General features: G+C 63.7%; 215 protein-coding genes, 2 tRNA genes and 1 pseudogene (1 of these 218 running past the window's edge). 131 read left to right on the top strand and 87 right to left on the bottom strand.

Annotation, left to right across the window (positions count from 1 at the left end):
• The first annotated feature begins 31 nt into the window (after positions 1-31).
• Entirely contained in the window at positions 32-529 is a 498-nt protein-coding gene (locus tag GGR17_RS06930; protein ID WP_054537568.1) for a L,D-transpeptidase family protein, read from the top strand.
• 4 nt (positions 530-533) lie between these two features.
• On the opposite strand, the gene dalA is transcribed toward GGR17_RS06930, so the two are convergent.
• Complete coding sequence (gene dalA / locus GGR17_RS06925) at positions 534-1,067, bottom strand: divisome-associated lipoprotein DalA (RefSeq protein ID WP_054537569.1); 534 nt, start codon at positions 1,065-1,067, stop codon at positions 534-536.
• Positions 1,068-1,223: 156 nt separating this feature from the next.
• On the opposite strand from dalA, the gene GGR17_RS06920 reads away from it, so the two are divergent.
• Positions 1,224-1,823 carry a L,D-transpeptidase gene (locus GGR17_RS06920; RefSeq protein WP_054540255.1) on the top strand — a complete coding sequence of 200 codons (600 nt, stop codon included), beginning with the start codon at positions 1,224-1,226 and terminating at the stop codon, positions 1,821-1,823.
• Between the two features lie 143 nt (positions 1,824-1,966).
• On the top strand, positions 1,967-2,152 hold the full coding sequence (locus GGR17_RS06915) for a hypothetical protein (RefSeq protein ID WP_037203735.1): 186 nt from the start codon (positions 1,967-1,969) through the stop codon (positions 2,150-2,152).
• Positions 2,153-2,210: 58 nt separating this feature from the next.
• Here the strand turns inward: GGR17_RS06915 and hemH are convergent, their stop codons facing one another.
• Together hemH and GGR17_RS06905 are read right to left on the bottom strand one after the other, a co-directional pair.
• Positions 2,211-3,305 (bottom strand): ferrochelatase, encoded by a 1,095-nt coding sequence (gene hemH, locus GGR17_RS06910; RefSeq protein ID WP_054540256.1) that lies wholly within the window; start codon positions 3,303-3,305, stop codon positions 2,211-2,213.
• Between the two features lie 67 nt (positions 3,306-3,372).
• Positions 3,373-4,221: a methyltransferase domain-containing protein gene (locus GGR17_RS06905; protein ID WP_054537570.1), complete on the bottom strand. Its 849-nt coding sequence runs from the start codon at positions 4,219-4,221 to the stop codon at positions 3,373-3,375.
• A gap of 43 nt (positions 4,222-4,264) precedes the next feature.
• Between GGR17_RS06905 and GGR17_RS06900 the strand changes: the two genes are divergently transcribed.
• The 4 genes from GGR17_RS06900 to GGR17_RS06885 are packed head-to-tail and all read left to right on the top strand — an operon-like array spanning position 4,265 to position 6,554.
• The gene (locus tag GGR17_RS06900; protein ID WP_054537571.1) at positions 4,265-4,981 is read left to right on the top strand and encodes a double zinc ribbon domain-containing protein; all 717 of its coding nucleotides are present in this window, start codon (positions 4,265-4,267) and stop codon (positions 4,979-4,981) included.
• Positions 4,982-5,018: 37 nt separating this feature from the next.
• Positions 5,019-5,276: a glutaredoxin 3 gene (gene grxC / locus GGR17_RS06895; protein ID WP_037203728.1), complete on the top strand. Its 258-nt coding sequence runs from the start codon at positions 5,019-5,021 to the stop codon at positions 5,274-5,276.
• Positions 5,277-5,279: 3 nt separating this feature from the next.
• Positions 5,280-6,110 (top strand): carbon-nitrogen hydrolase family protein, encoded by an 831-nt coding sequence (locus GGR17_RS06890; RefSeq protein WP_054537572.1) that lies wholly within the window; start codon positions 5,280-5,282, stop codon positions 6,108-6,110.
• Positions 6,111-6,161: 51 nt separating this feature from the next.
• On the top strand, positions 6,162-6,554 hold the full coding sequence (locus GGR17_RS06885) for a MarR family winged helix-turn-helix transcriptional regulator (protein WP_052071181.1): 393 nt from the start codon (positions 6,162-6,164) through the stop codon (positions 6,552-6,554).
• Here GGR17_RS06885 and ubiG read toward each other — a convergent pair.
• Entirely contained in the window at positions 6,551-7,297 is a 747-nt protein-coding gene (gene ubiG, locus GGR17_RS06880) for a bifunctional 2-polyprenyl-6-hydroxyphenol methylase/3-demethylubiquinol 3-O-methyltransferase UbiG (RefSeq protein WP_054537573.1), read from the bottom strand. The genes GGR17_RS06885 and ubiG overlap by 4 nt on opposite strands.
• Before the next feature lie 70 nt (positions 7,298-7,367).
• On the opposite strand from ubiG, the gene pip reads away from it, so the two are divergent.
• From pip to infB, 5 genes are all read left to right on the top strand, one after another.
• Entirely contained in the window at positions 7,368-8,357 is a 990-nt protein-coding gene (pip, locus tag GGR17_RS06875; RefSeq protein WP_054537574.1) for a prolyl aminopeptidase, read from the top strand.
• A gap of 268 nt (positions 8,358-8,625) precedes the next feature.
• On the top strand, positions 8,626-9,222 hold the full coding sequence (rimP, locus tag GGR17_RS06870; protein WP_054537575.1) for a ribosome maturation factor RimP: 597 nt from the start codon (positions 8,626-8,628) through the stop codon (positions 9,220-9,222).
• Positions 9,223-9,224: 2 nt separating this feature from the next.
• Positions 9,225-10,847, top strand: coding sequence for a transcription termination factor NusA (nusA, locus tag GGR17_RS06865; protein ID WP_037203712.1), 1,623 nt, complete (start codon positions 9,225-9,227; stop codon positions 10,845-10,847).
• A 22-nt stretch (positions 10,848-10,869) separates the two neighbouring features.
• A complete protein-coding gene (locus GGR17_RS06860; protein ID WP_054537576.1) occupies positions 10,870-11,481 on the top strand; it encodes an RNA-binding protein in 612 nt (203 codons plus the stop codon).
• Positions 11,482-11,498: 17 nt separating this feature from the next.
• Positions 11,499-14,015: a translation initiation factor IF-2 gene (infB, locus tag GGR17_RS06855; protein WP_183314770.1), complete on the top strand. Its 2,517-nt coding sequence runs from the start codon at positions 11,499-11,501 to the stop codon at positions 14,013-14,015.
• A gap of 388 nt (positions 14,016-14,403) precedes the next feature.
• Here infB and mutT read toward each other — a convergent pair whose 3' ends face one another.
• The 3 genes from mutT to GGR17_RS06840 are packed head-to-tail and all read right to left on the bottom strand — an operon-like array spanning position 14,404 to position 17,051.
• Positions 14,404-14,802 (bottom strand): 8-oxo-dGTP diphosphatase MutT, encoded by a 399-nt coding sequence (gene mutT, locus GGR17_RS06850; protein ID WP_037203710.1) that lies wholly within the window; start codon positions 14,800-14,802, stop codon positions 14,404-14,406.
• Complete coding sequence (argJ, locus tag GGR17_RS06845; protein ID WP_082386478.1) at positions 14,799-16,187, bottom strand: bifunctional glutamate N-acetyltransferase/amino-acid acetyltransferase ArgJ; 1,389 nt, start codon at positions 16,185-16,187, stop codon at positions 14,799-14,801. The genes mutT and argJ overlap by 4 nt, the downstream gene beginning before the upstream one ends.
• A gap of 18 nt (positions 16,188-16,205) precedes the next feature.
• The gene (locus tag GGR17_RS06840; protein WP_054537578.1) at positions 16,206-17,051 is read right to left on the bottom strand and encodes a peptidylprolyl isomerase; all 846 of its coding nucleotides are present in this window, start codon (positions 17,049-17,051) and stop codon (positions 16,206-16,208) included.
• 187 nt (positions 17,052-17,238) lie between these two features.
• On the opposite strand from GGR17_RS06840, the gene secA reads away from it, so the two are divergent.
• From secA to GGR17_RS06825, 3 genes are all read left to right on the top strand, one after another.
• On the top strand, positions 17,239-19,932 hold the full coding sequence (gene secA, locus GGR17_RS06835) for a preprotein translocase subunit SecA (protein ID WP_054537579.1): 2,694 nt from the start codon (positions 17,239-17,241) through the stop codon (positions 19,930-19,932).
• Between the two features lie 205 nt (positions 19,933-20,137).
• On the top strand, positions 20,138-21,193 hold the full coding sequence (locus GGR17_RS06830; RefSeq protein WP_054537580.1) for a hypothetical protein: 1,056 nt from the start codon (positions 20,138-20,140) through the stop codon (positions 21,191-21,193).
• Between the two features lie 78 nt (positions 21,194-21,271).
• Entirely contained in the window at positions 21,272-22,768 is a 1,497-nt protein-coding gene (locus GGR17_RS06825; RefSeq protein WP_054540258.1) for a phosphate ABC transporter substrate-binding/OmpA family protein, read from the top strand.
• On the opposite strand, the gene radC is transcribed toward GGR17_RS06825, so the two are convergent.
• The 3 genes from radC to dnaK form a co-directional block, all read right to left on the bottom strand.
• The gene (gene radC, locus GGR17_RS06820; RefSeq protein ID WP_054537581.1) at positions 22,765-23,526 is read right to left on the bottom strand and encodes a RadC family protein; all 762 of its coding nucleotides are present in this window, start codon (positions 23,524-23,526) and stop codon (positions 22,765-22,767) included. The two genes, GGR17_RS06825 and radC, sit on opposite strands and share 4 nt — an antisense overlap.
• Positions 23,527-23,574: 48 nt before the next feature.
• The gene (gene dnaJ / locus GGR17_RS06815; protein WP_054537582.1) at positions 23,575-24,726 is read right to left on the bottom strand and encodes a molecular chaperone DnaJ; all 1,152 of its coding nucleotides are present in this window, start codon (positions 24,724-24,726) and stop codon (positions 23,575-23,577) included.
• A gap of 72 nt (positions 24,727-24,798) precedes the next feature.
• The gene (dnaK, locus tag GGR17_RS06810; RefSeq protein WP_054537583.1) at positions 24,799-26,715 is read right to left on the bottom strand and encodes a molecular chaperone DnaK; all 1,917 of its coding nucleotides are present in this window, start codon (positions 26,713-26,715) and stop codon (positions 24,799-24,801) included.
• A gap of 172 nt (positions 26,716-26,887) precedes the next feature.
• Between dnaK and GGR17_RS06805 the strand changes: the two genes are divergently transcribed.
• Entirely contained in the window at positions 26,888-27,532 is a 645-nt protein-coding gene (locus GGR17_RS06805) for an alpha-ketoglutarate-dependent dioxygenase AlkB family protein (protein ID WP_255353359.1), read from the top strand.
• 10 nt (positions 27,533-27,542) lie between these two features.
• Here the strand turns inward: GGR17_RS06805 and GGR17_RS06800 are convergent, their stop codons facing one another.
• Positions 27,543-28,364: an ABC transporter permease gene (locus GGR17_RS06800; protein ID WP_054540260.1), complete on the bottom strand. Its 822-nt coding sequence runs from the start codon at positions 28,362-28,364 to the stop codon at positions 27,543-27,545.
• A gap of 147 nt (positions 28,365-28,511) precedes the next feature.
• Between GGR17_RS06800 and cysQ the strand changes: the two genes are divergently transcribed.
• The 9 genes from cysQ to GGR17_RS06755 all read left to right on the top strand — a co-directional run bounded on the left by cysQ (position 28,512) and on the right by GGR17_RS06755 (position 38,843).
• On the top strand, positions 28,512-29,309 hold the full coding sequence (cysQ, locus tag GGR17_RS06795; RefSeq protein WP_054537584.1) for a 3'(2'),5'-bisphosphate nucleotidase CysQ: 798 nt from the start codon (positions 28,512-28,514) through the stop codon (positions 29,307-29,309).
• Positions 29,309-30,109: a 3-deoxy-manno-octulosonate cytidylyltransferase gene (locus tag GGR17_RS06790; RefSeq protein WP_054537585.1), complete on the top strand. Its 801-nt coding sequence runs from the start codon at positions 29,309-29,311 to the stop codon at positions 30,107-30,109. Before cysQ ends, GGR17_RS06790 begins: the two co-directional genes overlap by 1 nt.
• Complete coding sequence (locus GGR17_RS06785; protein WP_082386481.1) at positions 30,106-31,398, top strand: glycosyltransferase family 2 protein; 1,293 nt, start codon at positions 30,106-30,108, stop codon at positions 31,396-31,398. The genes GGR17_RS06790 and GGR17_RS06785 overlap by 4 nt, the downstream gene beginning before the upstream one ends.
• Positions 31,399-31,515: 117 nt before the next feature.
• Positions 31,516-32,409: a UTP--glucose-1-phosphate uridylyltransferase GalU gene (galU, locus tag GGR17_RS06780; RefSeq protein ID WP_037203693.1), complete on the top strand. Its 894-nt coding sequence runs from the start codon at positions 31,516-31,518 to the stop codon at positions 32,407-32,409.
• Positions 32,410-32,425: 16 nt separating this feature from the next.
• Positions 32,426-33,409 carry a UDP-glucose 4-epimerase GalE gene (gene galE, locus GGR17_RS06775; protein ID WP_037203692.1) on the top strand — a complete coding sequence of 328 codons (984 nt, stop codon included), beginning with the start codon at positions 32,426-32,428 and terminating at the stop codon, positions 33,407-33,409.
• Positions 33,369-34,616 carry a glycosyltransferase family 4 protein gene (locus tag GGR17_RS06770; RefSeq protein WP_054537586.1) on the top strand — a complete coding sequence of 416 codons (1,248 nt, stop codon included), beginning with the start codon at positions 33,369-33,371 and terminating at the stop codon, positions 34,614-34,616. Before galE ends, GGR17_RS06770 begins: the two co-directional genes overlap by 41 nt.
• 58 nt (positions 34,617-34,674) lie before the next feature.
• Positions 34,675-35,685, top strand: a complete 1,011-nt coding sequence (locus tag GGR17_RS06765; protein WP_054537587.1) for a glycosyltransferase family 2 protein — start codon at positions 34,675-34,677, stop codon at positions 35,683-35,685.
• Positions 35,682-37,379, top strand: coding sequence for a DUF5927 domain-containing protein (locus tag GGR17_RS06760; RefSeq protein ID WP_054537588.1), 1,698 nt, complete (start codon positions 35,682-35,684; stop codon positions 37,377-37,379). The genes GGR17_RS06765 and GGR17_RS06760 overlap by 4 nt, the downstream gene beginning before the upstream one ends.
• 6 nt (positions 37,380-37,385) lie before the next feature.
• Entirely contained in the window at positions 37,386-38,843 is a 1,458-nt protein-coding gene (locus GGR17_RS06755) for a sulfotransferase family protein (RefSeq protein ID WP_054537589.1), read from the top strand.
• Here the strand turns inward: GGR17_RS06755 and GGR17_RS06750 are convergent.
• From GGR17_RS06750 to GGR17_RS06720, 7 genes are all read right to left on the bottom strand, one after another.
• Positions 38,812-39,276 (bottom strand): PTS sugar transporter subunit IIA, encoded by a 465-nt coding sequence (locus GGR17_RS06750; RefSeq protein ID WP_054537590.1) that lies wholly within the window; start codon positions 39,274-39,276, stop codon positions 38,812-38,814. The genes GGR17_RS06755 and GGR17_RS06750 overlap by 32 nt on opposite strands.
• A gap of 55 nt (positions 39,277-39,331) precedes the next feature.
• The gene (gene hpf / locus GGR17_RS06745; protein WP_037203923.1) at positions 39,332-39,895 is read right to left on the bottom strand and encodes a ribosome hibernation-promoting factor, HPF/YfiA family; all 564 of its coding nucleotides are present in this window, start codon (positions 39,893-39,895) and stop codon (positions 39,332-39,334) included.
• Between the two features lie 258 nt (positions 39,896-40,153).
• Positions 40,154-40,915, bottom strand: a complete 762-nt coding sequence (gene lptB, locus GGR17_RS06740; RefSeq protein WP_054537591.1) for an LPS export ABC transporter ATP-binding protein — start codon at positions 40,913-40,915, stop codon at positions 40,154-40,156.
• A complete protein-coding gene (gene lptA, locus GGR17_RS06735; protein ID WP_054537592.1) occupies positions 40,912-41,415 on the bottom strand; it encodes a lipopolysaccharide transport periplasmic protein LptA in 504 nt (167 codons plus the stop codon). Before lptA ends, lptB begins: the two co-directional genes overlap by 4 nt.
• Positions 41,415-42,038, bottom strand: a complete 624-nt coding sequence (gene lptC / locus GGR17_RS06730; protein WP_162231800.1) for an LPS export ABC transporter periplasmic protein LptC — start codon at positions 42,036-42,038, stop codon at positions 41,415-41,417. Before lptC ends, lptA begins: the two co-directional genes overlap by 1 nt.
• 4 nt (positions 42,039-42,042) lie before the next feature.
• A complete protein-coding gene (locus GGR17_RS06725) occupies positions 42,043-43,008 on the bottom strand; it encodes a KpsF/GutQ family sugar-phosphate isomerase (RefSeq protein ID WP_037203680.1) in 966 nt (321 codons plus the stop codon).
• Between the two features lie 4 nt (positions 43,009-43,012).
• Entirely contained in the window at positions 43,013-43,624 is a 612-nt protein-coding gene (locus GGR17_RS06720) for a ribonuclease D (RefSeq protein WP_054537594.1), read from the bottom strand.
• A gap of 273 nt (positions 43,625-43,897) precedes the next feature.
• On the opposite strand from GGR17_RS06720, the gene GGR17_RS06715 reads away from it, so the two are divergent.
• Positions 43,898-45,361, top strand: coding sequence for an O-antigen ligase family protein (locus GGR17_RS06715; RefSeq protein ID WP_157445486.1), 1,464 nt, complete (start codon positions 43,898-43,900; stop codon positions 45,359-45,361).
• Between the two features lie 168 nt (positions 45,362-45,529).
• Positions 45,530-46,054 carry a response regulator gene (locus GGR17_RS06710; RefSeq protein WP_052071159.1) on the top strand — a complete coding sequence of 175 codons (525 nt, stop codon included), beginning with the start codon at positions 45,530-45,532 and terminating at the stop codon, positions 46,052-46,054.
• A gap of 12 nt (positions 46,055-46,066) precedes the next feature.
• Here GGR17_RS06710 and GGR17_RS06705 read toward each other — a convergent pair whose 3' ends face one another.
• A complete protein-coding gene (locus tag GGR17_RS06705; RefSeq protein ID WP_054537596.1) occupies positions 46,067-46,753 on the bottom strand; it encodes a TetR/AcrR family transcriptional regulator in 687 nt (228 codons plus the stop codon).
• 150 nt (positions 46,754-46,903) lie between these two features.
• Between GGR17_RS06705 and GGR17_RS06700 the strand changes: the two genes are divergently transcribed.
• The 5 genes and pseudogenes from GGR17_RS06700 to GGR17_RS20310 all read left to right on the top strand — a co-directional run.
• Complete coding sequence (locus GGR17_RS06700; protein ID WP_082386482.1) at positions 46,904-48,505, top strand: cytochrome P450; 1,602 nt, start codon at positions 46,904-46,906, stop codon at positions 48,503-48,505.
• 80 nt (positions 48,506-48,585) lie between these two features.
• Complete coding sequence (locus GGR17_RS06695) at positions 48,586-48,897, top strand: 2Fe-2S iron-sulfur cluster-binding protein (protein WP_054537597.1); 312 nt, start codon at positions 48,586-48,588, stop codon at positions 48,895-48,897.
• 90 nt (positions 48,898-48,987) lie between these two features.
• Entirely contained in the window at positions 48,988-49,338 is a 351-nt protein-coding gene (locus GGR17_RS06690; RefSeq protein ID WP_037203671.1) for a DUF4286 family protein, read from the top strand.
• A 1-nt stretch (position 49,339) separates the two neighbouring features.
• A complete protein-coding gene (locus GGR17_RS06685; RefSeq protein WP_054537598.1) occupies positions 49,340-50,098 on the top strand; it encodes an SDR family NAD(P)-dependent oxidoreductase in 759 nt (252 codons plus the stop codon).
• Between the two features lie 113 nt (positions 50,099-50,211).
• A pseudogene (locus tag GGR17_RS20310) lies at positions 50,212-50,522 on the top strand (hypothetical protein); the annotation flags it as partial.
• Here GGR17_RS20310 and GGR17_RS06680 read toward each other — a convergent pair.
• The gene (locus GGR17_RS06680) at positions 50,489-51,169 is read right to left on the bottom strand and encodes a cupin domain-containing protein (RefSeq protein ID WP_054537599.1); all 681 of its coding nucleotides are present in this window, start codon (positions 51,167-51,169) and stop codon (positions 50,489-50,491) included. The pseudogene GGR17_RS20310 and the gene GGR17_RS06680 overlap by 34 nt on opposite strands.
• Before the next feature lie 86 nt (positions 51,170-51,255).
• The gene (locus GGR17_RS06675; RefSeq protein WP_054537600.1) at positions 51,256-52,398 is read right to left on the bottom strand and encodes a flavin monoamine oxidase family protein; all 1,143 of its coding nucleotides are present in this window, start codon (positions 52,396-52,398) and stop codon (positions 51,256-51,258) included.
• A gap of 155 nt (positions 52,399-52,553) precedes the next feature.
• On the opposite strand from GGR17_RS06675, the gene GGR17_RS06670 reads away from it, so the two are divergent.
• The 5 genes from GGR17_RS06670 to GGR17_RS06650 all read left to right on the top strand — a co-directional run bounded on the left by GGR17_RS06670 (position 52,554) and on the right by GGR17_RS06650 (position 56,251).
• Positions 52,554-53,057 (top strand): TetR/AcrR family transcriptional regulator, encoded by a 504-nt coding sequence (locus GGR17_RS06670; RefSeq protein WP_054537601.1) that lies wholly within the window; start codon positions 52,554-52,556, stop codon positions 53,055-53,057.
• A gap of 354 nt (positions 53,058-53,411) precedes the next feature.
• A complete protein-coding gene (locus GGR17_RS06665; RefSeq protein ID WP_054537602.1) occupies positions 53,412-53,837 on the top strand; it encodes an organic hydroperoxide resistance protein in 426 nt (141 codons plus the stop codon).
• 14 nt (positions 53,838-53,851) lie between these two features.
• The gene (locus GGR17_RS06660) at positions 53,852-54,328 is read left to right on the top strand and encodes a MarR family winged helix-turn-helix transcriptional regulator (RefSeq protein WP_054537603.1); all 477 of its coding nucleotides are present in this window, start codon (positions 53,852-53,854) and stop codon (positions 54,326-54,328) included.
• A 2-nt stretch (positions 54,329-54,330) separates the two neighbouring features.
• Complete coding sequence (locus GGR17_RS06655) at positions 54,331-55,386, top strand: NAD(P)-dependent alcohol dehydrogenase (protein ID WP_054537604.1); 1,056 nt, start codon at positions 54,331-54,333, stop codon at positions 55,384-55,386.
• A gap of 124 nt (positions 55,387-55,510) precedes the next feature.
• Positions 55,511-56,251, top strand: a complete 741-nt coding sequence (locus GGR17_RS06650; protein ID WP_054537605.1) for a dienelactone hydrolase family protein — start codon at positions 55,511-55,513, stop codon at positions 56,249-56,251.
• Positions 56,252-56,620: 369 nt separating this feature from the next.
• Here the strand turns inward: GGR17_RS06650 and GGR17_RS06645 are convergent.
• Positions 56,621-56,706 (bottom strand) — tRNA-Leu (locus GGR17_RS06645).
• A gap of 146 nt (positions 56,707-56,852) precedes the next feature.
• On the opposite strand from GGR17_RS06645, the gene GGR17_RS06640 reads away from it, so the two are divergent.
• Positions 56,853-57,836, top strand: coding sequence for a complex I NDUFA9 subunit family protein (locus tag GGR17_RS06640; RefSeq protein WP_054537606.1), 984 nt, complete (start codon positions 56,853-56,855; stop codon positions 57,834-57,836).
• 6 nt (positions 57,837-57,842) lie between these two features.
• On the opposite strand, the gene GGR17_RS06635 is transcribed toward GGR17_RS06640, so the two are convergent.
• The gene (locus GGR17_RS06635) at positions 57,843-58,646 is read right to left on the bottom strand and encodes an undecaprenyl-diphosphate phosphatase (protein WP_054537607.1); all 804 of its coding nucleotides are present in this window, start codon (positions 58,644-58,646) and stop codon (positions 57,843-57,845) included.
• A 222-nt stretch (positions 58,647-58,868) separates the two neighbouring features.
• On the opposite strand from GGR17_RS06635, the gene GGR17_RS06630 reads away from it, so the two are divergent.
• The 7 genes from GGR17_RS06630 to queG all read left to right on the top strand — a co-directional run bounded on the left by GGR17_RS06630 (position 58,869) and on the right by queG (position 68,706).
• A complete protein-coding gene (locus GGR17_RS06630) occupies positions 58,869-60,302 on the top strand; it encodes an NAD(P)-dependent oxidoreductase (RefSeq protein ID WP_054537608.1) in 1,434 nt (477 codons plus the stop codon).
• Positions 60,303-60,404: 102 nt separating this feature from the next.
• Positions 60,405-61,124: a hypothetical protein gene (locus tag GGR17_RS06625; RefSeq protein ID WP_054537609.1), complete on the top strand. Its 720-nt coding sequence runs from the start codon at positions 60,405-60,407 to the stop codon at positions 61,122-61,124.
• Positions 61,121-61,561 carry a GFA family protein gene (locus tag GGR17_RS06620; protein WP_054537610.1) on the top strand — a complete coding sequence of 147 codons (441 nt, stop codon included), beginning with the start codon at positions 61,121-61,123 and terminating at the stop codon, positions 61,559-61,561. The genes GGR17_RS06625 and GGR17_RS06620 overlap by 4 nt, the downstream gene beginning before the upstream one ends.
• Before the next feature lie 2 nt (positions 61,562-61,563).
• A complete protein-coding gene (gene gltB, locus GGR17_RS06615; RefSeq protein ID WP_054537611.1) occupies positions 61,564-66,102 on the top strand; it encodes a glutamate synthase large subunit in 4,539 nt (1,512 codons plus the stop codon).
• Positions 66,103-66,225: 123 nt separating this feature from the next.
• Entirely contained in the window at positions 66,226-66,954 is a 729-nt protein-coding gene (mtgA, locus tag GGR17_RS06610) for a monofunctional biosynthetic peptidoglycan transglycosylase (RefSeq protein WP_082386483.1), read from the top strand.
• Positions 66,955-67,012: 58 nt separating this feature from the next.
• A complete protein-coding gene (gene fzlA / locus GGR17_RS06605) occupies positions 67,013-67,678 on the top strand; it encodes an FtsZ-binding protein FzlA (protein WP_037203644.1) in 666 nt (221 codons plus the stop codon).
• Positions 67,675-68,706, top strand: coding sequence for a tRNA epoxyqueuosine(34) reductase QueG (gene queG, locus GGR17_RS06600; protein WP_054537613.1), 1,032 nt, complete (start codon positions 67,675-67,677; stop codon positions 68,704-68,706). The genes fzlA and queG overlap by 4 nt, the downstream gene beginning before the upstream one ends.
• A gap of 27 nt (positions 68,707-68,733) precedes the next feature.
• Here queG and GGR17_RS06595 read toward each other — a convergent pair whose 3' ends face one another.
• Positions 68,734-69,546, bottom strand: coding sequence for a DUF4198 domain-containing protein (locus GGR17_RS06595; RefSeq protein ID WP_054537614.1), 813 nt, complete (start codon positions 69,544-69,546; stop codon positions 68,734-68,736).
• Between GGR17_RS06595 and GGR17_RS06590 the strand changes: the two genes are divergently transcribed.
• The 3 genes from GGR17_RS06590 (at position 69,545) to GGR17_RS06580 (ending at position 71,983) form a co-directional block, all read left to right on the top strand.
• On the top strand, positions 69,545-70,708 hold the full coding sequence (locus tag GGR17_RS06590; RefSeq protein WP_082386484.1) for a HupE/UreJ family protein: 1,164 nt from the start codon (positions 69,545-69,547) through the stop codon (positions 70,706-70,708). The two genes, GGR17_RS06595 and GGR17_RS06590, sit on opposite strands and share 2 nt — an antisense overlap.
• A 69-nt stretch (positions 70,709-70,777) precedes the next feature.
• Entirely contained in the window at positions 70,778-70,966 is a 189-nt protein-coding gene (locus GGR17_RS06585; protein ID WP_054537615.1) for a hypothetical protein, read from the top strand.
• A gap of 90 nt (positions 70,967-71,056) precedes the next feature.
• Positions 71,057-71,983 carry a DMT family transporter gene (locus GGR17_RS06580; protein WP_054537616.1) on the top strand — a complete coding sequence of 309 codons (927 nt, stop codon included), beginning with the start codon at positions 71,057-71,059 and terminating at the stop codon, positions 71,981-71,983.
• Between the two features lie 45 nt (positions 71,984-72,028).
• On the opposite strand, the gene GGR17_RS06575 is transcribed toward GGR17_RS06580, so the two are convergent.
• Genes GGR17_RS06575 through GGR17_RS06560 form a run of 4 tightly spaced genes read right to left on the bottom strand, consistent with a single transcriptional unit; the run spans position 72,029 to position 76,240 of the window.
• Positions 72,029-72,904 carry a glycosyltransferase family 2 protein gene (locus GGR17_RS06575; protein WP_235974408.1) on the bottom strand — a complete coding sequence of 292 codons (876 nt, stop codon included), beginning with the start codon at positions 72,902-72,904 and terminating at the stop codon, positions 72,029-72,031.
• Positions 72,905-72,944: 40 nt separating this feature from the next.
• Positions 72,945-73,769, bottom strand: a complete 825-nt coding sequence (locus GGR17_RS06570; RefSeq protein ID WP_054537617.1) for a tyrosine-protein kinase family protein — start codon at positions 73,767-73,769, stop codon at positions 72,945-72,947.
• 54 nt (positions 73,770-73,823) lie between these two features.
• Positions 73,824-75,350 carry a GumC family protein gene (locus tag GGR17_RS06565; protein ID WP_054537618.1) on the bottom strand — a complete coding sequence of 509 codons (1,527 nt, stop codon included), beginning with the start codon at positions 75,348-75,350 and terminating at the stop codon, positions 73,824-73,826.
• Entirely contained in the window at positions 75,347-76,240 is an 894-nt protein-coding gene (locus GGR17_RS06560) for an ExeA family protein (RefSeq protein WP_082386721.1), read from the bottom strand. Before GGR17_RS06560 ends, GGR17_RS06565 begins: the two co-directional genes overlap by 4 nt.
• A 681-nt stretch (positions 76,241-76,921) precedes the next feature.
• Here GGR17_RS06560 and GGR17_RS06555 point away from each other — a divergent pair.
• The 8 genes from GGR17_RS06555 (at position 76,922) to GGR17_RS06520 (ending at position 87,574) form a co-directional block, all read left to right on the top strand.
• Positions 76,922-77,611, top strand: coding sequence for a sugar transferase (locus GGR17_RS06555; protein WP_054537619.1), 690 nt, complete (start codon positions 76,922-76,924; stop codon positions 77,609-77,611).
• Positions 77,612-77,725: 114 nt separating this feature from the next.
• Positions 77,726-80,155, top strand: coding sequence for a tetratricopeptide repeat protein (locus GGR17_RS06550; protein ID WP_054537620.1), 2,430 nt, complete (start codon positions 77,726-77,728; stop codon positions 80,153-80,155).
• A gap of 162 nt (positions 80,156-80,317) precedes the next feature.
• The gene (locus GGR17_RS06545; protein ID WP_037203632.1) at positions 80,318-80,917 is read left to right on the top strand and encodes a polysaccharide biosynthesis/export family protein; all 600 of its coding nucleotides are present in this window, start codon (positions 80,318-80,320) and stop codon (positions 80,915-80,917) included.
• 8 nt (positions 80,918-80,925) lie between these two features.
• On the top strand, positions 80,926-82,296 hold the full coding sequence (locus GGR17_RS06540) for a porin family protein (protein WP_157445487.1): 1,371 nt from the start codon (positions 80,926-80,928) through the stop codon (positions 82,294-82,296).
• Positions 82,297-82,508: 212 nt separating this feature from the next.
• On the top strand, positions 82,509-84,059 hold the full coding sequence (xrtD, locus tag GGR17_RS06535; RefSeq protein WP_255353361.1) for a VPLPA-CTERM-specific exosortase XrtD: 1,551 nt from the start codon (positions 82,509-82,511) through the stop codon (positions 84,057-84,059).
• A gap of 77 nt (positions 84,060-84,136) precedes the next feature.
• Positions 84,137-84,793 carry a rhomboid family intramembrane serine protease gene (locus GGR17_RS06530; protein ID WP_235974407.1) on the top strand — a complete coding sequence of 219 codons (657 nt, stop codon included), beginning with the start codon at positions 84,137-84,139 and terminating at the stop codon, positions 84,791-84,793.
• 272 nt (positions 84,794-85,065) lie between these two features.
• Positions 85,066-86,334, top strand: coding sequence for a nucleotide sugar dehydrogenase (locus GGR17_RS06525; protein WP_054537623.1), 1,269 nt, complete (start codon positions 85,066-85,068; stop codon positions 86,332-86,334).
• 28 nt (positions 86,335-86,362) lie between these two features.
• Complete coding sequence (locus GGR17_RS06520) at positions 86,363-87,574, top strand: glycosyltransferase family 4 protein (RefSeq protein ID WP_054537624.1); 1,212 nt, start codon at positions 86,363-86,365, stop codon at positions 87,572-87,574.
• A gap of 17 nt (positions 87,575-87,591) precedes the next feature.
• Here GGR17_RS06520 and GGR17_RS06515 read toward each other — a convergent pair whose 3' ends face one another.
• Complete coding sequence (locus GGR17_RS06515; protein WP_054537625.1) at positions 87,592-88,368, bottom strand: sulfotransferase family 2 domain-containing protein; 777 nt, start codon at positions 88,366-88,368, stop codon at positions 87,592-87,594.
• A gap of 396 nt (positions 88,369-88,764) precedes the next feature.
• Between GGR17_RS06515 and GGR17_RS06510 the strand changes: the two genes are divergently transcribed.
• On the top strand, positions 88,765-89,028 hold the full coding sequence (locus GGR17_RS06510) for a spike base protein, RCAP_Rcc01079 family (protein WP_037203623.1): 264 nt from the start codon (positions 88,765-88,767) through the stop codon (positions 89,026-89,028).
• Between the two features lie 3 nt (positions 89,029-89,031).
• On the opposite strand, the gene GGR17_RS06505 is transcribed toward GGR17_RS06510, so the two are convergent.
• A complete protein-coding gene (locus GGR17_RS06505; RefSeq protein WP_054537626.1) occupies positions 89,032-89,853 on the bottom strand; it encodes an esterase-like activity of phytase family protein in 822 nt (273 codons plus the stop codon).
• Between the two features lie 231 nt (positions 89,854-90,084).
• Here GGR17_RS06505 and GGR17_RS06500 point away from each other — a divergent pair, with 231 nt between their 5' ends.
• Complete coding sequence (locus tag GGR17_RS06500) at positions 90,085-91,509, top strand: oligosaccharide flippase family protein (RefSeq protein ID WP_054537627.1); 1,425 nt, start codon at positions 90,085-90,087, stop codon at positions 91,507-91,509.
• Positions 91,510-91,522: 13 nt separating this feature from the next.
• Positions 91,523-92,440: a hypothetical protein gene (locus GGR17_RS06495; protein WP_054537628.1), complete on the top strand. Its 918-nt coding sequence runs from the start codon at positions 91,523-91,525 to the stop codon at positions 92,438-92,440.
• Between the two features lie 5 nt (positions 92,441-92,445).
• Here the strand turns inward: GGR17_RS06495 and GGR17_RS06490 are convergent, their stop codons facing one another.
• Positions 92,446-94,836 (bottom strand): hypothetical protein, encoded by a 2,391-nt coding sequence (locus tag GGR17_RS06490; RefSeq protein WP_157445488.1) that lies wholly within the window; start codon positions 94,834-94,836, stop codon positions 92,446-92,448.
• Positions 94,837-95,100: 264 nt separating this feature from the next.
• Between GGR17_RS06490 and GGR17_RS06485 the strand changes: the two genes are divergently transcribed.
• Together GGR17_RS06485 and GGR17_RS06480 are read left to right on the top strand one after the other, a co-directional pair.
• The gene (locus GGR17_RS06485) at positions 95,101-96,642 is read left to right on the top strand and encodes a PKD domain-containing protein (RefSeq protein WP_054537630.1); all 1,542 of its coding nucleotides are present in this window, start codon (positions 95,101-95,103) and stop codon (positions 96,640-96,642) included.
• A 153-nt stretch (positions 96,643-96,795) separates the two neighbouring features.
• Positions 96,796-97,875 carry a glycosyltransferase family 2 protein gene (locus tag GGR17_RS06480; RefSeq protein ID WP_162231801.1) on the top strand — a complete coding sequence of 360 codons (1,080 nt, stop codon included), beginning with the start codon at positions 96,796-96,798 and terminating at the stop codon, positions 97,873-97,875.
• 87 nt (positions 97,876-97,962) lie between these two features.
• Here the strand turns inward: GGR17_RS06480 and GGR17_RS06475 are convergent, their stop codons facing one another.
• Positions 97,963-101,349, bottom strand: coding sequence for a LamG-like jellyroll fold domain-containing protein (locus GGR17_RS06475; RefSeq protein ID WP_054537632.1), 3,387 nt, complete (start codon positions 101,347-101,349; stop codon positions 97,963-97,965).
• Between the two features lie 566 nt (positions 101,350-101,915).
• Entirely contained in the window at positions 101,916-104,156 is a 2,241-nt protein-coding gene (locus tag GGR17_RS20540; protein ID WP_183314768.1) for an ATP-binding protein, read from the bottom strand.
• 403 nt (positions 104,157-104,559) lie between these two features.
• Here GGR17_RS20540 and GGR17_RS06465 point away from each other — a divergent pair, with 403 nt between their 5' ends.
• The 5 genes from GGR17_RS06465 to GGR17_RS06445 all read left to right on the top strand — a co-directional run bounded on the left by GGR17_RS06465 (position 104,560) and on the right by GGR17_RS06445 (position 110,407).
• The gene (locus GGR17_RS06465) at positions 104,560-105,408 is read left to right on the top strand and encodes a flagellar motor protein MotB (RefSeq protein ID WP_054537634.1); all 849 of its coding nucleotides are present in this window, start codon (positions 104,560-104,562) and stop codon (positions 105,406-105,408) included.
• A gap of 102 nt (positions 105,409-105,510) precedes the next feature.
• Positions 105,511-106,806, top strand: a complete 1,296-nt coding sequence (locus GGR17_RS06460; RefSeq protein ID WP_157445489.1) for a flagellar hook protein FlgE — start codon at positions 105,511-105,513, stop codon at positions 106,804-106,806.
• Positions 106,807-106,836: 30 nt separating this feature from the next.
• Positions 106,837-108,294 carry a flagellar hook-associated protein FlgK gene (flgK, locus tag GGR17_RS06455; protein ID WP_054537636.1) on the top strand — a complete coding sequence of 486 codons (1,458 nt, stop codon included), beginning with the start codon at positions 106,837-106,839 and terminating at the stop codon, positions 108,292-108,294.
• A gap of 2 nt (positions 108,295-108,296) precedes the next feature.
• Positions 108,297-109,310, top strand: coding sequence for a flagellin (locus tag GGR17_RS06450; RefSeq protein ID WP_054537637.1), 1,014 nt, complete (start codon positions 108,297-108,299; stop codon positions 109,308-109,310).
• Positions 109,307-110,407, top strand: a complete 1,101-nt coding sequence (locus GGR17_RS06445) for a flagellar basal body P-ring protein FlgI (RefSeq protein ID WP_054537638.1) — start codon at positions 109,307-109,309, stop codon at positions 110,405-110,407. The genes GGR17_RS06450 and GGR17_RS06445 overlap by 4 nt, the downstream gene beginning before the upstream one ends.
• A gap of 43 nt (positions 110,408-110,450) precedes the next feature.
• On the opposite strand, the gene GGR17_RS06440 is transcribed toward GGR17_RS06445, so the two are convergent.
• The 5 genes from GGR17_RS06440 to fliF all read right to left on the bottom strand — a co-directional run bounded on the left by GGR17_RS06440 (position 110,451) and on the right by fliF (position 115,135).
• Positions 110,451-111,773, bottom strand: coding sequence for a UDP-glucose dehydrogenase family protein (locus GGR17_RS06440; RefSeq protein ID WP_054537639.1), 1,323 nt, complete (start codon positions 111,771-111,773; stop codon positions 110,451-110,453).
• Positions 111,774-111,887: 114 nt separating this feature from the next.
• Positions 111,888-112,613 (bottom strand): flagellar type III secretion system pore protein FliP, encoded by a 726-nt coding sequence (gene fliP, locus GGR17_RS06435; protein ID WP_054537640.1) that lies wholly within the window; start codon positions 112,611-112,613, stop codon positions 111,888-111,890.
• Entirely contained in the window at positions 112,610-112,897 is a 288-nt protein-coding gene (locus tag GGR17_RS06430) for a FliM/FliN family flagellar motor switch protein (RefSeq protein ID WP_054537641.1), read from the bottom strand. Before GGR17_RS06430 ends, fliP begins: the two co-directional genes overlap by 4 nt.
• Positions 112,890-113,486, bottom strand: a complete 597-nt coding sequence (locus GGR17_RS06425; protein ID WP_054537642.1) for a FliH/SctL family protein — start codon at positions 113,484-113,486, stop codon at positions 112,890-112,892. The genes GGR17_RS06430 and GGR17_RS06425 overlap by 8 nt, the downstream gene beginning before the upstream one ends.
• Entirely contained in the window at positions 113,486-115,135 is a 1,650-nt protein-coding gene (fliF, locus tag GGR17_RS06420) for a flagellar basal-body MS-ring/collar protein FliF (RefSeq protein WP_054537643.1), read from the bottom strand. The genes GGR17_RS06425 and fliF overlap by 1 nt, the downstream gene beginning before the upstream one ends.
• A gap of 125 nt (positions 115,136-115,260) precedes the next feature.
• On the opposite strand from fliF, the gene GGR17_RS06415 reads away from it, so the two are divergent.
• The 10 genes from GGR17_RS06415 to GGR17_RS06370 all read left to right on the top strand — a co-directional run bounded on the left by GGR17_RS06415 (position 115,261) and on the right by GGR17_RS06370 (position 124,973).
• The gene (locus tag GGR17_RS06415; protein WP_054537644.1) at positions 115,261-115,752 is read left to right on the top strand and encodes a flagellar basal body-associated FliL family protein; all 492 of its coding nucleotides are present in this window, start codon (positions 115,261-115,263) and stop codon (positions 115,750-115,752) included.
• Positions 115,753-115,760: 8 nt separating this feature from the next.
• Positions 115,761-116,243 carry a DUF6468 domain-containing protein gene (locus tag GGR17_RS06410; RefSeq protein ID WP_054537645.1) on the top strand — a complete coding sequence of 161 codons (483 nt, stop codon included), beginning with the start codon at positions 115,761-115,763 and terminating at the stop codon, positions 116,241-116,243.
• Complete coding sequence (locus GGR17_RS06405; RefSeq protein WP_054537646.1) at positions 116,240-116,833, top strand: MotE family protein; 594 nt, start codon at positions 116,240-116,242, stop codon at positions 116,831-116,833. The genes GGR17_RS06410 and GGR17_RS06405 overlap by 4 nt, the downstream gene beginning before the upstream one ends.
• A 68-nt stretch (positions 116,834-116,901) precedes the next feature.
• The gene (gene motA / locus GGR17_RS06400) at positions 116,902-117,768 is read left to right on the top strand and encodes a flagellar motor stator protein MotA (RefSeq protein ID WP_054537647.1); all 867 of its coding nucleotides are present in this window, start codon (positions 116,902-116,904) and stop codon (positions 117,766-117,768) included.
• On the top strand, positions 117,765-119,789 hold the full coding sequence (locus tag GGR17_RS06395; RefSeq protein WP_054537648.1) for a hypothetical protein: 2,025 nt from the start codon (positions 117,765-117,767) through the stop codon (positions 119,787-119,789). Before motA ends, GGR17_RS06395 begins: the two co-directional genes overlap by 4 nt.
• Positions 119,790-120,036: 247 nt before the next feature.
• Positions 120,037-120,681, top strand: coding sequence for a transglycosylase SLT domain-containing protein (locus GGR17_RS06390; protein ID WP_157445490.1), 645 nt, complete (start codon positions 120,037-120,039; stop codon positions 120,679-120,681).
• The gene (flhA, locus tag GGR17_RS06385; RefSeq protein WP_054537649.1) at positions 120,678-122,771 is read left to right on the top strand and encodes a flagellar biosynthesis protein FlhA; all 2,094 of its coding nucleotides are present in this window, start codon (positions 120,678-120,680) and stop codon (positions 122,769-122,771) included. Before GGR17_RS06390 ends, flhA begins: the two co-directional genes overlap by 4 nt.
• Positions 122,768-123,547, top strand: a complete 780-nt coding sequence (locus tag GGR17_RS06380; RefSeq protein WP_054537650.1) for a flagellar biosynthetic protein FliR — start codon at positions 122,768-122,770, stop codon at positions 123,545-123,547. Before flhA ends, GGR17_RS06380 begins: the two co-directional genes overlap by 4 nt.
• The gene (locus GGR17_RS06375; protein ID WP_054537651.1) at positions 123,544-124,623 is read left to right on the top strand and encodes an EscU/YscU/HrcU family type III secretion system export apparatus switch protein; all 1,080 of its coding nucleotides are present in this window, start codon (positions 123,544-123,546) and stop codon (positions 124,621-124,623) included. Before GGR17_RS06380 ends, GGR17_RS06375 begins: the two co-directional genes overlap by 4 nt.
• A complete protein-coding gene (locus GGR17_RS06370) occupies positions 124,620-124,973 on the top strand; it encodes a hypothetical protein (RefSeq protein WP_054537652.1) in 354 nt (117 codons plus the stop codon). The genes GGR17_RS06375 and GGR17_RS06370 overlap by 4 nt, the downstream gene beginning before the upstream one ends.
• Here GGR17_RS06370 and GGR17_RS06365 read toward each other — a convergent pair.
• From GGR17_RS06365 to GGR17_RS06325, 9 genes are read right to left on the bottom strand one after another with little or no spacing between them, the layout of a single operon-like run.
• Positions 124,970-125,449, bottom strand: coding sequence for a flagellar basal body-associated FliL family protein (locus GGR17_RS06365; protein WP_054537653.1), 480 nt, complete (start codon positions 125,447-125,449; stop codon positions 124,970-124,972). The two genes, GGR17_RS06370 and GGR17_RS06365, sit on opposite strands and share 4 nt — an antisense overlap.
• 11 nt (positions 125,450-125,460) lie before the next feature.
• Complete coding sequence (flgH, locus tag GGR17_RS06360; protein WP_054537654.1) at positions 125,461-126,195, bottom strand: flagellar basal body L-ring protein FlgH; 735 nt, start codon at positions 126,193-126,195, stop codon at positions 125,461-125,463.
• Between the two features lie 9 nt (positions 126,196-126,204).
• A complete protein-coding gene (gene flgA, locus GGR17_RS06355) occupies positions 126,205-126,630 on the bottom strand; it encodes a flagellar basal body P-ring formation chaperone FlgA (RefSeq protein WP_054537655.1) in 426 nt (141 codons plus the stop codon).
• Positions 126,630-127,415 (bottom strand): flagellar basal-body rod protein FlgG, encoded by a 786-nt coding sequence (gene flgG, locus GGR17_RS06350; RefSeq protein ID WP_054537656.1) that lies wholly within the window; start codon positions 127,413-127,415, stop codon positions 126,630-126,632. The genes flgA and flgG overlap by 1 nt, the downstream gene beginning before the upstream one ends.
• A gap of 18 nt (positions 127,416-127,433) precedes the next feature.
• A complete protein-coding gene (locus GGR17_RS06345; protein WP_054537657.1) occupies positions 127,434-128,150 on the bottom strand; it encodes a flagellar hook-basal body complex protein in 717 nt (238 codons plus the stop codon).
• 3 nt (positions 128,151-128,153) lie between these two features.
• Positions 128,154-128,420 carry a flagellar biosynthetic protein FliQ gene (locus tag GGR17_RS06340; RefSeq protein ID WP_054537658.1) on the bottom strand — a complete coding sequence of 89 codons (267 nt, stop codon included), beginning with the start codon at positions 128,418-128,420 and terminating at the stop codon, positions 128,154-128,156.
• A gap of 3 nt (positions 128,421-128,423) precedes the next feature.
• Positions 128,424-128,717, bottom strand: a complete 294-nt coding sequence (gene fliE / locus GGR17_RS06335) for a flagellar hook-basal body complex protein FliE (RefSeq protein ID WP_054537659.1) — start codon at positions 128,715-128,717, stop codon at positions 128,424-128,426.
• Between the two features lie 12 nt (positions 128,718-128,729).
• Complete coding sequence (flgC, locus tag GGR17_RS06330; protein ID WP_054537660.1) at positions 128,730-129,122, bottom strand: flagellar basal body rod protein FlgC; 393 nt, start codon at positions 129,120-129,122, stop codon at positions 128,730-128,732.
• A gap of 12 nt (positions 129,123-129,134) precedes the next feature.
• Positions 129,135-129,524 (bottom strand): FlgB family protein, encoded by a 390-nt coding sequence (locus GGR17_RS06325; protein ID WP_054540265.1) that lies wholly within the window; start codon positions 129,522-129,524, stop codon positions 129,135-129,137.
• Between the two features lie 82 nt (positions 129,525-129,606).
• Here GGR17_RS06325 and GGR17_RS06320 point away from each other — a divergent pair, with 82 nt between their 5' ends.
• A complete protein-coding gene (locus GGR17_RS06320; RefSeq protein WP_082386486.1) occupies positions 129,607-130,989 on the top strand; it encodes a FliI/YscN family ATPase in 1,383 nt (460 codons plus the stop codon).
• A gap of 3 nt (positions 130,990-130,992) precedes the next feature.
• Here GGR17_RS06320 and GGR17_RS06315 read toward each other — a convergent pair whose 3' ends face one another.
• From GGR17_RS06315 to GGR17_RS06290, 6 genes are all read right to left on the bottom strand, one after another.
• Positions 130,993-131,793 carry a DUF1217 domain-containing protein gene (locus GGR17_RS06315; protein ID WP_054537661.1) on the bottom strand — a complete coding sequence of 267 codons (801 nt, stop codon included), beginning with the start codon at positions 131,791-131,793 and terminating at the stop codon, positions 130,993-130,995.
• Positions 131,790-132,194, bottom strand: a complete 405-nt coding sequence (gene flbT / locus GGR17_RS06310) for a flagellar biosynthesis repressor FlbT (protein ID WP_054537662.1) — start codon at positions 132,192-132,194, stop codon at positions 131,790-131,792. The genes GGR17_RS06315 and flbT overlap by 4 nt, the downstream gene beginning before the upstream one ends.
• Positions 132,191-132,559: a flagellar biosynthesis regulator FlaF gene (gene flaF, locus GGR17_RS06305; protein ID WP_235974406.1), complete on the bottom strand. Its 369-nt coding sequence runs from the start codon at positions 132,557-132,559 to the stop codon at positions 132,191-132,193. The genes flbT and flaF overlap by 4 nt, the downstream gene beginning before the upstream one ends.
• Before the next feature lie 88 nt (positions 132,560-132,647).
• Positions 132,648-134,132 (bottom strand): flagellin, encoded by a 1,485-nt coding sequence (locus tag GGR17_RS06300; protein ID WP_054537664.1) that lies wholly within the window; start codon positions 134,130-134,132, stop codon positions 132,648-132,650.
• A gap of 204 nt (positions 134,133-134,336) precedes the next feature.
• Entirely contained in the window at positions 134,337-134,684 is a 348-nt protein-coding gene (locus tag GGR17_RS06295; protein WP_054537665.1) for a hypothetical protein, read from the bottom strand.
• Positions 134,671-134,943, bottom strand: a complete 273-nt coding sequence (locus tag GGR17_RS06290) for a rod-binding protein (protein ID WP_255353456.1) — start codon at positions 134,941-134,943, stop codon at positions 134,671-134,673. The genes GGR17_RS06295 and GGR17_RS06290 overlap by 14 nt, the downstream gene beginning before the upstream one ends.
• Positions 134,944-135,068: 125 nt before the next feature.
• Between GGR17_RS06290 and fliK the strand changes: the two genes are divergently transcribed.
• Together fliK and GGR17_RS06280 are read left to right on the top strand one after the other, a co-directional pair.
• Positions 135,069-136,175 carry a flagellar hook-length control protein FliK gene (fliK, locus tag GGR17_RS06285; protein WP_054537666.1) on the top strand — a complete coding sequence of 369 codons (1,107 nt, stop codon included), beginning with the start codon at positions 135,069-135,071 and terminating at the stop codon, positions 136,173-136,175.
• Positions 136,176-136,186: 11 nt separating this feature from the next.
• Positions 136,187-136,843, top strand: coding sequence for a flagellar hook capping FlgD N-terminal domain-containing protein (locus tag GGR17_RS06280; protein WP_054537667.1), 657 nt, complete (start codon positions 136,187-136,189; stop codon positions 136,841-136,843).
• Here the strand turns inward: GGR17_RS06280 and ubiB are convergent.
• Both ubiB and ubiE read right to left on the bottom strand, forming a co-directional pair.
• Positions 136,836-138,359, bottom strand: a complete 1,524-nt coding sequence (ubiB, locus tag GGR17_RS06275) for a 2-polyprenylphenol 6-hydroxylase (protein ID WP_054537668.1) — start codon at positions 138,357-138,359, stop codon at positions 136,836-136,838. The genes GGR17_RS06280 and ubiB overlap by 8 nt on opposite strands.
• Positions 138,360-139,112, bottom strand: coding sequence for a bifunctional demethylmenaquinone methyltransferase/2-methoxy-6-polyprenyl-1,4-benzoquinol methylase UbiE (ubiE, locus tag GGR17_RS06270; RefSeq protein ID WP_054540267.1), 753 nt, complete (start codon positions 139,110-139,112; stop codon positions 138,360-138,362). It lies immediately after the preceding gene.
• Positions 139,113-139,198: 86 nt separating this feature from the next.
• Between ubiE and mutM the strand changes: the two genes are divergently transcribed.
• The 9 genes from mutM to gyrB all read left to right on the top strand — a co-directional run bounded on the left by mutM (position 139,199) and on the right by gyrB (position 149,296).
• Entirely contained in the window at positions 139,199-140,050 is an 852-nt protein-coding gene (mutM, locus tag GGR17_RS06265; protein ID WP_054537669.1) for a bifunctional DNA-formamidopyrimidine glycosylase/DNA-(apurinic or apyrimidinic site) lyase, read from the top strand.
• A gap of 63 nt (positions 140,051-140,113) precedes the next feature.
• Positions 140,114-140,890: an enoyl-CoA hydratase gene (locus tag GGR17_RS06260; protein WP_054537670.1), complete on the top strand. Its 777-nt coding sequence runs from the start codon at positions 140,114-140,116 to the stop codon at positions 140,888-140,890.
• A 159-nt stretch (positions 140,891-141,049) separates the two neighbouring features.
• The gene (gene rpsT, locus GGR17_RS06255) at positions 141,050-141,316 is read left to right on the top strand and encodes a 30S ribosomal protein S20 (RefSeq protein WP_037203562.1); all 267 of its coding nucleotides are present in this window, start codon (positions 141,050-141,052) and stop codon (positions 141,314-141,316) included.
• A 664-nt stretch (positions 141,317-141,980) separates the two neighbouring features.
• The gene (gene dnaA / locus GGR17_RS06250) at positions 141,981-143,354 is read left to right on the top strand and encodes a chromosomal replication initiator protein DnaA (protein WP_054537671.1); all 1,374 of its coding nucleotides are present in this window, start codon (positions 141,981-141,983) and stop codon (positions 143,352-143,354) included.
• 118 nt (positions 143,355-143,472) lie between these two features.
• On the top strand, positions 143,473-144,591 hold the full coding sequence (dnaN, locus tag GGR17_RS06245) for a DNA polymerase III subunit beta (protein WP_054537672.1): 1,119 nt from the start codon (positions 143,473-143,475) through the stop codon (positions 144,589-144,591).
• A gap of 48 nt (positions 144,592-144,639) precedes the next feature.
• On the top strand, positions 144,640-145,755 hold the full coding sequence (recF, locus tag GGR17_RS06240; protein ID WP_054537673.1) for a DNA replication/repair protein RecF: 1,116 nt from the start codon (positions 144,640-144,642) through the stop codon (positions 145,753-145,755).
• Positions 145,752-146,183, top strand: coding sequence for a VOC family protein (locus GGR17_RS06235; RefSeq protein WP_054537674.1), 432 nt, complete (start codon positions 145,752-145,754; stop codon positions 146,181-146,183). Before recF ends, GGR17_RS06235 begins: the two co-directional genes overlap by 4 nt.
• The gene (locus GGR17_RS06230) at positions 146,180-146,800 is read left to right on the top strand and encodes a LysE family translocator (protein WP_054537675.1); all 621 of its coding nucleotides are present in this window, start codon (positions 146,180-146,182) and stop codon (positions 146,798-146,800) included. Before GGR17_RS06235 ends, GGR17_RS06230 begins: the two co-directional genes overlap by 4 nt.
• A gap of 78 nt (positions 146,801-146,878) precedes the next feature.
• On the top strand, positions 146,879-149,296 hold the full coding sequence (gene gyrB / locus GGR17_RS06225) for a DNA topoisomerase (ATP-hydrolyzing) subunit B (protein WP_054537676.1): 2,418 nt from the start codon (positions 146,879-146,881) through the stop codon (positions 149,294-149,296).
• A 37-nt stretch (positions 149,297-149,333) separates the two neighbouring features.
• On the opposite strand, the gene trhO is transcribed toward gyrB, so the two are convergent.
• Together trhO and GGR17_RS06215 are read right to left on the bottom strand one after the other, a co-directional pair.
• A complete protein-coding gene (gene trhO / locus GGR17_RS06220) occupies positions 149,334-150,242 on the bottom strand; it encodes an oxygen-dependent tRNA uridine(34) hydroxylase TrhO (RefSeq protein WP_054540268.1) in 909 nt (302 codons plus the stop codon).
• A 31-nt stretch (positions 150,243-150,273) separates the two neighbouring features.
• Positions 150,274-151,506, bottom strand: a complete 1,233-nt coding sequence (locus tag GGR17_RS06215; protein ID WP_054537677.1) for an Hsp70 family protein — start codon at positions 151,504-151,506, stop codon at positions 150,274-150,276.
• A 120-nt stretch (positions 151,507-151,626) separates the two neighbouring features.
• Here GGR17_RS06215 and pncA point away from each other — a divergent pair, with 120 nt between their 5' ends.
• A complete protein-coding gene (pncA, locus tag GGR17_RS06210; RefSeq protein ID WP_054537678.1) occupies positions 151,627-152,235 on the top strand; it encodes a bifunctional nicotinamidase/pyrazinamidase in 609 nt (202 codons plus the stop codon).
• Positions 152,236-152,237: 2 nt separating this feature from the next.
• The gene (gene pncB / locus GGR17_RS06205) at positions 152,238-153,530 is read left to right on the top strand and encodes a nicotinate phosphoribosyltransferase (RefSeq protein ID WP_082386487.1); all 1,293 of its coding nucleotides are present in this window, start codon (positions 152,238-152,240) and stop codon (positions 153,528-153,530) included.
• On the opposite strand, the gene GGR17_RS06200 is transcribed toward pncB, so the two are convergent.
• The 6 genes from GGR17_RS06200 to GGR17_RS06175 form a co-directional block, all read right to left on the bottom strand.
• Entirely contained in the window at positions 153,527-154,684 is a 1,158-nt protein-coding gene (locus GGR17_RS06200) for a Fic family protein (RefSeq protein ID WP_082386488.1), read from the bottom strand. The two genes, pncB and GGR17_RS06200, sit on opposite strands and share 4 nt — an antisense overlap.
• A 193-nt stretch (positions 154,685-154,877) precedes the next feature.
• On the bottom strand, positions 154,878-155,300 hold the full coding sequence (gene arfB, locus GGR17_RS06195) for an alternative ribosome rescue aminoacyl-tRNA hydrolase ArfB (RefSeq protein WP_054537680.1): 423 nt from the start codon (positions 155,298-155,300) through the stop codon (positions 154,878-154,880).
• A gap of 286 nt (positions 155,301-155,586) precedes the next feature.
• Positions 155,587-156,210 (bottom strand): queuosine precursor transporter, encoded by a 624-nt coding sequence (locus GGR17_RS06190; protein WP_054537681.1) that lies wholly within the window; start codon positions 156,208-156,210, stop codon positions 155,587-155,589.
• A 121-nt stretch (positions 156,211-156,331) separates the two neighbouring features.
• On the bottom strand, positions 156,332-157,216 hold the full coding sequence (gene mepA / locus GGR17_RS06185) for a penicillin-insensitive murein endopeptidase (RefSeq protein WP_054537682.1): 885 nt from the start codon (positions 157,214-157,216) through the stop codon (positions 156,332-156,334).
• Entirely contained in the window at positions 157,186-158,559 is a 1,374-nt protein-coding gene (locus tag GGR17_RS06180; RefSeq protein ID WP_054537683.1) for an MFS transporter, read from the bottom strand. Before GGR17_RS06180 ends, mepA begins: the two co-directional genes overlap by 31 nt.
• Before the next feature lie 72 nt (positions 158,560-158,631).
• Entirely contained in the window at positions 158,632-159,162 is a 531-nt protein-coding gene (locus GGR17_RS06175) for an acyl-CoA thioesterase (RefSeq protein ID WP_054537684.1), read from the bottom strand.
• A gap of 132 nt (positions 159,163-159,294) precedes the next feature.
• Between GGR17_RS06175 and GGR17_RS06170 the strand changes: the two genes are divergently transcribed.
• The 3 genes from GGR17_RS06170 to yaaA all read left to right on the top strand — a co-directional run bounded on the left by GGR17_RS06170 (position 159,295) and on the right by yaaA (position 162,536).
• Positions 159,295-159,582 carry a YggT family protein gene (locus tag GGR17_RS06170; RefSeq protein WP_054537685.1) on the top strand — a complete coding sequence of 96 codons (288 nt, stop codon included), beginning with the start codon at positions 159,295-159,297 and terminating at the stop codon, positions 159,580-159,582.
• A gap of 74 nt (positions 159,583-159,656) precedes the next feature.
• Entirely contained in the window at positions 159,657-161,699 is a 2,043-nt protein-coding gene (gene recQ, locus GGR17_RS06165; RefSeq protein ID WP_054537686.1) for a DNA helicase RecQ, read from the top strand.
• 60 nt (positions 161,700-161,759) lie between these two features.
• Positions 161,760-162,536: a peroxide stress protein YaaA gene (gene yaaA / locus GGR17_RS06160; protein WP_054537687.1), complete on the top strand. Its 777-nt coding sequence runs from the start codon at positions 161,760-161,762 to the stop codon at positions 162,534-162,536.
• Between the two features lie 10 nt (positions 162,537-162,546).
• Here yaaA and GGR17_RS06155 read toward each other — a convergent pair whose 3' ends face one another.
• From GGR17_RS06155 to GGR17_RS06140, 4 genes are all read right to left on the bottom strand, one after another.
• Positions 162,547-165,114 (bottom strand): hybrid sensor histidine kinase/response regulator, encoded by a 2,568-nt coding sequence (locus tag GGR17_RS06155; RefSeq protein ID WP_082386489.1) that lies wholly within the window; start codon positions 165,112-165,114, stop codon positions 162,547-162,549.
• A 100-nt stretch (positions 165,115-165,214) separates the two neighbouring features.
• On the bottom strand, positions 165,215-165,952 hold the full coding sequence (locus GGR17_RS06150) for a metallophosphoesterase (RefSeq protein WP_054537688.1): 738 nt from the start codon (positions 165,950-165,952) through the stop codon (positions 165,215-165,217).
• 76 nt (positions 165,953-166,028) lie between these two features.
• Positions 166,029-167,624, bottom strand: coding sequence for a phosphoglycerate dehydrogenase (gene serA, locus GGR17_RS06145; protein WP_054537689.1), 1,596 nt, complete (start codon positions 167,622-167,624; stop codon positions 166,029-166,031).
• 99 nt (positions 167,625-167,723) lie between these two features.
• Positions 167,724-168,866, bottom strand: coding sequence for a phosphoserine transaminase (locus GGR17_RS06140; protein ID WP_054537690.1), 1,143 nt, complete (start codon positions 168,864-168,866; stop codon positions 167,724-167,726).
• Positions 168,867-169,022: 156 nt separating this feature from the next.
• Here GGR17_RS06140 and serB point away from each other — a divergent pair, with 156 nt between their 5' ends.
• The 3 genes from serB (at position 169,023) to rlmN (ending at position 171,867) form a co-directional block, all read left to right on the top strand.
• The gene (gene serB / locus GGR17_RS06135; protein ID WP_054537691.1) at positions 169,023-169,901 is read left to right on the top strand and encodes a phosphoserine phosphatase SerB; all 879 of its coding nucleotides are present in this window, start codon (positions 169,023-169,025) and stop codon (positions 169,899-169,901) included.
• Positions 169,902-170,091: 190 nt separating this feature from the next.
• Entirely contained in the window at positions 170,092-170,625 is a 534-nt protein-coding gene (locus GGR17_RS06130) for an invasion associated locus B family protein (protein WP_054537692.1), read from the top strand.
• 72 nt (positions 170,626-170,697) lie between these two features.
• Positions 170,698-171,867, top strand: a complete 1,170-nt coding sequence (gene rlmN / locus GGR17_RS06125; protein WP_054537693.1) for a 23S rRNA (adenine(2503)-C(2))-methyltransferase RlmN — start codon at positions 170,698-170,700, stop codon at positions 171,865-171,867.
• An 86-nt stretch (positions 171,868-171,953) separates the two neighbouring features.
• On the opposite strand, the gene GGR17_RS06120 is transcribed toward rlmN, so the two are convergent.
• The gene (locus GGR17_RS06120) at positions 171,954-172,766 is read right to left on the bottom strand and encodes an LOG family protein (protein ID WP_037203532.1); all 813 of its coding nucleotides are present in this window, start codon (positions 172,764-172,766) and stop codon (positions 171,954-171,956) included.
• 86 nt (positions 172,767-172,852) lie between these two features.
• On the opposite strand from GGR17_RS06120, the gene dapD reads away from it, so the two are divergent.
• Genes dapD through GGR17_RS06105 form a run of 3 tightly spaced genes read left to right on the top strand, consistent with a single transcriptional unit; the run spans position 172,853 to position 174,845 of the window.
• Positions 172,853-173,680, top strand: coding sequence for a 2,3,4,5-tetrahydropyridine-2,6-dicarboxylate N-succinyltransferase (gene dapD / locus GGR17_RS06115; protein WP_037203531.1), 828 nt, complete (start codon positions 172,853-172,855; stop codon positions 173,678-173,680).
• A gap of 60 nt (positions 173,681-173,740) precedes the next feature.
• On the top strand, positions 173,741-174,445 hold the full coding sequence (locus GGR17_RS06110) for a DUF421 domain-containing protein (protein ID WP_054537694.1): 705 nt from the start codon (positions 173,741-173,743) through the stop codon (positions 174,443-174,445).
• Positions 174,446-174,503: 58 nt separating this feature from the next.
• Positions 174,504-174,845, top strand: coding sequence for a hypothetical protein (locus GGR17_RS06105; protein WP_052071142.1), 342 nt, complete (start codon positions 174,504-174,506; stop codon positions 174,843-174,845).
• On the opposite strand, the gene GGR17_RS06100 is transcribed toward GGR17_RS06105, so the two are convergent.
• Genes GGR17_RS06100 through GGR17_RS06090 form a run of 3 tightly spaced genes read right to left on the bottom strand, consistent with a single transcriptional unit; the run spans position 174,842 to position 178,638 of the window.
• Positions 174,842-175,894 (bottom strand): transporter substrate-binding domain-containing protein, encoded by a 1,053-nt coding sequence (locus GGR17_RS06100; RefSeq protein WP_054540270.1) that lies wholly within the window; start codon positions 175,892-175,894, stop codon positions 174,842-174,844. The genes GGR17_RS06105 and GGR17_RS06100 overlap by 4 nt on opposite strands.
• A 51-nt stretch (positions 175,895-175,945) precedes the next feature.
• On the bottom strand, positions 175,946-177,043 hold the full coding sequence (locus GGR17_RS06095; RefSeq protein WP_054537695.1) for a Hint domain-containing protein: 1,098 nt from the start codon (positions 177,041-177,043) through the stop codon (positions 175,946-175,948).
• Complete coding sequence (locus GGR17_RS06090; RefSeq protein WP_054537696.1) at positions 177,040-178,638, bottom strand: Hint domain-containing protein; 1,599 nt, start codon at positions 178,636-178,638, stop codon at positions 177,040-177,042. The genes GGR17_RS06095 and GGR17_RS06090 overlap by 4 nt, the downstream gene beginning before the upstream one ends.
• Before the next feature lie 281 nt (positions 178,639-178,919).
• Here GGR17_RS06090 and dapE point away from each other — a divergent pair, with 281 nt between their 5' ends.
• From dapE to GGR17_RS06075, 3 genes are all read left to right on the top strand, one after another.
• Entirely contained in the window at positions 178,920-180,059 is a 1,140-nt protein-coding gene (gene dapE, locus GGR17_RS06085; RefSeq protein WP_054537697.1) for a succinyl-diaminopimelate desuccinylase, read from the top strand.
• A gap of 54 nt (positions 180,060-180,113) precedes the next feature.
• Complete coding sequence (rnr, locus tag GGR17_RS06080; protein ID WP_054537698.1) at positions 180,114-182,369, top strand: ribonuclease R; 2,256 nt, start codon at positions 180,114-180,116, stop codon at positions 182,367-182,369.
• An 87-nt stretch (positions 182,370-182,456) separates the two neighbouring features.
• On the top strand, positions 182,457-183,767 hold the full coding sequence (locus GGR17_RS06075) for a lytic murein transglycosylase (RefSeq protein WP_054537699.1): 1,311 nt from the start codon (positions 182,457-182,459) through the stop codon (positions 183,765-183,767).
• A gap of 127 nt (positions 183,768-183,894) precedes the next feature.
• Here GGR17_RS06075 and GGR17_RS06070 read toward each other — a convergent pair whose 3' ends face one another.
• From GGR17_RS06070 to GGR17_RS06020, 11 genes are all read right to left on the bottom strand, one after another.
• On the bottom strand, positions 183,895-184,389 hold the full coding sequence (locus GGR17_RS06070) for an RNA pyrophosphohydrolase (RefSeq protein ID WP_054537700.1): 495 nt from the start codon (positions 184,387-184,389) through the stop codon (positions 183,895-183,897).
• Positions 184,390-184,426: 37 nt separating this feature from the next.
• Positions 184,427-185,764 carry a S41 family peptidase gene (locus tag GGR17_RS06065; RefSeq protein WP_054537701.1) on the bottom strand — a complete coding sequence of 446 codons (1,338 nt, stop codon included), beginning with the start codon at positions 185,762-185,764 and terminating at the stop codon, positions 184,427-184,429.
• 6 nt (positions 185,765-185,770) lie between these two features.
• Entirely contained in the window at positions 185,771-186,910 is a 1,140-nt protein-coding gene (locus tag GGR17_RS06060; RefSeq protein WP_054537702.1) for a murein hydrolase activator EnvC family protein, read from the bottom strand.
• The gene (gene gpmI, locus GGR17_RS06055; RefSeq protein WP_054537703.1) at positions 186,907-188,427 is read right to left on the bottom strand and encodes a 2,3-bisphosphoglycerate-independent phosphoglycerate mutase; all 1,521 of its coding nucleotides are present in this window, start codon (positions 188,425-188,427) and stop codon (positions 186,907-186,909) included. The genes GGR17_RS06060 and gpmI overlap by 4 nt, the downstream gene beginning before the upstream one ends.
• Positions 188,428-188,522: 95 nt before the next feature.
• Positions 188,523-188,993, bottom strand: a complete 471-nt coding sequence (rlmH, locus tag GGR17_RS06050; RefSeq protein ID WP_037203517.1) for a 23S rRNA (pseudouridine(1915)-N(3))-methyltransferase RlmH — start codon at positions 188,991-188,993, stop codon at positions 188,523-188,525.
• On the bottom strand, positions 188,994-189,359 hold the full coding sequence (gene rsfS, locus GGR17_RS06045; protein WP_037203516.1) for a ribosome silencing factor: 366 nt from the start codon (positions 189,357-189,359) through the stop codon (positions 188,994-188,996).
• A gap of 168 nt (positions 189,360-189,527) precedes the next feature.
• The gene (locus GGR17_RS06040) at positions 189,528-191,255 is read right to left on the bottom strand and encodes an ABC transporter ATP-binding protein (protein ID WP_054537704.1); all 1,728 of its coding nucleotides are present in this window, start codon (positions 191,253-191,255) and stop codon (positions 189,528-189,530) included.
• A 3-nt stretch (positions 191,256-191,258) separates the two neighbouring features.
• On the bottom strand, positions 191,259-192,122 hold the full coding sequence (locus tag GGR17_RS06035; RefSeq protein ID WP_054537705.1) for a metallophosphoesterase family protein: 864 nt from the start codon (positions 192,120-192,122) through the stop codon (positions 191,259-191,261).
• Positions 192,123-192,185: 63 nt separating this feature from the next.
• Entirely contained in the window at positions 192,186-193,739 is a 1,554-nt protein-coding gene (locus tag GGR17_RS06030; RefSeq protein WP_054537706.1) for an ABC transporter substrate-binding protein, read from the bottom strand.
• 58 nt (positions 193,740-193,797) lie between these two features.
• Positions 193,798-194,691, bottom strand: coding sequence for an ABC transporter permease (locus GGR17_RS06025; RefSeq protein ID WP_054537707.1), 894 nt, complete (start codon positions 194,689-194,691; stop codon positions 193,798-193,800).
• A gap of 3 nt (positions 194,692-194,694) precedes the next feature.
• Positions 194,695-195,621 (bottom strand): ABC transporter permease, encoded by a 927-nt coding sequence (locus GGR17_RS06020; protein ID WP_054537708.1) that lies wholly within the window; start codon positions 195,619-195,621, stop codon positions 194,695-194,697.
• Between the two features lie 254 nt (positions 195,622-195,875).
• On the opposite strand from GGR17_RS06020, the gene GGR17_RS06015 reads away from it, so the two are divergent.
• The 9 genes from GGR17_RS06015 to GGR17_RS05975 all read left to right on the top strand — a co-directional run bounded on the left by GGR17_RS06015 (position 195,876) and on the right by GGR17_RS05975 (position 205,803).
• Positions 195,876-196,775, top strand: a complete 900-nt coding sequence (locus GGR17_RS06015; protein ID WP_054537709.1) for a LysR substrate-binding domain-containing protein — start codon at positions 195,876-195,878, stop codon at positions 196,773-196,775.
• A 201-nt stretch (positions 196,776-196,976) separates the two neighbouring features.
• A complete protein-coding gene (locus GGR17_RS06010) occupies positions 196,977-197,792 on the top strand; it encodes a sugar phosphate isomerase/epimerase family protein (RefSeq protein ID WP_054537710.1) in 816 nt (271 codons plus the stop codon).
• Between the two features lie 281 nt (positions 197,793-198,073).
• Complete coding sequence (locus GGR17_RS06005; RefSeq protein WP_054537711.1) at positions 198,074-199,648, top strand: ABC transporter substrate-binding protein; 1,575 nt, start codon at positions 198,074-198,076, stop codon at positions 199,646-199,648.
• 56 nt (positions 199,649-199,704) lie between these two features.
• On the top strand, positions 199,705-200,664 hold the full coding sequence (locus tag GGR17_RS06000; RefSeq protein ID WP_054537712.1) for an ABC transporter ATP-binding protein: 960 nt from the start codon (positions 199,705-199,707) through the stop codon (positions 200,662-200,664).
• Positions 200,661-201,617 (top strand): ABC transporter ATP-binding protein, encoded by a 957-nt coding sequence (locus GGR17_RS05995; protein ID WP_054537713.1) that lies wholly within the window; start codon positions 200,661-200,663, stop codon positions 201,615-201,617. Before GGR17_RS06000 ends, GGR17_RS05995 begins: the two co-directional genes overlap by 4 nt.
• Positions 201,617-202,549: an ABC transporter permease gene (locus GGR17_RS05990; RefSeq protein WP_037211492.1), complete on the top strand. Its 933-nt coding sequence runs from the start codon at positions 201,617-201,619 to the stop codon at positions 202,547-202,549. Before GGR17_RS05995 ends, GGR17_RS05990 begins: the two co-directional genes overlap by 1 nt.
• Positions 202,546-203,424: an ABC transporter permease gene (locus GGR17_RS05985; RefSeq protein WP_054537714.1), complete on the top strand. Its 879-nt coding sequence runs from the start codon at positions 202,546-202,548 to the stop codon at positions 203,422-203,424. The genes GGR17_RS05990 and GGR17_RS05985 overlap by 4 nt, the downstream gene beginning before the upstream one ends.
• A gap of 16 nt (positions 203,425-203,440) precedes the next feature.
• The gene (locus tag GGR17_RS05980; protein WP_054537715.1) at positions 203,441-204,367 is read left to right on the top strand and encodes a sugar phosphate isomerase/epimerase family protein; all 927 of its coding nucleotides are present in this window, start codon (positions 203,441-203,443) and stop codon (positions 204,365-204,367) included.
• Positions 204,364-205,803, top strand: a complete 1,440-nt coding sequence (locus GGR17_RS05975; RefSeq protein WP_054537716.1) for an alkaline phosphatase family protein — start codon at positions 204,364-204,366, stop codon at positions 205,801-205,803. The genes GGR17_RS05980 and GGR17_RS05975 overlap by 4 nt, the downstream gene beginning before the upstream one ends.
• On the opposite strand, the gene GGR17_RS05970 is transcribed toward GGR17_RS05975, so the two are convergent.
• Positions 205,800-207,104 carry a mechanosensitive ion channel family protein gene (locus tag GGR17_RS05970; protein WP_235974405.1) on the bottom strand — a complete coding sequence of 435 codons (1,305 nt, stop codon included), beginning with the start codon at positions 207,102-207,104 and terminating at the stop codon, positions 205,800-205,802. The genes GGR17_RS05975 and GGR17_RS05970 overlap by 4 nt on opposite strands.
• 265 nt (positions 207,105-207,369) lie before the next feature.
• Between GGR17_RS05970 and leuC the strand changes: the two genes are divergently transcribed.
• From leuC to GGR17_RS05920, 10 genes are all read left to right on the top strand, one after another.
• Positions 207,370-208,776: a 3-isopropylmalate dehydratase large subunit gene (gene leuC / locus GGR17_RS05965; RefSeq protein WP_054537718.1), complete on the top strand. Its 1,407-nt coding sequence runs from the start codon at positions 207,370-207,372 to the stop codon at positions 208,774-208,776.
• Positions 208,777-208,815: 39 nt separating this feature from the next.
• A complete protein-coding gene (locus GGR17_RS05960) occupies positions 208,816-209,328 on the top strand; it encodes an HdeD family acid-resistance protein (protein ID WP_054537719.1) in 513 nt (170 codons plus the stop codon).
• A 49-nt stretch (positions 209,329-209,377) separates the two neighbouring features.
• On the top strand, positions 209,378-209,983 hold the full coding sequence (gene leuD, locus GGR17_RS05955; protein WP_054537720.1) for a 3-isopropylmalate dehydratase small subunit: 606 nt from the start codon (positions 209,378-209,380) through the stop codon (positions 209,981-209,983).
• 254 nt (positions 209,984-210,237) lie between these two features.
• Positions 210,238-211,083 carry a hypothetical protein gene (locus GGR17_RS05950; RefSeq protein ID WP_054537721.1) on the top strand — a complete coding sequence of 282 codons (846 nt, stop codon included), beginning with the start codon at positions 210,238-210,240 and terminating at the stop codon, positions 211,081-211,083.
• Between the two features lie 38 nt (positions 211,084-211,121).
• Positions 211,122-212,150: an endonuclease/exonuclease/phosphatase family protein gene (locus GGR17_RS05945; protein WP_235974404.1), complete on the top strand. Its 1,029-nt coding sequence runs from the start codon at positions 211,122-211,124 to the stop codon at positions 212,148-212,150.
• Between the two features lie 85 nt (positions 212,151-212,235).
• Entirely contained in the window at positions 212,236-213,342 is a 1,107-nt protein-coding gene (leuB, locus tag GGR17_RS05940; RefSeq protein ID WP_054537722.1) for a 3-isopropylmalate dehydrogenase, read from the top strand.
• Positions 213,343-213,477: 135 nt separating this feature from the next.
• On the top strand, positions 213,478-214,443 hold the full coding sequence (locus GGR17_RS05935) for a DMT family transporter (protein WP_037206883.1): 966 nt from the start codon (positions 213,478-213,480) through the stop codon (positions 214,441-214,443).
• Positions 214,444-214,504: 61 nt separating this feature from the next.
• A tRNA-Pro gene (locus tag GGR17_RS05930) sits at positions 214,505-214,581 on the top strand.
• A gap of 82 nt (positions 214,582-214,663) precedes the next feature.
• Complete coding sequence (locus GGR17_RS05925; RefSeq protein ID WP_054537723.1) at positions 214,664-215,800, top strand: capsular polysaccharide export protein, LipB/KpsS family; 1,137 nt, start codon at positions 214,664-214,666, stop codon at positions 215,798-215,800.
• Positions 215,801-215,876: 76 nt separating this feature from the next.
• Positions 215,877-216,899, top strand: a complete 1,023-nt coding sequence (locus GGR17_RS05920) for an aspartate-semialdehyde dehydrogenase (protein ID WP_054537724.1) — start codon at positions 215,877-215,879, stop codon at positions 216,897-216,899.
• Positions 216,900-216,961: 62 nt separating this feature from the next.
• Here the strand turns inward: GGR17_RS05920 and GGR17_RS05915 are convergent, their stop codons facing one another.
• Entirely contained in the window at positions 216,962-217,612 is a 651-nt protein-coding gene (locus tag GGR17_RS05915; RefSeq protein WP_054540272.1) for a carbonic anhydrase, read from the bottom strand.
• A gap of 190 nt (positions 217,613-217,802) precedes the next feature.
• On the opposite strand from GGR17_RS05915, the gene GGR17_RS05910 reads away from it, so the two are divergent.
• The 3 genes from GGR17_RS05910 to GGR17_RS05900 all read left to right on the top strand — a co-directional run bounded on the left by GGR17_RS05910 (position 217,803) and on the right by GGR17_RS05900 (position 220,422).
• Entirely contained in the window at positions 217,803-218,141 is a 339-nt protein-coding gene (locus GGR17_RS05910; RefSeq protein WP_052071316.1) for a hypothetical protein, read from the top strand.
• Positions 218,142-218,206: 65 nt separating this feature from the next.
• Positions 218,207-219,592, top strand: coding sequence for a leucyl aminopeptidase family protein (locus GGR17_RS05905; RefSeq protein WP_054537725.1), 1,386 nt, complete (start codon positions 218,207-218,209; stop codon positions 219,590-219,592).
• Complete coding sequence (locus GGR17_RS05900) at positions 219,589-220,422, top strand: C40 family peptidase (RefSeq protein ID WP_054537726.1); 834 nt, start codon at positions 219,589-219,591, stop codon at positions 220,420-220,422. Before GGR17_RS05905 ends, GGR17_RS05900 begins: the two co-directional genes overlap by 4 nt.
• Here GGR17_RS05900 and GGR17_RS05895 read toward each other — a convergent pair.
• Positions 220,419-220,763 carry a DUF2794 domain-containing protein gene (locus tag GGR17_RS05895; RefSeq protein ID WP_054540273.1) on the bottom strand — a complete coding sequence of 115 codons (345 nt, stop codon included), beginning with the start codon at positions 220,761-220,763 and terminating at the stop codon, positions 220,419-220,421. The genes GGR17_RS05900 and GGR17_RS05895 overlap by 4 nt on opposite strands.
• A gap of 254 nt (positions 220,764-221,017) precedes the next feature.
• The gene (locus GGR17_RS05890) at positions 221,018-221,635 is read right to left on the bottom strand and encodes a TetR/AcrR family transcriptional regulator (protein WP_054537727.1); all 618 of its coding nucleotides are present in this window, start codon (positions 221,633-221,635) and stop codon (positions 221,018-221,020) included.
• Positions 221,636-221,785: 150 nt separating this feature from the next.
• On the opposite strand from GGR17_RS05890, the gene mbfA reads away from it, so the two are divergent.
• From mbfA to GGR17_RS05855, 7 genes are all read left to right on the top strand, one after another.
• Positions 221,786-222,763 (top strand): iron exporter MbfA, encoded by a 978-nt coding sequence (gene mbfA, locus GGR17_RS05885; protein ID WP_037206858.1) that lies wholly within the window; start codon positions 221,786-221,788, stop codon positions 222,761-222,763.
• Between the two features lie 79 nt (positions 222,764-222,842).
• Positions 222,843-223,676, top strand: a complete 834-nt coding sequence (fghA, locus tag GGR17_RS05880) for an S-formylglutathione hydrolase (protein ID WP_054537728.1) — start codon at positions 222,843-222,845, stop codon at positions 223,674-223,676.
• Between the two features lie 88 nt (positions 223,677-223,764).
• A complete protein-coding gene (locus GGR17_RS05875; protein ID WP_054537729.1) occupies positions 223,765-224,442 on the top strand; it encodes a class I SAM-dependent methyltransferase in 678 nt (225 codons plus the stop codon).
• 25 nt (positions 224,443-224,467) lie between these two features.
• Positions 224,468-224,923 (top strand): YaiI/YqxD family protein, encoded by a 456-nt coding sequence (locus tag GGR17_RS05870; protein ID WP_054537730.1) that lies wholly within the window; start codon positions 224,468-224,470, stop codon positions 224,921-224,923.
• Positions 224,920-225,543 carry an HAD family hydrolase gene (locus GGR17_RS05865; protein WP_054537731.1) on the top strand — a complete coding sequence of 208 codons (624 nt, stop codon included), beginning with the start codon at positions 224,920-224,922 and terminating at the stop codon, positions 225,541-225,543. The genes GGR17_RS05870 and GGR17_RS05865 overlap by 4 nt, the downstream gene beginning before the upstream one ends.
• A complete protein-coding gene (locus GGR17_RS05860; RefSeq protein WP_054537732.1) occupies positions 225,540-226,460 on the top strand; it encodes an ornithine cyclodeaminase family protein in 921 nt (306 codons plus the stop codon). Before GGR17_RS05865 ends, GGR17_RS05860 begins: the two co-directional genes overlap by 4 nt.
• Entirely contained in the window at positions 226,457-227,320 is an 864-nt protein-coding gene (locus GGR17_RS05855; protein WP_054540274.1) for an alpha/beta fold hydrolase, read from the top strand. Before GGR17_RS05860 ends, GGR17_RS05855 begins: the two co-directional genes overlap by 4 nt.
• 2 nt (positions 227,321-227,322) lie before the next feature.
• On the opposite strand, the gene GGR17_RS05850 is transcribed toward GGR17_RS05855, so the two are convergent.
• On the bottom strand, positions 227,323-227,707 hold the 3' portion of the coding sequence (locus GGR17_RS05850) for an MFS transporter (RefSeq protein ID WP_054537733.1). 863 nt of this gene lie beyond the right edge of the window; the window shows 385 of its 1,248 coding nt (coding positions 864-1,248); the start codon falls outside the window, past its right edge; it ends in the stop codon at positions 227,323-227,325.

Here is a 227,707-nt window from a genome sequence, read left to right as displayed (position 1 = left end):
AAAAACAGTGAAGAGGGCGGGGCAGTCCCACATGTTTGCACGGCGTGGTTTTCTGATATCCGGCGCGGCATTGGCCGTGGCGGGCTGCGGTGGGCCCGGCTTTCGGCGTTATGACGGGCCGGAGGTGACGCGGATCGTCGTGATGAAACAGGATCGGCGGATGTATCTGCTGCATCAGAACGAGATCCTGAAGGACTATCGGATCGATCTGGGGTTCGCCCCGCAGGGCCACAAACAGTTCGAAGGCGACGGGAAAACGCCCGAGGGTCGCTATTTCATCGACCGGCGCAATCCGAACAGCGACTTTCACCTGTCGCTGGGGATCTCATACCCGAACGAGGCCGATACCGCCGCGGCGCGGGCGCTGGGCAAGGAGCCGGGCGGCGACATTTTCATTCACGGCCAGGCACGGCGGCGTCTGCGCCGGCGGCCCGATTGGACCGCTGGCTGCATTTCGGTGAAAAACCGGCATATCGAAGACATCTACGTGATGGTTCGCGACGGAACCGCCATCGACATCTTTCCCTGAGGGTCTAGCCGCCGGTGACCAGCGTCCACCAGATTTTTCCGTTGGGCTCCTGAAACACGCCGAATCCCAGATCGCGCGCCTTGGGATCAAGCAGCACGCTGCGTGTTTCGGGCAGCTCCATCCAGGCGGCGAGGGTCTCAAGCTCCGTCTCATAGGTTTCAGAGATGTTCTCGCCCAGAAGCGTACCGGGATAACCGGCGCGCGCGGCCCGGTCGAGCGGCGACGACCCGTCGGAGCCGAAATGCCACGGCCGGTTCTGCACCGACATGTCGCGCGAATGGGTGGCTGCGGCCGCGTTCAGCTCGGCGTTCAGAGACAGGGCCGGGGCGCCGGCGGCGGCGCGCAGGACATTGACGGAATCAAGAACGCGGAACTGGATCTTTGCCAGCTCCTTTTCCGGCACGACCCCGTTCTGGGAAATCCGGTAAACCTGCGGAAGCGGCTTGCCGTCCGATCCCAGTGCCGGAGGCAGCGGTGGCGGAGCGCAGCCTGCAAGCGTGAAAACGGAAAGGAAAACAATAACAAAGAAACGTATCATACCCGGCTGCCCCTGTTTTTCATGGCTCTTCCTACAGCCAACCGTTGCATCGTTCAAACGAGACCCGGCGGAATTTTGCGATTTACGAGTGTTTGAATTGCGACTGCGGCTTTGCAGTCATATTCTTTGAGACAAATTTCAAGAATGGAGTTCATCATGTCACGTCAGCGCCCTGCACTGCCTAACCGCCGGGTTTTCCTGACCGGCACCGCCGCCGCCATCAGCGGCCTGGCCACACCCGCCCTGGCACAAAACAAGGACACGGTGGAGTTCGAGCCCGAACTGGGAACTGTGCGCCACAATATTTCCAGCTTCCGCTCGCTCAACTGGCAGCCCTATTTCGGCGATCTGCGTAATGGTGCGATCTTGGTCGATACAACCTCGAGGGCGCTGCACTACTGGTCGGAGGATAAAACGACCTACAAGCTCTATCCGACCAGCGTTCCGATTTCGGAAGAGCTGACCCGCCGCGGCCGCACCTCTGTCGTGCAGAAGGTCGAAGGGCCGGAATGGCGGCCGACGCCTTCGATGAAAAAGCGGAATCCCGAATGGCCGGATTATGTCGGGCCGGGGCCGGATAACCCGCTGGGCACACATGCGCTTTATCTCAGCTGGACCTATTACCGCATCCACGGCACGCATGATACGCGCAAGATCGGGCGCCGCTCTTCCAACGGCTGCATCGGTCTGTTCAACGAACATATCGCGGAGCTTTTCGGGAATGCGAAGGTGGGCACACAAGTGTTGCTGATTTGACAAAATTCGCACGACTTCGAGCGCGGGGCCAACTGGTCAGTTGCAATCGTGCCGTCATGCTGGTTTAGAGCGAATTACACGATGATCTTGAATGCGCGTATCGCGTGAACCAATGTATGATGCGCAGTTTCTGGAGAGAAAATATGAAAAAGTTCGCACTTGCTGCTGTTGTTTCCATGATGGCTACCGCTTCTTTCGCCGGAAGCATGGCTGAGCCGGTCATTGAAATGGAACCGGAAGTCATCGAACAGGACACCTCCTCCTCGGCGGGTGGTGTTCTGGTTCCGATCATGTTCCTGGTCATGATCGCTGCTGCCGCTTCCAACTAAGCCACGCAGAGCAACGTAAATGAGCAAGGCGGCGGGGAAACCCGCCGCCTTGTTCCGTTCAGTCCAGCCAGCCCTTCAGATTGTCGCCGATCACCTGGCACAGCGCCGCGATATGCGCGTCATCGTCGTTGAGGCAGGGGATATAGGTGAAATCCTCGCCGCCCGCATGCTCGAAGCTTTCGCGGATCTCTTCGTTGATCTCCTCCAGCGTCTCGATGCAATCGGCCGAGAAAGCCGGGGCGATCACGGCGATGCTCTTCTTCCCGTCTTCTTTCGCCAGCCTTGCGACCTCGTCCACGGTATAGGGTTTCAGCCATTCCTCGGGCCCGAACACGGATTGGAAGGTGGTGGTGATCTGGGTGTCGTCCCAGCCCAGCCGCTCCTTCAGCAGGCGTGTGTTTTTCTGACATTGGCAATGATAGGGGTCGCCGCTCGTCAGATAGCGCTGTGGCATCCCGTGATATGAGACCACGAGGATTTCGGGTTTTTTCGCGGCGGCGGCATAGGCGCGTTCGACCGATCGGGCCAGTGCCTCGATATACATCGGGTGATCGAAATAGGCCGGCACGGTGCGCGCGGCGGGCTGCCATTTCTGCACCATCAGCGCGCGAAAGAATTCATCATTCGCGGTCGCGGACGTCGCACCGGCGTATTGCGGGTACAGCGGGAAGAACAGGATCTTCTGGCACCCCTTGTTCACCAGCTCGTCGACCTTCGATCTGGTCGAGGGGTTGCCGTAGCGCATGCAGAAATCAACCTCGACCCGGTCGCCATAGGTGGTTGCCATTTCAGCGGCGATCCTGGATGTCTGTTCCCGCGTGATAGTCATCAGCGGGCTTTCGTCGCGTTCTTCGTTCCAGATGGATTTATACGCCGCGCCGGAGGAAAAGGGGCGTTTGCTCAGGATGATGAGCTGCAACAGCGGCTGCCACTTCCACGGCGCATAGTCGATCACGCGGCGGTCCGACAGGAATTCACTCAGATAACGGCGCATCGACCAATAGTCATAGCCATCGGGCGTGCCAAGGTTGGCCAGCAGGATCCCGACCTTGGCTGGCGGGATTTTCGGATGGTTGCCGGGGGCATGGGCCGGGCGTTCGGCGGTGGGCAGGCGGGTAAAGGGCAGGTCGTCGCCCGGTTTGTCGTCCAGCATCATCTCTCCGGCAGTGTGGCCCGGCACGGGGCGGTTTTGAGGTGAAATAAACGGATTTCTCTTCAGGTCAATCGCGGGCCGGGCCGGCACGATCGGGCAGCGCTATCTCATCGGCGCGCAATGCGTCGGCCAGCCGTGCCACCGCCGAACCGGGGCGCAGCGGTTTGGGCTGACTGTCGTCCGGGGCCCAACCTGTCAGAAAAATCGTCTCGAACGTTGCCGGAATTCGCCCGTCGGGCGTGCCGTAGCGATCGGCATAGATCGCGGCCATGTCGGTGAACAGGCGGCGGGGCGGGGGCGTTTTGCGGCGGTGCGACAGGGCGTTCGCCTCGCCCATGGCGCGCAGATCGGCCATCAGGTGAAAGGGCGAGGCATAGGTGACGGTGCGCGCCGCGCTGTCGGCGACCGGAAGCGCGAATCCGGCCCGTTGCAGAAGCGCGCCAAGATCGCGGATCTCGCCCATCGGGGCGACACGGGGCGACAGCCCGCCGGTGGCGCGCACCTCTGCCTCGGCCAGGGCGGCGCGCAGCTCCTGCAGGGTCCGGCCGCCGAACAGGACGCCGATGAACAGCCCGTCGGGCCGCAGCGCGCGGCGGCATTGCACGAGCTGGCCCACCGGATCATTCGCCCAGTGCAACGACAGCCCGTGCACCACCAGATCATGCGCGCCCTGTTCCAGCGCCAGCACTTCGGTATCAGGCACGTGTACGGCGCCGGGCAGGGCCGGGCGCCAGACCTCGGGGAAGGGAGAAATTACGGCGGGGGCCGTAAAGGTTCTGTTAACCTCTGTCAGTCTTTCCTGAACCTCGGCGGCCGCTTCGTGTTGCAGAAACAGCGCGGGTTCGACCATCCGCAGCGCGCGGTCGCGATAGCGCTCCAGCGCGGGGCGGTCGGTCAGGGAGGGGGTTTCGGGCATCGGCTCTCCTTGCTTGCAGGATATGTAGAAGGGAAAACCCGGGATGCAAAGCGCGCTTCGCCTGATCTTTCCGCCGCTATGCATTTCCTGCGGCGCGCTGGTGGAAAGCGATTTCGCCCTGTGCGGCCCCTGCTGGCGCGACACGCATTTCATTTCCGGCCTTGTTTGTGACAGTTGCGGCACGCCCCTTCCGGGGGAGGAGGGCAGCGAAACGGTTCAATGCGACGATTGCCTGACACTGGCGCGGCCCTGGGGCCGGGGGCGGGCGGCGTTGCTCTACAAGGATAACGCGCGGCGGCTGATCCTGTCGCTCAAACATGGGGACAGGGCCGAACTGGCCCGCCCCGCCGCCGGCTGGATGGCGCGCGCGGCGGCGCCGATTCTGGTGCCGGGGATGCTTGTCGCGCCGATTCCGCTGCACCGGTGGCGGCTCTTGCACCGGCGCTACAATCAGGCCGCATTGCTGGCCAAAGGCGTTGCCCGCGCCGCCGGGCTGGATCAGTGCCCCGATCTTTTGCTGCGCGCCCGGAACACCCCGATTCAGGATGGCAAGGGGGCAGAGGCGCGGTTTGCCAATGTCGCCGGCGCGCTGCATGTGCATCCGGGGCGCGGGGCGTTGATCAAGGCACGGCATGTTCTTCTGGTGGATGATGTGATGACCTCGGGCGCCACGCTGGCCGCCGGCGCAGAGGCCTGCCTGGCCGCCGGTGCGCGCGGCGTTTCGGTTCTGGTGCTGGCACGCGTTGCGAAAGACGCCTGATTCCCTATATTTGCCGAGTCGGGCAGGGAAAATCGCGATGCAACCAGTAGAAATCTACACCACCCCCACTTGTGGCTATTGCCACATGGCCAAGCGTCTGCTGACGCAAAAGGGCGTCAGCTTTGCCGAGATCGATGTTTCGGGCGACCCGGAAAAGCGGCAGGAGATGATGTCTCGCGCCAATGGCGGCTATACCGTTCCGCAGATTTTCATCGGCAAGGCGCATATCGGCGGGTGCGATGATCTGCTTGCGCTGGAAAGGGCGGGAAAGCTGGATCCGCTGCTCGAAGGCTAGGCGATGCTCGCGGCCCTTCTTCAGCTGAGTTCGAGTGACGATCCGGCCGAGAACCTTGCCGCCACCCGCGCCATGATGCGCGAGGCGGCGAAAGGTGGCGCCGGGTTTCTGCTGACCCCTGAGGTAACGAATTGCGTTTCATCCAGCCGCGCGCGGCAGATGCAGGTGCTGCGCCATGAGCAGGATGACCCGACCCTCGCCGGCCTGCGCGACGAGGCCGCGGCGCTGGGTGTCTGGCTTCTGATCGGCTCGCTCGGGCTGAAGACGGAGGATGCCGACGGGCGGTTCGCCAACCGGTCTTTCCTGATTGCGCCCGATGGCGGCATCGTGGCCCGCTATGACAAGATTCACATGTTCGACGTGCAGATCGGCCCGAATGAGGCGATCCGCGAATCCGATGGCTATCGCCCCGGCACCGTCGCCACACTTGCCAAGACCCCGTTCGCGCGGCTTGGCATGACTATCTGCTATGACATGCGGTTTCCCTATCTCTACCGGGCTCTGGCGCAGGCGGGGGCGCAGGTGATAACCGTGCCGTCGGCCTTTCATCCGGTGACGGGAGCGGCGCATTGGCAGGTTCTGCTGCGCGCCCGCGCCATCGAAACCGGGTGCTATATCCTCGCCCCCGCGCAGACCGGTCAGCACAGGCTGCAAGATGGCAAGCCGCGCCAATCCTACGGGCACAGCCTTGCGGTTTCCCCCTGGGGCGAGGTGGTGGCCAGCCTGGATGACGCGCCTGGCCTGGCCTTTGTCGACCTCGATCTTTCGCAGGTCGAAAGCGCGCGCCGGCGCGTCCCCTCGCTTACCCATGACCGCAGCTTCGAAGGACCCTGAGTGAACGACTCTACCGACAGTCTTGCCGTTTCGCTTTTCAGCGAGTTGTTCATGGCGGATCAGCTGGCCCGGACCCGGCTGACGAAAGTGCTGCCCAAGGGCATGGAGCTGAGCCAGTTTTCCGTGCTGAACCACCTTTCCCGGATCGGCGAGGAAAAGACGCCGGCGCAGCTGGCGCAGGCGTTTCACGTCACGCGCGGGGCGATGACCAACACGCTGAGCAAGCTGGAATGGGCCGGCCATGTGCATATCCGCCCGGACTGGGACGATGCGCGCCGCAAATGGGTCACCATCAGCCCGGCGGGGCGCCGGGCGCGCGATGCGGCCATCCATGCGATTTCCCCGCTGCTGGCCGAGGTGATCGCCGATATCGGTGCCGAAAACGTGCGCGCGGTGCTGCCCGTCCTGCGCGCGCTGCGCCAGAAGCTGGGCGAAAACGGCTAGGACGGTTTGACCGACGCCGTCACGTAGTTCACGCTCAGATCCCGGTCCGACAGTGACCAACTCCAGCTTACCGGGTTGAACACGCATCCCTTGCGATCCACCGGTTCCATCCCCGCCTCTTCCAGCAGGGCGAACAGTTCGTCGGGGGTGATGAACTTGCCCCATTCGTGGGTGCCCTTGGGCAGCCAGCGCATCACCCATTCGGCGCCGACGATCGCGGCCATGAAGCTTTTGGGGGTGCGGTTGATCGTCGAGCAGATCATCAGCCCGCCGGGTTTCAGCAAGGCCCGGCACGCCGCCAGAAAGGCCGGGGGGCTGGCCACATGTTCGATGACCTCCATGTTCAGCACCACATCGAATACCTCGCCCGCCTCCGCCAGCGCCTCGGCGGTGGTGTGGCGATAGTCGATCTCCAGCCCCGATTGCGCGGCGTGAACCTGCGCCACGGGGATGTTGCCTGCCGCGGCATCGGCGCCGGTAACACGTGCCCCCAGCCGCGCCATCGGTTCGGCCAGAAGCCCGCCGCCACAGCCGATATCCAGCAGGCGCAGGCCCGCGAACGGCGCGGGGCCGCTCAGATCCCGCCCGAACTCGGCCGCGATCTGCGCGGTGATGTAATCCAGCCGGCAGGGGTTGAGCATGTGCAGCGGCTTGAACTTTCCGTTCGGATCCCACCATTCGGCGGCCATTGCTTCAAATTTCGCCACCTCGGCGGCGTCAACGGTGGTTGCGGCGGCTTGCATGCGGCTCTCCGATCCGGTCTTGTTGTCTCAGCCCCTGTCAGGGCCTGCTTTGGCGTTATATAGAGTGATCATGGACAAATCCGCAGGCCAAAAGCGCGCAGCGCATTTTCTTTTCCCGCAGCTCGACCCGTTCGACCAGCGCATGTTGGACGTGGGCGAGGGGCATTGCCTCTATGTCGAGCAATGCGGCAACCCCGCCGGCATCCCGGTGGTGGTTCTGCATGGCGGGCCGGGCGGCGGCTGCAGCCCGGCGATGCGCCGCTATTTCGATCCGGCCGAATACAGGATCATCCTGTTCGACCAGCGCGGCTGCGGCCGGTCGCGGCCCCATGCAAGCGTCGAAGACAATACCACCTGGCACCTGGTGCGCGATATCGAGATGATCCGTGAAACACTGGGCATCGACCGCTGGGTCGTTTTTGGCGGCAGCTGGGGCGCGACGCTGTCACTGCTCTATGCGCAGACCCATCCCGACCGCGCCGCCTATCTGATCCTGCGCGGCGTCTTCCTGATGACACAGGCAGAGCTTGATTGGTTCTATGGCGGCGGTGCGGGGCAGTTCTGGCCCGACCTCTGGGCACGGTTCACCGACCTGATCCCGGCGGATGAGCGGAGCGATATGATCGGGGCCTATCACAAGCGGCTGTTTTCCGGTGATCTGTCGCTGGAAATCCGGCACGCGCGCGCATGGGCATCCTGGGAAAATGCGCTTGCCTCGATAGACCACGACGGACCCGGCGCGGTGGCGCCCGCCGAATACGCCCGCGCCTTTGCCCGGCTGGAAAACCACTATTTCCAGAACGCCGGGTTTCTGGAGCGGGACGACCAGATCGTGGCCAACGTTCCCCTGATCGCTCATATCCCGGCAACCATCGTTCAGGGCCGATACGACATGATCTGCCCGCCCACATCCGCGTGGCGGCTGGCGGAACGCTGGGGACGAGCGGAGCTGAAAATGGTGCCGCTCGCCGGTCATGCCCTGTCGGAGCCCGGTATCAGCGCGGAGCTGGTGCGCACCACCAGGGCCGTACAGCGCCAGGCGACGGGCCTGGGGTTTTGAGCCTGTTTCATCTTTCCGAAAATATCCCCGCCGGAGGCATGAAAGTTTCTGTTGCGCCATAGGGTTTTTTGCCTCCGGCGGGGATATTTTCGGAAAGATGAAAAGAGAAGCGCGCTGCGGCGAACAGGAGGATGGCTTCGCCCCCTTGCAGACTCGGGGCTTGAGGCGTATATCCCCCTCAACAGCGGCGGTTTGGCTTCCACCCCCAAACCACCACCGGACAGTCATGAACGGGCCGCGCGCCCGTTTTTTTGTTTCTGGACCACGTATGAACGATCTTATCGCCAAAGCTGCTATCGACCGGCGCCTTGCCGAAATTCTCCAGCCCGTGATCGAGGGCTTGGGGTTCGAGCTGGTGCGCATCCGGCTGATGGGGGGCAAGACACATACATTGCAGATCATGGCCGAGCGCCCCGAAGGCGGGATCGAGGTGGATGATTGCGCCGAGATTTCCACGGCCGTTTCGGCGGTGATGGATGTGGAAGATCCGATTGATGAAAATTACGTGCTGGAGGTTTCCAGCCCCGGCATCGACCGGCCGCTGACCCGGCTGAAGGATTTCGATACCTGGGAAGGCTATGAGGCAAAGCTGGAGACCAGCGAGATGATCGATGGCCGCCGCCGTTTCAAGGGCGAGCTGCGCGGGACCGAGGGTGATGAGGTTCTGATCGAGATCGAAGAGGGCACGATCGGGCTGAAATTCGACTGGCTGAGCGATGCGAAGCTTGTTCTGACAGATGAGTTGATCCGGGAGATGCTGCGGCAGCGCAAGGCGGCGGGTATCGTCGATGAAGGCCAGTTTGACGAGATTGAAACAGAAGAGCCCCTGACGGGCGATGAAACAGACGCTTCCGAGGAGGAGTGAGCATGGCAATTACCTCTGCAAACCAGCTCGAGCTTTTGCAAACCGCCGAGGCTGTGGCCCGCGAGAAGATGATCGACCCCGATCTGGTGGTTCAGGCGATGGAAGAGAGCCTCGCCCGTGCCGCCAAGTCGCGCTACGGGTCGGAGATGGACATTCGCGTGTCGATCGATCGCAAGACCGGCAAGGCCACCTTTACCCGTGTACGCACCGTTGTCGAGGATGACGCGCTGGAGAATTACCAGGCCGAGATGACCGTGGAGCAGGCCCGGCAGTATATGGCTGACCCCAAAGTGGGTGACGAGCTGCGCGATGAGGTTCCGCCGGTGGAGATGGGCCGGATCGCTGCGCAATCGGCCAAGCAGGTGATTCTGCAGAAAGTGCGCGAAGCAGAGCGCGACCGGCAGTATGAAGAATTCAAGGATCGCGTGGGCACCATCATCAACGGTGTGGTCAAGCGCGAGGAATATGGCAACGTGATCGTCGATATCGGGCGGGGTGAGGGGATCTTGCGCCGGACCGACAAGATCGGCCGCGAAAGCTATCGCCCGAATGACCGGGTGCGCTGTTACATCAAGGACGTGCGCCGCGAGGCACGCGGCCCGCAGGTGTTCCTGAGCCGGACCGACCCGCAGTTCATGGCCGAGCTGTTCAAGATGGAAGTGCCGGAAATCTACGATGGTATCATCGAGATCAAGGCCGTGGCCCGCGATCCCGGCAGCCGCGCGAAGATCGCCGTGATTTCCTATGACAGCTCGATCGACCCCGTGGGTGCCTGCGTCGGTATGCGCGGCAGCCGGGTTCAGGCCGTGGTGAACGAGCTTCAGGGCGAGAAGATCGACATCATTCCCTGGAACGAGGATCAGCCGACCTTCCTGGTAAACGCATTGCAGCCCGCCGAGGTTACCAAGGTGGTGCTGGACGAAGAGGCCGAGCGGATCGAGGTGGTGGTGCCGGACGAGCAGCTTTCGCTGGCGATCGGGCGCCGTGGCCAGAACGTGCGGCTGGCATCGCAGCTGACGGGGCTTGATATCGACATCATGACCGAGGCCGAGGAATCGGAGCGCCGCCAGGCCGAGTTCGCGGCGCGGACCAACCTGTTCATGGAAGCGCTGGATCTGGACGAGTTCTTTGCCCAGCTTCTGGTGTCCGAAGGGTTTACCTCGCTCGAAGAGGTGGCCTATGTGGATCTGGACGAGCTTTTGGTCATTGACGGCGTGGATGAGGATACCGCGGCCGAGCTTCAGGCCCGTGCGCGCGACAATCTGGAAGCGGCCAACAAGAAGGCGCTGGAACATGCCCGCGAGCTGGGTGTTGAGGACAGCCTGGTTGATTTTGAGGGTCTGACACCCCAAATGATCGAGGCACTGGCAGAAGACGACGTGAAAACGCTTGAGGACTTCGCCACCTGCGCCGACTGGGAGCTGGCCGGCGGCTGGACCACGGTCGATGGTCAGCGTGTCAAGGATGAAGGCGTTCTGGAGAAATTCGACGTTTCGCTGGAAGAAGCGCAGAACATGGTGATGACCGCGCGCATTCAGCTTGGCTGGGTGGATCCGGCGGATCTGGTGTCCGAGGAAGATGCCGAAGAGGCCGATGGCCTTGAAGAAGAGGAGGCCGGGGCCTGATCGCAGGCCCTGGGAAGCATTCATGGGTCGCGGTGGCCAACCGAAAACACAGAACGCACCCGAGCGCCGCTGCATCGCGACCGGAGAGGTTCAGCCAAAGGGCGGGCTGATCCGGTTCGTGGTCGGGCCGGGCGATGTGATCGTCCCGGACCTGCTTGGCAAATTGCCGGGGCGTGGCATCTGGGTTGCAGCGGATCGGGCGGCGCTGGAGACGGCGGTGAAGAAGCGGTTGTTCGCGCGCAGTGCGAAACAGGCGGTTCAGGTGCCCGAGGATCTGGTTGCCCAAGTCGAGGCCGGGCTGGCCCGGCGGGTGATCGAGGGCCTTTCTCTGGCACGCAAGGCCGGGCTTGCGGTGGCCGGGTATGAGAAGGTGAAAAGCTGGCTGACGAGTGGTGAGGCGCGTGTGCTGATCCAGGCCAGCGACGGGTCGGAGCGGGGCAAATCGAAGCTTCGCCTGCCGTCGGAAACGGACGCATTCATAGGCTGTCTGAGGGCTGACGAATTGGGTTTGGCTTTCGGACGGGAACATGTGATACATGGCGCGCTTGCGGCTGGCGGACTCACGACACGTGTTGTAGAGGATGCAGCCAGGCTTTCGGGCGTGCGCAAAGTGGACGGGGGCAAGGCCTCCTGAAAGGGTACGAAGACCATATGAGCGATAGTGACGGCAAGAAAACTCTCGGTTTGCGCGGCGGTGGTCCGCGGTCCGGTCAGGTGAAGCAGAGCTTCAGCCACGGGCGCACGAAGAACGTCGTGGTCGAGACCAAGCGCAAGCGCGTCGTCGTTCCGAAGCCCGGTGCAGGCAAGGGTTCGGGGGGTGGTGCCCATCTGGGTGATCCCTCGAAACGCCCGGCAGGTATTTCGGACGCAGAGATGGAGCGCCGGCTCAAGGCGTTGCAGGCGGCCAAGGCCAATGAGGCCGAGGACGCCAAGCAGCGTGCCGAGGAAGAAAAGCGCCGCGAGGAAGATCGCCAGCGCCGCCGCGAGGAAATCGAGGCGAAGGAACGCGAAGAGCGTGAGCGCGAAGAAGCCGCGCGGCTGAAGGCCGAGGAAGAAGAGCGTCAGCGCCGCGAAGCCGAAGAGGCCAAGAAGCGCGCCGCCGCGGCACCCGCCGCGAAGGAAAAGGCGACGGCTGCCGCAGCGCCCGCCGCTGCCGCCGATGCGGAAGCCCCGCGTGGCGGTGGCAAGCCGACCCCGCGCAAGACTGACCGCGAACGCGATACCCGCGACGACCGTCCGACCCGCAACAAGGCGCGGGATGACAGCCGCCGTTCGGGCAAGCTGACCGTCAACCAGGCGCTGACCGGCGGTGAAGGCGGGCGGCAACGTTCGATGGCCGCCATGAAGCGCAAGCAGGAGCGGATGCGCCAGAAGGCGATGGGCGGGGTCGAGAGCCGCGAGAAGGTTGTGCGCGAAGTTCAGGTGCCCGAAACCATCGTGGTGCAGGAGCTGGCCAACCGTATGGCGGAGCGTTCGGCGGATGTCGTGAAATCGCTCATGCAGATGGGCATGATGGTCACGCAGAACCAGTCGATCGACGTCGATACCGCCGAGCTGATCGTCGAGGAATTCGGCCACAAGATCGTCCGCGTTTCGGATGCGGATGTGGAGCAGGTGATCGACGCGATCGATGACAAGGCCGAAGACCTTGAGTCGCGCCCGCCGGTGATCACCATCATGGGCCATGTGGACCACGGCAAGACATCGCTTCTGGATGCGATCCGGCATGCCAAGGTCGTGGCGGGCGAAGCCGGGGGGATCACCCAGCATATCGGCGCCTATCAGGTGAAAACCGATGGCGGCGCGCTGCTGACCTTCCTTGATACGCCGGGCCACGCGGCCTTTACATCGATGCGCGCGCGCGGTGCTCAGGTGACGGATATCGTTGTGCTGGTGGTTGCGGCCGATGATGCGGTGATGCCGCAGACGGTCGAGGCCATTCATCACGCCAAGGCCGCCGGTGTTCCGATGATCGTTGCGATCAACAAATGCGACAAGCCCGATGCGAACCCCGACAAGGTGCGCACCGATCTGCTGCAGCATGAGGTGATCGTCGAGAAAATGTCGGGCGATGTTCTGGATGTGGAGGTTTCGGCCGTTACTGGCCAGGGGCTCGACGAGCTTCTGGAGAATATCGCGCTGCAGGCCGAACTGCTTGATCTGAAAGCCAACCCCAAGCGCGCCGCGCAGGGGGCCGTGATCGAGGCGCAGCTCGATGTGGGCCGCGGCCCGGTCGCGACCGTTCTGGTTCAGAACGGTACCCTGCGTCAGGGCGATATCTTCGTCGTGGGCGAGCAGTGGGGCAAGGTGCGCGCCTTGGTCAACGATCAGGGCGAGCGGGTGAGCGAAGCCGGGCCTTCTGTGCCTGTCGAGGTTCTGGGCCTGAACGGTACGCCCGAGGCGGGCGATGTTCTGAACGTGGTCGAGACCGAGGCGCAGGCGCGCGAGATTGCCGAATACCGCGAAAAGGCGGCCAAGGAAAAACGCGCCGCTGCCGGTGCGGCCACCACGCTGGAACAGCTGATGGCCAACGCCAAGCAGAACGAAAACGTGAAGGAACTGCCGATTCTGGTGAAGGCCGATGTGCAGGGTTCCGCCGAGGCCATCGTTCAGGCGATGGAAAAGATCGGCAACGAAGAAGTGCGCGTGCGTGTGCTTCATGCCGGCGTCGGCGCGATCACCGAAACCGATATCGGCCTTGCCGAAGCATCGGGCGCGCCGGTCATGGGCTTCAACGTGCGGGCCAATGCGCCCGCGCGCAACGCGGCCAACCAGAAGGGTGTCGAGATCCGTTATTACTCGGTCATCTACGATCTGGTGGACGATGTGAAAGCGGCGGCTTCGGGTCTGCTCAGCGCCGAGATCCGCGAGACCTTTATCGGCTATGCCGAGATCAAGGAGGTCTTCAAGGTGTCCAACGTCGGCAAGGTCGCCGGCTGTCTGGTGACCGAAGGTGTGGCGCGGCGCTCTGCCGGGGTTCGCCTTCTGCGCGACAACGTGGTGATCCACGAAGGCACGCTGAAGACGCTGAAGCGCTTCAAGGATGAAGTGGCGGAAGTTCAGTCCGGCCAGGAATGCGGCATGGCCTTCGAGAACTACGATGATATCCGCCCCGGCGATGTCATCGAGATCTTCGAACGGCAGGAAGTGGAGCGTACGCTCGATTGATCGGGCGGCGCCATGCGCTGAAAAAACAAAAGGACGGCCAATCGTGCCGTCCTTTTTCTTGCCTGATTACCGCTTTCTTGCCTATGTCAGGCAGCGGTCTTTCCGACCGGGCGTCCTTCGAATACACGCTCCCCAACGCGTACCTGAATGTTGCCGTTGGCCAGTTTGCGAACAAAAGCGCCCTGTACAGAAACGCAACTGCCCATCGTGATCGTCCGTATCATGTGGTTGTCCCCCCAGAGTGAATGGTCTTATCAAAATACATGAAACTGTTCCAAAATCATCTGAAATTTTGTCAAACTGTCACAAATAGCGCACAAATAATATGCTAACAAAAGACTTTGCTGTGCAACTGCAGTTAAATTGCGCGAAGAAGGTTAATATCTTTCTAAAGCCAGTCCCTTAGCAGCGGAATCAACGGGATGTCGGCGGGGGGCATCGGGTGATTCTTCAGCTCGGCGGCACGCACCCATTTCAGCTCTTGCCCCTCGCGCGATTGCGGAATGCCCTTCCATTTGCGGCAGGCGTAAAGCGGCATCAGCAGGTGAAAATCGTCATAGGCATGGCTGGCGAAGGTCAGTGGCGCCAGGCAACTTTCCCAGGTGTCGATGCCCAGCTCTTCCTCCAGTTCGCGGATCAGCGCCGCCTCGGGGGTTTCGCCCGGTTCGACCTTGCCGCCGGGAAATTCCCACAGCCCGGCCATGGATTTCCCTTCGGGACGCTGCGCCAGAAGCACACGCCCGTCCACGTCGATCAGCGCGACGGCCGAAACCAGGACGATTTTCATGACCGGTAGTCGGCGTTGATGTCGATGTAGCGATGGGTGAGGTCGCAGGTCCAGACCGTGGATTTGCCTCGTCCGAGCCCCAGATCGACGCCGATCACCAGTTCCTGCTGCTTCATGTAGCTCGCGCCCGCCTCTTCGGTGTAGCCGGGCGAGACCCAGCCGTTTTCGGCCACCAGAATATCCCCGAACCGGATCGACAGCAGATCCCGGTCGGCCGTCGCGCCCGATTTTCCGACAGCCATCACGACGCGGCCCCAATTGGGATCTTCGCCGGCGATCGCGGTTTTCACCAGCGGCGAGTTCGCGATGGCCATGGCCACCTTGCGCGCATCCGCATCCGTTTGCGCACCGGTCACCGTGACCTCCACGAATTTCGTGGCGCCTTCGCCGTCTTTTACGACCTGATGCGCCAGATCCAGCATCACGGATTTCAGCGCGGCGGCGAATTCCCGTGCCGGTTTGCTGCGCAGATCGGTGATTTCAGGCGCGGCGCTTTGGCCGGTCGCGGCCAAAAGCAGCGTGTCGGAGGTCGAGGTGTCGCCGTCGACCGTTATCGCGTTGAAGGTTTCGTCTGTCAGCTTCGACAGCAGCTTTTGCAGCGGTGGCCGGGCGATTTTCGCATCGGTGAAGATATAGACCAGCATCGTCGCCATATCGGGCGCGATCATGCCGGAGCCTTTGGCGATACCGGCGATCGTGATGGGTTGTCCCTCTATCTCGATGGTGGCCGTGGCGGCCTTCGGGAAGGTGTCGGTCGTCATGATGGCGCGGGCGGCGTCGGCCATGCCACCGGCGTCAAGGCGCGCGGCCATATCGCCCAGAACGGCCGTTATACGCTCATAGGGAAGCGGTGCGCCGATCACGCCGGTAGACGAGGAAAAGACCCGCCCTTCGGGCACATTGGTGGCTGCGGCGACGGCTGCGGTGATGGCGGAAACCGCCTCGCGTCCGTTCGCGCCGGTAAAGGCGTTGGCGTTGCCCGCGTTCACAATGATGGCGGCACCGGCGTTATCGGCCGGCTTGCCGATCTTTTCCTGACAATCCAGAACAGGCGCGGCCCGGGTGGCGGAACGGGTGAAAACCCCGGCCATCTGCGTGCCGGGCACCAGATGCGCGAGCATGACATCCACCCGGCCCTTGTAGCGCACCCCTGCCTCTGCGCTGGCGAAGGTAACGCCGGCAATAGCCGGAAGCGTGGGCAGCCCGCCCGCCGGCGCGAGCGGAGAGATCAGCGGCGCCGGCTTCGGCGCGGCGACAGCGGGTGTCGCCTTGGCGGGCTTCTTGCCCGTTTTCGCCGATTTTTTTGCGGTGTCCTTGGCCTTGGCCTTGGCGGCATCCTTCTTCGTGGACGTCTTTAGCTTCTTCTTCTTGGTGTCCTTGGCCATCCGCAGTTCCTTTGCTGATCAGTCTGTCAGCAATTGCATATTACGCAGGGCGGCGGGGTCAATCTCTGTTTCGGTCCGGGTCACTGTGGCTTCTTCGGTGATCTTGGCCACGGCGGCCTCGACAGCGGCCTTTTGCAGCGCGCCCGCGATCTCGCCCCGGACGGCGTCAAGCTCGGGGGCGGGTTTGTCGCGGGTTTCGTTCAGGCGGATCACATGCCAGCCGAACTGGGTTTCGACCGGGTCGGAAACCGTGCCCGCCTCCATCGACATCACCGCGTCTTCAAAGGGTTTGACCATCATGCCGGCCGTGAACCAGCCAAGCTCTCCGCCCGACGGGCCCGAGGGGCCGGTGGATTTTTCTTTCGCCAGCTCGGTAAAATCGGCACCGGTATCGAGCGCGGCTTTCAGCTCTGCCGCCTCTTCCTCGGTTTCCACCAGGATGTGCGAGGCATTGTATTCCGTCTCGGGCTCGGCACTGGCGTATTGCGCCTGATAGGCGTCGGTGATCGCCTCGTCGGTCACGGCGGCGGTGGCGATCTCGTTCATCGCGGCGCTGGCGAGAATCGCGCGGCGTTCGTTCAGCAATGCGATGCGCGCGATTTCGGGAACGGCACCGTCCAGCGTGTTGGCGACGGCGGTCTGGCGCACCAGCTCGTCGAGCAGCGCATCGAACAGAACATCATCGGGCAGGGCCTGATATTCCTGCGGAAGTTGCGAGGCCATCATGATCATCTCGCCAAGGGTGATTTCCGTTTCACCCACGGTGGCGACGACGGTGCCGGCGTCCTGCTCGGCGGCGAGGGCGGGAACCGAAAGGCCGATCGCCAGAACGGCGGCAATCACGGATTTCATCGGGGAAGGCATCAAGGCAACTCCTTTGCAGCCGCGCGGTCTGGCGACGTTGACACTCATTGGGCGGGCGCTTACATCGCAACATGGTCCGAAAGCGCCGGACCGCCCTTGTTTCTTGGCCCTACCTAGGGGCGCGAAGGGGGGCGGGCAAGGCATCCTCTTTCACGATCCCGAAAAAGAGCCACCACGCGGAGAAAACATGCTGGGCATCGGAACACTCGCCAAAAAGGTTTTTGGCACGCCGAACGACCGCAAGATCAAAGCCACCGCTCCGATCGTGGAGAAGATCAATGCGCTGGAGCCCGAGTTCGAGGCGCTGAGCGACGAGGGGATCAAGCAGAAGACCACGGAACTGGCGCAGCGCGCGAAAGACGGCGAAAGCCTCGAAGCGCTTCTGCCCGAGGCCTTTGCCAACTGCCGCGAGGCCGCGCGCCGCACACTTGGCCTGCGGGCGTTCGACACGCAGCTTATGGGCGGCATCTTTCTGCACGAGGGCAATATCGCCGAAATGAAGACGGGCGAGGGCAAGACCCTGGTCGCCACCTTCCCGGCCTATCTGAACGCGCTGACGGGCAAGGGCGTGCATATCGTCACCGTCAACGATTACCTGGCCAAGCGTGACGCGGAATGGATGGGCAAGGTCTTCAACACGCTGGGCATGACCTGCGGCGTGATCTATCCGCAGCAGCCCGAAGATGAAAAACAGGCCGCCTACGCCGCCGATGTGACCTATGCCACGAACAACGAGCTTGGGTTCGACTATCTGCGCGACAACATGAAATCCGAACTCAGCCAGCTTTCGCAGCGCGGGCATAACTTTGCGATCGTCGACGAGGTGGATTCGATCCTGATCGATGAGGCGCGGACGCCGCTGATCATCTCCGGGCCCAGCCAGGACCGATCCGACCTGTACGTGGCGCTGGATCAGATCGTGCCGCTGCTGACCGAAGAGCATTACGAGCTGGACGAAAAGCAGCGCAATGTCACCTTCACCGAAGATGGCAACGAGTTCATGGAAGAGCAGCTTTCCAAGGCGGGCATCCTGCCCGAGGGGCAATCGCTCTATGATCCGGAAAGCACCACCATCGTGCATCATGCCACCCAGGGCCTGAAGGCGCACAAGCTGTTCCACAAGGACAAGGACTATATCGTCCGCGACGGGCAGGTGATGCTGATCGACGAATTCACCGGGCGAATGATGGCCGGGCGGCGGCTGTCGGACGGTCTGCATCAGGCGATCGAGGCTAAGGAAGGCGTGACGATTCAGCCCGAAAACGTCACGCTGGCGTCTGTCACCTTCCAGAATTATTTCCGGCTCTACGGCAAGCTGGCCGGGATGACGGGTACGGCCCTGACCGAAGCCGAGGAATTTGCCGAGATCTATGGCCTTGGCGTGGTCGAGGTGCCGACCAACCGGCCGATCGCCCGCGTGGATGAGCATGATCAGGTCTATCGTTCGGCGCGCGAAAAGTTCGAGGCCATCGTCATTGCCATCAAAGAGGCCCATGCGAAGGGCCAGCCGCTGCTTGTCGGCACGACGTCGATCGAGAAGTCGGAGTTTCTCTCGTCGCTGCTGAAAGAGGCCGGTGTTCCGCATAACGTGCTGAACGCCCGGCACCACGAGCAGGAAGCCAAGATCGTGGCCGATGCGGGCCGTCTGGGTGCGGTGACCATCGCCACCAACATGGCCGGCCGGGGCACCGACATTCAGCTTGGCGGCAATATCGAGATGCAGGTGATGGAGGCGCTGGACGCCGACCCCGAGGCCGATCCCGAACAGGTGCGCGCCCGCATCGCCGCCGAACATGCCGACGAAAAGGAAAAGGTGCTGGCGGCCGGCGGGTTGTATGTGCTGGCCACCGAACGTCACGAAAGCCGCCGGATCGACAATCAGCTGCGCGGCCGGTCTGGCCGTCAGGGCGACCCGGGCCGGTCGTCTTTCTTCCTGAGCCTTGAGGATGACCTGATGCGCATCTTCGGCTCGGAACGGCTCGACAAGGTGCTCTCGGGCCTCGGGATGAAGGAAGGCGAGGCCATCGTTCATCCGTGGGTCAACAAATCGCTGGAAAAGGCACAGGCCAAGGTCGAGGGGCGCAACTTCGACATCCGCAAACATCTGCTGAAATTCGATGATGTGATGAACGACCAGCGCAAGGTGATCTTCAGCCAGCGGCGCGAGATCATGGAGGCGGCCGATCTGTCGGAGATCGTGCAGGACATGCGCCATCAGGTGATCGACGATCTGGTCGACAGTTTTATCCCCGCGCGCTCCTATGCCGATCAGTGGGATGCCGAAGGGCTTTATGCCGCGGTGTTGGAAAAGCTGAACATCGACGCGCCGATCATCGCCTGGGCCCAGGAAGAGGGCGTGGATGATGAAGTGCTGCGCGCCCGGATCGCCAAGGCGGCGGATGAGGCGATGGCGGCCAAGGCGGTGCAGTTCGGCCCCGAAAACATGCGCAACATCGAAAAGCAGATCCTGCTGCAGACGATCGACACCAAATGGCGCGAACATCTTCTGACGCTGGAGCATCTGCGCTCGGTCGTCGGGTTCCGTGGCTATGCCCAGCGTGATCCGTTGAGCGAATACAAGACCGAAGCCTTTACCCTGTTCGAAAACCTGCTGAACGCGCTGCGCGTGGATGTGACAGAGAAGCTGGCGCAGGTACGCCCCCTGTCCGAAGACGAGCAGACGCAGATGATGCAACAGTTGTTGCAGCAGCAGCGGGCGCTGCAACCCGCCGCCGAAGCCCCGGTTGCCGACACGCCCGAACCCGTTGCCGACGGGTTCCACGAAAACGATCCGACGACCTGGGGCAATCCCGGCCGCAACGATCTTTGCCCCTGTGGCTCCGGCAAGAAATTCAAGCATTGCCACGGGCGCTTGGTCTGACAGTCGGCACAAATTTTGGCGGGACTGGGGCGAGATTGCCCCATTCTGCGCCGCAGAAACGGGATTTCGTGGAGAGTTTGCCCCGTTTCGCAACATGCGGTGTGAAACAGACTATCCACTAATTTACAGCAATCCGCAAAACTGCCACGCAGCCGCCCCTTTCGTTTTCTAGTTTGGGCGAGGTCGAAGAGCAAAAAGGTGCGCTGTGAAACTCGATCCCAAATTCATTGTGTTTGGCCTTACGGTGCTTGTTGCCGCGGCGTCGGGCGAGTTGGTGCAGCATTCAGACCGGTATTTCGGCGGGTCAAACCAATCCAGCGCCACCGCGCAACAGGTGGCCTATGCGCCCGCACCCCGTTTCGATCTGGAAAACATGATCGCGCTGTCCGCCCCTGTAGAGGAAAACGCGGCGGGCGACGATCCGCAAGCGGGTATCGTGCTTCCCTTCGCGCCACTTGCTGCGGGCGAGGCGCGGCTTTACAGCCCGGGCGCGATCGAGGTGTCGCGCCGTCTTGCACCGCTGGATATGAATTTTCATTCGCCAAACCGCGTCGGCGCGGATCTCAACCAATACGGTCTTCCCTGTGAGCCGAAGCTGAGCGTTTCAGTGGCGGAAGCGGCCATGGTTGTCCTGTCGCTGGTCGCTCCCTGCCGGCCGGATGAGCGGGTGGAAATTTCCCACGGGCTGCTTCAGTTCGCGATGCGCACGACGAATACCGGGGTGGTGAACGCCCGGATCCCTGCGCTTTCACGTGTCGCGGCCTTTGTGGTTCGGTTCGAGGACGGAAAGATTCTGACGGGCACGGTCACGGTGCCGGATGCGGATGAGTATGAGCGGGTCGCGCTGCTGCGTTATGGCCAGGGCGCAATGCAGATACATGCGCTCGAGTTCGGTGCGGGATATGGCGATGCCGGGCATGTCTGGGCGGGTGCCCCGCGCACACCCGGCTACGGGGCCGAGGGGCGCGGCGGTTTTCTTGTGGAACTTGGCGATCTTTCGCTGCCCGCCTCGCGCACCGCCGAGGTTTACAGCTATCCCGAAGGCCAGGGCCACGATAGCGGGGTTGTGCGCGTCAGCATCGAGGCCGAGGTGACAGAGGCCAACTGCGGGCAGGAGCTTTTCGCCGAAACATTGCAGCCCGGTGTCGATGAACAGCTTCAGGTTGCTGATCTTGCGCTTACGATGCCAGACTGTTCTGCGGTGGGCGAATTTCTTGTGTTGAAAAACATTTTGCGAGACCTGAAGATCGCGCGCAACTGATGAGAAGCAGTATGACGCATGTTTGTAGTTATTTTCCGCGCGGTTCGTACGGCCGTGCTTTTTTTCCTTGTGCTTCCGATGGCTGCCATAGCGCAGGATGTCACCCTCACGTCGCGTGACGGGTCGGTCGCGCTTAGCGGCACGCTTCTTTCCTTTGACGGCGAATTTTACCGGCTGAGCACGGTTTACGGCCCGCTGGTTCTGGATGGGCAGGCGGTGCTGTGTTCCGGCGTCGGCTGCCCCGATCTGGATGCCTATATCGCCGAGTTCACCTTTGCCGGTGAACCGGCGTTGGGCGAGGTTCTGATGCCCGCGCTGATCGAGGGTTTTGCCGCCCGTCGCGGCCTGTCGCTTGGCCGGGCCGCGCAGGACGACAGGCATTTCACCTTCACCCTCTCCGATCCGGCCACGGAGCGGGTCGTGGCGCATATCGGATTTCGCATCAGTTCGACCTCGGAAGGCTTTGCCGACATGCTGACGGGCGATGCCGATATCGCCATGGCCATGCGCGAGGTCCGGCCCGACGAGGTTGTGCGCGGTATCGAGGCCGGGCTTGGCGATCTGTCGGAGCCCGCCCGCAGCCGCATCGTGGCGCTGGATGCGCTGGTGCCGATCATCGCGCCGGACAACCCGCTGGCCTCGGTTTCGGTCGAGGCGCTGGCGGCGATGCTTTCGGGCGTGGTGCGGGAGTGGGATTTGCAGGACGCGCCCATCGCGGTTCATGCGCGCCCGGCCGACACAGGCATCCAGCAGGCTGTCGAGGATCATTTTCTGGCGCCGCTCAGCCTGGTGATGGATGAGGGGGTGATCCGCCATGCCTCCTCTGCTGCGCTGGCCGATGCGGTGGCGCGCGATCCGCTGGCCATCGGGGTCAGCCGGTTTTCCGACATTGGCAATGCGGTTCCGGTCAATTTGCTCGGCACCTGCGGGATTCAGCTTTCGGCCAGCCGCCGCAACCTGAAAACCGAGGATTACCCCTTTACCGCACCCATGTTCCTTTACACGCCGGAACGTCGCCTGCCCCGGCTTGCGCGGGAGTTTCTGGGCTTTCTGGCCAGCACCACCGCGCAGCGCATCGTGCGGCGGGCCGGGTTTGTCGATCTCATGCGCGAAGAGATCGCGCTGGATGAACAGGGCGTCCGGTTTGCCGATGCGATCGCCAACGCCGGCGCGGACGTGCCGCTGGAAGAGGTACAGCGGATGGTGGCGCTGCTGCGCGGCGCTTTCCGCCTGACGCCGACTTTCCGGTTTCGCGGCGGATCGACAAAGCTGGACGCGCAATCGGCGGGGAATGTGGCCGATCTGGCCCGGGCGCTGGAAAGCGGTGTGTTCGATGACCGCGAGCTATTGTTCGTGGGCTTCAGCGACAGTGACGGCAACTGGCAGGTGAACCGGCGCATATCGAGTCTGCGGGCAGAGGCGGTGCGCAATGCGGTTCTGGCGGCCGCGGTCACCGCCGATCAATCCAGGGTCGCGCTGGCCATCGAAGCCTTCGGAGAGGCGATGCCGATGGCCTGTGACGACACCGAGTGGGGCCGCAGTGTGAACCGCCGGGTCGAGGTCTGGCTGCGTTAGAGATAACCGGCCGAGCGAAAGCTCAGCTCGCGCGATTTGCCGACGATGATGTGATCATGCAATGCGATGTTCAACGCCTCGGCCGCGTGGCTGATCTGGCTGGTCATCGTGATATCGGCATCCGACGGGGTCGGGTCGCCCGACGGGTGGTTGTGCACCAGGATCAGGGCCGATGCATTGAGTTCCAGCGCACGTTTGACCACCTCGCGCGGGTAGACCGGAACATGGTCAACCGTTCCGCGCGCCTGTTCCTCATCGGCGATCAGCACGTTCTTGCGGTCGAGATAGAGTACGCGGAACTGTTCGGTTTCGCGGTGGGCCATGGTGGTATGGCAATAGTCCAGCACCGCGTCCCAGCCGGAAATCACCGGGCGTTCCATCACCCGGGCGCGGGCCAGGCGGTGGGCGGCGGCTTCTATGATCTTCAGCTCCTGCACCACTGCATCGCCCACGCCCTCCACCTCTTGCAGGCGGGGAACCGGGGCGGAGAGGACGCGGTTGAAATCACCGAACCTGTCCAACAGGCGACGGGCGAGCGGTTTGACGTCCTGGCGGGGGATGGCGCGGAACAGCACCAGCTCGAGCATCTCGTAGTCAGGGATCGCTGCGGCGCCGCCCTCCATGAAACGGTTGCGTAGCCGTTTGCGGTGATCGCGGATGTAGGAGGGCAGCCGCCCCCCCGCCGGCAGCGGATCTGCCGGGGCGGCCGCGTCGATGAACGGCAGGCGGGGTTCTGAAAATGCGTCGGGCCGGCTCATGCGCCGACCCTTGCAGAACATCCTGAACGAAAGGTTAACGCGGGCGCGTCAGCTTTTCATCCCGTCCCAGAAGCTTTTGACCTTCGAAAAGAAGTCGGAGCTTTCGGGGTTGTTATGCTCGCTCAGCTTCTCGAACTCGCGCAGGAGTTCCTTTTGCTTCGACGTCAGGTTCACCGGCGTCTCGACCGTCAGCTCGATGAACATGTCGCCATGGCTGGCCCCGCGCAGGGATGGCATCCCCTTGCCGCGCAGGCGCATCTGTTTGCCGGTCTGGCTGCCGGCGGGGATTTTCACGCGGCTGCGGCCGCCGTCGATGGTGGGCACCTCGATATCGCCCCCCAGCGCGGCGGTGCTGACCGAGACCGGCACCAGGCACGACAGATTCATGCCCTCGCGCTGAAAGATCGGGTGCTCGGCCACCTCGATGAAGATATAAAGATCGCCGGTCGGGCCGCCGCGCAGCCCGGCCTCGCCCTCGCCCGCCAGACGGATGCGGGTGCCGGTTTCCACCCCTGCCGGGATGTTGACGTTCAGCGTACGCTCTTTTTCAACCCGGCCGGCACCGCCACAGGCGGCACAGGGGTTCTTGATGATCTGGCCCAGGCCGCCACAGGTCGGGCATGTGCGTTCGACGGTGAAAAAGCCCTGCTGCGCGCGCACCTTGCCCATGCCCGAACAGGTGGGGCAGCCGGTGGGCTCGGCGCCGCTTTCGGCTCCGGTGCCGTGGCAGGCCGAACAGGCCACCGAGGTGGGCACGTTGATGGTTTTCTGGATGCCGGTATAGGCCTCGCCCAGCGATATCCGCAGATTGTAGCGCAGATCCGATCCCCGCGCCGCGCGCTGGCGCCCGCCGCCGCCGCCGCGCTGGCCACCCATGAAATCGCCGAACAGATCGTCGAACACATCCGAAAAGGCCGAGGCGAAATCGCCGTGGCCCGCGCCCGCGCCGCCGCGCGGCCCGCCGCCCATGCCACCTTCGAAGGCGGCGTGGCCGAACCGATCATAGGCGGCTTTCTTTTCGGGGTCCTTCAGCATCTCATAGGCCTCGTTCACTTCCTTGAACTGGGCCTCGGCATCGGGCTTGTCGGCATTGCGGTCGGGGTGAAGTTCCTTGGCCTTCGTGCGATAGGCCTTTTTCAGTTCTTCGGCCGAGGCGCCTTTGCCGACGCCCAGAACCTCATAATAGTCGCGTTTTGCCATCAGCTTTCCCTCTTGGGGAACACGCGAGGGCCGGCCCGGTATCCCGGACCGGCCACAAGGGTTCCGACGTTTTTACGAACGATTCTTGTCGTCGAGATCTTCGAAATCTGCATCGACAATATCATCGTCCACGCCGCGCGGTTCGTCCATCCCGTCGGGGGCTTCCTCGCCCGAGGCTTCCTGCTGCGACTTGTAGATCGCCTCGCCCAGCTTCATCGCCGCTTCGGTGACGTTCTGGATGCCGGATTTGATCTTGCCCGCGTCTTCGGTTTCCAGCTGCTCTTTCAGCGCGCCGATCGCCAGTTCGATTGCCTCGATCGTGGTCGGGTCAACCTTGTCGGCATGCTCTTCCATCGACTTCTCGGTCGAATGGATGAGGCTTTCGGCCTGGTTGCGGGTTTCGACCAGCTCCTTGCGTTCCTTGTCAGCCTCGGCATTGGCTTCGGCATCGCGCACCATCTGCTCGATCTCGTCGTCGGACAGACCGCCCGATGCCTGGATCGTGATGTTCTGCTCCTTGCCGGTGCCCTTGTCCTTGGCCGAAACCGAAACGATGCCGTTCGCGTCGATATCGAAGGTCACTTCGATCTGCGGCAGGCCGCGCGGTGCGGGCGGGATGTCTTCAAGGTTGAACTGACCCAGCATCTTGTTGTCTGCGGCCATCTCACGTTCGCCCTGGAACACCCGGATCGTGACGGCGTTCTGGTTGTCTTCGGCGGTGGAGAAGACTTGCGACTTCTTCGTCGGGATCGTGGTGTTGCGGTCGATCAGGCGGGTGAACACGCCGCCCAGCGTTTCGATGCCAAGGCTCAGCGGGGTCACATCGAGCAGAACAACGTCTTTCACATCGCCCTGCAGAACGCCGGCCTGAATGGCGGCGCCCATGGCCACCACCTCGTCCGGGTTCACGCCCTTGTGCGGTTCCTTGCCGAAGAACTTGGTCACTTCCTCAACGACTTTCGGCATCCGGGTCATACCGCCGACCAGAACCACCTCGTCGATGTCGGAGGTCGACAGACCCGCGTCTTTCAGCGCGGCGGCGCAGGGTTTCATCGAGCCCTTGATCAGATCGCTCACCAAGCTTTCCAGCTTGGCGCGGGTCAGTTTCATGACCATGTGCAGCGGCTGGCCGCCCTTCGGGTCCATGCTGATGAACGGCTGGTTGATTTCGGTCTGCTGCGAAGACGACAGTTCGATCTTGGCCTTTTCAGCGGCTTCCTTCAGGCGCTGCAGGGCCATCTTGTCTTTCGTCAGATCGACGCCGTTTTCCTTTTTGAACTCGTCGGCCAGATAGCGGACGATCCGCATGTCGAAATCTTCGCCGCCAAGGAAGGTGTCGCCATTGGTGGATTTCACCTCGAACAGACCGTCGTCGATTTCCAGGATGGTGATGTCGAACGTACCGCCGCCAAGGTCATAGACGGCGATGGTCTTGGTCTCTTTCTTGTCGAGGCCATAGGCGAGCGCGGCCGCAGTGGGCTCGTTGATGATACGCAGCACTTCAAGACCGGCGATCTTGCCGGCGTCCTTGGTGGCCTGACGCTGTGCGTCGTTGAAATAGGCGGGCACGGTGATGACAGCCTGGGTGACCTCTTCGCCCAGATAGCTTTCGGCGGTTTCCTTCATTTTCTGAAGGATGAAGGCGGAGATCTGCGACGGCGAGTATTTTTCGCCCTGCACCTCGACCCAGGCGTCGCCGTTGCCGCCGTCCACGATGTCATAGGAAACATGCGCCTTGTCCTTCGAGACTTCCGGGTCGTCCGAACGACGGCCGATCAGGCGCTTGACGGCGAAAATGGTGTTGGCGGGGTTGGTGACAGCCTGGCGCTTTGCCGGCTGGCCCACTAGGCGCTCATTGTCCGTGAACGCGACGATCGAGGGCGTCGTGCGCGCCCCTTCGGCATTTTCGATAACCCGGGGTTGCGAACCATCCATGATGGCAACGCAGGAGTTGGTCGTCCCGAGGTCGATCCCGATGACTTTGGCCATATTACTCTACCTCTTCTTTCGGCGATTATGCGAAAACGGACCCTGAAAAGGCTTCCGCTCTCCGATCCCAATTTCGACCGGGGGAATGGCCCCGATCATGCTTCTGGGCGTATATAAGGAGCGGTCCGGAGCGCTGCAAGCCGCGGAAATGACGGAAATGTGAGGGAATGGGGTGAAAAGGCCGATCAGACCGGGTGTTTCTTCGGGCCTGCCGCGACCGACGGTTGTGTTGCGCGGGTTCGAGCTGTTCCGCACCTACCTGGACCTGGCCGCACAGGCGGCGCTTGTCGGGGCGTTGCGCGGGGTGATCCGGGCCGCGCCGCTGTTTTCGCCGATGACGCCCTATGGCAAGCCGATGCGGGTGCGCATGACCTCTGCCGGGCGGTACGGGTGGTATTCGGACAGGTCCGGCTATCGCTACGTGCCGCGCCATCCGGGCGGGTCGCCGTGGCCACCGATACCGCCGGAGGTTCTTTCGGTCTGGCATTCGGTGACCGGGCTGGAGCGGGCGCCCGATTGCTGCCTTGTCAATTTCTATGATGCCGATGCCCGGATGGGGATGCACCAGGACAGGGACGAGGCTGATTTCGGCTTTCCCGTCGTTTCCATCTCGCTGGGGGATGACGGGTTGTTCCGGATCGGCAACACGACGCGGGGCGGCAGCACGCAGAGCATCTGGCTGCAGTCGGGCGACGTGATGGTGATGGGGGGGGCGGCGCGGCTTGCCTATCACGGGGTAGACCGGATCCGCCCGGGCTCTTCCGCGCTCCTGCCGCGCGGCGGGCGGATCAACCTGACGCTGCGCGTCGTCGATTGACGCCCTATTCCTATTGCCCGGAACTCCAGCTGATCGAGGCATGTTTGCGGGTATAGAACTCCCCCATCAGGCCGAGCATCAGCAGGGCGAGAGACACGTAGACAGGGTAGGAGACCGACGAGAAATGCGGGTTGTAGTTGATGAAGATAAATCCCCGGTTCTGGTCGATCGTGTGAAACAGCGGGTTCCAGTCGAACATGACCAGCATGTAGCCGGGCAGGGTGTTGGCAACGAACATCTTGCCCGACGCGATCATGTTCGCCCGCTGGTAGATAGTCGATGCGATGCCGGTGAACGCCGGGAACCAGGGTTTGACGGCCAGAAAGATCATGCCGATGGCCGCGCCCGAGAACCATGACAGCAGCACCATACCCATGGCCGCCACGGGGTTTTCGATCTCGATCGGTGTAAAGGCGACGTGGTAGACGAACAGCACCACCGTCATTGAAAGGATCTGGACGTAGAGCGCGCTGAGCGCCGCCGAGCTGATGGCGACGATCGTGTTCATCGGCGCATGTTTCATCATTGGCGAGGTCGGCCCCTCGGACCCGACGACCGCGCCCATCGCCTTGTTATGGGTCATGAACAGGAAGATGCCCGACATGATGTACAGCAGAAAATCGCCGCGAATGGCGTTCCCCTTCATCCCGAGGACTGAGAACATGATGTAGAAGACAGTGACGAACATCACGGTCTGCATGATGTTCATGATCAACCCGATCAAGGCGTTGCCATGGCTGCGGCGGATGTTCCGGACGGTCGAGTGATAGATAAGCGTCAGCAGGCTTGCTGCGCCTCGTACACCGCTGCGGGGTTTTCGCGACTCGAACATGATATGCCTGCCATTGCGACGGTGCCGGTATCCCGCGATGCCCGGCTTGCCGATCCCTTTGCACCCGATCATAAGGGGATTGTGAAATTCTTACAATGTCCCGGCATATGCGGGGAAAACGGTCATCGGGTTCAAGGAGACAGGGCATTGGACTATCGGAAATTGGAAACGGTCTGCCGCCGCGCCGCGCTGGAAGCCGGTGCGAAAATCATGGAAATCTATGAGGCAGACGATTTCGAAGTGAAGTCGAAATCAGACGAAAGCCCGGTGACGGAGGCGGATGAGGCCGCGGACGCGATGATCTCTGCCGCGCTGAAAGCCGCCTTTCCCGATGTTCTGATCGTGACCGAGGAACAGGCCGACAGCCACGCCGAAAGCGCCGAGAATTTCCTGATCGTCGATCCGCTCGACGGCACCAAGGAATTCGTCAAGCGCCGCGGCGATTTCACGGTGAACATCGCCTATGTCGAGGCCGGCGTGCCGGTGCGCGGTGTCGTCTACGCACCGGCGAAGGGTCGGCTGTTCTATACGACGGCCGATGGCACGTCGGTCGAGGAGACCGGCGATCTGGCGCTGGATCAGGCGGGCGCGCTCAAGCCGATCAAGGTATCCACCCCTGACAACAATGCGCTGGTCGTCGTTGCCTCCAAGTCTCATCGCGATCAGGCGACGGATGATTACATCGCCAAATACGCGGTGAAGGATATGACGAGCGCGGGGTCTTCGCTGAAGTTCTGCCTCGTGGCAACCGGCGAGGCGGATATCTACCCGCGCCTCGGCCGCACGATGGAATGGGACACTGCCGCAGGCCATGCCGTTGTCCTGGGCGCGGGCGGACAGGTGCTGCGGTTCGATGATCACAGCCCGCTGACCTATGGCAAGCCGATCTATGAAAACCCGTTCTTCATCGTCACCTCGCCGGGTGTGGAGCTGAAAGACGCCTGATGCCGGTTCTGATCGTCATCCCGGCGCGCTATGCCTCGACCCGCTATCCGGGCAAGCCGCTGGTCGGGCTGAAAGGCGCGAACGGGCTGGAAAAGAGCCTGATTCAGCGCTCGTGGGAGGCCGCCTGTGCGGTGCCCGGCGATCCGCGCGTCGTCGTGGCCACCGATGATGATCGGATCCGGCTCGCGGCGCAGACCTTCGGGGCCGAGGTGGTGATGACCTCCGAGAGCTGTGCCAACGGCACCGAACGCTGCGCCGAGGCTTATGACGCGCTGGGCGGCGGGTTCGACATCGTGGTCAACCTGCAGGGCGACGCACCGCTGACGCCGGCGTGGTTCGTCGAAGAGCTGGTGGCCGGTCTGCGCGCCGATCCGGTGGCCGAGGTCGCGACTCCGGTATTGCGCTGCGACGGGCAGACGCTGAACGCGCTGCTGGAGGATCGCCGCGCGGGCCGTGTCGGCGGCACGACCGCCGTGTTCGGGCAGGATCGCAAGGCGCTGTATTTCTCCAAGGAAGTCATCCCCTATACGGGCCGGACCTACGCCGATGACGCGGAAACCCCGGTGTTTCACCATGTGGGTGTCTATGCCTATCGCCCCTCGGCGCTGGCGGCCTATCCGCGCTGGGCGGCGGGGCCGCTGGAACAGCTTGAAGGGCTGGAGCAGCTTCGGTTCCTGGAGCGGGAGCGCCCGGTTCTGTGTGTCGAGGTAGCGGCGCGCGGGCGGCAGTTCTGGGAGTTGAACAACCCCGAAGACGTGCCCCGGATCGAAGCCATGCTGATTGGCATGGGCGTGGAATGAGCGATGGCCTTCGGGTCAGCGTGGTGGTTGCCAGCCATCAGCGGCCCGAGGCGCTTTCACGGTGCCTTACGTCTCTGACACAGCTTGATTTCGCGGAATTCGAGGTTGTCGTGGCCGCCGACGCGCGGGGCCTGGCGGCGGTTCGCGCCCTGGGGCTGGGCCGCGCGGTCAAGCAAGTGGTGGTCGAGGCACCGGGCGTTTCGGCGGCCCGCAACGCCGGGCTGTCCGTGGCGGCGGGCGATGTGGTGGCCTTCATCGATGATGATGCGGTGGCCGAGCCGACGTGGCTGACCCATCTGACCGGCCCGTTCCGGGATGCGCAGGTGGCGGCGGCCAGCGGCTTTGTGCGGGGACGCAACGGCATATCCTTTCAGTGGAAGGCGCGGACGGTTGACCGGCTCGGCCGCCATATGCCGCTGGAGGTGCCGCAGGGCGCGCCCAGCCTTCATCGCGGAACGCCGGAGCGCGCGATCAAGACGGAGGGAACCAACATGGCCTTTCGCCGTGCGGCTCTGGCGCGAATCGGCGGGTTCGATCCCGCCTACCGCTTCTTTCTGGATGAAACGGACGTGAACATGCGCCTGGCGTTGGACGGCGCGGTGACGGCCATCGTGCCGCTGGCCCAGGTTCATCACAGCTTTGCCCCCAGCCCGCGCCGCACCGCGACGCGCGCGCCGCTGTCCTTGTTCGAAAACGGGGCCAGTACCGCAGTTTACCTGCGCAAATTCGCACCGGAGCCCGATCGGGCCGCCGGTTTCGCGCGGCTACGAGCGGACGAACGGCGCCGAGTGGTGCGACAAATTGTCCGGGGCAACCTGAGCCCGCGCGACCTGCGGCGCCTGATGGATGATCTGGAGGCGGGGCTGGCCGACGGGCTTTCGCGCCCGATTCGGGCCCGCGCGCCGCTGCCCCCGGCGACAGAGCCGTTCCGGCCTTTTCCGGGGATGCCGGGGCGCGGGCATCTCCTGCTTGCCGGGCGGGCATGGCAGGCCAGGCGCCTTCGCCGCAACGCAGAAACCCTTGTTTACGGAGGACAACCCGTAACCCTGTTTCTGTTCAGCCCGACCTCTTTCTTTCACCGGATGCGGTTTCGCCAGCCGGGATACTGGGAGCAGACCGGCGGCCTTTTCGGACGCTCCGACAGAGGGCAGCCCCTGTTCCGGATCGCGGGCTTTCACACGCGTGTGCAAAGGGAAAAGGCGCGCCTGTCGCATGTGCGAAGTTTTGAGGCAACAATTCGCAATAATTCCCCTTTGGCGCGGGGTGATGCAACCAATAGTGGGAATTGACGGTTAATATTTGCATCGCTGAGACATAAGGTGCGTACACAGGGCTGAAGGACGACTTGTGTTTCGTGAGTGTGTCAGCCGCATTATGATCGAACAGGCTTGGAGCATGGTGGAGCTATGAAACGTAAAGTAACCAAAGCAATCTTTCCAGTCGCCGGCTTGGGAACCCGCTTCCTGCCAGCGACCAAATCTGTTCCCAAGGAAATCATGACGCTGGTTGACCGCCCGTTGATCCAATACGCGATCGACGAGGCCCGCGCCGCCGGTATCAAGGAATTCATTTTCGTCACCTCGCGCGGCAAGAGCGCGCTGGAAGATTACTTCGACCACGCGCCGCACCTCGAGGCGGAACTGCGCAAGAAGGGCAAGGACGACCTGCTGGAGGTTCTCAAGGCCACCAACATGGAAAGTGGCGCGATTGCCTATATCCGGCAGCAAAAGGCGCTTGGCCTCGGGCATGCGGTCTGGTGCGCGCGGCGGCTGATCGCGAACGAGCCTTTCGCCGTCATCCTGCCCGATGACGTCATCGCCGCCGAAAAGCCCTGCCTTCAGCAGATGGTCGAGGCCTATGAGGAAACCGGCGGCAACATGGTTGCGGCGATGGAAGTGCCGCATGACAAGATCAGCGCCTATGGTGTTCTGGATGTGCGCAAGGACATGGGCCACATGGTTTCCGTCGCCGGAATGGTTGAAAAGCCGGATGCCGACAAGGCGCCTTCGAACCTTGCCGTGATCGGCCGCTATATTCTGACGCCCAAGGTTCTGCACAACATCAACAAGATGAAGCAGGGTGCGGGCGGGGAAATTCAGCTGACGGATTCGATCGCCGCCCAGATCGACGAGCCGGATGGGGTTTACGGTTTCCGTTTCCGTGGCCAGCGGTTCGACTGCGGCTCCAAGGCGGGGTTCCTGCAGGCAACGGTGGCCTTTGGCCTGGCCCGCGAAGAGTTGCATGACGAATTCGCGCAATATCTGCGCGAGATGACGTCGATCCGGAACGCGGCGCAGTAACGCAGGCTGGGAACAGATGACGAATGTATTGGTAACCGGGGGCGCGGGTTATATCGGGTCGCATGCCTGCAAGGTTTTGCGCGCGGCCGGCTATGTGCCCGTCACCTATGACAATCTCTCCACCGGCTGGGCTGACTCGGTCAAGTTCGGGCCGTTCGAGCAGGGCGACCTGACCGACAGGGCGCGGCTGGATGATGTTTTCGCGCGGTACAAGCCTGTCGCCGTCATGCATTTCGCGGCCTTCAGCCAGGTGGGCGAAGCGATGCGCGAGCCGGGGAAATATTGGTACAACAACGTCTGCGGATCGCTCTCCTTGATCGAGGCGGCGGTGGCGGCCGGCTGTATGGATTTCGTATTCTCCTCTACCTGCGCGACCTATGGCGATCAGGATGGTGTGGTGCTGGATGAAAACAGTGCCCAGATGCCGCTGAACGCCTATGCCGCGTCGAAGCGCGCGATCGAGGATATCCTGAAGGATTTCGAGGCCAGCCATGGTTTGAAATCGGTCATCTTCCGCTATTTCAACGTGGCCGGCGCCGACCCCGAAGGCGAGGTGGGCGAGCATCATCAGCCCGAGACGCATCTCATCCCGCTGATGCTGGACGCGATCGAGGGCAAGCGCCCGGCGCTGACGGTTTTCGGCACGGATTACGACACGGCCGACGGCACCTGCATCCGCGACTACGTGCATGTGATGGATCTGGTCGATGCGCATGTTCTGGGCCTGAAATGGCTGGAGCAGGGCAAGGGCAGCCGGGTGTTCAATCTGGGCACCGGCAAGGGCTTTTCGGTGCGCGAGGTGATCGATCATTCGCGTTCCGTTACCAACCGCCCGGTTCCGTTCGAGGAAGGCCCGCGCCGCGCGGGCGATGCGGTTTGCCTTGTGTCCGGCAGTACGCGGGCGGAAACCGAACTGGGGTGGAGCCCGACACGCTCGACCCTGGAGGCGATGATTTCCGATGCCTGGCGCTGGCACCAGACCGGCCACTACGATCGCTGAGCCGCGTCCGCGGCTGCTGGATGTCACCCGCCTGATCTCACGCGCGGGGCACGGTGTGCTGACCGGTGTCGATCGGGTCGAACTGGCCTATCTGAAGCGTTTTCTGGCTGACACAGAGCCTTTTTTCGCGATTTCCCGAACGGCGCTGGGATATGTGCTGCTGGACCGGGCCGGGGCCGGGCAACTGCTGCGGCGGCTGTGCGGCGATGCGGACTGGGGGCGGGGCTTTCTCTGGCGCCAGTCGCCCCGCGCGCGGGGCGAGGCCGATTTGCGGCGGCTTTGCGTGGCGCGCTGTCGGCCCGGGGGGCTTGGCGCGATGCTCGACCGGTATCTTGGGCCCGGCATGGTCTATTTCAACGTGGGCCACAGCAATCTGACCGAACCGATGATGCAGGCGGTTCATGCGCAGGGGGCGGGCCGGGTTGTGGTTTTTATCCACGACACGATCCCGCTGGATTTCCCGCAGTTTTCGGGCGTCGGCATCCCCCCGAAATTTCGTACCCGGCTGGAGGCTGTGCGCCGGAACGCCGATCTGGTGATCTGCCCTTCGGATGCATCGCGGCGCGACGTGCTGCGGCATTTCGGCGAGCGCTTGCCGCAGCCCAAAGTGATCTTTGCGCATCCGGGGATCGAGGTCGCCCCGGCGGACGATTCAGGCGAAGCAGAGCCTGTCCAGCCCTATTTCGTTACCGTCGGTACCATCGAGCCGCGCAAGAACCATTCGCTGTTGCTGGACGTCTGGGAGGATCTGCACGCCCGGTTGCCGGCCGGACAGATTCCGAAGCTTTTCATCATCGGCCGGCGCGGCTGGCGAAACGAGGCGGTGTTTCGCAGGCTCGACAGCGGGTCCTACATGGGCAAGACGGTTTTCGAGATTTCCGACATGGCCGACGGGCCGCTGGCAAGGCTGGTTCGGGGCGCGCGGGCGCTGCTGTTTCCCAGCCTGGCCGAAGGTTTCGGCCTGCCACCGGCGGAGGCCGCCGCCCAAGGCGTTCCGGTGATCGCGACGGACCTTGCGGTTTACCGTGAGACACTGGGCGATTACCCCGTTTACCTGGCCGGGCGCGATGTCTATTCTTGGCGGAACAAGATCGAGGAACAGGTACAAAGCGGGCAAAAGCCGGGCGGGGCGCATGGAAAGGCGGGTCAGAAACCGACCATTCCATCGTGGGAGGGCCATTTCAGGCACGTCTTAGGCAATATGTAATCCGCGCGTGCTAGCTGCTGCGGCAACGGTATCCCGGTGCCGGGCAAGAGGAGATGGGGTGGGCGCGATTTCGTCATATCGTCTGCGGCTTCAGCGCAAGCGGTGGCGGCTTCGTGCGCTTCGCAAACGGCGGGAGCTCAAACCCGTCGCCGACCGCACCGTATCGATCCGCGCCGACGACGTGCTGCTGTTTTCGACCCTGCGCAACGAACGTGTGCGCCTGCCGTATTTCTTCAAGTATTACCGTGACCTGGGCATCAACCATTTCATCATGGTCGATAACGGTTCTGACGATGGCACGCGGGAATATCTGGAAAGCCAACCCGATGTTTCTTTGTGGACAACGAACAAGAGCTATCGGCGCGCCCGGTTCGGCGTTGACTGGCTGAACTGGCTGCAACGCAGATATGCCCACGGCCATTGGTGCCTGACTGTCGATATCGACGAATTCTTCATCTATCCGTTCTGCGATACCCGGCCGATCCGCGCCCTGACGGACTGGCTCGATGCCTCTTCGATCAAATCCTTCGGGGCGATGCTGGTTGACATGTATCCGCGCGGCGCCGTCGATGCCGAGGAATATCGCGCCGGCGCCAACCCGTTCGAAATCGCCGAATGGTTCGACAGCGGGAATTACACGATCCACAAGAATTCCAAGTTCGGAAACCTGTGGATTCAGGGCGGGCCGCGCGCGCGCACCTTCTTTTACGATCAGCCGGAGCGGGCGCCCGCGCTGAACAAGATCCCGCTGGTGAAATGGCACCGCACCTATACCTATGTCAGCGCGACCCACATGCTTTTGCCGCGTGGCCTGAACCTGGTCTATGACGAATGGGGCGGGGAAAAGGCATCGGGCTGCCTGCTGCATGCCAAGTTTCTGAACAGCTTCGTCGAGAAATCCGAGGAAGAGCTGGTTCGAAAGCAGCACTACGCCAACAGCCACGAATACCGGGCCTATAACGACGGGCTGAAAGACAATGCCAGCCTGTGGTGCAAATGGTCCGAGAAATACATCAACTGGCGCCAGCTGGAGATTCTGGGGCTGATGTCAAAGGGCAACTGGGCGTGAGCGTCGGCTTTGTGATGCTGGTTCACAATGCGCTCGACAGGGCAACCGCCGTGGCGCGCCACTGGGCCACCAGCGGCTGTCCGGTTGTCATCCATGTCGACAGGCGGGTGAACCGCAAGGACTATACTGCCTTCGCCGAAGGGCTGGCCGATCTCGGCAATGTGAAGTTCAGCAAGCGCCACCGGGTGGAATGGGGCACATGGTCGATCGTCGCCGCGACGCAATCGGCGGCCGAGCTGGTGCTGGCGTCATTTCCGCAGGTCCGGCATGTGTATCTCGCCTCTGGATCGTGCCTGCCGCTGCGCCCGGTGGGCGAGCTGCGCCAGTATCTCGACAGTCGGCCGCGCACCGATTTCATCGAATCCGTGACCACCGAGGATGTGCCCTGGACGGTTGGCGGCCTCGACCGTGAGCGTTTCACCCTGCGGTTTCCGTTTTCGTGGAAGCGGCACCGCTATCTGTTTGACCGTTATGTCAGGCTGCAGCGGAAACTGGGCTTCAAACGCCGCATTCCCGCCGGCCTCGTGCCGCATCTGGGATCGCAATGGTGGTGCCTGACGCGCGAGACGCTGACCGCGATTCTGAACGACCCGGACCGCGAGATGTTCGAGCGGTATTTCACCAAGGTCTGGATTCCCGATGAAAGCTATTTTCAGACACTCGTCCGGCAATACAGTCAGAACATCGAAAGCCGCTCGCTGACCCTGTCGAAGTTCGATTTTCAGGGCAAGCCGCATATCTTCTATGATGATCACCTGCAGCTTCTGCGCCGGTCCGACTGTTTCGTGGCGCGCAAGATCTGGCCGCAGGCGGATCGGCTCTATTCCAGCTTTTTGTCCAACGATCCGGCCGTCACCAAGAACGCGGAGCCGAACCCCGGCAAAATCGACAGGCTGTTTGCCAAGGCGGTGGATCGGCGGACGCGCGGCCGGTCCGGCCTTTACATGCAAAGCCGCTATCCGAACGAGGGTTGGGAAAACGGCAAGACCTGCGCGCCTTATTCGGTATTCGAAGGGTTCGAGGAGCTGTTCGAAAACTTCGAGACCTGGCTGTTCAAGGCGGTCGGGGGGCGGGTGCACGGGCATCTGTTTCACCCGGCGCGGGCGCAGTTCGCCGGCGGCGAGACCGTGTATAACGGCGGGCTGCCCGACAGTGCCGCGCTGCGCGACTATGATCCCAAGGCGTTTCTGACCAACCTGATCTGGAACACCCGTGGAGAGCGTCAGTGCTTTCAGTTCGGCCCCGGTGACGAGCAGGACATAAGCTGGTATCTGGCCACGGACCCGAATGCGCAGATTTCCGTTATCACCGGCGCCTGGGCGGTGCCGCTGTTTCATTCCTCGAACAATTTCGCCTATATCCGGCGCGAGGCGGCGGCGCTGCAAAAGATCGAGGCGAAGCATCTGGATATCCTGCGCTCTCCCCACACGCGGGCGCGGGTGCGGATCTGGACGATGGCGGAGTTTGTGCAAAACCCGATGGAACCCTTGCAGATCATCATCGACGAGATCGCGCCGCGCGGACAGCGGCGGCTGACAGAGGCGCCGGTGATGGCCGCTCTGAACGGGTTCGGGCAATTCCTGCAGAACCTCAAGAATCAGGGCATGCATCCGCATCTGATGGGGGATTTCCCGGTGGGCGATGATCCGGCATCCTCGACACGAGAGCGGCACAAACCCTATCTGGTGAAGTAAGGACATATGGCAGGCCCGTTCGATTATTTCGTTATCCTTGCGGAAATGCGCACCGGCTCCAATTTCCTGGAGGCCAATGTGAACGCGTTCGACGGGCTGACCTGCCATGGCGAGGCGTTCAACCCCAGTTTCATCGGCCATAGCGGCGTGACCGAGATGTTCGGGGTTACGCTGGTGCAGCGTGAAAAAGACCCGTTTCGCCTGTTGTCGGCTCTGGTTGCGCAGGGCGGTGCATTGCCCGGCTTCCGTTTCTTCCACGATCACGATCCGCGTATCCTGACGCATGTGCTGAACGATCGGCGCTGCGCCAAGGTCATCCTGACGCGCAATCCGCTGGACAGCTATGTTTCGCTGAAGATCGCGGCGGCCACCGGCCAGTGGAAGCTGACGGACATGCGGCATCAGCGGACCAAACGCATCCGCTTTGATCCGGCTGAGTTCCGGGATCATCTGGATCGCGTTCAGGGGTTTCAGAAAGAGATCCTGCACAGCCTTCAGTGCTCGGGGCAGACGGGATTTTATCTGGCCTATGAGGATCTGCAGGATCTTGCGGTATTGAACGGGCTTGCACGGTTTCTGGGTGTGTCAGAGACAGTTGATGCGGTTTCGGACCAGCTGAAAAAGCAGAACCCGGCGCCGCTTTCGGACAAGGTGACGAATTTCGCCGAGATGCAGGATGCCTTGGCACAGCTCGACCGGTTCGATCTGTCGCGCACTCCGAATTTCGAGCCGCGCCGGGGCCCGTCGGTTCCGGGCTATGTGGCGGGGGCGCAGGTGCCGCTGCTGTTCATGCCGATCCAGGGCGGGCCGGTGGATGCGGTCGAACAGTGGCTGGCGGCGCTCGACGGGGCGGAGCATGGCGCGCTCCGGCGCGGGTTCACGCAAAAGACCCTGCGCCAGTGGAAGCGGCAGCGCCCGGGGCACCGCGCCTTTACCGTCGTCACCCACCCGCTGGAACGGGCGCATAACACGTTTTGCGACCGTATTCTGCGTACCGGGCCTGGCAGTTTCGGCGAGATCCGCGCCACCCTGCGCAAGACCTACAAGCTTCCCCTGCCCACGGGCGGGCTGGAAGGCTACGGGCCAGACGCGCACCGGGCGGCGTTTCTGGCGTTTCTTCAGTTTCTGAAGGGCAACCTGAACGGCCAGACCAGCATTCGCGTCGATCCGGCCTGGGCCACGCAATCAAGCCTGATGCAGGGCATGGCGCAGTTTGCCCTGCCCGATATGGTGGTGCGGGCCGAAAGGCTGACAGAAGAGCTGGCGGTACTGGCCGCGCAGGTGGGTCTGGCGCCGCGTGGCCCGCTCGTGGGCAGCGCGGCGCATCCTGTTTCGCTGTCGACGATCTATGATCACGCTTTGGAAGAGGCGGCGCGCGACGCCTATCAGCGGGACTATCTGTCGTTCGGTTATGGTGCCTGGCAGCCGCCCGTCAGGCCGCCTGAGAGGCCGGCGTCTCGGTAAGGACGGCGTGCAGCGCGGCGGGATCGGAATTGGCGCGCAGCTTGCCGCAAATCGTGGCGTCGCGCAGGGTGCGCGACACCAGGGCAAGCGCCTTGAGATGGTGCACGCCCGAATCCTTGGGCGCGAACAGGGCAAACACCAGATCGACCGGCTGACGATCGACGGAATCGAAATCCAGCGGCTTTTCCAGACGCAAGAACACGCCTACGACGGTGTCCAGCCCCTCCAGCCGGGCATGGGGCAGGGCCACGCCGTGGCCCACGCCCGTGGGGCCAAGGCTTTCACGCTCCTGCAGCGCGTCCACGGCGTCGGAGGCATTCAGCCCATAGACAGACGCGGCAATTTCAGCCAGATCCTGAAAAAGGCGCTTCTTGCTGGACAGCGTGCCAAAAACCTTGACCGCCTCGGGTTTTAGGATGCTTGAAAGTTCCATGTATCCAATACTGCCTGCCGCCAACCAACCGGGCGGGCCGTTTATCTGTTGCCCCTCATGGATCAATCCATCCAACATTGCCGTCTTCACGGCGGTGGACGATGTTGATCCCTCCGGACTTTTCGTTGCGGAAAACCAGGAGCGGGGCACCTGCCAGTTCCATTTGCATGACCGCCTCGCCAACCGAAAGCGACGGGACTGTCGTTTCCATCTCGGCGATGATCATCGGCTGAAGCGTTTCGGGCTCCGAATCTTCGCTATCCTCCGTGCTGGCGAGGATATACGAGGACGCGCCGCTTAGTTCAACCGGCTGCGCCCGGTCGCGGTGATGGTCCTTCAGGCGCCGTTTGTAGCGGCGCAACTGCTTCTCCATCTTGTCGCGGCAGCCGTCGAAGGCGGCGTAGATTTCGGTGGCGTGGGCCTTGGCCTGCGCGGTCAGGCCGGTGGAAAGGTGTACGGTGGCCTCGCAGACATATTCATGCGCATTGCGGGAAAAGATGATATTGGCGTCGGTCGGGCGTTCGGCGTATTTGTCGACCGCCACGCCGAGTTCCTGTTTCACATGTGTCTGAAGCGCTTCGCCGATGTCGATCTGTTTCCCACTGATTTGATAGCGCATCACGCCACCTCCTTTTTTGCACATGGCTGCCCTGCCGATAGGGCGCAGAAGCGGGACCATGTTGTTATAAATCGAGGGCCATGTCGCCCGGAAGTCTCCGGGCGCGTTCTTTGCACCAGCCTTGTACGGCAGCGCCTGAACGATGAAGGAACGGTCATACATTCCACGCATTTGGCGATAATTCAGCGGCGTGTGTCAACGGAATAGCTATGCCGCAGCGCGGCGAGCGGGATGCCGGCCGGCGCTTTCGCGCCCGCGTCACGAAATGCGGAAGTTCTGCCCCAGATAGACCCGGCGGACGTTTTCATCCTGCACCACCTCTTGCGTGGTGCCGCTCATCAATACGGTGCCATCGTGCAGGATATAGGCGCGATCGACGATTTCCAGCGTCTCGCGCACGTTGTGATCGGTGATCAGCACGCCGATCCCCCGTGTCTTCAGATCGGAGACAAGGCCCCGAATCTCGCCCACCGCGATCGGATCGACACCGGCGAAGGGTTCATCCAGCAGCAGGTATTTGGGATTGGCCGCGAGACAGCGCGCGATTTCCACGCGTCGCCGTTCGCCGCCCGAAAGCGAAAGCGCGGAGGCGCGGCGCAGGTGGCTGATGGAAAATTCCGACAGCAGCTCTTCCAGGCGTTCGCGGCGCTTGTGCGGGTCTTTCTCGGCGATCTCCAGAATGGCCAGGATGTTATCCTCGACAGACAGCCCGCGGAAGATGCTGACCTCCTGCGGCAGGTATCCGATGCCCAGCTTGGCGCGCCGGTACATCGGCAGGCCGGTCACGTCGCGACCGTCGATCATGACGGATCCGCCTTCGGGCGTGATCAGGCCGGCGATGTTGTAAAAGCAGGTCGTCTTGCCCGATCCGTTCGGGCCGAGCAGGGCCACGACCTCGCCCCGGCCCAGTTCCAGGCTGACGTCGCGGATCACCGGGCGGCGGCGGTAGCTCTTGCGAAGATGCACGACCTTCAGGCCGGCATCGCCATCCGAAACCTTCAGATCGGGGGCCCGGCTCATTGTTCGGCACCGGGCTGAAAGATGGATTTCACGCGCCCCTCCATCACCCCGGTTCCGCTGTTCAGATCGACGACGAGCCGTTCGCCCGAAAGCGCGTTCTGGCCCTGGGTCAGGATCACGTCGCCCGTCATCACGATCGAGGATTCGTCGATGGAATAGACGGCCTCGCGCCCTTCGGCGGCTTCGGCGCCGTTCACCAGAACCACGTCGCCCGAGGCGTGAAGCCGCGCGATGCGGCCGGTGGTGGTGCCGTTCTGCGTGGCATATTCGACCACGACCTTTCGGGCGGTCAGGCGCATCTCTCCCTGGCCGATGATCACCTGGCCGGTGAACACGGCGGTGCCGGCGGCCTGATCGACGCGCAATTCATCCGCCGTGATCTCGACCGGAAGCGAGCTGTCCTGCCGTAGCCCGCCAAAGGCCACCTGCGCCCCCTGGGCAAGCGCCATCGCCGGCAAAGCCGCAAGAAAGAGAACGGCCAGACCGGCCCGCAGGTTCATCAACGGGTATCTCCCCTGTTTTCGGGTTCGTATATCAGCTTGACGCCCTGCTTGAAAACCAGAACGTAGCCGCCGTTTTCCCCGCCTGTTTCATCAAGCTGCATCTGTCCGGCTGTCAGATCGCCCATCGGGCTGGTCACTTCAACCGTGCTGTCAGCGGTGACAGAGGTGTGCGTCAGTGCGGTGATCACGCTGTCGGTAACGATGTCGTATCCATCGGAGGTGATGATATGCACCCCGCCCTCAAGCACTGCGCGGTCCTGATCCGTATCGATCATACCCGCGACCGACGAGATATCGGTATGGGCGCCGTTGGGGAAATCGAGCCGGGCGGAAATGGTCGATGCGGTGCCGCGGCTCGGGTTCAGAAGATCGGGGCGCGCGGTATCGGCCGAGATCGAAAGCGCGGTGCCATCGGACGTGACGCCGGAATAGTTCGGTTCGTTGATCCGCTGTTCGCGCGCCAGCCGTTCGACATCCTCTTTGCCCAGGGGCAGGGAATCGGTCGGGTCGCCATCATGCGAGAACATGAACAGCGTCGACAACAGCGCCAGCGCGGCCAGCGGCAGGATGATTTTCGCCAGCGCGATGAAGCGGGAATAGGCGTTATCGCGGGAGGCCATCGCCTCAGGCGACCCCGGCGCGCAGGCAATCATGGATATGCAGGATGCCCTCGGCTCGGCCGTCGCCGCCGGGTGCGACCACGAACAGGCAGGTCACCTTGCGCCCGTTCATCACCGCCAGCGCCTCTTCGGCCAGGGCGTCGGGGGCGATGGTCAGCGGGTTTTCGGTCATTACCTGATCGGCGGTCAGATCGAGCAGGCCCTGCATATGGCGGCGCAGGTCGCCATCGGTGACGATGCCGATCAGCCGGCCGTTTTCGTCGGTCACGCCGACCACGCCAAAGGTTTTCTGGCTCATGGTCAGCAGCGCGCCGCTCATCGGGGTGCCGGTGACAACGGTGGGCAGCTCATCGGGCCCGTGCATCAGATCGCGCACCTTGGAAAGCTGCGCGCCGAGCTTGCCGCCGGGGTGGAAGGCGCGGAAATGTTCCGGTGTGAACTGGCGGTGTTCCATCAGGGCGATGGCAAGCGCGTCGCCCAGCGCCAGCGTCATGGTGGTAGAGGTGGTGGGAACGATGCCGGTATCGCAGGCTTCGGGCGCGGGCGGCAGCAAAAGCGCCACGTCGGATTCCCGCAGCAGGGTCGAACCCGCGCGGCCCGCGACGCCGATCATCGGAATGGAAAAGCGGCGCGTATAGGCCACGATATCGGCCAGTTCGGGCGTCTCGCCGGAGTTGGACAGCACCAGCGCCACGTCGCCCCTGGCCAGCATGCCCAGATCGCCATGGCTGGCCTCTGCGGGATGGACGAAATGCGCGGGGGTGCCGGTGGAGGCGAAGGTCGCCGCGATCTTGCGCGCGATATGCCCCGATTTGCCCATGCCGGACACGATGACACGCCCCTGTGCGCCGAGAATCAGCGCCACGGCCTCGGCGAAGCTCTCGTCCAGCGCATCGGCCAGAAGGGTCAGCGCCTGTGCCTCTCGGGCGATGACGCGGCGGCCGGTCAGGAGGAAGGTTTCCTTGTTCATCGGATCAGTGATCGAAAATGTCGATCTCGGGCCAGCCGATCAGATCGAGCCGGGCGCGGGTTGGCAGAAAGTCGAAGCAGGACTGGGCAATCTCGGTGCGCCCCTCGCGGGCCAGCCGCTTGTTCAGCGCCTCGCGCAGCCGGTGCAGGTAAAGCACGTCGGAGGCGGCATAGGCGATCTGCGCGTCGCTGAGCGTCGCGGCACCCCAGTCGGAGGTTTGCTGCTGCTTGGAGATGTCTACCTCGAGCAGTTCCTGAAGCAGGAATTTCAGTCCGTGCCGGTCGGTATAGGTGCGGATCAGTTTCGACGCGATCTTGGTGCAGTAGACGGGCGCGGTCAGAGCGCCGAAGGCGTGATACAGCGCGGCAATGTCGAATCGCCCGAAATGAAACAGTTTGAGCACCTTCGGGTCGGTCAGCATCCGGCACAGGTTCGGGGCGCTTGTCTGGCCCTTTTCGATCTGCACCAGGTGGGTGTTGCCATCGCCACCGGACATCTGCACCAGGCACAGCCTGTCGCGATGCGGGTTCAGGCCCATCGTTTCGCAATCGATCGCGACGACGGGGCCCAGGTCCAGTTCATCGGGAAGGTCGTTCTGATAGAGGGTGTTTGTCACGGTGGTTCCTGAATTTAAACTTTTGCCCGGATGTGGCCATATCAGGACCTCAATGCTCAGGCAAATGCCGGGGTAGGCATTCATCCGGCGAAGGCGCGGTGTGCAGCGGATATGTAGCGGTCTGCGGCCGGGATCTCAACGGCTGTATCCATCTATTCCCTCGCAAGGGCGGGTGCGCACCGGATCGCGGCGGGCTATTGCAGCATATAGTGTCTGTGCCGCTTTCGTCTTATGGTGTTTTTGTGGCGTAGCGGACCGGGCAGGGTTTCTGGAATGGTAGATAGTGCACTGAGTGGCGGCGGGCAGTTCCGCAGGATTGCGATTGGCGACTCCCCGGCGGGAAAGCCCGTTATGCTGGTGATCGTCTTCATCTGCCTGCTGGTGCCGGTGATCCTTTCGGTGGGTGCGCTCAATCTGCATCTGTCACGCGCGCTGCTGCTGCTGATGTTCTTTCCCATGCTGTTTTCCTGGGCGAGCGGCAAGACGGGCTCGGTTCACATGGTCGATTTCGCGGTTTTCGCGGCGGCGCTGTGGTCGGCGCTGGCGCTTATCGTCGCGCACGGGTTTTCCAACGCGATCGAGCCGGTCGGGTATCAGATCGTCGAAACTGTCGGCGGCTACATGGTTGGCCGCGTGCTGATCCGGTCTCCCGAGACGTTCCGGAGCTTCGTGAAGATCAACTTCATCGCGATCATGATCCTGATGCCGTTCGCCATCATCGAAACCCAGACGGGCGAGCCGCCGATCATTCACTTCTTCAGCAATTTCGTGAACTCCACCAAGATCATCACCTATGAAGCGCGTCTGGGGCTGGAGCGGGCGCAGGTGGTGTTTCCGCATCCGATTCTCTATGGCGTCTTCTGCGCCGCGCCGCTGGGCATGGTGATCTATGTCCTCAACTTCCGGGCGGCGACGCCGGTGTCCATGCTGCGTGCGTTTGGCGTGGTGGTCGCGGCATTTTGTTCCGTCTCGACCGGCGCAATCATGATCCTGTCGCTGCAGTATTTGTTCGTGCTCTACGATCATGTCACGCGGCAGGTGAAATCCCGCTGGCTGCTTTTGCTCGCGGCGTTCGTCTTTGTCTATGTGGCGATCGACCTTGCCTCCAACCGGACGCCGTTCCATGTGTTCGTCAGCTATCTGACCCTGAACCAGGGAACGTCCTACACGCGGATCCTGATTTTCGACTATGGCATCCAGAACGTCTGGGCCAATCCGATATTCGGTCTGGGCCAGAAAGACTGGGTGCGGCCCTTCTGGTTGCGGCCCAGCGTCGATAACTTCTGGCTTCTGATGGCGATGAGGTACGGCATACCTGGCTTCCTGCTGTTCATCGGTTCGTTCATCCTTCTTATCATCCAGCTCGCCTTCCGGCCGTTCAAGACAGAGCGCATGCTGTCTTACCGCAAGGGGTATCTGATTTCCCTGATCGGGCTGATGTTCGCGCTGGCCACGGTGCATATCTGGCTGTCGGCCTATGTGTGGTTCATGATGATGCTGGGCGCCGGGGTCTGGATGCTGGACTATTCCGACGATGCGGGCGATCAGGCGGGCGACGCCGCACCGGCGGGCGACGGGCGCGGGATGCAAAGGGCGCGCTTCGGCAAGGCCCAGCCCGACGAGCCTGTGGCCGTGGCGGTGCCGGCGAATGACATTTCGCGCTACACACGCTTTCCGGCCAAGCCGGGGCCCGAGGCCCGCGCCGTCCGGGCGCCGCACCCGCGCAAAGGGCGCTGAGGCCGTTGCGACATCGCGTACCGTGGCAGGCGGATTGGCGGGCGGGTGACGCAAGGTCGCGGGCATGCGCCCGAGCCTGCCACAAAATGACCGCAAACTTTCCATATTCCCCGGCGAAATATCGCCTAGGTTGAATTATGAATCTCTGCACAGCCTTGGGGGGTCGGTGTGAAACTTCTTGTGGTAGACGATGACGACTTCATTCTCGAACTGCTGCCGATGGTATTGGCGCTGTTCGGTTACGAAGACGTTTCGGCCAGTGCGACGCCGTTGGATGCGCTCGCGCTGGTGCGGCACGAACAGCCCGGCTTTGATTGCCTGCTGCTCGATATCCAGATGCCGGGTATGGACGGGATCGAGCTTTGCCGGCAGATCCGCGCGTTGCGGGGCTATGCCGACACGCCGATCATCATGCTGACGGCGATGTCGGACAAGGACTCGATAGATCAGGCATTTGCCGCCGGTGCGACGGATTATATCACCAAGCCGTTCGACGTGACCGAAATCGGCGCGCGGGTGCGCGTCGCGGCAAAGCTGAAAGAAGCGCAGGACGCCTTGCAGGTTGTTCACCAGAACCATGAGAAAGCGGTTCAGAACAGCCGGCTCCCGGATAAGGCCCAGGTGACGCGCAAGGAGATCTCGGAGCTGTTCGCGGGCGAGCTTGGCTACCGGGGCAAGAGTTCCACAGGCTGATCGCGCAGCATCTCAGGGCAGGCGTGACGATGCGGCCGCGCCTGCCTTCATGTGAGCTTCGGGCTCGATCATGATTGCATTCAGCGAGAAATCGGTTGCGAACTTCCGCCAGAAATCCAGCCGTTCGGGAGCCGAGAAATCCACCGGAACGAACCCCGCGATGACCTTTCCGCCGGTGAAATTACCGATCACCGCCATGATCGCGACCGAAAAAGCGGCTTCGGGCTCCAGCTCCTTGCGGAACACTCCTGTCTCCTGTCCGGTGCGAAAAATATCGTAAATGCGCACGATCAGTTCGGGGCCACGTTGTTTCAGTTCGCGGCATTCGGGAATGTGTTTTCCGCGATAGACGCTTTGATCGTTGAAAAGCCCGGCCAGGAACGGCCACCTTACGAACAGATCGAAGACACCTCCGAGGAACATCCGGATCGCCTCTTCCGGCGAGAGGGATTCGTAATCGGGCATCGACAGTTGCTGGATGGCCACCGCTGTCACCTCTTCCATCACCGCAACGTAGAGTTCGGCCTTGTTGCGGAAATAGTGGTGGATGAGCTGCTTGGAAACACCGGCCTCCAGCGCGATCAGATCAAGCTTGGCCCCCGCCAGGCCCGCGCGGCAGAACTCATTGGTCGCCGCCTCCAGAATTAGTTTCAACCCCTCCCGTTTCGACCTGCGGCGCTTGCGCTGCTCTGTCGGCATCACACCTCCCCTTCCTCCCTGTTGTCTCCCGGCGCCCTGTGGGCTGCCACCGCTTAGCTAGGTGCACACTACAATGAATGGGCATTTTCTTCCGGCCCCCAGACCTTAGCGTGAGGGCGGAGATCGAGTAAACGACCTTGGGGGGATACCATGAGTGACACAGCCGGCGTGATTGCCGATACACCGGCCCATGTGCCTGAACATCTGGTGCGTGAGGATTACCCGTTCATCATGGGGGCGCAGACCTCCCGCAACCCGTTCAGCACCATGGTTCCCGCTCTGCACGAAGGGCCGGGCCTGATCTATTCCACGAATTTCTATCCGGGGTTTCAGCCGGCATGGGTTCCGCGGCGGCTGGAAACGCTACAGGCGCTTTACATGGATACCGACCATTTCTCGAGCGAGGCCTTTTCGCCGTTTCCGACACTGATCGGAGAGACCTGGAACCTCGTGCCGGTCGAAATCGATCCGCCTGCCCATGCGGTTTACCGCACGTTGCTCAACCCGCTTTTTACGCCCGGCCGTATGCGCAAGCTGGAAGACAAGGTGCGTGACGCGGCGCGCGAAGCGATTGCGGCGTTCAAGGACAGTGGCGAATGCGAATTCATGGGCCATTTCGCCTTTCAGTTCCCGATTGTCGTCTTTCTTGATCTGATGGGCCTGCCCCATGACCGGATGGCGCAGTTCATGGAATGGGAATTCATGCTGCTGCACAGTCTGGATATCGAAGAGGTCGCCAAGGGCACGCGGCTGGTGGTCGACTATTTGCGCGCTGAAATCGAAGACCGCCGCGCCAAGCCCACAGACGATCTGATCAGCTTTGCCGTGACCGCCACGATCGAGGGGCGCAAGCTGAATGATGACGAGCTGATCGGGCTGTGCTTCAATCTTTTCATCGGTGGGCTTGATACGGTCTCCACCAATATCGCCTGGCAGATCCGCCATCTTGCCGAACACCCGCAAGACCAGCGCCGCCTGCGTGAGGACCCCACGCTTATTCCCGCCGCGGTCGAGGAAATGTACCGCCGCTATGCTGCGGTGACGACATTCCGCACCTGCGTCAAACAAACCGAGCTGGACGGCGTGACCATCATGCCGGGCGACAAGATTGCCATGCCGACGACCTTGGCCAACACCGATCCGGGCGCGTGGGACCGCCCGTTCGATGTCGATTTCGACCGGACCCCGCGACACATCACATTCGCCTACGGGATTCACCGCTGCATCGGCGCGCCGCTTGCCCGGCGAGAGTCGGTGATTGCCATCGAGGAACTGTTGGCGGCTGTCCCCGAGTTCCGCATCGCCGAGGGCGAAGAGCTGATCACGGAACTGGGGCCGATCCTGCAGCCAAAGAACCTGCCGCTTGTGTGGGGTGACCGGCGCACCCGCCTCACCGCCGCGACGGCCAAGCCACAGGACGTGGCCGCCGCGCAGTTGCAGGGGGAGCGCATCGGATCTTCGATTGAAGATGTCCTTGCCTTTCTTGCCGCCAAGCTGAGCACGATGGAGCCGTTCGGAAAGGTGATCGAGATGCGTCTGGACGACCACCAGATCTTCCTCGACGGAACGGTTAATCCGCCGGCACTTGCCGGGAGCGACGAAAAGAATGCCGATGTCAGCGTCCGGGCCGGGCTCAAGAACTTTGTTGCGATCCTCAACAAGGAGATGAGCCCCCAGATGGCCATGATAAAGGGCAAGATCAAAGTCAGAGGCGACATCATGTCGGTGATGGCGCTGACCAAGCTGCTCTGACCGGTTTCATCTCAATTCCACCCTTACACCTGCCCGGCCAAGTGTCCGGCCGGGCGAACTTTCCGCAATTGGAGCCTGATATGCCCGAGATTACCTTTGTCACCACAGCCGGGGAGGAAATAACCAAGGAAATCCCGGTTGGCCTGTCCCTGATGCGCGGCGCGGTGGAGGCGGGGATAAACGACATACTGGCGGAATGCGGCGGCGTTGCCTCTTGCGGCACCTGCAAGATCATCCTCGACGAGGCGAATGCCGGCAGGATTCCCCCGGCTGATGCGTTCGAAGGTTCGATGCTCGAGGACGACCCGGAAGGGTGGCGCCTCTCCTGCCAGATCATCGTGGATGACACGCTGGAGGGGCTCGTCGTCCGGCTGGCGCCGACGGAATACTAGGCCGCGCCACCGCCAGAACGAGGCGAAGCCGTCTTTCAACACGCCGAACCACACGACCCGTTCCCGCAAAGACATGAATGAGGAGTAACCATGTCACAATTTGCCTATGTCGTGCTCAGCAACCCCGTTCCGGGGCGAGAGGACGAGTACAACGATTGGTACAGCAATCGCCATCTGGCCGATGTCACGGCCGTTCCGGGATTTATCGCCGCGCAGCGGTTCCGCTTGATGGATGACAGCGCCGAGGGGGCGCCTGCCCAGCGGTACATGGCGATATACACGATGGAGACCGACGATCCCGCAGCGGCGGTCGAAAGCCTCCGAACGCTGGTCGAGACCGGGAAGATGGCCATGAGCGAGGCGTTCTCGATGGAGGACATGGCCATCCACCTCTACGAAACGATCACGCCGCTTGTCTGCAAAGCACCGGAGGGCGCGTAACATGGGCAAGGGCGAATTTGACGGAAAGGTCGTTCTGGTCACCGGCGCCGCCTCTGGCCTTGGGCGCGCGGCGAGCCTGCGTTTTGCGGCGGAGGGCGCGAAACTGTGCCTGGTCGATCTGAATGACGAGGGGCTGGCCGAGACCGCGCGGCGCATCTCTGGCGCGGGCGGCGAAAGCGTGACCTATGCCGGCGATCTGGGCGATCAGGCACATTGCGCCGCTGCGGTTGCACGCGCAATCGAAGGGTTCGGGCGTCTTGACGTGCTGTGCAATGTGGCCGGGATCCTGCGGTTTCACGCGCTTGCCGACGTCACACCGGACGTGTGGGAGCGGCTGTTCTCGGCCAATGTCACGGGGCCGTTCTTCATGATCCAGGCGGCGATGCCTCATCTTGTGAAAACCGAGGGAAATATCGTCAATGTCGTCTCTACGGCGGCGTTTCTGGGGCAGGCCTATACGGCGCCCTATGCGGCGACCAAATCAGCGCTGCTGAGCCTGACCAAGTCGCTGGCCATGGAGTTCATGCACTCGCCCGTGCGCATCAACGCGCTGGCGCCGGGGGGCATGATGACGGAGATGATCCAGACATTGCAGTTTCCGGCGGATGCCGACCCGAGCCTCATCGCGCGCTATACCGGTATACGCCCGCCCTCGCAGCCGGATGACATTGTTGAACCGCTGATGTTCCTGACCTCGGATCGTGGGCGATCGGTGCACGGGGCCTGCCTCAGCGCCGACAACGGAATCACCTCGGGCTGACGCCCCGGCCTGGAAAGGCAGGGATGCGCCGCCGCGCGGCGTTTTCCGCATATTTCCGGCGGATATAAAGAACCCCCCTCGTCGCAAGGCGGGGGGCGGTTTGCCTCGGCGAAAAGGGCATGGATCACGCCTGCGGAGCGCCATAGCACACTCAGACCCAGGGCAAGGTTAAGCGCTGGCCCCAGACCATGAAGAACCGTGTCCGGCTCTAGCATTACTTCTTGCCCGGCGATCTCGATCGCCGGATCAGTGCCTTGGTCGAGGACTACAACATCAACTCTACCATGAGAGCCTTGGGAACCTGACGTCAGCCGACGTCTACTTCGGTCGCGCTGAGCAGATCCTGAAACAGCGAGAGGAGATCAAGCGTAAAACCATGCACAAGCGGCCTCACTCCGGCATCAGCACCCTCTGCGGATGCTGAAGCGGCGCCTCCTTGAGCCATATCCGCACCGTTTCAGAGCCGACGGATGCGCACAGCGCCTGCCCGGCCGGCAAACGCCCCCAGCTTTGCGCGCCTAAGGCGTCGCCATCGACGCGCAGCCCCCCGGACAGCACCAGAAATTCGAGTCCTCTCTGATTTTCCACCGTCACCCTTGCCTCTGGCTGCCACTCCTCCAGAGAGACCCGCTCGGCGCCGTCGTCGAACAACAGACGTGCCGCGCTGGCCCCGGAACGCAAAGGCGCCGCCTCTCCCTCGCCCGGCTGGCGGACGATCTGCGCCTCGTCACCCTGGCGGTATTGCCAGAGGCGCACGAAGATCGTGCATCCCTCTTTTGCCGCCGGTTCATGCGCGCTGCCCGGCGGGTTGCGGAAATAACTGCCTGCGGGATAATCGCCATGCTCGTCCTGAAAGGTGCCCTCCAGCACAAGGATCTCCTCGCCGCCATGATGGACATGGCCCGGAAAGGCGCTTCCCGGCGCATAGCGCACGACAGAACTCGCGCGGGCGACTTCGGCCCCCTCGCGGTAAAGCATCTTGCGCTCGACCCCGGCCGCGGGGCTGGGCACCCAGTCAAGACGGGCCGCGTGCACGATGACGGGGCGGTTCAGGTCGTTATTGATCTGCATTGCCATATTCTCCCATGGGTCAAATCATCCGGGACCTGACGTCGCCGGATTTCATCCTTTGACGGGCCAGGACCGCGAGCGGGGTCTCATGGTTTCGTCCCCCGGATATCAAGGCTTGGTTGGCGCGCCGCGCAGGCCATCGGCCCGGTCAGAATCTCCGCCACGGCCCGTCCGGCGGCCTCGACCGCCCCGGCGAGATAGCCGGGTTCGGTGCGGCTGGTCTCGCTGCCGATGAGCGCGATGCGGCCCTGCCAGTCGCCCGGCACCCACGGCGCCCCGCTCGGGGCGGGATGACCTGTGGCCTCCTGATCGTCCGGGGTCGCGGTCAGCGGATCGGCGGCCCAATCTTTCAACAGGGTCGCCTGCGGCGCTCCGGCATCGGGGCCGAACAGCTCGGCGAGTTGCCGGACGGCGGCCGCGACGAGGGAGTCGCGCCCCGCGACAGCGCGCTGTCGGGCAGGCATGCCAAGGAAACCGAACAGGGCCGCCTTCCCGGAAGCCGTTGTCGCATCATGGATCTCGACGAGCGGGCCGACCAGGCTTTGCGCGGTGCCGGAAAGCCCCGCCTCGCGCCAGAACGGCCGCTCGTAGAGCGCGAAGAGCTTGGCATGCGGCGCCATCCAGGTCGGTGTTTTGCGCCAGCGCCGGGCGGTTGCCTCCTCGAGCGCGGGCGAGAAGGCGACTGTCGCGTCAAGCAGCCGCGGCGGCAGTGCGAGGAGCACCTGCGCCCCGGCAAGGCGGCATTCGGCACCGGCGGCATCGATAAAACCGACCTCGACCAGCGGGTCGGCACGCGCGACATGCGTGATCCGCGCGCCGAGTTGGAGGGATGTCCGCGGCAGGCCGGAGGCCATCGCCGCGATCATGGCACCGCTGCCGCCGACGATGCGCATGGACTGTGGCGCCTGCCGCATTCCGCGATAGCGTTGTGGCGCCTCCTGGGACATCCTTTGAAAGATGACATCGCCCTCAGTGTTTTGTGCAACGGTGGCCAAGCCAAGCGAAGTGACAAGCGCCCGCATGTCCGGTTGCTCATCCGGCCAGAACCAGGAGGGGCCGAGATCGAAACCGTCCGCCGTCAGGATGCGACCGCCCAGCCGATCGCGGGCCTCAAGCAGGTGAAAGGCAACACCGGCCCGATGGAGAAGATGCGCGGCGGTCAGCCCGGCCAGACCGCCGCCGACGATGAGGACCGGCGCGTCTGGCGTGGGGGTCTGCAATCTGGTCATGGGGCTCGTTTCATCATGCTGTGCATCGACATCCTCTGATCAAGATGATCACCTGTGCAGAAATGACCGTATATCTACCGATAGATAGGTTGCTAGCAATTGCTCGTGGAAGGCGCAAGGCCTATCTATCGGTTGATAGGTGAGGGGATGTGACTGTGAAAGACACGGCGGATGCGATCATGGATGCGGCGGAGCGGCGGATACGCGACGCGGGATACAACGGCTTCAGCTTTCGCGAAATCGCGGAGGAGGTCGGGGTGAAAAGCGCGAGCGTGCATTATCATTTCGCAACGAAGGAAGACCTCGCCGCCTCTGTCGCGCGCCGCTACACGGAGCGGTTTTTGCTGTCCGTCGACGAGGAAGTCGCAAGCGGCTGCGGTACCGTCGAAGCCTGGGTGCGGGGGTTCCGGCGCGCGTTGAATGATGACGGAAAGATGTGCCTATGCGGTGCGCTAGGGGCCGCATCGCATTCTTTGCCGAAGGAGGTGCTGAGCGAAGCGCAACAGTTCTTCCGGCTTGGCCTGGCGAAGCTGACCGAAGGGGGGCTTTCGCAATCCCGTGCGCTGCAAGTCATGGCCGCGCTTGAAGGAGGGATGTTGTTGGCCAATGTCCTGGCAAACCCTGACGCTTTCCACGCCGCAGCAGCGGGTCTATCCTAGCCGAACCGCGAACCCACCGGGCAATGTCATATCTGCCGGCGTCCGGTCATCTGGCATACGCGAAGCAACACTTTCACCGGCGCTGAGGGTCTCCGCTTTGCGATCATTGTCGGCAGGGTCTGCCTGCCGCACGCTCGGCCAGTGCCGTGGTTTCGCCTGGGTCTTTTTGCACATTGTCTCTCCTGATCACAGCAACCCGGCCGTCTTCAGCACGACAATCCACTCAACTCGTCGTCCAAGGTTGTCCGAGCCACTTTTCAAATCGACGTGATCGGTTGGTGATGCAGTATGTTTTGCATTGTGCACAATTATATTGATAACTACAAAAGTTGAGACAGACACAGGAGACTCACCATGAGCACACTTTATTCCACGACAGTCACCGCGGTTGGCGGCCGTAATGGCACGGTCCGCAGCGACGATGGCCTTGTCGACCTGCAGCTTTCCATGCCGAAGACCCTGGGCGGCAAAGGCGGCGCAACCAACCCCGAGCAGCTTTTTGCGGCTGGCTATGCCGCCTGTTTCGGCAACGCCGTCATCCACGTGACCCGCAACAAGGAAGCGAAAATCCGCGACAATGATGTCGAGGTGGTCGCCACCGTCGGCATGGAACCGAACGGCGCGGGCGGGTTCGGTCTGACGGTCGCGCTGGACGTGACCCTCGCGGGTGTCGATCAGGCAACCGCCGAAGAGATCCTTTCGGAGGCGCACAAGGCCTGCCCCTATTCCAACGCCGTCCGGGGCAATATCGACGTTGCCCTATCGGTCAAGACACGCTGAAGGAGCAGGGTTCGGTGTCCGCCCCGAATGACGACGATCCGCTGAATCTCGACCGGCAGGTCTGTTTTCCGCTTTATGCGGCCACCAACCTGTTGCAACGGGCCTATCGGCCCGTGCTGGCGCCTTTGGGTCTGACCTACTCGCAATATCTGGTCATGCTAGTGCTGTGGGAACACGACCCGCTCAGTGTGGGCGAGCTGGGCGCGCGCCTGCATCTCGACAGCGGCACGCTGACCCCGTTGCTGAAACGCATGGAGCAAGCGGGCCTTGTCGCGCGCCGCCGCGACCCGCAAGACGAGCGGCGGGTTCTGATCGCGCTGACACAAGACGGCCGGGACCTGCGCGCCGCTGCGCGGAAGGTGCCGGAAACCCTTGAAAATCAACTCGGCCTCGATCCGGTGGCGATCGAGGACCTGCGCAGCTCGGTCCAGGCCATGGTGCGTACGCTGGCAGGCAAGACAACATCCCCCCAATCAAAGGAGCAACTTTAGCCATGACGAATTGTACCGGATACGCGGCCACAGCCGCCGACGCCCCGCTTGGCCCGTTCTCGTTCACGCGCCGCGAGCCCGGGCCGACCGACGTCGCCATCGACATCCTTTATTGCGGCGTCTGCCATTCGGACCTGCACACGGCCCGCAACGAATGGGGCAATACGCTTTATCCCTGCCTTCCGGGGCATGAAATCGTCGGCCGCGTCACCGCTGTCGGCAAGGACGTGACGCGGTTCAAGGTCGGTGACGTCGCCGCCGTCGGCTGCATGGTGGACTCGTGCCAGGAGTGCGAGAGCTGCCGCGAAGGTCTTGAACAGTTTTGCGACAAGGGGCTGGTCGGCACCTACAACAGCCCCGACGCGATCCTGGGCGGGCATACGTTCGGCGGCTATTCCAGCCACATCGTCGTGACCGAGGAATTCGTGCTGCGGGTGCCGGACAATCTCGATCTTGCGGCGACGGCCCCGTTGCTGTGCGCCGGGATCACCACCTATTCGCCGCTGCGCCACTGGGGTGCGGGCCCGGGCAAGAAGGTCGGCGTGGTCGGCCTGGGCGGCCTTGGGCACATGGCGGTCAAGCTGGCCCATGCCATGGGCGCCGAGGTGGTGCTCTTCACCACGTCGCCCTCCAAGGTCGAGGATGGCCAGCGGCTCGGCGCCCATGATGTCGTTCTCTCGACCGATCCCGACGCCATGGCGGCGCATGGATCGAGCCTCGATCTGATCATCGACGCCGTGGCGGCGCCGCATGACATCAACGCCTATCTGGCGCTTCTGAAGCGCGACGCGACGCTGGTCCAGGTCGGCGTCCCCGACCAGCCGCTACCGGTCAGCGTCTTCAGCCTGATCGGGAAACGGCGCAGTTTCGCCGGTTCGCTGATCGGCGGCATCGCGGAGACCCAGGAGATGCTGGATTTCTGCGGCGCGCATGACATCACGGCGGATATCGAGATGATCCCGATCCAGAAGATCGAGGAAGCTTATGCCCGCATGCTCAAAAGCGACGTGAAATACCGCTTTGTCATCGACATGGCGTCGCTGGCCGAAGCCGGGTGACGTGGGCATGATATCTGCGCCTGAGACCTGTCCGGGGCGCGATCAGCGCCCAGACGCCGCGCGGCCATTGGAAGCGGCCAGATTGGATGCAGGCGGATTGGATAGTTGTGGATAAGGAACGCGCATGGCTCATGAAGAGATTCTGATCCCCACCCGCGACGGCGACTGTCCGGCGTATATCTTTACACCCGAAGGGACGGGGCCCTGGCCGGCGGTGATCTTCTACATGGACGGGCTCGGCATCCGACCGGTGCTGTTCGAGATGGGACAGCGACTTGCCGATGGAGGCTATGTCGTACTTTTGCCGGATCTTTTCTACCGCGCCGGCCCCTACGACCCGCTTGATGCGAAAAAGGTTTTCGCGTCCGGTGATTTCATGGCGGCCGTCGGGCACATCTTTCACACCACCGACAATCGCCGCGCCGCCGAGGATACCGGCGCCTTTCTCACCTATCTCGACGGGCGCGATGATGTGGCGGGGGATAAGATCGGCACGACCGGCTATTGCAAGGGCGGGGGGATCTCGCTCACGGTGGCGGGAACCTATCCCGACAGGATTGCTGCGGCCGCGAGTTTTCATGGCGGCAATCTGGCGACCGACTCGGAGCAGAGCCCGCACCTGCTTGCATCAAAGATGAAGGGGCGCGTTTACGTCGCCGGCGCGGATCGGGACACATCCTACCCGCCGGAGATGGCCGAGCGGCTCGAGAAGGCGCTTGACGATGCGGGTGTGGATCATCGGTGCGAGATCTATCCGGGGGCGCTGCACGGATGGACGATGGCGGATTTTCCCGTCTATGACGCGGCAGCCGCCGAACGGCACTGGCGGGAATTGTTCGCGCTCTTTGCACAGACGCTTCGGTAGAACGCGGGCACTTCGCGGATTGTCACGCGCCAGCCTTGTCCGGGCCCGGATATGGAAAAGGCCAGAGACATCATGCCCCGGCCTTTATCATTCCGGCGAAGGCGCGATGCGGTGTCCGGCGGCCGCTTGGCCGTGCCTTGAAACAGGCCGAAGTCGAGGTCCTGGCCGTGGGTAGCCCGGCGAAAACATAGGTCCGACGGGGAATCTAAAAATTCGTCTCGCCTCGTGCCAATCTCATTGGCGCTGTCGGCGAGGGTACCTGAACTCATCCGTTGCCTTCGCCAGCTATAGGCCGTGGTGCTGTTTTCGGCCCAAAAAATCAAAAAACCCCTGAATCTGAATGATTCAAGGGGTTTTTTAGAGTTGTATTGGTGCCCAGGAGAGGACTCGAACCTCCACATCGTTTCCAATACTAGCACCTGAAGCTAGCGCGTCTACCATTCCGCCACCTGGGCAGGTGTCGTGAGGCCGCGATGTATAACTCCGCCGGGGGCATGTCAACGGGTCTTTGCCAGAGAATTCGCAGTTATCTGATATCCGCTTGTTTGGCGCGGGGCGGGCGGCTATTCAGGCAGGTAACGGAATGGATGGAGGCCTCCACATGTCCAAGCTTGTCACCATTTACGGCGGGTCGGGCTTTGTCGGGCGGTATATCGCGCGGCGTATGGCGAAAGAGGGCTGGCGTGTGCGCGTTGCCGTTCGCCGCCCGAACGAGGCCGGCTTTGTCCGGCCTTACGGCGTTGTCGGTCAGGTTGCGCCGGTGTTTTGCAATATTCGTGATGATGAATCCGTCCGGGCGGTGATGCAGGGCGCGGACGCGGTTGTGAACTGCGTCGGCATTCTGGCCGAAACCGGCCGGAACCGGTTTGACGCGGTCCAGCATGAAGGTGCCGAACGCATCGCCCGAATCGCCGCCGAGGAAGGTATCGCACACCTTGTGCATCTGTCGGCCATCGGCGCCGATGCCGAGGCCGAGAGTGCCTATGCCAGATCGAAGGCATTGGGAGAGGAAGGCGTTCTGGCGCATTTCCCCGATGCGGTCATCCTGCGGCCTTCGGTGATTTTCGGGCCCGAGGATGCGTTTTTCAACCGCTTCGCGTCGATGTCGCGCTGGGGGCCGGTGCTGGGCATCGTCGGGGCGGATTCGAAGTTTCAGCCGGTCTATGTCGATGACGTGGCGAAGGCCGCGGTGATGGGCGTGCTGGGGCAGGCCGCGCCGGGGATCTATGAGCTGGGCGGACCCGAGGTCAGCAGCTTTCGCGATCTGATGGCCGATATGCTGAAGGTGATACACCGCCGGCGTCTGATCATGAACATCCCGTTCTTTCTGGCCGGGATCATGGCCGGATTCTTCGGCTTTGTGCAGGCTGTGACGGGCGGTCTGGTGGCCAACACGATTCTGACGCGCGATCAGCTTCGGAACCTGCGCCGCGACAATGTGGTGTCCGAGGGCGCGATGGGCTTCGACACGCTGGGTATCTCGCCGATCGCGGCCGAGGCTGTGATGCCGGAATACCTGTATCGGTTCCGCCCCTCCGGCCAGTATGACGCGATCAAGGATTCGGCGAGAAACCTGCGGGTCTGAGCGCCGCTAGCTATAGGCGATGTAAAGCAGGATCACGCCCAGGATCACCCGGTAGATCACATAGGGCGTGAAGCTGACCGAGCGCAGAAGCCGCATCATCAGGGTCAGCGCCAGAAGCGCCGAGGCGAAGGCGAAGAAGGCGGCGATCGCCCCGTCGCGCGCGGCGGCCGCGTCGGCCTGCATCGCCACCTCTGCGCCCAGCAGGATGCCCGAGGCCGCGATGGTGGGGATCGACATCAGCATGGACAGTCTGGCCGCGTCTTCCCGTCGGTAGCCCAGGGCGCGGGCGCCGGAAATGGTGATGCCGGAACGGGACGTGCCGGGGATCAGCGCGACGGCCTGCCACAGGCCCATGATGATGGCATGGCGCAGGGTCCAGCCTTCGGCCGTCAGCTCGGTCGGGCCTTTTTGGTCGGTCCAGTAAAGGAACAGGCCGAACAGAAGCATCGTCCAGCCGATCACGGCGACGGAGCGCATGGCGTCGTCCAGCCCGGTCAGCTTCAGCACGAGGCCGATCACGATGACAGGGACGGTCGCCACCAGCAGGAGAAACGCCAGCCGCGCGCCGTCAGTGTCGATTCTGCCGCGCAGCAGGCGGCCGAGGCCGATAAAGGCGCTGGCGACATCATGGCGGAAATAGAGCACGACGGCGAACAGCGTTCCGACATGGACGGCAACGTCGATAACCTGTCCCTGATCGACGTGTCCGGTGAGTGTTGGCAACAGAATCAGGTGACCGGAGGAAGAAATCGGTAGAAACTCTGTCACGCCCTGAATGATGGCGACGATCAGAAGATAATACAGAGACATGCGCGCCCCGCCAGAATTGTTTGGCGCCATCCTAGAGCAATGATTTTAAATAGAAAGCGCATAAATAGGTAAACTTAGCTGACCATAATTTCGCCAAAAATGACCGGTTTCGGAGGGTAGAGGTGAAAATTATTGCCATTTAGGTAAGCTGTACTGACTTTATTTTTATTTGATCAGGCCGTATGAGGGGCGCGGTTCAAGGAAATCGGGAGAGTTTCGCAAATGGCGAAGGAACAGATGCTCCAATTCGTGGATGTGCAGAAAGAGATGCCGCAAAAGCGGCCCCCGGACCTGCGCGCGAAGGATTTCCACGAGATCTATGCCGAATACGCCGATGAGAAGGCAAAGGTGCAGGCCAGCCGCTGCAGCCAGTGCGGCGTGCCCTATTGCCAGTCGCATTGCCCGCTGCACAACAACATTCCCGACTGGCTGCGCCTGACCGCCGAAGGGCGGCTGCAGGAAGCCTATGAGATCAGCCAGGCCACCAACACCTTCCCCGAGATCTGCGGCCGCATCTGCCCGCAGGATCGCCTGTGCGAGGGGAATTGCGTGATCGAGCAATCCGGCCACGGCACCGTGACGATCGGCGCGGTCGAGAAATACATCACCGATACCGCCTGGGAAAAGGGCTGGGTCAAGCCGGCCGTGCCGTCGCGCGAGCGCGGGGAGAGTGTGGGGATCATCGGCGCCGGCCCCGGCGGCCTTGCTGCCGCCGACGCGCTGCGCCGCAAGGGCGTTCAGGTCACGGTCTATGACCGGTACGATCGCGCCGGCGGGCTGCTGACCTATGGCATCCCCGGCTTCAAGCTGGAAAAAGACGTGGTGATGCGCCGGATCGAACAGTTGGAACAATCCGGCGTCGAATTTGTACTGAACTGTACCGTGGGCGAAGACATCAGCTTTGACGCCATTCGCGGCAAGCATGACGCGGTGCTGATCGCGACCGGCGTGTACAAGACGCGCGATCTGCAGGGGCCGGGCTCGGGCGCCGAGGGTATCGTGCGGGCGATCGATTATCTGACGGCGTCGAACCGGGTCAGCTTTGGCGATGAGGTGCCGGAGTATGACAGCGGCGAGCTGTGTGCCACCGGCAAGCGCGTTGTCGTGGTCGGCGGCGGTGACACGGCGATGGACTGTGTGCGCACCGCGATCCGGCAGGGGGCGACCAGCGTGAAATGTCTCTACCGCCGCGACAAGGCGAATATGCCGGGCAGCCAGCGCGAAGTGCAGAATGCCGAGGAAGAGGGCGTGGAATTCGTCTGGCTGTCGGCGCCCAAGGGGTTTACCGGCGACCGGGTCGACAGCGTTCTGGTGCAGAAGATGCGCCTGGGTGTGCCGGACGCGTCGGGCCGCCAGTCGCCCGAGGTGATCGAGGGGGCGGATTATGCCGAACCGGCCGATCTGGTGATCAAGGCGCTGGGGTTCGAGCCCGAGGATCTGCCGACGCTCTGGGGTGAACCGGCGCTGGAGGTGACCCGCTGGGGCACCGTAAAGTCGGATTTCCGCAGCCACGAGACCAGCCTGCCGGGCGTGTTCGCCGTGGGTGACATCGTGCGTGGCGCGTCGCTGGTGGTCTGGGCGATCCGCGATGGGCGCGAGGCGGCCGACAGCATCCTGGCCTACCTGGCGCAGCCGGCGCAGGTTGCGGCGGAATAGGCTCTGTTTCGGGCCAACGGCCGGGCGCATCCGATGCGCCCGCGCCCGCCGGGCGAATCCGGCAGCACCCCTGACCCGAGTGGCCAACGAAAGATGAACAACATGGAACGCAGAGTGAAGATGGCGCTGATCGTTCCTGCCCTCTGGGCGGGGCTGGCGGCCTGTGCGTCTGCCGACCTGTTCGAGCCGCACCCCGGCTGCGATTCCTTTCTGACGGTTCAGATGCGCGGCTGCGAAGTGTCGATCTACTGGCGCTGCGCCGGGATGGAGGGCAAGGTCTGGCAGGGTGCCTATGGCGCCGATGGCGCCTATGCGGTGAACATCTATGACCGCGAGTTCCAGTGGCTGGAAGGGTTCTATATTTTCGACCGCACCGTGGAACGGCTGAGCGATCCCGGCAAGGATCCGATCTCGATGAGCACGCTGCTCGAGAGCGGCGAAGACACGTTCGGGTTTACGCTCGAGGCCGTCACCGATGGCGAGAGCGAAATGCTGCATGTCGAGGGCCGCGACCGGCTGACCGGCGATGCGGTGGAGATTGACGGTGTTTCCCTGCTGGAGGCCGACACCGCGCTGACCATCCGCAGCCAGGACGGAGCGGTGGAATACCAGTCGACCGGGCGGCAATATGTGTCCCCCGACATGCGGCTGTTCTTTCTGGGCAAGGAATGGGTCACGGAGTCGGGCGAGGTGTTCGAACATGACAACACGCCCGTCGATTTCATCTTCCCCGGCGAGCCCGGTTTCAATGGCACGACGCCGCTCTATGAATGTGAAAGCGTGCTATCCTTGGCGCCGAGTCATAGCGGAGGTCGGGGATGAGCATTTACACCGGACATTGCCTGTGCGGCGCGGTCTCTTTCACCGCCCGTGACATCGCCCCCGGGGCCGGGGCCTGCCATTGCAAGATGTGCCAGCGATGGGCCGGATCGGCGCTGCTGGCCGTGACCGCGCTGGAAGATCAGATCGAATGGTCCGGGTCGGAACATGTGGCGACGATCCAGTCGTCGGACTGGGCCGAGCGCGCCTGGTGTTCCAGATGCGGCTCTGGCCTTTGGTACAGAATCACCGCCGAGGGGCCGCACCAGGGTGAGTATGAAATCCCTGTCGGCCTGTTCGATGACGCCAGCGGCCTGACCCTGACGCGCGAGATATTCATTGACAGAAAACCGGATGTCTTCGCCTTTGCCGGCGCGCATGAACGGCTGACCGAAGCCGAAGTGTTTGCCCGGTACGGCGTGACCACGACAGGAGCCTGATAATGACCAAATATGATGAAAACTGGGTGGCCGCCGAAGAGGCCAAGCGCAAGTGGATGGCCGAGAACGGGCTGTACCGCGAAGAAGACGAGCATGCGTCCTGCGGCGTCGGGCTCGTGGTGTCGATCGACGGCAAGCCCAGCCGCAAGGTGGTGGAAAACGGGATCAACGCGCTGAAGGCGATCTGGCATCGCGGCGCGGTCGACGCGGATGGCAAGACCGGCGATGGCGCGGGCATTCACGTGCAGATCCCGGTGCCGTTCTACTATGACCAGATCCGCCGCACCGGACACGAGCCGCATATGGATCAGCTGATCGCCGTCGGTCAGGTGTTCCTGCCCCGCACGGATTTCGGCGCGCAGGAAAAATGCCGGACCATCGTCGAGGCCGAAGTGCTGCGCATGGGCTATTACATCTATGGCTGGCGCCATGTGCCGGTGAATATCGAGGTGCTGGGCGAAAAGGCAAACGCCACCCGCCCCGAGATCGAGCAGATCATCATCTCCAACATCAAGGGCGTTGACGAAGAGACCTTCGAGCGCGAGCTTTACGTGATCCGCCGCCGGATCGAAAAGGCCGCCGCCGCCGCCGGGGTGCAATCGCTCTACATCTGTTCGCTGTCCTGCCGGTCGATGATCTACAAGGGCATGATGCTGGCCGAACAGGTGGCGGAGTTCTATCCCGACCTGAAGGACGAGCGGTTCGAGAGCGCCTTTGCGATCTATCACCAGCGCTATTCGACGAACACCTTCCCGCAATGGTGGCTGGCACAGCCGTTCCGGATGCTGGCCCATAACGGCGAGATCAACACGCTGAAGGGCAACCTGAACTGGATGAAGAGCCATGAGATTCGCATGGCTTCCAGCGCGTTCGGGGATCTGGCCGAGGATATCAAGCCAATCGTGCCGCAGGGATCATCCGATTCGGCGGCGCTGGATTCGGTGTTCGAGGTGCTGGTGCGGGCCGGGCGCAATGCGCCGATGGCCAAGACCATGCTGATCCCGGAAAGCTGGTCGAAGCAGGCGGTGGAGCTGCCGGAATCGTGGCGCGACATGTATTCCTACTGCAACTCGGTGATGGAGCCGTGGGACGGCCCCGCCGCGCTGGCCATGACCGACGGCCGCTGGGTGTGCGCCGGGCTTGATCGGAACGGGCTGCGGCCGATGCGCTATGTCGTCACCGGCGACGGGCTGATGATCGCCGGGTCCGAGGCCGGGATGGTGCCGACGGATGAGGCGACGGTGCGCGAAAAAGGCGCGCTGGGGCCGGGGCAGCTGATCGCCGTCGACACGCGCGAGGGTGTGCTGTTCCACGACAAGGAGATCAAGGACAAGCTGGCCAAGTCGCAGCCCTTTGGCGAATGGGTCGGCAAGATCAACGAACTGGACAAGGCGCTGGGCTCTGTCGTCGAGAAGCCGATGTTCGAAGGCGCCGAGCTGCGCAAGCGGCAGATCGCGGCGGGCTACAGCATCGAAGAGCTGGAACAGATTCTGACGCCGATGGCCGAGGACGGCAAAGAGGCGATCGCCTCGATGGGTGATGACACGCCGTCGGCGGTGCTGTCGGAAAAATACCGGCCGTTGAGCCACTTTTTCCGCCAGAACTTCAGCCAGGTGACCAACCCGCCGATCGATTCCCTGCGCGAATACCGGGTGATGAGCCTGAAGACACGGTTCGGCAACCTGAAGAACGTGCTGGACGAAGACAGCAGCCAGACCGAAATTCTGGTGTTGGAGAGCCCGTTCGTGGGCAACGCCCAGTTCGATGAGATGGTCAAGCAGTTCAACGCGCCGATGGTCTCGATCGACTGTACCTTCGTTGCCGATGCCGGGCATGAGGCGCTGCATGACGGGCTGGCCCGCATCAGGGCCGAGGCCGAAGACGCCGTGCGGTCGGGCGCGGGCCATCTGGTGCTGACCGATCAGAACCAAAGTGCCGAGCGTGTGGCGATGCCGATGATCCTGGCGACCAGCGCGGTGCATTCGTGGCTGACGCGCAAGGGGCTGCGCACCTTCAGTTCGGTCAACGTGCGGTCGGCCGAATGCGTGGACCCGCATTATTTCGCGGTGCTGATCGGCTGCGGCGCGACCACGGTCAACGCCTATCTCGCCGAAGACAGCCTTGCCGACCGGATCGCCCGCGGGTTGCTGGATTGCTCGCTGACAGAGGCGGTGGCGAACTATCGCAGCGCGGTGGATTACGGGCTGTTGAAGATCATGTCGAAGATGGGGATCTCGGTGATTTCCTCTTATCGTGGCGGTCTGAATTTCGAGGCCGTGGGCCTGAGCCGCGCGATGTGCGCCGAGTATTTCCCCGGCATGCATTCCCGCATTTCCGGCATCGGTGTCAGCGGCATTCAGCGCAAGCTGGAAGAGGTGCATGCCAAGGGCTGGCAGGGTGGCGCGGATGTGCTGCCGATCGGCGGCTTCTACAAGGCGCGGCGCACCGGCGAGAAACACGCATGGGAGGCGCAGACGATGCATATGCTGCAATCGGCCTGTGATAGTGCCTCTTATGAGATGTGGAAGCGGTTCTCGGCCACGATGCGGGCGAACCCGCCGATCCATCTGCGCGATCTTCTTGACATCAAGCCGATCGGCAAGCCTCTCCCGATCGAAGAGGTGGAAAGCATCACCTCGATCCGCAAGCGGTTCGTGACGCCGGGCATGTCGCTGGGCGCGCTGTCACCCGAGGCGCACAAGACGCTGAACGTGGCGATGAACCGGATCGGCGCCAAATCCGACAGTGGCGAGGGCGGCGAAGACCCGGCGCATTTCGTGCCCGAGGCGAATGGCGACAACCCGTCGGCGAAGATCAAGCAGGTGGCATCGGGCCGGTTCGGCGTGACCGCCGAGTATCTGAACCATTGCGAAGAGCTGGAGATCAAGGTCGCCCAGGGCGCCAAGCCCGGCGAGGGCGGCCAGCTGCCCGGCATGAAGGTGACAGAGCTGATCGCGCGTTTGCGGCATTCGACCAAGGGCGTCACGCTGATCAGCCCGCCGCCGCATCACGACATCTATTCGATCGAGGATCTGGCGCAGCTGATCTATGATCTGAAACAGATCAACCCGCGCGCCAAGGTGACCGTGAAGCTGGTGGCATCGAGCGGTGTCGGCACGATCGCGGCGGGCGTGGCCAAGGCCAAGGCCGATATCATCCTGATCTCGGGCCATAACGGCGGCACCGGGGCCAGCCCCGCGACCAGCATCAAATATGCCGGTCTGCCGTGGGAAATGGGCCTGACCGAGGCGCATCAGGTTCTGGCGATGAACAACCTGCGCGAACGGGTGACGCTGCGCACCGACGGCGGGCTGCGCACGGGCCGCGACATCGTGATGGCGGCGATGATGGGGGCCGAGGAATACGGCATCGGCACTGCCGCGCTGATCGCGATGGGCTGTATCATGGTGCGTCAGTGCCAGTCGAACACCTGCCCGGTGGGCGTATGTACGCAAGATCCGCGCCTGCGCGAAAAGTTCACGGGCAACGCCGACAAGGTGGTCAACCTGATCACCTTCTACGCGCAGGAGGTGCGTGAGATTCTGGCCAGCATCGGCGCGCGGTCGCTTGATGACGTGATTGGCCGGGCGGATCTGCTGACCCAGGTCAGCCGTGGCTCGGCGCATCTGGATGATCTGGATCTCAACCCGCTTCTGATCACCGTCGATGGCGCGGCGAAGATCGTCTATGACCGTAACAAGCCGCGCAACGCGGTGCTCGATACGCTGGATGCGCAGATCGTGCAGGACGGGCACCGCTTCTTCGAGGAAGGCGAGAAGATGCAACTGTCTTACGCCGTGCGCAACACGCTTCGCACTGTGGGGACGCGGGCGTCGAGCCATATCGTGAAACGCTTCGGCATGCGCAACAACCTGCAGCCCGATCATCTGACGGTGAAACTGTCGGGCTCGGCGGGGCAGTCGCTGGGGGCCTTCGCGGCGCCGGGGCTGAAGCTGGAGGTCGCGGGCGACGCCAATGACTATGTCGGCAAGGGCCTGTCGGGCGGTCTGATCGTTGTGCGGCCGACCATGGCCTCGCCGCTGGTGGCGTCGGAGAACACGATCATCGGCAACACGGTGCTTTACGGCGCGACCGATGGCTATCTGTTCGCTGCGGGCCGGGCGGGAGAGCGATTCGCCGTTCGCAATTCCGGCGCGAAGGTGGTGATCGAGGGCTGCGGATCGAACGGGTGTGAATACATGACCGGCGGCGTTGCTGTCATTCTGGGCTCGGTCGGTGCCAATTTCGGGGCCGGGATGACCGGCGGGATGGCCTATCTCTACGATCCCGAAGGGCTGGCGCCGGCGATGATGAACATGGAAACGCTGGTGACCTGCCCGGTTACGGTCGACCATTGGGAGGGGGAGCTGAAGGGGCTGATCGAACGCCATGCCAAGGAAACGATGAGCCGCAAGGCCGCCGATATCCTTCAGCACTGGGAGATAGAGCGCGGCAATTTCGTGCAGGTCTGCCCGAAGGAAATGCTGATCCATCTCAAGCACCCGCTGGGGATCGAAAAGCAGGCTGTTCCGGCGGAATAGAGACGCATTTCAGATCAGGCGAAAGGGGCCGGGCAGTTTGCCCGGCCCCTGGTTTTTGGGGCTGCGCAGAGATTTTCCGATCTGGTCTTCCGGCGGCGCGGCCCTGCGGGTAATGTCGCGGCCGTGGCAAAACGCACGAAGAAACCTGTCCGGAAGAAACAGCCGGCCCGGCGGCCTTTCCGGCCGGTTCGGACCGCGTTGCGCTTTGGGCTGATCGCGGGTTCGGGCGCATTTGTGCTGCTGGTGGTGCTGATCCTGCTGTTCCGGGTCGTCAACCCGCCGACGACCCATACCATCCGGGCCGAATCACGGCGCCTGGGCGCGGTGGACTGGCAATGGGTTCCGATCGCGAATGTGGCACCGGCAACCGTGCGCGCGGTGGTGGCGGCCGAGGATGCCAATTTCTGCGGCCACTGGGGGTTCGACATGGCGGCGATCCGCGCCGCGCTGGATGATGGCGCCAGCCGGGGCGCATCGACCATCAGCCAGCAGACCGTGAAGAACGTTTTTCTGTGGCAGGGCCGGAGCTGGCCGCGCAAGGCGCTGGAGGCGGTGCTGACCCCGATGGTCGAGGCGATGTGGCCCAAGCGGCGAATTCTCGAGGTTTATCTGAACGTCGCCGAGTTTGGCGAAGGCGTTTTCGGCATCGAAGCCGCGTCGCACCACTATTTCCGGGTGCCGCCCGCCGATCTGACGGCGGCGCAGGGCGCGCGGCTGGCGGTTCTTTTGCCCAATCCGAAACAGCGCGATCCGGCGCAGCTTCCGCAATGGCTGCGCAAACACGCGGGCCGGGTGCAGGACGGGGCCGAGACAATTAAGGCGGATGGCCGCGCATCCTGTTTCGAGAGTTGAAAATCCCCACGCGGCGCGGCATGACGGGGGCAATCAACCAACATCGAGCCGCATGTCCATGAACCGTCTGTTTCACGTCCCCCTTTCCCCCTTTTGCCGAAAAGTACGCCTGGTGCTGGCGGAGAAGAAGATCGAGGTGGAGCTTGTCGAGGAGCGCTACTGGGAGCAGGATCCGGACTTCATGCGGCGCAATCCGGCTGGAAAAGTGCCTGTTCTGCGGATGGACGGGCGCGCGATGTCGGAAAGCCAGGCCATCTGCGAATATCTCGAGGAAACCCACCCGACGCCCGCGCTGATGCCCGGTTCGCCCGCCGAACGGTACGAGGCGCGGCGGATCGTGTTCTGGTTCGACGACAAGTTTCACCACGAGGTGACATCCAAGCTGTTGTACGAACGGGTGAACAAGAAGATCACCGGGCAGGGCTATCCCGAAAGCCGAAATGTGAAATCCGGCGCGCAGAAGATCAAATTTCATCTGGATTACATGGGCTGGCTGCTGGATCAGCGGCGGTGGCTGGCAGGAGATGTGATGACCCTGGCCGATTTCACCGCCGCGGCGCATCTGTCCTGCCTTGATTACATCAGCGATGTGGACTGGAACCGGAACGCCAACGTCAAGGACTGGTACGCCAAGATCAAGTCGCGCCCGGCCTTCCGCGGGCTTCTGGCCGATCAGGTTTCGGGCTTTCCGCCGCCGCCGCATTACGCGGATCTGGATTTTTGAGCCAGACGCTTCGGCAACGCCTATCCGATTTCGCCCTGCAGGAGGGGTTCGCGAAAACAGGGATCTGCACGCCGGATGCCATCCCGCAGGCCGCCGCGCGGCTGGAGGCTTTCGTGGGCGCGGGGCGGCATGGGCAGATGGCCTGGATGGAAGAGCGGCGCGGTTGGCGCGGCGATCCGGCGGCGCTCTGGCCGGCGGCCCGGTCGGTTGTGATGCTGGCAGAGCTTTATACGCCCGGGCATGACCCTCTGGCGGTTCTCCGGCAGCCCGATCGCGGGGCGATTTCGGTTTACGCGCAGAATCGCGACTACCACGACGTGGTGAAGAAACGGCTGAAGCGGGTCGGGCGGTGGCTGCTGGAACAGAAACCGGGCGCGCAGATCAAGGTGTTCGTCGATACCGCGCCGGTGATGGAAAAGCCGCTGGCGCAGGCGGCGGGGCTGGGCTGGCAGGGGAAGCATACCAATCTTCTGTCACGCGATCTGGGAAGCTGGTTCTTCCTCGGGGCGATCTTCACGACCGTTGAGTTAGAGCCTGACACACCTGAAAACGAACATTGCGGGTCGTGCACCGCGTGTCTCGATATCTGCCCCACGGCGGCTTTCCCGGCCCCGTTCGAACTGGATGCCCGGCGCTGCATTTCCTATCTGACGATCGAACATCACGGGCCGGTGGACCCGGCGCTGCGCCCGCTGATGGGCAACCGCATTTATGGGTGTGACGATTGTCTGGCCGTCTGCCCCTGGAACAAGTTCGCCGCCGCCGCGCATGAGGTGAAATACCGCGCGCGCGAGGATCTGATCGCGCCGAAGCTGGCCGAGCTTGCGACGCTGGATGACGCGGCCTTCCGGGCACTGTTTTCCGGCTCGCCGATCAAGCGGATCGGGCGCGACAGGTTCGTGCGCAATGTGCTCTATGCAATCGGTAATTCCGGTGATGCGCGCCTGCGGGATGTGGCGGCGCGGCTGACGGGTGATCCCGACCCGGCGGTGGCAGACGCGGCGCAATGGGCCGTGGCGCGGCTGTAGGGGCGATATCGGGCCGGAATAGAGACGTTATTCCGGCATTTTGAACGTCAGCGAGGCCCAGAGCGAGCGCCAGACAGGGCCCGCCTTGGGGTCATCATTGCCGGTGTCGCGCAGCACGACCGCGTCCAGCAGGTATTCGTGGCCGGGTTTCACCGGAACGTTTGCGCGGCCGTCTGCGGCGGTGGTCAGAAAGATGGTGTGAACGGCGCCGTCGGGGGCCTTTTCAAACACCTCGATCTGCGCGCCCTGGCGCGGTGCGCCCTGATAAAGCGCCTGTATCGGAAGGCCGGCGGGCAGGGCATCGGTGTAGGGGTTGGCCAGCGCCACGATTTCCGTCTCCAGCCCGACCGCGTGGTCTTGTCCGGCCCCATCCCCGACGGCGATCAGGCTTTTGGCAAAGCGGCGATAGCTTTCGCGGAACCCGGTTCGTGGCAGGCCCCGCGCCGCGTGCCTGTCCAGCGCATCAGGCAAGGCTTTATGCGTGACGAAATCAGCGAATTTCTGCCATTCCGCGTAGGTGAGCATGGTGTCGGTTGTCTCATGCACGATCACGATCAACCCTGCGCCCGGCATGGCCATTGAAAGGGCGGGCCGGTCGCCCATGCGGGCGGTGACGGGCGTGATGACCCCGCCGGTTACAATGTCGAAACGGGCGACGTTGACAGGGACGTAGGAATAGGCGGCGCCCTTGAAATTCTGCCCGACGCGGATGTCGGCGCGTATTGGGGCGCCCGGTGCAACCTGATACTGTTCGGGCGACAGCCAGAATTCATGGGCCCCGGCGCGCGGCGTGCTGGCCAACGCGAGGATCATGACGAAAAGTGAGAAGATTGCCCGCATGTTCGCACCCCTGAAACACCTGTTGAACTACCTGCCCCGGCGCGCGGCGATGTCAAGCCTGTGCGCGGGGCTGCTGATGCTGGCGGCGCTTGGCCCGGCCGCCGCGCATGAGGTGCGGCCGGCGGTGGGCGATGTGACGGTCAGCGGCGACACCGTGCGGCTCGATCTGCGGCTGACGCTGGAGGCGCTGGTCTCGGGGATCGATCTGAACGGGCTGGATGACACCAACAACTCGCCGCTGTCGGGCTATTACGACCAGTTGCGCGCCCGGTCGCCCGAAGCGCTGGAAGAGGCGTTCCGCGCCGCCTGGCCGCGCATTCGCGCCGGTATCCGGATCGAGGTGGCGGGGCAGGGTGCCACCCCCGAGATCGGCGGGCTGCGCATCCCCGAGGTGGGGGATACGGATCTGCCACGGGATTCGGTGCTGACCCTGACGGCGCCACTGCCGCCGGGCGATGCGCCGGTCACGATCGGCTGGGCCCCTGCCTTCGGGCCGCTGGTGCTGCGGCAGATGGGCGAGGGTGACGCGCTTTACACAGGCTATCTGAACGGCGGGCAGATGAGCGATCCGTTGCCGCGCCAGGGCGTGGCGAAGCTGGGCGCGCTGCAGGAATTCGGCCGCTATATCGTGCTGGGGTTCGAGCATATCGTGCCCAAGGGGCTGGATCACATCCTGTTCGTGCTGGGGCTGTTCTTCTTTTCGCTGAAGCTGCGGCCGCTGCTGTTGCAGGTCACGGCCTTTACCCTGGCGCATACGGTGACGCTGGCGCTGGCGACGCTTCAAATCGTCTCTGTTCCGCCGGAAATCGTCGAGCCGCTGATTGCCGCGTCCATCGTGTTCGTCGCGGTCGAGAATATTATCGGCACCGGCATGAGCCTGCGCCGCCTGGCCGTGGTGTTCATTTTTGGCCTGCTGCACGGGCTGGGATTTGCCAGCGTGCTGGGTGAGATCGGGCTGAACCCCGCGCGGCTGCTGAGCAGCCTGATTGGCTTCAATATCGGGGTCGAGCTGGGGCAGCTTGCGGTGATCGGCGTGGCGTTCTTTGCGGTCGAGTTCTGGTTTGGCGACCGGTCGTGGTATCGCGCGCGGATCGCGGTTCCGGCCTCCTGCGTGATCGCCGCAATCGGGCTTTACTGGTTTGCCGAACGGACATTCCTGTAAGCCCGGGGTTTGGCGTTTTCCGGTTTTATGGTAATATTTGCGCGTGCGAACGCAAAAGGAGGATTCCCGATGAGTCGTCATATCATCGATCAGACCCGCCAGAGCGATGCCACGGATTGCGCGGCGCAATATGCGCGGATCGCGCGTGCGGCGGGGCCGAACAAGGCCAGCCTGCAATTGCAGCGGCGCCCGGTAGGCCCGGCCTCGGGCCGTCGGTTGATGGAGTTTCTGCGGATCGCGCGCGGGCGCCGGGCCTGAGCGCGGATTTCGGTTTCCTTTCAGGCGCCTGAAGGCGTAGAGCACCCCCAGAGGTTTCCCGCGCCGGGAAACTGACCGGAGTGCTACCCGATGCAGCAGCCTGTACGCGCCATCGCCTTCAAGCTTGGCTCTGTCACGCTTTTTGTGGTGATGTCGTCTCTGATCAAGGCCGCCTCGGGGCATGTTCCGCCGGGGGAAGCAGTGTTCTTTCGCTCGTTCTTTGCGCTACCGGTGATCATCGTGTGGCTGATAGCGCGAGGCGAGCTTTCTGTGGGGCTGCGCACGGCTGATCCGCTGGGCCATTTCTGGCGCGGGCTGGTGGGCACCTGTGCCATGGGGCTGATGTTTGCCGGGCTGGGCCTGCTGCCCCTGCCGGAGGTGACGGCGATCGGCTATGCCGCGCCGTTGCTGGTGGTGATCTTCGCGGCGATGTTTCTGGGCGAAGAGGTGCGGCTGTTCCGGCTTGCGGCGGTCGGGGTGGGTCTGGCCGGGGTACTGATCGTGCTGTCGCCGCGGCTGACGGCGTTCACCAATCATGAGATGGACGCGCGCGAGGCGTTGGGCGCAATGGTGGTGCTGGGCGGCGCGGTTTGTGCCGCATTGGCGCAGGTCTTTGTGCGCAAGCTGGTGCGGACAGAGCGGACCGCGACGATCGTATTCTGGTTTTCGGTGACCGCGACGCTGCTGTCCTTGTCGACATTGCCGTTCGGCTGGGTCGTGCCGGCCCCGCGCGAGGCGGCGTTTCTGGTGCTCGCGGGCCTGTTCGGCGGGTTGGGGCAGATCTTTCTGACCTCCAGCTATCGGTTCGCCGATGCCGGGGTGGTGGCGCCGTTTGACTATGCTTCGATGTTGCTGGCGCTGCTGATCGGCTATTTCGTGTTCGACGAGGTGCCGACACCGGTGATGCTGGCGGGGGCCGGGCTGGTGATTGCGGCCGGCGTGTTCATCATCTGGCGAGAACGGCAACTGGGGCTGGAGCGGGCCAGGCAGCGCAAGGCCATGACGCCGCAGGGCTAGGTTGCGGCAGCTTGGTGCCTGCAATTCCGGGTTTTCGATCCGGCCTCAGGGCCGGATGGATTGGCTCAGCATCCAGACAAGGCGCGTCATCCGGATCTGGGCAAGCGTCATCAGCGCCTGCAGCCGCTCGCGGCCGGAGCGCAGCTTCTGGCTGGTGATCACGCGGGGCGCGTGGGCGATCACGCTCAGGGGCATTGCCAGCGCGCGCAGGCCCCATTTCAGCCGGCCGAAGGGTTGCGCCGATTTCAACTCGAACGCCTCGTCCGTCATGCGCCGCCACTTCTTGCGCAGCGCGCCCCAGTCGGCCCGCGTGGGGTGCTGCACCGCGACACTGTCGTCATAGATCAGCCGATAGCCCTTGGCGGTGGCGCGGCGGCACCAATCCACATCCTCGGATACGCCCACGATCAGCGGCCCGACATCATTGAACACCGCGCGGGTGGTCAGCAGGTTGGCGGTGACGGAAAACCCGTGTTCCTCGACATAGAGCCGCTGGTCGAAGGCGAAGACGGTCTCGAACGCCTGCGCGCCGGTTCTGGGGCCTGTGCCTTCGTCGAACACGTCGATCCGCCCGCCGATCACCACATCTTCGGTAATCGCTGCCTTTGCCGCGCTCAGCCAGCCTTGCGTGGGCACGCAATCGGCATCCAGAAAGAACAGACAGGGCGCGGAGGTTTCGAGCACGCCCCGGTTACGCGCGGCGGCGGCGCCCTTTGAAGGCTCGATGACAAACCGGACCGAGGGGTATTGTGCGGCCAGCGCATCCAGCGGTGTGTCGGACTGATTGTCGACCACGACGATCTCGGTGTCGTCGGTGTCGTTCTGCATCAGCGCCGCCAGGCACCGGGCCAGGCGCACGGTGTCGTTGTAATGCGGTATGATCACCGCATATCGCGGTGTTCCGTCAGGCTGCATCGCCATGCGTTCTCTTCCGTCACAAGACCCTGCGGACGCAGGCAAGCTAGTTCAGGCCGTATCCGTACCCGTAGGAATCATCGGAAAAACGGCATTTGTTCAGCACGACGCCCAGCACATTGGTCTGCTCGGCCAGTTCACGCTCGCACAGGTCGATCTGTTTGATGGTCGATTGTTCGGCCTCGGCCACGATCAGTGCGCAATCGACATTGTCCAGAAATGCCCGCGTGTCGTCATTCGACAGCACCGGCGGCATGTCGAACAGCATGATGCCGGGCTGATAGGTGTTCTCGATCTCGTCGATGATCTCGGCCGTGCGCCGCCGCAGGAAAAGCTCGGAGGGGTCGCGCGCCGTCTTGGTGTTCATCGACAGCGCCACGTTCTTGCCAAAGCGCAGGGCCTGTTCGGCAAAGGGTACGGTTTCTTCCAGCACGTCGAACACGCTGTAGGTGCCGCTGTGCCCGAACACGCGCGCCAGCGACGGGCGGCGCATGTCCATGTCCATCACGACCGAGCGCAGGTCGACCTGCCGGCCGAAGCTGGAGGCCAGGTTGGCGGTGGTTGTCGTCTTGCCGCTGCCCGGGCTGGGCGATGTGATCGCGACGCGGCGCCAGCCATTCGCGTTCATCAACTGGAACATCTTGGTGCGCAGCATGTCATAGGGCGTGGCATAGGCGTTGCCCAGAGAGGTGTAGACCCGGTTGCGCTGCAGCAGCTTGGGGTCGGCATTCAGCGGTTGCAGCGCGTCCCATGCCTCGACCACGTTCTGTTGCAGCGGCCGCACCAGCGCCGCCTTGGCCGGACCGCGCTCCGAGGCGCCTTCGGTTCGTTGCCGACGCGCCTGTTCCAGGGCTGCCTGAAGCTTTTCCATCAGATTTCCTCACTCGTATCGGTGACACATGCGATGCGGCGCGATGTGCACATGTTACAGGCTCAACCGTGCGACCGCGCGGCTCATGATAAGGTCAAGCGGCAGGTAATAGGTATGTATGGCATATAGCGCGGCCGGCACCCCGGCCAGGAACACGGCCAGGATCACCAGCACGATAACCCGCCGCCGGACCAGCTCTCCGCCGGTACGGTTGAACGGGATCGTCGCAAGTGGCGTGATGTTCAGCCCCTTGGCGATATCCGCCGGGCGGCGCACCGATTTGTTCAGCAACTCGATCAGGAACACCAGGCCAAGGCCCGCGGCCAGCCCGGCGGCGGTGCCGCCGATGGCGATCATCGGGCGGTTGGGGCTGGTGGGTTCGGTGGGCGCAACGGCCTGTTCGATCACCGTGATGCGCTGACCCTTGGACAGAAGCTCGATCCGCTCGCCGGTCGCGGCGGCCGAGAGGCGTTGAACGGCCGAGTTATACTGCTCCTGGATGTTGTTGTGCTCGCGCTGCAGCGCCTGCAGGGCGATGTCATTGGCCGGGGTGCGCCCGATCGCATCCTGCAGCACGGCAAGCTCGCCCTCGGCCTGCTCGATCTGCGCGTCGATGGCATCGACCCGCGCGTCGATCTGGGCAAGCTGCACGTCCAGCATCGTCGTGCCGTTCGCGGCAGCGCCGACCCCGGATTGCGCGCGCACGGTTTCCTCAAGCTGGGCGATCCGCGCCTGCAGCACTTTGACCCGCGGGTTTTCCTCGGAATAAATCGCCAGCGCGGCCGCAAGCTGATCCTTGAGCGAGACAAGCTGACGCTCTTCGGGGCTCTGATTGGCCGTTGTGGTGGTGTTCAGCTGGCCCGTGGTCTCGAAAATCTCGATCAGGCGGTTGCGCTGTTCGATCAGCGCCGCCTTGTCGCGCAGGAACTGGTCGACCTGCGCCTGAAGCGTGCTCTGACGAGACATCCGGAACGGAAGCCCGGTGGGAAGCGCATCGGCATTGGCGTTCTGAAAATCCAGGATGGCGGCGCTGCGCCGATCCAGTTCCGCGCCCAGCCTGTCGACCTCCTGCTTGAAGAACTCCAGCGTGTCTTGCGCCTGCCCGGTGCGCAGCCGCACGTTCTGATCCAGGATCCGGGTCACATAGTCATTCACCACGTTGGCCGAAATCGCCGCCGAACGGGCCTGGAACTGAATGTTCATGATCGTGGCGGCGTTGCGCCCGGAGGTGCCGCGGATGTTGGTGTCGTTGCGCATTCTGGCAACGATCTCGTCCGGGGACATGTCATCCATGTGTTCATAGACGTCATGCGCCCGCGCCACGTCGATCAGGATCGCGCGGGTCAGGATCCGCTGCTGGATGATCTGAAGCTGTTCCGACGCGGCCACCTGCACCGTCGACGTCGCCAGGTTGCCCGGGATCTGCGCCGATTCGATCAACAGCTTGGCGCCTGAGGAATAGACCGTGGGCAACAGCATCGCCGCCGACAGCGCGGCTGCCGCGAAGCCCAGAAAGACAATAAGAAAAACCGGAAGTCGCCGGACGAAAAGGGCGACAAAATACTTAACGTCGGAGTTCATTCTGCTGCCTCTTCGGAATTTGTTCTTGTGGTTGCGCCGTCATCATCGCCGTCTTCGGCGGGGCGCGTCACCAGAAAGATGTTGTCATCCAATACTTCGCGCACGGTTTCCGCCTCGATCGTCCGGCTGCCTTCGGCTGCGGCATAAACCATCGCCACGTCGCATATCTTGTTGGTGATCCGCGGAATCCCGCCCGAGTTCTCATAGACCAACTTTATCGCCTCTTTCGTGAACTCGTCGCCGGTGCCGCCCGCGTGTTTCATGCGGTGATGAATATACTGTTCCACATTCTCCGCGCTCATCGCGCTCAGGTGAAAGCTGGCCACGACGCGTTGCGCGAACTGGCGCAGGCTTGGCCGGGTGACCATTTCCCGCAACTCGGGCTGCCCCACCAGAACAAGCTGCAGCAGTTCGTCCTTGTTGGAGTTTATATTCGTGAGCATCCGCAGTTCTTCAAGGGCTTCCACCGAAAGGTTCTGCGCCTCGTCGATGATCAGCACCACCCGGTTGCCAGCCGAGTATTCCTCCAGCAGATAATCCTGAAGCCGCTGGAACAGGCCCACATAGTCAAGCCCGGGGTCCACCTCGACGGACAGCGCGTTCAGCGCCCAGCGCAACAGTTCGCCCCGGCCCCCCTGGGCGTTCGAGATCAGCCCGATCCGCGTGTCCTCGCCCACGGCGCGCAGCAGCGCCTGCACCAGCGTGGTCTTGCCCACGCCCACCTCGCCGGTGATCACCGTGATCGGCGCGCGCGAGACGATCCCGTATTCCAGAATGGTGAAGGCACGCCTGTGCGCCCCCGTCCAGTAAAGGAAGTCCGGGTCGGGAAGCAGCGTGAACGGCCGCTCCGTCAATCCAAAGAAGTCTGTATAAAGTCCGGAACTGGACACGGTATCCACCTGTTTCAAGCGGTCCTCAACACGGTTTACTTGTTAAATTACATCCTTCTAGTACGCCCGGGTCTTACCGCCCAGAAGGAACAACCAGCACGCCAAGTTGTTATCCGCATTTAAAATTCAGTTCACCCCATAAGTGATGAAAACCCGTTGAGTTGTATTGCCACGGGTACAATGACCCCATTCGCGGCCGGTTGACAACGCAGCGGAACCAAACGGCGCGGTTTCGCCCCTTTGACGGGCCGCCCGGCGCTGCGGATTGCTGTGGACGCGCTCATTCGATTCGCCGCAAGCTTCTGCGCCGTGTTTGCGCCCGCCGGTTTCCGATTCGGCTGCCATAGTATCCAGTTTCGAAAAAGTTCCCTGTCGAAAGGGCGATTGTTCACGATTTTGCGTGGGTCCGTGGCTTAACTGTTGGGCGCCCGCCAAGTCTCGCGCGACAAAATAGGCACAATTGACGCCGAAATGCCAAAATTTCATAAATTTTAGACACTTACACTTATGCTGCACCCGCAGAAACGGGAAAGCAAAATTGCAAAATGTTTAACCGGGTGCTAACCATGGTTTGTAGTGATTGCGCGTGATTCCATTCGCGTCACATGTTCCGACGGGCTAGCTTGAAGGCCTTAGTAGTACCTTAACGAGGCATCGGCGACGGCGTCGGTGGGTTTTTTAATGACGGTCAACTTCCCGAAAAACTCCGAAGACGCCGAAGCGCTTACCAAGTCAATGGCTGTGATCGCTGCATCTGAATCCCAAAGTTTTTACCGCAATTTCGGCAAACGGATATTGGACAGTGCGCTGATCCTCGCTACTGCCCCGTTCGTCGCCCCTCTCATCCTGATCTTCGCGCTGCTTGTGGCGCTTGACGGCGGTCGGCCCTTCTTTCGCCAGCGCCGCGTCGGCCTGAACGGCAAGACCTTCGAAATGTGGAAGCTGCGAACGATGGTGCCCGACGCCGAGGCGCAGCTCGAGCGTCATCTGGCCAGTGATCCCGAGGCCCGGTGCGAATGGGAAGTGTCGCAAAAGCTCAAATCCGACCCGCGCGTCACCCGCGTCGGCCGGTTGCTGCGCAAGACCTCGATGGACGAGCTGCCGCAATTCCTGAACGTGCTGAAGGGCGAGATGGCCATTGTCGGCCCGCGCCCGATGCTGTCTTCTCAGCAGGATCTCTATCCCGGCTCCGCCTATTACAAGCTGCGCCCCGGCATCACCGGCCCCTGGCAGGTGTCCAACCGGAATGACAGCGAGTTCAAGAGCCGCGCGATTTACGACACGCGCTATGATCAGGAAGTGTCGCTGAAGACCGATCTGTCGATCATGTTCAAGACGGTTTCCGTGGTGTTCCGCGGCACCGGCTACTGACGGCGCGAAACATACCATTTCCTGCATTTCCGTAGATCACGCGTCGCGAGTTGTTTGCGCCGCATCCCGCAGTCGGGTATCTGTGGCCCACCATCGGATGAGCAAGGCAAGTTGATGACGTTTGGCAACATCTTTCGCGTTCTTCTGATTGTCTGCGGCCTGACATTCGTGTCGGCCTGCGACTCGGCCGAAGAGCGTGCGGAGAACCACTATCAAAAGGGTATCGCCCTGCTGCAGGAGGGCGACGTGGATCGCGCCCTTCTTGAATTCCGCAATGTTTTCAAACTCGACCCGGCGCATCGCGACGCCCGGCATATTTATGCCAAGACGGTGCTGGAGCGGGGGAACTATCAGGAAGCGTTCAGCCAATACCTTCGGCTTGTCGAACAGCATCCCGATTTCTTCGAGGGCCGGCGCGAACTGGCCGAGCTGGCCGTGAAAACCCAGAATTGGGAAGAAGCGCGCCGCCATACCCGGCTCGCGCTTGAAATGGCGCCGGAGGATCCGCGGATTCAGGCGCTGGACACTGCGATTACCTTCCGCCGGGCGATTCAGGATGGCGATCAGGCCACCCAGGCCGCGATGCTGGACCGGGCGCTGACGCTGAAACCCATCCTGCCGGAGAATGAGATCGTCCGCAGCGTCATCATCGACGGCTTTCTGCGCAATGGAGACGAAGACAAGGCGCTGGCCGAGATCGGCGAGACGATCGCCCTCTACCCGGAGAACATCCAGCTTTACCGGATGCGGCTGCAGCTTCTCAGCCGTCAGGGCCGTGAAGAAGACGTTGAAGCGCGTCTGCGCGAGATGGTGCGCCTGTTTCCCGATGATGAGGCCTCCAAGGCGCTTCTGATCCGGTATTACCTGTCGCGCGAAGACAGTGACGCCGCCGAGGCGTTCCTGCGCGAACAGATCACCCCCGGCGTTCAGAATGACGATGCCCGAATCACGCTGATCCAGTTCCTGATTTCCGCGCGTGGCCCGCAGGTCGCGCAGGCCGAGCTGGACAAATTCATCGAGGACGGCACCAACACGGATCGGTTCCGGGCAATGCGCGCCGGGCTGGCGTTCGACATGGGTCAGCAGGCCGAAGCGATCGCCGAGCTGGAAGATGTCGTCGCCAATGCCGAACCTTCGGTACAGACGCGCGAGATCAAGGTCGCCTTTGCCCGTATCCTGGCCAGCAGCGGCAACGAGGTGGGCGCCCGCGCCCTTGTCGAAGAGGTGCTGGCCGAGGATGTGGGCATGGTCGAGGCGCTGAAAATGCGCGCCGCCTGGCTGATCGAGGCCGACCAGGCCGACGAGGCGATCAATGTGCTGCGCTCCGCGCTGGATCAAAAGCCCGACGATCCGGGCATCATGACGCTGATGTCCGCCGCCCACGCCCGCAACGGGGATCGCGAACTCTCGGGCGAGCTGTTGTCGCTGGCGGTGCAAGCCTCCAACAGCGCGCCGGCCGAAAGCCTGCGCTATGCGAAATTCCTGATTGCCTCTGACAAGCTGCTGCCCGCCGAAGGCGTGTTGATCGATGCGCTGCGGCTGGCGCCCGGCAGCTATCCGGTTCTGGTGGAGCTTGGCCAGCTTTACATCCGGCTCAAGGACTGGCCCCGCGCCGAGCAGGTCGAGCGCGCGCTGCGCGGGCTCGACACCGACGCCGGAACGGCCCAGGCCGACAGGCTGCGGTTCAGCATCCTGCGCGGCCAGACGAACAATGCCGACGCGATCGCCTTTCTCGAAACCCTGACACGGGAAGACGACAGCGCCACCGCGGCGCAGGTTGCCATCGTGCGGGCGCATCTGTTGAACGGCAAGCCCGACGCCGCGCGGACCTATCTCGACGAGCTGCTGGCCGAGAGCCCCGATGAACTGGCCTTTCGCTTCCTCGATGCCGCCGTCTATGCCTCGACCGGTGATTTCAAGGCCGCCGAACAGCGCTATCGGAGCCTGCTGAAGGATTACAGCACGTCGGAACGGCTGTGGCTGGAGCTTGTGCGCACCCTGTCGCGCGACGGCCGCCCCGATGCGGCGGCGACCGAACTGGACCGGGCGCTGGAGATTCTGCCCGAAGGGCGCGATCTGCTGTGGGCGAAGGCGACGTTGCTGGAACAGGGCGGCGATACCCAGGGCGCGATCGGGATCTACGAAAAGCTCTATGCCCAGAACACTTCTACCAGCGTCATCGCGAACAATCTGGCCAGCCTCCTTTCCACGGTGCGTGACGATGCCGACAGTCTGGAACGTGCCTATGCCGTGGCCCGCCGCCTGCGTGGCAGCGATTTCCCGCCCTATCAGGATACCTATGGCTGGATCGCCTATCGTCGCGGGGACTACCGCGAGGCGCTGACCCATCTGGAGCCCGCCGCCGCCGGTCTGCCGCAGGACCCGCTGGTTCAGTATCATCTGGCCAAGACCTATATCGCGCTGAACCGGCCGGATGACGCGCAGGCCCAGCTTGAGAAAACGCTGCAGCTTGCGGGTGAGACCGCCCGCCCGGAGTTCGACGACGCGCGGCAATTGCTGCTGCAGTTGAAGAATGACGGATAGGCAGCTTACCCTACGGCAGAATGTGTTGCTTCAGGGCGACGGCTGTTCTTCATTTGCCGACATATTTTTGCCCAAATTCAGAAATTTTTTGCCCCGAAGGCCGCAAACAGCATAAGAAAGACGCATAGCACGCTTGGGGGCGCACTTAACGAGGGTTTGTTGATGAAACGCTTCGCTTTTCTATTTCTGTCGCTGTTTGTGGCGACATCCGCCGCCGCAGCCAATGGCAACTATCTTATCCAGCCCGGCGACACGATCCGCATCGAAGTGCTGGAAGACGCAACGCTCAACCGAACCGCGCTTGTGCTGCCCGATGGGAAGATCAGCTTTCCCTTCGCGGGCACCGTAACCGCCGCCGGGCGCACGCTCAGCCAGGTCGAGCGCGCGGTTACCGCCGGTATCGCCTCCAACTTCGCGTCCGAGCCGACTGTCTATGTCTCTGTCGCCAATCTGGCGCCTGCCGCCGCGGTCACCGCGCTGACAACCGTGAACATCTATGTTCTGGGTGAGATCAACGGGCCCGGCCTTGTTCAGGTCGAACCGGGCACCACCCTGCTTCAGGCGCTGGCCCAGACCGGGGGTTTCACCAAGTTCGCCGCCACCAAGCGCGTTCAGCTGCGCCGCCGTGACCCGAACACCGGGGCCGAGAAAGTGTACAAGATCAACTACCGTGCCTTGTCGCAGGGCGCAGCGGTTGGCGGGAATGTCGTTCTGGCCGAAGGTGACGTTATTCTCGTCCCTGAAAGGCGCCTGTTCGAGTGACCAAAACCATGCTTCGTTCACGCCTCGTACTGGCGCCCGCCCTGCTCGCGGTAGGCGCCTGGCCTTTGGCACAGGCCCTCGCGCAGACTGGTCCGGCGATCACCTTCACGCTCGACCAGACCTTCCGCGCGACGGACAACTACAGTTTCGCTGCCAATCCGCCGTCCGATACGACGGTCTATTCGCGGACCAACCTGTCCTTCAGCTCGGTTTACGGCACGCCGGCGCAATCGCTGACCTTCACCGGCGGGGTGACGATCGACGCGGGTTATTTCGCCGATTCCGACGGCACCGATACCAATATCGACAGCCAGAACCTTGGCCTCAGCTATTTTCGCGAATCGTCTTCGACCCAGCTGACCTTCGATGCCAGCTATCGCCGGGTGCAGCTGACCCAGCTGGTACAGGGCGCCACCTTCGATGCGGCCGACCTGCTGATCGATTCCGGCGACCGCATCAACTATGCGATCGGCATGGGCCTGTTGACCGGCGTGGGCGGCCCGTTCGGTATTTCGTTGAATGCCAGGGCCTCGGCGCGGGATTTCACCGGCACCAGCGATCCCTCGTTGTATGACAGCGATACGGTTTCGATGGATGCCGCCGCCCGGTTCAGCGTGACCCCGACCGCCGATATCAGCCTTCTGGCCGGGTACAAGGAATATAACGACGAAGACGTCACCGATACCGAGCAGATCGATACATATGCCGGCCTCGGCGTTGTCTATGACATCTCGCCCGCGCTGCAGTTCAACGGAGACCTGCGGCAGAAAGAGGTTGAAACGACCGAGACTCTGGGCGGTGTGCGCAGCACCCGCAAAAGGGACGGGGTGAGTTCCAATCTGGGCCTGACCTTGCAGCGGCCCAACGGCACGATTTCGGCCAGCTATGCCACCGACGTCACCTCTACCGGTCGCCGCGATACGGTCAGCGTCGGGCGTAGCCTGCAGCTTCCGCGCGGTGCGCTTTCCGCCTCGCTCGGGGTGACGGAAAGCGATACCACCTCGTCGCAGACCGTGGCCAACCTGACCTATTCCTATCAGCGCCCGACCGCGACCTTCCGCGCCAGCGTTTCCCAGTCGGCCCTGACCGACAACAATGACAACGAGGCGCTGCGCACGCGGGTATCGGTCGGCTATAATTATCTGATCAACAACACCTCGGCGCTGGATGCCAGCCTTGCGGTTGCCGATTACAATGTGCTGACCACCGGCGGCACCGATACTCAACGGGCCGACCTGACCCTTTCCTACCGCCGCAACCTGACCGCGGACTGGGATCTGACCACGGGCTATACCTATTCCCTGGCGACCAAGACCAGTGCGTCCGACAGGGAATCGAATACGATTTTCGTTGGCTTCGCGCGCAGCTTTTCGTTCTGAATGGTAAACGATGAGCCCGGCCTGAGAAATACTGTGGCGCAATTGGAAACAAGTGCCGCGGTAACCCTTACTTGACCGCCCCGCGGCTGGAAAATTCCGGAATTCCGGGTTAAGCATCGCAAGAGCACGCAGACAGTGCTTTTCCGTCCGGCCCTTCGATTTCAGGTACGATCTTGCACTCTGCTCAGACCCCCCCGCTATCGAAATTTCACGTGAACGCGGCCGGCTTGTTCTGGTTCGTGGCGCTGCTGGCCATCTCTGTGCCGCTGTTCTGGATCGGCTTCGTCTCGCTGGCAAAGTCATGGACGACGCCCGAATACAGCTATGGCATCCTGATCCCGTTCATCTCGCTCTACCTGTTCCTGCGCGAGCTGCGGCGCTATCCCCTGCCGGCCGAAACGGTCACCGACCGCTGGCCGGGCGTGCTGGTCATCGCGCTGTCGCTGGTGATCGCGGTTATGGGCAACCTGGTGCGGATCCCCGATATCGTGACCTATGGTTTCATCCTGTGGGTCGGCGGCGTCACCCTGACGGTGTTCGGCTGGAAACGCGGATTGATGCATTGGGCGCCGGTGCTGCATCTGATCTTCATGCTGCCGCTGCCGCAGTTCCTGTACTGGAAAATCTCGATCCTGCTGCAATCGATCTCTTCGGTGCTGGGTGTCTGGTTCGTCAGCCTGGCCGGGGTGTCGGTGTTTCTGGATGGCAACATCATTGATCTGGGCGTCTACAAGCTTCAGGTGGCAGAGGCATGCTCCGGCCTGCGCTATCTGTTCCCGATCCTGTCGTTCTCATATCTCTTCGCGATCCTCTATCGCGGGCCGATGTGGCACAAGGCGGTGCTGCTGCTTTCGGCCGCGCCGCTGACCGTGTTCATGAACTCTTTCCGCATCGGGGTGATCGGGGTTCTGGTCAACAGCTACGGCATCGAACAGGCCGAAGGCTTTCTGCATTTCTTTGAAGGCTGGGTGATCTTCCTGGCCTGTGTCGGCATCCTGTTCCTGATGGCCATCGCGTTGCAGCGGCTGACCCCGAACCCCCTGCCGCTGGGCGAGGCGATCGACCTTGATTTCGAGGGTTTCGGCCCGATCATGGCGCGGATTTTCTCGATCCGGTCCTCTGTGGCGATGATCACCGCGACTTTGCTGACCCTGGCCGTCACCCTCGCCTGGATCACGGTCAAACCGGCCGACGCCCCGCCGGTGGAGCGCGACCCCTTCGCGCTGTTCCCCAGCAAGATCGACGGCTGGACCGGCCACCGACAAAAGCTGGAGGCCGATGTCGAACGCACCCTTGGCGCCGACGACTATGTCAACATCACCTATATGGCGCCGGACGAGGACGGGTTCGTCAATTTCTTCGTCGCCTTCTACAACAAACAGACCGAAGGCTCGGGCATCCATTCGCCCGAGGTCTGCCTGCCCGTTGGCGGGTGGGAGGTTTATGCGATCGAACCGCACAGCGTGACCTTCGCCAACACCATCTACGGCACGTTTACCCTGAACCGGGCGGTGATCGAAAAGGGTCTGAACCGGCAGATCGTCTATTACTGGTTCGAACAGCGCGGCAAGCGGCATACGAACGACTATCTGGCCAAGGCATCGGTGTTTTACGACAGCCTGACCATCGGCCGCACCGACGGGGCGCTGGTGCGCTTTGTCACCGCCATCGGCGAGCATGAGACAGAGGCGCATGCCGAAGCGCGGATGCTGCGGTTTATGGAGCAAAGCCTGCCGAAACTGCCCCGGTTCGTACCGGAATAGGCCATGCCGCGCCGGCACCGGCAAATGCAGGCGATCCGGGCTTGAAGTCCGGCGGTTTCTCACGCGATGATCGCGCGATGAACCTGTCCCCCGAAGCGCCGCATCACATGCGATCCCGCCGCCTTCCGATCGAAACACTGCCTGTGGTGCTGATCGTGATCTGCGCGCTGATCGAGCTTGTGCTGTCGGCCGCCGACCACGGGCTGATCTCTCCGGCACGGCTGCGCTATACCGCCTATGAATACGGCGGGTTCTGGCCCGGCCTGCTGCGCGACTGGAAGCCGAATTTCGCGGGCCAGCCGGTGCTGATGTATTTCACCTATGGCTTTTTGCACGGCGGCCCGGTTCATCTGATCGTCAACATGTTCACCCTGTATTCGCTTGGCCGTGCGGTGGTCGACCGGGTGGGGAACTGGCGCTTTTGCGTGATCTATCTGGTGGCGCTTCTGGGTGGGGCCGGGCTCTACGGGGTGTTGGCCAGCGGGCTGCAGCCGATGGTGGGCGCCTCTGGTGCGCTGTTCGGCCTGGCCGGTGCCATTGTCACCTGGAACTACGCCGATCGCCGCGCCTATAATCTGGGTCTCTGGCCGGTCGGGCGCGCGGTGCTGCTGTTGCTGGTGCTGAACCTGGTGCTGTGGTGGGCGATGAAGGGGCAGCTTGCCTGGCAAACCCATCTGGGCGGCTTTCTGGCGGGCGCCGCGGCGGCCTGGGTGCTGGGGCGAAATGAGCATTGAGCCCTCGGGGTCACGCCCCTGAAAATGGCGGAATTCACGAAACCGGCGGCGCTTGCGGCAGCCGGGCGGCAAAGAAGCGGCGGAACCGCGCCAACCGCGGGGTTTTTCTGTGAATTGGGAAGTTTGCCGTAGAAACCGTTACTTGCAACGATTAGCGTGCCCCGCAAAGAATGCGGAAGATGCAACGGGCCCGACCACAAGGGCCCGCGCCGCCGAGCAGAACATGTTGAACGAGTAGTGCCGGAAGGTATCGGACAAAAGGACGTTACAGGATGAAAGTCGTTATTCTGGGCCTGGGTTATGTTGGCTTCACCGCCGGCTGCTGCATCTCGAGCGAAGGGCACAGCGTCGTCGGTATCGACGTGAACCAGAAGAAGGTTGATGCCATCAACGCCGGCACCCCGCCCATCGTCGAACCGCAGGTCGGGGAGATGCTGAAAGATGCACTTGCCAAGGGGCTGTTCCGGGCCGACACCAAAATCGGCGACCATCTGGAAGACGCCGATCTGGCCATTGTCTGCGTCGGTACGCCCTCGGCGCCCGACGGATCGCATAACATGGGGTATATCGCCGATGTCACCTGGCAGATCGCCGAGGCGGTGAAACGCGCGGGCGCGGGCACGCTGTCGGTCGCCTATCGCTCCACCATCCGGCCCGGCACTGTCGAGGAGCTGATCCAGCCGATTTTCATCTCTGCCCTGGGCGAGGATTTCGAAAAGCGCGTCTCGCTGGTTTATAACCCGGAGTTTCTGCGCGAAGGGTCGGCGGTCAAGGATTACTTCCAGCCGCCCAAGATCGTTGTCGGCACCCGCGATGCCCAGCCCAACCCGGCGATGGAAACCCTGAACCGGAACATCGACGCGCCGACCTTTCACGTCGGCTTTCGCGAATCCGAGATCACGAAATTCGTCGACAACACATGGCATGCGGTCAAGGTGGCCTTTGCCAATGAAATCGGCCGTGTCTGCCTCGAATCCGGTATTTCAGCGCGCAAGGTGCATGAGATCTTCATCTCCGACACCAAGCTGAACATTTCACCCTATTACACCCGCCCCGGCGGGGCCTTCGGCGGCTCGTGCCTGCCCAAGGACGTGCGCGCGCTGCAGCATATCGGGGCCGATATCGGCGCCAACCTGCATCTGGTCGACAGCCTCATCCGCTCGAACGAGGCGCATAAACACGCGCTTTTCGCCTATGCCTGCGACGGGCTGGCGCCTGGCGCGCGCATCCTGATGGCCGGGCTTGCCTTCAAGGCCGGCACCGACGACCTGCGCGAAAGCCCGAATGTGGATCTGGCGCGCAAGCTTCTGAACGCGGGCTATCAGGTCGAGATCTTCGACCCCGCGATCGAGGCCGACATGCTGATCGGCGCGAACCTGGGCTATGCCTATAGCCACCTGCCCGCGCTCGAGCGCCTGCTTATTTCCAAGAAGGAAGCAGAAGCAAATACTTACGATAGAATTCTCGCAGCGAACGCCACGATTAGAGAGCTTAGCCTGACCGATGAATCAAACATTCGCGACCTCGGCACCCTCAACTGAGCCGGAGCCGGCCCCCGCCACCCCCAGAATGGATGCCGCCCGCGCCGCGAAGCCGCTGGCCGGGCGCCGTGTTCTGATCATTGTGGAAAACCTGCCGCTGCCCTTCGACCGCCGTGTCTGGCACGAATGCCGCACGCTGACGGCCGCGGGCGCGCAGGTTTCGGTGATCTGCCCCACGGGCAAGGGATACGAAGAGCGCTATGAGGAAATCGAGGGCGTGCATATCTACCGCCACCCGCTGCCGATCGACGCCAAGGGCGCCTCGGGCTATCTTCTGGAATATGGCGCCGCGCTCTGGCACGAGATGCGCCTGGCGCTGAAGATCGCGCGCAGGCACGGGTTTGACACGCTTCAGGGGTGCAACCCCCCCGATCTGATCTTTCTGATCGCCTGGCCGTTCAAGCTGTTCGGCAAGCGCTATATCTTCGATCATCACGACATCAACCCCGAGCTTTACGAGGCCAAGTTCAACCGGCGCGGCTTTTTCTGGAAGCTGATGGTGCTGTTCGAGCGGCTGAATTTCCGCACCGCCAATGTGGTGATCTCGACCAACGAATCCTACCGCGAGATTGCCCTGACCCGTGGCGGCAAGGCGCCGGAGGATGTGTTTGTCGTCCGCTCGGGGCCCGATCTGACCCGGCTGAAGCTGCTGCCCGCGAACCCGAAATGGAAAAACGGCCGCCAGTACATGGTCGGTTATGTCGGCGTCATGGGCGATCAGGAAGGGCTGGACCTGCTGCTCGCTGCTGCGCAGGATATCGTGCAGACCCGTGGCTACGACGTTCAATTCGTGCTTGTGGGGGGCGGCCCCGCCCGTGACGAGATCGAGGCGATGGCCCGCGATCTGGGGCTTCAGGATCACGTCACCTTCACCGGCCGCGCGCCCGACCATGATCTGTTCGAGGTGCTTTCCACCGCCGATGTCTGTGTGAACCCCGATCGGGTGAACCCGATGAACGACAAATCGACCATGAACAAGATCCTCGAATACATGGCGTTTTCCAAGCCCATCGTTCAGTTCGACGTGACAGAAGGCCGCCATTCCGCACAGGACGCTTCGCTTTACGCCAAGGCGAATGACACGCGGGACATGGCCGACAAGATCGTATCGCTGCTTGATGCCCCCGACACGCGCCAGGCGATGGGCGAGTACGGGCGCAAAAGGGTTCAGGCAGAGCTGAGCTGGGATCATCAGGTCGATACGTTGATCGACGCCTATCAGCGCGCTGCCCGCAAATAGTTCGGGCGGCCGGAGGGTTACATCCGCTGACGCCGCAGGTTGTCGCTCAGCCGGTTGACCAGCCGCCGGTGAAACGGCAGCACCCGCGAAAGCTCGGCGTCACGTTCGGCGATCACCTCGGGTGCCAGTAGTGGCGCCGGGGCCGTGGGGGCCGGGTTGCCCATCTCATAGGCGAACCGTTCGAAATCCTGCGCATAGATCGTGGCAATCAGCGCCAGATCGGCATCATCCGGCACCACCTTCACCGATTTGACCTTGGAAAAATCGCCGCGCTTGTTGGTATGCGGCACCGCGCGCGGCCCGGCCTTGCCGCCTGTCACCTCGTCGAACCAGGGCACCAGCGCATCCAGCCCGTGTTCGAGGTAAAACAGCTTTGCCCCCTCGGGCACCATTTCATTCATCGGACGCAGGTGGTTGTCATAGAGGAACGGTTGTTCCTCCATCTGCTCTGCCACGTTTATCAGCCAGTCGCTGAAGCTGACGTTCCGCGAGATTGTATTCTCCACCTCAAGCTGGAAGTGATAGGCGCTGACCACCCGCGCCACCGGATGGCGCACGATGGCAAAGCTGTGGTCGAAGAAGCCCTGCGGGAACATCCGGTTCAGCGTCTCGACATCCACATGCTGCGGCGAGGTTTTCGACCAGCGCTTGCGCTCGGGCACCGACAGAAAGCGGCGATCCTCGAAGGCCAGCGGGCCGAAGCGGTTGTTCAGATAGGTCTGCACCGCCGAGCCGCCGCATTTGGGAACATGGGCGAAAAAGATCAGCTTGCTGTCAGCGCGGATGATCGGCATCACATGGGTCCTGTCTGCTGCCGTTGCGGCATTGTTCCGGCCCGTTCGGGGCGCGTTGCTCGGGTTGCCGCCGAACACACGGCCGCACTCAGAGAGGATGCTAGAGGATGGATCGGCACGGGGAAAGCTCCGCTACTCGTAAACACCTGATAAATATCACTTTGATACAGAATTGTCACCGCCTCGCCGGTCGCTGCCGCCGCATGCGGCTTTGGGTGTAAGGTTTTGAAAAACATGTGTTTTGCAAGACAACCATGCTGGCTTTGCACGCGAAACCAACTGTTTCCGCACCCGTGGCACAGGGCAGCGCGCGGTGGGTTAGGGGCGCCTCAACCGATGCTTCCTAGGGTTCACGGGACCGGGCGCAGGGCCCGAGGCGATTAAGGAGCGAACCCAATGTCACTTGATGCATTCGATGGCCAGATGTCCGGCCTGCAAAGCCCGGCCACACGGATCGAGGAAATCATCCCCGACGACGCGACCGACCTTGCCCGCGTGACCCGCGCGCTGAATGTGGCGCAGGCCGGGCTGGTGCGGTTGATCACGCTCAGCGGCGACCAGAGCGATGTCTTCATCGGCGCCGGTGTGGCCTTTCCGATCCGGGCGACACGGGTGATGGCAACCGGTACCACCGCGACGGGTATTCGCGGGCTTTCGTGACACTCAGCGGGGCGGAAACGGCAGGGGGTATTCGTGCCGCGGGCCGGGCGCGGCCTCCGGCAGGCGAAATTCGATCAGCCTTGTGGGGCTGAGCGGGCTGAACCCATTATCGGTGATCAGCGTCAGTACCATCTGCCCCGTGTCATCGCGCCATGCGGCGATGCCTTCGGCATTGCCAAGCTTGCCCGCCGGGCTGGTGTAAAGCACGTCTGACAGCATGGCGTTCTCGGTCAGGGTGAGACGGCGGATGCGGAAGCTGAAGCCGGCCAGCAGGTTGAACCTGCGCTCGACCAAGTACAGCCGCCCGTCAGGGCCGAGGTCTGCGCCGGTGATGGCAAACCCGTCGGAGATCGGGAAGGCGAAGGGCCCGGCCCAACTTTTTCCGTCATAAAGGAATGCGGAGGTGCGGGTGCCTCTGCCCTTGCCTTCGACCCAGGCGGCGATGCGGCCGTCGGGCAGGGGGGCTATCGCCTCGAATGACTGGTTGCCGAACAGGCGGCGAAAGGCGTTCCAGTGATGGGTCGAGCGGGGTTTGGCGCCCGGCGCGGCATAGCGTTTCACCCGCGTATAGCTTTCGAACGACACCAGAAGGCTGCCATCGCGCAGGCGGGCGAGGTCTTCCGCATCGCGCTGAAAATCGGTGAACGGGGGGTCGCCCGGGCCCGACAGGGGATATTGCCCGGTAGGCGTGATCGCGCGGATCGCGCCGTTTTCGCGTGTGATCGTGCCGGTATAAAGCGTGCCGTGATCACTGACGGCCAGCAGCGATTTCCCATGATCCTCGACCAGAAGGCCGGAAAACCCGCCGAAGGTGTCGCCCTCCATCCGCCATTCGAAGACGTGCGGGCCGGTTTCGGGGGTAGCGGGGGCAGGGGCTGCGCCAAGGATCAACGCTAGCAGGGCGGGGGCAAGGCGGTGTTTCAGTTTGGCATCCTCGGGCGGCAATGTTGCATTGCGGCGGGCATTGTTACCCCGCTGTTCCTAGCATACGGATTTGCCTTGCAGCGAGACGAAAAACATTGACCCTCTGCGGCAGATTCCAGTTGGGTGAGTGCCATGTTAAAACCGGTTTTGCTGCTTGTTTCGGGAAACGCTTTCAGCTCGCTGATCCTGCTGGTGCGCAACCTGCTGGTGGCGCGTCTGATCAGCGTCGAGAACTACGGGATCGCCGCCACCTTTGCCGTCAGCATGGCCATTGTCGAGATGATGTCGCAGCTTGGCCTGCAGCAGATGATCGTGCAGGACAAGGATGGCGAGAACCCGGCGCTTCAGGCCGGGTTGCAGGGGTTTCAGGCGCTGCGCGGCACGATTTCGGGCGTCATCCTGTTTGTCATAGCGGATCCGCTGGCGCGGTTTCTGGGCATCCCCGAGGTCATTTGGGCCTATCAGCTCATGGCGCTGGTGCCGGTGCTGAACGGCTTTACCCATTTCGACGTGTTCCGCCTGCAGCGGCAGATGATCTATCTGCCGTTCATGATGACGATCTTCGTGCCCGCGCTGATTTCGGTTCTTCTGATCTGGCCGCTGGACCAGCTGTACGGCGATTACCGTGTCATGCTTTATGCGGTTCTGGCGCAGGGGGTGATGAAGCTGTTGACCTCGCATCTGGCGGCGCGGCAGCGGTATCGCTTGACGCTGGACAGGGCGGTCATGATGCGGGGGTTGAGCTTTGGCTGGCCGCTTCTGGTCAACAGCCTGCTGCTGTTTCTGGTGCTGAACGGCGAAAAGCTGGTGGTTGGGCGCGAACTGGGCATGTCGCAGCTTGCGCTGCTGGCGATGGGGTTCACCCTGACGCTGACACCCACGCTGGTTCTGGCGCGCAGTGTGCAATCGTTCTTTCTGCCGCAGCTTTCGGCCGCGCAGGACGAGGATGAACGGTTCCACGATATCGGCGCGGCCACTGTCGAGGCCAATATCCTGAACGGGCTGATACAGGTGGCGGCGGTGGCGCTGATCGGGCCGATCTTTGTGCAGACGGTTCTGGGCCCGAAATACGAGCCTATGATCCCGCTGCTGCTGTGGCTGGCCATCCTGCATGCGGTGCGGGTGTTCAAGGCGGGGCCGGCGGTGGTGGCACTGGCGCGGGCGAAGACGGACAATGCGATGTGGGCGAATCTGTTTCGCGCGGCCTCGCTTGCTGTTTCCTGGTATGCGACAATTCAGGGCTATGGGCTGATTGTCGTGATCTGGATCGCGACGACCGCGGAGCTCCTGGGTTTTTTCGTCTCGCTTTATCTGCTGAAAAAACGGATCGGTTTCCCGCTGCGGCGAGTGGGGGCCACCGCAGGCCTGGCGCTTGGCTTTCTTGGGGTCTACTTCGGCCACGGCTGGGTGGTTCAGATGCAACAGCCGCCGATGATCGATCCGCGTTGGACGGGCGGCGCGGCGGTTGTGCTGTTTATTCTGTGCCTTGCGTCGATGACCGCCTTGCGCGGTTTCGTGCTGCGGCGCAGAACCAGAGGCAAACGGCGGAACGGCTGAACGAGGAGTGCGGATGACATCGCCTGTGCTGATCCATATCGGCTATCACAAGACGGCCACAAGCTGGATGCAGCAGTTCCTGTTTCATCCCGAGAACGGCTATTTCCCGGTGGCCGATCATGCCGACGTGCACCGCCATGTCACCAGCCCGCATGGGCTGTGGTTCGATCCCGACGACATGCGCCGGCTGATCGCCGAACGCAGCGCTGCCGCCCCGCCGGGAACGCTGCCGGTGGTGTCGTCCGAGATCCTGTCGGGCAATCCGCATTATGGCGCGCATGAAAGCGATGTTTATGCCGAGCGGCTGAAACGGATCGCGCCGGAGGCGAAGATCCTGATTTCCATCCGCGCACAGATGCGGGTGCTGCCCTCGATCTACATGCAATATCTGCTGCGCGGCGGTACCCTGCCCCATGACCGGTATCTGGAGGGGGAGGCAGAAGTTGGCTATCTGGCGTTTTCGCCCGATCACTTCGCCTATGATCGGCTGGTCGCGCTCTATCAATCGCTGTTCGGGGCCGAGAACGTCTACATTCAGACGCAAGAGGCGCTGAAGGCGGATATGGATGGCGCCGTCCGGGCGATGGCGGCCGCCGTGGGGAATACCATGTTCCGCGCGCTTCCCGAACGGGCGGTAAAGGTACGCGCGCCGGGATATCCCGAATATGCTGCGCCGTTCCTCCGACGTGTGAACCACGTTCAGGCCGGGCCGATGAATGTGAACCCGATGATCGGTATCGCGGCGGACAGCCGGTTCTTGTACCGCGCCACCGGCTTTGCCTTGCGCCGGCCGCCGCTTTCGCTGTTGCTGAAGAACAACCGGCCGGTCAGCGATTACGTGAAGCGCCGGTTCAAGGGGCATTTCACGCAAAGTAATGCGCGGCTGGCGGAAATCTCCGCCAACCCGCTTGATCTGTCGGCCTATGGCTGAGGGGCTCAGCCCGCGTCGGCACCTTTCTTCCATGCGTCGGCGTTGACGGTGGCGGCTGTTCCCGAGATCTGCTTGTAGGGTGCGCCTGTCGGGGCTGACCCGTCGGGCATGGCAGATTTCCACGCCTTGAGGTGGGTAACCGTGCCCTCTGACTGGGATCCGCCCGAATTCGTCGCCAGAAACGACAGGTTGCGCGCGCTTGGGAATGTGCCGGAAGAGGTCAGCCCGGTGCGCGTCAGCACTTCGGCGCCGTCCACGAAGGCCCGGAAAGACCCGTTGGCCGGGTTGCTCAGATCAATGGCGATACGGATCGTGCGCTCGGTCGTGCCCGGGTCGGGGATGGTGCTGGATGTCTGGTTGCCCAGCAGCGTGGTGCCGGACCCGTCGGACAAGGTGCAGCGCAGAACGCCGCTGCCAGGCAGATATTCCACCTTCAGCGCGTTGCTCGAAAGGCCGAACAGCCGCTGCGCGCTGCCGCCGGTGATGGTCATCTTCGCCTCGAGCGTCAGGGTGGCGATGGTGCCGATCCCGGCCTGATCAAGAAAATAGGGGCCGTTGCCGCCCACGGTGAATTGAGCCGGCGCGGCCAGCGCGCTTCTGAACGTTGTTCTGGTTTTTAGCGGCAGCGCTGCAAGCCCGGCCTGTCCGACATCGGCAACCGGACGGTTCAGATAGTAATCGTCCAGGTAATCATCGGGCCATTGCTGCCAGCCGGGCAGGGCGCCGAACCCGTCTTCCACCGAAGAGGCATAGGTGAAGACGCCGCTGTTGGGGCTGACCCGCACCCCCGAAAAACCAGAGCCGCCGGCATTGGCCACGATCACCGCGTTTTGCGCCGGTTCGCCGCCGATCGTCATACCCATGACCTCGGCCCGGTGGGCAAAGGTGGCGGGCATGGCGGGCAGGCCGCGGCGCAGGCGTTCGGTGGTGATGTCATGGCCATCCATCCACAGGTCCACATAGCTGCCATCCGGCGCCCAATAGCTGCGGTCAAACGCGGGCACTGGCCAGGACACCAGACCGGCGGATTTCAGAATGGCATTCGCCCCCAGCCGGGCCAGACGTTCCAGCCCGTCCTTGGTGTAGGACGAAGCATGCGAGGTATCCGTCCATTGCGTGCCGGCGGGGTCATAGACATTGTCGCCGGCATGGGGATAGCCGCGGTCTATGTCGCTCATGCCGAGGCTGTGGGGCAGGAACATGCTGAAATTCGGATTGCTGCCAAGCGCGATCCAGCTGGCGACAAGGGCTTCGTAATTGTCATCGTTCGAATCGGAATAGCCGGTCTGCGACACCGTGGTTCCGCGCCCGTGCGGGCCGATCAGGGCAAAGCGGGTGTGGGCGAAATCGTAAAGCTCTGTGAAATTATGGTGCAGCGGAAAGGACAGGCCCTTGCCTGTGGTCGTGAAGGTGGCCGACGGGCCGGTTCCGGCGGCGCTTCCATCCAGCCGTTTGCCCGTGACGATGGCGGCGACAATCTCGGCGTAGTCGCCTGCGGTCTGCAGCTCGGAGGCGATCCACGAAGACGTGACGATGCCCACGTCCTGCCCCTCGGCCAATGCGAATTGGTGCAGCGCCAGATCATCCGACCACAGGCGCGTGCTGTCATTGTCGTTGACCAGTTGCCGCCAGCCGGTGCCAGATTGGGTATGGGCGATTACCGCCAGTTTCAGCCCCGGCAGTGCCTCGAGAAACGTGTTGGCAAAGGCCACGGCGGCGGCGCTGAGCGGGCTGGCATCGCTCAGATAGGTAACGGAGGGTGTGGCGCCGCTGCGGGTGAAGATCTGCACCGCGTTTTCGTCAAGCAGCGGGTCGGGCGGGGTGTTGCTGAAGCTTGCGTTGAAGATCCGGTCCCAGTTCGACTGCTCCCAGAACGAGATGATCAGCCCCGCGCCGAACCGGTTCGCGCCCTGCGCGGTCACGGTCGGCTGTGCCTTGATGCGCACTTCGGGCAGGTACCATGACGGGTTGCGCGGCGCGACCAGCGTGCCAGACCAGTTGCCACCCGCGTCGATCGTGGCAATGTCGACCCAGGCGGTAGAGCTTGCCCCGGCATCATCGGTGGAAACGCCGCGCGCCTGTACCACCTCGCCGCTGGTGCCGGTGCCCGAAAGCGGCACGCTGGCGCCATCCTGGCCAAGCGCCAGGCCGCTGTCGAAAACGGTCATGTCGCGGGTGAACTCATTCAGCGTCAACTGTGCCGTCACCGGCGGGGCCTGCGTGGCAGAGGCCCCCGGGCCGATCGCCAGCCCCATCATTATCATCATTGTCAGTACCTTCCATGCGCCGCAGCGCACAGCCGTCCTGGCCAGGCTGACAAAGACCGCGAGGCAGGCGCGGACGATCAGCGCAGGATGCGGGCAGGGGATGGCTGGGGCGCGCGGTTTGAAACTCAATTTGCCGCTCCGGAAAAGGTACAGATCGTCTTTGGCATTTTCCGCCCGCTTGCTCAAGCGTCATGCCCTTTGTCGCTGGTGTCGCGGCACCTTTCCGAAGCAGGGAAAGCCTGCCCGCGATGTCCGAAGGAAGGGCTAAGCCACAGGCTTTTGCCTTCACGGAATCTTAATGCGGTTTTCGCCGGGCGTGGCCGTCTGCCCCTGTGATCGGGCCGCAAACCGGGTTAGGCTGCGGCGTGCAGGGTGTTGGTTGAGATAGGTGATATGGTGTTCAGTCGTTTTTTGTTTTCGTTGTCTCTGGGCTTTGCGCTTTTCGCCGCCGGTTCGGCCGGCGCCGGCTGTGCGGGGGGACAGCCCGTGGCCGATGCCGGGGCGCTGGCCAAGGCCCTGCGGGGCGCCGACGGGGACACCGTGCTGGCGCTTGCCCCCGGTGATTACGGCGCGCTGTCGCTCAGCGGCAAGCAGGCGGGCTGGAAGGGCCGGGTAACGCTCTGCTCGGCCGATCCGGCGCGGCCGGCGCGGTTTTCCGGCGTAGCCCTGAGCAATGTGTCGAACCTGAGTTTCGAGGATCTGCTCTTCGACTACGTCTATACCTCTGGCGACACCACCGACAGCAGTACGCCATTCCGCGTTTCCGGGGGGGAAGGGATCAGTTTTTTGCGGGTGCATTTCGACGGCGATCTCGCGACCGACGGACCGCCCGAGCAAAAGGGCTTTCCCATCGCGCGGGGTCTGTTCGTGCGTAACGCCCGTGACATCCGGGTAGAAGACAGCGTGTTCGAAAGGTTCTATCGCGGGGCCGTGTTCAACATGGTCGACGGCGTGATCTTCCGGGGCAACGATGTGCACACGATCCGTTCGGACGGGCTGAACCTCGTGGCGCTGCACGGCGCGCTCATCGAGCGGAACCACTTTCACGATTTCGCCCGGTCGCTGCAGTCGAAGGACCATTCCGACATGATCCAGATGTGGACCCGCAGCACCAGCCGCCCGAGCGTGGATATCACGATCCGCGGCAACCGTTTCAACTCCGGCAGCGGCTATTACACCCAGTCGATCTTTCTGCGCAACGAGATGGTCGACAGCCGCGGCGCGGGTCGGGACATGTGGTATCGCAACATCACGATCGAGGATAACGCAATCATCAACGCCCAGCTTCACGGTATCACGGTGGGCGAGGTGGTCGGCCTGACCATCCGCAACAACAGCGTTCTGCGCAGCCGGGCATCGGCCCATCCGCAGAAAAGCGGCGATGTCACCATCCCGCGCATCTCTGTCAAGCCACGCGCCGAGCAGGTGACCATCGCGGGCAATGTCGCGCTGGCGGTGCCCGGCGGCGGCGGCCGGCCGGACTGGACCGTGCAGAACAACATCACCGTGCAGGACAAGGCGCCGGGCCAGCCGGGCTATTACACCGAGGCCTTCGTCGCGCCGCCCGAGGATTCGCCGGCCCGTTTCGCGCAGTTTCAGGTGCTTCCGGGCGGCATTCTGGACGGGGCGCAGGCCGGCGCGCCGATGCTGGCCTATGATCCGGCGCCGCCGCAGGTCACGCCACTGATCCGGGCAGTGCCGGTGCGGGGGCTGCGCAGCTTCACCTTCGACGCGGGCTTCAGTGCCGGGCCGGACGGGCCGCTTGCGGATCAAGGGGCCACGTTCGACTGGCGGTTCAGCGATGGGGCCACGGCGCAGGGGGTAAGCGTGGCGCATCAGTTCGCACGGGGCGGGCGGCAAAGCGCCATGCTGACGATAACATCGGGGAATCGGCAGGTTTACGCCACCCAGTTGGACATTATCGTGCCAAACTGAAACAATCCAAGGTGGTGAGCCAGGTATTGTTGCGGCCGGAACAGGTCTTTGTGAGAAACGCCCGGCTGTGTTGATTTATCAGGAAAAATGGCTGATCACTGCGGTGGGGTGGGTGTGTTAGAGAGTGGTCCAAGGCAAGAAATGCGGAAGCCGGTGCTTGGTGTCGTTATCGTCACCTACAATTCTGAAGATATCATCCTGGACTGCCTCGAAAGCCTGCTGTCGAGCGGCGATCCGGATTTGCGCATTGTCGTGGTCGACAATGCCTCGCCCGATGCAACGGTTTCGCGGCTGCGTGAATGGGCAGCCGGCACCGCGCCCTATACACCCCCGGCCGACAGCCCGTTTTCATTCGTTCCGGCGCCCAAGCCGCTGGCCCTGATCGAAGGCCAGCGCGGCATGGCGCCCGACAGATCGGCCGATGTAACGCTGCTGCATTCGGGGCGCAACGCGGGCTATGCGGGCGGTGTGAACGCGGGGCTGGCCTATCTGGCCCAGTTCGAAGAGGTCGACGATTTCTGGATACTCAACCCCGACAGCATGGTGCCCGGCGCCTCCATCGCCGCGCTCAAGCAAAAGCTGGCCACGGTGGGCGAATACGGGATGATCGGCGGCCGGGTGAACTATCTGGAACGGCCTGACCGGATTCAGATCGACGGCGGCACGATCAGCCTGAACACCGGGGTCACCGGCAATATCAATCTGGGAAAATCGCACCGCGAAACGCCGCCGCCCGATGCCGGGCAGCTTGATTTCATCACCGGCGCCAGCCTTGTCGCGTCGCGCAAGTTCTATGAAACCGTTGGTCCGATGATCGAGGATTACTTCCTCTACTACGAAGAGGTTGACTGGGCGTTGCGGCGCGGTGATCTGCCTTTGATCTATTGCGACGGGTTTGTGGCCTATCACCGCGCGGGCACGTCGATCGGCTCGCCCACCTTTGGCCGCATCGCCTCGCCGTTTTCGCATTACTTCAAATACCGCAGCCGGATGATGTTTCTGCGCCGGTTGCGCCCGTGGAGGCTGCCGCTTGGTTATGGCTACGCGATGGCGAAAGCCGCGCAGATCATGGTCAAGGGTCACGCGCCCGAAGCCTGGGCGGTTGTCGCCGCTGTGAACGGGCTGGCGCCGCCCCGCAATGTGCGCGGTGTGCTGTCGCCCGATACGGCGGAATATGTGTTCGGCCGGTCCGCCGGCAAGGATACCGGCAAGACCCAGCATATGCGGTCCTGAGCGCCGGCGCGGCTTTTGCTGCATGCGGCATGAAAAAACCGGCCCCACCATCTGGCGGGGCCGGCTTTCGTTACGCGGCCGAGGGACTTAGCCGAGGAACAGATCGGTGATCTGGTCGGAAGGAAGTTCCGATGCGAAACCGAAATTGTCGATATTCCCTTCGATGCTGCTGTGCCACGAGTTGCCGATGGACAGGCCCCAGCGGCTTTGGTCCGCGGTCGGGCCGGTGACATTGTTGAGCACCGTGAGCTCGTCATCGATCTCCATCGAAAGGGTGGCCGTGGCGCTGTCATAGGCGATCGTGGTGTCATGCCAGGCGGTATCGTCGAAGCTGGCCGACTGGCTGGTCAGATGATAGCTGCCGGTGCTGGTCACGAGCTTGACGTGCAGGTAGCCCTGATCGTCGATCACCGTGTCCATGATCTTGTGCTGGTCCAGAAGCTGGCCGCCCGAGTTCATGTTGGTGCGCTGGAAGTCGAAGCTGATGGCAAAGCTGTCGACCGCGCTCATGTCCAGTTCGCCGCGGTTGTAGCCGATGCTGTTGCTGCCATTCAGGTGATAGGCGGTGCCATCCACCCCGGTGGCATATTCGGCGATACCACCCATCTTGCGGAAGCTGGTTGTGCTGACCACCTCGTCGAAAACCGTGTTTTCGAACGACAGGAACGATTGCGGCACGAAATCGGTATCGACGGTCGCAACCGAGCTGCCGGTGCCACCGGCGACCTGAACATCCACTGCGGCGTTGTTGTAGTAGTGGAAATCCTCAAACGTTCCGTCCAGCGAGGCGTTCCAGGTGTTGCCCAGCGTCAGACCCCACTTGGAGACATCGGTCGTGGTACCGGTTGCCGTGGTCTGCGCCTGGACTGTGCCATCCACCTCGATCTGCATGACGCCAAGCTGGCCATCAAAGACCAGGGCGATGTCATGCTCGCCCGCCGCCGCATAGACGGGTTCGGAAGAACGCACCTGAAAATCGCCGTCCGAGGTTGTCAGGCTGAAGTTGATATGCCCCTGGCTGTCCACCTTCGCCGTCAGGCTGCGGTGCATGTGCAGGAACACGCCGGTTTCGCCATCCTGAAGGGTTTCAAGCTGCAGCTCGATCCGGAAATTATCCTGGCCGTACAGGAAGCTGTTGTCGCGCGACAGCTTGTACTGGCTGCTGCTGTCCAGATCATATTCGACATCGCTTGCGGTGGAATCCTGCAAGATGGCATTCACCGTGGGATCGAATGTCGTGGTCGGGCTGGTCGGAGTTGTCGGTGCCGGCGCCGGGCTTGTCGGCGTGTCGGTGTCGGAGGTGTCCGTCGGCGTGGTTGGCGCCGGTGCCGGTGCGGGCGCAGGGGCCGGAGCGGGGGTCGGAGCGGGCGTTGGTGCCGGCGCTGGTGCCACCGGCACAGAGCCGCCCGTCGAGGACCATCCGCCGATCGGCTGGGTCGTCATCACGAAATTGTCGACCACGCCTTTCGCGGTTGCCGACCAGGGATCGCCGATGTTCAGCCCCGTGCTGCTCGTGCCCGCAGTGGACCCGCTGGCGCTGGTGCTGCCGACCACTGTGTTATCGACCAGAAGCTCCAGCTTGCCTGCGGCGGAATCGTAGGAGATATCGATATCGTGCCAGGCGGTATCGGACAGGGTGCCGGCGCCGGTGGTAATCTGGAACTTGCCCTGATCGGTCGTCAGCTTGTAATTCAGCGAGCCGTCGGCACGGACAAACAGATCCATCGTGCCGTTCATCCGGATCAGGCCGCCAGCCTCGCCGACGCTGTCCAGCTTGTAGTCGAACCCGAGCGAGAATGCCTCGAGATCGAAAAGCTGAAGGTTGCTGTTGTCGATCTTGATCAGGCTGTTGCCATCAAGATGAAAGCCCTTGCCCTGCGCGCCGCTCTGAAACGCGGTGCCGCTGGGATCGGTGATCAACACGCGGGAGCCCCAGTAAGAGCTGTCCTGATTGCCGTTCTCGAAATCGAGGCTGACGATATCGTTGCTGCGCACCCCGATGATCCGGGCCACGGTTTCCGACACGCCGCCGGCGGTGGTGACTGTCAGGGCCACAACATGGTCGCCGGCCGAGGCGAAGGTCGGCGCGACTGTCGCGCCGGACATCTGGCTGCCATCGGCGAAGGTCCAGGTGAAGGTCGCCGTTGCCGGGTCGATGGGGGTGCCATCCGTCAGCGTATGCGCCGCGGTCAGTTGTACGGTCTGGCGGTCGGGGCCGATTTCGCTGGCCGATATCGTCGCTTCCAGCGGCGCGGTGGAGCTTGTGCTCCAGCTCGCGCTGGCGCCATAGGTGCCATCCGGCGCGCTGCCGCTGATGAAGCGCAGATCGCGCGCTTCCAGATCGCCTTCGCCCGACAGGTTGACGATGATGTTGTCAACATAGTTGGTGGCGTTGGGATTGGTATAATCCAGGATCAGGTTGTTGGCGGACACGTTCGTGCCGTTGACCGAGATGTTGCCAACCACGTTGTTGTAGACCGTGCTGTTGCTCGTATTGCTCAGATCGATCGCCGGCACACGGCTAACCGCGCTGCTGCTGTTGGTCGTATAGGTGACCGAGCTCTCGTTCTGCAGGACCGTGTTGTTGTAGATCTGCACGTTCTGCGTATCGCCCACCGTGATCCCGTGCTTGGAGCTGTTGTGGACCACGTTGTCGAAGATGCGGATATCCTGGAAATAGACCTGGTTTGTCTTGAACGATTCGTTGTGCATGAAGATCGACTGGGTGCCGGCCCCGCCGCCCGAATCGAGGAAGTTGCCGCTGATTTCCACGTTGGTGGTCACGAGCTTGGCGTTGGTGCCCCAGATCTGGATCATGTCCGAATGGTTTTCGGTCTGCACCGAACCATAGAAATCATGCATGTAGTTGTCGGCGATCACGGCGTTCTGAATGCCACCGGCGCGGAAACCATCGCCCTGGACGCCTGAAATCTCGTTGTTCGAGAAATCGAGCCCGACAACCTCAAGGAAGGTCGTGGCATGATAGTAGTCGGTCATCGTGTTGTGCGAAAAGGTGATGTCCTGCGAATTGCGGACCATCACACCGTTGCCGCCCAGCGTGACATTGCCGGCCCCGTCGACATAGCCGTCGGCGACGCTGTCCATGTTGTTGTTGACGAACTCGATATGGTTCGAGTTCCAGATGTTCAGATCGCGTGTCGACAGATCGCGCGAAGCGACGATGGCCGAACTGTCCATCTCGATCTCGGTGACCGTGATATAGGCGCAGCGGGTCATGGTGATGGTTTCGAACACCGGCGGGGTCGCAGGATCCAGCCCCTTGATCAGGACGGGGTTGTTCGCGTCACCGACATCGGTTGCCGTCATGGTGTATGGCCCGAAGTTGCCATCGACGAGGATCGTGCCTCCGCCGTTTGTCGTCAGTGTCTGAATTGCGGCGTTCAACTCTTGCGAGCTTGTGACGGTGATCGTCGCGGCCTGATGTTCTGCATATGCTGTGTACAGCTGGCTCATGCTGTTCTTTCCGCTCTTGTGCGCCCCGGAAACCCAGTGTTTCCTCAGGGAGGATTAGGTTGATAGCAGTGACAAAGGCCTCCATAGCCCTGGCCAGAAGCATCGCTTGGCTGCAGGGTTTGGAAACGACCGTTGAAAAACCGCCGGATCGTGTACGAATTTGAACTCAGGAATCTGGTCTACATGTGGCCTACTTCGGGCGACCACGGCGCTAAGGTGGCAATCATGAGGCAAACCTTAACAACAATCGAAAAACCGGAACGATTTGGGCCGGATCATGCCCGGCGGGCGTTTTGCGTGCGCAGAAGATTGCTCACCGAGTCGGTAAGCCGCCGACTTGGATTCAGAATAGGCAGTTGGTGAATCGTGAGCGGCCAGAGGCGATTCTTCGGGGCGCACAGTGTAACGGCATGGCGAAAGGCGTTGCGCCTGCGCGCGCTACATGCCGTGAATGCTGTGGAAACAGGGCCGGAAAGCGCGGAGCCGTAGCTCTTGCACCTTTCAGGCAGCGCCCCGCACCGTCGGGCGAGGGGAGCAGCCGAGCGACGTCCGGCGAGCTTGCGGCGTCAGTCGCAGGAGTAGACATCCAGCGGCCTGGTTTTCGCGTCCGCCAGCATCTCTAGCTCAAAAAAGAAGGTTGTCCCGCGTTTCTCCTGCGTGACAAAGCCGATGGTGCCGCCATGCAGTTCCACGATCTTCTTGGCAATTCCCAGCCCGAGGCCCGATCCGCCCTTCTTGCGCTGGCTCGACGAATCCGCCTGTGTGAAGCGGTCGAAGATTGTCGCCTGCGCCGCTTCGGGGATCCCGCAGCCATTGTCTTTGACCGATACGCGGACGGTTCCCTTTTGCGTATCCTGGCTCAGGGAGATCCTGATCTCGCCTCCCTTTTCGGAAAACTTGGCCGCATTAGACAGAAGGTTGGCCATGACCTGCATAAGCCGGTCGCCATCCCCGTTCACCAGAACGGGTTCGTGCGCGCCCGAGCGAATGAAAGAAACACCGTGTTCCGCGGCATAACCCTTGTTGGCCTGAATCGACGCCCTGACGAGCAGGGCAAGATCCATGGGTTCGGGTGCGATGTCCATTTTCCCCGAACCGATCCGCTCCATATCCAGAATGTCGTCGATCAGCCGGCGCAGGCGTTCGCTGTTCTTGTAGGCGATATCCAGAACCTCTTGCGTCTTGCCCGGTTTGTCTTTCAGCGCACCGCCCCGCAACAGGCCAAGCGCGCCCTTGATCGACGTGAGCGGTGTGCGAAGCTCATGGCTGACGATGGAGATGAATTCTGTCTTTGCCCTGTCGACGGCCTCTTGCTCCGTGATGTCGCGCAATATGCCGATAAAGCGCCGGCGCCCGTCCAGCACCAGTTCGGTAACGGTCAGCTCTGCGGGGAATTCACTTCCGTCGCGGCGAAGTCCGGTTTCTCTGCGGCCTTCCCAGGCGATCTTTTTTTCGCCGGAGCTGTCGTATCTTTTCAGATAGGCATCATGCTTTTCGCGATGGGGTGCGGGCATCAACATGCTGATGTTTTTCCCGATAACCTCTTCCGGCGCATATCCGAAAATTCGCCCGCATGCCGGATTGAAGCTGTCGATAATGCCGGTCTCGTCAATCATGACGATCCCCTCACCGATGTTGGAGATGACCGAACGCAATTTGGATTCGTTCTCGACATGGCTGTCGGTCAATGCCTGAAAGGCCCTTGCCAGCTTTCCGACCTCGTCAGCTGTCCCCACCGGCAACTCGAGGCGGGCGTTGTCTTCCTTTGACTTCGTGACCTTGTCGGTAAGCTGTTCCAGCGGAGCCATGAGCCTGCGCGACAGAACCGAGGTCGCGCCGAGGGTCACGAGCAATAGGGCGATGGTGAGCATCATACCGTCACGGCGGATCGCGAGGGCGCCGCTCAGAAGCATATCCCGCGGAATCTGAAGCATGACCGAAAGGGTTTCGTCCGGCTCGTCCTCGTTCACGTTGACGCGCACGAAGTAGGAAATGTTCTGATCGTCGATAAAGGAGTCTTCGCCGGCCTCGGAATTCAGGATTGTATCGACGACCGCCGGAGGCGGTATGGTATAGGCGTCATGGAACTCGAGGCCGGCAATCGTTCCGTCGGTTTCATATTTCAGATAGTCCCCCGCATTGTTGACAACGAAAACACTGTCATTTCGGATGACGCCAGTGAATGCGTGAGACAGAAGCTTTTCATAATCGGCATTCATCACGATCAGGCCGAACGGGTTGTGGTATTCGTCGAACACCGGCAGCACCGCGCGGATGGTGACGATCCGGGGCAAGGAGATCTTTCCGTTTTCCCGATTATAGGTGACATCGGAAAACGAAACCTTGTGCCCGTGATGCGGGCTGGTGTTCAGTTCGTGATCGAGATGCGCTGTCGCCTCCTGAAAATAGGGCTCCGCGTGTTTTTCCTGAAGATTTTCCTTGGGCGTGCGTATGATTACGTCCCCCTGACGTTCCACACGCACCAGTTCGCGCCCGTTGTCTTTCAGTCCGATCAGCCGCGCCTGGGTGTAATAGGGGCGTGTCTCGAGAAGCGCGGTGAAGAGCGAGGCCAATGCCTCGCGCCGGTCAGTCTGAGGGCGGTGATCGATATTGCCGGTGTTGGAAAGCCGTCGCTGCACCACGGCCTGAAACGACGGCGAGACCGAAACCATGAGCAGATCGCTTTTCATCTGGTCATGCACGTTCTTGAACCGCAGGGCCATCAGCCGCGTTTCACCGTTCAGGCCTTCGACAGCGATATCAAGCGTGTTTCTTACAGTCCGGATATAGCTGAATGCACCGATCACGGCTGCCGAAGACACCACAGTCAGGCAGGTAAGGAGAATGATTCTCGCACGCAGCGATTGCATTTGCATCGTGTTTCATGTCCTGCATTGCGACTTCCGGTTGCTGCAACGTGGCGTGGCGCGAGCTCGAAAGATATTGCCGGGGTCTGCTGCTCTTAAGTTTGGAAGGCCTTGGCGGCTTGTCTGTTCGAATTATAGACCACGTTAGCCAAGCCTCCGCAAAGAATGAAGTGCGGAATATGCCGCATGGTCAACTTTTGCGGGAGTATGAATGTGTTATCTGAACCCGCAACGAAAGCCAGAGCGGACCCCGATTCAGCGCATTGTCTCGCATTTTAGAGGTTAAGCGCCCGTTCACGCTCCGCTGCTATCGCTTGTCCCGGGTGAATACAAAGGTGGTGAGATGAGCACTGGCAGCAATGCGCCAGTCATCATCAAACGCAAGAAGGTTGTCGCGGGTGATGGGCACCACGGTGGGGCGTGGAAAGTGGCCTATGCCGATTTCGTAACTGCGATGATGGCCTTCTTCATGTTGATGTGGCTGCTGAACGCAACGACGGAAAAACAACGAAAAGGCATCGCGGATTACTTTCATCCGACCATTGCCGTGAACCGGATCTCGGGCGGGGGAGAGGGATCTTTTGGCGGCGAGAGCGTTTTTTCCGAAACGGTCATGGCCCAGAATGGCACCGGCGCCTCGGGCCGCCATGCCTCGGAGCAGCGTCAGGCACGCGGGCAAAGCGGGCTTTCCCAAACAGGCAGCGACGCGCAGGAACAGGCGATGCGCGAGGCGCTGGATGATATCGGGCAGCTTTTGATGGCGCGCGCGGGGGAAAGCATGATCAGTGATGATATCCTGCGCCACATCGTGACCCGCGTCACCGATGAAGGGCTGATCGTGGAACTGTTCGATCTGGAAGGTCAGGGCCTGTTTCAGCCCGATACGTCCGAGCCGACCCAGGTACTGACCACGATGATCGGAGTGATTGCGCCTGTCTTCGCACTGGTCGACAACGGTGTCGCCATCGGCGGGCACACACGCGCCTATGCCCGCGCCGTGGTGACGGACCCGTCATGGGATCTGTCCACCCGCCGGGCCGGTGCGGTGCGTGATCTTCTGGCGGAAACCGGTCTGCCGCCCGCGCGCATAAGGCGTGTCACCGGTCACGCCGACCGCAGCCCCGCCACGCCCCGGCCAATGGCGCCGCGCAACAACCGGATAGAGCTGATCCTTCTGCGATCGGATGTTTGAGGGGGCGAAAATTCGGATGTCCGGTTAGCGCCCTGTTAAGGCCGCGCCTGTAACGCTTCGCTCAGACAAAGGGGCTGAAGCATCAGAAAGGCGCACACACCCATGACAATATCCTCCTCTTTGAACGCCGGCGTTGCGGGGCTGAACGCCAACGCGACCCGGCTGGCGACGATCTCCGACAATATCGCGAACTCCGCCACCTACGGCTACAAACGGTCGGGGGCAGAGTTCCATTCAATGGTCATCGACGGCGCGGGCGGGTTTTCCGCAGGCGGCGTGCGCACGACGACACATCGCCAGATCGACGAGCGCGGGCCGCTGGTGACCACGGGCAACGCCACCGATATCGCGGTGGGCGGCCGCGGAATGCTTCCGGTGACCGAGGCTGTGGCCCTGGACAATGGCGAAGACTACCCGATGTATCTGATGACAACCGGCTCGTTCCACCCCGATGACGAGGGCGTGCTGCGCACCGATACCGGGATGGTGCTGATGGGCTGGCCCGCCGGAAATGACGGTACCGTGCCCGCCTATCCCCGCGACACGATCAACGGGCTGGAGCCGATCCGGATCAACGTGAACCAGTTCGAGGGAGATCCGACAACGCAGATCGAACTCGGGGTGAACCTGCCGGCGACCGAAACTGCAGCCGGGGCATCGGGCGACCCGCTGACATTGTCTGTCGAGTATTTCGGCAATCTCGGAACGTCCGAAACCATCTCCGCCAGCTTCACGCCAACTATCCCGGCCAGCGGAGAATCCGATCAATGGACCATGGTGTTGACTGATTCCGCGTCCGGCGGTGCAACCGTCGGGGAATATACGCTGAATTTCGACAACAGCCGCGCCGATGGGGGAACGCTGTCCTCCGTCACCACCGTTTCGGGCGGCGCCTATGACGGGGCGGCGGGCACGTTATCCATTGATGTCGCGGGCGGGCCGATCGAGGTCACGATCGGCGGGCTAGGAGATCCGGCGGGGCTGACCCAGCTTTCAAACAGCTTCGCGCCTACGTCGATCACCAAAAACGGCTCGCCTGTGGGCAATCTGACCTCGGTAGAGCTGGACGCCAACGGGTTTCTTCACGCGATCTATGACGTGGGTTTCACCCGGACGATCTATCAGGTGCCGCTGGTCGATGTGCCCAACCCGAACGGGCTCATCTCTCTCAACAACCAGTCCTATCAGATCTCTCCCGACAGCGGCCCGTTCTTCCTGTGGGACGCGGGCGATGGCCCGACCGGAGAGGTCGTGGGCTATGCACGAGAGGAATCGGCGACCGATGTGGCGGCCGAACTGACCCAGTTGATCCAGACACAGCGGGCCTATTCCTCCAACGCCAAGATCATCCAGACCGTGGATGAAATGTTGCAGGAAACCACGAATATCAAACGATAAATCCCATTTCGCCGAAAGGCCCGGACAACGATGTCAATTTCAGGTTCTCTCGCCAATGCCCTGTCGGGCCTCACCGCCGCCGCGCGGGCGGCGCAGGTCGTCTCTTCCAACGTGGCGAATGCCACGACCGAAGGCTACGGACGGCGCATATTGCAAACCTCCCCGGCCACCCTGGGCGGGCAGGGCGCCGGTGTCCGGATCGACGGTGTGTTACGCGATGTCGATCCGCAGCTCATCGCCGACCGTCGCCTTGCGGATGCGGACACCGCCCATGCGGATCGGAAGGCGGCGTTTTTCGCACGGCTTGAAACCTCTGTTGGCCTGCCGTCCGACGCCGGGTCGCTGTCGGGCCGGATCGCGGCACTGGAAACCGCGCTGATCGGCGCGGCCAGCCGGCCCGACAGTGACGCCCGGCTTTCACAGGTCGCTTCGGCCGCGCGGGAGGTTGCTTCGCGGTTCAACGACATATCCGGTGACATTCAGAGCCTGCGGATGGATGCCGACCGCGATATCGCGCAACAGGTTGGTCAGCTTAACGACCGTCTGGAAAAAGTCGCGGACCTGAACCACAAGATCAGGCGGCAAATGGGCGCCGGGCATGATGCGGCCGGTCTGATGGATCAGCGCCAGCGCCTTGTGGATGATATTTCCGAGGTCATCCCCCTGCGCGCCGTCAGCCGTGACTCCGGTGAAATCGCGCTTTATTCCGCCACCGGCGCGACTTTGCTGGATGGTCAGCCCGCCAGTTTCGGCTTTGCCCCCGTGGGCACGATCGTGCCGGAAATGACCCTCGCCTCGGGCGCGTTGTCCGGGCTGGAACTGAACGGACAGCCGGTGTCCACCTCCGGCCCCTACGCGCCCGCTGCAGGTGGCAGCCTTTCGGCGTTGTTCGATCAGCGCGATGCTCTGGCGGTGGACGCCCAGACAGAGCTTGACGCGCTGGCCCGCGATCTGATTGCGCGGTTTCAGACGCCGGGCTTGGATCCGACCGTGCCCGCCGGTGCCACCGGGCTGTTCACCGATCAGGGCGCTGCCTTCGACCCGGCCAACGAGATCGGTATTGCGTCACGACTCCAGCTTAACCGGGCGGTCGATCCGGCCGACGGTGGCAGCCTCTGGCGGCTTCGTGACGGCCTTGGGGCCGCCACGGCGGGTCCGCCCGGAAACGCGGGCCTTCTGAGCGCTTTTGCCGACGTTCTTTCCGAAACCCGGAGCGTGGCCTCGGGCCGTTTCACCGGCAGCACGGCCAGCACCTCGGATCTGAGCGCGGAATATCTCTCTTTCGTCGGCGGCGCGCGGCAAAGCGCCGAAGCGGATCAGAGCTTTGCCCGCGCCAAGGGCGAGGTGCTGAAAACCGCGGAACTGGAATTCGGGGTCGATACCGATCAGGAGATGCAGAAATTGCTTCTGATCGAACAGGCCTATTCCGCCAATGCCCGCGTTGTCCGCACCATCGACGACATGATGCAAACCCTGTTGAGTATTTGAACATGACATCCCTTTCCATCGGCGACATGGCCCAAAGCCTGGTTCTGCGGCGCCAGAACTCCAATCTGAAAACGCGGATGGGCACGCTCTCGCAAGAGCTTGTCACGGGTCTTGCCCGCGATCCGGGCAAGCGCCTGTCGGGCGATTTCACTCCGCTTGCGGCAATCGAGCGAAGCCTTACCGTTCTGGGCGCCTACAAGACCGCACTTACCGAAGCGAAAGTCACCACCGATGCGATGCAGGCAAGCCTGGGAACACTCGACGACATGTCCTCGGGCCTTTACCCCGGGCTGTTTCTGGCCGGCTCTTCCGTTGATCCCACGCTGGTGACAACGGCGGGGGTCGATGCGATGGGCAAGCTTGAACACGCGGTTTCCGTTCTGAACACGCAGGCGGCGGGCCGCTCTCTCTTTTCCGGCGCCGCGACCGATACGCCCGCGTTGGTCAGCGCTGACGACATCATGTCCGGCCTCCGCACCGCCGTTTCCGGGGCGGTGACCGCAGATGATGTAATGGCTGCCGCCGCCGCCTGGTTCGGCACCCAGACCGGCGGCTTTGAAACGCAGGCTTATCAGGGAAGTGCCACGCCCGCGGGGCCGGTGCGCCTGGCGGATGGTCATCTCCTGTCTCTTGATATCACCGCCGCCGATCCGGCGTTGCGTGGCGTCATTCGCGGTGTGGCGACAGCGGCATTGCTTGAGGATCCGGAGTTGCTGGGCGGTGATGCCACTGCGCGCGCGGAGCTTGCGCAGCAGGCGGCCGAACATCTGCTGACCGCCGAACGCCCACTTGCCACGCTAAGGGCCGAGCTGGGCAATACGCAAAACAGAATAGAGACAATTTCGGCCGAAAACGCTTCGCAAACCTCGGCGATGGAGATCGCGCGAACCGAACTGATCGGCGCGGACCCTTATGATACGGCGACCGAGATGGAGGCGGTACAGGGGCAGCTGGAAACGCTATACACTGTCACCGCGCGCCTGTCGCGTCTCAGCCTCGCGGATTTTCTGACATGATCCGGGCCCTTCTTCTGTGGCTGTCATTCGGCGTGGCCAGCGCGGCCCTTGGTGCGCCCGTGCGGATAAAGGATCTGGTGGAATTCGACGGGGTGCGTGGCAATGATCTCGTTGGTTATGGCCTGGTCGTGGGGCTGAACGGCACCGGCGACGGCATCCGCAATGCGCCCTTCACCGAGGAAATTCTGTCAAATCTCCTGGAACGGCTGGGCGTCAACGTGACGGGAGAGCAGTTTCGCCCCAAGAATGTCGCGGCGGTTTTCGTAACCGCGGCCCTGCCGCCCTTTGCAAGGGTCGGCGGGCGGATCGACATGACTGTTTCGGCCATTGGTGACGCGAAAAGCCTTTTGGGCGGTACGCTGATCATGACCCCGCTCAAGGCCGCCGATGGCGAAATATACGCGGTGGGTCAGGGCACGGTCATTGCCGGGGGCGCATCGGCCAGCGGTGATGGCGCTTCGGTGGTCGAGGGCGTTCCGACGTCCGGCGTTATTCCGGCTGGCGCGCGGGTGGAGCGGGAGATCGAGTTCGACTTTTCGTCGCTTGCGATGATCCGGCTCGCCCTGCGCACCCCCGATTTCACCACGGCCGAGCGGATCGAACGTGCCGTCAACCGATCTTTCGGCAGGCAGGTGGCGTTGATGCTGGATGCGGGAACTGTGGAACTCAACATCAGACGTGCGGGCATGCGATCACCGGCGCATGTGATCGGGCGGCTGGAAAACGTGACGGTGGAGCCGCAGCGCCGCGCGCGGGTGGTGGTGGATCAGCGGTCGGGGACCATCGTGATGGGCGAGGACGTCCGCATCTCGCGCGTGGCCGTCTCGCAGGGCAACCTCACCCTGCGCATCCGGGAAGAGCCGCTGGTCGTGCAGCCCAATCCGTTTTCTGCGGGGGGCACCGTGATCGTCCCGAGAACCTCAGCGCGGCTGGAAGAGGAGCCAGGCACGGGCCTTGCCGAGGTCGAGGGCGGCACCTCTCTCTCCGAGGTGGTGGCGGGGCTGAACGCGCTGGGCGTTTCCCCGCGCGACATGATCGATATTCTGAAAAGCATCAAGGCGGCAGGGGCGCTGCACGCCGAATTTCTGGTGCGGTAGGGCCGAAATGCAGCGCCCCGACGCATCGGGGCGCGGATACGGGCTATTCGGGCATGTAGCCGCTGCGGCCGACACAGCAATAGGCCTCGAAACCGGCCTCTCTTGCGTCTGCCGCGGAATAGATGTTTCGCAGGTCCGCCATACGCGGCGTCGCCATTTTCTTTGCCACCCGCTTCAGATCCAGCGCGCGGAACTCGTTCCACTCGGTCAGCAGCACCACAAGGTCCGCGTTCTGGGCTGCCTTATAAGCGTCGCTGACCCATTGAACGCCGGGAAGCAGGGCTTCGCCTTCGCGCCGGCCCTGCGGATCGGCCACCTTGACCTTGGCACCACCGCCAATCAGCGCGGGCACGATCGTCAGAGAAGGCGCATCGCGCATGTCGTCTGTATTCGGCTTGAACGTCACGCCCAGAATGGCCACGGTCTTGCCGTTGAAGCTGCCGTCTGACAGATCCTGCAGTTTGCCGATCATCCGGCGCTTTATCTCGTCGTTGACCTTGATCACCGTTTCGGTGATTTGCATGGGCACCGCGTGATCCTGCCCGATCCTGGCCAGTGCCGAGGTGTCTTTCGGGAAACATGATCCGCCGTAGCCGGGCCCGGCATGCAGGAACTTGTTCCCGATCCGCCCGTCAAGGCCCATGCCTTTGGACACGGCCTTGATATCCGCGCCGGTGCGTTCGCAAAGCTGCGCGATTTCGTTGATGAAGGTGATCTTCGTGGCAAGAAAAGCATTGGCCGCGTATTTTATCATCTCGGCCGATTCCAGATCCGTATAGACGACCGGAAAATCGCGCAGGAACAGGGGGCGATAGATGCCGCCCATGACGGCCTTCGCGCGCTCGGATTGCACCCCGACGACGACACGATCGGGGCGCATGAAATCGTCGATCGCCGCACCCTCGCGCAGGAACTCAGGGTTCGAGGCAACATCGAAATTGGCGCCCGGATTGGCGTTTTCGACGGCTTGCTTGACCCGTTCGTTGGTTCCGACCGGCACGGTCGATTTCGTGACGATCACGGCATAGCCCGTCAGCGCGCCGGCGATTTCCTCTGCCGCGGCCATGACGTAGGTAAGGTCGGCATGCCCGTCGCCCCGCCGTGTTGGTGTGCCCACGGCGATGAACACCGCATCCGCGCCATCCACGGCTTTCGCCAGATCCCCGGTGAAGGACAGCCGCCCGGCCGCGACGTTTTTTTCCATCAACTCGTCAAGGCCGGGCTCGTAGATCGGAACCTCGCCGCGCTCCAGCATCTCGATCTTGCGCGGATCCTTGTCCACACAGATCACTTCATGCCCGAAATCGGAAAAACACACCCCTGACACGAGCCCGACATAGCCCGTTCCGATCATCGCAATCTTCATCAACCCGTCCCCGGAAAACAGAAAAACGTGGCAAAGCGATGAGCGATCGGCCGCGACAAGTCAACCGGAGCGGCGGAACTCCGGCGCCGCGCGGTTCGAAAACCCACGGGGTGGCTAGAAATAGCCCCGTACCAGCGCCTCCGAAATCAGGGTCCAGCCGTCGGCCACCACGAAGAACGCGAGTTTGAACGGCATGGCAACCACGGCCGGGGGCACCATCATCATCCCCATGGACATCAGCACTGCGGCGACCACCAGATCGATGATCAAGAACGGCAGGTAGATCAGGAACCCGATTTCGAAGGCGCGTGAGATTTCGCTCAAAAGAAAGGAAGGAACGACCAGAGAGAGAGGAGCCTCCGGCGGCGAGAGCCCGCTGGCTTCGGGGCGGAGACTTTGCAGGGATGCGAAGGTTTCGGCATCAATACGTGCCGCCATGAAGGAGCGAAACGGGTCGAGACTGCGGGCAAAGCTTTGCTCGGCGGTGATTTCCTGCGCGATCATCGGCGCAATACCATTCTGCCAGGCATCCAGGAATGTCGGTTCCATCACGAAATAGGTCAGAAACAACGCCAGGCTGACAATCATCATGTTTGGTGGCGACTGTTGCAAGCCGATGGCCTGGCGCAGAATCGCCAGAACCGTGACGATGAAGGGGAAACACGTCAGCATGACGGCCAGACCGGGCACGAGGCTGAGGACTGTCAGCAGGGCGATGAGCTGAACGCTGCGGGCCGTGAGCGTGCCATCATCACCGAATGAAAGGCTCAGCTCCTGCGCGCCGGCGAGCCCGGGCAGGGCGATTGCCGACAGGGTCAGCAGCCAGCGGATCCGGGTCATGCGCGGCTCTGCGGATCGGCGACTTCGGTCAGGCGCACGGCAAGCTGCCCGGAGGACTCGCCGCTCAACTCCTGCAACTCGCCGCGCGCGATCAGCCTGTCGCCGACGAAAAGCTCAACGGTGTCATCCACCCGTTTGTCCAGCGGCAAAACCGCGCCGTGGCCGAGCGCCAGCAGTTCGCGAACCGACAGGCGCGCCTTGCCAACCGAGATCGTCACCTCGACCGGCACGTTGGTGAGCGGGTTTTCGGGCGCGCCCGCGCTGCGATCTGGCACATCAGTCATCTGGTTTTGCCTCTTCTTCATGGGCGTGAAGGAACGCCTCGACGGCCTCCCGGATTTCATGGATCAGGCGATCGAGATCGACCATCTCCTCGCCCCGCGCCGAGCGCAGATAGGCCTGGCCCGGGCCGAGGCTCGCCTGTTCGGTAATGACGATGGGCAGGCCGGCGTCATCACTCAGGATATGCTCTAGGGCGGGGCGGTTGCCGGGATTGATCACCAGCTCGATCGGGCCACCCGCGGCCTGTTCAATCGCGTATCGGGCGCGCTCGGCCACCATCTCCGCCAGCCCGTGTCGCGCCAGATCGGGCAGAACCTTTTCGGCCATCAACCGCAGAACAGGTGCCACCGACTTCAGCACATGCTCGCGCGCCTCGTTGAAGGAAACCGAAAGCCCCTTCAGCGTGTTGGCGAAATCCGCGCTCACACGGGTCTGTATCTGCTGTTCTGCGGCGGCGGCATCATCCCATCCGGCCTTGTAGCCTTCTTCATAGACGGCCAGCCGTTCGTCTTCCGGCATCCAGGCGCTTTCAGCGACACTTTGGGCAGGAGTGGTGACGGAAAACTCCTCCAGCGAGAGTCGGTTTGACATCAGGTCGACTCCTCCTCGTGCTCGATCCAGTGACGCAGCACTTCGACCGTATCTTCACGCCGGTCTTCAATCAGCCTGCGGAGCTGATCGACAGGGTCGGCAGAGGCAGGCGCCGCCTGTGCCCCGGCTTCCCGGGGCAATTCCGAAAGCCCGGGCGATACGGAATTCGCCGTCAGTTCGGGAAGGCTCTCGGCAACGATTTCCCCTGTCAGGCTCTGATCTTCGGCGGTATCCCCGGCGCGACCCTGCGCATAGGGCCGCGACGCCGGGCGCTCTGGCGCGGGAAGGCCGGCAACGGGTGCGGCGCCACGCCCCGAAAGCACCGGGCGCACCACGAAAAGCCCCAGAACAAGCCCGACAACTGCAAGTACCGCAAGTTGAAGGAGTGACATCACATCGAGCCTGATATTGCCGAAAAGCCCAGGTGCGGCGGTGGTACCCAGCGCTTCGGGCTGCTCCAGAGGCATCGATTTCAGGGTGATGACATCGCCCCGCGCGGCATCGAAGCCAACCGCGGATGCGACGAGCTGTTCGAGCGCTTCAAGCTCTTCGGCCGGCAGCGGCGCCCATTCCTCGATGCCGTCGGGGCCCGTGGTGCGGATACCGTCCAGAATCACGGCAACGCTCAGCCGTTTGATCGCGCCGGGCGTCCGGTGTAGCTCGCGCTGGGTTTCCGACACCTCGTAATTCACCCGCTCGCGGGTCTCGCTGTTCGAACTGTTGGAGTTCCTGTCCGGCGCGGCCTCGCCGTCGGGCAGGTTGCTGGCAACGGTGACGCCGGCCCCGGCGCGGTCATTTGCCGAGGTGCTGCGCTCTTCGGTATCGGTGGAGATGGCCACGCGCCCCTCCGGGTCGAAGCGTCGTTCGATGATCGATTCGCTGTCCGTCTCTGTCTCGACGCTGACCTCGACAACCGTGCGGCCGGGGCCCATGCGCGCGGCCAGCAGACGCTCGACATTCTGGCGGAGCGTTGCGGCATGATCGCCCGCGATCCGCGATACCGGCAGCGCGCCATCCGACATAAGCATGGTTCCGTTGGTGCCGTCGATCACCGACACGTCATCCGGTGAAAGCCCCGCGACGGAAGAGGCAACGAGATATCGGAGCGCCCGTGCCTGATCCGGGGCAAATGTGCCATTTGCAGGTGTAACAGTGACTGATGCGGTCACCTTCAGGTCGCGCCGGAAGGGCTGACCACTCGCATTCGCGATATGCACTCGGGCGGCGCGCACGAAAGGGCTGGCCATAATCGTCCGCGCAAGTTCACCTTCCTTGGCGCGCCAATAGGCGGCGTCAAACATCTGCGAGGTTGTGCCGAACCCGGAAAGCGAATCAAGCACCTCGTACCCGGCGGTGCCGTTGGCGGGCAGCCCGTCGGCGGCCAGGGTCATGCGCAGCGCGTCGCGCTGCCGGCTGTCCACGTAAATCGCCCCGCCGCGAATGTCATAGGCGGCGCCCTGCTGTTCCAGCGCGCGCAGAACCTCGCCGGCGGCGCCACTTTCAAGGCCGGAATAGAGAAGCGACATCTGGGGCGCCGTGGCCATCCGCGACATCGCCAGAACGCTCGTGAACATGGCCAGCGTCGCGAGGGCCGCGATAACGCGGCGGCGAACATCCAGTCTGGACCAGACAGCGACAAGCTGTTGCACGGCGATACTCCGGTTTGCGCGGGCTTCTGCCCGCTGTCACCGCATCCTTTCCCCATCAGCCTTAATAAACGGTTAGCTCTCCTGCGCCTAAGAAAGGACAACCGGAAACAGAGTGGAACAAAGCGATGGCCCACACCGAAATGGCCGAAGAAACCCCGCCAAGGAAAAAATCCGCATTGCCCATTCTCGTGGGTATCGCGCTTGCGTTCATATTGGGTGGGGGCGGGTTTTTCGTGATGTATTCCGGTATGTTAGGCGGTGGTGGTGGCGATTCTCACGCTACGGCTTCTCACGCGCCGGCCTCGCCGGCACAGGGGGATATCGCCTTCGTGGCGCTTGACCCGCTGATCGTTTCGCTCGGGCCGGAGAGTGCGAGTCGGCACTTGCGATTCGCCGCGCAGCTGGAGGTGGCGCCGGCTTACGAAGGCGAGGTTTCGCATCTTATGCCGCGGGTCCTCGATGTGCTGAACAGCTATCTCCGCGCGGTCGAACTGTCGGATCTGGAGGATCGCTCGGCCCTTGTTCGCCTGCGTGCGCAGATGTTGCGCCGGGTTCAGGTCGTGACCGGAAACGGGCGCGTGCGCGATCTTCTGATTACTGAATTTGTGTTGAACTAGGGGGCAACATGGCGCTTGTGGCCGATATACTTCTTGTGGCGGGCGCGCTGGGCGCGGCCTTCTATTGTATGATCCTGTCCCGCCGGCTGCGCCGGTTCGATGATCTGGAAACCGGAATGGGCGGCGCGATTGCGGTCTTGTCGGCCCAGGTCGATGACATGACCCGGGCTCTGAAAGGGGCGCAATCCTCTGCCCGAACCGCATCAAGCTCGCTCGGTGGCCTGACCGAGCGTGCCGAGGGCGTGGCCCAACGGCTGGAACTTCTGGTGGCGTCTTTGCATGACATTCCGCTTCCCGACACCGGCCCCGAAAAGAAAGCTCCTGCCACGCGGCCCCCGGCATCGGAAAATGCGGCCAGGCGGCCGGCCAAGAACGGCCACGCGGACATTGGGCAGAACCAGCCCGAAACCGCGCCGTTGGCCTTCATGCGATCGGCGTCATCAAGAGAAAAGCCTCTGATCCTGCGTGAACAATCGGGAGATGTTGGATGAGCGGAGCGGAAAAAGGGCGGCGCGGGGCGGGGCGGGGTGTGTTGTTTGTCATCACGGTTCTGCTGCTCGGGTCCGGTATCGTGCGGCTGGGCAGCGGTACCGGCCTTGCCGTCGCGCGCGGCGTGGGGGATCTGTCCGATCTGGCCGGGGTGGAACAGGCCCCCGAAAGCTGCGGGCCGGATCCGGCCATCGCCCCGCTTTTCGCCGCGCTTCAGGCCCGGGAGGCACGCGCTGCGGAAACCGAAAAGCTGCAGGCGGAACGCGGCCGGAAACTGGCGCAATCGCACGCGGATCTGTCGCGTCAGATCGCAGAGCTGAACGCGGCAGAGGCCGCGCTTCGCGCGACGATCGCGCTTGCCGAGGGGGCGGCGGAAAGCGATCTCAGCCGGTTGACCGCGGTTTACGAGAGCATGAAGCCGAAAGACGCCGCGGCCCTGTTTCAGGAAATGGCTCCCGATTTTGCGGCGGGTTTTCTGGGCCGGATGCGGCCAGATTCCGCCGCGTCGGTCCTGGCGGGGATGCCTCCGGAACAGGCCTATTCGATCAGCGTGCTTCTGGCGGGCAGAAACGTCGGCGTTCCGACAGAGTGATCAGGAAATCTTAACCCGGCATTGCAAGGCTAAGCCGGAGTTCGATACGGAAAGAGGGAGCATCGCGCATGATCGGCATCATCGGCATCGTCCTGATCTTCGTGATGGTGTTTGGCGGCTATCTGGCCGCCGGTGGCAAGATGGCCATCATCCTGAAATCGCTTCCCTATGAATTCACCATGATCGGCGGCGCCGCGCTCGGGGCTTTTGTCATCAGCAATGACATGGCGGCGATCAAGCATACGCTGAAGGACATCGGAAAGGTTTTCAAAGGCCCGAAATGGAAACCGGAGGATTACCGTGATCTGCTCTGCCTGCTGTTCGAGTTGATTCGCCTCGCCCGCCAGAATGCCGTCGCGCTGGAGGAACATATCGAGGCGCCGCAGGAGTCTGCCATCTTTCAGAAATACATGAGAATACTGGCCGACAAAGAGGCGGTTGAGCTCATCTGCGATACCCTTCGTTCCGCTGCCATGAACTATGACGATCCGCATCAGGTCGAGGAGGTTCTGGAAAAGCGGATGGAGGCTAATCTTCATCATGCGATGCATTCGAGCCATGCGCTGCAAACCATCGCCGATGGTCTGCCAGCCCTGGGGATCGTGGCGGCGGTTCTCGGCGTCATCAAGACCATGGGGTCGATCGACCAGCCGCCCGAAATCCTGGGCAAGCTCATCGGCGGTGCCCTGGTCGGCACGTTTCTGGGGGTTTTCCTCGCTTACGGCCTGGTTGGTCCTTTCGCGGCCAAGCTGAAATCAGTCATCGAAGAAGACGCGCATTTCCATCAGCTTATTCGCGAGGTTCTGGTGGCGAATCTTTACAATCACGCCGCGAATATCTGCATCGAGGTCGGGCGCCAGAACACCCCCAGCCATTATCGCCCCAGTTTCAACGATCTCGAAGAATCGTTAAAAGCCACGAAAGCTGCGGCATGATCCGTCTGACGCTCGCAATTTTCACCTGGATTATGGCGATGCCCGCCCTGGCAGAGACGGTGCGTGTGCGGTCGGGTGAACATGCGGGATTTTCGCGGCTCGTGATGGAATTCTCCCGGCCGACTGCGTGGACGCTCGACAAGATCGCAGACGGGTATCTCCTGTCTCTTGGGCGAAAGGATATCAGTTTCGATTTCAGCCGGGTCTTTCATCTGATACCGCGTACCCGGCTTTCCGACATCTCTGTTGATCTTGCCTCGGGCGCCGTACTCTTGAAATCGGATTGTGCGTGCGAGGCGGAGGCCTTTGAAATCAAGCCGGGCAGGCTGGTTATTGATCTGAAAGACAAACCGGAACTCCCGGTTGCGGAAAGCCCGGAGCACCCCGTGGCCGATGAAATATCGCCAACAGTACCGATATCGCTGCCCGCATATCTGGGCCGGTCGGCGGTGCCGTTTCTGACTGCGTTTCCGGGGGAGGGTCTACCGGAAGCCCCCGGGCCAAGCTCTCCCACCGATCCTGCTGCCGGGCCGGATATGCAGGCCCTCCTGCTCAAGGCGCTTGCACGCGCGGCGGCGCAGGGCCTTGTACATGTCAGCACGGCGCCGGATGCAGAGCCTGTCGGGGCCGCAAAACCCGGTCCTTCTGCGGGCGACGACGCGCATGACGCCGCGATCAGGGTCGAAACCAGCATCGACAGGGACAATCGGCTTGCTCGGCAGATGCCCAAAACCGCCACTGTGAAACCCTGCTTGGCGGATCGGCATTTTGCCTTTTTCCAAACGAGCGGCGCGTTGCCCGCGCCCAAGCTCATTGCCGACGCGCGGGGGGTGCTGATCGGTGAATTTGACCGGGTCCAGCCCGAAGCCCTGGGCCGGTTCGTGCGCACCTACCTCTATCTGGGGTTTGGCGCCGAAGCACGGAACGCGATGCAAGCCTTTGACACCCGATTGCCGAACGCCGATTTCCTTGCGGATCTGGCAAATATCATGGACGGGCGTTCTGCCGGGGCGTCAACCCTGCGGGGTCAGCACGGCTGCGATGGGTCCGCTGCCCTGTGGTCGGTTCTGGCGCAGCCGGGGTTGCCGCCCGGCCCAGAGATCAACCAAGCTGCCGTGACTGCGGCATTTTCGGCACTTCCCCCTCATTTACGGCGCTATCTCGGGCCGGGCCTGGCGGATCGTTTTATAGACGCTGGCGAAATCGAGGTCGCCACGCAGATCCGAAACGCCATCGACCGCGCCGGAGCCGACGATGATCCGGGGCTTGCATTGCTCGATTCCCAGTTGGATCTCGGCAAAGGGGATGTCGGAGCGGCGGAAGCTGCGCTGGACAACGTAATCGCCAGCAACGATTCGCACTCGTCCGAGGCGTTGCTGCAGGTGATGCAGGCCCGCATAGGCATGGGCCAGCCACCACGGGCAGAAGACATTGCAAATGCCGAAGCGCTTGTCTTTGAACACAGGGGCAGCGGATTGGGGGCGGATCTGGCCCGCGTCGCGATCCTGGGTCACGCACTGAATGAAGACTATTCCGCTGCATTTTCGCTTCTTCTGCGGCATCCGGTGTCAAGTCAGGTGCAGTTGAACAGCGAATTCGCCCTGGCCCTGAGCGAACATGCGCCCGACGCCGACTTTCTGCGCTTTGCGACAGCGCTGGTGAACACGCCCGGCTTTTCCCTGCTTGAAGACAGCGCAAAAGCAGTTTTTGAACGCTTCGTCGACCTCGGCTTTCCCGAGCTTGCCGGAGCGATATCGGGGCAGGTGCAGACTGGCGCGCACGGGCCGGATCACACGCGGGGCCTGCAAATCGCACGCGGCCGGAGTGTTGCTCTCCCCCCGCCCGATCACGTTGAGCGGCCCCGCCCTGTCGACGCGGAAGTGGAACGCGACGACGCACCGAGCCAAGAGCGGCCAAGCCTGGCCGGCGCCTATGCGCTTCTTGAACAATCCGCGGCCATCCGGGCCGCAGCCGACGGTGCGCTGGCCATTCCGGACTCCGAGGTTTCTTCGCCGGAATAGCAAATCCTCAGATGGTTACAGTTTATCAACCACCCGGCCCTAGCCTGCGTCGAGACAACCCAGAACGGGAGCAGCCAGAATGGCATTCGGGTCGGATTTCGACACAACTGATGGGAAGTGGCGCTTCGCGCGTAGGGCCGCGCTCGGCCGCAGGTCTTTCGGGGCCCTTTTGTGGATCGTCAGCCTTGCGGCTATATCGCCGGCTTGGGGCGCAAATCCATCAACGCTTTGCGACAGGGCCGCGCAAATGGCCGCCGCCAGAACAGGCGTTCCGATCTCGGTTCTCAAGGCGATCTCGCTCACCGAAACCGGGCGCCGGCGCGATGGTGCGATGCGGCCTTGGCCCTGGACCGTCAACATGGAGGGAAAGGGGGTCTGGTTCGATGATCCGCATGCGGCCCTTACCTATGTCGGCCGGCATCACCGTGCCGGGGCGCGCAGTTTCGATGTCGGCTGTTTTCAGTTGAACTACAAATGGCATGGCAGGAATTTCGCGTCGATCGAGCAGATGATACAGCCCGAGCAGAATGCGCTCTATGCGGCACGGTTCCTGCTGGATCTCTATGCCGAAAAAGGAAACTGGAGCGCTGCGGCGGGCGCCTATCATTCGCGCACCCGCAAGTTTTCCGACAGGTACCGCAAGCGATTCGATACCTTCCGCGCTGCGTTGCGCAACGAAGACGGATCCGGCGCGGCAGCACCGATCGCCACGCGCCACGCGCGGGCCGATTCCGCGCCCGCCACCGGAAAGCTGGCCCCGGCCCTGCGCGTCAACCTGTACCCGTTGTTACAAGCGGGTGAGGCGCGGCGCGGCCTCGGCTCTCTGGTGCCGGTCACCTCAGCCGCCGACGCAGGCTTGTTCGCCGGCAGTAGCCAAAGGCTCATTCGATGAGCGCAGGCCTTTCCGTCAGAGAGATTTTTCGGCCCACGATCCTGCTCGCCCTGGCGCTCATGGCGGTGATCGTGATGATGATCCTGCCGGTGCCGGCCTGGGTGCTGGATGTCGGCCTCGCCGCGTCTTTCGCGCTGGCCATCCTGATTTTCACGGTGACGCTCTTCGTGGAGCGCCCGCTCGATTTCTCTTCGTTCCCGACTGTCCTGCTGGCAAGCCTGATGCTGCGGCTTTCGCTCAACGTGTCGTCCACGAAGCTGATCATCGGGCAGGGGCACAGCGGCACCCATGCGGCCGGCAATGTGATCGAAGGCTTCGCCGATTTCGTCATGGGCGGCAGCGTGCTGATCGGCCTCGTGGTTTTCGGCGTGCTGCTGATCGTGAATTTCATGGTGATCACCAAGGGCGCCGCGCGCATGGCCGAGGTGGGCGCGCGCTTCGCCCTTGACGGGATGCCGGGCAAACAGCTGGCGATCGACAGCGACATGTCCGCCGGCGCCATCACCCATGAAGAGGCGAAAGCCCGGCGCGAGCGTGAACAGGCCGAGACGACGTTTTTCGGCTCGCTCGACGGCGCGTCGAAATTCGTCAAGGGCGATGCGGTGGCGGGCCTGCTGATCACGCTTCTGAATCTGGTGATGGGCCTCGTCATCGGCATCACCCTGCATGGCATGCCGGTTGGCCGCGCGTTCGAAACCTATGCGATCCTGACGGTGGGCGACGGGCTCGTCAGCCAAATACCGGCGGTGATCATCTCCATCGCTTCGGCGCTTTTGCTGGCGCGCGGCGGGGCCACGGGGGCCACCGATCTTGCGCTGGTGGCGCAACTGGGGCGTTATCCGCCGGCGCTGGCCACGGTCGCGCTTTTGATGGGGCTGTTCGCGCTGGTGCCGGGCCTGCCGTTCCTGCCCTTCGTCGCCGGATCCGCCGTGCTCGGTGGGGCCGCCTGGGCCGGGCATCGCGCCAACACCCGGCGGGCGGAGGAGGCCGCGCGCGCACCTGCGGATGCACATCCCGAAAACCGTGAGGCCTCGCTGGGGGATATCCTCGATCTGGATGATATTCATGTCGAATTCGCGCCTGATCTGGTGGGGATGGTTCTTGACCCGGCCACAGGGCTGGACGCGCGGATCGGCAATATGCGCAAACATGTGGCCGAGGCCTACGGGTTGATCTTGCCCGAGATTCGCCTGACCGATAACGGCGCGCTGCAGCCGGGCACCTATGCCATCCGCATTCAGGGCGTCGAACAGGCGCGCGATCAGCTGCGCCCAGGCCAGATGCTGGCGCTTCAGTCGGACGGGGTGCCGGACCTGCCCGGGGGCGATGAGGTGAAAGAGCCTGTTTACGGCGCCCCCGCGCGCTGGGTCACGCCCGACAGCCGGGATGATCTGGCGCTGGCCGGTGTCACCCTCGTCAACCCGTCCGAAGTGCTCGCAACCCATCTGCTGGAGGTGATCCGGCGCAATTTCGCCCGCCTTCTGACGCTCAAGGCGCTGCGGCGCATCCTGGATGAGTTGACCAACCTGTCCGACCCGCAGCGGGGCGAGGCCAACAAGCGCATGATCGATGAGCTGGTGCCGGAAAAGGTGCCGGTCGATCTGCTTCTTGCCGTGCTGCGCCTGCTGTTGGACGAACGGGTGTCGATCCGCAACCTGCCCCTGATCCTTGAATCCATCGCCGAGGCGCGCCACAGCCATCCGGGGCCGGAGACGATCTGCGAATATGTGCGCCACCGGCTGGGCTTTCAGCTTGTCGCCGAACACCGGCGGCCCGACGGCACCATCCCCCTGCTGCAGCTCGCCCCCGAATGGGAAGAGCGTTTCACCACCTATCAGATCGAGGGCACCCAAGGCATGCAGGATGTCGCCCTGCCGCCGGAAGAGTTCAACCGGCTGGCCAATGCGGTTTCCGACCGTTTGGCCAAGGCGGGGGAAAGCGGGATATTTCCGGCGCTCGTCACCTCCACCCGCAGGCGACGGTATCTGCGCACGGTCATGGCGGCCAAGGGAATCGCCGCGCCTGTCCTGTCATTCGAAGAGGTCGGAACCGAGGCGCGCCCGGCGCTGGTGGGGCTGGTTCCGGCATGATCGCGGCGCTGGCTGCACTGCTGCCCGCCGGGCAGCAAAGCCTGTCGCTGGGGTTTATCGTCTTCTTGCGGGTCGGCGCGGTCATGGCGCTGTTGCCGGCCTTCGGCGAACATTCCGTGCCGCCCCGCGTGCGGCTTGCGCTCGCGTTGGCCTTCAGCATGGTGATCGCCCCGGCGGTTTCCGGTAGCATCGGCCCCGTGCCCGCGTCCGAAGCCGATTTCCTGCCCTATATCGCCAGCGAAGTGGCGGTCGGCCTGTCACTCGGCATGATCCTGCGCCTGCTGGTGATGGTGCTGCAGATCGCGGGCCAGGTCGCGGCGCAGGCGACCTCGCTGTCGCAGATTTTCGGCGGGGTCGGGGGCGAGCCGCAGCCGGCGATGGCACACCTTCTGGTCAGCGCCGGGCTCGCGCTGGCGGTGATGAGCGGGCTTCATGTTCGCGCGGCCGAGGCGATGATCCTGTCCTATGACATCCTGCCGCCCGCCCGCATGCCTGATGCGGCGATGCTGGCGCAATGGGGCATCGGGCATATCGCCCGGGGCTTCGGCCTTGCCGTGACCCTCGCGATGCCCTTTGTCATCGCGTCGCTGATCTACAATCTGGCGCTTGGCATCATCAACCGCGCCATGCCGCAGCTCATGGTGGCCTTCGTCGGCGCCCCTGCGATCACCGCCGGCGGCCTTGTGCTGATGGCTCTGGCGATGCCGGCGATGCTGAACATCTGGGGCGGCTGGATGACCGGTATCCTGGCCAACCCCTACGGGGCCGCGCCATGAGCGGGGCGGGGGAGGACGAAGACAAGCAACATGACCCGACCCCGAAAAAGCTGGAAGAGGCTCGCAAGAAGGGCGAAATCGCCCGCTCCGCCGATCTGACCACGGCCGCCGGCTATGCCGGGATCGCCCTTGTCGCGCTCAGCGTCGGCGCGGCCTCGCTGACGGCGTTGGGCGCCGCGGCGCAGACTCTTCTGGCCCGCCCCGATACGCTCGCCCCCCTCATATTTGGTGGCAGCGCGCGCCCCTTGGCCGGGGGGCTGATGGCGGCGGTTCTCGTCGGGGCGGCGCCCTGGTTCGCCGGCCCGGCGCTTGCGGCGCTCCTGTCGATCCTGGCGCAGCGCAGCCTGATCGTGGTGCCGTCAAAGCTTCAGCCCAAGCTCTCCCGCATCTCGCCAATGGCCAACGCGAAGAACAAGTTCGGCCGCAAGGGTCTGTTCGAATTCGCCAAAAGCGCCGTGAAGCTGAGCGCTTTCGGCACTGTTCTGGCCATATACCTGATCCGGCATGTTCCCGACATTCTGTCCAGCATGAACCACGGCCCCGGCCCCGCGATGTCGCAGATGTTTGGGATGGCGGTGGAATTCCTGCTGGTGGCGGTCGCGCTTTCGGTGCTGATCGGGGCGATTGACTACCTGTGGCAATATTTCGAGCATATCCGCAGCAACCGCATGTCGGACAAAGACGTGAAGGACGAGATGAAGCAGGCCGAGGGCGATCCGGTCATGAAACAGCAGCGGCGTCAGAAAGGTATGGCGATCGCGATGAACCGGATGCTGGCAGATGTTCCCGAGGCCGATGTCGTGATCGTGAACCCGACCCATTATGCCGTGGCCCTGAAATGGGATCGCGCGTCGCCCGGTGCTCCGGTTTGCGTGGCGAAAGGGGTCGACGAGATCGCCGCCCGGATCCGCGAAGCCGCCGCCGGTGCGGGCGTGCCGCTGCACAGCGACCCGCCAACCGCGCGCGCGCTTCATGCCACGGTCGAAATCGGGCAGGAAATCCGCCGGGATCATTATCGCGCCGTGGCCGCCGCAATCCGCTTTTCCGAGGCCATGCGCAAGAAGGCACGGCGATGAGCAGCCCGCGCCACAAGCAGATCTCGCGCCTTGCAGCGATTACCGACGCAATCCTTGAAACGGCTCTGTTACAGCTGAAAATGGCCGTTGCAGCGCGCCATTGCGTTGAGGGCCAACTGGCGGAGCTGGATGCCAGTCGCCGTGCCGTCATCCCCGATGTCGAAAGTGCGGCCTCCCGCGCGGGCAGTGATCTGATGTGGCTCAAATGGTCCGACTTGCGGCGTGCCGAGTTGAACAAGGCGCTTGCCCGCGCCCGCGTCGCCGAAGATGAGGCGCGCCGCGCCGCCGCGCGGGCCTTCGGGCGGCAGCAGGCGCTGGCCGGGGTCGCGCGAAAAGCCGCGGCGCGCTAGGTGTCCTGGCGCACCAGATCGATGATCAGAACGTCGCTCACCGTGGGGCCGATCACTTTTTGCGCCATTTCGGTCAGCGCCATGCGCAGCGCCGACATATTGGTGTTGGTGGTGAACGCGCCCCGGAACCCGCCGGAATTCGCGTGGTCGAAAAGCACCTGCAGGAAGGCATCGCGCAGCTTGGGTTCCAGCTGATAGACATTGGCCCTTTCGCCCAGCGCCACCTCCAGGCTGAGCGCCAGAACGACCAGCGCCGACACCCGCCCGTTCTCTACCACGGGCACGACAAACTGGTTGTTCAGCTTCACGAATTCGACGTCTTCGGGGGCTTTTTCGTGCTTTTCAGGCGCCGCGCCGTGGTCTGCTTCCATGCCCTCCCCGGCGGCCGCTTCCGGGGCGGGGCGCAGCATGATCCCCGCGCCTGTTCCGGCAGCAAGCCCTGTCAGGGCGATGAGAAGCGGCAGAAGCTTTGACATGCGCGCGGCCCTCAGAACGGCAGCACGATATCGGCGATCTGCTGGCCATACCGTGGTTGCTGCACATCCGTGATCTGCCCGCGTCCGCCATAGGAGATCCGGGCCGAGGCGATCTTGTCATAGGTAATCTCGTTCTGGCGCGAGATGTCTTCGGGCCGCACATAGCCGGTAACCAGAAGCTCCCGCATTTCGAAATTCACCCGCACCTCCTGCGATCCTTCGATCCGCGCGACGCCATTGGCCAGCAGATCGGTGATGGTCGCCGCCACCCGCAATGTCAGTTTTTCATTGCGCCGCACCGATCCGTCGCCGCTCGACGCGCTGGAAGAGGTGGTAGAGACAGCCTCGGCCATGCTGGCGCCGTCGGGCAGTTTTCGGTCGATCCGCTGCGGAATGCCGAAGAAGCTGGGCAGGGAAAGGCTCTCCGACCCGCTGCGCGAGCGGCCCGTGGAATTGGAGATCTCGGCCTTGTCGTCGATCTCGATCACCACGGTCAGGATATCACCGCGTCGTTCCGCCCGTCTGTCTCCCAGCAGCGAGGCGCGCCCGCCGCTCCAGAGCGAGGCCTGGCCAGCGGGCGGGTGTGTGCGGGTTGTGGTGGGGAAGGGCGCCGAGGACATGGCGAAGAAGGCATTTCCATCCTCCGTCGGCGAGAAACCAGGGGCCTGCCCCAGGTTCGCAACCCGGCCGCAACCTGCCGGAATGGCAAGCAGGGCGAGAAAACACATGAGTTTGGCGCTGTTCATCACACGCTCCTATGGATGTTGCGGGTTGCCCACGAAGACCTCGCCGGTTTCGCTGACCCGGCCGGTGACAGAGGTGCGGGAGGCCAGATTCATCACCCGCACCACATCGCCCGCCCCGGCGCGGCCCAATGCGCGGCCCTCGGTGGTGATCGACAGGCCGCTCTGGCGATAATGCAGCAGCACGATCTGATTGCGTTCGACAATGGCGGGTGGCCCGATGTCTCCGGGGCGGATCGGGCGCCCGGCATAAAGGATCACCCGGCTTTCCATACCGATCACCTCTTCGGGGCGGGTCAGGGCGCCGGGCACGGGCGCCGCGATCAACGCCAGATCCTGCGGGCCGAGGATCGCCATTGCCCGGATTGTTCGCGCCGCGACAAGTGTGTCGGCCCCGGCGGGCGCCGCCAGAAGCAGCAGAAGCAGGCACAGGCGCATCACCGCACCTGCGTGGTTGCGCCGAGCATCTGGTCGGCGGCGGTGATCACCTTGGCGTTCAGCTCATAGCCGCGCTGCGCCTCGATCAGTTCCGTGACCTCCCTGACCGCGTCGACCGAGCTGTCCTCCAGATAGCCCTGGCGCAGTGTGCCCAACCCGTCCTCGCCCGGCGTGCCGGTGATCGCCGGGCCCGAGGCCGCGGTTTCCAGGAACAGGTTCGATCCCATCGCCTCCAGCCCTTTTTCGTTGGAAAACCCGGCCAGAGAGAATTGCCCAAGAAGCTCTGGCTGCACGCGGTCGTTGAAATAGGCGTAGACCTCGCCCGCGGCATTGATCGAAATCGCCCGCGCGTCGTCGGGCACCGTCAGGTCAGGCACCACCGGAAACCCGTCCGATGTCACGATCAACCCGTCCCCCGTGCGTTTCAACGCCCCGTCACGGGTAAAGGCGGGCTGGCCCGAGGGCAGGGTGATCTCAAGATACCCCTTTCCCTCGATCGCCAGATCAAGGTCGCCGCCGGTGGCCGAAAGCGACCCCTGCGACAGGGTCACGCTGACGGCGGCGGGGCGCACCCCCAGCCCGAGCTGCACACCGGTGGGCAGCACGGTGCCGTCGGCGGCGTTGATCGTGCCGGGCCGCGTCATCTGCTGATAGTGCAGGTCCGCGAATTCGGCCCGCCGGGCGTTGTAGCCGGTGGTGTTCATGTTGGCGAGGTTGTTGGAAATCACCTCGACCCGCATCTGCTGGGCGCTCATGCCCGTGGCGGCGATTGTCAGGGCGCGCATGCGTCACCTCCTTGCTGGTTACTGGCCAAGCGTCCGCAGAACGGCGCGGATGCGTTCATCCTCCCGCTCCAGAAAGCTCTGACCAAGTTCATAGGCATGTTGCACTTCGATCATCCGGGCGACTTCGGCCACCGCGTCGACATTCGAGTTCTCGATGAAACCCTGAAGGATCACGCCGTCCAGAACAGGCTCTATTTCACCGTTAAAGGCGAATAATGTGCCCGCCTCATGGGTCAGATCGGCAGGATCGCCGGGCTGGTAGAGGCCGATCTGCGTCAGGGCCCGCCCGCCCGCGCTGAGCGTGCCGTCGGCGGCCAGGCTCAGATCATCGGCATCGGGCGGCACGAACACCGGCGTGCCGCCGGCATCCAGCAGGCGGTGGCCGTCAGGCGTGGCCAGTTCGCCGGCCTCGTTCGGTGTGAACGCCCCGGCGCGGGTCAGCCGCTCCCCCTGCGGGGTTTCGACCAGAAAGAACCCGGGCCCCTCGACGGCGAAGTCGAACGCGCCGCCGGTCTGGGTCAGCGGCCCCTGCTGAAGGTCGGTCTGCCGCGCATTCGCGGCGGCCATCGACAAGGACGGCGCCCCGGCGCCGGTGTCCTGCACGAATTCCGAAAAAATCACCCCTTCGCGCCGATAGCCCGTTGTCGAGATATTGGCGATGTTATGGGCCACACTCTGCATTTCGCGCAGCAGCCCGGCCTGGCGGGTCAGCGTGGTATAGCCTGCGTTGTCCATCCCCTAGCCCCCGATGATCAGCGGCACCAGCCGCTCGGTGAAGAACCCGGTCAGCGTTTCGGTCATGAACCCCATCGACACACAGAACATCGCCAGAATGGCCGCAAGTTTCGGCACGAAGGTCAGCGTCATCTCCTGTACCGAGGTCAGCGCCTGGAACAGGCCGATGACCAGCCCGACAACCAGCGCCACCAGCAGGATCGGCGTGGAAATCTCCACCGCAATCCAAAGCCCCTGCCGCAGCGTGTCGTAAAAGATGATCTCTTCCATGGCCTAAACCGGCATCCGCAGGATTTCCTGATAGGCCTCGACCACCTTGTCACGCACGGTCACGGCGGTTTCCACCGCCAGTTCCGTCTGCGCCAGCGCCTGCACCAGCGCATGCGGGTCGGCGCCGCCGGTCATCGCGGCCTTGGCGGTTGTCTCGCCAGTTTGCAGCGTTTCGGTGAATTCCCGCGCCAGCCGGGCAAAACCGCCCTCTTCGGCGGCGGCTTTGGGGCTGGGGCGGGTCGCCGGCCGGGCCGTGGCATAGGCCTGGGCGGCGGCGGTGGAGGATGTTATGTCCATTCTGGCACTCCTTTATCGGCGCAGCAGGTCAAGCAGGCTCGACGTCATCTGCCGGGCCTGATCGAACATCTTGAGGTTCGCCTCATAGCTGCGCTGCGCTTCGCGCGCGTCCGCGATTTCGACCACCAGATCGACATTCGAGCCGTCATAGTGACCATTTTCATCGGCCAGCGGGTGGCCCGGGTCGAACACCCGTTCAAGCGCCCGCTGGTCCAGGGAGACGGGGCCGGGCTTTACCTGCCCCGTCAGTTCTCCGCCGGTTACCATCTGTTCGAACCGCATGGTCTTGCGGCGGTAACCGGGGGTGTCTGCATTGGCGATGTTTTCCGAAACATGGCGCAGCCGCGTGCTCTGCGCCTGCATCCCGCTGGCCGACAGCGCGAGGGTTTTCATCAGATCGCTCATCCCGCGTGCTCCTTATCGGCCGAGGCTGGCGCGCATGATCCCAAGCGCGCTTTGATAGATGGTCAGGGCCATGTCATGCTGGGCCCGCGTCTCCACCGCCTTCATCATCTCGGTTTCCAGTGAAACGCTGTTGCCGTTGGGCGATTCCTCGGCGCCGCCTACAACATGTGCCGCGGCCCCCGGCCCCGGCCCGGCCAGTGCCGAAAGATGGCGGGCGCGGGTCGTGCGGGGGGCGAAATCGCCCGATGTCTGCTGATAGGTTTGCGAAAAGGGGGCAACGTCCTGCGCGCGGTAGCCGGGCGTGTCGGCATTGGCGATGTTGCGGGCCAGAACGGACTGGCGGGCAGCGGCATGGGTGGCCATGCCATGTGCCATTTGCAGGATCTCTAGCTTGTCGAACATCCGGGCTTCTCCCTCGGTTTCAATCAAGGCTTAACCCTGATTCCTTTAGAAACCGTTGTCAGAGCCATAGTGGAGAATCCCCATGCCATATCCCGAACTCACCGCGCTTGGCGCTGCTCTCGGCGGATTGCGCGCCTCTCGGACGATCGGGCGCATATGCGGTGTTCAGGGTGAAACAGTCTCTGTTTCCGGCTTGTCGAATTGCGGCGGTATCGGCGATATCGTCGAGATTCGGCGCCGCTGCGGCACCCCCCTGGCGGGGGAGGTGCTGGGGCTGCAGCCCGGCCAGTTGACCGTGTTTCCCGATGGCCCGTCCGAGGGGCTCTCGATCGGTGATCAGGTGGCGCTGAAAGGTGCGGCGACGATTGCCCCCGATCAAAGCTGGCTGGGCCGGGTGATCGATCCGCTCGGGAACCCGCTGGACGGCCGGCCCTTGCTGGGCGGTGCGCGTCGCCGCCCGCTGCGCAGCGCGCCGCCGCCGGCCACTCACCGCCGCCCGCTCGGGGCACGGCTCGAAACCGGTGTTGCCGTTTTCAACACCTTGCTGCCGCTGGTGCGCGGCCAGCGGATCGGGCTGTTCGCCGGGTCCGGGGTGGGGAAATCCACGCTTCTGGCAAAGCTCGCGCGCGGGGTGAAGGCGGATATCGCCGTCATCGCCCTGATCGGTGAGCGCGGGCGCGAGGTGCGAGAGTTTGTCGATCGTGTGCTCGGCCCCGAGGGTATGGCGCGTTCCATCGTTGTGGCGGCGACCTCTGACCAGTCGCCGCTGATGCGCCGCCGGGCGGCATGGGCGGCCATGGCGGTGGCAGAACATTTCCGAGATCAGGGGCAGCATGTTCTGTTTCTGGCCGATTCAGTCACACGATTTGCCGAAGCGCACCGCGAAGTCGCCCTCGCCACGGGCGAAGAAAGCGCGCTGCGCGGCTATCCGCCCTCGATGGCGCAGCTGATCATGTCACTGGCCGAACGCGCGGGCCCGGGCGCGGGCGCGACCGGCGACATCACCGCGGTCTTCAGCGTGCTTGTCGCGGGATCGGATATGGAAGAGCCGGTGGCCGATATCCTGCGCGGGGTGCTGGACGGGCATGTGGTCATGGACCGCCAGATCGCCGAGCGTGGGCGGTTCCCGGCGGTGGATCTCCTCCGCTCGGTCTCGCGCAGCCTGCCCGATGCGGCCAGTGCGCCGGAAAATACCCTGATCGCCCGCGCGCGCCGTCTTCTCGGGGCTTATGACCGGGCGGAGATGATGGTGCAGGCCGGGCTTTACGCGCGGGGGTCGGACCCCGAAATCGACGCCGCCCTACGTGTCTGGCCCGCGCTGGACGCGTTCCTGGCAGAGGATGAACCAGTGGACAGCCGGGCCAGCTTCGACCGGCTGGCGACATGTCTGGCGCAGGCCGATGTGACGGCCCGCGCCGGCGCAGCGGATCCCGCCGTGCCGCAACCGACCCGGCTGACGGCCTGACCGTCAGCGCGCCGCGTTGCTCAGCAGTGTCAGCGCCGTCTGCGCCGGGCTGAATCCCGCGGCGCTGGCGGCCAGTTCCGAACGGACCAGAAACAGACGCAGCAGTTCATCCATCTTCTCGGGATCGCGGAACTGTGAAATCTCGCCATCGCCAAAGGCGCGCTCGGTGCGTGTGCGAAACACCTCCATCTGCTTGTCTATATCCAGCGCCGCGAATGAATCAGGCAGCCCGAATGCTGTCTCGAATACCTCGCGCAACGGTTCCGATCCCATCACGCTATACCATTTCGTATCGTCACCGCTGTCGGCCGAGGCAAGCGTGCCCAGCTCCCGCGTCAGGTGCAGTGCCAGCCGCATATCGGCGTTCTGATCCCCTACCGCGATTTCGAACTGGCGTGTCTGGTAGGCCGCGATGATCCTGTCGGGAAAATCCGAAAGCTGCGTGTTCGGCACCGCGAGATCGCCGAACCCGAACGCCTCCGACAACTTCCGATAGCTCTTGTCGGCGATCTTGTTGGCAAGTGCGTCGTCACTTTGCGTCCCGTCAGACAGGATCTTCTGAATGAAAAACCGGTTCCCGATGTCATCGTCCAGCCCGAACGCCCCCAGCGCGACGGACAAAAGCCGGTGGTCGGCCACCAGGGCCTCCGCCGAGGTAACCTTGGCGATATTCTCACGGAAATACGCCGTATCACGCTTCATCGAGGCCGCTTCGTCATGCGCCGCTTTCTGGGTTTCTATGGTGCGTTCCAGAAACCGCCAGCCGGCATAACCGCCCATCGGCACGACGGGCAGAAAGCTCATGTCTTCGCGGCGGCCAGCAACCGCGCCTCGCGGGGCAGCAGGCCCCGCATCGCCTTGAGCGCCTGATAGAACTGCCCCTCCATCACCGCGTCGCTGGCCAGCCTCAGCTGGGTGCGGCTGTCATGATCGGTCAGAACCTGACTCAGCTGTTCGATCCCGCGCAGAAGCTGCATCCGCGCCTCTTCCGGAACCGCGTCGCCGGACAGGACCAACTGCGCGATGTAGCACACCCGCCGCACCGGTGTGTTCACCTCTTCGGGGTGAATCGCATCGCGCAGCCGCAGGATGCTCGCCCCCGGCGTCACGATGCTCAACCGCGACCGGCGATCGCCATTCTCTATGACCGCGCCATTGATCAGCACCCGCTCTTTCGGCGCCAGCTTCAGAACAAGCCCGCTCATCGCGCGTGCTCCCCCGTATGGCCAAGGCCCGCCATGACCGCAGCGTTGATCTCGATCAGCGGATCGGCACTCTCTTTGCCCGAAAGCACCTTTGATGTATGTATCGCGGTGAATTCGGAAAGATAGAACAGCCGCGCGCGCAGCGTCTCGGGCAGGGCGTTTCCCGCTCCTGCCACATCGGCGGCAAGCGTGGTCCAGAGCCTGCGGTTCTCGTGCAGCGCCGCGGCCAGGGCGGGAAAATTTCCCGCGCCGCCTGCGCTGGCGGACTTCAGTCGGGCCGTGATCTGCGCAAAAGCCTCATATTCGATGGTCCGCGGCGTACGGATCGCTGCCTGCCGCGGGGCGGAATAGGCGGTCTTTGCCATGAATTGCGCGTTCAAGGGGGGTCCTTCCGGTAAAATGCGGGGTCAGGGGGCGGGTCGGGGCGCGGTCTTGGCGCCCCGGCCCAGGACGTTACCGGAACAGCGACAGGATGTTCTGCGGCGCCTGGTTGGCGATCGAAAGCGCCTGCGTACCCAGCTGCTGCTGCACCTGGAGCGCCTGAAGCCGGGCCGACGCCGCTTCCATATCCGCATCCACCATCGAGCCGATGCCGGTTTTCAGCGCGTCGGTCAGCTTTCCGATGAAATCGTTCTGGGTTCCGATCCGGCCTTCGACCGAGCCGAACGCGGCCGAAGCATCGATCGCGTTGTCGATCAGCGTCTCGATGGTGCCGAGCGCCGCATCGGCGCCCGCATCGGTGGTCACGTCGATCCCGCCAAGCCCGAACAGCCCGCCCGAGGCCGTGCCGCCCTCGGCGGCCGAGCGCGCCAGCGCCACGCTGGACCCGCTGTTGTTATCGACCTTCAGCGTCCACTGCCCGGAGTCGTTCTGCGCGACCTGAGTGGTCACATCGGCGATCTTGCCGCCATCGACGGCCGCTTTCAGACCACGGGCAACATCTTCGAACGTCTCACCCTTGCCGGCGACATAGGTATAGGCGGTGCCGCCGACCGACATCTGGTAGCCGTCACCCTCCTTCACATTGGCCGAGGCGGAGAAGGTGAGCGTTTCGGCGCGCTCCGAGATTTCGGCCGCCGACAGGGTGATATCCGTCGCGCCGCCGTTCTTGGTGCCGGCAATCGCCACATCCTCGAACGCGCGGGTCGAGGTCAGGGTGACCACATTGGTCGATGCGCTGGCCGACACCCCGACCAGGCCCAACGCGTTGATCGCGCCCGAAATGGCCGAGGCGGCGGCGTCCTGATCGCCCGTGATGTCACCGGCTGCAAAACTCAGCGTCGCGCCGCCCACGGTGATCTCGAACGTATCGCCCGAGACATCCGCGTCCGCAGCCAGCGTGATCGTCGCGCTATTGCCCGTGTTGGTGGCCGCGGCCGCGGAGAGGGTCGCATTCGCCGACAGATCGGTGCCGGAGCCCATGGAGCCGGTGCTGGTGGTCAGGTCATGCCGTTCGACCGAGATGTTCGAGGCCGCGACCGTGCCGTCGTTCGCCCGGTCGAGCGAGGACAGGATATCCACCGCCTCTGTCCCCTGCACCAGGTTGAGGCCGTTGAATTGCGCCGCGCCGACGACCGAGGTGATCTGATCGCGCAGCGCGTTGATATCGGTCTGGATCTTGGCCCGGTCGACGTTACTTTCCTGGGCGGCCACGACCTTGCCCTTGATCTCCGTCAGCAGGTCGGAGACCGTTTCAGAGGCCTGGCGCGCCACCGCGACGCTGGATTCGCCCAGCGACAGGCTGTCGGAAATCGCCTTGAACCCTTTCACGTCGGATTCCATCACTTTCGAAATCGCCCAGACGGCCGCGTTGTCCTTGGCCGAGGCGACGGATTTGCCGGTGGCGATCTCATCCTGCGTCTTGGTCAGGCTGGCGTTGATTCCCTTGAGGGTCTGAAGCGCGACCATCGCGCTGGTGTTGGTCAGAATACTGGACATGTCTCGGTTCCTTTAAGCACAGGGCGCTTTTGCGCCGGATCAAAAGCCGCATCGCGCGGCAGGAACGGTGTTTCACCCATACGACGCGGCGCTTTCGCGCGGCCGTGCCACCCCATCCGGAATGCAGGGTCGACCCTGCGGTGCAATTCCTAAAGAGTGGCTAAGGCGCATCCCTGATACCGTTACGATTTGAGACAAATCCGGTCAGGCCCGCCGGATGACCCGCCCACGCCCGCCCAGATCGGCGCGCTGCCCGCGGTGATCATAGGTGTTCAGCCCGACCCCACCGCCGCGAATCAGCGCCAGCCGGGCCTGCGCGCTTTCCAGGCCGCGCCGGGCGGCGGCCAGCAGTTCGGCATTGCGCCGGGCCAGCCGTCCAAGCCCGGAGAGCCGGGCATCCTCCGCCGCCTGCGGATTGCGGGCCAGTTCCTCCGCGATTCGCTCTTTCAGCGGGATCAGCCGCGCCACATCCTCCAGCCGCCCCGACAGCAGCGCGCCATGTTCGCGTTCCAGAAGGTCGCGCAGATCGTCGGCCCAGTCATCCTTGTGCATCGGCACGCTCCTTGAGGGCTTCGAACAAGTGCTCGGCAAGCCCGATTCCGCCGGCCCGAACCATTTCCGTGGCCTGCGCCTGCCGCAGGAAAGAGGCGAACTGTTCTTCCCCCGCCCCGCCGCCGAAGGCACCGGAAACCTTGCCGATCCCGGCGGATTTCAGCATTTCCGACAGAAATCCCGCCTCCAGCTGCTCGGCCGCCGCGCGCAGTTTCGCGTCACGGCCGGGGGGCAGGGGCGGGGTTGAGATGGGGGCGATTTCGGGCACGGTGAATTCCTTCAATTGCACTGAATTTTCCGATCTATGACCGATAGCTGGTAAAGAAGTGGTAACTTCCGTCGCGCATGACTTGATGCCAACAGTGGCAGCGCCCGGAAAAAACCATGCCGTCGTCGATCCGCCCGGAAAGGGTTTCAATTCCGCCGGACCATGCCCCGCCGCCGTTTGCGGAGGAGGCAGGTTCCGGTGCCGATTTCGGCCTCGCCTTCGCGCAAGCGGAGGAAGAGATGCCAGAGGGCGCCGCGGCGCCGGTGCCGTGGGATTTGCTCATGCCCGTGCAAGCTGTCGTGAGCAAAGAGGCTGAACCCGCTTCGGAAGTGGCTCTGTCGTTGCTGGAAACGGCTCCAATGCGCCTGAATGTGCCTTGTACCAACCCGAAGGATGCGTCCGTGGGCCTCGCGCCGCTGGCCGCGATGGAAACCCCGCCGCCGCACCCCGGGGCCGGGCCCGATGCCACGCCGGACGTCCCGATCCCGCCGCATCGCGACGCGCCCCCGATGGGCAAGGCGGTGCCCGATGCCGCCCGGGCCGCGCCGCCGCAGGCCGCCATGGTGTCCCCGCCCGCCGCCGATCGCCCGGACCCTCCGCCGGGGCCGGTCCTGCAAGAGACAGGCGCGCGGACGAACGCGTCGAGCGCGGCCCAGGCTCCGGCGCCGCACGTCTCCGCGCCCGCCAGCCAAGGCCAGCCGCTGGCCGCCGTCCCTTCACCGTCCGACCCCCTGCCTGAAACGGGTTCAGAGCCTGCCCCCGGCGCGGTTTCCGCGCCCGGTTCAGCCGCCGCCCCGCCTGCGTCGGATACACCGCGCGTCCTGTCCGCCGCCCCTGCGCCTGCAGCCGTGACCAGCCAGCTGGTCGAGGTGATCCGCCAGGCCCCCGACGGGCCGGTCGAGCTGACCCTCCGGCCGGAGGAACTCGGCAGGCTTCGCATCACGCTGACGCCGCAGGAAAGCGGCATGATCGTCTCTATTCAGGCCGAACGTGGCGAAACCGGGGATTTGCTCCGCCGCCATATCGACCTTCTGGATCAGGAACTGAGCGATCTCGGCTATACCGATATCCGCTTCGATTTCGGCCAGGGCACACCGCGCCGCGACACGCCCCGGAACACCGCGCCTGCGCTTGAGGGCACGCCGCCCGGCCCGGGGCCTGCCCAGGCCGATCAAACGCCCGCCCGGCGCCGTACCATGGGCGTGCTCGACATACGCATCTGAAAGGACAGAGCATGGACGTCACAGCCGCCGCCCAGGCCGCCGCCCCACGGTCGGCCAAACCCTCCGACCCCGCGCCGGTGAATTCGGATTTCGAGACCTTCCTGAAAATGCTGACCACGCAGATGCAAAATCAGGATCCGCTCAATCCGGTCGAATCCTCCGATTTCGCGGTGCAGCTCGCCACGTTTTCCGGGGTCGAGCAGCAGGTCCGCACCAATGATCTTCTGTCGGCGCTCACATCGCAGCTCGGCGCGGGCGGCATCGCCGACCTCGCCGGCTGGGTCGGGATGGAGGCGCGCAGCACCGCCCCCGCGCTGTTCCGGGGGCAGCCGGTTTCGATCGCGCCCCGGCCCGACAGTGGCGCCGACGCGGCCCAGCTTGTGGTGCTGGATGAGCAGGGGGCCGAGGTGCAGCGGCTTGCGCTTTCGGTTTCGGAGGATGCCTATCTCTGGGCCGGAACCGACGCCGCCGGAATTCCGCTGCCCGACGGGCTCTACCGGTTCGAGGTTGAAAGCTTCGCGGGGGGCGAGCTTCTGGGCCGCAGTCCGGCCGAGGTCTACAGCACAGTGGCGGAGGCCCGCATCGCCGATGGCAAGACCGCCCTCGTGCTCGATAGCGGCGTATCCGTGGCCGCCGGCGACGTGACCGCGCTTCGCGCGCCTAGCTGACCGCCAGCGCCACCAGCGCCGCCAGCCCCGCGCCAAGGCCCATCCAGCCAAGGCGCTGCGGCCAGGGGTTTGCCGGCGGCGCTTCGGGCGGCATATCCTGCTGCACCAGTGCCGCTTCGGCCAGTTTGGGCAGTTTCGGGCCGAACCGGGCCAGCACCTGAACCGTGCGCGTCAGATCCCGCAGAAATGCCTTGGGGCCGACATTTTCCTTGATATAGGCCTCGACGATCGGCCGCGCGACTTCCCAGATGTTCATGTGCGGGTCGAGCGAGCGGGCCACGCCCTCGACCACCACCATGGTCCGCTGCAGCAGAATCAGCTCGGTTCGCGTCTGCATCCCGAACCGCTCGGTCACCTCGAACAGATAGCTCAGCAGCCGCCCCATCGAAATATGCGAGGCGTCCATGCCGAAGATCGGATCGCCCACCGCCCGCAGCGCGCGCGAGAATTCATCCACATCCATCTCGGCCGGCACATATCCGGCCTCGAAATGCACCTCGGCGACCCGGCGGTAATCCTGCCGGATCATGCCGAACAGGATCTCGGCATAGACCCGGCGGGTATATTCGTCGATCCGGCCCATGATGCCGAAATCGTAGCAGATGATCGCGCCATCTGCGCCCACCTTCAGGTTTCCCTGATGCATGTCCGCGTGAAAGAACCCGTCGCGCAGCGCATGGTGCAGAAACAGCTGCAGCACGCGCTTGGCCAGCGCCTGCCGGTCGTGCCCGGCCGCGTCGATCGCGTCATTGTCGCCCAGCGGCACGCCTTCGGCCCAGCCAAGGGTCATGACCCGACGGCTGGACAGGCCCCAATAGGCGCGGGGCACGCGAAACCCTTCGTCGTTCCGGGTGTTGGCGGCGAATTCAGACGCGGCCGAGGATTCCAGCCGCAGATCCAGCTCGCCCGACACGATGCCCTCGAAATGCTCGACCACATCGCTGGGGCGCAGACGGCGCGAAAACGGGATGAACCGCTCGATGATGGTCGCGGCCAGATGAAACGCCTCGATATCGGTGCGGAACGCCTTTTCGATCTTCGGGCGCAGCACCTTCACGGCGACCTCTTCGCCGGTATCGGCGATGCGGGCCCTGTGCACCTGCGCGATCGACGCCGCCGCGACCGGGGCGCTGAATTCGCTGAACACCTGATCGACGGGCAGGCCCAGATCTTCTTCGATCATCTTCATGGCGACGTCGTTGGGAAAGGGCGGCAGCTTGTCCTGCAGCACCCGAAGCTGCACGGCCAGCTCGTCGCCCACCAGATCGGGCCGGGTCGAAAGGATCTGCCCGAATTTGATATAGGCCGGGCCAAGCGCGGTCAGTGCGCGGGTGGCGGGGGGCAGCGCCGGGTCGCCCCGAAAGCCCAGCGGCTTGAACGGCCAGCCCAGAACCCGTGCCAGAATCCGCACCTCGCGCGGGGCCTCCAGCGCCTCCAGCACCACGCCCATGGCGCCGCTGCGCTCCAGCGTGGCGCCGGTGCGGATCAGCCGCCAGATGTTGTGAGGCCCGCGCACCTAGAGCTTCCAGCCGGAATGCAGGGCGGCGACGCCCATGCTCAGGTTGCGGTATTTGACATTGCCGAATCCGGCCGCGCGGATCATTCGCGCGAAGGTTTCCTGATCGGGGAATTTGCGGATCGACTCCACCAGATACTGATAGCTTTCACGGTCATTCGCCACGACCTGCCCCATCGCCGGGATCACGTTGAACGAATACCTGTCATAGGCCCATTGCATCGCCGGATTGGGCAGCTGGCTGAACTCCAGCACCATCAGCCGCCCGCCGGGGCGCAGCACCCGGTAGGCCTCCGACAGGGCATCGGGCACGCGGGTGACGTTCCGGATGCCGAAAGAGATTGTGTAGACGTCAAAGCTGTTGTCGGCAAAGGGCAGGGCCATGGCATCGCCCACCACCCAGTCCAGGCTGCCGGCCATCTGCTCGGCCTCGGCGCGCTGGCGGCCCTCGACCAGCATCTGCTCTGTCATGTCCAGCACCACGGCCGACGCCCCCGGCGCGCGTTTGAGAAAGCGGAAGGCCACATCGCCGGTGCCGCCGGCCACATCCAGCAGGCGCTGGCCGGGGCGGGGCGCCAGCCAATCCATCATCGCGTCTTTCCAGACCCGGTGGATGCCCATCGACATCAGGTCATTCATCACGTCATAGCGCGATGCGACGCGGGTAAAGACGCCATGCACCATCCCCGCCTTTTCGCCCTCCGGCACGGTTTGATAGCCGAAATGCGTGGTTTTCTGATCGTCGTCGGTCATGGGGGCCTTGCCGTCTGTCAAAACTCCCCCTCCTTATAGAGCGCCAACCGGGCGTTACAATGCGCCCAACGCCACAGGAGCCGCCGATGCCCGAATTGCCAGAGGTCGAGACGGTGCGCCGCGGGCTGGCCCCCGTGATGGAGGGGCAGGTGATCGCGCGCGCCGCCGTCAACCGCCCCGATCTGCGCTGGCCGTTCCCGCCGCGCATGGCCGAGCGGCTGGCCGGCGCGCGGGTCGATCGGCTGCGGCGACGGTCGAAATACATCCTGGCGGATCTGTCGACCGGCGAAACGCTGATCATCCATCTGGGCATGTCCGGGCGGATGCTGGTGTCGGGCGACACACAGGGACTGTTCCACCATGATCATCCCATCGCGCAGAAGCATGACCATGTGGTGCTCGAACTGGAAAACGGCGCCCGCATCACCTTCAACGATGCCCGCCGCTTCGGCGCGATGGATCTTGCCGCCACCGATGGGGTCGAGGCGCACCGGCTGCTGGCCGGGCTGGGGCCCGAACCGCTGGGCAATGCGTTCAGCGAGGATTATCTGATCGCCCGGCTGAAGGGCCGGATGACGCCGGTGAAATCCGCGCTTCTTGATCAGCGCATCGTCGCGGGCCTGGGCAATATCTATGTCTGCGAGGCACTGCACCGCGCCGGCATATCGCCCCGGCGCAAGGCCGGGCAGCTCTCGGCGCAGCGCGTGGCGCGCCTTGTGCCGGTGATCCGCGATGTGCTGCACGATGCCATCGCCGCGGGCGGCTCCAGCCTGCGCGATCATCGTCAGACCGATGGCGAGCTTGGGTATTTCCAGCACAGCTTTGCCGCCTACGGGCGCGAGGGCCTGCCCTGCGTCACCCCCGGCTGCACCGGCACGATCGCCCGAATCGCCCAGTCGGGACGGTCGACTTTCTACTGCGCGCAATGCCAAAGATAGCTTGAACACCGGCGGCAGGGTGCTAAGGAATCGTCTTCGAACCCAAAGGGAGGCGCCCCCGCCATGGCCTACAAGACGCTGATCGTAGATATCGAAGAGCATGTAGCCCTGATCAGGCTGAACCGGCCCGACGCGCTGAACGCGCTGAACTCCGAATTGCTGGCCGAATTGGCCGAGGCCGTCACCCAGGCGGGTGCGAATGACAAGGTGCGTTGCATTGTCCTGACCGGCTCGGAAAAGGCATTCGCGGCCGGCGCCGACATCAAGGAGATGAGCGAAAAGAACTTCGTTGACGCCTTCGCCGGCGATCTTTTCACCGATGAGACCGAGGCGCTGCTGCGTTGCCGCAAGCCGATCATCGCGGCGGTGGCCGGCTATGCGCTGGGCGGCGGCTGCGAACTGGCGATGATGTGCGATTTCATCATCGCCGCCGACACCGCGAAATTCGGCCAGCCCGAGATCAACCTCGGCGTGGTCGCCGGTATCGGCGGCACCCAGCGGCTGACCCGTTTCGTCGGCAAGTCCAAGTCGATGGAGATGCACCTGACCGGCCGCTTCATGGATGCGGAAGAGGCAGAGCGTTCGGGCCTCGTGTCGCGCATCGTGCCGGCCAAGAAGCTGGTGGAAGAGGCGATGGCCGCCGCCCACAAGATCGCCGAGAAATCGGCGATCACCACGATGGTGGTGAAAGAGGCCGTCAACCGCAGCTATGAAACCACGCTGCGCGAAGGCATTCTGTTCGAGCGCCGCGTGTTCCATTCGCTTTTCGCCACCGAGGATCAGAAAGAAGGCATGTCGGCCTTCCTGGAAAAGCGCGAGCCGCAATTCCGCGACAAGTAGCATCCGCGCTTTTCGGGTTTCCTTGCGGCGCATTTTCCCGTATAGGCCGCCGTTACATGCGCGTGATGCCCGCTCTGGCAAGAATCGACCGGTTCCAATACCCGGGTCGGGCTTTGTTGCGCTCTGAACTCTCAACAGCCCGAAAGTGGGAACAGAACAATGGCCAATTCGCCCCAAGCAAAGAAACGCGCGCGCCAGAACGAGCGCCGCTTCGACGTCAACAAAGCGCGCCGCTCGCGCATCCGCACCTTCCTGCGCAAAGTGGAAGAGGCAATCGCCTCCGGCGACAAGGAAGCGGCAACCGCCGCCCTGCGTCAGGCCCAGCCCGAGCTGATGCGCGGCGTGACCCGTGGTGTTCTTCACAAAAACACCGTGTCGCGCAAAATTTCCCGTCTGTCGGCCCGGGTCAAAGCCCTCGGCGCCTGAGTCGCGACCAATATCTGAACGTCGTTCAAGGGCGCGCCTCCGGGTCGCGCCCTTTTTCGTTTCTGATCGATTGTTGCATTTTTTCCCGCCCTGCGCCCGCACATAAACAGCTTTTTGGATTCGGCCCGACAATCCCGAGGTCAAGCGCGAAGATCGGTTGCGCCGGCTTCCCTTCACTTGATAGCTTCAGACCTGCGATTCACATCGTCTTGGGGGGACATGACGTGAGCCGCACCGTGCTTCCATAATCCGGGCCCCGCTGCATTAGGGCTTTTGGCGAAGCAAGGTGTGCTCTCTGGTTGTCGGACGGACTGCAAAGTGGGGCTTTGCATCCATACGTGGCCAGTATGACCTGTGTGAAAAACGGCCTGCGCCGTGATCATGCAGATCGGCATGTCCAATAAATAAGACCGCGGAATGCGGGGTTCGAGGGCTGGTGCCAGTATATCCGCCACTGTCTTGGCAGTGGAGGGTCGGGATTTGTCTGCGGACCTGAATTCATGCGATCGGGCGGAAAGCCGGCTGCTGCACTCGCCAGCGGCCCGTTCGATGCCATCCCTCCGGACGACAGCGTTTCACAGACGGGCATGCAAACCGGCGGGGGATCCGCGGTGCGCACTGGCCCGGATACGATTGGGCACAGATGCTGGAGCGGGCAGGGACAATGAACGACGAAAAATGGGGACTGGCGTGCAGGGATATTCAGAAATCAATCGGCGAGAACAACTTCGCCACCTGGATCAAACCTCTCAAGTTTCAGGAGCTGCACAATGGCGTCGCCCATTTCAACGTTCCCACGAGTTTTGTGGCGGATTGGGTCTCGCGCAATTTCGGCGATGAAATCCTGCACCATCTGACCCGTGGCGGCGCGACGGTCGACCGCCTGCAATTCAGCGTTGACCAGCGTGGTGCAGGTGTGCCCGCGTCGAAGCCGGATCTGCCGGCCACCAGCGCCGCGGCGCCCCGTTCCGCCGTCCCCGCCCGATCCGAGGGCGAGCTTCTGGGCGCTCCGATCGATTCCCGCTTTACCTTCGACAGTTTCGTTGTCGGCAAGCCGAACGAACTGGCCCATGCCGCCGCGCGCCGCGTGGGCGAGGGCAGCCCGGTGACGTTCAACCCGCTGTTTCTCTATGGCGGTGTCGGCCTCGGCAAAACCCACCTGATGCATGCCATCGCGCACGAGCTGCGCACCCGGTCGCCGCATCTGCGCGTGGTCTACCTGTCGGCCGAGCAATTCATGTACCGTTTCGTGCAGGCGCTGCGCGAACGGGATACGATGGGCTTCAAGGAGCTTTTCCGCTCGGTCGATGTGCTGATGGTCGATGATGTGCAGTTCATCGCCGGCAAGGACAGCACGCAGGAAGAGTTCTTCCACACGTTCAACGCGCTGGTGGATCAGAACAAGCAGATCATCATTTCCGCCGACCGTGCCCCGGGCGAGATCAAGGATCTCGAGGAGCGGATCAAATCCCGCCTGCAATGCGGCCTCGTGGTGGATCTTCACCCCACCGATTACGAACTGCGCCTTGGCGTTCTGCAGCAGAAGGTCGAGCTTTACCGCAAGCAATATCCCGGCCTCGTGCTGTCGCCGGGCGTGCTGGAGTTTCTGGCCCATCGCATTTCCACCAATGTGCGTGTGCTCGAGGGGGCGCTGACCCGGCTGTTCGCCTTCGCCTCTCTGGTGGGGCGCGAGATCACGCTGGATCTGGCGCAGGATTGTCTGGCCGATATTCTGCGCGCGTCGGACCGCAAGGTGACGATCGAGGAGATCCAGCGCCGCGTCGGCGAGCATTTCAACGTCCGCCTGTCGGATCTGATCGGGCCCAAGCGTACCCGCACCATCGCCCGGCCGCGTCAGATGGCGATGTATCTGGCCAAACAGCTGACCTCGCGTTCGCTGCCCGAGATCGGGCGCCGCTTTGGCGGGCGTGACCACACCACCGTGATGCACGCGGTCAAGCGCATCGACGAACTGCGCGCCCATGACAATCAGATCGCCGAAGACCTGGAACTTCTGCGCCGCATGCTGGAAGCATAGGCCATTCGGGGGCGTCTGGCCTTGACGCCCCCTTTAAACCATCCGACAGTCAAAAAAGTCTTGAGCCAGAGGGGGAAACGGTTAGTTTCTCACTCCCGGTGGCATGAGGAGCGAGGCAATGAAATTCAGCATCGAACGCGGGACGCTATTGAAGGCGGTCGGGCAGGCGCAATCGGTTGTTGAGCGTCGCAACACCATCCCGATCCTCGCCAATGTGCTGATCGAGGCAGAGGGCGAAGCCGTCAGTTTCCGCGCCACCGATCTGGACATCGAAGTGGTCGACAAGGCGCTGGCCCAGGTCGAACGTGCCGGTGCCACGACGGTCTCTGCCGTGACCCTGCATGAGATCGTGCGCAAGCTGCCCGACGGCGCGCTTGTCAGCCTGACCGACGACGGCGCCTCGGGGCGGCTGACGGTCGAGGCCGGGCGCTCCAACTTCTCGCTGGCGACCCTGCCGAGGGAAGATTTCCCGGTGATGGCCTCATCGGAATACAGCTCCAACTTCTCGGCCCCGGCGCCGGTGCTGCGGCGGCTGTTCGACAAGTCGAAATTCGCGATTTCCACCGAAGAGACGCGCTATTACCTCAATGGCGTCTATATGCATGTGGCCGACGGCGAGGGCGGCAAGGTGCTGCGCTGCGTGGCGACCGATGGCCACCGCCTTGCCCGGATCGACGCGCCGCTGCCCGAAGGGGCCGAAACCATGCCCGGCGTGATCGTGCCGCGCAAGACCGTAGGCGAGCTGCGCAAGTTGCTGGATGATGACGATGTGACCATCGCGGTGTCCGTGTCGGAGACCAAAGTGCGGTTTGCCACGCCCGACATCACCCTGACCTCGAAGGTCATCGACGGCACCTTCCCCGATTACACCCGCGTGATCCCGCAGGGCAACAACCGCAGGCTGGAAGTGGACGCGGCCGAATTTGCCCGGGCGGTGGACCGTGTGGCGACGGTATCGTCGGAACGGTCGCGCGCGGTGAAGCTGGCGCTGGACGAGGACCGGCTGATTCTCTCGGTCAACGCGCCGGACGCGGGCGCCGCGGAAGAGGAGCTGGCCGTGGCCTATGCCGACGAGCGGCTGGAGATCGGGTTCAACGCCAAATACCTGCTGGAGATCGCCAGCCAGGTGGATCGCGAGAATGCGGTGTTCCTGTTCAACTCGGCCGGCGACCCGACCCTGATGCGCGAGGGCAATGATACATCGGCGGTCTATGTCGTGATGCCGATGCGCGTTTAACTTTCTTGCCTCCGGCGGGGATACTTGTTGAAAGATGAAGGGCACCCCATGCCCGGCCTTGCCCTGACCCGTCTGACCCTGTCGCATTTCCGGTCGCACAAGGCGGCGGCGCTGTCGGTGGACGGGCGGCCGGTGGCGATCTACGGACCCAACGGGGCGGGCAAGACCAATATTCTGGAGGCGATTTCGCTGTTGTCTCCCGGTCGCGGGTTGCGCCGGGCGGCGGCGGAGGAGATCGCCCGCCAGCCCGAGGCGCTGGGCTGGAAGATCACCGCGCAGCTGCACAGCCTGCATCAGACCCATGAGGTGGAGACCTGGGCCGAGTCCGGCGCCGCGCGTTCGGTCAGGATCGACGGCAAGGCCGCGGCGCAAGCTGCGCTGGGCCGGATCGCGCGGGTGTTGTGGCTGGTGCCGTCGATGGACCGCCTGTGGATCGAGGGGGCCGAGGGGCGGCGGCGGTTTCTGGACCGCATGACCCTGAGCTTCGAGCCAGGTCATGGCGAGGTGACACTGACCTATGAAAAAGCGATGCGCGAGCGCAACCGGCTGTTGAAGGATCAGGTGCGCGACGCGGCGTGGTACGGGGCGCTGGAGGCGCAGATGGCCAGGGCCGGGGCGGCGATTCAGCGAAACCGGAGCACGGCGCTGGCGCGGATCGCGGCGGCGCAGGAGGGGGCGGAAACCGCCTTTCCGGTGGCGGCGCTGGCTATCCCGGGGCCGGAGGGCGCGGATGTGCCTGCCGGGGAAGAGGCGCTGGCCGCCGCCTTTTCGGATGGCCGCGCGCGGGATCTCTCTGCCGGGCGCACCCTGACCGGGCCGCATCGCGCGGATCTGGAGGCGGTGTATGCCGCCAAGGGCGTGGCCGCGCGGCAATGTTCCACCGGCGAGCAGAAGGCGCTTTTGATTTCGCTGATTCTGGCCAATGCTCGTGCGCTGGCCGAGGATTTCGGGGCGCCGCCGCTGTTGCTGCTGGATGAGGTCGCGGCGCATCTGGACGGCGCGCGCCGTGCCGCGCTTTATGACGAGATCTGTGCATTGGGCGCGCAGGCCTGGATGACCGGCACCGGGCCGGAGCTGTTCGACGCGCTGGCCGATCGGGCGCAATATTTCGAAGTGACCGAGGAGGGCGGCACCAGCCGCATCGAGGAAAGGACAGCCCCATGATCCCGCAGCGCGTGACGCTGATCACCCTTGGCGTGGATGATCTTGAGCGGTCAAAGGCGTTTTACGCCGCCCTGGGCTGGGTGCCCGCGCAGGCGCAGGAGGGCGTGCTGTTCTATCAGATGAACGGCATGGCGCTGGGCCTGTTCGGTCGCGCCGCGCTGGCCGCCGATCAGGGCCGGCCCGATGCCGCGCTGGGCACCGGCGCCATGACGCTGGCGCAGAATTTCACGACGCGGGAAGAGGTGGATGCCGCCTTTGCCGCCGCGCTGGCCGCCGGGGCCGCGCCGCTGAAGGCGCCGGAGGCGGTGTTCTGGGGCGGCTATTCGGGCTATTACGCCGATCCCGACGGCCATGTGTGGGAGGTTGCGATGAACCCGTTCTGGCCGCTGAGCGAGGACGGCAGCCTGACCCTGCCGGAGGCGCCATGACCGTCACCGCCACCGACCTCGCGCTTTACGCCGGGGCGCTTGTCATCCTGTTCTTCACCCCCGGCCCGGTCTGGGTGGCGCTGACCGCGCGGGCGCTTTCGGGCGGGTTTCCCGCCGCCTGGCCGCTGGCGCTGGGGGTGGTGATCGGCGATGCGCTCTGGCCGCTTCTGGCGATCTTCGGAGTAAGCTGGATCGTCTCTGTCTTTGCCGGATTCATGACCGTGCTGCGCTTTGTCGCCTCGGGCGTGTTCCTGTTGATGGGGATCGTTCTGATCCGCAACGCCGACAAATCCATCGCCACCGACAGCCGCCTGACGCGGCCCGGCATGTGGGCGGGGTTTCTGGCCGGGCTCGCGGTGATTCTGGGCAATCCCAAGGCGATCCTGTTCTACATGGGCGTGCTGCCGGGGTTTTTCGATCTGACCACGATAACCGGGCCGGACATGGCCGCGATCGTCGCAATTTCGATGCTGGTGCCCTTTGCCGGCAACCTGTGTTTCGCCCTGTTCGTCGATCGTGCGCGGCGGCTTTTGGCCTCGCCGGGCGCGCTGCGGCGGACCAATGTCATCGCCGGATCGCTGCTGATCCTTGTCGGGCTTGTTATTCCCTTCACATGACACCAAATCTTGTGTGTCACGCGTGACATCCCCCCCAGAATTTCGTATAAAATGACAAAAATACGAAGGAAGCTCTGCATGGCGGAAAACGCCCCCGCGCCCGAAGAATACGGCGCCGATTCCATCAAGGTTCTCAAAGGGTTGGAGGCCGTCCGCAAACGCCCCGGCATGTATATCGGGGATACGGACGACGGCTCTGGCCTGCACCACATGGTGTATGAGGTCGTCGATAACGGTATCGACGAGGCGCTGGCCGGCCATGCCGATGCGGTGAATGTGAAGATTCACGCCGACAGTTCCGTTTCGGTTCATGACAACGGCCGCGGCATTCCCGTCGGCCTGCATGAGGAAGAGGGCGTTTCGGCGGCCGAGGTCATCATGACCCAGCTTCATGCCGGCGGGAAGTTCGATCAGAACTCCTACAAGGTCTCGGGCGGCTTGCACGGGGTCGGCGTTTCGGTGGTGAACGCGCTTTCCGATTGGCTGGAGCTGCGGATCTGGCGCGATGGCAAGGAGCATTTCGCCCGGTTCGAGCATGGTGATACGGTCGAGCATCTGCGGGTGGTCGGCGATGCCGACGGCCGCAAGGGCACCGAGGTGCGGTTCATGGCCTCGACCGATACGTTTTCCAATCTCGAGTACAGTTTCAAGACGCTGGAGCACCGGCTGCGCGAGCTGGCGTTCCTGAATTCGGGTGTGCGGATCATCCTGGAGGATGAACGCCCCGTCGAGCCGCTGAAGACCGAGCTTTTCTACGAGGGCGGCGTGCAGGAATTCGTCCGCTATCTGGATCGCTCCAAGGTGCCGGTCATGCCTGATCCGATCTTCATGACCGGCGAGAAGGACGGCATCGGCGTCGAGGTGGCGATGTGGTGGAACGACAGCTACCATGAAAACGTGCTGCCCTTTACCAACAACATCCCGCAGCGCGATGGCGGCACCCATCTGGCGGGCTTTCGCGGCGCGCTGACCCGGACGATCAACGCCTATGCCCAGAGCAGCGGCATCGCCAAGAAGGAAAAGGTCAACTTCACCGGCGACGATGCGCGCGAGGGGCTGACCTGCGTGTTGTCGGTCAAGGTGCCCGATCCCAAGTTCAGCAGCCAGACCAAGGACAAGCTCGTCAGTTCCGAGGTGCGGCCCGCGGTCGAGGGGCTGGTGAACGAAAAGCTCTCTGAATGGTTCGAGGAACACCCCGCCGAGGCGCGCCAGATCGTCGGCAAGATCGTCGAGGCGGCGCTGGCCCGCGAGGCCGCCCGCAAGGCGCGCGAGCTGACCCGGCGCAAGACGGCGATGGATGTCGCCAGCCTGCCCGGCAAGCTGGCCGATTGCCAGGAGAAGGACCCCGCCCTGTCAGAGCTGTTCCTGGTCGAGGGTGACAGCGCCGGCGGTTCGGCCAAACAGGGCCGGTCGCGCCACAATCAGGCGGTTCTGCCCCTGCGCGGCAAGATCCTGAACGTGGAGCGCGCCCGGTTCGACAGGATGCTGAGCAGCCAGGAGATCGGCACGCTGATCACCGCGCTCGGCACCGGCATCGGGCGGGACGAGTTCGACATCTCCAAGCTGCGCTACCACAAGATCGTCATCATGACCGACGCCGACGTGGACGGCGCGCATATCCGCACCCTGCTGCTGACCTTCTTCTTCCGGCAGATGCCCGAGTTGATCGAGGGGGGCTATCTCTATATCGCGCAGCCGCCGCTCTACAAGGTCAGCCGGGGCCGGTCCGAGGTGTATCTCAAGGACCAGCTCGCGCTCGAGGATTACCTGATCCAGATGGGGGTCGAGGGGGCGCTGCTCCGGCTTGCCGGCGGCGAGGAGATCGCCGGGGCCGATCTGGCCCGCGTCGTCGAAGGCGCGCGCGCCTTCCGCCGGGTGCTCGACGCCTTCCCGACCCATTATCCGCGCCACATCCTGGAACAGGCCGCGCTGGCCGGCGCCTTTGACGCGGGCCGCGCCGACAGCGATCTGCAGCAGGTCGCCGATACGGTGGCCAAGCGGCTCGATCTGGTGGCGGTGGAATATGAGCGCGGCTGGAACGGCCGCATCACGCAGGATCACGGCATCCGCCTGACCCGCGTGCTGCGCGGGGTCGAGGAGGTCCGCTCGCTCGACGGTGCGGTGTTGCGCTCGGGCGAGGCGCGGCGGCTGTCCGACGCCTCCAGACCCACGCGCGATCACTATACCGATCCGGCGCATCTGGTCCGCAAGGACCGCGAGCAGGTGATCTACGGCCCCACCGACCTGCTGAACGCGATCCTGACCGAAGGCGAAAAGGGCCTGTCGCTGCAGCGCTACAAGGGGCTGGGAGAGATGAACCCCGACCAGCTGTGGGAAACCACGCTGGACCCGGAGGCGCGCACATTGCTGCAGGTCCGGGTCGAGGATATGGCCGACGCCGACGATATCTTCACCAAGCTGATGGGCGATGTCGTCGAACCCCGGCGGGAGTTCATCCAGATCAACGCGCTGAATGTGGAAAATCTGGATTTCTGACCGGCGCGGCGGACCGCAAGGTTAAAGGGGCGGGGCGCTAGCGCTTCGCCCCCAGATGCCGCTCCCCCCGCGCCTTCGCCAGCGCGATCTGCTTTTGCCGTTCGCGGAACCGCTCCCGCCGTTCCTCGGAATTCTCGCCGATACAGCGGTGGCAGCTTACGCCTTCCTCATACTCCGCCCGTGTCAGATCCTCGGGCGTCAGCGGCCGGCGGCAGGCCCGGCACAGCCCGTGCGGCCCCTCGATCAGGCCGTGGCCCACCGATACCCGCTCGTCAAATACAAAGCATTCGCCCTGCCACAGGCTCTCTTCCTGCGGCACTTCCTCGAGGTATTTCAGAATGCCGCCCTTCAGGTGGAACACATCCTCCACCCCCTGACCCAGCAGATAGTTGGTGGATTTCTCGCAGCGGATGCCGCCGGTGCAGAACATTGCGATCCGCTTGTTGTGGAACCGCTGCTTGTTCTGTTCCCACCATGCCGGAAAGTCGCGGAAGGCGCGGGTTTCAGGGTCTATCGCGCCTTGAAACGTGCCGATCGACACTTCGTAATCGTTGCGCGTGTCGATCACCGCCACATCGGGCGCCGCGATCAGCGCGTTCCAGTCTTCGGGTGCCACGTAGTGGCCGACGCGCGCGCGCGGGTCCACGTCGGGTTGGCCCATTGTCACGATTTCGCGCTTGATGCGTACCTTCATGCGACCGAACGGTTTGTTGGTGGCAGAGCTTTCCTTCCACTCCAGGTCGGCACAGCCGGGCAGGGCGCGGATATGGGCCAGCACCGTGTCTATTCCGCCCCGATCGCCGGCAATCGTGCCATTGATCCCCTCGGCGGCCAGCAGCAGCGATCCGGTGGTTCGGGCCTTTTCGCAGGTCGCCAACAGCGGCCCCTGCAGCGCGGCGGGGTCGGCGAAACGGGTGAAATGATAAAGCGCGGCAACGGTGAACATGACGCTCAGATAGGCCCAATTCCGTGGCGGATCAATCCCGGCCCGCGCCGCCCGCCGCAAGGGCCAGCCCATCGACCACGGCGGTGAACACCTCTGATGTTTCCTGCTCGGCATCCGGCAGCAACGCCCCGATCGCGGCGCGCACAACCGCCATCAGGCTCGATCCGCCCACAAACACCACCCGGTCGATCGCCTCCGGCCCGCACCCGGCCATGGCCAGCGTTTCGGCCGCGGTCTGGCGGATCTCATGGGCGAACCCGGCCAGATCGCGCGCCAGATCGGCGGGCGCCAGCAGCGGCCTCAGTCCCTTTTCCACCACGTTCAGGTCGATCGCGCCGGCCCGGTTGCCGTTCGCGGCGATCTTCCCGGCCTCGACGGCATAGGCCACATCATGGCCCAGATGCATCTCCAGCACCTCGCCCAGCCGGGTGAACAGGCGCGGCGTCAGCGCCTGACGCTCCATCCGGCGCACGTCGCGCAACAGATCCGCGCTGTAGAGAAACGGGATCTTCTCCCAGCTGGCCAGTTCGGTGAAGATCGAAACCGGCGCGGTAACGGTGCCCGGCCCCATGTCCTTGCGCAGCTCCGCGCCCATGCCCAGCAGCGGCATCACATGGGCAAGGCTCAGCGCCTTGTCGAAATCGGTGCCGCCGAGGCGCACCCCGTGGCTGGCGCGAATCGTCACCTCGCCCTGCGCCGCGTCGAATACCGTGAAATCCGAGGTGCCGCCGCCGATATCCACGATCAACCCGCGCCCCGCCCCGCCCCCGGCCAGCGCCGCCGCCTCCGGCTCGGGCAAGAAGCGAACGGCGCGAAACCCGGCGCGGGCATAGGCTTCGGTCAGATCTTCCAGCGCCTGCCGGTCGCGTGCGGGGGCATGGCTGTGAAAATGCACCGGGCGGCCCGAAACGGCGGTGTCGAACGTGGTGCCGGTGGCGGCCTCGGCACGCGCTTTCACCTCGGCCAGAAACCGGGCAATGATGTCGATCAGGGTCATGCGCTCGTTCAGAACATGCCGGGTCTCGCGTGCCAGCGGCGTGCCCAGAATGCTTTTCAACGAGCGCATGAAGCGCCCCTCGCGCCCCTCGATCAGCGCCTCCGCCGCCTTACTGCCGTAAAGCACCTCGCGCCGGTCGAAATCAAGAAACACGATCGTGGGCATCGTGCTCTGCCCGGGTTCCAGCGCGATGACACGCGGGCGCCCCTGCTCGGCCACCGCCGCCGCGGTGTTCGAAGTGCCGAAGTCTATGCCAAGCGCCGCCATGTTCCGCCCCCACGAAAGAGCGCCGCGCTTAGCAAAACCCGTCACGGGGTGCAAGCGTCCCGCCATTGACGTGGGCGCATGCGCTGCTTAGCAAAGTAAGGGAACCAACGGAGCTGCCCCATGCGACCCGCCAATGAAGCCCTGATCGTGATCGACGTGCAAAATGATTTCTGCCCCGGCGGCGCGCTCGCCGTGCCCGACGGAGACGCCATCCTGCCCCGCATCAACACGCTGCTCGAGGAATTCCACGTCAAGGTCTTCACCCAGGATTGGCACCCCGCCAACCATTCCTCCTTTGCCAGCCAGCATGAGGGCAAGGCCCCGTTCGAGGTGGTCGATATGCCCTATGGCGGCCAGATCCTGTGGCCCGACCACTGCATTCAGGGCACGCCGGGCGCGGCCTTCCACCCCGATCTGAACACCGACGCCGCCGACCTGATCCTGCGCAAGGGCTTCCGCCCCGGTATCGACAGCTATTCGGCGTTCTTCGAGAATGACCACGAAACCCCCACCGGCCTTGACGGCTATCTCGACGTGCGCGGCGTCACCTCTGTCACGCTGGTCGGGCTGGCCACCGATTTCTGCGTGCAATACTCGGCGCTCGACGCGGTCAAGCTGGGCTATAACGTTACCGTTCTGGAAGGCGCCTGCCGCGCGATCGACCTTGACGGCAGCCTCGAAGACGCGCGCGACGGTATGCTCGACGCCGGTATCGTGCTGGACGCCTGAGCATGGTGGATATCGCGACCCGGGTCTATAATCACAAATGGAAGATAGACCCCATCGTCCGGTCGCTGATCGACACGGATTTCTACAAGCTGCTGATGTGCCAGTCGGTGTTCCACAACAAGCCCGACACCCAGGTCAGCTTCAGCCTGATCAACCGCACCAAAACCATCCGCCTGGCCGAGCTGATCGATGAGGGAGAGCTTCGCGAACAGCTCGATCATATCCGCACCCTGCGCCTGTCGCGCGGCGAAAGCACTTGGCTGCGCGGCAACATGTTCTACGGCAAGCGCCAGATGTTCCGCTCCGATTTCATGGAATGGTTCGAGGGGCTGCAGCTTCCGCCCTATCACCTTGAAAAACGCGACGGCCAGTATGAGCTTACCTTCGAAGGCGCATGGCCCGAGGTCATGCTGTGGGAGGTTCCGGCGCTCGCCGTGCTGATGGAGTTGCGCGGCCGTGCCGTGCTGCAGCACATGGGCAAGTTCGAGCTTCAGGTGCTCTACGCCCGCGCCATGACCAAGCTGTGGGAAAAGGTCGAGCAGCTGCGCGGCATCGACAAGCTGCGCATCGCCGATTTCGGCACCCGCCGCCGGCATTCCTTCCTGTGGCAGGACTGGTGCGTTCAGGCGCTGATGGAGGGGCTGGGCGACAAGTTCGTCGGCACCTCGAACTGCCTGATCGCCATGCACCGCGAGGTCGAGGCGATCGGCACCAACGCCCATGAGCTGCCCATGGTCTATGCCGCGCTCGCCGACAGCGACGCCGAGCTGGCCCAGGCCCCCTATCAGGTGCTGGCCGACTGGCATCAGGAGCATGAGGGCAACCTGCGCATCATCCTGCCCGACACCTACGGCACCGAAGGCTTCCTGCGCAACGCGCCCGACTGGCTGACCTCCTGGACGGGGGTGCGGATCGACAGCGGCGATCCGGCCGAGGGTGCCGAAATGGCGATCCGCTGGTGGCAGGATCGCGGCGAAGACCCGCGCGAAAAGCTGGTGATCTTCTCCGACGGCCTGGACGTGGACAAGATCGTGACGCTTCAAGCGCAGTTTCAGGGGCGGGTGAAGGTCAGCTTCGGCTGGGGCACGCTGCTGACCAACGATTTCCGCGGGCTGGTGACGGACGACGCGCTGGCGCCGTTTTCACTGGTGTGCAAGGCGGTTTCGGCCAACGGGCGGCCCACGGTGAAACTGTCGGACAACCCGCTGAAGGCGATGGGCCCGGCAGATGAGATCGCACGCTACAAACGGGTGTTCGGCGTCGGCGAACAGGTCGCGCGGGAGGTTGTGGTTTAGTGGTCCAGGCGGCCGTCTGAAATATCGATGACTGCTTTTGACCAGAAGAGTTTTGGATTCTCAAATCCTGGAACCGGTGAGATAATGCCGAGTTTCACCAGTTGGTCAATATTCTTCTTGGCCGATTGGTAACTGGTTTCCGAAACTTTTGCAGCATCTGAAATGGAAACTACTGGCCGTTCAAAAAGGTGATCGCAGATGGTTATTGCAGAGACGGACTTTGTCTTCTGCTGTATTGTGCTGCGATAGCGATCACGTAATTCGTTGAGCTTGATGATTGTATTGATGGTTTCGTTGGATGAAATTTTTACAGCCCGGAGGAAATAGCGAAGCCACCTTATCCAATCTCCCTTGGACGAAACGGCGAACATCGCATCAATGTACTCATCTTTGTTTCTCTCAATGTATGGGCTTACATAAAGCAGAGGCGCATCAAGCAACCCCTTGAGAAGAAGTTGCAAAGTTATCAACATTCTGCCCACACGTCCGTTACCGTCACCGAATGGGTGTATCGTTTCAAACTGATAGTGGACGAGTCCTGCCGCGATCAGAGCTGGCAATCCAGCTGTGTCTTTGTTTATGAATGCCTCCAGATCATCCATACATTGTATTGCTTCATTCGGCGGTGGAGGAATAAAGCGGGCATCCCTGATATCTAATGCACCAATCCAGTTTTGGTGAATTTTGTACTCCCCCGGCCGCTTATTGGCTCCCCTAGGTTTTGTGGCCCCAGACAATAGAACTGAGTGCATTCCCTTGACGACGCGGTGCGATATTGGAAGTGTTTTTGTTTGTTCGATGGCATAATCAATTGCGCGAATATAGTTGTACACCTCGCGGTCGGCGTTACTTCCGCTTCCGCTGTCCAGTGCCTCAACAATCGCCAGATTATCAGCTGTAGAAAAGGTGCCTTCCATTGCTGAAGAACGAAGAGCTTCATTTCTTTGCAGCGGCCTGATAACCATATACGGGTTCAAAATCGTACTACCAATGCGATTCAGGCCACCAAGTGCGGCCGACGCCTCGCCGAATTCGTCGATCAGGCAAGCGAGTTCGATTTCAGGTGGAAGCGGATGCGGAACAAATGCTGACATCCCTTCTATGGTAGCAACAAGTTTGCCAGTCTTCTGTTGGTTGAACAATGTCGCATCCATGTTGCACCTTGAGTTAAATGCGTCGAAACTTAATTGAACCTTTGTCGGGTAAAGGTTCAATCATGCAGTCATGGAGTGAACCATGAGTCAAGTGCGTTCAACTACATAGTGAGGCCGACAGGTAATTCTCCACGACCACTCGTGAAGAATTCAAGACATAGAAGTGGCATCGTCAGCTACTACAAGAAGTTCCTCACTCCTCCCCGCTCACCTTCCCGCGCATCGCCTTCACTTCCCCCCGCACCTTTTTCGCCTTCAGTCTCCGCTTCTTCGCGCCCAGTGTCGGCTTTGTCGGCACCCGGCGTTTCGGCGCGACCAGCGCTTTGGTGATCAGTTCCGCCAGCCGCTCGCGCGCGATCTCGCGGTTGCGGGCCTGGCTGCGGGTTTCGTCGCATTGAATCACCAGCGCGCCGTCCTTGGTCCAGCGGCGCCCGGCCAGCCGGCGCAGCCGCGTCTTGACCGGGCCGGGCAGGTTGGGGCTGCGCTCGGCCTCGAACCGCAGGTCCACCGCCGTTGACACCTTGTTCACATTCTGCCCGCCGGGGCCCGAGGCGCGGGAAAACACCTCGGTCAATTCCCAGTCTTCGATGGTGATCTTGTCGTTGATGCGCAGCATGGGGGATTTGTACCGAACCGGGGGGCGAATGGTACCAAGCGTACAGGGGCGGGGGCCAAACCAAAAGGGCTGCCGGAAGTCGGCAGCCCTTCGAGTATCTTGGGAGATGGGCCAGTTAGAGCAAAGCCCAATCAGGGATGTTCGACCTTCCGGATTGCCTTCAGGTCACGGCCTCCCCAACTGTTCGGACACCTCTCTCCAATATCACTCTAGACACTGGACCACCTCCTTTCTGCTGCTGCCGTTACAGGTAGGGTGCCACATATTTAGTGTTTGTCAAAACTTTTCACGCAACCCGTGGAATAAGGCGCCCAACAATTAGGCGAAATGGCGCAAGTGCCAACAAAGCGAGCGAAAGTTTGACAAGCCAGTCCGCAAATGCCAGCGAAACCCACAGCGGCACCATCGGTCCCACGCTCAACAGCGGCAGGGTTTCATTGGCCCAGCTGACGTCGTTGGCGGGCTCCAGAACGGTCAAAGCCCCTGAAAACGCGACAAAAAAGAAGATCGCCGTATCGACCGAAGATCCCACCAGCGTTGATGCCAGCGGCGCCCGCCACCATTTGCCTTCGCGCAGCCGGTTGAAAATCGCCACGTCCAGCATCTGCGCCGTCAGAAAGGCGAGCCCCGATCCCAGCGCGATGCGCAGCGTCACCAGCGGGCCGAACTCGCCCATGATCTGCGTTCCGATCAGCGAGCAGATCACCCCCACCACGAACCCCGCGGCCACGACCTTGCGGGCAGGCCCCACGCCGTAGACGCGGTTCATCACATCGGTGACGAGGAAGGCGAAGGGATAGGTAAAGGCGCCCCAGGTCAGCCATTGTCCGAACAGGAACTGCACCAGAATGTTGGAGGCCACGACGATGGCGGCCATGGCGAGAACGCCGGGAAGAAGAGTGCGGGTCATCAGGTTGATCCGTTTTTACAAGGTTGCGGAGACTTGGCCGCCAAGGCGGCGAACGCGCCCTGCTAGCGCCCGTAAAACCGGAAATCAACCCGGTATTTCGCCGAAACGGGGGCGGAAACCATCAGCGTGCGGCCAGAACCTGGGCGCATTGCCCGGGCAGGTCTTCCATCGTGTAATCCCGCGCGCCGCGCTTTCTGGGGGCCGGGGGGCTGGCGGGTGTCTTGGGTGGGTTCAGATAATCGGTCACCCACCATTGCAACGTCTCGTCGCAGCCGTCGCCGCCTTTGGAAAGCTCTGCCACGCTGGGCCTTTGCGTCTGGCAGAAGGCCGATCCCGCAGGGCATTTCAGGCGTATGTGGAAATGGGTGTTGTGGCCGTAAAGCGGGCGGATCTTCTGAAGCCAGGCCCTGTCGGCCCGGCGCGCTGTCTTGCACATCTCGATCTTGACGGGCGGGGTCACGAAAATCCGGTCTACCGCCGGGTCTGATGCGGCGGCTTTCAGGATGTTGTAATGGGCCCGCGTGAAATTGCCGTTGACGCTGCGCTGATCGGCACTGCGCACGTTCAGCGAGCTGATCTTCTCGCGGTCGCTGCGGCTCAGGTTCAGCCGTTTGGGTGGCAGCATCCAGATATCCGCGTCCAGCCCGATCTGATGCGAGGCGTGGCCGCTTGTCATCGGGCCGCCGCGCGGCTGGCTGATGTCGCCGATGTAGAGCCCGGCCCAGCCGTGGCGCGTGGCCTCGGCGCCGAGCCTCTGGATGAAGGCGATCATCTCGGGGTGGCCCCAGTTGCGGTTGCGGCTCAGCCGCATCGCCTGCCATGTCGGGCCGGTTTCGGGCAGTTGCATCAGCCCGGCGCCGCAGCCCTTGGCATAGGTGCCGATCGCCGCGGGCACATGGGCCGACGCCGTCCTTTTGGCGCCGAAAAGCTGATTGGCCTTTTCCTGCGCGCAAACAGGACTGACAAGCCCCAGGATCAGGGCAATTGCGGAGAGGGTGCGGACCATTCTTCTGCTCGTTCGCCTTCTGGTTTCACCCAGAGTAGCAAAAACAGCCCGATAAGAAAGAGGGCGATCAGCGGGGTGATGCCCAATTGCTGACTTCCGCTCAGATCGGTGGCGATACCGATGGAAATCGGGGCGACAAAAGACGTGGCCTTGCCGGCCAGGGCGTAAAGGCCGAAGGCTTCGGTAACGCGGCCGGCGGGGGCCTGGTGCACCATCATCGTACGGCTGGCCGATTGCAGCGCCCCCCCGGCGCCCCCGATCAGCGCCCCAAGGATATAGAAGGCGATGTCGGGCAAGGCGGAGCCGGCCGGCACCGCGATGCCCAGCACCGAACTGCGCGATACAAAGACCACCGCGATGGCGACCCCTGTCAACACCAGGACGGTGGCGAAGATCACCGGCTTCGGGCCGAACCGCGCGTCGGCCCGGCCGCCGAGCCAGGCGAAGACGGCGCCGGTGATCGCCGCGATGATCCCGAAGATCCCCACATCCACGACCGACCATTCCAGCACGCCCGCCGCATAGATGCCGCCAAAGGCATACATGCCGTTCAGCGCGTCGCGGTAGAACATCGACGATCCCAGATAGGCGAACAGGCTGCGGTTGTCGGGCAGGTGGCGCAGGGTCTGGCGCAGCTCGGGCAGGGCGGAGCGGACGGCCTGCACGATGGTCAGCGCCTCCGGGTGGCGCGGCTCGCGCACCCATAGAAAGAACGGCACCATGAAAACCGCGAACCACAGCGCCGTGAACGGGCCGACGGCGCGGGTGCCTTCGCGCATCGCCGCATCCAGCCCCAGCACCGGGGCGATGCCGATCAGCGTTTTGCCTGTTGTGGCGCTTTCGGCGAAAAACACCAGCATCACGGCGAGTGACAGCACCCCGCCCAGATAGCCGAACGCCCAGCCGGAGCCGGAGATGCGCCCGATCTCTTCGCGGGGGCCGAGATCGGGGAGCATGGCATTGGTGAAGATGGTGGCGAATTCCATCCCGATCAGGCCGATGCCGAAGGAAAGCAGAACCAGCGGCAGGTGAAAGCTGCCGGGCGCGGCCCACCACAGGCCCCAGGCACCGGCAAAATAGAGCAGCGAGAACAGCCAGATGAACCGCATCCGCCCGCCTGCCCGGTCGGCGATCGCACCCAGAACCGGCGCCAGCAGCGCGATCAGGATGCCCGCAGCCCCGACGCCATAGCCCCATGCGGTCTGGGCCGCCGTGCCGCTGCCCAGCATCTCTTTCACATAGGGGCCGAAGATGAAGGTGATGAGCAGGGTGTTATAGGGCTGGCTGGCCCAATCGAAGAAACACCATCCCCAGATGCGCCGTTTCGCCGACCCATGCGCCATCACACCGTTCCCCGCCCTTGCCCGAGGCGATTTGAGCGGCAAACCACCGGCGGCGCAAGGGGCTTGGCGTGGCTACCGCTGTGGCGGCCAGGGGCGTTCGGCCTCGGCGGCGATCCAGGCGGTGACCCAGCCGGGCATCTCGGGCGGGATCGTATCTTCGCCCATCGCGGCCAGCACGCGGGCGGGCGCGACAATGCCGTTCGCATCGGTCACCGCGACACGGTAGAGCGCGTGGCTGGTGCATTCGTCGGCTTTCCACATCGACTGCTCGACATACAAAAACCGGGCATCCCAGCCGACGAAACGGGTCCGCATCTCGATCTTGTCGAACAGGCGCACCCGACGGCGATACCGAACGGAAACCCCGGCCATTGTCATGCCCCAGCGTTTCTGCCGCAGCACGGCGACAAGGCCGGCCCGCGCGGCCGCCGGCAAGCGGCCCAGATCATAGAGCGTCAGGGTGCGGCCGTTGTTCAGCTCTCGCCACGGGTCGATATCCCAGGGCCAGCAGACATGGTACGAGACATGGGTGCCCCACAGCGGCAGGGCAGGGCCGTTGCGGTGAACCATCATCTCCTTGAAAAGGCGCAGAAACGGGTACAATGCTGTCTCCTTTTGGCGAAAGACTGGGCTTGCCCTGCCAAAGGTCAATCCGCTACGTCGCGTTAGATGGTTGTCACCGCAGGCCCTTACGCTTACCTCTTGGGCAACTCTGGCTCAGAAAGACCCTTGCCCATGCTCTCGATCCTGCAAATCCTGCTTTTGATACTCGACATCGTCTGGTTCGTCATCATTGTCCAGATCATCATGAGCTGGCTGATCAGCTTTCAGGTGCTGAACCTGCGTCAGCCGCTGGTCGCGCAGATCTGGGACGGGCTGAACCGGCTGCTGGAGCCGATCTACGCCCCGATCCGCCGCATCCTGCCCAACACCGGCGGGCTGGATCTGGCGCCGCTGATCGTGCTGGTCGGCATCTATGCGCTGCGCATCGTCATCGGCAATAATCTCTACTCTTTCGCCTGAGGCCTTGTTCGCGGATTCCTAACGTGGGAGAGTCTGGCAAAACAGAGCAGTTTGCCTAAAATCCCGCAGGTCCCATGCCAGGCGCAGCAGAGCTTCTTTCATCCGTCTTCGGATTCTCCGAATTCCGCCCCGGCCAGGCCGAGATCGTCGATGCGGTCATGGCCGGGCAACATACGCTGGCGATCATGCCCACCGGCGGCGGCAAATCGCTGTGCTTTCAGCTTCCCGCGCTGTGCCGCGACGGGGTGACGGTCGTGATTTCGCCGCTGATCGCGCTGATGCGCGATCAGGTGCGCGGGCTGCGCGAGGCGGGCGTGGCGGCGGGGGCGCTGACCTCCGGCAATACCGAAGAAGAAACCGAAGAGGTGTTTCGCGCCCTCGACGAAGGCGTGCTGAAACTGCTCTACATGGCGCCCGAGCGCCTTTCCGCCGGTGGCACGCTGAACCTGCTGCGCCGCATCGGCGTCAGCCTGATCGCGGTGGACGAGGCGCATTGCGTCAGTCAGTGGGGCCATGATTTTCGCCCCGATTACCTGCGCATCGGCGAATTGCGGCGCAGCCTGAACGTGCCGCTGGCCGCCTTCACCGCCACCGCCGACGCCGAAACCCGCGCCGAGATCGTGACCCGGCTGTTCGACGGGGTGCAGCCCGAAACCTTTCTGCGCGGCTTCGACCGGCCCAACATCCACCTGGCGTTCGAGGTCAAGGATTCCCCACGCCGCCAGATCCTCGATTTCGCGGATGCCCGCAAGGGCCAGTCCGGCATCGTCTATTGCGGCACGCGGGCCAAGACCGAAAGCCTGGCCGCCGCCCTGCGCGAGGCGGGCCACAGCGCCTGCCACTATCACGGCGGGATGGAGGCGGAGCCGCGACGCGAGGTCGAGGCACGGTTCCAGCGCGAAGACGGGCTGATCGTGGTTGCCACCGTCGCCTTCGGCATGGGGGTGGACAAGCCCGATATCCGCTGGGTCGCCCATGCCGATCTGCCGAAATCCATCGAAGGTTACTATCAGGAAATCGGCCGCGCCGGGCGCGATGGCGCCCCGGCCGAAACCCTCACGCTTTACGGCCCCGAAGACATCCGCCTGCGCCGGTCGCAGATCGATGAAAGCCCCGCCCCGGCAGAGCGTCGCGCGGCCGATCACGCGCGGCTGAACGCGCTGCTGGGCCTGGCAGAGGCGCTGACATGCCGCCGCCAGACCCTGCTTGGCTATTTCGGCGAAGAGGCGCAACCCTGCGGAACTTGCGACCTGTGCGATCGCCCTGCCGAAGCTTTCGACGGGACAGAGGCCGTGCGCAAGGCGCTGTCGGCGATCCTGCGCACCGGCGAATACTTCGGTGCCGGGCATCTGATCGACATCCTTACCGGCAACGGCACCGACAAGGTGAAGGCGCGCAGCCACGATGCGCTGCCCACCTTCGGGGTCGGGCGTGAGTTCGACCGCCGCCAGTGGCAGGCGATATTCCGTCAGATGATGGGGCATGATCTTGTGCGCCCCGATCCCGAACGCCACGGCGCCCTGCGCATGACCGAAGCCGCGCGCCCGATCCTGCGCGGCGAAGCGGGGATCGAGCTGCGCCGGGATACCATCCGCAAGGCCAGCAGCGCGCGTCCCGCCGTCAAGACGCTGGTCGCGGAGGAGGATGCGCCGCTTTTGTCGGCGCTCAAGGCGAAACGCCGCGCCTTTGCCGAGGCCGCCAAGGCACCCGCCTATGTCATTTTCAATGACCGCACCTTGATCGAAATGGCGGAGAAACGCCCGCAGACACTGGACGAGATGGCGCGTATCAGCGGCGTCGGCGCGAAAAAGCTCGAACGCTACGGCGCGGCCTTCCTCGAGGTGATCACCGGAGAGGGCACCGCGGCGCTGCATCCCACGCGGCGCAAGCTGGCGGGGCGCGAGGCGGCTAGCCTTTATGACCGCCTTCTGGAAGTGCAGGCCGAACTTTCGCGTGGTGACGGCGGCATCGACAAGCCGCTGAGCTGTTCGACATCGCTGCTTGCCAAGGTGGCCGAGACGCGCCCCGGTGACCTCCGCGCGCTGGAGCGGCTTCTGGGTGACCGGCGGGCCGAGCGGTTCGGTGCGGCCTTTTTGCAGGTGCTCCACGAGGCCTGAGCGCTGGACGCGCGGCGGCGCTCTGCTAGGTTGCGCGCCGGAGCAGATAAAAGGGTGCAAATGCTGGTTGTCGTCTCGCCTGCCAAACGTCTGGATTTTTCGCCGGTTGAGGGGCACGCCGTCACCGCGCCCGCCTTTCAGCAAGACGCCGCCCATCTGGCCGGGGTCGCCCGCGCGCTGAGCGTGCCCGATCTGCAAAAGCTGATGGGGATCAGTGAAAACCTGGCCCGGCTGAATGCCGAGCGTTTCGCCGATTTCGCCTCCGGCCCCGCCGCTGACAGAACCCGGCCCGCCGCGCTGGCCTTTGCGGGCGATACCTACGCCGGGCTCGAGGCCGCATCGCTGGATGCCGACGATCTGCGCTGGGCCCAAGGCCATCTGCGCATATTGTCAGGCCTTTACGGCCTGTTGCGTCCGCTTGACGCGATCCAGCCCTATCGCCTGGAAATGGGCAGCCGGCTGAAGACCGACAGGGGCGCGACGCTTTATGAGTATTGGGGCGACCGGCTGGCCGAGGCGCTGAACGTGGCAGCGCGGGAGGCCGGCACCGACGTGCTGGTCAATTGCGCGTCGGTCGAATATTTCAGTGCGGTGCCGGAGCAGGCGCTCGGGCTACGCGTGATCACGCCGGTATTTCTCGAGCAGCGCGGCGGGCAGCAGAAGATCGTCAGCTTCTTCGCCAAGAAGGCGCGCGGGGCGGTGGCCCGGTTCATCATCGAACACCGCCTGACCGACCCCGAAAGCCTGCGGGCCTTCGACACCGGCGGCTACCGGTTCAGCGCAGCCTTGTCCGAAGGGGATCGCTGGGTTTTTCTGCGCGATGGTGAAGAGGGCTGAACGCCCGTCTTCAAGCCAACGCCGTGTCACCGCCCGCCGCCGCCAGTTCACGCACGGGCGGGTCGTCGGGCTGTGGCGGCAGGCACTGCGCCGGCAGGTGGTCAAGGATCATCCCGACGATCAGGTCTTTCTTGAGCGGCTTGGTCAGATAGTGGGTCAGGCCGGCCGCCAGAATCTCTTCGGCGTCACCCTCCATCGCGTGGGCGGTCATCGCCACGATCGGAACCGGGGCCGCTCCGGTCTTGGCCTCGGCCTCGCGGATGGCGCGGGCGGCTGCCTTTCCGTCCATCCCCGGCATGGAAATATCCATGAAGATCAGATCGGGCCGGTCGGTCTGAAACGCCTCCAGCGCCTGATGCCCGTTTTCGGCGACGCTGAGATCGATATCCAGGGTCTGAACCATCTTGGCGAAGACCAGCCTGTTGGTGCGGTTGTCTTCGGCGGCCAGCACTTTCATCCGCCGGGGGGCGGGCGGGGGGGTGGGCGCTGCCGCCGAGCGCGCAATCAGATCGTTGATCGCCCCGAACAGCGCGCGCCGCAAGACCGGTTTGGTCATTACCATGTCGACATCCGGCTGCGCCCCGCTATCGCGCAGCACGCCGGGGTTGGAGCTGAGCAACAGGATCGGCGCGTCGCAGCCCGCGCCCCGCAGCGCCCGCGCAAAGGCGAGCCCGTCGGTTCCCGGCATCCGCTGGTCGGTGATGATCAGATCCACCGGCCCGTCCGTCGGCATCGCCTCGAGCGCTTCGGTGGCCGACCGGTGCAGGATCACCTGCAGGTTCATCTGGCTGAGCTGCCGGTCCAGAATGGTGCGGTTGATCTCCTGATCGTCGACCACCAGCACACGCCCGAGCCCCGGCGGCAGGGTCACCGGGCCGGAGTCGCCGTCTTCGGCGATGGGCAGGGTCAGGCAGATGCCAAAGCAGGAGCCCTTGCCTTTTTCGGATTCGAGCCAGATTTCGCCATCCATCAACTCGACAAGCTGGCGGGTGATCGCCAGGCCAAGCCCGGTGCCCTCGAATTTCCGGTTCTGCTGCTCCTCGACCTGATTGAATTCGCCGAAGACATGCTGCTGCATCTCGGGCGCGATGCCGATGCCGGTATCCTCGACAATGATGCGAAGCTGTTGATGGCCCGGCGTGTCGGCCTCGAATCCGACGACACGGATCAGGACATGGCCCTTTGCGGTGAATTTCACCGCATTGCCGATCAGGTTGATGAGGATCTGGCGGATGCGGCCCCTGTCTCCCTCAAACCGGGTGGGCAGGAACATGTCGTAATCGATGAAGATATCGAGCGGCTTGTCGCGCGTGTTGGCCTGCAGCAGCATGACGATTTCATGGATCGTCCGCTCCATATCGAACGGTTCGGGATGCAGGCGGAGCTTTTCCGCCTCGATCTTCGAATAATCCAGAACGTCGTTCAGAAGGGTCAGCAGCGCCTCGCCCGAGTTGCGGATGGTTTCGGCGTAGAGCCTTTGCTCTTCGCTCAGCGTGGTGTCGCACAGCAACTCGGCCATGCCAACGACGCCGTTCATCGGGGTGCGAAGTTCGTGGCTCATGTTTGCAAGAAAGGCTGATTTGGCGCGGTTCGCCGCCTCTGCGGCGACGCGGGCCTCATCCAGCGCCTGCTGCTGGCGCTTTTGCTCGGTGATGTCCACGCGCAGACCAACCAACCCGCCGTCGGGGGTGCGCTTTTCCAGAATGCGCACCCACTGGCCGCCGGCCAGCTCCTGCTCGATAACGCCATCCGTGCGCTGGTGGCGGATCATCCGTTCGGCCAGCCACTCTTCTTCGCGCCCGATGGCCTCTTCGTACTGGCCGCGTTCCAGCCCGTAGCGCAGGATCTGTTCGAAAGATCTGCCGGGCACCATGGCCGGCGCGCTTTCGGCATAGATCTCGCGGTAGCGATCGTTGCACATCACCAGCCGGTCGTCGTGATCGTATAGCACGAACCCGTCGGGAATCGCCTCGACCGCCGCCCACATGCGCATCATCTCGGTGATGTTGAGGTTCAGAGATACGATGTCGCCGCCGGGTGTGCGGCGGTCGATCAGTTTTACATATTGGCCGTTCCACAGGCGGATCACCCGATCGGGGATCGGATCCTGTTGCCAGCGCTGCCGCATCGCCGCGGCCCAATCCTCCGGGCTTTGGCCTTCGGTATCGACGATGCCTTCATCCGCGATCAGGCGGGCCACATCACAATAGCGCACCCCGAGCGACACTTCGGCCAGCCCGTCGAAAATCGACAGATAGGCCTTGTTGGCGGCGACCATCCTGTCTTCGGCGTCGAACACCGCAAACCCGTCGCGGATCGTTTCCAGCGAATCCCACAGGCGGCGTTCGGCGATGGCGACGGCATGGGTGACCACCTCGAGCTCTGACAGAACCTTGGTGTTCTGGCCGCGCAGGGCCTCTGCCTCCTGCTTGGTTTCCACGATTTCGTCCGACAGGCTGCGGGCGTGAACCGCCAGCTTGCGGTTGGCATCGAACAGCTCGCGGCTCTTTTGCTCCAGAAGCCGCTCTGCGGCGAGCCGTCCGCGCCGTTCGATGGCTAGTTTCTCTTCCAGCGTCATTCTGACCTCCGCCCTGTCGGCTTTCGGAGGTATCCAAACGCAACAGCGTGAATCCATGGTTAACGCTGGTGTGAAAGGGGGATGGCCGCGCCCGGTCGCCCTAGGATTGCGGCGAAAGCGGTATGCGCCCGGTGGCGGTGATCTGCCAGACGCCGCCATCTTCGATCACCACGGCCGACAGGGGGCCGCCATAGGCCGCGCCCGTGTCGAGGTTCAGGCGGTTGTGGTAGAGCGTGACCTGCGCGACCGGCGTGTGGCCATGTACGATCAGCGCGCCGTGATCGCGAAGATCGTCATGAAACCGGGCCCGGATCCAGACCAGATCATCCTCGGCCTGTTGGTCCAGCGGCACGCCGGGTCGGATGCCGGCGTGGCAGAAGAAGGTGCCGCCGCGCCGGTGGAATGGTTGCAGCGCGTCCAGCAGATCGAGATGGGCCGCAGGCACACGAGCGCGGGCGTCGGCATGGATTTGTTCTGGCGCGCGGTCCGGCGACACGTCGATGCCATAGGCGGCGAGGCTCTCGCGCCCGCCGACATTTTGCTGCAGCCAGCTCAGATCGCCCCGCAGCGGGTCTGGCTGCGACGGGGACTGCAGGAAATGCCACATCATCCGGTCGTGGTTGCCCTTCAGCAGGATCCAGGGCGCGCCCTCGGACAGACCCCGCGCCAGATGCCCCAGCACGCCGGGCACGTCCGGCCCGCGATCCACCAGATCGCCCAGATGTATCACGGGGGCATCCGCGTCGCCCAGGCGGGCCTTGTCTTCTTCAATCCAGCGCTGCACCTCGATCAGCTTGTCGAGATGACCGTGAATATCGCCAATCGCATAGCTTCGCATGCCGCCACCTTTCAAATGCAACGGGTCCGCCGCAAGGATTTGCGCCGGACCCGAACGTCGTTCATGAAATCGCGGATCAGGCGACTTCGAATTCCAGCGGCCGCACCTGCTGGAACAGCCCGGTCGCGCGCAGCTTTTCCTGAACCGCCTCGGGGATCGGTTCGTCGAGATACAGCAGCGCGATCGCGTCCCTTGTGCTCTCTGTCCGGCCAAGGGTGAAATTGGCGATATTCACGCCGTTTTCGCCCAGAATTCCGCCCAGAGCGCCAATGATACCGGGCACATCCCTGTTGGTGGTGTAGAGCATGTGCTGCCCGATCTCTGCGTCGATCGTGATACCCTTGATCTGGATGAAGCGCGGCTTGCCGTCGCTGAACACCGTTCCCGCGATCGAACGTTCGCGGGAGTCCGTTTTCACGGTCAGCTTGATGTAGCCGTCGAACACCCCCTGCTTGTGCTGAGTCGTGCGGCTGATCTTGATGCCGCGCTCTTCGGCGATGATCGGGGCGGAAACCATGTTCACGTCCGGGTTCGCCGGTTTCATGATCCCGGCGACGGTGGCACAGTTCAGCGCGTCCAGGTTCATCTCGGCGGCGCAGCCGTCGTAAAGGATGTTGATCGCCTTCACCGGCTCGTCGGTCAGTTGCCCGACGAAAGCGCCCAGATGCTCGGCCAGCTTGATCCAGGGGCCCATCACCTTGGCCTCTTCGGCGGTGACGGAAGGCATGTTCAGCGCATTGGCCACGGCGCCGGTCAGCAGATAGTCCGACATCTGTTCGGCCACCTGCAGCGCCACGTTCTCCTGCGCCTCGGTGGTCGAGGCCCCCAGATGCGGGGTGCAGACCACGTTGGGCAGGTTGAACAGCGGGCTGTCGGTGGCGGGCTCTACCTCGAACACGTCGAAGGCGGCGCCGGCCACATGGCCCGATTTGATCGCCTCGGCCAGCGCGGCCTCATCGACCAGACCGCCGCGGGCGCAGTTGATGATGCGCACGCCCTTCTTGGTCTTGGCGATGTTTTCCTTGCTGAGGATGTTCCGGGTCTTGTCGGTCAGCGGCACGTGCAGGGTGATGAAATCGGATTTGGCCAGAAGCTCGTCCAGCTCCACCTTGGTCACGCCCAGCTTGTCGGCGCGTTCCTCCGACAGGAAGGGGTCATAGGCGATGACACGCATGTGCAGCCCGTTGGCGCGGTCGCAGACAATACCGCCGATGTTACCGGCGCCGATCACGCCCAACACCTTGCTGGTCAGCTCCACGCCCATGAATTTCGACTTTTCCCATTTGCCGGCGTGGGTCGAGGCGCTGGCCTCGGGGATCTGGCGGGCCACGGCGAACATCATCGCAATGGCGTGTTCGGCGGTGGTGATCATGTTGCCGAAGGGCGTGTTCATCACGATCACGCCTTTCTTGGACGCGGCCGGGATATCGACGTTATCCACCCCGATGCCGGCGCGGGCCACAACCTTGAGGTTGTCGGCGGCGGCCAGAAGCTTTTCGGTCACCTTGGTGGCCGAGCGGATCGCAAGACCGTCGTAATCCTTGATCTTTGCCAGCAGGGCGTCCTTGTCCTTGCCGAGGTTGGGTTCGAAATCCACGTCGATGCCACGATCGCGGAAAATCTGAACGGCGGTTTCAGACAGCTTGTCGGATACGAGAACTTTGGGTGCCATGGTTTCAGGCTCCTTTGGATGCAGAAAGGGGGGGCTCATCGGTCCCTCCGGTTCCTTTTCGCGGCGAGGAGGGGCCGAAAGGGAGCGATGAGCATGTTGTTACTGTGCGGCGATCTCGGCGTTGAACGCCCAGTCGAGCCACGGCATGAGCGCCGCGACATCCGATGTTTCCACCGTGCCGCCGCACCAGATGCGCAGACCGGCGGGCGCGTCGCGGTAGGCGCCGATATCCAGCGCCACACCTTCGGCCTCCAGCCGTTTGGCGACGGCTTTGGCGAAGGCCGCGCCATCGGCGATGCGATCATCGGCGAACTTGACGCAGACCGAGGTGTTCGAGCGGATCGCCGGATCGGCGGCCAGGAACTCGATCCACCCGCGGCTTTCCACGAAATCGGCGATCACGGCGGTATTGGCGTCGGCGCGGGCGATCAGGCCCTGCAGCCCGCCCACGGATTTCGCCCAGTCGAGCGCCACGAGATAATCCTCGACCGCCAGCATCGACGGCGTGTTGATCGTTTCACCCACGAAGATGCCTTCGATCAGCTTGCCGCCCTTGGTCATGCGGAAAATCTTGGGCAGAGGCCAGGCGGGGGTATAGCTTTCCAGCCGCGCCACCGCGCGCGGGCTCAGCACCAGCATGCCGTGCGCCGCTTCGCCGCCCAGAACCTTCTGCCAGCTGAAGGTGGCCACATCCAGCTTGTCCCAGGGCAGATCCATCGCGAAGGCCGCAGATGTCGCATCGCAGATCGTCAGCCCGTCGCGGTCGGCGGGAATGAAATCACCGTTGGGAACACGCACGCCCGAGGTGGTGCCGTTCCAGGTGAAAACCACGTCCTTGTCGAAATCGACGCCGGCGAGATCGACAATCTCGCCATATTCGGCGGTTTTCACGGTGGCGTCGAGTTTCAGCTGCTTGACCACATCGGTGACCCAGCCGGCACCGAAGCTTTCCCAGGCCAGCATTTCCACCGGGCGCTGGCCCAGCAGCGACCACATCGCCATTTCCATCGCGCCGGTATCCGATGCGGGCACGATGCCGATGCGGTAGTCGGCCGGGATGCCCAGCACTTCGCGCGTCGTTTCGATGGCGGCCTTCAGCTTGGCCTTGCCCACGGCGGCGCGGTGCGAGCGGCCAAGGGGCGCGTCGGCAAGCTTGTCGAGGGTAAAGGTGGGATTCTTGGCGCAGGGCCCGGAAGAGAAGCGCGGATTTGCCGGGCGCGCGGCCGGGGTTTCGATAACCATTGATGGTATCCTTACAGATATATGCCCCTCGTTGGGGAGGGGTGTCCCGCGGATGCAGATACGTCCGTCGGGCCACTGGCGCAAGAGGGAAAGCTGCGCTATTGCGCCGCCTGAGCGCTGAAAAGCGACATGCCTGTTCACTATCGGAAACTGCCCATGTTCATCGCCACCCTTGTGACCAATCCCGAAACCGGCAATCTGGAGCCTGCAACGGCAGAGGCGCTGCGCGGCGCCTGGGGCGGCGGCGCGTTGAAATGGCTTGCTCCGGGCATCGCCGCCGAATTCGCGCTGCCCTCGCGGCCCGGCAACCTGTGGGCCGTGTGGGACGATCTGCAGAAGCTGGGCGTCGATCTTGTGGTGCAACCGGCTCAGGGGCGGCGCAAGGCGATGCTGATCGCCGATATGGACAGCACCATGATCCGGCAGGAATGTATCGACGAACTGGCCGCCGTTGCCGGTATCGGCCCGCGTGTGGCCGAGATCACCGCCCGCGCGATGAATGGCGAGCTTGATTTCGAAGGCGCGCTGAAAGAGCGGGTCGGGCTTTTGCAGGGGCTCGACGCGGGCGTGATAGACACCGTTCTGAACACGCGCATCACCTATACGCCCGGCGGCGCGGAGCTGGTGGCGACGATGAAGGCGAATGGCGGCTATGCGGTTCTGGTCTCGGGCGGGTTCACCGCCTTTGCCGCCCGTGTGGCAAAGACGCTGGGCTTTGACGAGAACCGCGCCAACACCCTGTTGATCGAAGACGGAAAGCTGACCGGGCGTGTTGCCGAACCGATTCTGGGCCGCGATGCGAAAGTGGCCGCGCTGCGGGAGATCTCGGCGCGTATCGGCATCACGGCGGCGGATGTGATGGCCGTGGGCGATGGCGCCAACGATCTGGGCATGCTGGGGCTGGCGGGGGTGGGCGTGGCGCTGCATGCCAAGCCGTCGGTCGCCGCGCAATGCGATGTGCGGATCAATTTCGGTGATCTGACCGCGCTGCTGTATGTGCAGGGCTATAGCCGCGATGCGTTCGTGGCACCTTAGGTGCTGACAATCAGGCCGGCCCCCCTGATTCACGGCTGCGCGATTTTCTGCCGGGGGGGCTTTAATAAACCGGCGGTTTTACGTTACTCTGCGCATATCGGGTAGACTATCGGCGCGCCACTCGAAAAGGTCCGGGCAACGGCGGGATTGGCGGGCGCAGAGGCAAGGGCAGCTGGAGGCTGTATACGACATGACATTCAGGGCGAAATTCGGGGTTGTCGCGGCGGCGATGGCATTTGCGGCACTTGGGGCGCAGGCGCAGGAATCCACCAACCGTGTGGCGGTGATGACCGATTGGAACGTATTCGCCGAGCCGGCGGCGGCGCCGGTGGATTGCTGGGGCGTGGCGGTGCCCAAGGAAACGGTCAACACCGATGCGAACGGCCGCATCAAGGCGGTGCGGCGCGGTGACATCCTGTTGTTCGTGACTTACCGGCCCAAGGACAAGGTGCTGGGGCAGGTCTCGTTCCTGGGCGGGTATCCGTTCGCGCCGGAGTCTTTCGTGACCGTCGAGATCGGCGACAAGAAATTCGAGATGTTTACCGATGGCGAATATGCCTTCGCCCTGCCCGAGGATGACACGCGGATTCTCGATGCATTGAAGAACGGGGTGGATGCGGTTGTAACGGGCCGGTCGTCGCGTGGCACGATCACCAAGGATACCTTCTCGCTTCTCGGGTTCACGGCGGCTTCGGAAGCGGCGCAGAAATACTGTGGCGGATGATCCGCGCAAGGTTGTTTAACTGAGCGGCCGAATCCTGTATGAAGCGCGACTTGATCGACGGAGACGCGCGCCATGACCATCACACAGGATGTCGTAACCATCCCCCGCAAGCAGCCCGAGGGCGGCAAGGTGAACCTTGTCGGCCTGACGCGCGATCAGTTGCGCGATGCGCTGATCGAGGCCGGCACGCCGGAGAAACAGGCGAAAATGCGGGCCGGGCAGGTCTGGCAGTGGATCTATCAAAAGGGCGTGCGCGAGTTCGATGTGATGACGAACCTCGCCAAGGACTATCGCGCCACGCTGGCCGAACGCTTCGTGATCGAGCTGCCCGAGGTCGTATCGCGGCACGTCTCCTCCGATGGCACGCGGAAATATCTGGTGCGCATCGCCGGCGGGCATGAGGTCGAAACCGTTTACATCCCCGAGGAAGGGCGCGGCACGCTATGTGTCTCGTCTCAGGTGGGGTGCACGCTGACCTGTTCGTTCTGCCACACCGGCACCCAGAAGCTGGTGCGCAACCTGACCGCCGGAGAGATCGTCGGCCAGATCATGCTGGCGCGCGACGATCTGGGCGAATGGCCGGAAATCGGCCGCGCTCCGAAGGACGAGACCCGGCTGTTGTCGAACATCGTGCTGATGGGCATGGGCGAGCCGCTGTACAATTTCACCTCCGTGCGTGATGCGATGAAGATCGCGATGGACCCCGAGGGGATTTCGCTGAGCCGGCGCCGGATCACCCTGTCGACCTCCGGTGTGGTGCCGGAGATTGCACGCACCGCCGAAGAGATCGGCTGTTTGCTGGCGGTCTCGTTCCACGCCACCACCGACGAGGTGCGCGACAAGCTCGTGCCGATCAACAAGAAGTGGAACATCGCCGCATTGCTCGACGCGCTGCGGGCCTATCCGAAACTCTCGAACTCCGAGCGGATCACGTTTGAGTATGTGATGCTGAAGGGCGTGAACGACAGCGACGCCGATGCGCGGCGGCTGGTGAAGCTGATCGAAGGCATCCCGGCGAAGATCAACCTGATTCCCTTCAACGAATGGCCCGGTGCGCCCTATCAGCGGTCGGACGAGGCGCGGATTCGCGCCTTTGCGGATATCATCTACAAGGCCGGCTATGCCTCGCCCATTCGCACGCCGCGCGGCGAAGATATCATGGCCGCCTGCGGACAGCTGAAATCGGCCACTGAACGCGCCCGCAAAAGCCGGGCGGAAATTCAGGCCGAGGCCGGGCTTTAAGCCACTCTCTACCCCGCCGCGGCAGGGTAGAGCATGTTGTCACCCCCAAGCTGCGCCGCTCGGTGCCTGTTACGTTGCTGCGGCCTTCAGTGCTTCCAGGCCTCGATGATCTCGACAGCCTCTTCCGCCGTCTCGACATAGCGGAACAGGTTCAGATCTTCTTCGGAAATCGTGCCGGCCTCGGCCAAGGCCTCGAAATTGATGACCTTCTCCCAGAAGGCGCGCCCGAACAGCAGAAAGGGCACAGGCTTCATCCGTTTGGTCTGGATCAGGGTCAGCGCCTCGAACATTTCGTCCATTGTACCGAAGCCGCCGGGGAACATCGTCACCGCATTGGCGCGCATCAGGAAATGCATCTTGCGAATGCCGAAATAGTGGAAATTGAAGCAAAGATCCGGCGTGACATAGGCGTTCGGCTGCTGTTCGCGCGGCAGAACGATGTTCAGGCCGATCGACACGCCGCCCGCATCGGCCGCACCACGGTTGCCGGCCTCCATCACGCCGGGGCCGCCGCCGGTGACGATCACATTCTCGCGCCCGCCGTTTTTCTGGCTTGTCAGGGTGATCAGCCGGGCAAATTCGCGCGCCTGGGCGTAATATTTCGACAGCTCGGCCAGAGCCTGAGTGCGGGCAGTGTCTTTGCGGGCCGGTTCGGGAATGCGCGCGCCGCCGAACAGAACGACAGTGCTGTCGATCCCGTATTCCTGCATCAGGAGTTCGGGCTTCATCAGCTCGAGCTGCAGCCGCACCGGCCGCAATTCGTCGCGGCACAGAAAATCGTCATCAGTAAAGGCGAGGCGATAGGCGGGCGCCCGCGTCTGCGGCGTATCGGGGATTTCGCGCGCGGTTTCGACATCCTGATGCGCATCCGGAAAAACCCGTTCGCCTTCGTCTTTCATCGCCGTCTCCCGTTGCATTGCGCCCTCGTCCCGCAGCGTTTATAGGCTCAGGCGCAACGAGACCAGTCACGTTTTGGAGGAACCCGATGTCCAACGCCCAGCTTGAAGCCGCGATCGAAGCCGCCTGGGACGCCCGCGACCAGATCACGCCGGCCACCACCGGTACGGCGCGCGAGGCGATCGAGGATACGCTGAACGCGCTGGACAGCGGCACGCTGCGCGTGGCCGAAAAGCAGGCGGATGGCACGTGGCATGTGAACCAGTGGGCCAAAAAGGCCGTGCTTCTGGGCTTCCGTCTGAAAGACATGGAACAGCAGGACGGCGGCCCGCAGGGCGGCGCCTGGTGGGACAAGGTGGACAGCAAGTTCAAGGGTTGGGGCGACAACCAGTGGAAGGCCGCCGGGTTTCGCGCGGTGCCCAACTGCATCGTCCGCAAGTCGGCCTTCATCGCGCCGGGCGTGGTGCTGATGCCCTCTTTCGTGAACCTGGGCGCCTATGTGGACGAAGGCACGATGGTGGATACCTGGGCCACGGTCGGATCCTGCGCGCAGATCGGCAAGGGCGTGCATCTGTCGGGCGGCGTCGGCATCGGCGGCGTGCTGGAGCCGATGCAGGCCGGTCCCACGATCATCGAGGACAACTGTTTCATCGGTGCCCGCTCCGAGGTGGTCGAGGGCGTGATCGTGCGCGAGGGTTCGGTGCTGGGCATGGGCGTGTTCATCGGCCAGTCGACCAAGATCGTGGACCGCGAGACAGGCGAAGTGATGTATGGCGAGGTGCCGCCCTATTCGGTGGTCGTGGCGGGCTCCATGCCGTCGAAGAACGGTGTGAACCTCTATTGCGCGGTGATCGTGAAACGGGTGGATGAAAAGACCCGCTCGAAGACCGGTATCAACGAACTGCTGCGGGATTGATGCGGCGGGGAACCTGAGTGGCCTTTCGCGCATTGAAAGGCGCCACTCGGGAGTCCCGCCATGCAAGATCCGATCGTACCATTCGATCTCGCCCGGATGTTTCTGGGCGATGCGCCGCCTTTGTTTTTCCTCGAAATCCTGTGCCGGACGCTCATCGTCTATTTCTACACCCTGATCCTGCTGCGCTGGATCGGCGGGCGGAGCGTGGCCCAGCTTTCGATGGTGGAGTTCCTGCTGGTCATCGCGCTTGGCTCTGCGGTGGGGGATGCGCCCTTCTATCCGGATGTGCCGTTGCTTCATGCGCTGGCCGTCATCACGGTCGTCGTTCTGATCAACAAGATCATTGACCAGGCGATCATCCGTTTCACGCCGGCCAAGCAGCTTCTTGACGGTGGGCCGGTGCAGATCGTTCAGTCTGGCCGTGTCCTGCATCGCGAAACCGGCCGCTTCGACATGGGCGCGGCCGAGGTGTTCTCGGTTCTGCGGCGCGAGGGTGTGCGCAACCTGGGCGAGGTCGAGGCTGCCTATTTCGAACCCGGCGGCCGGCTCAGCATCTTTCGGTATGATCAGCCGCACCCCGGCCTTCGGATCGTTCCGCCGCTGGAACTGTCACCGCCCGCACGGCTGCCCCGCCCTCGGGCCGCCGAACGTGTGTGCTGCATGAATTGCGGGGCGGTCTGCGCGGGGCCGGAGCTGCCCGGCGATCTGCATTGCCCCTATTGCGAACACGATATCTGGTGTGACCCGAAACCGCCACGCAGCTAGGGGGTTGCGAAGATTGCGCGGGGATGCGAACGGAACGCCAAAGCAAGGAGCGATCGCAATGGAAAAGCCCAAACGCCCTCAGCAGGTCTATACCCTTGTGGTGCAGCTCGGCCGCAAGGAGGGTGACGGCCTGCCCAAGGGCGCGACCGGCGCGGCGCTGATGTGCTTTGCCTCGGGCGTGGACGAGGCGGAGGCGGTGCGCGAAACCGTGGCGGTGCTGAAACAGGCCGATCTCGCCCCGCTGGACGTCACCGGCTATGGTACCGCCGAGGAGCGCCGGGCGCAGGGCCACACGCTTGACCCGGATGAAGAGGCGCTGATGGCTCGCGCGCTTGCGGAAAACGCGGTGATCGTGGCGCAGATGACGCCGTTCTTTGATGGCGAGCAGTCGGCGGATTAGTCGAGCGCGCCGAAATACTTGCGATGCAGCCGGTCATAGGCGCCGTCTTCACGAAGTTTCAGAAGGCTGCGGTTGATCGGCTCCAGCAGCGGGCTGCCGGAGGGCAGGGCAAAGCCGTAGCTTTCGCGCCGGAAGGCCGAGCCGACCAACTGCGCCTTGTCGCGCCCGTCATGCGACGCGTAATAGGCCAGGATCGGCGCGTCGAACACGACAGCTTCGGCGCTGCCATCCTCGAACGCGGCGAGAAGCGTCTGCAGATCGGGGTATTCGCGGAAATCGAGCTGGCGTTCCTCGAGGAACCCGGCCGAGGTCGAACCGCCGATGGTTGCCACCTCGCGGCCGTACAGATCGTTGACCGAATTCACCGAACCCTGAATCGCGTCCACCGTCAGAACAGCGGTGATCTTCGCCACGAAGATCGAGACGATGAACAGGCTCGACACCACCAGGATCACTCCGAAAATCCGCCCGAAAAAGGTGCGCGGCACCCGTTCTTCGAAGCCGCCGTTGACCACGAGGTTCAGCGCCCACCAGAAAGAGGGGAACATGGCCTCGCTCGCGCTCTTGTCGAAATAGGGCTGCGCGCCGCGTTCCAGCCGCCACATCAGCATGCCGCCGCCGAACAGCATCAGAAAGGCGATGCCGGCCGCGAACAGAAGATCGCGTGACAAGAGCGCGCTCCAGATCACGCTTGTCTCGGCGCCTTTGGGCACCATGATCTGCAGCCCGCTCTGGAAGATCGCGTGGCTGAAATCCAGCACCTGTTCGCGCTCTGCGGTGATCGAGATATTGGCCACCGCGATATCGGCCTCCATGCGTTCGACCATGCCCAGCATTTCGGGGAAACTGTTCAGGCGCACGACCCGGAAGTCCTGGCCGATCTCCTTTGCCACCGCGCGCCACAGCTCTATGCTGAACCCCGACTGGGTGTCTTGATCCCGGGTTGAGAAGGGCGGGCGTTCGACGGTGGCGACCGTCAGGGTCTGCGCCGAGGCAAGGCCTGCCGCCAGTTGAAAGAGCACGGCCAGCACGGCCATCGTTCTGAGCATCAAGTGCATTCCAATAGTCTGTTCATCCGATGGATGGCCCGGCGGGCCGGATCACCGGTTCAGCAACGCCGCGCGCAGCGTCACCGCCTCATAGTCGCGCAGCGCGGGATAGGCCAGTTTCTTGTGCCGCGGAAGCTGTTCCGGCGCTACGTTACCCAGAACCGTTGTCGCCAGAACGTCCGGCATGTCACGCAAATGTCCAACAAACAGGCTTTCCAGCCCGGCACCGGCCACATCCAGAAGCTCGTGCCGGTCCAGCAGGACCTGATGATAGCGGATGGTGGGTCCGGCCGGTTCGGCCGCCGCGAAGGCGCTGTTGAGCAGTTCATGCGCCTCGACCAGCACGGCTTCCTCGCCGAACAGATATTCCACCTCTGATCCGCGCAGGGCCAGCCGCTGTTCGGGCGCCACGACCACATCGCGCAGCAACCCGAAATAGGGCGCATGCAGCCGGATCGGGCGGAAACGGCCGCGCGCGGGCACTTCCCGGGCGCCCACCCAGCACACTGTTTTCTCATGACCGTCCGTTGTCAGAACCGTATCGCCGGGGCACAGGTCTTCGACCGGCCGATAGCCGCGCGGCGTGCGCAGGGGGGTGCCCGCGGCAAAGCTGGGGCTGATCCCCACCGGCTCCAGCCGGTCCGAAAGGCTGACGCAGCGCAGGGCGGGCGCGAAAGACACATCATCGCCGCGCGCGTTCAGCCGCGCGATGTCGGAATGCAACAGCGGCAGCGGATCGGCGAAATCCTTTTGCACCAGCGTTCCCAGCGCGACGTTTTCCACCGACAGCAGCCCGCGGCGGGCGGCGGTATCCCAGGACACCGTCAGCCGGACCACACCTTCAAGCTGGGCGCTGTCGGTGTTCAGAACGACCTGAAGCCGCGCGCGTCCAAGGCGGCGCCCGAACACCACCGTGCCGTTCGCGCCGAGCTGGACGGAGACATGGCTTTTGATGCCGGCGCGGCGGTGCAGAACGAACAGCGATTGTTCCTTGCGGCGGTCCCGGCCCAGGCTGGCCTCGATGTAGAGCGAGCCCTTTGCCAGAACGTCGCCGGCGGCGCGGCGCGGCGCGGGTCTTTCACGCGGCGCGCGCGGGGGGGCGGCGCTCTCCGGCGCCTGTCCGGGGTCTTCCACCGCGATCCAGGTCATGCGGCCAGCCCCAGATCCAGCAGAACCCGCGCTTCGTAGGCACGCAGGGTGCGCCGGGCGGCGGGGCTGTATCCGGCACCGGTTTCAGGGTCTATCTCGGGGAAAATCGCACAGATTTCCTGCACGATCTCGCGCTCGAAAGACATCACGGTCTGCGATCCCGGAAGGAAGCTTTCGGTGGCGAGCCCCTCCGAATAGATGATCTGATGCCGGTCGAACAGCAGGTGGACATAATCCACGATCCCGCCTTCCTGGACGCGGACGGTCGCGTCGTTGACGAGGTTCTTGGCGGCCACCAGAACCTCGCTCTCGCCGAACAGAAGCTCGGCCAGGCTGTCGCGGACCAGCACCCGGTGCTGTGGCGAGACAAGCAGGGCATCGTGCCGGCCGAAGGTTTGCGCCTGAATGCGGATCGGCGCCATCGGCCCCACCGCCGCCACACGCCGCCGGCCGGCCCAGCGGATCGGCTGATACCCGTCATCCGCCGTCAGAACCATGTCGCCGGGCACCAGATCCTCTACCGGCACATCGCCCTCTTGGGTGCGGATCAGCGTGCCCGCCACGAAACAGGGCACGGAATCGACGGTGACGAACCCGGTATCCGACACGCCAAGACCGTTTTCGGCGGTGTAGGTGAAGGACACTTTCTCGATGTCGGAATCGGCCTGAACGTCGAACGTGCCATCCGCGTTCAGCGTGACGACCTGCCCGGTGTTCAGCGCGACACTGTCGCCGGCGGCGACGGGAACCCCGTTGATATGAGTGATGGTCAGGCCGGAGCCGCTGGAATCGGTGTCGTTGGCCAGAACATCCAGTGTCTTGGAACCGTCGGGGTTGAGCGAGAGCGTATCGGTATTGGCGATGACAGCCGTCTGGACGCTGTCGCCCGCGATCAGAAGGTTGGAATCATAGCTGGAATCGCCCACGTCGGCGATGCCGATCCGGATCGAATTCACCTGCCCGGGGTTCACCTTCATGGTCAGGGTCATCGTCACCGTGAACCCGTCCATCTCGGTGTTGTAGGCGTCGTTCGTGTTATCGTTGTAGAGGTTGACGTTGTTGGTGTCGTTGATGCCGCCGACGCTTGTGTCGCCTCCGCCAACCTCCAGCGGGACGGCCTGACCGTTCACCCAGACCACCACGGCGTCGTTGTAGATCGTGTTGGTGTATTCGGGGTACTCCTCCGAACTGAAAACGAACTGCATGGTCATCGTGTCGCCGGTCGGAACGAAATCGACATCCAGGATGGCCGCGTCATAGGTGCTGCTGCCCACGGCGGCGTTGAACGCGGCGTCATTGTTCACGCCCGAAGTGTTGGTTGACGTGTTGGTGCTGTTGTTCGCCTGGCTCTGGCTCCACCAGCCGCCGCCGCTGCTGTTGGTAAAGCTGTCGGCCCGTCCGGTGGAGAGGATAACGCCGGAATCCCCCGGCGTGACGCCGGGCGAGATCGTATCACCATCGGAAAAGGTGCCCGACGAGCGCGCATCGCCCGTATAGCTGGCCGAGACAACGGTGACGCCCTCGCCGAAAATCTCATCCGCCATCTGGGCGGCGCTGGCGTTCAGGTTGTAGGTCAGTTCCGATGCTGCGACCACGCCACTCTCCTGCCTTCAGTCGACAGGGCGGACAGCAACGCGGACCTGTTCGCACAGATCCGGCAGCACTTTAGTTCCGCTCGATCGGGCCGCTTTTTTATCTGGCCCGTAACCCTGCCTCTGGGTTTCATTATTGAATGTGAGACTGCCCGATTTTCGCCGTCTTGTTAACTCATTGATTCCATGTTGTTCCGTCGTTCAGCGAAAATGTTTCCCTGTTGCAACATTGCACCGTCGCGCGCGCCGGTTTATCGGTGGCCCGACCCTGTAAGGAGCCGAGCTTGACCGATCCCGTCGCATTGACCGCCGCGCTGATCCGCTGCCCCTCTGTCACGCCGCTGGAAGGCGGGGCGCTGCAGCTTTTGCAGGATCGCCTCGGCGCCGCCGGGTTTACCTGTGTCCGGGTCGATCGGGGCGGGGTGCCGAACCTGTTTGCCCGCTGGGGGGCGAAAGGCCACGCGCGCACCTTCGGCTTCAACGGCCATACGGATGTGGTGCCGGTGGGCGATGCCTCGGCGTGGAGCGTGGACCCGTTCGGTGCGGAACAGAAAGACGGGTTTCTGTGGGGCCGGGGGGCGACCGACATGAAATCGGGCGTTGCCGCCTTTGCCGCCGCCGCCATCGATTATGTCAGCGAAACCCCGCCCGATGGTGCCATCATCCTGGCCATCACCGGCGATGAGGAGGGCGACGCGCAGGACGGCACCGTGGCGCTTCTGGACTGGATGAAGGCGCAGGGCGAGCAGATGAGCGCCTGCCTGGTGGGCGAACCGACCTGCCCCGAGCGGATGGGCGAGATGATGAAGATCGGCCGTCGCGGCTCTATGACCGCGTTTTTCACCGTGAAGGGCGTGCAGGGCCATTCCGCCTATCCCGACCGCGCCCTGAACCCGCTGCCGGCGATGGCGCGGCTGATGGCCCGGCTGGCGGCCCACACGCTGGACGAAGGCACCGAGCATTTCGATGCCTCCACCCTGGCGATCACCACGATCGACACCGGAAACCCCGCCACCAACGTCATCCCGGCCGAATGCCGGGCGACGGTGAACATCCGCTTCAACGATGCCCACAGCTCCGCCAGCCTGATCGCCTGGCTCCAGGAAGAGGCGGCGCGGGTGGCCGAGAGCTCGGGCGCGAAAATCACCATGACGACCAAAGTTTCGGGCGAAAGCTTTCTGACCCCGCCCGGCGCGTTCTCAGAGCTTGTTTCCGCCGCTGTGCGCACCGAAACGAATGTAACCCCGGTGCTGTCCACCTCTGGCGGCACCTCGGACGCGCGGTTCGTGAAGGACCATTGCCCGGTGGTCGAATTCGGGCTGGTGGGCAAGACGATGCACCAGGTCGACGAGCGGGTGGAGATCGCGCATATCGAGGCGTTGAAGCGGATCTACAGCCGCATCCTGAGCGACTATTTTGCCTGAGGGGCGCCGCGTTTTGCGCATGACGGGGGCGTTGGTAAATGCTACCTCAAACATATGACACGGATCCCAGACAAAGCCGAGATCCTCGCCTGGATTGCTGACAATCCCGGCCAGACCTCCAAGCGCGAAATTGCCAAGGCCTTCGGTATCAAAGGCTCCGACCGGATCGATCTCAAGCGGATCCTGAAAGAGCTGGAGCAAGAGGGAAATCTGGAAAAACGGCGCAAGACCTATCGCGACCCGGACAAGCTTCCGCCGGTGTCGGTGCTGCAGATCCTGGAGCCGACGCCCGATGGCGATCTGTTCGCCCGGCCGCTGGAATGGCAAGGTGACGGGCCCGAGCCGAAGGTGCTGTTCGTTGCGCGCAACGCCGATCCGGCGCTGGGCGGCGGCGACCGTATCCTTGGCCGCCTGACAGAGGTGAAGGGCGAGGATCATCAATACGAGGCCCGGCTGATTCGCCGGATCGGCGCCAATCCGCACCGCATTCTGGGCATCTTCCGCAAGGAAACCGAAGGCGGGCGGATCAAGCCCATCGACAAGGGCGCCGACAAGGAATGGCTGGTGCCCGCCGGCGCCACCCATGGCGCGAAGGACGGCGAGCTGGTCGAGGCCGAGCAGACCGGGCCGCGTGCCCGCATGGGCCTGCCCCGTGCCCGCATCGTGACGCGGCTGGGCGACCCCGGCGCGCCGAAGGCGGTATCGCTGATCGCGATCCATCAGCACGGCATCCCCGACGATTTTCCCGATGACGTGATCGCCGAGGCCGACCGCGCCAAACCCGCAGGTCTGGGCAAGCGCGAGGATCTGCGCGACCTGCCGCTGATCACCATCGACCCGGCCGACGCGCGCGATCATGACGACGCGGTCTTCGCCGAGCCCGATGACGATCCGAAGAACGAAGGCGGGCATATTGTCTGGGTCGCGATCGCCGATGTCGCCTGCTACGTGACGCCCGGATCGGCGCTGGACCGCGAGGCGCGCAAGCGCGGCAACTCCACCTATTTCCCGGACCGTGTCGTGCCGATGCTGCCCGACCGTCTGTCGGGCGATCTGTGTTCGCTGCACGAAGGCGTGCCGCGCGCCTGTATCGCGGTGCGCATGAAGCTGGACATGGCGGGCAACAAGATCGGCCACCGGTTCACGCGCGGGCTGATGCGCTCTGCCGCGTCGCTGAACTACGAAGAGGTGCAGGCCGCCATCGACGGCGCGCCCAACGACAAGACCGAACCGCTCCTGAACGATGTTCTGAAGCCGCTCTATGCCGCCTATACCGCCGCGACCAGGGCCCGCCACGCGCGTCAGCCTCTGGATCTGGACCTGCCCGAACGGCGGATCGAGCTGAGCGAGGATGGCAAGGTGGCGTCGGTCCGGTTCCGTGATCGCTATGACGCGCACCGGCTGATCGAGGAATTCATGATCCTCGCCAATGTCTCGGCCGCAGAAGAACTGACCAAGATGCGCCGCCCGCTGCTGTTCCGGGTGCATGAAGAGCCCTCGCCCGAAAAGCTCGACGCGCTGCGCGATGTGGCGGCGGCCTCCGGCTTCACCCTGGCCAAGGGGCAGGTGCTGCAGACCCGGCATCTCAATCAGCTGCTCGACGCGGCGATGGGCACCGAGTTTTCCGAACTGATCAACCTGTCCACCCTGCGCTCCATGACACAGGCCTATTACAACCCCGAAAACTTTGGCCATTTCGGGCTGGCCCTGCGCAGCTATGCGCATTTCACCTCGCCGATCCGGCGCTATTCGGACCTGATCGTGCATCGTGCGCTGATCCTCGCCCATGGCTGGGGCGATGACGGACTCAGCCCCGAAGACATCGACCGGCTGGAAGAAACCGCAACCCATATCTCGGATACCGAACGCCGTTCAATGGCGGCAGAGCGTGACACGACCGATCGCTATCTGGCCGCCTACCTGTCGGAACGCGTGGGCAATGAATTCACCGGCCGCATTTCGGGCATCGCCCGTTTCGGTGTCTTCGTGAAGCTGGATGAAACCGGCGCCGATGGGCTGGTGCCGATCCGCGAGCTTGGCAATGAATACTTCCATCATGACCGTGAGGCGCAGACGTTGATGGGCGCCGACAGCGGCCTTGTCATCGGCATCGGCCAGCCCGTGACCGTGCGTCTGGCAGAGGCCGTGCCGGTGACCGGCGGGCTGATGCTGGAACTGCTGTCGATCGACGGAAAAACCCTGCCGCGCGGCCCGTCCAGATCCACGGGCAGACCTGTCCGGCGCAAACCGGCCAGCGCGCAGAAAAAGGCGGCCAAGGCCAAGCGCAAGGTGGCGCGCAAACGGCGCTGAACCGCGCAATGCCCTGATGCCCGCTTTGCGACTCTGCCCGGTCACGCTACACTCGATGCAAATAAAATCAGGCAAGCAGGGTCATCAATGAAACGCTGGGCAAGAACGGCCGGTCTGGTCGGGGCAACGCTTTTGGGGGGCGCCGCTCTCGCGGGGCCGCAGATGGAACAGGCGCCGCAACCGGTGCTGCGGCCGGGCGCGGCCGCATCCGCCATTCCGGCGGCGCGCCCGGCCCGGGCCGAGAAGCAGGATCTGGCACAGGTCTCGACATCCAACATCGGGTTCCGGCACTGGATCGACGGGTTCGCCGCGCGTGCGCGGGCCAAGGGCATCACGCCACAGGTCTTCGACGCGGCGCTGCGGGGGGTGAAATACAACACCGATGTGATCCAGAAAGACCGCAACCAGAGCGAATATACCAAGCAGATCTGGGATTACCTCGATAGCGCGGCCTCGCCCGTGCGGGTCGAGAACGGCAAGGCGGCGCTGCGCGATCATGGACGCGTGCTGCGGGCGATCGAAGCGAAATACGGGGTGGAGAAAGAGGTGGTCGCCGCCGTCTGGGGCTTGGAAAGCGCCTATGGCAGCCATCGCGGCACCATCCCGACGATCGAGGCGCTGGCCACGCTGGCCTATGACGGCCGGCGCGGTGCCTTCTTCGAGGCGCAATTGATCGACGCGCTGAAAATCCTTCAATCGGGCGACGTGCCGGCCAGCCGGATGACCGGCTCCTGGGCCGGCGCGATGGGGCATACGCAGTTCATCCCCTCCAGCTATCTGGCCTATGCGGTGGATTTCACCGGCGATGGCCGGCGCGATGTCTGGTCCGATGATCCGTCTGACGCGCTGGCCTCCACCGCGGCCTATCTGGCGCGCCATGGCTGGGTCACGGGGCAGCCCTGGGGGGTCGAGGTGGTGCTGCCGCGCGGCTTCAACTATGGCCTGGCCAGCCGCAAGATCCTGAAATCCCCCTCCGAATGGGCGGGGCTTGGCGTGCGCGGAATCGACGGCAGGCCAGTGCCCGACTACGGCGCGGCCTCGATCCTGCTGCCGGCCGGGTCGCAGGGCGCGGCCTTCATGATATTCAAGAACTTCAGCGTGATCGAACGCTACAATGTCGCCGACGCCTATGTCATCGGCGTGGGCCACCTGTCGGACCGGCTGAAGGGCGGCCCGCCGATCCAGGCAAGCTGGCCGCGGGGCTACAAGCCGCTGTCCTTTGCCGAAAAGCAGGAGATGCAGCGCCGCCTGACCCGCGCGGGATTTCTGGATGACAAGGTGGACGGCATCATCGGCCCCAACACGATCAACGCGATCCGCAGCTTCCAGAAATCGCGCGGCGTGACGCAGGATGGCTACCCGTCGCAAGAGCTGCTGAAACTGCTGAAAGGCGGCTGAGCGCACCCGAACCACGGCACCCGCCAGCCCTTGCTCTTCTTTTTCGCGAAAATATCCCCGCCGGAGGCAAGAAAGTGAACCGGCGCGGGCATCCCTTCCGTCCATTGGCGGAAGGGCGCGCGCCCGGTCAGCCCCGGCCCGCGATCTGCGGCCCCAGCTCCGCCACCACCTGCGCATAGACCTCGCGCTTGAAGGGCACGATATTGGCCACAAGCTGGTCGGCGGGCAGCCAGGCCCATTCGGAAAACTCCGGATGCTCGGTTTCGATGTCGATCTGGTCATCAGAGCCCAGAAAGCGCAGCAGGAACCAAAGCTGCTTCTGCCCGCGATACTTCCCCTTCCAGACCTTGCCGACCAGCTCATCCGGCAGGTCATAGGTCACCCAGTCGCCGGTCTGGCCGACGACCTCCACCAGATCGGCGGTCACGCCGGTCTCTTCCCACAGCTCGCGCAGGGCAGCGGCCTCGGGTGCTTCGCCCTTGTCGATGCCGCCCTGGGGCATCTGCCAGGCGGCAACCTCGGAATCCTTGCGCTGGCCGACGAAAATCCGGCCATCGGCATTCATCAGCATCACGCCCACGCAGGGGCGATAGGGCAAAGCGGCGATCTGTTCGGGCGTCATTCGTGCGAAAGGGCCGGCACCAGGCCGGCCCGCTCCCTTACTTGGAGGATTCGAGGGCCGACAGGCCCTTGAGGATATCGACCGCATAAGCCAGCTGATAATCCTCTTCGCGCAGCTTGGCGGCCTCGGCGGCCCTTGCCTGCTCTTCTTCGGCCTGCTTGCGCTCATCCTCGGTCATCGAGTCGTTGGTCAGGCTGCCGCGCAGATCGGCCTCTGACCGGGTGCGGGGGCCGGCCGCATCGGTTTCCTCGGTCTCGGCGGGCACGCGCGGCGGCTGCGGCACGACGATATCGGGCGATACGCCAAGCGCCTGGATCGACCGGCCGGAGGGTGTGTAATACCGCGCGGTGGTCAGGCGCATCGCGCCGCTTCCGCGCAGCGGCATCACCGTCTGAACCGAGCCTTTGCCGAAGCTCTTGGTGCCCACCACGATGGCGCGGCGGTGATCCTGCAGGGCGCCCGCCACGATCTCGGAGGCCGAGGCGGAGCCGCCGTTGATCAGCACCACCATCGGCGTGCCATCGGTCAGGTCGCCGTCGGTTGCGTTATAGCGGTCGCTGTCGGCCGGGTTGCGGCCGCGCGTCGATACGATCTCGCCCGCGTTCAGGAAGGCGTCCGACACCTTGATCGCCTGGGTCAGAAGCCCGCCGGGATTGTTGCGCAGATCAAGCACGACACCGTTGACATTGGCCAGCCCGCCCAGCTCCTCCACCGATTTCTCGAATTCGTCCTTCAGGTTGGGATAGGTCTGGTCGTTGAAAGTCGTGACCCGCAGAACGATCGTGCTGCCCACCAGGCGCGAGCGGACGGCCGTCAGCTTGATCGTATCGCGGGTGATGGTCACGTCGAACGGCTCGTCGATGCCTTCGCGGACAATGGTGATCACGATCTCCGACCCGACCGGCCCGCGCATCAGCTCCACCGCTTGGTCGAGGTTCAGGCCCAGCACGCTTTCGCCATCGACATGGGTGATGAAATCGCCGGCCTCGATGCCGGCCTCGTCGGCCGGGGTGCCGTCGATCGGGGAGACGACTTTGACAAAGCCCTCTTCCTGCGTCACCTCGATGCCCAGCCCGCCGAATTCCCCGCGGGTCTGAACCTGCATGTCGTCGAAATCCTTCGGCGGCAGATAGCTGGAATGCGGGTCGAGAGAGGTGAGCATGCCGTTGATGGCGGCCTCGATCAGGTCGGCGCTGTCCACCTCTTCGACATATTGCGCGCGAATGCGTTCGAAGATGTCGCCGAAAAGATCCAGCTGCTCATAGACCGATGTCTGCTGGTCGGCCTGCTGCGCGATCAGCGGACCGGCGATCTGTGTGGTCAGCACCGCGCCTGCCAGCGTACCGCCCAGTGCGGCCATCACGAATTTCTTCATCGGGTTCTATTCCTTTGTCAGTCTGAACCACTGTGCCGGGTCCACGGGCGCATTGCCCTGTCTTAGCTCAATATAAAGCGTTTCTGAACGGTCGCTACCACCACCTTCCGCGACATTTTCAAGAAAGGCGCTGACTTTGGGGTCGGCGCCGCCCATCAGCCCCACCGGCGCGCCCGCGGGCAGAACCTCGCCGACCTCACCATAAACCTGAGAAAGCCCCGCAAGCACCAGAAGAGTGTCGCCCGCAGGCTCAAGGATCATCACGTTTCCGTAGTCCAGCAACGGGCCGCGATAGCGGATGGTGGCCGGTGCCGGCGTTGTCACCAGCGCCAGCGGGCGGGTGGCGATCAACAGGCCGGGGCGGCGGATGCCGGCGGCGTCGGCTTCGTCATAGCGGCGCAGAAGGGTGCCCTGCACCGGCAGCGGCAGCGCCCCGCGCGCGGCGTCGAACCCGGCGGTGGCGGGGCGCGTGGCATCGCCTTGCAGGCTGGTCAGCCCGCTGGCGAAGCTTTCCAGCGTGTCGCTGCTTTCCAGAAGCTGGCGCAGCTTTTCCGGCTCGGCGGCGAAACGGCGGGGCAGGTCGGTGCGTTCGGAAATCGCCTGAGACAGCCGGGTGCGCGCGGCCTGGGCGCCGGAAAGACCGGCCGCCAGCGTGCCGGCCGCGCTTTCCTGAAGGGCGCGCAGCAGGGTCAGCTCCTCGAGCGTGGCGCGCAGTTCTTCGGCGCGGGCCTGGATGGCCGGGGTGACCTCGCTCAGCATCATGCCGGCGCGCGCGGTGCCGACCGGGCCGGAGGGGTGCAGCAACAGCAGCGTTTCAGGGTCGCGCTGCATCGTCTGCAGCACGCCGATCAGGCGCGAAACCTCTTCGCGGCGGGCATCGAATTCCAGCCGGATCGCCTGTTCGCGGATCGCCGCGCGGCGCAGCCCTTCGCGAATCGCGACCAGCCCTTCCTCATAGGCGCTGATCGTCCGGGTCAGCGCGGCGACCCTGTCATGCGCGCCATCGGCCTGTTGCAGCGCCAGCGCGGCCTGATCCAGCATCTGGGCCGCCCGCCGCGCGGTCAGCACCGGGTCGGTCGCGGCCGATGCGGCCGTGGCGCAAAGCCCCGACAAAAGACAAAGGATCAGGCCGGCCCGCCGGATCATTCCGTGATCAGGCTTTCGCCGGTCATCTCGGCCGGTTTCTCGAGGCCCATCAGTTGCAGCAGCGTTGGCGCAAGATCCGACAGCCGGCCCTGCCGCAGTTGCGCGCCCGCCGGCCCGCCGACGAGGATGACAGGCACCGGGTTGAGCGTGTGCGCGGTATGCGGCCCGCCGGTTTCAGGGTCCACCATCATCTCGCAATTGCCGTGGTCGGCGGTCACGATCATGGCGCCGCCCGCGGCCTCCAGCGCCTGCAATGCGCGGCCGAGGCCCTGATCCACTGCCGCGCAGGCGCGGATCGCGGCGCCCAGATCGCCGGTATGGCCGACCATATCGGGGTTGGCGTAGTTCACCACGATCAGGTCATAGCCCTTCTCGATCGCCTCGACGAACTTGTCGGTGACCTCCGCCGCCGACATCTCTGGCTGCAGGTCATAGGTGGCGACCTTGGGCGATTGCGGCATGAATCGGTCTTCGCCTTGTTCGGGCGTTTCCTTGCCGCCATTCAGAAAGAAGGTGACATGGGGGTATTTCTCGGTTTCGGCCAGGCGGAACTGGGTCCGCCCGTGCTGTGCCACCCAGGAGCCCAGCGTGTTCACGATCTCCCGCTTGGGATAGGCGGTGGTCATATAGGCGTTGTGGCCATCGGAATATTCGACCATGCCCAACAGCGCCGAAAGCCTGGGCCGGGTGCCTGTGTCGAACTCGGCGAAGCCCGGCTCGCCGATGGCGCGCATGATTTCGCGGGCGCGGTCCGCGCGGAAGTTCAGGCAGAAGAAACCGTCGCCGTCCTTCACACCTTCATAGCCTTCGATCACCGTGGCGGGGATGAACTCATCGAACTTGTCATCGGCATAGGCCTGGGCAACGGCGGATGCGGCATCAGGCGCGATATAGCCCTGACCGTGGATCATCGCCTCATAGGCGGCGCGCACCCGTTCCCAGCGGTTGTCGCGGTCCATGGCGTAATAGCGGCCGATCACCGTGGCGATTGATTCGCCGTAGTGCAGGCGCGAAACAAGCTGCGGGATGAAGCTGTCGGCCGATTTCGGTGCCACGTCGCGCCCGTCGGTGATGGCATGGATGGCCACCGGCACCCCGGCTTCGGTGATCGCCTCGGCCGCAGCCAGCATATGGGAGATATGGCCATGAACGCCGCCATCCGATACCACCCCCATCAGATGCGCGGTGCCGCCGGCGGCCTTGACCTTTTCGATGAACGCCAGCAGCGCCGGGTTTTCGAAGAACGAGCGATCCTCGATCGCAAGGTCGATCTGGCCCAGATCCATCGCCACCACCCGGCCCGCACCGATATTGGTATGCCCGACCTCCGAATTGCCCATCTGACCGGTGGGCAGGCCCACATCCGGCCCGTGGGTCACCAGCGAGGCATTGGGGCAGGTGGCCATGATGCGATCAAAGTTGGGGGTGTCGGCCAGGGCCGGGGCGTTGGCCGCCGTCTCTTCACGTTTGCCCCAGCCATCGAGGATGCACAGAACGACAGGTTTCGGAGTGGTCATGAAAGGCGCCCTCTGGAAATTTGCCACAGTTCTACGGCCCGGCACCGCGAAGGACAACCTGCGAGGGCCCCGGCAGGCGCGAATTTGCGGGTGGTTCAGGCCCGGTGATAGGGCGCCCCCGCCAGAATCGACGCCGCCCGGTAAAGCTGTTCGGTCAGCATCACGCGGGCCAGCATATGCGGCCAGACCATCTGTCCGAACGAAAGGCTGCTGTCGGCCCGCGCCCGCAGCGCCGGGTCGATGCCGTCGGCCCCGCCGATCACGAAGGCCAGATCGCCGCGCCCGTCATCGCGCCAGCGCGCCAGCATGTCGGCAAAATCGGGAGAGGACATCAGCTTGCCACGCTCATCCAGCGTGCAGAGCAGCGCGCCGGCGGGAATCGCGCGATCCAGCAGCGCCGCCTCGGCCGCCATGCCGCCGCCCTTGCGGTCTTCGACCTCATGAACGGTCAGCGGGCCAAGCCCCAGCGCGCGCCCGGTCCGGTCGAACCGGGTGGCATAGTCTTTGATCAGCGCAGCTTCAGGCCCCGCCCGAAGGCGGCCGACAGCGCAGATATGTACGCGCATTCAGACCTTGGAAGCAGCGGCCCCGGTGGGCATCCACATCTTTTCAAGCTGATAGAACTCGCGTACTTCCGGGCGGAACACATGGACGATCACATCGCCCGTGTCGATCAGAACCCAATCGCCCTGATCCTTGCCTTCCACCTTGGAAGAACGGCCAAGATCCTGTTTCAGCCGGTCGGTCAGCTTCTCTGCGATCGAGGCGACCTGGCGGGTCGAACGGCCCGAGCAGATGACCATGTAATCGGCCATCGCGGATTTGCCGCGCAGGTCGATCGTCACGATGTCTTCCGCTTTGTCGTCATCGAGAGAGGCAAGAATGCGTTCAAGCAGATCTTCGCTTGAAACATCAAAGGGGAGCTGCGTCATTGGCAGGTCCGTTGCGGTTGATACATGCACCGCGTCTGCATGATGGGACAGATCATTGTCCTCCTTCTCAGCACGCCGTCAAGGCCCCGGCGCCGGGCACCCTCCTAAGATAGCATCGCAAGGGGCCAATCTCAACTGACACGCGCCGAATGTAACACCTGGCCCGGCTCAGGCCGCCTCGGGCCGGACGAAATGGCCCGGCGCGGCCTCGTGCAGCGCGGCCGGTTCGGCCTCCGGCGCACGCGCCCCGGGCAGGGGGGCGCCCGGCGCAGCGCCCGCCCGGCGCCGGGCCGGATCGGGCGACAGAACCGCGGCAAGAAGACGGCGGGTATAGCTGTGGCGCGGGTTCCGCAGCACCTGCTGGCTTGGTCCCATCTCGACGATCTGGCCGCCATACATCACCGCGATGCGATGGCTGACCCGTTCCACCACCGCGATATCATGCGAGATGAACAGGAACGACATGTCATCGGCGCGCTGCAGATCCAGCATCAGGTCGGTCACCTGCCGGGCGATCGAGACGTCCAGCGCCGAGACAGGCTCGTCGGCGATGATCAGGCCGGGGCGCACCGAAAGGGCGCGGGCGATGCACAGCCGCTGACGTTGACCGCCGGAAAACTGATGCGGGAACCGATCCACCGCATCGGCCTCCAGCCCGACGCGCTCGACCAGCGACACGGCCAGATCGCGCCGGTCGGCGGCGCTGGCGAGGCCGTGCAGCCGGGCCGGTTCGGTCACCAGATCGCGCACCGCGTGGCGCGGGTTCAGGCTGGCATAGGGATCCTGAAAGATCATCTGCGCCGCCCGGCGCATCGGCCGCAGCGCCTCGCCCGTCAGGGCGGTGATGTCGGCGCCCATGATCCGCACCTCGCCGGCCGAAGGTTCGATCAGCCGCAGGATTGATCGTGCAAGCGTTGATTTGCCACAACCGGATTCGCCGACAAGACCCAGCGTTTCGCCGCGCCCGAGCGTCAGCGACACGTCGCGCACCGCCAGCACACCGGCGCCTTTACGGTTGAACAGACCCTGCCTGGACGCGAACCGGGTGCTGAGATTGCGCACCTCGAGCACCGGTTCGGGCCGGGGGATCGGGGCGGGCGATCCGGCGCCGAGCCTCGGCGTCGCGGCCATCAGCCGCCGGGAGTAGTCGGCGCATGGCCGGGCGAACAGCGTGGCGGCGGCGGCCTCTTCAACCACCTGCCCATGTTTCATCACCACCACATGATCGGCCATCTCCGCCACCACGCCCATGTCATGGGTGATGAACAGCACCGCCATGCCGATATCGGCCTGCAGCGCGCGGATCAGATGCAGGATTTCGGCCTGCGTCGTCACATCCAGCGCGGTCGAGGGTTCATCGGCGATCAGCAGTTCGGGCCGGCAGGCCAGTGCCATGGCGATCATCACCCGCTGCCGCAGCCCGCCCGAAAGCTCATGCGGATATTGCCCCAGCCGCCGGGCGGGGTCGGGGATGCGCACCTTTTCCAGACCCGCGCGCGCGGCCTCCAGTGCCTGCCGATGGGTCATCGCCTGATGGCGCACGAACACTTCGGCAAGCTGGCTGCCGACATTCATCACCGGATTGAGCGAGGTCATGGGCTCTTGAAAGATCATCGAGATGCGGTTGCCGCGCACCCGTTGCAACGCCGGTTCGGGCAGGGACGTCAGCTCCAGCGGCGGGGTACCGGACAGGGTGATGCTGCCGCCCGCGATCCGCCCGCCCTCGCGCTCGATCAGCCGCAGGATCGACAGCGCGGTGGCCGATTTTCCCGAGCCGGATTCACCGACCAGCGCAAGGGTCTCCCCCGCCGCGATGTCAAAGCTTATGCCCTTGACGGCCTCATGCGCGCCAAAGCGCACCTTCAGATCACGGATCGACAGAACGGGCAGGCTCATCTTTCACGTCTCCTTGCGGGGGCGCAGGCCCGCGTGTTCGCCAAAGGGCGGCAGCGGCGGGGTCCAGCGGCGGGCGGCGGGGGTCAGCACCGCCTGAAACGGGTCGCGCCCGAAGACCTGCCAGCGCAGGGTCTCGCCCAGCTCCATCAGGCCCCAGGCGGCGGCGGGCTCGCCTTGGGTGGTGAAGCTTTCGGTCAGCGATTGCTGCGTCAGATGCGGAATGCCATCGACCTGGGTAACCGTGTTCCAGTGTACATGGCCCGACAGGCAGGCGACCGGCTGGCGCGCCTGGGCGATTGCCGCGCGGGCGCGGTCGGCCATAGGATAGGTCGATGCGGCCGGGTTGCGCTCGAAGTAATAGTTGCCGGTCTGGGCGTGGCCTGAAACCGGTACGTGGCTGACCACCAGCATCGGCCGGTCCGCCGCCTGCGCGGTGCGCGCGAGCCACAACAGATCGGCCTCGCGCAGGATGAACCCGTGGTGATCGGGCCCGCGCGCGATCTTGCTGTCGGCGCGCCACAGCGCCAGCCGCCAGCCGTTCAGGTCCAGCGTCTGATGATCCAGCACCTGGCCCAGAATCTCGGCGTTCTCGGCCACGCTCAGGTGATCGCGGTCATGGTTGCCGTTGAGGTGTAAGACCGGCGCGGTGATGGCGCGGAAGGCATCGGCGACCTCGCGTTCCAGCCGCAGGTCGGTATCACGGTCGATATCGGAAATCCGGTCGCCCAGATCGAGTACCAGATCGGGCTTGGCATCGGCCGTGAAAAGGGCGAATTCGGCCATCAGGCCCAGGGCGGCATCGCCGCGTTTGGTGGCAGAGGGGGCGCCGTGGTGAATATCGGCGACAATGGCGATGCGAAGGGTCATGCAGGCACTCTTTCGGCGTAAAAGAGGCGGCGCGCCGATCGGCGCGCCGCCGTTTTCATGGGGTCAGCTGTCCGAGAAAGAGATCGAGCCGGCGCGGAAATCGAGCACATAGGGAATGTGCCCGGGCTTCGGCGCCCAGTTGACGTTCTTCTTCATCGCCCAGCTTTCATAGGGGCGATAAAGCGGCAGCACGGGCGGGTCCTGCCGGATACGCTCCATCAGTTCGGCATAGGCGGCCTTGCGCGCGGCCACATCCTTGGAAAAGCGGAACCGTTCCCAGATCTCGGCATATTCGGCATCGGTGTTGAACCGGCCCTCGGATTGCGACGGGCCGCCCGGCGCCCACATCACGCCGAACGATCCGAACGGGTCGGCGAAATACATCGGGTTCGACCAGTTGCGCGCCATCATCTCGGGGTCGTTACCTGACCACATTTCGGCGACGTCGACACGGCCTTTCAGGCCGACTTCGGCCCACATTTCGGTGATCGCCTGGGCGGCAAGCAGGCCGTTGGTGTAGTAAACCGGGTGCGTGTCGAAGGTGATCTCGAACCCGTCATAGCCGGCCTCCTGCAAAAGCTGGCGGGCCTTTTCGGGATTGTATTCGAAGGTTTTCAGCTCGGGCATGTAGAGATCGCCATATTCGGCCAGCGTGTGGCTCGACGGAACCACGGCCTTGCCCAGCCACAGCGCCTCGTTCAGCGTGTCGCGGTCGATCGCGAGGCTCATCGCCTGACGGATGCGCGGATCGCGCAGCTTGGGATGGTTCATGTTCATGATCATCACATGAAACAGCGGCGTGGCGCTGCCGACGGCGCGCAGGCTGTCATCGCTTTCGATCAGGGCAAGCTGATCGGGGGCGATGTTGGTAACGATATCGGCCTCGCCGGTCTTCAGCGCGGTCAGGCGCGACGCGGTTTCCGGGATGTGCCGCACGGTGGCCCTGGCCAGCGGCGCGGGTTCGCCCCAGAAGCCGTCGAAGCGCTCATAAACCACCCGCTCGCCCGGCACGAATTCGGACACGCGATAGGGGCCGGTGCCCACCGGCGCCAGCGAGAAGGCTTCGAAATCGCTGTCTTCGGCGACCGTCGGATCACCGGCCAGCGCCTTGGTGTATTCTTCGGGGATGATCATGACCTGCTGCAGGTTCAGCAGGGTTTCCCACAGCGGCTCTTCCTTTTCGACCGTGATGCGGACGGTATAGTCATCCACCTTTTCGGCGCCGGTGAAATTGCCCAGCCGGTCGCGCGAGCGTACCAGATAGGGCGCAAACGTGGCCTGATACATGCGGTTCAGCGAAAACACGACATCATCCGCCGTCATCTCTTCGCCGTTGTGGAACGTCACGCCCTGACGCAGCTTCAGCTCCATCACTTTCGGTTCGACGAGCTGCCACTCGGTGGCCAGGGCCGGGCGCCATTCGGCGCCGATCACGTCATGATTCTTGCCGATCAGCGTGTCGAACGCGTTGTAGTAGAATTGCGAGCCGACGTTGGAATGGTCGCGGCCAGGGTCGAGGTAGGACGACACGTTGGCGGCGCCCACGGTGATTTCCTGGGCCTGCGCGGTAACGGCAAGGCCGGTGGCAAGGGCGGTGGATAGAAGCAGTCTCAGCATGTGATATCTCCATCTGTCTGAGGGGGGCGGGCGGGCGTTGACGCCTCTTGTTGATGTTTCATCTCTCGCGCAGTCGGACATCGGCGCGGTCGCGCATCCAGTCGCCCAGGATCTGCACGGCGAAGGTGACAAGCAGAATCATCGCTGCGGGCGCGATCACGATCCATGGCGCGGTCGGCATATAGTCGCGCCCGACGCCCACCATTGACCCCAGCGTGGCGGTGGGCGGCTGTACCCCGAGGCCAAGGAACGACAGGGTCGATTCCAGGATCACGATGTTCGACACGGACAGTGTGAACTGCACCACCAGCGGCGACACGATATTGGGCAGGATATGGTTGCGCGCGATATGCCCGCGCGACGCGCCGGCGGCGCGGGCGGCCTCGATAAACGGCATCTCGGCGATCTTGCGCACCTCGGCGCGGACGATGCGGGCATATTGTTCCCATCCATAGACGCCAAGAACCAGAACCATGACCTGAAGGCTGGAGCCGAAGATCGCCAGAATCAGCAGCGCGATCAGGGTGAAGGGCACCGCGATCTGGATATCGACCGCCGCCATCACCAGATTCTCGACCCAGCCGCGCCGTATCCCCGCCGTCAGCCCCAGGCTGGCGCCGGTGAGCAGGCCGATACAGGCCCCGGCCAGCGCGAGCGACAGTGTCAGGCGCAGCCCGTAAAGGCAGCGCGACAGCACATCGCGGCCCAGCTCGTCGGTGCCCAGATAGAACCCGCTTTTGTAGCGTGCGAACCCGATCGGCGGGCGCAGGCGCGAGATCAGGCTTTGATCGACAGGATCGAAGGGCGCGATGAGAGGCGCCAGCGCGGCCAGTGCGATCAGGCTCAATCCCAGCACAATAGCAACGCGTTGAATGCCGTTGGCGGCGGCCCAATGGCCACGCAGCGCCTGCAGCAGCGGCGAGGTTCGTGGGGTGGGGGTGATGGAAACCATGTCTCAGCCCCCCGCCAGCCGGATACGCGGATCGGCCCAGGCATAGGCGATATCGACCACCGCGTTGATCACCACCACCGCCAGCGCGACGGAAATCACCCCGAACTGAAGCACCGGATAGTCCCGCATGATCGCCGAACGGACCAGCAGGTCGCCAATCCCCGGCCATGAAAAGATCGCTTCGATCACCACGTTTCCCGACGCGGCCATCCCGGCGATCTGCAGCCCGAGCACCGACAGGATGGTGACCCCGGCGTTCTTGAGCCCGTGCTTGAAGATGACGACATGTTCGGGCAGGCCCTTGGCCCGCGCCGTGCGCATATAATCCTGCCCCAGCACATCCAGCATCGCGTTGCGGGTGAACCGGGTCAGCGCCGCGATCAGGACGCCGGACATGGCGATGGTCGGCATCACGAAATGCCATGGCGAGCCGTTGCCCACCACCGGCAGCCAGTTCAGCGTGAAGGCGAAGATCAGGATCATGAAGATCGCCAGCACGAAATTCGGCACTGCATAACCCAGAAACGCCACGATCATCACCGCGCTGCCGATCCAGGATTTACGGTAGAGCGCGGCGGCAATGCCAAGCGGCACCGCGACCGCCAGCGTCAGCGCCAGCGAACTGGCCAAAAGCTGAAGCGACGGGCCGATGCGCTCGGCTACGATCTGCGACACCGGGCGGCGTTCCAGAAAGGAAATGCCGAACTCGCCGGCCAGGATCGAGCGCAGATAGCGCAGGTACTGCTCCCACACCGGGGCATCGAGCCCGAAATAGGCGGTCAGCACCGCGCGGTCTTCCTGGGTCAGCCCCTCGCCGACCACGATGTCGATCGGATTGCCCGACAGCCGCGTGGCGAAAAAGACAAGCGTGATGATCACGAACAGGGTGATCGCCATTTTCAGAACCGTGCGCAGCGCAAACATGATCATGCCGGGGCACCGCCGCACATGTTCCGGGTAGTTCGCAGGTTTTTGGCGGAAATAGTCTCTGTTCTGACGGGCATGAGATCTCCGGCGCCTCGCGGCGGGGCCGGAGGTATGTGCTGATGATTGCGGATCGCGTTGTTTGCGTCACAGCCTTCATCGGGCCGTTTGCATGCTCAGGGTGTGGCGGTGCTGTGACATTGCTGTAACAGGGCAAGGGTAGGCTTTGAGTCGAACAAGGGTTTGCCTTGAGGCGCCGCATGTCACTGACCCTTTCCCGCCTGCGAACGGTCAAAACCGTGGCAGAGGCCGGATCCTACGCCGCCGCGGCGCGGCAACTGGGGGTGTCGCAGCCCACCGTGTCACAGCAGATTCGCGAACTGGAGGCGGGTTATGGCGTGCGCCTGTTCACGCGCGAACGTGGCGCGCTGGTGCCGACGCCGTTGTGCCATGAACTCTCCGAAGTGGCCGAGCGCATTTCGATCGAGGGGGACGAGGCAGAACGGCTGCTGACCCGCCATTCCTCGCTGGAGCATGGGCGGCTGTCGGTCGGGCTGGGCAACACGATGCCGGGCATGGCGGTTGTCGCCGCCTTTCACAAGCGTCATCCGCGGGTGACGCTGAAAATCGAAAGCGGGTCGCATGATCAGATCGTGCGCGCGGTTCTGACCCGATCTGTCGATGTCGGCATTCTGCCCGACGTGGCCGAGGACGGCCGCTTTGCCCAAGCGGTTCTGGTGGAGAACGAGGTGGTGGCGATCGCCCCTCTCGCGCCGGCCTTTCCGAGTGCGGGCACGATGCGCAGCGCCGATCTGATCGGCTATCCGCTGATCTTCCGTTCGCGCGGATCATCAACCCAGCGCGTGGTGGACCGCAGCTTTCACCGGGCCGGGCTGAAGCCGCAGCCGTTCCTGACGCTCGACACCCGCGACGGCGTGTATGAGGCAGTGGTCAACGGCCTTGGCATCGGTTTCATGTGGCGCTACTGCACCGGCCGCCAGGACGGGGTGGCGCGCATCCGGCTGAGCGACTGCCCGGCCACGCATAGGGAAGTCGTGTTTTCGCTTGCCGCGGAACGCAGCCATCTGGTGGCCGAATTCATGACAATCGCAGAGGCCGAATGCGAAAGGTTTCGGGCCGCGGATTGGCAGATGGCGTAGCGGTCTGCGCTGACCCCCGGTGCGGGAAAATGGCTGGTTCGGCCTGAACAGGCTCGCATTTCTCGCGGATCAGCACAAATCGGCGCCTGTTACAGTTAACGCTCAAAGCCTTTTCAAAGACGTCACGCGGGTTTTGCTCAACCATTACCTTGGCGGGCGATTGTGTGCCGATGGGGATTTTCAACTTCGAGGGTTTCAAAGATGTCCGTACCTACCATCGGCGCCGCATTGGGTGTTGCCGATCTTGCGCAGTATCGCGACTGGCTGCTGGAGGCGCAGCGCGATCTGGAACTTCAGAGCTTTTTCGACGCCGCCGTTCTGAACAGCGACTGGCAGCCGCTGGTCGACGAGGCCCTGCGGCAGCTTGACGGCCATACCGGGCGGCTGGGCATTCACGGGCCGTTCTGGGGCTTCACCATCCACAGCAAAGATCCGGAGGTGCGCGCCGTCGTGGCCAAGCGCATGGATCAGGCGCTGGACGTCTGTGATGCCGTCGGCGCGACGCAGATGGTGATCCATTCACCCTATACGACCTGGGACCACAATAATTTCGACAATAACGAAGATGCCCGCGCGACGCTGATCGAAAACACCCACGCGACCATCGGCGGCGTGGTGAAACGGGCGGAGGATCAGGGCGTGGTTCTGGTGATCGAGAATATCGAGGACGTGGACCCGATCGACCGCCGGCATCTGGCCAACAGTTTCGATTCCGACGCGATCCGCCTGTCGATCGACACGGGCCACGCCTTTTATGCGCATACCTGCAACGGCGCGCCGCCGGTGGATTACTATGTGAAATCGGCCGGCGAGATGCTGAACCACGTGCATCTGCAGGATGCTGATGGCTATGCGGACCGTCACTGGGCCATCGGCGAGGGCAAGATCCGCTGGCATTCGATCTTCAGGGCGCTGGAAAAGCTGGAGGTCAGGCCACGGTTACTGCTGGAGTTGCGCGACAAGGCCGGCATTCCCGCGTCGATGGAATTCATTCAGCGCGAGGGGCTGGGCCAGTAACGCAGCCGAGCGGCGCGAAAGCGGGCTTTGCGGCCGGGTTTTCCCCCGCGGCGCCCGAACGCGGCGCGGCGCTGCGCCGGCGGAGAAAACACCTTTCGGGGCGCGCTGGATTTCAACCCTCTGTTTTCAATCGGTTTTCTTATCCACAGTCATGAAAGCCCCACAAATGCGATTCAAAAAAATCACCTTTTGTTAACGGCTGTGTCGTGGGTGGCGGTCACCTGTCTTGACGTGCTGCGCCGCCACTCCGGCGCTGTCATCCAGACAAAGGGATCCGACGAATGCTGAAACAACTGCTCAAGGGCGTTGCAGCCGCTGCGCTGTCGCTGGCCGTGTCGGCCGGCGCCCACGCCCAGGAAGACACGAGGCCCGATCTGACCGTGGCCGTGAACAACCTGCCCGACAGCCTCGAAGGGATCGAGGAGATGGGCAATGTGGCCGTGCGCATCACCTATTCGATGTTCGACAGCCTGATCCGCCGGGATTTCCTGGCCGACGGCTCCGGCACGGCCTCCAAGCTGGTGCCGGGCTTGGCCGAAAGCTGGACGCGCATCGACGACCGCACGCTGGAACTCAAACTGCGCGAAGGCGTGACCTTTCACGATGGCTCCGAGCTGACATCGGACGACATCGTGTTTTCGTTCAACCCGGGCCGCGGCCACGGCTATGCCCCGCTGATCGGCGCGGCGCGCCGCTTCATGCTGACCATCAGCCATGTAGAGCCGGTAGACAAATACACCGTGCGCATCGTGTCGAAAGAGCCCGACGTGCTGCTGGAACAGCGGCTGGCCGGCTACGCGTTCTGGGTGGTAAACGCCAAGAACTACCTGACCGTCGGCAAGGATGCCTTCGCGCGCAAGCCGATCGGCACGGGCCCGTATAAAATGGACGAATGGGTTGACGGAGAATACATCCGCCTCGTCTCGCATGACGATTACTTCGGCGGCAAGCCGACCGCCAAATCGGTGACATTCGTCGAGGTGCCGGAAACCTCTGCCCGGATCGCGGGGCTGGTGTCGGGCGAATATGACATTTCGGTCAACATCCCGCCGGATCAGATCGCGACGATTGAAAGCTATGACGATCTGAAGGTCGAGCAGATCGTGCTGGACAACACCCATATGCTGGTCTTCTTCACCAAGGGCCCGCTGGAAGACAAGCGCGTGCGCCAGGCGCTTTCGCTGGCCATCAACCGCCCGCTGCTGCGCGAGGCGCTGTGGGACAACAAGAACTACACGCCCAACGGCCATCAGCTTCCGGCCTATACGATGTGGATCAAGGATTATCCCGAATTCGCCTATGATCCGGAAAAGGCCAAGGCCCTGCTGAAGGAAGCCGGGTATGACGGCGAAGAGATCATCTACAAGCTGCCGATGAACTATTACCTGCTGTCGATGGAAGCGGCGCAGGCGATGCAGCAGATGTGGAAAGAGGTCGGCCTGAACGTGACCCTGCAGCCGGTGGAAAACTGGAGCCAGGTGACCGATGCCGATCAGCCGGTGCATATCCGCCCCTGGTCCAACACCCACCGCATGCCCGACCCGCTGGGTTCTTTCGTGCCGCAATGGGGCAAGGACAGCGGTATCCAGAAGAACAAGCAGGATGCCGACCGCGCCTGGGACGCGCCGGCCCGGTTCAACGAGCTGCAGGACGTGATGGTATCCTCGACCGACTGGGACGTGCGCAAGCAGGCCTATCGCGACGCGCTGGACATCTGGATGGATGAGGCGCCGGGCACCATGCTTTACAACCCGCTGGAGACCTATGCGATGCGCAAGGACATCGGGTGGAAGCCTTACGGCCTCTACTACATGGATCTGCGCCCGTACAACCTTCAGTTCGGCGCAGGGAACTGAGGCGGGCAGAGGCTGGCGCACATTGCGCCGGCCTCTGCCTCCACATCAAAAAAACCATGCTGCTTTCCGTTGAAAATATCGAAGTGACGATCGCGCGCCCCAAGGGGGGCGCGGTTCGGCCCGTGCTCGATGTCTCGCTGTGTGTCGAGGCGGGAGAGACCGTTGCGCTGGTGGGCGAATCCGGCTGCGGCAAGTCGATGACCTGCCTTGCCATCGGCGGGCTGCTGCCCCGGCGCGGATATGTCAGCGCCGGGCAGGTCCGGTTTCAGGGGCAGGATCTTGTGCCGCTGCCGGCAGACCAGGCCCGCGCGTTGCGGCGCAGCGGCATGGCCAGCGTGTTTCAGGATGCCACCGGCGGGCTGAACCCGGTGCGCACCATCGGCTGGCAGATCGCAGAGGCGGTACGCCTGCGCAAGGGCGGTACCCGCGCCGAGTGCCGGGCCGAGGCGGTGCGCCTGCTGGGCCGTGTCGGGCTGCCCGCGCCCGAACGGCGCGCCCGCGAATATCCGCATCAGTTTTCCGGCGGCATGAACCAGCGCGCGATGATCGCGCTGGCCATCGCCGGCGACCCCAAGCTGCTGATCGCCGACGAGGCGACAACCGCGCTGGACGTGACGCTTCAGGCGCAGATCCTCGATCTGATCGGCGATCTGCGCGATACGCTGGGGATGGGGGTGCTGTTCGTCACCCATGATCTTGGCCTCGTGGCGCAATCGGCCGATCGGGTGGTGGTGATGTATGCCGGCCGTGCGGTGGAAAGCCGGGCGGTGGGGCCGATCTTTGCCGCGCCGCGCCATCCCTATACCTCGGGCCTGCTGAACGCGCTGCCGCGCCCCGATGCCGACCGCGCCCGGCTGGCCAGCATCGACGGCGTGGTCCCGCCGATCGACGCGCTGCCGCCCGGCTGTGCCTTCGCGCCGCGCTGCCCGCACCGCAGCGGGCTTTGCGAACAGGCCGATCCGGCCCTGACCGGCAGTGTCGCCTGCCACCACCCGGTGCGGGAGGCGGCGGCATGAGCGTGATCCTTCAGGCGCGGGGGCTTACGAAATCCTATCAGTCGCGGCGCGGCGGGCTGTTGCGCCGCCCCCGCCGCTTCTTTGCCGTGGAGGGGGTGGACCTGACGCTGGCGCAGGGCGAGACGCTGGGCATCGTCGGGGAATCGGGCTGCGGGAAATCGACGCTGGCCAAGCTGTTGCTGGGCCTGATCGAGGCCGATGGCGGCAGCGTTCGGATCGGCGGCGAAGACAGCCTGAACGTATCGGATGCCCAATGGCGCGGGCTGCGCCGGCGGATGCAGATGGTCTATCAGGATGCGGCCGGCGCGCTGGACCCGCGCCTGCGGGTGCGCGCGCAGGTCGAAGAGCCGCTGCGCATCCATGGCCTGCCGCCCGAGGCCGCCGCCGATGCGCTGCGCGCCGTGGGCCTGTCGGGTGCGCTGGCCGGGCGCTATCCGCATGAGATGTCGGGCGGGCAGTTGCAGCGCGTGGTGATCGCCCGCGCGCTGGCGCTCGGGCCCGAACTGCTGGTGCTGGACGAGCCTGTGTCGGCGCTGGACGTGTCTATTCAGGCGCAGATCGTCAACCTGCTGGAGGATCTGCAGCGCGACCGGGGGCTTTCCTATGTCTTCGTCAGCCACGATCTTGGCGTGGTGCGCCATATCTCTGACCGGATCGCGGTGATGTATCTGGGGCGGATTGTCGAAGAAGCGCCGCGCGGCACGTTTTATGCCGGCCCGCTACACCCCTATTCCCGCGCACTGCTGGATGCGGTGCCACGCCCCGACCCGGCCCGCCGGCGCGAGACGGCGGCGCGGATCGGCGACCCGCCGAACCCGGCCAGCCCGCCGACCGGGTGCCGGTTCCATCCGCGCTGCCCCTTCGCCGCCGACATATGCAAGACAGAGCCGCCGGCGCTGCGCGATTTCGGCGGCCGCCGCGCCGCCTGCCACCGGGCAGAGGAGATCGGCTGATGCGCTGGGTGACAATCAAGAGCCTGCGCGCGGTGCTGACCATGTGGCTGGTCGTGACGTTCGTGTTCTTCGTGCTGCGACTTTCGGGCGACCCCACCGACGTGCTGCTGCCCGATGACATTGATCAGGCGACCCGTGATTTCTATCGCACGCTCTGGGGGCTGGATGCGCCGCTGTGGGATCAGTATGTCAGCTATCTGCGGGGCCTTGCGCATGGCGACTTCGGCATTTCCTTCCGCAACAATCAGGATGCGTTTCAGCTTGTCCGCGACAGGGTGCCGAAAACGGCGCTGCTGGGCGGCACGGCCATCGCGATCGCGCTGTTGCTGGGCGTGCCGCTGGGCGTGCTGGCGGCCCTCTACCGCGACAGCTGGCTTGACCGCACGGTCATGGGGCTGGCGGTGTTCGGTTTTTCCATGCCCAATTTTTTCCTCGGTATCCTGTTGATCCTGATCTTTTCGCTGCAACTGCGCTGGCTGCCCTCTTCCGGCTCGGGCACATGGTGGCATCTGATCATGCCGGCGCTGACGCTGGGCACCGGTTTCGCCGCCCAGATCGCGCGCTACACACGATCTTCGATGATCGACGTGCTGTCGAAGCCCTATATGCGCACGGCCCGCTCCAAGGGTGCCGGGCCGGCGCGCCGGGTGGGTCTGCACGCGCTGCCCAATGCCTCTGTGCCCGTGGTCACGATCCTGGGGCTGAAGGTGGGCGAGATGCTGGGCTGGGCGGTGGTCACCGAAACCGTATTTGCCTGGCCCGGTATCGGGCGGCTGCTGACCAACGCGGTGGCGACGCGCGATCTGGCGGTGGTGCAATGCATCATGATCGTGCTGGCCTTCACCATGGTCAGCGCCAACGTGATCGTCGATCTGGTGTATGGCTGGCTGGATCCTCGGGTCCGGGTCGGAGCGGGGGCAAGACAGCGATGAGTGTGATTGACAGGCCCCTTGCCGCCCGGCGGCGCTGGCGGATCCCGGGCGGGGTGCCCTTGGTGGTGGCGCTGGCCATGGGTTTCATGGCGCTGATGTTTGTGGTGATGATCTTCGCGCAGCTGATCCAGCCCTATGCGTTCGAGCATATCGACCTGATGAACCGCATGACGCCGCCGCTGCCGCTGGAAGGGGCCGACTGGCGCCACCCGCTGGGCACCGACAAGCTGGGCCGCGATCTCTTTTCACGGCTGCTGATCGGCGCGCAGACCTCGATGCTGCTGGCGCTGCTGGGCACCTGCATCGGGGCGGTTCTGGGCATCGCCCTGGGGTTTTTCGCCGCGCACCGTGGCGGCTTGCTGGACGAGGCGATCATGACGCTGGTCGATTTTCAGGCCGCGATGCCCTGGTTCATCATCGCGCTGGCGATCCTGGCGTTCATGGGCAATTCGATGCTCATCTTCATTCTGATCATGGGGCTTTACGGGTGGGAGGCCTATGCCCGCGTCACCCGTGGCCTCGTGCTTGGCGCGCGCGAACAGGGCTATGCGCTGGCGGTGCGCGGGCTGGGGGCGAAGCCGCGCTGGATCTATCTGCGCCATGTGCTGCCCAATATCTCGGGGCCGCTTCTGGTGCAGCTCACCATCAACTTTCCCAACACCATCCTGTTCGAGACCTCGCTCAGCTTTCTGGGCCTTGGCATCCGCCCGCCGATGACCTCGCTGGGGCAGATGCTGGGCGAGGGGCGGGATTACCTGATCAACGCCTGGTGGCTGGCCGTCATTCCCGGCGCGGTGATCTTTTTCACCACGCTGTCGATGTCGGTGCTGGGCGACTGGCTGCGCGCGCGGCTGGACCCGTCGCTGGAAAACTGACCCTGGAGAACAGAGCATGACAGACCGTATCATCGCAACAGGCTTCAACACCGGCGGGGCCGAGGGCGATCTGACGCGCCTCCCCGCGCGCCTGGCGCATATGGAGGAGATCGGCTGTACCGGGGCCGAAATCACCGCTGTCGGGCTTGACGCCGTCATCGCCTGCCGTCTGATCCCCGACCGGGTGGCGGCGCTGCGGCAGATCATGGCGGCGCATGATCTGGCCTATTCCATGCACGCGCCCATCGCCATCAACCTGATGGACGAGGATCACGCGGGGCTGATGCAGCGCGCCGCGATCGTATCGCTGGAACTCGCGGCGGAGGTCGGCGCGAAAGCCGTCGTCATCCATCCCGGCCGGGTGCATCCGAAGGATTGGGTGGATTGCCAGGCGCAGCTTTACCAGTTCGAGCTGGAACAGCTTGGCCCCGTGGCCGACCGCGCCGCCGCACTGGGCGTGCAGATCGCGTATGAGAATATCTCTCCCAACCGGCGGGTGATCGCGGGCGAGGAGACCTCCTATTCGCTGGACCCGAGATTGCTTGCGCAACAGCTTGACCGGCTGAACCATGATGCGGTGATGGCCTGTCTCGACATCAGCCATGCGCAGCAGGGCGCGGTGCTCTGGGGGTTCGATATGATCGGCGCCTGCGCCGCGCTGGCCCCGTGGATCGGGCATATCCATTTTTCCGACAGCACCGGCCTGCCGTCCACCTTTCCCTGGACTCATGAGGGCGAGCGGCATTTCTTCGGCGTGGGCGACATGCACGCGCCGGCTGGTTTTGGCGCGGTCGATTTCGAGGCGCTGGCGGCGCGGCTTCCGGTGCGGCAGGGCACCCGCGTGGTGATCGAGATCAAGCGCAATTTCCTGGCCCATGCCGAGGCGCAGACGCTGCGCGCCGCGCAGGGTTTCAGCCAGATCGTGAACGAGGTTCAGGCATGAGCGCCGCCGACAAGATCGTCATCATCGTCTTCGATGGCCTGCGCCCCGACATGATCGCCGGAAGGATGCCGCGGCTGGAGGCGTTCGCGGCGGAAAACCTGTGGTTCCGCGAGGCGCGTTCGGTCTTTCCGTCGGTCACGCGGGTGGCGACGACCAGCACCGCCACCGGGGCATGGCCGGGCCGGCACGGCATCATCAACAATGCCTTTCACATGCCCGGCCTGTTGCCCGGCGCGCCGATCGACACGTCGGATTTCGCGCATCTGGCGCTGATGCGCGAACGGCTGGACGCGATCGTCACAACGCAGAGCCTGGGCCAGGCGCTGGCCGCGCAGGGCAAGCGGATGGGGGCGGTGCATTGCGGTTCGGCCGGGGCGGCGTTTCTGATCAACCACGATGTGGCGCGCAATGGCCACTGGACCTTTTCGGTGCATGGCGAGGCCGCGACCCAGACACCCGAAGCCGTGGCGCGCGGCATTGCGCTGTGTGGCGGTCTGCCGGCGATGGATGTGCCGAAATTCGACGTGGTTGATTACGCCGGGCGTGTGCTCCGAGGCTTGGCGCTGGGAGAGGATCAACCGGATGTGTCGCTGGTCTGGCTGCCCGAGCCCGATACCTCGTTCCACTATTGCCAGATCGGTTCCGAGCAGTCGCGCGCGGTGATGGCGGCAGCCGATGCGGTGTTCGGCATGCTGGTGGATCACATCCGCTCCGGCCCGGGCGGCGCGCGCACGGCGATCATCGCCATGTCGGATCACGGCCAGATCAGCACCACCAAAGAGGTCGATCTGGGCGCGCAGATGAACGCGGCGGGCCTGCCCGCCCATCACCGGCCTGACAAGGACACCCGCATCGCGATCACCCGTGGCAACATGGGCGAGCTGCGGATGCTGAGCGATGATCCGGCCCTGCCCGGCGCGGCGGCGCAATGGCTGATGGGATCGGATGATATCGGCATGGTGTTCGCCCGCGACGATCTTGCCAGTGCCATCCCGGGCGCGCTGCCGATGTCTTTGGTGCATCACACCCATGAACGCTGTCCCGAGCTTTACTACGTCATGCGCTCGGACGAGGGCGCGGACGCCCACGGCTTGCCCGGCAGGGGCGCCTATACCGCCGGCGTGCCGCTGGGCGGCGGGATGCATGGCGGTTTGAACCGGCATGAGATGAACACGGTTCTGATCTGCGACGTGCCCGACGGGCGCCGCGGCGCTGTTGACATGACGCCGGCCGGGCTGATCGACATCGCGCCGACGGTCCTGTCGCTGCTGGGCGTGGGGTATCAGGCCGATGGCCGCGTGCTGCCGCTGTTTACGCCCGAGGCCGAAGCCGCCACCGACGATGTGGCGGATGCGGCCAGCGGGGCGTTCGCGCAGCGGCTGCACCGCAGGGCGATCGGCGGGCGGGTGTATCTGGATCGGGGCGGCCGGGTCTAATCGGGCGCGGCGGTGGTGTGCAGGCGGCTGCCCTCCAGCACCTTCACCTCGCGCTGCGGGAAGGGGATGGAGATGCCGTGCTCCTTGAACGCGTCCCAAAGCGCCAGATAGACGGCGCCGCGCACATTGGTCAGGCCGCCGGTGGGGTCGGTGATCCAGAACCGCAGGATGTAATCGACCGAGCTGTCGCCGAAGCCCACGATATGGCACACCGGCGGGCGGGAGTTCAGAACCCGGCCCACGCTTTGCGCGGCCTCGATCGCGATCGCGCGCACCTTGTGGGGGTCGTCGGAATAGGCGGTGCCGAAATAGATATCCAGCCGCACGAAATCATTGGTGTGCGACCAGTTGACCACCTGGCTGGTGATCAGATCCTCGTTCGGGATCAGGTATTCCTTGCCGTCCCGCGTCACCACCGACACGTAGCGCGCACCCAGAGAGTTGATCCAGCCGAACGTGTCGCCAAGGCTGATGACGTCACCGGGCTTGATTGACTTGTCGAGGAGGATGATCACCCCCGACACGAGGTTCGACACGACTTTCTGCAGGCCGAAGCCAAGCCCGACGCCGATCGCGCCCGACAGTACCGCCAGCCCCGTCAGGTCGAACCCGACCGCCTTGAGCCCGATGAAGAAGGCCGCGCCGTAGAGCGTGACCTGAAGCAGCTTCACCGCCAGCACCCGCATCGAGGGCGAGATATCCTCGTTGGTCTGGATCCGCGCCGAGGTGGTCTGCGAGATCAGCCGCGCGAGGGTGAAGAGGATTCCGGTGACGACCAGCGCCTTCAGCACCGCCAGTGCCGACAGGCGGAAATCGCCAAAGGCGATGGCGAACCCGTCAAGGAAGCTGCCGACCTCTTCGGTCAGGCCGAGGAAATAGAGGGTGACATAGATCCACAGGCCCCACGTCACCATCCGGCGCAAAAAGCGGTTTCGCACCAGCCGCGCGGCAAGGCCGACGAACAGCCAGGCGGTGGCAAGCGTTGCCGCGAGCCCGATCAGATAGCTGCGCGAGGGCCAGGTGACCTCGCGCATGAACCACACGGTGCACCAGGCCAGCGCGACGAAGAGGATCAGCCGCAGCCGTTTGTGCAGCACCAGCAGCGTGCGCAGGCGCCATTTCGGCCAGCCCTCGAGCGTGCGCATCCTGTCGCGCAGGCGGGGGCCGAGAACCCAGGTGGCAATCTGGGCCACAAGGAACAGGCCAAGGATGATGCCGATCTGATAGAGCCGCCAGCCGGGCGTTGTCAGGCTTAGCCCGAAATTCCGGGCCTGAGAGAAGAGGGACTCCAACTGATCCATCTGTGATACCGTATACGTCCCCAAATCCATCGGCCCGGAAACGTAACATGCACCGGCGCAAACAGCGCGGCAAGTGTGCGCCCTTGATAGACTCGGGCCGAAGGAGTATCTGAGCGCTCATGAAACGGATTTTCGATATGGACGATCGCGCGCGGCTGCCCTGGCGGTTCTTCGGTGCGACGCTGACGGTGCGTGCGGGCCTATGAGGCCGGCACCCGTTTCCGTTTTCACTGATCACTGACAAATTCCGCGGGAGAGGACCATCATGACCGCCCCGAAGACACTCTATGACAAAATCTGGGATGCCCATCTGGCCCATGAGGCCGAGGATGGCACTTGCCTTCTGTATATCGACCGCCATCTGGTGCACGAAGTGACCAGCCCGCAGGCCTTTGAAGGTCTGCGGATGGCGGGCCGCACGGTGCACGCGCCGGACAAGACGATCGCCGTGCCCGATCACAACGTGCCCACCACGCTGGACCGTGTGAACGGCATCTCCAACCCCGAAAGCCGCATTCAGGTCGAGGCGCTCGACAAGAACGCCAAGGATTTCGGCATCAACTATTACCCCGTGGATGACGTGCGCCAGGGCATCGTGCATATCGTCGGCCCCGAACAGGGCTGGACCTTGCCGGGCATGACCGTGGTCTGCGGCGACAGCCACACCGCCACCCATGGCGCGTTCGGCGCGCTGGCCCATGGCATCGGCACGTCAGAGGTGGAGCATGTGCTGGCCACCCAGACGCTGATCCAGAAGAAATCGAAGAACATGAAGGTCGAGATCACCGGCAAGCTGCGCCCCGGTGTCACCGCCAAGGATATCACCCTGGCGGTGATCGGTGAAACCGGCACCGCCGGCGGCACCGGCTATGTCATCGAGTATTGCGGCGAGGCGATCCGTGACCTTTCGATGGAAGGCCGCATGACCGTGTGCAACATGGCGATCGAGGGCGGCGCCCGCGCCGGCCTGATCGCGCCCGACGAAAAGACCTTCGAATACGTGAAGGGCCGCCCGCATGCGCCGAAAGGCGCCCAGTGGGAGGCCGCGCTGGCCTGGTGGAAGACGCTCTACACCGACGAAGGCGCGCATTTCGACAAGGTGCTCACGATCAGGGGCGAGGATATCGCGCCGGTCGTCACCTGGGGCACCTCGCCCGAGGATGTTCTGCCGATCTCCGGAACCGTGCCCGCGCCAGAGGATTTCACCGGCGGCAAGGTCGAGGCGGCCAAGCGTTCGCTCGAATACATGGGCCTGACCCCCGGCATGCCGCTGACCGATATCAAGATCGACACCGTGTTCATCGGGTCCTGCACCAATGGCCGGATCGAGGATCTGCGCGCCGCGGCCGCGATCCTGAAGGGCAAGAAGATCAAGGACGGGATGCGCGCGATGGTCGTGCCCGGCTCGGGTCTTGTGCGCGCGCAGGCCGAGGAAGAGGGTCTGGCGCAGATCTTCATCGACGCGGGCTTCGAATGGCGCCTTGCGGGCTGTTCGATGTGCCTGGCGATGAACCCCGATCAGTTGCAGCCGGGCGAGCGCTGCGCGGCCACGTCCAACCGCAACTTCGAAGGGCGGCAGGGCCGCGGCGGCCGGACCCATCTGCTGAGCCCCGCCATGGCGGCGGCAGCGGCGATCACGGGACACCTGACCGATGTGCGGGAAGTGATGTAAGCTGTCACGGAATCTCAATCGCGGAAATTGGATACTCTGATGAAGATCTGGCTCATTTGGCTGCTTTTCGGCATTCTGCTCATCGCGGGCGGCGTTCTCGCCCTCGCAAACCCTTTCGCGGCAACGCTTGCCGTGGATATCCTGGTGGGCGCGCTGTTCGTGCTGAGCGGCATCGTGCAGCTGCTTGTCGCGTTTCGCTCCGACGCGGGTGACGGGCGGGTCTGGACCGGGCTTGTCGGGCTGCTTGCCTTGCTGCTGGGCATCTCGCTGCTCTTCAACCCGGTGGCGGGGGCGATCTCTCTGACGCTTGTTCTCGGTATCCTGCTTCTGGTGATGGGGATCTTCCGGCTGTTCCTGGCCTGGATGATGAGAGACACACCGGTTTTCTGGCTGCTGCTGCTTTCCGGCGCGGTGACCTTTCTGATCGGTGTGCTGATCTTCTCGGATGTCCAGGCGGCGGGAACCCAGCTTTTGGGTATCCTGCTTGGGATTGACCTGATCGCTGACGGGCTGGGCTTTATCGCCTTCGGCCTGATCGCCCGAAAATTGTGAATGACCCGATGCGGCACGGGCCGATGCCCGCCGCAGAAACGGAGACAAAATGGACAAGTTCGAAAAACTCACCGGCGTTGCCGCGCCCCTGCCGCTGATCAATGTCGATACCGACATGCTGATCCCCAAGCAGTTTCTGAAAACGATCAAGCGCACCGGGCTCGGTGTGAATCTGTTCGACGAAATGCGCTATGACGACGACCGCAACGAAATCCCCGATTTCGTGCTGAACAAACCCGCCTATCGCAACGCGGAAATCCTGGTGAGTGGCGATAATTTCGGCTGCGGTTCCAGCCGCGAACACGCGCCCTGGGCCTTGCTTGATTTCGGCATCCGCTGCGTCATCGCGACCAGTTTCGCCGATATCTTCTACAACAACTGTTTCAAGAACGGCATTCTGCCGATCGCGCTGCCGCAGGAGCAGGTCGATATCCTGATGAAGGACGCCGAGAAGGGCGAGAATGCCCGGATGACGGTCGATCTGGACGCGCAGACCATCACCACCTCGGACGGAGAGGTTTTCACCTTCGACGTGGATCCGTTCCGCAGGCATTGCCTTATGAACGGACTGGACGATATCGGTCTGACCTTGGAAAAGGCGGCCGCGATCGAAAGCTTCGAGGCCACAATGCAAACCCAGCGGCCTTGGGTCTGAAATCGGCGCATATACAACATCTTGGGTCGCCATCTATGGCGGCCCTTTTCATTTCGTGAAATGATGCAAAGCTGCGACAGTTTCTCCACGAAATTGCCAGAAAAGATTCGTTAATATTAACAATGTCTTGCTGACTTCAGTGAAAGTAGGCAAAAATTGGGCAAATTTGAGGCAGCCCGCCACAATGTGCGGGGACCACACGGAACAAGGGCGCGGCATCGTACCGGGTCTGGCCAGGTTGGGGAACGAGAGCAGTGATCGGACAATGGGCAGGGGCCGTTGCGCGTGCATTCGCCGTGGTGTTATTCATCGCGACGCCCTCTCTCGTATTGCCTTCGGTTTCCTCCGACGCGGCCCAGATCGTCGCACTCGTCGCCATTTTCGCCGGGGCGCTGACGCTGTTCGAATATTCCGCCACCTATCCCGGTATCGTCGAGTTCCGCGATGCGCCGCCCTTCAACCGGGTGCGTTTCTTGTCGATGTTCGTGACTGTCGCGCTGCTGTCGCTGATCTGCCGCGGCCAGACCGAACAGACAACGCTGACGGAATTCGTGCGCGCCATCGGCTATCTGATCGGCCATGTGCTCGATTTCCCCTACAGCCCGGTGCGGCTGATCGTGATGATGCTGCCCGAAGGGGCCGACCCGGCCCATCTGATGCTGGTCCGCATGGCGGCGGGGATGGCCTATCTCATCTCGATCATGGCGCTGGCGATCCTGTGGATCGTCATTCGCATCAATCGCTGGCCCGTCCGCAGCGGATCGTTCAATGTCTGGGTCAACCTGCCCACCTTCGATCCGACCGCCGGCGGCGATGTGGTGGCCCGCCTGACCCGCGACGCCCGTTTCAATGTTGCCTTGGGCTTTCTCATGCCGTTTCTCTTTCCGGCGCTTGTCACGGCCTATTCGATCTTTTTCGAGCCGGTCACACTGGAAAACCATCAAACCCTGATCTGGACGGTGTCTGCATGGGCCCTTCTTCCCGCCAGCCTCTTCATGCGCGGCATTGCCCTGCAGCGGATCGTGCAGCTGATCCGCGAACAGCGCCGCCGGGCCGATCTCGAAGGTCAGGAGCAAGAGCCCGCCTTGCAGCCGGCCTGATCGCCTGTCTTCTGGCCGTGCCCTTGTGGGCAGAGCCGTTGCGGATTGCCACCTACAACACCGAATTGTCACGCAAGGGGCCGGGCCTGTTGCTGCGCGATATCCTGTCGGGCAAGGACGAACAGGTTTCAGCCGTGCTGCAGGTTATCGTGCGGACGGACCCTGATATCGTGCTGTTGCAGGGGATCGACTATGATCATGGCGGGGTCACGCTGGCGGCACTGGCGGGCGCCCTGTCCCGCGCCGGGGCCGATTATCCGTTCCGCTTTGCGCTGCGGCCCAATTCCGGGCAGCGCACCGGATTGGATCATGACGGCGATGGACGCACCGACGGCGCGCGCGATGCCCAGGGTTTTGGCCGCTATCCGGGGCAGGGGGGCATGGCGGTGCTGTCGCGCTATCCGGTCGAAACGGGTGGCGTGCGCGATTTCTCGGGGTTGCTCTGGGCCGATCTGCCGGGGGCGGAACTGCCGCGGGCAGACGGCACGCTGTTTCCCGGCGCGGCGCTCTACGCGGTTCAACGCCTCTCGTCGGTCGGGCACTGGGACGTGCCGGTGCGGGTTGGTGAACGGACCCTGCATCTGCTGGCGTTTCACGCCACGCCGCCGGTCTTTGACGGGCCGGAAGACCGCAACGGCCTGCGCAATCGCGACGAGCTGCGCCTCTGGGCGCGGTATCTGGATGGCGCGCTGCCCGGCGCCCCCCCGCCGGGGCGCGGGTTCGTCGTGTTGGGCGATGCCAATCTTGACCCGGCCGATGGCGACGGGCGGAGCGCGGCGATGGCCGCTTTTCTGTCTGATCCGCGTCTGCAGGACCCGGTACCGCGCAGTGCCGGCGGTGCGGCGGCGGCGAATGCCGCGCATCAGGGCGACCCGGCGCTGGACACCGCCGACTGGGACGACGCCGGGCCGGGCAATCTGCGGGTCGATTATGTGCTGCCCTCGGCGGATCTGACGGTTGCGGGGGCGGGTGTGTTCTGGCCCGCGCCGGGCGCGGAAGGGCATGAAGCGGCGCTTGCCGCCTCGCGCCACCGTCTTGTCTGGGTCGATCTGGCGCCGGGGGGCTGAGGCGGGCGCGCGGCCCATCCGTCTTGACCCCTCCTGACCAACCCGATAGGCGATGGCAACCCCTTGAAGTGAGGAAAACAAGACGATGAGCAACCCTTCCCTTCTCATCCTGCCCGGTGATGGTATCGGCCCCGAAGTCATGGCCGAGGTGCGCAAGATCATCGGCTGGTTCGACGCGCGGCGCGGCCTGAAGTTTGATGTCAGCGAGGATCTTGTGGGCGGCGCCGCCTATGACGTGCACGGCACCCCCCTGACCGACGAGACGATGGCGAAGGCGCAAGAGGCCGACGCGGTGCTTCTGGGGGCCGTGGGCGGCCCGAAGTACGACAGTCTTGATTTCAGCGTGAAGCCCGAGCGCGGGCTGCTGCGCCTGCGTAAGGAGATGGACCTTTACGCCAACCTGCGCCCGGCGCAGTGTTTCGACGCGCTGGCCGATTTCTCTTCGCTGAAAAAGGACATCGTCGCCGGGCTCGACATCATGATCGTGCGCGAGCTGACCAGCGGTATCTATTTCGGCGAGCCGCGCGGGATCATCAAGGAAGGCAACGAGCGTGTGGGCATCAACACCCAGCGCTACACCGAGAGCGAGATCGCGCGGGTGGCGCGGTCGGCGTTCGAGCTGGCCCGCAAGCGTGGCAACAAGGTCTGCTCGATGGAAAAGGCCAATGTGATGGAAAGCGGCATCCTGTGGCGCGACGTGGTGCAGGAGGTGCATGACGCGGAATACCCCGATGTCGAGTTGAGCCACATGTATGCCGACGCCGGCGCGATGCAGCTTGTCCGCGCGCCCAAGCAGTTTGACGTGATCGTCACCGATAACCTGTTCGGCGATCTGCTGTCGGACGCCGCCGCGATGCTGACCGGCAGCCTGGGGATGCTGCCCTCTGCCAGCCTCGGCGCGCCGATGGCGAACGGCCGCCCCAAGGCGCTCTACGAGCCGGTGCATGGCTCGGCCCCCGACATTGCCGGCCAGGGCAAGGCCAACCCCTGTGCCTGTATCCTGAGCTTCGCCATGGCGCTGCGCTATTCCTTCGATCAGGGCGAAGAGGCGACGCGGCTGGAGCGGGCGGTGGAAATGGTGCTGGCCGATGGCGTGCGCACCGCCGACCTGATGCAGGCCGGCGATACCGCCCCCGCCAGCACGTCGGACATGGGCGATGCGGTGATCGCGGCGCTGGACGCCTCTTTGTAGGTCAGAGCGGGCAAATCGCCGGCGGCGCGGAACTTTCTGCGCCGCGGCGCGTATTTTCACGCACGGTGCAGGGTGGCCGCCTTGCGCCGTTTGCGTTTCCGCCTACCGTGTTACAGGCAAAAAACAGGAATGCCCATGCCAGCCGCAAACCCGTCGAACACCCGTGGTGCACTTGTCTCACTTCTGGCATTTGCCGTATTTTCCAGCCACGACGTGATCGTAAAGCTGCTGGGCGCGCAATATTCGGCGTTCCAGATCGTGTTCTTTTCGGTCCTGTTCGGGTTTCCCATCGTCACAATCATGCTGATCCGCGACCGGACCGACGGCAACCTGCAGCCGCGCCGCCCGTGGTGGACAGCGCTGCGCACCGCATCGGCGGTGATCGGTTCGCTTTCCGTCTTCTATGCCTTCTCGACCCTGCCGCTGGCAGAGACTTATGCAATCCTCTTCGCCGCGCCGCTGATGATCACGTTGCTGGCGATTCCCATTCTGGGTGAAACGGTCGGCTGGCGTCGCGGCGGGGCCATCGTGGTGGGGCTGATCGGGGTCATGGTGGTGTTGCAGCCGGGCTCCACCCCCCTGACCGCCGGTCATCTGGCGGCCCTGTCGGCGGCGATGTTTTCGGCGCTGGGCTCGGTCATCGTGCGCAAGATCGGCAACGAAGAGCGCAGCGTCGTGCTGCTGCTTTATCCGATGGTGGCGAATTTCCTGGTGATGGCCTGTATCCTGCCCTTCGTCTATGTGCCGGTGGAACTGGTCGATCTGGGTGGATTCGGGGTGATGGCCCTGCTGGTTTTCCTGGCGACGCTTCTGCAGATCACGGCCTATCGCGCGGGAAGCGCCGTGGTGGTGGCGCCGATGCAATATTCCCAGATCATCTGGGCGGTGATCTTCGGGGCGCTGTTCTTTTCGGAATATCCGGACATGAACACCGCCATCGGCGCGGCGATCGTGATCTGCAGCGGCATCTACATCGTGTTCCGCGAAGACACCGGCGCGACCTCCGAGAACTCGCCGGTTCTGAACACCCGCAGCCGCTTTGCCAGCGGCCCGTTGCCGCGGGTCCGCGCATTGCAGAAGCTGTGGCGCAAACCGGTTTGAGCCTGACTGCGCGCGGGGGCTTGTCAAACCGCGCGAGGGGGTATAACTCGCCCGTCACGGTCGGGCTGTAGCGCAGCCTGGTAGCGCACCTGCTTCGGGAGCAGGGGGTCGGAGGTTCGAATCCTCTCAGCCCGACCAATCTTCCCCGCCAGATCTCTTTGAATCCGGCGCGGCCCGCCGCTAGGGTGGCCGCGCTGAACGCATCGCCGGGGCATGTTTCATGATCGCCTATCTTGCCGGATGGACAAGAAAGAAAGACAGCATCTTCGCCGCCATCGCGGATGCCGCGGGGGGGGGTGTACGCCTGCCGTTCATCGGCCTGTCGTTCCGGCCTTTCCCGGAAAGTGCCCGGCGCGCGCGGGCGGCGCTGGCCGTGGCCAAGCGCCAGCCCAAAGGCGGGCTGGGCAGGGCGTTGAAATTCGGCCTGATCTGGGCGCAATACAACTGGTCGCGGCGCTATTTCACCCGGCACAAAGATCGGGTCGCCGTCTGCTGGAACGGTCTGACCGGATCGCGCCGGGCTTTCATGGAGGGTGCGCGTGATGCCGGCGCGGCGCGGCTGTTTGTCGAGCTTGCGCCGTTTCCGGATCGCGTCACCATCGATCCGTCGGGGGTGAATGGGCAGAACAGCCTGCCGCGCGAACCGGCGTTCTATCTGAACTGGATGGCGCAGGATCCGGCCCGGCAGGGCGCCGCCTGGCGCGCGCTTGGCGCGAACCTGACCGCGCGCGCCTCGCGCCGCGCCGATGTGGGGCAGGGGGACGGTTCGGCGCTCGAGGGGGCGGGCCGGTTTCTGTTCTGCCCGCTGCAGGTGCCCAACGACAGCCAGATCACCCTGTTCGCCGGCTGGGTCGGCAGCGTGGAGAGGATGCTGGGCGCCCTGGCTACGGCTGCCGCTGCCCTGCCCGAAGGGTGGCATATTCGCGTCAAGGAGCATCCCTCCGCCCGCAGTTCGCTGGCCGAGCCGCTGGCCGCTGCGGTGGCCCGTGCCGGGGGCCGTATCGTGGTGGACAACCAGACCGACACCTTCGCGCAGGTGGCAGCGTCGGACGGGGTGATCACCATCAATTCCTCGGTCGGGCTGCAGGCGTTTTTCCATGACAAGCCGGTGATCACGCTGGGCGAAGCGTTTTTCGCCATTCCCGGGCTGGTGACGCCGGTGGGGGATGCGGCGGAGCTTTCGCGGGTTCTGGCCGCGCCAGAGGCGCTGAGCTTCGATCCGGCGCTGCGCGGTGCGGTGATGACCTATCTCGACCATGTCTATTACCCCAAGACACAGCCTGACGGGGCCGGGGGCGTTACGGTGGATGCGATCGCGATCCGCCGCAAGCTGCGCGAGGCGGGGGCGGGCGAATAGCGGCGCCCCCCCTTTCGCCGCTGATCCGTTTGCGCTAAAGCTCCGCGCCGAGTCACAAGACCTTAGGAGAGCCAATATGGGCTACAGAGTCGCCGTTGTCGGTGCCACGGGTAACGTGGGCCGCGAAATGCTGAACATCCTGGCCGAGCGCCAGTTCCCGACCGACGAGATCGTGGCGCTTGCGTCGCGCAAATCGCTCGGCACCGAAGTCAGCTTTGGCGATACCACGCTCAAGACCAAGGATCTGGACACGTTCGATTTCAGCGGCTGGGATATCGCGCTGTTTGCCATCGGTTCCGACGCCACCAAGATCTATGCGCCCAGGGCGGCCAAGGCGGGCTGTGTCGTGATCGACAACAGCTCGCTCTATCGCTACGATCCCGCCGTGCCGCTGATCGTGCCCGAGGTGAACGCCGACGCGATCGAGGGGTATTCCCGCAAGAACATCATCGCCAACCCCAACTGCTCGACCGCGCAGATGGTGGTGGCGCTCAAGCCGCTGCATGACCGCGCCCGGATCAAGCGCGTGGTGGTGTCCACCTATCAGTCGGTTTCCGGCGCGGGCAAGGACGGCATGGACGAGCTGTGGGATCAGACCAAGGGCATGTATGTGCCGGGTCAGGAGAAAGAGCCCTCGAAATTCACAAAGCAGATCGCCTTCAACGTGATCCCGCATATCGACACCTTCCTGGAAGACGGCTCGACCAAGGAAGAGTGGAAGATGGTGGCCGAGACCAAGAAGATCATCGACACGTCGATCCTGGTCACTGCAACCTGTGTGCGGGTGCCGGTGTTCGTCGGACACTCCGAAGCGATCAACATCGAGTTCGAGGATTTCCTGGACGAAGACGAGGCGCGCGACATCCTGCGCGAGGCGCCCGGCGTGATGGTCGTCGATAAGCGCGAGGATGGCGGCTATATCACCCCGGTCGAATGCGTGGGCGATTTCGCGACGTTCATCAGCCGGATCCGCCAGGACAGCACCATCGACAACGGGCTGAACCTGTGGTGCGTCAGCGACAACCTGCGCAAGGGCGCCGCGCTGAACGCGGTTCAGATCGCCGAGGTTCTGGGCCAGCGCTGTCTGAAGAAGGGCTGATCCCGCCGTTCGCAATGAGTGAAGATCTCGAAAGGCGGCCCCCCGAGGCCGCCTTTTTCATGTCAGACCGGTACGAATTCGTCCTTGTCGGGCGCGTAGTAGAACAGCCCGCCGCCGCCGATATCGTGCCAGACGCCATGCAGGCTCAACTGATCGGCCTCGATCGCGTCTCTGACAAACGGGAAGGTCATCAGGTTTTTCAGCGAGGTCATGATCGCCTGATTCTCCAGCGCGCGCATCTGCTCGGCCGGGTCGGCGATGCCTTTTACCGCCTCGTATCCGGGGCGCAGAATGTCCATCCAGCGGCCGATGAAGCTGGTCTTTTCCTCAAGCTCCGGCGCATTGCCCGCGCACATGTCGTGGCAGCCCTGCACCCCGCCGCAGTTCGAATGGCCCATCACCACCAGATTGGTGACCTTCAGCACGCGCACGGCATATTCGACCGCGGCAGACGTGCCGTGATGATCCCCGTCGGGCTCGTAGGGGGGGACCAGATTGGCGATATTGCGATGGATGAAGAATTCGCCCTGATCGGCCCCGAAGATCGAGGTGACATGCACTCGGCTGTCGCAGCAGGAAATGACCATGGCGCGCGGACGCTGGCCCTCTTCGGCCAGACGGCGGTACCAGACCTTGTTTTCGGCATAGGAGGTTGCCTTCCAGCCCTGATAGCGCTGGATCAGATAAGAAGGCAGGGGGCGGGCGATTTTCATATCGGATGTATCGTTCGTCATGACTCTTTCTCTAGGGCGCATTTGAGGGAAATTCGAGCGATTTCTGCTCGTGGGCGCAACCCTTTTTTCAGGACGCTGGCGCAACCTGTCCGGGCCGTGGGGGCAGGGTTAGCGCGGAGGGTGTGCATTGGCGGGTGTGGTGATGTTGTGGCAGGAAGAACCTTTACGGATGGATCCGGAACGGCTCGCGCTGCTTTACGTGGAACTGGGCGAGGCGCGGGCGCAGGCCGCGGTGGCGCGGGCGATGGAAGATCTGGCGGTGACGCTGGAGCGGATGAAGGGCTATCTGCGCGCCGGGCGCAGTTCGGGCCTTGTGCAGGGGGCGCACCGGATCTGCGACATCGCCGATCCGCTGGGCCTGTCCAGCCTGTCGCGCGTTGCGGCCGATGTCGGCGAGGCCGCGGGGGCAGGCGACAAGGTGGCCCAGGCGGCGACGGTCGCCCGGCTGGAACGGGTCGCCGGGCGATCGCTGAAAATGGTGTGGGATCTGCAGGACATGTCGGGCTGATCCGGTCTTGCGGGCGGGGCCAATCCGGCTAGTCTGGCGCCATGTTTCCCAAACCGGAGCGTGCCATGCCGCCGACCTTTGCCCCGCCCACCGCGCCCTCGATCCCCGTTCATGTGGTGGCGGAGGACGGGCAGGAGGCGTTTCGCGCGGCCCTGCCCGCCGCCCATGCCAAGTGGCTGGAGCAGACGGGTTTCCGCGCCGGCCTTGGCGAGTTGCGGCTGTTGCCGGGCGAAGACGGGGCGATTGCCGGGGCGGTGGCGGGCTATGGCACGCCTGCGGCCCGTGCGCGCGGGCGGTTCCACCTTGCCGCCGCCGCCGCCGCTCTGCCCGAAGGTACCTATCACCTGCGCTGCGACCTGCCCGACGATACGCGGGCCGAAGAGGCGCTGGGCTGGTTGCTGTCGGGCTATGCCTTCGATCGCTATCGCGCGCAAAGCGGCGCCACAGCCGCGCTGAAGGCGCCGGCGGGCGTGGATGCGGCACGGCTGGAGGCGATCGCGGCCGGCGAGGTTCTGACCCGTGATCTGATCAATACGCCCGCCGCCGACATGGGCCCCGAGGCGCTGGAGGATGCGGTGTTCGCACTGGCCGCGCAGCACGGGGCCGAGGTCGGCGCGGTGCGCGGCGACGCGCTTCTGGCGCAGAATTTCCCGATGATCCACGCCGTGGGCCGCGCCGCCGCGCAGGCGCCGCGCCTGCTGGACATGCGCTGGGGCGATGCCGGCCCGCGCCTGACGCTGGTGGGCAAGGGCGTGTGTTTCGATACCGGCGGGCTGAACCTGAAACCGGCCTCTTCCATGGGTCTGATGAAAAAGGACATGGGCGGCGCGGCCACCGTTCTGGGCCTTGCGCATATGATCATGGCGCTGGGGTTGCCGCTGCGGCTGCGGGTGCTGATCCCGGCGGTCGAGAATTCCGTTTCGGGCGCGTCGTTCCGGCCGCAGGATATCCTGACCTCGCGCAAGGGGCTGACTGTCGAAATCAACAATACCGATGCCGAGGGGCGGCTGGTGCTGGCCGACGCGCTGGCCCTGGCCGATGAGGAGCAGAGCGATTGCATCATCTCGATGGCGACGCTGACCGGCGCGGCGCGGGTCGCGGTCGGGCCCGATATCGCGCCCTTTTACACAGGGTCGGATGATGCGGCGGATGCGATTGCCCGCGCTGCGGCGGCGGTGGCAGATCCGGTCTGGCGCATGCCGCTGCACGCGCCCTATGAGGCTATGATCGAACCGGGCATCGCCGATCTGGACAATGCCCCCAAGGGGGGATTCGCCGGCTCGATCACCGCCGCGCTGTTCCTGCGCCGGTTCGTGAGCGCCGCCCCCGCCTATCTGCATTTCGACATTTACGGCTGGCAGCCCACGGCGGCCCCGGCCCGGCCCAAGGGTGGCGTCGGCATGGGCGCCCGCGCGATCCTCGAGGCGCTGCCGGAGCTTCTGGCGCTATGAGTGACCGCCGCCTGATCCCGGCCAATGCCCGCGTCGCCGCCGCCGAGCTGGAGGGGCAGATCCAGGCGGAGCGCTATGCCGCCGGAGAGATCCGCCAGATCGGCGGCGTGCCGCTGAGCACGCTCTGGTCGGCGCCCGAATGCGGCCACCGCGACCGGCAGCTTTTGCCGGGCGAGCACTTCCGGGTGCTGGAGATCGTCGGGGGCTTCGCCTTTGGCATGGCGCAGAAGGATGGCTACGTGGGCTATCTGCGCGCGGCGGATCTGTGCGATGCGATCGACAGCACCCATTTCGTCTGCACGCCCGCCACCCATGCCTATCCGGCGCCGGATATGAAGCGGCTGGAGATCATGCCGCTGTCCTTCGGATCGCGGTTTCGCGTCGTTTCGGGGGCCGGGGGGTTTTTCGAGACCGAAGAGGGGTATTTCATCCCCAAGCCGCATCTGCGCCCGCTCAACCGCCCGTTTCAGGACGCGGCGACCATCGCCCAGCTGCATTTCGGCGCGCCCTATCTGTGGGGCGGCAATTCGATCTGGGGCATGGATTGCTCGGGTCTGATCCAGGCCGCGCTGCTGTTTTCCGGGTTGGCCTGCCCCGGCGATACCGATCTGCAAGAGGCCGCTCTGGGCCAGCCGCTGGATGATGGCACGCCGCCCCGGCGCGGCGATCTGTATTTCTGGAAGGGCCATGTGGCGATGGCGGTTGACGGTGAAACCCTGATCCATGCCAACGCGCATCACATGGCGGTGGCCTATGAGCCGATCGCCGAGGCAATCGCCCGCATCGCGGCGCAGGGCGATGGCGCGGTCACCTCGCGGCGGCGGCTTTAGTCCACCGCGCGGATCAGCTTTTTCTCGAGCCCGCGCAGGACCGTTTTCAAATCGTGCCCGCGTTTCAGAATCTGCCCGTCCATCCCGATCACGGCATACATTCCCTGCCGTCCGCGCAGCTTGGGCCGCTTTTCGATACGGTACAGCGGGTGTTCCGCGGTGCGCCGAAACACAGAGAACACGGCAACCTCGCGCAGGCAGGAAATGCCGTAGTCACGCCATTCGCCAGCGGCCACCATACGCCCGTAGAGCGACAGGATCATCCCAAGCTCCTGCCGGTCAAAGCTCACCTGTTCCGGTGCGCGGGGGGCGGGAAAGGGCGTGGGCGTCTGAATTGTCATGTGCAAAAACTGGACCCGTTTGCGCCGCAAATCAAGCATTGCCCCTGTTTTGCCCGGAAATCACCTTTGCTTTTCCGCGCGCCGACCCATTCGCTGCCCGGTTTGGCGGCGACAACGAAGCTGTAGCGAGAGAGCTACCCCGGCGGTGCGGAGTATCAGCCCCCACCCAGTCTGCACCGTCGGGGCCTATTTCGACGGAGAGACCCCTGCCAGCAATGGCGGGGGTCTTTTCGTCTGTCGGTGCCCCTGTGGGATCAGGCGCCGTAGCGCGCCATGAAGGTGGCCACGGCGCCGTCGATGACCCGGTTGATTTCTTCGCTGGTGAAGCGCCGGTTCATGCCGAATACCATTCGCAGGAACAGATCGGCCTTGCACAGCTCGCTGAACTGATCGGCGGCCAGCGGGATATCCTCGATCACAAGATCACCGCGCGCGACCGCCTGTGCCAGAAAGGCCGTGATATGGCTGTGCACATGGGCCGGACCCGAATCGTAGAAGGCACGGCCGAGTTCGGGGAATCGGTCACTTTCCGCCACGCAGATGCGGAACACGTTCTGCCCGAACTCGGACAGCGAAAAGCTCACCAGATGGTCGGCGGTGGCGCGCAGAACATCGGCCACGGGCGCCGAGGGGTCGATCGCCGACAGGGCGCGCTCTGCCTGGCGGTTGCATTCGGTTTTGGCCACTTCCAGGAACAAAAGGCGCTTGTCCGGGAAATAGCTGTAGAGTGTCGCCTTGGAAACCCGCGCCGCGCGGGCGATGTCATCAACGCTCGCGCCTTCGAACCCGTCGTTCAGAAAGACATCCCGCGCGCCTTCCAGAACCTGTTCGAACTTGCGGCCTTTCTTGATCTCACCGTCGATGGCGCTCATGCTGTCGTCCTTTCGTGCATACAACCTTAAACCGAGCTGTTCAGTTCCGGCAAGCTGCCCGTCGAGCCCACAGCCGGCGGACAATTTTTCGCATTGCGGCGCTGCGGTGTTTCAATATCTTAGAATTGTTCTAACAATTTGGATGGCAGCATGATTCCCGGTTTCACGCAGAGGCGGCGCTTTTCGGATCTCAGCGATCAGGAAATCCTCGCCCTGGCGATTGCATCGGAAGAAGACGATGCCAGCATCTACCGGACCTATGCCGAGCAGTTGCGCGAAGAGTTTCCCGACACGGCCATGGTGTTCGAGGATATGGCCAAAGAGGAAGACGCGCATCGCCGCCGCCTCATTTCCGTTCATGAACGGCGTTTCGGCTCGACCATTCCGCTGATCCGGCGCGAGCATGTGTCGGGCTTTTATGCCCGCCGTCCGGTCTGGCTGACACAGAACCTTGGCCTGGAGCGGATCCGGGAAGAGGCCGAGATGATGGAGCGTGACGCCGAACAGTTCTACCTTCGCGCCGCCGCGCAAAGCACCGACTCGGCCACGCGTGAGCTTCTGGGCGATCTGGCCGCGGCCGAGGCCGGCCATACGGCGCTGGCCGGCGGGGCCGTGAAAGCGCATCTTGATGAAGAGGCGCGTGACCGGGAAGGCCGCACCGCCCACCGGCAATTCGTGCTGACCTGGGTTCAGCCCGGGCTGGCGGGGCTGATGGACGGCTCCGTCTCGACCCTAGCGCCGATCTTCGCCACCGCATTCGCAACGCAGGATACCTGGACCACCTTTATCGTCGGGCTGGCCGCGTCGGTCGGCGCGGGCATCTCGATGGGCTTTACCGAGGCGGCGTCGGATGACGGGGCGATTTCCGGGCGCGGGTCGCCCTTGAAGCGGGGCATCGCCTCGGGGGTGATGACCGCTGTTGGCGGGCTGGGCCATGCGCTGCCCTATCTTATCCCGCATTTCTGGACGGCGACGATCATTTCCATGATCGTCGTGTTCGTCGAGCTGTGGGCGATTGCCTGGATCCAGAAGAAATACATGGACACGCCATTCTTCCGCGCCGCGTTTCAGGTTGTGCTGGGCGGGGCGCTCGTATTTGCCGCCGGGGTGCTGATCGGCAGCGGCTAGCCGCGCCCGCGGCGGTTCTGAGCCTTGCCCCATCCGCGCAGGCACGTTACCTCCTGAGGGCAGGCATCAGGAGGGCAAGATGTTCGAAACCGTTTCCGAAAACCGCTGTTTTGACGGTGTGCAGGGGGTCTATTCCCACGATTCCGATGTTTGCGGATGTAACATGACCTTCGGGCTGTTCCTGCCCGAAGAGGCGGCCGAGGGCCCGGTGCCTCTTTTGTGGTATCTGTCGGGGCTGACCTGCACCCATGAAAACGCCATGACCAAGTCCGGCGCCCAGGCCTGGGCGGCCGAACATGGCATCGCGCTGGCCTTCCCCGACACCTCGCCGCGCGGCGAAGGGGTGGCGGATGATGATGCCTATGATCTGGGGCAGGGCGCCGGGTTCTATGTGAACGCCGTTCAAGAGCCTTGGGCGCCGCATTACCGGATGTGGGATTACGTGGCCACTGAACTGCCGCGCCTGTTGTTCAACAATTTCGCGCTGGATGAAGAGCGGCAGGCGATCACCGGCCATTCCATGGGTGGGCACGGGGCGCTGACGCTGGCGATGAACCATCCGGGGCGCTATGCGTCTGTCTCGGCCTTCGCGCCGATCGCGCATCCCAGCATGTCGGACTGGGGGCGCAAGCAACTGACGGCCTATCTGGGCACGGATACCGATGCCTGGGCGCGCCATGACGCCACGCTGCTGATGCGGGAAGGCGGGTTTGCCGGGCCGGTGCTGATCGATCAGGGGGCCAGCGATCAGTTTCTCGACCTGCTGAAGCCAGAGGCGCTGGCCGCCGCCATCGCCGAGGTGCGCCAGCCGGGCACCTTCCGGATGCACGAGGGCTATGACCACAGCTATTTTTTCGTGTCCTCGTTCATGGAGGATCATGTGAGCTTCCACGCCGATGCGCTCTACCGGTAACGGCGAAATCGGCCGGTTGCGGGTTTCCGCCGGGGGTGCGGCATGCAAAGCTCGTGAATGAAATCGGACCGCTTCAACGGGAGAGACCATGAAAAAACGCCGCAGCCTGCATGAGATTTTCCTGTCGAACGGCGGCCCCGTCGTCAACAAGTGGCTTCACTATTTCGACATTTACGAAAAGCATTTCGCGCGTTTCGTCGGAACCGCCCCGACCATCCTGGAGATCGGCGTGTTCAAGGGTGGTTCGCTTTACATGTGGCAGGAATATTTCGGCGAGGGCACCCGGATTGTCGGCCTCGACATCAACCCGGAGTGCAAGCAATACGCGGGCGAGAATATCGAGGTGGTGATCGGCTCGCAGGATGATCCCGCGGTGCTGGATGACCTGCTGTCGCGCTATCAGTTCGATATCGTTCTGGATGATGGCAGCCACGTGATGGAACATCTGAACGCCTCGTTCGGCCTGATCTACGACAGGATATCGCCGGACGGGGTGTATATGCTCGAGGATCTGCACACCTGCTATCTGCCGCGCTGGGGTGGCGGGCTTAAACGCGAGGGATCGTTCATGGAAACGGTGAAGGACCGGATCGACGATCTGCACGCGACCTATTGCAAGGATCTGCCGGTGTCTGATTTCACCCGCTCCACCGCGTCGATCAACATCTACGATTCGATCGTGGCCTTTGAAAAACGGCCGCAGGGCGCGCGCCTGCACGTCAAGTCAGGGGCGATGGGCCTGCTGCCATCGGATTTCGCGCGCTGAGCGTGCCGGGCCGGGGGGCTGCGCGATGATCTATGTTGATGCCGATGCCTGCCCGGTGAAGGCCGAGGTTGAACGTGTGGCCAACCGTCACGGCGCCCGCGTCTTCATGGTGGCCAATGGCGGGCTGCGCCCGTCGCCCAACCCGCTGGTCGAAATGGTTTATGTGCCCGAAGGCCCCGACGTGGCCGATATGTGGATCGCCGATCGCGCGGGTCCGGGCGACGTGGTTGTCACCGGTGACATCCCGCTTGCCGCGAAATGCGTCGAGGCCGGAGCCCGCGTGCTGCGTCACAACGGCGAGGCGTTCACACCCGGCAACATCGGCAACCTGCTGGCCACGCGCGATCTGATGGCCGATCTGCGCGCGGCCGATCCTTTTCGCCAGGGCGGCGGGCGCGCCTTTACAAAGGCCGACCGCTCCCGTTTTCTCGACGCATTGGAGCGCGCGCTGCGGACCGCGCTGAAGGAGAAGAAGCCATGACCCCCGAGGCGGTGATTTTCGACATTGGCAACGTGCTGATCGAATGGCAGCCCGAACGCTATTACGACAGCGTCGTGGGCGAGGAACGCCGCCGCGCGATGTTCGCCGCCGTCGATCTGCACGGCATGAACGACCGGGTCGACAGGGGCGAGGATTTCACCGGCGTGATCTATGAAACCGCCGAAGCCTATCCCGAATTCCGCGACGAGATCCGCATGTGGCGTGACAAATGGATCGAACTGGCCCAGCCGGTGATCCCGCATTCGCTGCATCTGATGCGGGCGCTGCGGGGCAAGGGTGTGCCCGTCTTCGCGCTGACCAATTTCGGCATCGGCAGTTTCGATTATGCGGTGCCCTTCTATCCCTTCCTGAAGGATTTCGACCGGCACTATATTTCGGGCCATATGGGCGTCATCAAGCCCGATCCGAAGATCTACCAGATGGTCGAGCGCGATTGCGGCATCGCGCCCGACCGGCTGCTGTTCACCGACGACCGCGCCGACAACATCACCGCCGCCGCCGCGCGCGGCTGGCAGACCCATCTGTTCGAGGGGCCGCGGGGCTGGGCCGAGCGCCTTGTTCAGGCCGGCTTGCTGAGCGCGGAGGAAGCCGCGGCTTGAGCGCCACATTCATTCCCTTCGACGCCTGCGAGCCGTTGCTGGACTGGCACGCGCTGACCGATGCGCTCGCCGCCGCGCATGAGCTGCCGAGGGCGCGGATCGGCGATACCTTCCTGCTTCGTGATCCCGACACGCTGCTGTCTCGCTCCGCCTGGATCGAGGGGATGGGCATGGCGGTGAAAACCGCAACCGTGTTTCCCGGCAACCCCGCGCATGACCGGCCCGCCGTCAATGGCGCCGTCAGCCTGTTTTCCGACATCGACGGCACGCTGGAGGCGATCGTCGATTTCCATCTGGTGACGAAGTGGAAAACCGCGGGCGACAGCCTGCTTGCCGCCAGACGCCTGGCCCGGCCCAACAGCAAGGTGATCCTGATCATCGGTGCGGGCACGGTGGGCCATTCGCTTTACGAGGCCTATGCCAGCGCCTTTCCGGGCGCGCGGTTTCTGGTCTGGAACCGCAATGCCGCCGGGGCGGCCCGGATGGCGTCGGCCTTCCCCGATGTCGCCACCACCGATGATCTGGAGGCGGCGGTGCGGCAGGCCGATATCGTGACCTCTGCCACCATGGCGCAGGCGCCGCTGATCCGGGGCGAATGGCTGCGCCCCGGCCAGCATATCGACCTGATCGGCGCCTATCGCGCGGATATGCGCGAAGCCGACGACACCGCCCTCAGGCGCGCGAGGATCTTCGTTGACAGCCGCGATACCACGCTGAACCATATCGGCGAGCTGAAGACACCGCTGGAGCAGGGGGTGATCACCCGCGATGACATCATAGCCGATTTCTATGATCTGCCCTCGGGCCGTTTTGCCCGCCGCACGGAGGAGGAAATCACGCTCTTCAAGAACGGCGGCGGTGCGCATCTGGATCTGATGACCAGCCGTTATATCCTGAAGGAATGGGGGCGCGCGTGATCTGGCTGCTGCTTTTGCCGCTTGCGATCCTGGCGCTTTGGGCGGCGTCTGCCCTTGCCGAACGACGCCGTCGGCCCATGGATGACGCCGCCCGCGCCGATGCGCCTGGGCAGTTCGCGCGGCTTGCCTCGGGGGTGACCCACTACCGCTGGGACGGGCCGACACGCGGCCCGGTCGCGGTGTGCATCCACGGGCTGAGCACGGGGTGCCAGGGCTGGGATCCGGTGGCGGGCAACCTCGCCATGATGGGCTACCGCGTTCTGCGCTATGATCTTTACGGGCGCGGCCTGTCGGACCGGCCCGGGGGCGATCAGGATCGCGCGTTCTTCTTGACGCAGCTGCGCGAATTGCTGGCCGATCAGGGGCTGCGCGACGGGCTGATGCTGGTCGGCTATTCGATGGGCGGCAGCATCGCCGCCGCCTTTGCCGCCGAGGCGCCGGAAAAGGTGGACCGGATCATACTGCTGGCCCCCGCCGGGCTGGGCCACACGCCGGATCGCGGGGCGGAATTCTGCCGCAGGGTGCCGGTGCTGGGCGACTGGCTGTTCCGGTTGTTCGGCGCCCGGCAGGTGGCCGAGGCGCGCTTTCGCGGCTATCTGCCCGCCGTCCTGTCAAGCCGGCGCCACATGCTGACCGAAGATATGGCGCCCGAACACCGGATCATCGCGCAGCAGGGCATTCCGGTTCTGGCGATCTGGGGCGAACAGGATGCCGCCATCCCGCTGACCGCCGTCGGCCGGCTGGCGCAGATCAACCCCGCCGCCTGGCAGGTGGAACTGCCCGGTGCCACCCACGCGCTGCCGGTGACGCATCCGGGTGAAATCCATGCCGCGGTGCAGGAGTTTCTTCGCGAGCTCTGACGTCAGGCCACGGCCGCGCGGGGGCCGGCCACGCGTTCGCGCACCGGCAGGTGGACGATGGCCGAGAATGCGCCGATGCCGACGCCGATCCACCACACCAGCGTGTAGTTGCCGTAAATGTCGTAAAGCCGCCCGCCCAGCCATACCCCCAGGAACGATCCGATCTGGTGCGACAGGAATACGATCCCGTAGAGCGTGCCCATATAGCGAAGCCCGTAGATATGCGCGACGAGCCCCGATGTCAGCGGTACCGTGGCCAGCCAGAGCGCCCCCATCGACACCGAAAAGACCAGAACGGAGGTGGGCGTTATCGGCAGCATGATGAACAGCCCCGCCGCGATGGTGCGGCCCAGATAGATCGCTGCCAGAAGGTATTTCTTGGTGTAG

It is taken from the genome of Actibacterium naphthalenivorans, from assembly GCF_014196965.1.
GTDB lineage: Bacteria > Pseudomonadota > Alphaproteobacteria > Rhodobacterales > Rhodobacteraceae > Actibacterium_A > Actibacterium_A naphthalenivorans.
Note: the sequence above shows the minus strand (reverse complement) of the source record. Positions and strands in the feature narration are given on the sequence as shown.

Bases quoted from the DNA above. Each gene is read 5' to 3' on its own strand.
- GGR17_RS06930 (WP_054537568.1), top strand. From the start codon at position 32: ATGTTTGCACGGCGTGGTTTTCTGATATCCGGCGCGGCATTGGCCGTG.
- dalA (WP_054537569.1), bottom strand. From the start codon at position 1,067: ATGATACGTTTCTTTGTTATTGTTTTCCTTTCCGTTTTCACGCTTGCA.
- GGR17_RS06920 (WP_054540255.1), top strand. From the start codon at position 1,224: ATGTCACGTCAGCGCCCTGCACTGCCTAACCGCCGGGTTTTCCTGACC.
- GGR17_RS06915 (WP_037203735.1), top strand. From the start codon at position 1,967: ATGAAAAAGTTCGCACTTGCTGCTGTTGTTTCCATGATGGCTACCGCT.
- hemH (WP_054540256.1), bottom strand. From the start codon at position 3,305: ATGCTGGACGACAAACCGGGCGACGACCTGCCCTTTACCCGCCTGCCC.
- GGR17_RS06905 (WP_054537570.1), bottom strand. From the start codon at position 4,221: ATGCCCGAAACCCCCTCCCTGACCGACCGCCCCGCGCTGGAGCGCTAT.
- GGR17_RS06900 (WP_054537571.1), top strand. From the start codon at position 4,265: ATGCAAAGCGCGCTTCGCCTGATCTTTCCGCCGCTATGCATTTCCTGC.
- grxC (WP_037203728.1), top strand. From the start codon at position 5,019: ATGCAACCAGTAGAAATCTACACCACCCCCACTTGTGGCTATTGCCAC.
- GGR17_RS06890 (WP_054537572.1), top strand. From the start codon at position 5,280: ATGCTCGCGGCCCTTCTTCAGCTGAGTTCGAGTGACGATCCGGCCGAG.
- GGR17_RS06885 (WP_052071181.1), top strand. From the start codon at position 6,162: ATGGCGGATCAGCTGGCCCGGACCCGGCTGACGAAAGTGCTGCCCAAG.
- ubiG (WP_054537573.1), bottom strand. From the start codon at position 7,297: ATGCAAGCCGCCGCAACCACCGTTGACGCCGCCGAGGTGGCGAAATTT.
- pip (WP_054537574.1), top strand. From the start codon at position 7,368: ATGGACAAATCCGCAGGCCAAAAGCGCGCAGCGCATTTTCTTTTCCCG.
- rimP (WP_054537575.1), top strand. From the start codon at position 8,626: ATGAACGATCTTATCGCCAAAGCTGCTATCGACCGGCGCCTTGCCGAA.
- nusA (WP_037203712.1), top strand. From the start codon at position 9,225: ATGGCAATTACCTCTGCAAACCAGCTCGAGCTTTTGCAAACCGCCGAG.
- GGR17_RS06860 (WP_054537576.1), top strand. From the start codon at position 10,870: ATGGGTCGCGGTGGCCAACCGAAAACACAGAACGCACCCGAGCGCCGC.
- infB (WP_183314770.1), top strand. From the start codon at position 11,499: ATGAGCGATAGTGACGGCAAGAAAACTCTCGGTTTGCGCGGCGGTGGT.
- mutT (WP_037203710.1), bottom strand. From the start codon at position 14,802: ATGAAAATCGTCCTGGTTTCGGCCGTCGCGCTGATCGACGTGGACGGG.
- argJ (WP_082386478.1), bottom strand. From the start codon at position 16,187: ATGGCCAAGGACACCAAGAAGAAGAAGCTAAAGACGTCCACGAAGAAG.
- GGR17_RS06840 (WP_054537578.1), bottom strand. From the start codon at position 17,051: ATGCCTTCCCCGATGAAATCCGTGATTGCCGCCGTTCTGGCGATCGGC.
- secA (WP_054537579.1), top strand. From the start codon at position 17,239: ATGCTGGGCATCGGAACACTCGCCAAAAAGGTTTTTGGCACGCCGAAC.
- GGR17_RS06825 (WP_054540258.1), top strand. From the start codon at position 21,272: ATGGCTGCCATAGCGCAGGATGTCACCCTCACGTCGCGTGACGGGTCG.
- radC (WP_054537581.1), bottom strand. From the start codon at position 23,526: ATGAGCCGGCCCGACGCATTTTCAGAACCCCGCCTGCCGTTCATCGAC.
- dnaJ (WP_054537582.1), bottom strand. From the start codon at position 24,726: ATGGCAAAACGCGACTATTATGAGGTTCTGGGCGTCGGCAAAGGCGCC.
- dnaK (WP_054537583.1), bottom strand. From the start codon at position 26,715: ATGGCCAAAGTCATCGGGATCGACCTCGGGACGACCAACTCCTGCGTT.
- GGR17_RS06800 (WP_054540260.1), bottom strand. From the start codon at position 28,364: ATGTTCGAGTCGCGAAAACCCCGCAGCGGTGTACGAGGCGCAGCAAGC.
- GGR17_RS06790 (WP_054537585.1), top strand. From the start codon at position 29,309: ATGCCGGTTCTGATCGTCATCCCGGCGCGCTATGCCTCGACCCGCTAT.
- GGR17_RS06785 (WP_082386481.1), top strand. From the start codon at position 30,106: ATGAGCGATGGCCTTCGGGTCAGCGTGGTGGTTGCCAGCCATCAGCGG.
- galU (WP_037203693.1), top strand. From the start codon at position 31,516: ATGAAACGTAAAGTAACCAAAGCAATCTTTCCAGTCGCCGGCTTGGGA.
- galE (WP_037203692.1), top strand. From the start codon at position 32,426: ATGACGAATGTATTGGTAACCGGGGGCGCGGGTTATATCGGGTCGCAT.
- GGR17_RS06770 (WP_054537586.1), top strand. From the start codon at position 33,369: ATGCCTGGCGCTGGCACCAGACCGGCCACTACGATCGCTGAGCCGCGT.
- GGR17_RS06755 (WP_054537589.1), top strand. From the start codon at position 37,386: ATGGCAGGCCCGTTCGATTATTTCGTTATCCTTGCGGAAATGCGCACC.
- GGR17_RS06750 (WP_054537590.1), bottom strand. From the start codon at position 39,276: ATGGAACTTTCAAGCATCCTAAAACCCGAGGCGGTCAAGGTTTTTGGC.
- hpf (WP_037203923.1), bottom strand. From the start codon at position 39,895: ATGCGCTATCAAATCAGTGGGAAACAGATCGACATCGGCGAAGCGCTT.
- lptB (WP_054537591.1), bottom strand. From the start codon at position 40,915: ATGAGCCGGGCCCCCGATCTGAAGGTTTCGGATGGCGATGCCGGCCTG.
- lptA (WP_054537592.1), bottom strand. From the start codon at position 41,415: ATGAACCTGCGGGCCGGTCTGGCCGTTCTCTTTCTTGCGGCTTTGCCG.
- lptC (WP_162231800.1), bottom strand. From the start codon at position 42,038: ATGGCCTCCCGCGATAACGCCTATTCCCGCTTCATCGCGCTGGCGAAA.
- GGR17_RS06725 (WP_037203680.1), bottom strand. From the start codon at position 43,008: ATGAACAAGGAAACCTTCCTCCTGACCGGCCGCCGCGTCATCGCCCGA.
- GGR17_RS06715 (WP_157445486.1), top strand. From the start codon at position 43,898: ATGGTAGATAGTGCACTGAGTGGCGGCGGGCAGTTCCGCAGGATTGCG.
- GGR17_RS06705 (WP_054537596.1), bottom strand. From the start codon at position 46,753: ATGCCGACAGAGCAGCGCAAGCGCCGCAGGTCGAAACGGGAGGGGTTG.
- GGR17_RS06700 (WP_082386482.1), top strand. From the start codon at position 46,904: ATGAGTGACACAGCCGGCGTGATTGCCGATACACCGGCCCATGTGCCT.
- GGR17_RS06695 (WP_054537597.1), top strand. From the start codon at position 48,586: ATGCCCGAGATTACCTTTGTCACCACAGCCGGGGAGGAAATAACCAAG.
- GGR17_RS06690 (WP_037203671.1), top strand. From the start codon at position 48,988: ATGTCACAATTTGCCTATGTCGTGCTCAGCAACCCCGTTCCGGGGCGA.
- GGR17_RS06685 (WP_054537598.1), top strand. From the start codon at position 49,340: ATGGGCAAGGGCGAATTTGACGGAAAGGTCGTTCTGGTCACCGGCGCC.
- GGR17_RS06680 (WP_054537599.1), bottom strand. From the start codon at position 51,169: ATGCAGATCAATAACGACCTGAACCGCCCCGTCATCGTGCACGCGGCC.
- GGR17_RS06675 (WP_054537600.1), bottom strand. From the start codon at position 52,398: ATGACCAGATTGCAGACCCCCACGCCAGACGCGCCGGTCCTCATCGTC.
- GGR17_RS06665 (WP_054537602.1), top strand. From the start codon at position 53,412: ATGAGCACACTTTATTCCACGACAGTCACCGCGGTTGGCGGCCGTAAT.
- GGR17_RS06655 (WP_054537604.1), top strand. From the start codon at position 54,331: ATGACGAATTGTACCGGATACGCGGCCACAGCCGCCGACGCCCCGCTT.
- GGR17_RS06650 (WP_054537605.1), top strand. From the start codon at position 55,511: ATGGCTCATGAAGAGATTCTGATCCCCACCCGCGACGGCGACTGTCCG.
- GGR17_RS06640 (WP_054537606.1), top strand. From the start codon at position 56,853: ATGTCCAAGCTTGTCACCATTTACGGCGGGTCGGGCTTTGTCGGGCGG.
- GGR17_RS06635 (WP_054537607.1), bottom strand. From the start codon at position 58,646: ATGTCTCTGTATTATCTTCTGATCGTCGCCATCATTCAGGGCGTGACA.
- GGR17_RS06630 (WP_054537608.1), top strand. From the start codon at position 58,869: ATGGCGAAGGAACAGATGCTCCAATTCGTGGATGTGCAGAAAGAGATG.
- GGR17_RS06625 (WP_054537609.1), top strand. From the start codon at position 60,405: ATGGAACGCAGAGTGAAGATGGCGCTGATCGTTCCTGCCCTCTGGGCG.
- GGR17_RS06620 (WP_054537610.1), top strand. From the start codon at position 61,121: ATGAGCATTTACACCGGACATTGCCTGTGCGGCGCGGTCTCTTTCACC.
- gltB (WP_054537611.1), top strand. From the start codon at position 61,564: ATGACCAAATATGATGAAAACTGGGTGGCCGCCGAAGAGGCCAAGCGC.
- fzlA (WP_037203644.1), top strand. From the start codon at position 67,013: ATGAACCGTCTGTTTCACGTCCCCCTTTCCCCCTTTTGCCGAAAAGTA.
- GGR17_RS06590 (WP_082386484.1), top strand. From the start codon at position 69,545: ATGTTCGCACCCCTGAAACACCTGTTGAACTACCTGCCCCGGCGCGCG.
- GGR17_RS06595 (WP_054537614.1), bottom strand. From the start codon at position 69,546: ATGCGGGCAATCTTCTCACTTTTCGTCATGATCCTCGCGTTGGCCAGC.
- GGR17_RS06585 (WP_054537615.1), top strand. From the start codon at position 70,778: ATGAGTCGTCATATCATCGATCAGACCCGCCAGAGCGATGCCACGGAT.
- GGR17_RS06580 (WP_054537616.1), top strand. From the start codon at position 71,057: ATGCAGCAGCCTGTACGCGCCATCGCCTTCAAGCTTGGCTCTGTCACG.
- GGR17_RS06575 (WP_235974408.1), bottom strand. From the start codon at position 72,904: ATGGCGATGCAGCCTGACGGAACACCGCGATATGCGGTGATCATACCG.
- GGR17_RS06570 (WP_054537617.1), bottom strand. From the start codon at position 73,769: ATGGAAAAGCTTCAGGCAGCCCTGGAACAGGCGCGTCGGCAACGAACC.
- GGR17_RS06565 (WP_054537618.1), bottom strand. From the start codon at position 75,350: ATGAACTCCGACGTTAAGTATTTTGTCGCCCTTTTCGTCCGGCGACTT.
- GGR17_RS06555 (WP_054537619.1), top strand. From the start codon at position 76,922: ATGACGGTCAACTTCCCGAAAAACTCCGAAGACGCCGAAGCGCTTACC.
- GGR17_RS06550 (WP_054537620.1), top strand. From the start codon at position 77,726: ATGACGTTTGGCAACATCTTTCGCGTTCTTCTGATTGTCTGCGGCCTG.
- GGR17_RS06545 (WP_037203632.1), top strand. From the start codon at position 80,318: ATGAAACGCTTCGCTTTTCTATTTCTGTCGCTGTTTGTGGCGACATCC.
- GGR17_RS06540 (WP_157445487.1), top strand. From the start codon at position 80,926: ATGCTTCGTTCACGCCTCGTACTGGCGCCCGCCCTGCTCGCGGTAGGC.
- GGR17_RS06530 (WP_235974407.1), top strand. From the start codon at position 84,137: ATGAACCTGTCCCCCGAAGCGCCGCATCACATGCGATCCCGCCGCCTT.
- GGR17_RS06525 (WP_054537623.1), top strand. From the start codon at position 85,066: ATGAAAGTCGTTATTCTGGGCCTGGGTTATGTTGGCTTCACCGCCGGC.
- GGR17_RS06520 (WP_054537624.1), top strand. From the start codon at position 86,363: ATGGATGCCGCCCGCGCCGCGAAGCCGCTGGCCGGGCGCCGTGTTCTG.
- GGR17_RS06515 (WP_054537625.1), bottom strand. From the start codon at position 88,368: ATGCCGATCATCCGCGCTGACAGCAAGCTGATCTTTTTCGCCCATGTT.
- GGR17_RS06510 (WP_037203623.1), top strand. From the start codon at position 88,765: ATGTCACTTGATGCATTCGATGGCCAGATGTCCGGCCTGCAAAGCCCG.
- GGR17_RS06505 (WP_054537626.1), bottom strand. From the start codon at position 89,853: ATGGAGGGCGACACCTTCGGCGGGTTTTCCGGCCTTCTGGTCGAGGAT.
- GGR17_RS06500 (WP_054537627.1), top strand. From the start codon at position 90,085: ATGTTAAAACCGGTTTTGCTGCTTGTTTCGGGAAACGCTTTCAGCTCG.
- GGR17_RS06495 (WP_054537628.1), top strand. From the start codon at position 91,523: ATGACATCGCCTGTGCTGATCCATATCGGCTATCACAAGACGGCCACA.
- GGR17_RS06485 (WP_054537630.1), top strand. From the start codon at position 95,101: ATGGTGTTCAGTCGTTTTTTGTTTTCGTTGTCTCTGGGCTTTGCGCTT.
- GGR17_RS06475 (WP_054537632.1), bottom strand. From the start codon at position 101,349: ATGAGCCAGCTGTACACAGCATATGCAGAACATCAGGCCGCGACGATC.
- GGR17_RS06465 (WP_054537634.1), top strand. From the start codon at position 104,560: ATGAGCACTGGCAGCAATGCGCCAGTCATCATCAAACGCAAGAAGGTT.
- GGR17_RS06460 (WP_157445489.1), top strand. From the start codon at position 105,511: ATGACAATATCCTCCTCTTTGAACGCCGGCGTTGCGGGGCTGAACGCC.
- flgK (WP_054537636.1), top strand. From the start codon at position 106,837: ATGTCAATTTCAGGTTCTCTCGCCAATGCCCTGTCGGGCCTCACCGCC.
- GGR17_RS06450 (WP_054537637.1), top strand. From the start codon at position 108,297: ATGACATCCCTTTCCATCGGCGACATGGCCCAAAGCCTGGTTCTGCGG.
- GGR17_RS06445 (WP_054537638.1), top strand. From the start codon at position 109,307: ATGATCCGGGCCCTTCTTCTGTGGCTGTCATTCGGCGTGGCCAGCGCG.
- GGR17_RS06440 (WP_054537639.1), bottom strand. From the start codon at position 111,773: ATGAAGATTGCGATGATCGGAACGGGCTATGTCGGGCTCGTGTCAGGG.
- fliP (WP_054537640.1), bottom strand. From the start codon at position 112,613: ATGACCCGGATCCGCTGGCTGCTGACCCTGTCGGCAATCGCCCTGCCC.
- GGR17_RS06430 (WP_054537641.1), bottom strand. From the start codon at position 112,897: ATGACTGATGTGCCAGATCGCAGCGCGGGCGCGCCCGAAAACCCGCTC.
- GGR17_RS06425 (WP_054537642.1), bottom strand. From the start codon at position 113,486: ATGTCAAACCGACTCTCGCTGGAGGAGTTTTCCGTCACCACTCCTGCC.
- GGR17_RS06415 (WP_054537644.1), top strand. From the start codon at position 115,261: ATGGCCCACACCGAAATGGCCGAAGAAACCCCGCCAAGGAAAAAATCC.
- GGR17_RS06410 (WP_054537645.1), top strand. From the start codon at position 115,761: ATGGCGCTTGTGGCCGATATACTTCTTGTGGCGGGCGCGCTGGGCGCG.
- GGR17_RS06405 (WP_054537646.1), top strand. From the start codon at position 116,240: ATGAGCGGAGCGGAAAAAGGGCGGCGCGGGGCGGGGCGGGGTGTGTTG.
- motA (WP_054537647.1), top strand. From the start codon at position 116,902: ATGATCGGCATCATCGGCATCGTCCTGATCTTCGTGATGGTGTTTGGC.
- GGR17_RS06395 (WP_054537648.1), top strand. From the start codon at position 117,765: ATGATCCGTCTGACGCTCGCAATTTTCACCTGGATTATGGCGATGCCC.
- GGR17_RS06390 (WP_157445490.1), top strand. From the start codon at position 120,037: ATGGCCGCCGCCAGAACAGGCGTTCCGATCTCGGTTCTCAAGGCGATC.
- flhA (WP_054537649.1), top strand. From the start codon at position 120,678: ATGAGCGCAGGCCTTTCCGTCAGAGAGATTTTTCGGCCCACGATCCTG.
- GGR17_RS06380 (WP_054537650.1), top strand. From the start codon at position 122,768: ATGATCGCGGCGCTGGCTGCACTGCTGCCCGCCGGGCAGCAAAGCCTG.
- GGR17_RS06375 (WP_054537651.1), top strand. From the start codon at position 123,544: ATGAGCGGGGCGGGGGAGGACGAAGACAAGCAACATGACCCGACCCCG.
- GGR17_RS06370 (WP_054537652.1), top strand. From the start codon at position 124,620: ATGAGCAGCCCGCGCCACAAGCAGATCTCGCGCCTTGCAGCGATTACC.
- GGR17_RS06365 (WP_054537653.1), bottom strand. From the start codon at position 125,449: ATGTCAAAGCTTCTGCCGCTTCTCATCGCCCTGACAGGGCTTGCTGCC.
- flgH (WP_054537654.1), bottom strand. From the start codon at position 126,195: ATGAACAGCGCCAAACTCATGTGTTTTCTCGCCCTGCTTGCCATTCCG.
- flgA (WP_054537655.1), bottom strand. From the start codon at position 126,630: ATGCGCCTGTGCCTGCTTCTGCTGCTTCTGGCGGCGCCCGCCGGGGCC.
- flgG (WP_054537656.1), bottom strand. From the start codon at position 127,415: ATGCGCGCCCTGACAATCGCCGCCACGGGCATGAGCGCCCAGCAGATG.
- GGR17_RS06345 (WP_054537657.1), bottom strand. From the start codon at position 128,150: ATGGACAACGCAGGCTATACCACGCTGACCCGCCAGGCCGGGCTGCTG.
- GGR17_RS06340 (WP_054537658.1), bottom strand. From the start codon at position 128,420: ATGGAAGAGATCATCTTTTACGACACGCTGCGGCAGGGGCTTTGGATT.
- fliE (WP_054537659.1), bottom strand. From the start codon at position 128,717: ATGGACATAACATCCTCCACCGCCGCCGCCCAGGCCTATGCCACGGCC.
- flgC (WP_054537660.1), bottom strand. From the start codon at position 129,122: ATGAGCGATCTGATGAAAACCCTCGCGCTGTCGGCCAGCGGGATGCAG.
- GGR17_RS06325 (WP_054540265.1), bottom strand. From the start codon at position 129,524: ATGTTCGACAAGCTAGAGATCCTGCAAATGGCACATGGCATGGCCACC.
- GGR17_RS06320 (WP_082386486.1), top strand. From the start codon at position 129,607: ATGCCATATCCCGAACTCACCGCGCTTGGCGCTGCTCTCGGCGGATTG.
- GGR17_RS06315 (WP_054537661.1), bottom strand. From the start codon at position 131,793: ATGAGCTTTCTGCCCGTCGTGCCGATGGGCGGTTATGCCGGCTGGCGG.
- flbT (WP_054537662.1), bottom strand. From the start codon at position 132,194: ATGAGCGGGCTTGTTCTGAAGCTGGCGCCGAAAGAGCGGGTGCTGATC.
- flaF (WP_235974406.1), bottom strand. From the start codon at position 132,559: ATGGCAAAGACCGCCTATTCCGCCCCGCGGCAGGCAGCGATCCGTACG.
- GGR17_RS06300 (WP_054537664.1), bottom strand. From the start codon at position 134,132: ATGTCCAGTATTCTGACCAACACCAGCGCGATGGTCGCGCTTCAGACC.
- GGR17_RS06295 (WP_054537665.1), bottom strand. From the start codon at position 134,684: ATGCACAAGGATGACTGGGCCGACGATCTGCGCGACCTTCTGGAACGC.
- fliK (WP_054537666.1), top strand. From the start codon at position 135,069: ATGCCGTCGTCGATCCGCCCGGAAAGGGTTTCAATTCCGCCGGACCAT.
- GGR17_RS06280 (WP_054537667.1), top strand. From the start codon at position 136,187: ATGGACGTCACAGCCGCCGCCCAGGCCGCCGCCCCACGGTCGGCCAAA.
- ubiE (WP_054540267.1), bottom strand. From the start codon at position 139,112: ATGACCGACGACGATCAGAAAACCACGCATTTCGGCTATCAAACCGTG.
- mutM (WP_054537669.1), top strand. From the start codon at position 139,199: ATGCCCGAATTGCCAGAGGTCGAGACGGTGCGCCGCGGGCTGGCCCCC.
- GGR17_RS06260 (WP_054537670.1), top strand. From the start codon at position 140,114: ATGGCCTACAAGACGCTGATCGTAGATATCGAAGAGCATGTAGCCCTG.
- rpsT (WP_037203562.1), top strand. From the start codon at position 141,050: ATGGCCAATTCGCCCCAAGCAAAGAAACGCGCGCGCCAGAACGAGCGC.
- dnaA (WP_054537671.1), top strand. From the start codon at position 141,981: ATGAACGACGAAAAATGGGGACTGGCGTGCAGGGATATTCAGAAATCA.
- dnaN (WP_054537672.1), top strand. From the start codon at position 143,473: ATGAAATTCAGCATCGAACGCGGGACGCTATTGAAGGCGGTCGGGCAG.
- recF (WP_054537673.1), top strand. From the start codon at position 144,640: ATGCCCGGCCTTGCCCTGACCCGTCTGACCCTGTCGCATTTCCGGTCG.
- GGR17_RS06235 (WP_054537674.1), top strand. From the start codon at position 145,752: ATGATCCCGCAGCGCGTGACGCTGATCACCCTTGGCGTGGATGATCTT.
- GGR17_RS06230 (WP_054537675.1), top strand. From the start codon at position 146,180: ATGACCGTCACCGCCACCGACCTCGCGCTTTACGCCGGGGCGCTTGTC.
- gyrB (WP_054537676.1), top strand. From the start codon at position 146,879: ATGGCGGAAAACGCCCCCGCGCCCGAAGAATACGGCGCCGATTCCATC.
- trhO (WP_054540268.1), bottom strand. From the start codon at position 150,242: ATGTTCACCGTTGCCGCGCTTTATCATTTCACCCGTTTCGCCGACCCC.
- GGR17_RS06215 (WP_054537677.1), bottom strand. From the start codon at position 151,506: ATGGCGGCGCTTGGCATAGACTTCGGCACTTCGAACACCGCGGCGGCG.
- pncA (WP_054537678.1), top strand. From the start codon at position 151,627: ATGCGACCCGCCAATGAAGCCCTGATCGTGATCGACGTGCAAAATGAT.
- pncB (WP_082386487.1), top strand. From the start codon at position 152,238: ATGGTGGATATCGCGACCCGGGTCTATAATCACAAATGGAAGATAGAC.
- GGR17_RS06200 (WP_082386488.1), bottom strand. From the start codon at position 154,684: ATGGATGCGACATTGTTCAACCAACAGAAGACTGGCAAACTTGTTGCT.
- arfB (WP_054537680.1), bottom strand. From the start codon at position 155,300: ATGCTGCGCATCAACGACAAGATCACCATCGAAGACTGGGAATTGACC.
- GGR17_RS06190 (WP_054537681.1), bottom strand. From the start codon at position 156,210: ATGACCCGCACTCTTCTTCCCGGCGTTCTCGCCATGGCCGCCATCGTC.
- mepA (WP_054537682.1), bottom strand. From the start codon at position 157,216: ATGGTCCGCACCCTCTCCGCAATTGCCCTGATCCTGGGGCTTGTCAGT.
- GGR17_RS06180 (WP_054537683.1), bottom strand. From the start codon at position 158,559: ATGGCGCATGGGTCGGCGAAACGGCGCATCTGGGGATGGTGTTTCTTC.
- GGR17_RS06170 (WP_054537685.1), top strand. From the start codon at position 159,295: ATGCTCTCGATCCTGCAAATCCTGCTTTTGATACTCGACATCGTCTGG.
- recQ (WP_054537686.1), top strand. From the start codon at position 159,657: ATGCCAGGCGCAGCAGAGCTTCTTTCATCCGTCTTCGGATTCTCCGAA.
- yaaA (WP_054537687.1), top strand. From the start codon at position 161,760: ATGCTGGTTGTCGTCTCGCCTGCCAAACGTCTGGATTTTTCGCCGGTT.
- GGR17_RS06155 (WP_082386489.1), bottom strand. From the start codon at position 165,114: ATGACGCTGGAAGAGAAACTAGCCATCGAACGGCGCGGACGGCTCGCC.
- GGR17_RS06150 (WP_054537688.1), bottom strand. From the start codon at position 165,952: ATGCGAAGCTATGCGATTGGCGATATTCACGGTCATCTCGACAAGCTG.
- serA (WP_054537689.1), bottom strand. From the start codon at position 167,624: ATGGCACCCAAAGTTCTCGTATCCGACAAGCTGTCTGAAACCGCCGTT.
- GGR17_RS06140 (WP_054537690.1), bottom strand. From the start codon at position 168,866: ATGGTTATCGAAACCCCGGCCGCGCGCCCGGCAAATCCGCGCTTCTCT.
- serB (WP_054537691.1), top strand. From the start codon at position 169,023: ATGTTCATCGCCACCCTTGTGACCAATCCCGAAACCGGCAATCTGGAG.
- GGR17_RS06130 (WP_054537692.1), top strand. From the start codon at position 170,092: ATGACATTCAGGGCGAAATTCGGGGTTGTCGCGGCGGCGATGGCATTT.
- rlmN (WP_054537693.1), top strand. From the start codon at position 170,698: ATGACCATCACACAGGATGTCGTAACCATCCCCCGCAAGCAGCCCGAG.
- GGR17_RS06120 (WP_037203532.1), bottom strand. From the start codon at position 172,766: ATGAAAGACGAAGGCGAACGGGTTTTTCCGGATGCGCATCAGGATGTC.
- dapD (WP_037203531.1), top strand. From the start codon at position 172,853: ATGTCCAACGCCCAGCTTGAAGCCGCGATCGAAGCCGCCTGGGACGCC.
- GGR17_RS06110 (WP_054537694.1), top strand. From the start codon at position 173,741: ATGCAAGATCCGATCGTACCATTCGATCTCGCCCGGATGTTTCTGGGC.
- GGR17_RS06105 (WP_052071142.1), top strand. From the start codon at position 174,504: ATGGAAAAGCCCAAACGCCCTCAGCAGGTCTATACCCTTGTGGTGCAG.
- GGR17_RS06100 (WP_054540270.1), bottom strand. From the start codon at position 175,894: ATGCTCAGAACGATGGCCGTGCTGGCCGTGCTCTTTCAACTGGCGGCA.
- GGR17_RS06095 (WP_054537695.1), bottom strand. From the start codon at position 177,043: ATGACCTGGATCGCGGTGGAAGACCCCGGACAGGCGCCGGAGAGCGCC.
- rnr (WP_054537698.1), top strand. From the start codon at position 180,114: ATGACACGGATCCCAGACAAAGCCGAGATCCTCGCCTGGATTGCTGAC.
- GGR17_RS06075 (WP_054537699.1), top strand. From the start codon at position 182,457: ATGAAACGCTGGGCAAGAACGGCCGGTCTGGTCGGGGCAACGCTTTTG.
- GGR17_RS06070 (WP_054537700.1), bottom strand. From the start codon at position 184,389: ATGACGCCCGAACAGATCGCCGCTTTGCCCTATCGCCCCTGCGTGGGC.
- GGR17_RS06065 (WP_054537701.1), bottom strand. From the start codon at position 185,764: ATGAAGAAATTCGTGATGGCCGCACTGGGCGGTACGCTGGCAGGCGCG.
- GGR17_RS06060 (WP_054537702.1), bottom strand. From the start codon at position 186,910: ATGATCCGGCGGGCCGGCCTGATCCTTTGTCTTTTGTCGGGGCTTTGC.
- gpmI (WP_054537703.1), bottom strand. From the start codon at position 188,427: ATGACCACTCCGAAACCTGTCGTTCTGTGCATCCTCGATGGCTGGGGC.
- rlmH (WP_037203517.1), bottom strand. From the start codon at position 188,993: ATGCGCGTACATATCTGCGCTGTCGGCCGCCTTCGGGCGGGGCCTGAA.
- rsfS (WP_037203516.1), bottom strand. From the start codon at position 189,359: ATGACGCAGCTCCCCTTTGATGTTTCAAGCGAAGATCTGCTTGAACGC.
- GGR17_RS06040 (WP_054537704.1), bottom strand. From the start codon at position 191,255: ATGAGCCTGCCCGTTCTGTCGATCCGTGATCTGAAGGTGCGCTTTGGC.
- GGR17_RS06035 (WP_054537705.1), bottom strand. From the start codon at position 192,122: ATGACCCTTCGCATCGCCATTGTCGCCGATATTCACCACGGCGCCCCC.
- GGR17_RS06030 (WP_054537706.1), bottom strand. From the start codon at position 193,739: ATGCTGAGACTGCTTCTATCCACCGCCCTTGCCACCGGCCTTGCCGTT.
- GGR17_RS06025 (WP_054537707.1), bottom strand. From the start codon at position 194,691: ATGGTTTCCATCACCCCCACCCCACGAACCTCGCCGCTGCTGCAGGCG.
- GGR17_RS06020 (WP_054537708.1), bottom strand. From the start codon at position 195,621: ATGATCATGTTTGCGCTGCGCACGGTTCTGAAAATGGCGATCACCCTG.
- GGR17_RS06015 (WP_054537709.1), top strand. From the start codon at position 195,876: ATGTCACTGACCCTTTCCCGCCTGCGAACGGTCAAAACCGTGGCAGAG.
- GGR17_RS06010 (WP_054537710.1), top strand. From the start codon at position 196,977: ATGTCCGTACCTACCATCGGCGCCGCATTGGGTGTTGCCGATCTTGCG.
- GGR17_RS06005 (WP_054537711.1), top strand. From the start codon at position 198,074: ATGCTGAAACAACTGCTCAAGGGCGTTGCAGCCGCTGCGCTGTCGCTG.
- GGR17_RS06000 (WP_054537712.1), top strand. From the start codon at position 199,705: ATGCTGCTTTCCGTTGAAAATATCGAAGTGACGATCGCGCGCCCCAAG.
- GGR17_RS05995 (WP_054537713.1), top strand. From the start codon at position 200,661: ATGAGCGTGATCCTTCAGGCGCGGGGGCTTACGAAATCCTATCAGTCG.
- GGR17_RS05990 (WP_037211492.1), top strand. From the start codon at position 201,617: ATGCGCTGGGTGACAATCAAGAGCCTGCGCGCGGTGCTGACCATGTGG.
- GGR17_RS05985 (WP_054537714.1), top strand. From the start codon at position 202,546: ATGAGTGTGATTGACAGGCCCCTTGCCGCCCGGCGGCGCTGGCGGATC.
- GGR17_RS05980 (WP_054537715.1), top strand. From the start codon at position 203,441: ATGACAGACCGTATCATCGCAACAGGCTTCAACACCGGCGGGGCCGAG.
- GGR17_RS05975 (WP_054537716.1), top strand. From the start codon at position 204,364: ATGAGCGCCGCCGACAAGATCGTCATCATCGTCTTCGATGGCCTGCGC.
- GGR17_RS05970 (WP_235974405.1), bottom strand. From the start codon at position 207,104: ATGGATCAGTTGGAGTCCCTCTTCTCTCAGGCCCGGAATTTCGGGCTA.
- leuC (WP_054537718.1), top strand. From the start codon at position 207,370: ATGACCGCCCCGAAGACACTCTATGACAAAATCTGGGATGCCCATCTG.
- GGR17_RS05960 (WP_054537719.1), top strand. From the start codon at position 208,816: ATGAAGATCTGGCTCATTTGGCTGCTTTTCGGCATTCTGCTCATCGCG.
- leuD (WP_054537720.1), top strand. From the start codon at position 209,378: ATGGACAAGTTCGAAAAACTCACCGGCGTTGCCGCGCCCCTGCCGCTG.
- leuB (WP_054537722.1), top strand. From the start codon at position 212,236: ATGAGCAACCCTTCCCTTCTCATCCTGCCCGGTGATGGTATCGGCCCC.
- GGR17_RS05935 (WP_037206883.1), top strand. From the start codon at position 213,478: ATGCCAGCCGCAAACCCGTCGAACACCCGTGGTGCACTTGTCTCACTT.
- GGR17_RS05925 (WP_054537723.1), top strand. From the start codon at position 214,664: ATGATCGCCTATCTTGCCGGATGGACAAGAAAGAAAGACAGCATCTTC.
- GGR17_RS05920 (WP_054537724.1), top strand. From the start codon at position 215,877: ATGGGCTACAGAGTCGCCGTTGTCGGTGCCACGGGTAACGTGGGCCGC.
- GGR17_RS05915 (WP_054540272.1), bottom strand. From the start codon at position 217,612: ATGAAAATCGCCCGCCCCCTGCCTTCTTATCTGATCCAGCGCTATCAG.
- GGR17_RS05910 (WP_052071316.1), top strand. From the start codon at position 217,803: ATGGATCCGGAACGGCTCGCGCTGCTTTACGTGGAACTGGGCGAGGCG.
- GGR17_RS05905 (WP_054537725.1), top strand. From the start codon at position 218,207: ATGCCGCCGACCTTTGCCCCGCCCACCGCGCCCTCGATCCCCGTTCAT.
- GGR17_RS05900 (WP_054537726.1), top strand. From the start codon at position 219,589: ATGAGTGACCGCCGCCTGATCCCGGCCAATGCCCGCGTCGCCGCCGCC.
- GGR17_RS05895 (WP_054540273.1), bottom strand. From the start codon at position 220,763: ATGACAATTCAGACGCCCACGCCCTTTCCCGCCCCCCGCGCACCGGAA.
- GGR17_RS05890 (WP_054537727.1), bottom strand. From the start codon at position 221,635: ATGAGCGCCATCGACGGTGAGATCAAGAAAGGCCGCAAGTTCGAACAG.
- mbfA (WP_037206858.1), top strand. From the start codon at position 221,786: ATGATTCCCGGTTTCACGCAGAGGCGGCGCTTTTCGGATCTCAGCGAT.
- fghA (WP_054537728.1), top strand. From the start codon at position 222,843: ATGTTCGAAACCGTTTCCGAAAACCGCTGTTTTGACGGTGTGCAGGGG.
- GGR17_RS05875 (WP_054537729.1), top strand. From the start codon at position 223,765: ATGAAAAAACGCCGCAGCCTGCATGAGATTTTCCTGTCGAACGGCGGC.
- GGR17_RS05870 (WP_054537730.1), top strand. From the start codon at position 224,468: ATGATCTATGTTGATGCCGATGCCTGCCCGGTGAAGGCCGAGGTTGAA.
- GGR17_RS05865 (WP_054537731.1), top strand. From the start codon at position 224,920: ATGACCCCCGAGGCGGTGATTTTCGACATTGGCAACGTGCTGATCGAA.